Origin of the sequence: Lysinibacillus sp. S1 (assembly GCF_044986265.1) — a bacterium.
Taxonomy (GTDB): domain Bacteria; phylum Bacillota; class Bacilli; order Bacillales_A; family Planococcaceae; genus Lysinibacillus; species Lysinibacillus capsici.
Genome location: NZ_CP173154.1, coordinates 2413689 through 2644374, shown reverse-complemented (window position 1 = coordinate 2644374; position 230686 = coordinate 2413689). Strand labels below are relative to the sequence as shown.

At 37.8% G+C, this 230686-nt stretch carries 180 protein-coding genes, 28 tRNA genes, 9 rRNA genes, 3 pseudogenes and 4 riboswitches (1 of these 224 running past the window's edge); of the genes and pseudogenes, 168 read left to right on the top strand and 52 right to left on the bottom strand.

The window, feature by feature from the left end:
* Positions 1-236: 236 nt before the first annotated feature.
* From ACHZEU_RS13110 to rrf (ACHZEU_RS12965), 30 genes are all read left to right on the top strand, one after another.
* Positions 237-1004 (top strand): type III pantothenate kinase, encoded by a 768-nt coding sequence (locus ACHZEU_RS13110; RefSeq protein WP_048395343.1) that lies wholly within the window; start codon positions 237-239, stop codon positions 1002-1004.
* Between the two features lie 21 nt (positions 1005-1025).
* Positions 1026-1907 (top strand): Hsp33 family molecular chaperone HslO, encoded by an 882-nt coding sequence (gene hslO / locus ACHZEU_RS13105; RefSeq protein ID WP_009373570.1) that lies wholly within the window; start codon positions 1026-1028, stop codon positions 1905-1907.
* Positions 1891-2862, top strand: a complete 972-nt coding sequence (locus tag ACHZEU_RS13100) for a peptidyl-prolyl cis-trans isomerase (protein WP_305193893.1) — start codon at positions 1891-1893, stop codon at positions 2860-2862. The genes hslO and ACHZEU_RS13100 overlap by 17 nt, the downstream gene beginning before the upstream one ends.
* Positions 2863-3110: 248 nt before the next feature.
* Positions 3111-4040 carry a cysteine synthase A gene (gene cysK, locus ACHZEU_RS13095; RefSeq protein ID WP_004229133.1) on the top strand — a complete coding sequence of 310 codons (930 nt, stop codon included), beginning with the start codon at positions 3111-3113 and terminating at the stop codon, positions 4038-4040.
* A gap of 148 nt (positions 4041-4188) precedes the next feature.
* Positions 4189-5598 carry an aminodeoxychorismate synthase, component I gene (pabB, locus tag ACHZEU_RS13090; RefSeq protein WP_048395321.1) on the top strand — a complete coding sequence of 470 codons (1410 nt, stop codon included), beginning with the start codon at positions 4189-4191 and terminating at the stop codon, positions 5596-5598.
* Positions 5595-6176 carry an aminodeoxychorismate/anthranilate synthase component II gene (pabA, locus tag ACHZEU_RS13085; protein WP_048395320.1) on the top strand — a complete coding sequence of 194 codons (582 nt, stop codon included), beginning with the start codon at positions 5595-5597 and terminating at the stop codon, positions 6174-6176. The genes pabB and pabA overlap by 4 nt, the downstream gene beginning before the upstream one ends.
* Entirely contained in the window at positions 6177-7016 is an 840-nt protein-coding gene (gene pabC, locus ACHZEU_RS13080; RefSeq protein ID WP_112116969.1) for an aminodeoxychorismate lyase, read from the top strand. It begins immediately after the preceding gene.
* A 13-nt stretch (positions 7017-7029) separates the two neighbouring features.
* Positions 7030-7884, top strand: a complete 855-nt coding sequence (gene folP, locus ACHZEU_RS13075; RefSeq protein WP_112116970.1) for a dihydropteroate synthase — start codon at positions 7030-7032, stop codon at positions 7882-7884.
* On the top strand, positions 7884-8249 hold the full coding sequence (folB, locus tag ACHZEU_RS13070) for a dihydroneopterin aldolase (protein ID WP_004229125.1): 366 nt from the start codon (positions 7884-7886) through the stop codon (positions 8247-8249). The genes folP and folB overlap by 1 nt, the downstream gene beginning before the upstream one ends.
* Entirely contained in the window at positions 8249-8761 is a 513-nt protein-coding gene (folK, locus tag ACHZEU_RS13065; protein WP_054548584.1) for a 2-amino-4-hydroxy-6-hydroxymethyldihydropteridine diphosphokinase, read from the top strand. Before folB ends, folK begins: the two co-directional genes overlap by 1 nt.
* A gap of 87 nt (positions 8762-8848) precedes the next feature.
* Entirely contained in the window at positions 8849-9889 is a 1041-nt protein-coding gene (gene dusB, locus ACHZEU_RS13060) for a tRNA dihydrouridine synthase DusB (protein WP_404803477.1), read from the top strand.
* Positions 9890-10068: 179 nt separating this feature from the next.
* Positions 10069-11571, top strand: coding sequence for a lysine--tRNA ligase (gene lysS, locus ACHZEU_RS13055; RefSeq protein ID WP_175400778.1), 1503 nt, complete (start codon positions 10069-10071; stop codon positions 11569-11571).
* Between the two features lie 211 nt (positions 11572-11782).
* Positions 11783-12064, top strand: coding sequence for a hypothetical protein (locus ACHZEU_RS13050; protein WP_048395308.1), 282 nt, complete (start codon positions 11783-11785; stop codon positions 12062-12064).
* 694 nt (positions 12065-12758) lie between these two features.
* A 16S ribosomal RNA gene (locus ACHZEU_RS13045) occupies positions 12759-14310 on the top strand.
* Positions 14311-14491: 181 nt separating this feature from the next.
* Positions 14492-17419: ribosomal RNA gene (locus ACHZEU_RS13040) — 23S ribosomal RNA — on the top strand.
* A 114-nt stretch (positions 17420-17533) separates the two neighbouring features.
* Positions 17534-17649, top strand: a 5S ribosomal RNA gene (gene rrf, locus ACHZEU_RS13035).
* Positions 17650-17659: 10 nt separating this feature from the next.
* Positions 17660-17735: transfer RNA gene (locus ACHZEU_RS13030), tRNA-Val, on the top strand.
* A 3-nt stretch (positions 17736-17738) separates the two neighbouring features.
* Positions 17739-17814: transfer RNA gene (locus ACHZEU_RS13025), tRNA-Thr, on the top strand.
* A gap of 7 nt (positions 17815-17821) precedes the next feature.
* Positions 17822-17897 (top strand) — tRNA-Lys (locus ACHZEU_RS13020).
* Positions 17898-17914: 17 nt separating this feature from the next.
* A tRNA-Leu gene (locus ACHZEU_RS13015) sits at positions 17915-17999 on the top strand.
* Between the two features lie 37 nt (positions 18000-18036).
* Positions 18037-18111: transfer RNA gene (locus tag ACHZEU_RS13010), tRNA-Gly, on the top strand.
* Between the two features lie 5 nt (positions 18112-18116).
* A tRNA-Leu gene (locus ACHZEU_RS13005) sits at positions 18117-18205 on the top strand.
* Between the two features lie 8 nt (positions 18206-18213).
* Positions 18214-18290: transfer RNA gene (locus tag ACHZEU_RS13000), tRNA-Arg, on the top strand.
* Between the two features lie 9 nt (positions 18291-18299).
* Positions 18300-18376 (top strand) — tRNA-Pro (locus ACHZEU_RS12995).
* Positions 18377-18396: 20 nt separating this feature from the next.
* Positions 18397-18472, top strand: a tRNA-Ala gene (locus ACHZEU_RS12990).
* A gap of 142 nt (positions 18473-18614) precedes the next feature.
* Positions 18615-20166, top strand: a 16S ribosomal RNA gene (locus ACHZEU_RS12985).
* A gap of 94 nt (positions 20167-20260) precedes the next feature.
* Positions 20261-20337: transfer RNA gene (locus tag ACHZEU_RS12980), tRNA-Ile, on the top strand.
* A 12-nt stretch (positions 20338-20349) separates the two neighbouring features.
* Positions 20350-20425 (top strand) — tRNA-Ala (locus ACHZEU_RS12975).
* A gap of 89 nt (positions 20426-20514) precedes the next feature.
* Positions 20515-23442: ribosomal RNA gene (locus ACHZEU_RS12970) — 23S ribosomal RNA — on the top strand.
* A gap of 69 nt (positions 23443-23511) precedes the next feature.
* Positions 23512-23627 (top strand): 5S ribosomal RNA (gene rrf, locus ACHZEU_RS12965).
* The 16S, 23S and 5S rRNA genes sit together here with 11 tRNA genes alongside, the layout of an rRNA operon.
* Before the next feature lie 83 nt (positions 23628-23710).
* On the opposite strand, the gene ACHZEU_RS12960 is transcribed toward rrf (ACHZEU_RS12965), so the two are convergent.
* On the bottom strand, positions 23711-24382 hold the full coding sequence (locus ACHZEU_RS12960; RefSeq protein ID WP_048395918.1) for a LytTR family DNA-binding domain-containing protein: 672 nt from the start codon (positions 24380-24382) through the stop codon (positions 23711-23713).
* A gap of 214 nt (positions 24383-24596) precedes the next feature.
* Here ACHZEU_RS12960 and aceA point away from each other — a divergent pair, with 214 nt between their 5' ends.
* Positions 24597-25880 (top strand): isocitrate lyase, encoded by a 1284-nt coding sequence (gene aceA / locus ACHZEU_RS12955; protein ID WP_004233046.1) that lies wholly within the window; start codon positions 24597-24599, stop codon positions 25878-25880.
* Positions 25881-25992: 112 nt separating this feature from the next.
* Positions 25993-27591, top strand: coding sequence for a malate synthase A (gene aceB, locus ACHZEU_RS12950; RefSeq protein ID WP_048395937.1), 1599 nt, complete (start codon positions 25993-25995; stop codon positions 27589-27591).
* A 274-nt stretch (positions 27592-27865) separates the two neighbouring features.
* Here the strand turns inward: aceB and ACHZEU_RS12945 are convergent, their stop codons facing one another.
* The gene (locus ACHZEU_RS12945) at positions 27866-28531 is read right to left on the bottom strand and encodes an O-methyltransferase (protein WP_404803476.1); all 666 of its coding nucleotides are present in this window, start codon (positions 28529-28531) and stop codon (positions 27866-27868) included.
* Positions 28532-28660: 129 nt separating this feature from the next.
* On the opposite strand from ACHZEU_RS12945, the gene ACHZEU_RS12940 reads away from it, so the two are divergent.
* The 6 genes from ACHZEU_RS12940 (at position 28661) to ACHZEU_RS12915 (ending at position 33720) form a co-directional block, all read left to right on the top strand.
* Complete coding sequence (locus tag ACHZEU_RS12940) at positions 28661-29554, top strand: LysR family transcriptional regulator (protein WP_054548490.1); 894 nt, start codon at positions 28661-28663, stop codon at positions 29552-29554.
* Positions 29555-29626: 72 nt separating this feature from the next.
* Positions 29627-30022, top strand: coding sequence for a GntR family transcriptional regulator (locus ACHZEU_RS12935; RefSeq protein WP_048395924.1), 396 nt, complete (start codon positions 29627-29629; stop codon positions 30020-30022).
* A 4-nt stretch (positions 30023-30026) separates the two neighbouring features.
* The gene (locus ACHZEU_RS12930; RefSeq protein WP_048395926.1) at positions 30027-31124 is read left to right on the top strand and encodes a DUF1648 domain-containing protein; all 1098 of its coding nucleotides are present in this window, start codon (positions 30027-30029) and stop codon (positions 31122-31124) included.
* Between the two features lie 73 nt (positions 31125-31197).
* Positions 31198-31869 (top strand): response regulator transcription factor, encoded by a 672-nt coding sequence (locus ACHZEU_RS12925; protein ID WP_048395929.1) that lies wholly within the window; start codon positions 31198-31200, stop codon positions 31867-31869.
* On the top strand, positions 31866-33239 hold the full coding sequence (locus tag ACHZEU_RS12920; RefSeq protein WP_048395931.1) for a HAMP domain-containing sensor histidine kinase: 1374 nt from the start codon (positions 31866-31868) through the stop codon (positions 33237-33239). Before ACHZEU_RS12925 ends, ACHZEU_RS12920 begins: the two co-directional genes overlap by 4 nt.
* Positions 33240-33312: 73 nt before the next feature.
* Positions 33313-33720 carry a hypothetical protein gene (locus ACHZEU_RS12915; protein WP_048395933.1) on the top strand — a complete coding sequence of 136 codons (408 nt, stop codon included), beginning with the start codon at positions 33313-33315 and terminating at the stop codon, positions 33718-33720.
* Positions 33721-33764: 44 nt separating this feature from the next.
* Here ACHZEU_RS12915 and ACHZEU_RS12910 read toward each other — a convergent pair whose 3' ends face one another.
* On the bottom strand, positions 33765-35681 hold the full coding sequence (locus ACHZEU_RS12910) for an SEL1-like repeat protein (RefSeq protein WP_048395934.1): 1917 nt from the start codon (positions 35679-35681) through the stop codon (positions 33765-33767).
* A gap of 238 nt (positions 35682-35919) precedes the next feature.
* On the opposite strand from ACHZEU_RS12910, the gene ACHZEU_RS12905 reads away from it, so the two are divergent.
* The 4 genes from ACHZEU_RS12905 (at position 35920) to ACHZEU_RS12890 (ending at position 39763) form a co-directional block, all read left to right on the top strand.
* Positions 35920-36633 carry a glycosyltransferase family 2 protein gene (locus ACHZEU_RS12905; protein ID WP_048395935.1) on the top strand — a complete coding sequence of 238 codons (714 nt, stop codon included), beginning with the start codon at positions 35920-35922 and terminating at the stop codon, positions 36631-36633.
* Between the two features lie 84 nt (positions 36634-36717).
* A complete protein-coding gene (locus ACHZEU_RS12900) occupies positions 36718-36978 on the top strand; it encodes a metal-sensitive transcriptional regulator (protein ID WP_004233098.1) in 261 nt (86 codons plus the stop codon).
* A 253-nt stretch (positions 36979-37231) separates the two neighbouring features.
* Positions 37232-38368, top strand: a complete 1137-nt coding sequence (locus tag ACHZEU_RS12895) for a transglutaminase domain-containing protein (RefSeq protein WP_404803475.1) — start codon at positions 37232-37234, stop codon at positions 38366-38368.
* Positions 38369-38467: 99 nt separating this feature from the next.
* Positions 38468-39763, top strand: a complete 1296-nt coding sequence (locus tag ACHZEU_RS12890; RefSeq protein WP_404803474.1) for a transglutaminase domain-containing protein — start codon at positions 38468-38470, stop codon at positions 39761-39763.
* Positions 39764-39784: 21 nt separating this feature from the next.
* Here ACHZEU_RS12890 and ACHZEU_RS12885 read toward each other — a convergent pair whose 3' ends face one another.
* From ACHZEU_RS12885 to ACHZEU_RS12855, 7 genes are all read right to left on the bottom strand, one after another.
* Positions 39785-40732 (bottom strand): N-acetylglucosamine kinase, encoded by a 948-nt coding sequence (locus ACHZEU_RS12885; protein ID WP_048395798.1) that lies wholly within the window; start codon positions 40730-40732, stop codon positions 39785-39787.
* Positions 40729-42243, bottom strand: coding sequence for an argininosuccinate lyase (argH, locus tag ACHZEU_RS12880; RefSeq protein WP_048395796.1), 1515 nt, complete (start codon positions 42241-42243; stop codon positions 40729-40731). The genes ACHZEU_RS12885 and argH overlap by 4 nt, the downstream gene beginning before the upstream one ends.
* A gap of 27 nt (positions 42244-42270) precedes the next feature.
* Positions 42271-43977 carry an iron ABC transporter permease gene (locus tag ACHZEU_RS12875; RefSeq protein ID WP_048395794.1) on the bottom strand — a complete coding sequence of 569 codons (1707 nt, stop codon included), beginning with the start codon at positions 43975-43977 and terminating at the stop codon, positions 42271-42273.
* A 12-nt stretch (positions 43978-43989) separates the two neighbouring features.
* On the bottom strand, positions 43990-45060 hold the full coding sequence (locus ACHZEU_RS12870) for an ABC transporter ATP-binding protein (RefSeq protein ID WP_048395792.1): 1071 nt from the start codon (positions 45058-45060) through the stop codon (positions 43990-43992).
* A gap of 83 nt (positions 45061-45143) precedes the next feature.
* Positions 45144-46250: an extracellular solute-binding protein gene (locus ACHZEU_RS12865; RefSeq protein WP_048395791.1), complete on the bottom strand. Its 1107-nt coding sequence runs from the start codon at positions 46248-46250 to the stop codon at positions 45144-45146.
* A 199-nt stretch (positions 46251-46449) separates the two neighbouring features.
* Positions 46450-47364, bottom strand: coding sequence for a DMT family transporter (locus tag ACHZEU_RS12860; RefSeq protein WP_048395789.1), 915 nt, complete (start codon positions 47362-47364; stop codon positions 46450-46452).
* Between the two features lie 18 nt (positions 47365-47382).
* On the bottom strand, positions 47383-47946 hold the full coding sequence (locus ACHZEU_RS12855; protein ID WP_048395787.1) for a GNAT family N-acetyltransferase: 564 nt from the start codon (positions 47944-47946) through the stop codon (positions 47383-47385).
* A 156-nt stretch (positions 47947-48102) separates the two neighbouring features.
* Between ACHZEU_RS12855 and ACHZEU_RS12850 the strand changes: the two genes are divergently transcribed.
* The 5 genes from ACHZEU_RS12850 to ACHZEU_RS12830 all read left to right on the top strand — a co-directional run bounded on the left by ACHZEU_RS12850 (position 48103) and on the right by ACHZEU_RS12830 (position 51485).
* Positions 48103-49050: a carbohydrate kinase gene (locus ACHZEU_RS12850; RefSeq protein ID WP_048395785.1), complete on the top strand. Its 948-nt coding sequence runs from the start codon at positions 48103-48105 to the stop codon at positions 49048-49050.
* 21 nt (positions 49051-49071) lie between these two features.
* Positions 49072-49503: a dual specificity protein phosphatase family protein gene (locus ACHZEU_RS12845; RefSeq protein ID WP_048395783.1), complete on the top strand. Its 432-nt coding sequence runs from the start codon at positions 49072-49074 to the stop codon at positions 49501-49503.
* A 118-nt stretch (positions 49504-49621) separates the two neighbouring features.
* Complete coding sequence (locus ACHZEU_RS12840) at positions 49622-49825, top strand: PLDc N-terminal domain-containing protein (RefSeq protein ID WP_081010918.1); 204 nt, start codon at positions 49622-49624, stop codon at positions 49823-49825.
* Positions 49822-50706 carry an ATP-binding cassette domain-containing protein gene (locus ACHZEU_RS12835; protein WP_404803473.1) on the top strand — a complete coding sequence of 295 codons (885 nt, stop codon included), beginning with the start codon at positions 49822-49824 and terminating at the stop codon, positions 50704-50706. The genes ACHZEU_RS12840 and ACHZEU_RS12835 overlap by 4 nt, the downstream gene beginning before the upstream one ends.
* Complete coding sequence (locus ACHZEU_RS12830; protein WP_404803472.1) at positions 50703-51485, top strand: ABC transporter permease; 783 nt, start codon at positions 50703-50705, stop codon at positions 51483-51485. The genes ACHZEU_RS12835 and ACHZEU_RS12830 overlap by 4 nt, the downstream gene beginning before the upstream one ends.
* A gap of 39 nt (positions 51486-51524) precedes the next feature.
* Here the strand turns inward: ACHZEU_RS12830 and ACHZEU_RS12825 are convergent, their stop codons facing one another.
* Together ACHZEU_RS12825 and ACHZEU_RS12820 are read right to left on the bottom strand one after the other, a co-directional pair.
* Positions 51525-52178 carry a GAP family protein gene (locus ACHZEU_RS12825; protein WP_048395777.1) on the bottom strand — a complete coding sequence of 218 codons (654 nt, stop codon included), beginning with the start codon at positions 52176-52178 and terminating at the stop codon, positions 51525-51527.
* 2 nt (positions 52179-52180) lie between these two features.
* Positions 52181-52945, bottom strand: coding sequence for a MerR family transcriptional regulator (locus tag ACHZEU_RS12820; RefSeq protein ID WP_231595764.1), 765 nt, complete (start codon positions 52943-52945; stop codon positions 52181-52183).
* 175 nt (positions 52946-53120) lie between these two features.
* Between ACHZEU_RS12820 and ACHZEU_RS12815 the strand changes: the two genes are divergently transcribed.
* Entirely contained in the window at positions 53121-53825 is a 705-nt protein-coding gene (locus tag ACHZEU_RS12815) for a CBS domain-containing protein (RefSeq protein ID WP_048395772.1), read from the top strand.
* A gap of 25 nt (positions 53826-53850) precedes the next feature.
* Here the strand turns inward: ACHZEU_RS12815 and ACHZEU_RS12810 are convergent, their stop codons facing one another.
* Positions 53851-54570: a DUF421 domain-containing protein gene (locus tag ACHZEU_RS12810; RefSeq protein WP_082148191.1), complete on the bottom strand. Its 720-nt coding sequence runs from the start codon at positions 54568-54570 to the stop codon at positions 53851-53853.
* Positions 54571-54672: 102 nt separating this feature from the next.
* Between ACHZEU_RS12810 and ACHZEU_RS12805 the strand changes: the two genes are divergently transcribed.
* Positions 54673-55878: an MFS transporter gene (locus ACHZEU_RS12805; RefSeq protein WP_404803471.1), complete on the top strand. Its 1206-nt coding sequence runs from the start codon at positions 54673-54675 to the stop codon at positions 55876-55878.
* A gap of 28 nt (positions 55879-55906) precedes the next feature.
* Here the strand turns inward: ACHZEU_RS12805 and ACHZEU_RS12800 are convergent, their stop codons facing one another.
* A complete protein-coding gene (locus tag ACHZEU_RS12800) occupies positions 55907-56593 on the bottom strand; it encodes a histidine kinase (protein WP_036075307.1) in 687 nt (228 codons plus the stop codon).
* Between the two features lie 564 nt (positions 56594-57157).
* On the opposite strand from ACHZEU_RS12800, the pseudogene ACHZEU_RS12795 reads away from it, so the two are divergent.
* From ACHZEU_RS12795 to ACHZEU_RS12765, 7 genes and pseudogenes are all read left to right on the top strand, one after another.
* Positions 57158-59569, top strand: a pseudogene (locus ACHZEU_RS12795) (Na+/H+ antiporter subunit A).
* Positions 59559-59981, top strand: a complete 423-nt coding sequence (locus ACHZEU_RS12790) for a Na(+)/H(+) antiporter subunit B (RefSeq protein ID WP_404803470.1) — start codon at positions 59559-59561, stop codon at positions 59979-59981. Before ACHZEU_RS12795 ends, ACHZEU_RS12790 begins: the two are co-directional and overlap by 11 nt.
* A 3-nt stretch (positions 59982-59984) precedes the next feature.
* On the top strand, positions 59985-60323 hold the full coding sequence (locus ACHZEU_RS12785) for a Na(+)/H(+) antiporter subunit C (protein ID WP_004233143.1): 339 nt from the start codon (positions 59985-59987) through the stop codon (positions 60321-60323).
* Complete coding sequence (locus tag ACHZEU_RS12780; RefSeq protein WP_048395766.1) at positions 60316-61821, top strand: Na+/H+ antiporter subunit D; 1506 nt, start codon at positions 60316-60318, stop codon at positions 61819-61821. Before ACHZEU_RS12785 ends, ACHZEU_RS12780 begins: the two co-directional genes overlap by 8 nt.
* On the top strand, positions 61821-62303 hold the full coding sequence (locus tag ACHZEU_RS12775; RefSeq protein ID WP_048395764.1) for a Na+/H+ antiporter subunit E: 483 nt from the start codon (positions 61821-61823) through the stop codon (positions 62301-62303). The genes ACHZEU_RS12780 and ACHZEU_RS12775 overlap by 1 nt, the downstream gene beginning before the upstream one ends.
* A complete protein-coding gene (locus ACHZEU_RS12770) occupies positions 62303-62638 on the top strand; it encodes a Na(+)/H(+) antiporter subunit F1 (RefSeq protein ID WP_404803469.1) in 336 nt (111 codons plus the stop codon). Before ACHZEU_RS12775 ends, ACHZEU_RS12770 begins: the two co-directional genes overlap by 1 nt.
* Positions 62565-62933, top strand: coding sequence for a Na+/H+ antiporter subunit G (locus tag ACHZEU_RS12765; protein ID WP_404803468.1), 369 nt, complete (start codon positions 62565-62567; stop codon positions 62931-62933). The genes ACHZEU_RS12770 and ACHZEU_RS12765 overlap by 74 nt, the downstream gene beginning before the upstream one ends.
* Before the next feature lie 229 nt (positions 62934-63162).
* Here ACHZEU_RS12765 and ACHZEU_RS12760 read toward each other — a convergent pair whose 3' ends face one another.
* Entirely contained in the window at positions 63163-63885 is a 723-nt protein-coding gene (locus tag ACHZEU_RS12760; protein ID WP_231595762.1) for a DNA-binding response regulator, read from the bottom strand.
* A 5-nt stretch (positions 63886-63890) separates the two neighbouring features.
* The gene (locus ACHZEU_RS12755) at positions 63891-66899 is read right to left on the bottom strand and encodes an ATP-binding protein (protein ID WP_404803467.1); all 3009 of its coding nucleotides are present in this window, start codon (positions 66897-66899) and stop codon (positions 63891-63893) included.
* A 422-nt stretch (positions 66900-67321) separates the two neighbouring features.
* Here ACHZEU_RS12755 and ACHZEU_RS12750 point away from each other — a divergent pair, with 422 nt between their 5' ends.
* The 3 genes from ACHZEU_RS12750 (at position 67322) to ACHZEU_RS12740 (ending at position 69624) form a co-directional block, all read left to right on the top strand.
* Entirely contained in the window at positions 67322-68116 is a 795-nt protein-coding gene (locus ACHZEU_RS12750; RefSeq protein WP_048395754.1) for a transporter substrate-binding domain-containing protein, read from the top strand.
* Positions 68117-68249: 133 nt separating this feature from the next.
* Complete coding sequence (locus ACHZEU_RS12745; protein ID WP_404803466.1) at positions 68250-68909, top strand: amino acid ABC transporter permease; 660 nt, start codon at positions 68250-68252, stop codon at positions 68907-68909.
* A complete protein-coding gene (locus ACHZEU_RS12740) occupies positions 68902-69624 on the top strand; it encodes an amino acid ABC transporter ATP-binding protein (protein WP_269897503.1) in 723 nt (240 codons plus the stop codon). Before ACHZEU_RS12745 ends, ACHZEU_RS12740 begins: the two co-directional genes overlap by 8 nt.
* A 51-nt stretch (positions 69625-69675) precedes the next feature.
* Here ACHZEU_RS12740 and ACHZEU_RS12735 read toward each other — a convergent pair.
* From ACHZEU_RS12735 to ACHZEU_RS12725, 3 genes and pseudogenes are all read right to left on the bottom strand, one after another.
* Positions 69676-70719 (bottom strand): annotated as a pseudogene (locus ACHZEU_RS12735) (saccharopine dehydrogenase NADP-binding domain-containing protein).
* Positions 70716-71024 (bottom strand): hypothetical protein, encoded by a 309-nt coding sequence (locus ACHZEU_RS12730; protein WP_404803465.1) that lies wholly within the window; start codon positions 71022-71024, stop codon positions 70716-70718. The pseudogene ACHZEU_RS12735 and the gene ACHZEU_RS12730 overlap by 4 nt, the downstream one beginning before the upstream one ends.
* Positions 71025-71045: 21 nt before the next feature.
* Entirely contained in the window at positions 71046-71420 is a 375-nt protein-coding gene (locus tag ACHZEU_RS12725; RefSeq protein ID WP_404803464.1) for a class I SAM-dependent methyltransferase, read from the bottom strand.
* A 615-nt stretch (positions 71421-72035) separates the two neighbouring features.
* Between ACHZEU_RS12725 and ACHZEU_RS12720 the strand changes: the two genes are divergently transcribed.
* The 9 genes from ACHZEU_RS12720 (at position 72036) to ACHZEU_RS12680 (ending at position 84937) form a co-directional block, all read left to right on the top strand.
* The gene (locus ACHZEU_RS12720; protein ID WP_404803463.1) at positions 72036-73088 is read left to right on the top strand and encodes a helix-turn-helix transcriptional regulator; all 1053 of its coding nucleotides are present in this window, start codon (positions 72036-72038) and stop codon (positions 73086-73088) included.
* Positions 73089-73760: 672 nt separating this feature from the next.
* Entirely contained in the window at positions 73761-74222 is a 462-nt protein-coding gene (locus tag ACHZEU_RS12715; protein ID WP_103117272.1) for a GNAT family N-acetyltransferase, read from the top strand.
* Positions 74223-74287: 65 nt separating this feature from the next.
* Complete coding sequence (locus ACHZEU_RS12710; protein ID WP_115673066.1) at positions 74288-75352, top strand: hypothetical protein; 1065 nt, start codon at positions 74288-74290, stop codon at positions 75350-75352.
* Between the two features lie 19 nt (positions 75353-75371).
* The gene (locus tag ACHZEU_RS12705; RefSeq protein WP_115673065.1) at positions 75372-76484 is read left to right on the top strand and encodes a hypothetical protein; all 1113 of its coding nucleotides are present in this window, start codon (positions 75372-75374) and stop codon (positions 76482-76484) included.
* A 27-nt stretch (positions 76485-76511) separates the two neighbouring features.
* A complete protein-coding gene (locus ACHZEU_RS12700; protein WP_103117274.1) occupies positions 76512-77630 on the top strand; it encodes a hypothetical protein in 1119 nt (372 codons plus the stop codon).
* A gap of 43 nt (positions 77631-77673) precedes the next feature.
* A complete protein-coding gene (locus ACHZEU_RS12695; protein ID WP_279493616.1) occupies positions 77674-78147 on the top strand; it encodes a GNAT family N-acetyltransferase in 474 nt (157 codons plus the stop codon).
* Positions 78148-78341: 194 nt separating this feature from the next.
* Complete coding sequence (locus tag ACHZEU_RS12690) at positions 78342-78992, top strand: tail fiber protein (RefSeq protein WP_345803548.1); 651 nt, start codon at positions 78342-78344, stop codon at positions 78990-78992.
* Positions 78993-79036: 44 nt separating this feature from the next.
* Entirely contained in the window at positions 79037-79687 is a 651-nt protein-coding gene (locus tag ACHZEU_RS12685; protein WP_103117277.1) for a phage tail protein, read from the top strand.
* 78 nt (positions 79688-79765) lie between these two features.
* Positions 79766-84937 carry an S-layer homology domain-containing protein gene (locus ACHZEU_RS12680; protein WP_279493618.1) on the top strand — a complete coding sequence of 1724 codons (5172 nt, stop codon included), beginning with the start codon at positions 79766-79768 and terminating at the stop codon, positions 84935-84937.
* Positions 84938-84986: 49 nt separating this feature from the next.
* On the opposite strand, the gene ACHZEU_RS12675 is transcribed toward ACHZEU_RS12680, so the two are convergent.
* Positions 84987-85694, bottom strand: a complete 708-nt coding sequence (locus tag ACHZEU_RS12675; protein ID WP_279493619.1) for a DNA-binding response regulator — start codon at positions 85692-85694, stop codon at positions 84987-84989.
* Between the two features lie 517 nt (positions 85695-86211).
* Here ACHZEU_RS12675 and ACHZEU_RS12670 point away from each other — a divergent pair.
* Positions 86212-87027 (top strand): metallophosphoesterase, encoded by an 816-nt coding sequence (locus ACHZEU_RS12670; protein ID WP_048390788.1) that lies wholly within the window; start codon positions 86212-86214, stop codon positions 87025-87027.
* Positions 87028-87041: 14 nt separating this feature from the next.
* Here the strand turns inward: ACHZEU_RS12670 and tatC are convergent, their stop codons facing one another.
* The 4 genes from tatC to ACHZEU_RS12650 are packed head-to-tail and all read right to left on the bottom strand — an operon-like array spanning position 87042 to position 90606.
* Positions 87042-87887, bottom strand: a complete 846-nt coding sequence (gene tatC / locus ACHZEU_RS12665; protein WP_404803462.1) for a twin-arginine translocase subunit TatC — start codon at positions 87885-87887, stop codon at positions 87042-87044.
* A gap of 11 nt (positions 87888-87898) precedes the next feature.
* Positions 87899-88102 (bottom strand): twin-arginine translocase TatA/TatE family subunit, encoded by a 204-nt coding sequence (gene tatA / locus ACHZEU_RS12660; RefSeq protein WP_048390784.1) that lies wholly within the window; start codon positions 88100-88102, stop codon positions 87899-87901.
* A gap of 28 nt (positions 88103-88130) precedes the next feature.
* Positions 88131-89843 (bottom strand): GMC family oxidoreductase, encoded by a 1713-nt coding sequence (locus ACHZEU_RS12655; protein WP_004233912.1) that lies wholly within the window; start codon positions 89841-89843, stop codon positions 88131-88133.
* Between the two features lie 13 nt (positions 89844-89856).
* Positions 89857-90606, bottom strand: a complete 750-nt coding sequence (locus ACHZEU_RS12650; RefSeq protein ID WP_404803461.1) for a gluconate 2-dehydrogenase subunit 3 family protein — start codon at positions 90604-90606, stop codon at positions 89857-89859.
* Between the two features lie 305 nt (positions 90607-90911).
* On the opposite strand from ACHZEU_RS12650, the gene ACHZEU_RS12645 reads away from it, so the two are divergent.
* The 3 genes from ACHZEU_RS12645 to ACHZEU_RS12635 all read left to right on the top strand — a co-directional run bounded on the left by ACHZEU_RS12645 (position 90912) and on the right by ACHZEU_RS12635 (position 94674).
* Positions 90912-92933 carry a methyl-accepting chemotaxis protein gene (locus tag ACHZEU_RS12645; protein ID WP_404803460.1) on the top strand — a complete coding sequence of 674 codons (2022 nt, stop codon included), beginning with the start codon at positions 90912-90914 and terminating at the stop codon, positions 92931-92933.
* Positions 92934-93328: 395 nt separating this feature from the next.
* Complete coding sequence (locus tag ACHZEU_RS12640) at positions 93329-93835, top strand: helix-turn-helix domain-containing protein (RefSeq protein ID WP_066038258.1); 507 nt, start codon at positions 93329-93331, stop codon at positions 93833-93835.
* Positions 93832-94674: an IS3 family transposase gene (locus tag ACHZEU_RS12635; protein WP_066038259.1), complete on the top strand. Its 843-nt coding sequence runs from the start codon at positions 93832-93834 to the stop codon at positions 94672-94674. The genes ACHZEU_RS12640 and ACHZEU_RS12635 overlap by 4 nt, the downstream gene beginning before the upstream one ends.
* A gap of 222 nt (positions 94675-94896) precedes the next feature.
* Here ACHZEU_RS12635 and ACHZEU_RS12630 read toward each other — a convergent pair whose 3' ends face one another.
* Entirely contained in the window at positions 94897-96072 is a 1176-nt protein-coding gene (locus ACHZEU_RS12630) for a DHHA1 domain-containing protein (RefSeq protein WP_404803459.1), read from the bottom strand.
* A gap of 156 nt (positions 96073-96228) precedes the next feature.
* Here ACHZEU_RS12630 and ACHZEU_RS12625 point away from each other — a divergent pair, with 156 nt between their 5' ends.
* The 7 genes from ACHZEU_RS12625 (at position 96229) to ACHZEU_RS12595 (ending at position 102787) form a co-directional block, all read left to right on the top strand.
* Positions 96229-96516: a DUF6509 family protein gene (locus ACHZEU_RS12625; RefSeq protein ID WP_036075918.1), complete on the top strand. Its 288-nt coding sequence runs from the start codon at positions 96229-96231 to the stop codon at positions 96514-96516.
* 151 nt (positions 96517-96667) lie between these two features.
* A complete protein-coding gene (locus ACHZEU_RS12620) occupies positions 96668-97813 on the top strand; it encodes a VanZ family protein (RefSeq protein ID WP_404803458.1) in 1146 nt (381 codons plus the stop codon).
* Between the two features lie 13 nt (positions 97814-97826).
* Complete coding sequence (locus tag ACHZEU_RS12615) at positions 97827-99161, top strand: FAD-dependent oxidoreductase (protein WP_404803457.1); 1335 nt, start codon at positions 97827-97829, stop codon at positions 99159-99161.
* Between the two features lie 14 nt (positions 99162-99175).
* Entirely contained in the window at positions 99176-99652 is a 477-nt protein-coding gene (locus ACHZEU_RS12610; RefSeq protein ID WP_048390772.1) for a glutathione peroxidase, read from the top strand.
* Positions 99653-99803: 151 nt separating this feature from the next.
* Entirely contained in the window at positions 99804-100571 is a 768-nt protein-coding gene (locus tag ACHZEU_RS12605; RefSeq protein ID WP_054548905.1) for an ABC transporter ATP-binding protein, read from the top strand.
* On the top strand, positions 100558-102426 hold the full coding sequence (locus tag ACHZEU_RS12600) for an ABC transporter permease (protein WP_115673058.1): 1869 nt from the start codon (positions 100558-100560) through the stop codon (positions 102424-102426). Before ACHZEU_RS12605 ends, ACHZEU_RS12600 begins: the two co-directional genes overlap by 14 nt.
* A gap of 1 nt (position 102427) precedes the next feature.
* Positions 102428-102787, top strand: a complete 360-nt coding sequence (locus tag ACHZEU_RS12595; RefSeq protein ID WP_279493633.1) for a YxeA family protein — start codon at positions 102428-102430, stop codon at positions 102785-102787.
* Positions 102788-102888: 101 nt separating this feature from the next.
* Here ACHZEU_RS12595 and ACHZEU_RS12590 read toward each other — a convergent pair whose 3' ends face one another.
* Positions 102889-104274: a HAMP domain-containing sensor histidine kinase gene (locus ACHZEU_RS12590; protein WP_279493635.1), complete on the bottom strand. Its 1386-nt coding sequence runs from the start codon at positions 104272-104274 to the stop codon at positions 102889-102891.
* The gene (locus ACHZEU_RS12585) at positions 104271-104993 is read right to left on the bottom strand and encodes a response regulator transcription factor (RefSeq protein ID WP_259951273.1); all 723 of its coding nucleotides are present in this window, start codon (positions 104991-104993) and stop codon (positions 104271-104273) included. The genes ACHZEU_RS12590 and ACHZEU_RS12585 overlap by 4 nt, the downstream gene beginning before the upstream one ends.
* A gap of 215 nt (positions 104994-105208) precedes the next feature.
* On the opposite strand from ACHZEU_RS12585, the gene ACHZEU_RS12580 reads away from it, so the two are divergent.
* From ACHZEU_RS12580 to ACHZEU_RS12565, 4 genes are all read left to right on the top strand, one after another.
* Positions 105209-105823: a PH domain-containing protein gene (locus ACHZEU_RS12580; RefSeq protein WP_048390761.1), complete on the top strand. Its 615-nt coding sequence runs from the start codon at positions 105209-105211 to the stop codon at positions 105821-105823.
* Between the two features lie 84 nt (positions 105824-105907).
* A complete protein-coding gene (locus ACHZEU_RS12575) occupies positions 105908-107266 on the top strand; it encodes an acetamidase/formamidase family protein (protein WP_054548908.1) in 1359 nt (452 codons plus the stop codon).
* A 198-nt stretch (positions 107267-107464) separates the two neighbouring features.
* Positions 107465-108019 (top strand): HPP family protein, encoded by a 555-nt coding sequence (locus tag ACHZEU_RS12570; protein ID WP_279493639.1) that lies wholly within the window; start codon positions 107465-107467, stop codon positions 108017-108019.
* Between the two features lie 198 nt (positions 108020-108217).
* Complete coding sequence (locus tag ACHZEU_RS12565) at positions 108218-109693, top strand: hypothetical protein (protein ID WP_345803546.1); 1476 nt, start codon at positions 108218-108220, stop codon at positions 109691-109693.
* Between the two features lie 38 nt (positions 109694-109731).
* On the opposite strand, the gene ACHZEU_RS12560 is transcribed toward ACHZEU_RS12565, so the two are convergent.
* Complete coding sequence (locus ACHZEU_RS12560) at positions 109732-110916, bottom strand: CaiB/BaiF CoA-transferase family protein (protein ID WP_048390754.1); 1185 nt, start codon at positions 110914-110916, stop codon at positions 109732-109734.
* A gap of 506 nt (positions 110917-111422) precedes the next feature.
* Here ACHZEU_RS12560 and ACHZEU_RS12555 point away from each other — a divergent pair.
* Positions 111423-112991 carry a diguanylate cyclase gene (locus tag ACHZEU_RS12555; protein ID WP_279493643.1) on the top strand — a complete coding sequence of 523 codons (1569 nt, stop codon included), beginning with the start codon at positions 111423-111425 and terminating at the stop codon, positions 112989-112991.
* A gap of 354 nt (positions 112992-113345) precedes the next feature.
* Here ACHZEU_RS12555 and ACHZEU_RS12550 read toward each other — a convergent pair whose 3' ends face one another.
* On the bottom strand, positions 113346-113702 hold the full coding sequence (locus tag ACHZEU_RS12550) for a helix-turn-helix domain-containing protein (RefSeq protein WP_048390751.1): 357 nt from the start codon (positions 113700-113702) through the stop codon (positions 113346-113348).
* Positions 113703-113827: 125 nt separating this feature from the next.
* Between ACHZEU_RS12550 and ACHZEU_RS12545 the strand changes: the two genes are divergently transcribed.
* The 5 genes from ACHZEU_RS12545 (at position 113828) to ACHZEU_RS12525 (ending at position 122838) form a co-directional block, all read left to right on the top strand.
* Complete coding sequence (locus ACHZEU_RS12545) at positions 113828-114454, top strand: nitroreductase family protein (protein ID WP_048390749.1); 627 nt, start codon at positions 113828-113830, stop codon at positions 114452-114454.
* 307 nt (positions 114455-114761) lie between these two features.
* Positions 114762-119117: an S-layer homology domain-containing protein gene (locus tag ACHZEU_RS12540; protein ID WP_279493645.1), complete on the top strand. Its 4356-nt coding sequence runs from the start codon at positions 114762-114764 to the stop codon at positions 119115-119117.
* 1332 nt (positions 119118-120449) lie between these two features.
* Complete coding sequence (locus tag ACHZEU_RS12535; RefSeq protein WP_279493647.1) at positions 120450-121364, top strand: ABC transporter ATP-binding protein; 915 nt, start codon at positions 120450-120452, stop codon at positions 121362-121364.
* Positions 121357-122091, top strand: a complete 735-nt coding sequence (locus ACHZEU_RS12530; protein ID WP_279493649.1) for a hypothetical protein — start codon at positions 121357-121359, stop codon at positions 122089-122091. The genes ACHZEU_RS12535 and ACHZEU_RS12530 overlap by 8 nt, the downstream gene beginning before the upstream one ends.
* A gap of 12 nt (positions 122092-122103) precedes the next feature.
* Complete coding sequence (locus ACHZEU_RS12525; RefSeq protein WP_202342733.1) at positions 122104-122838, top strand: hypothetical protein; 735 nt, start codon at positions 122104-122106, stop codon at positions 122836-122838.
* A gap of 7 nt (positions 122839-122845) precedes the next feature.
* Here the strand turns inward: ACHZEU_RS12525 and ACHZEU_RS12520 are convergent, their stop codons facing one another.
* Both ACHZEU_RS12520 and ACHZEU_RS12515 read right to left on the bottom strand, forming a co-directional pair.
* On the bottom strand, positions 122846-123871 hold the full coding sequence (locus tag ACHZEU_RS12520; RefSeq protein ID WP_279493652.1) for a sensor histidine kinase: 1026 nt from the start codon (positions 123869-123871) through the stop codon (positions 122846-122848).
* Positions 123868-124530 carry a response regulator transcription factor gene (locus ACHZEU_RS12515; RefSeq protein ID WP_004233853.1) on the bottom strand — a complete coding sequence of 221 codons (663 nt, stop codon included), beginning with the start codon at positions 124528-124530 and terminating at the stop codon, positions 123868-123870. Before ACHZEU_RS12515 ends, ACHZEU_RS12520 begins: the two co-directional genes overlap by 4 nt.
* A gap of 199 nt (positions 124531-124729) precedes the next feature.
* Here ACHZEU_RS12515 and ACHZEU_RS12510 point away from each other — a divergent pair, with 199 nt between their 5' ends.
* From ACHZEU_RS12510 to ACHZEU_RS12500, 3 genes are all read left to right on the top strand, one after another.
* Positions 124730-125497, top strand: a complete 768-nt coding sequence (locus ACHZEU_RS12510; protein WP_009373595.1) for an ABC transporter ATP-binding protein — start codon at positions 124730-124732, stop codon at positions 125495-125497.
* Positions 125484-127484 (top strand): ABC transporter permease, encoded by a 2001-nt coding sequence (locus tag ACHZEU_RS12505; protein WP_279493654.1) that lies wholly within the window; start codon positions 125484-125486, stop codon positions 127482-127484. The genes ACHZEU_RS12510 and ACHZEU_RS12505 overlap by 14 nt, the downstream gene beginning before the upstream one ends.
* Before the next feature lie 251 nt (positions 127485-127735).
* Positions 127736-127876 carry a hypothetical protein gene (locus ACHZEU_RS12500; protein WP_279493656.1) on the top strand — a complete coding sequence of 47 codons (141 nt, stop codon included), beginning with the start codon at positions 127736-127738 and terminating at the stop codon, positions 127874-127876.
* Between the two features lie 49 nt (positions 127877-127925).
* On the opposite strand, the gene ACHZEU_RS12495 is transcribed toward ACHZEU_RS12500, so the two are convergent.
* From ACHZEU_RS12495 to ACHZEU_RS12475, 5 genes are all read right to left on the bottom strand, one after another.
* Positions 127926-128726: an alpha/beta hydrolase-fold protein gene (locus ACHZEU_RS12495; RefSeq protein WP_341715384.1), complete on the bottom strand. Its 801-nt coding sequence runs from the start codon at positions 128724-128726 to the stop codon at positions 127926-127928.
* Positions 128723-129721, bottom strand: a complete 999-nt coding sequence (locus ACHZEU_RS12490) for an ABC transporter substrate-binding protein (protein WP_279493659.1) — start codon at positions 129719-129721, stop codon at positions 128723-128725. The genes ACHZEU_RS12495 and ACHZEU_RS12490 overlap by 4 nt, the downstream gene beginning before the upstream one ends.
* Positions 129722-129766: 45 nt before the next feature.
* Entirely contained in the window at positions 129767-130951 is a 1185-nt protein-coding gene (locus ACHZEU_RS12485; protein ID WP_279493660.1) for a helix-turn-helix domain-containing protein, read from the bottom strand.
* Between the two features lie 32 nt (positions 130952-130983).
* Entirely contained in the window at positions 130984-132618 is a 1635-nt protein-coding gene (locus tag ACHZEU_RS12480) for a helix-turn-helix domain-containing protein (RefSeq protein WP_279493662.1), read from the bottom strand.
* Positions 132619-132715: 97 nt separating this feature from the next.
* Positions 132716-133672: an ABC transporter substrate-binding protein gene (locus tag ACHZEU_RS12475; protein WP_279493663.1), complete on the bottom strand. Its 957-nt coding sequence runs from the start codon at positions 133670-133672 to the stop codon at positions 132716-132718.
* Positions 133673-134000: 328 nt separating this feature from the next.
* Here ACHZEU_RS12475 and ACHZEU_RS12470 point away from each other — a divergent pair, with 328 nt between their 5' ends.
* Together ACHZEU_RS12470 and ACHZEU_RS12465 are read left to right on the top strand one after the other, a co-directional pair.
* Entirely contained in the window at positions 134001-134183 is a 183-nt protein-coding gene (locus ACHZEU_RS12470) for a hypothetical protein (protein ID WP_279493664.1), read from the top strand.
* 316 nt (positions 134184-134499) lie between these two features.
* Positions 134500-134619, top strand: coding sequence for a helix-turn-helix domain-containing protein (locus ACHZEU_RS12465; RefSeq protein ID WP_231595570.1), 120 nt, complete (start codon positions 134500-134502; stop codon positions 134617-134619).
* Between the two features lie 38 nt (positions 134620-134657).
* On the opposite strand, the gene ACHZEU_RS12460 is transcribed toward ACHZEU_RS12465, so the two are convergent.
* The gene (locus ACHZEU_RS12460; RefSeq protein WP_404803456.1) at positions 134658-135614 is read right to left on the bottom strand and encodes an ABC transporter substrate-binding protein; all 957 of its coding nucleotides are present in this window, start codon (positions 135612-135614) and stop codon (positions 134658-134660) included.
* Between the two features lie 282 nt (positions 135615-135896).
* Between ACHZEU_RS12460 and ACHZEU_RS12455 the strand changes: the two genes are divergently transcribed.
* From ACHZEU_RS12455 to ACHZEU_RS12445, 3 genes are all read left to right on the top strand, one after another.
* A complete protein-coding gene (locus ACHZEU_RS12455) occupies positions 135897-137279 on the top strand; it encodes an ABC transporter substrate-binding protein (protein WP_404803455.1) in 1383 nt (460 codons plus the stop codon).
* Positions 137280-137380: 101 nt separating this feature from the next.
* On the top strand, positions 137381-138325 hold the full coding sequence (locus ACHZEU_RS12450; protein ID WP_048390736.1) for an ABC transporter substrate-binding protein: 945 nt from the start codon (positions 137381-137383) through the stop codon (positions 138323-138325).
* Between the two features lie 178 nt (positions 138326-138503).
* Positions 138504-140426, top strand: a complete 1923-nt coding sequence (locus tag ACHZEU_RS12445; RefSeq protein WP_048390735.1) for an AraC family transcriptional regulator — start codon at positions 138504-138506, stop codon at positions 140424-140426.
* A gap of 184 nt (positions 140427-140610) precedes the next feature.
* On the opposite strand, the gene ACHZEU_RS12440 is transcribed toward ACHZEU_RS12445, so the two are convergent.
* Positions 140611-141888 (bottom strand): hypothetical protein, encoded by a 1278-nt coding sequence (locus ACHZEU_RS12440; protein WP_048390733.1) that lies wholly within the window; start codon positions 141886-141888, stop codon positions 140611-140613.
* Between the two features lie 329 nt (positions 141889-142217).
* Here ACHZEU_RS12440 and ACHZEU_RS12435 point away from each other — a divergent pair, with 329 nt between their 5' ends.
* Positions 142218-142346, top strand: a complete 129-nt coding sequence (locus ACHZEU_RS12435; RefSeq protein WP_279493671.1) for a hypothetical protein — start codon at positions 142218-142220, stop codon at positions 142344-142346.
* Between the two features lie 131 nt (positions 142347-142477).
* On the opposite strand, the gene ACHZEU_RS12430 is transcribed toward ACHZEU_RS12435, so the two are convergent.
* Positions 142478-144127 (bottom strand): S-layer protein, encoded by a 1650-nt coding sequence (locus ACHZEU_RS12430; RefSeq protein ID WP_279493673.1) that lies wholly within the window; start codon positions 144125-144127, stop codon positions 142478-142480.
* Positions 144128-144381: 254 nt separating this feature from the next.
* Between ACHZEU_RS12430 and ACHZEU_RS12425 the strand changes: the two genes are divergently transcribed.
* The 3 genes from ACHZEU_RS12425 (at position 144382) to thiC (ending at position 149615) form a co-directional block, all read left to right on the top strand.
* A complete protein-coding gene (locus ACHZEU_RS12425; protein ID WP_404803454.1) occupies positions 144382-146481 on the top strand; it encodes a methyl-accepting chemotaxis protein in 2100 nt (699 codons plus the stop codon).
* A gap of 110 nt (positions 146482-146591) precedes the next feature.
* On the top strand, positions 146592-147521 hold the full coding sequence (locus ACHZEU_RS12420; protein ID WP_048390721.1) for an AEC family transporter: 930 nt from the start codon (positions 146592-146594) through the stop codon (positions 147519-147521).
* A gap of 60 nt (positions 147522-147581) precedes the next feature.
* Positions 147582-147696, top strand: a riboswitch (TPP riboswitch).
* Between the two features lie 140 nt (positions 147697-147836).
* Positions 147837-149615: a phosphomethylpyrimidine synthase ThiC gene (gene thiC, locus ACHZEU_RS12415; RefSeq protein WP_048390718.1), complete on the top strand. Its 1779-nt coding sequence runs from the start codon at positions 147837-147839 to the stop codon at positions 149613-149615.
* 123 nt (positions 149616-149738) lie between these two features.
* On the opposite strand, the gene ACHZEU_RS12410 is transcribed toward thiC, so the two are convergent.
* Together ACHZEU_RS12410 and ACHZEU_RS12405 are read right to left on the bottom strand one after the other, a co-directional pair.
* The gene (locus ACHZEU_RS12410) at positions 149739-151244 is read right to left on the bottom strand and encodes a catalase (RefSeq protein WP_048390717.1); all 1506 of its coding nucleotides are present in this window, start codon (positions 151242-151244) and stop codon (positions 149739-149741) included.
* Positions 151245-151531: 287 nt separating this feature from the next.
* Entirely contained in the window at positions 151532-152986 is a 1455-nt protein-coding gene (locus ACHZEU_RS12405; protein ID WP_054548936.1) for a response regulator transcription factor, read from the bottom strand.
* A gap of 281 nt (positions 152987-153267) precedes the next feature.
* On the opposite strand from ACHZEU_RS12405, the gene hutH reads away from it, so the two are divergent.
* From hutH to ACHZEU_RS12255, 30 genes are all read left to right on the top strand, one after another.
* Entirely contained in the window at positions 153268-154782 is a 1515-nt protein-coding gene (hutH, locus tag ACHZEU_RS12400; protein ID WP_048390715.1) for a histidine ammonia-lyase, read from the top strand.
* 167 nt (positions 154783-154949) lie between these two features.
* Positions 154950-156620, top strand: a complete 1671-nt coding sequence (gene hutU / locus ACHZEU_RS12395; protein ID WP_004233805.1) for a urocanate hydratase — start codon at positions 154950-154952, stop codon at positions 156618-156620.
* Positions 156617-157894, top strand: coding sequence for an imidazolonepropionase (hutI, locus tag ACHZEU_RS12390; RefSeq protein ID WP_048390714.1), 1278 nt, complete (start codon positions 156617-156619; stop codon positions 157892-157894). The genes hutU and hutI overlap by 4 nt, the downstream gene beginning before the upstream one ends.
* Positions 157895-158046: 152 nt before the next feature.
* On the top strand, positions 158047-158847 hold the full coding sequence (locus tag ACHZEU_RS12385; RefSeq protein WP_048390712.1) for an NUDIX domain-containing protein: 801 nt from the start codon (positions 158047-158049) through the stop codon (positions 158845-158847).
* Positions 158848-158927: 80 nt separating this feature from the next.
* The gene (locus ACHZEU_RS12380; protein ID WP_048390710.1) at positions 158928-159482 is read left to right on the top strand and encodes a cysteine hydrolase family protein; all 555 of its coding nucleotides are present in this window, start codon (positions 158928-158930) and stop codon (positions 159480-159482) included.
* Between the two features lie 19 nt (positions 159483-159501).
* The gene (locus ACHZEU_RS12375) at positions 159502-160959 is read left to right on the top strand and encodes a nicotinate phosphoribosyltransferase (protein ID WP_048390708.1); all 1458 of its coding nucleotides are present in this window, start codon (positions 159502-159504) and stop codon (positions 160957-160959) included.
* A 25-nt stretch (positions 160960-160984) separates the two neighbouring features.
* Positions 160985-161599, top strand: a complete 615-nt coding sequence (nadD, locus tag ACHZEU_RS12370) for a nicotinate-nucleotide adenylyltransferase (protein WP_048390705.1) — start codon at positions 160985-160987, stop codon at positions 161597-161599.
* Between the two features lie 169 nt (positions 161600-161768).
* Entirely contained in the window at positions 161769-163622 is a 1854-nt protein-coding gene (locus ACHZEU_RS12365; protein ID WP_404804594.1) for an SLC13 family permease, read from the top strand.
* Positions 163623-164013: 391 nt separating this feature from the next.
* Positions 164014-165565, top strand: a 16S ribosomal RNA gene (locus ACHZEU_RS12360).
* A gap of 181 nt (positions 165566-165746) precedes the next feature.
* Positions 165747-168674, top strand: a 23S ribosomal RNA gene (locus ACHZEU_RS12355).
* Between the two features lie 67 nt (positions 168675-168741).
* Positions 168742-168857, top strand: a 5S ribosomal RNA gene (rrf, locus tag ACHZEU_RS12350).
* A gap of 11 nt (positions 168858-168868) precedes the next feature.
* A tRNA-Val gene (locus ACHZEU_RS12345) sits at positions 168869-168944 on the top strand.
* 4 nt (positions 168945-168948) lie between these two features.
* A tRNA-Asp gene (locus tag ACHZEU_RS12340) sits at positions 168949-169024 on the top strand.
* 8 nt (positions 169025-169032) lie between these two features.
* Positions 169033-169108: transfer RNA gene (locus ACHZEU_RS12335), tRNA-Thr, on the top strand.
* Between the two features lie 7 nt (positions 169109-169115).
* Positions 169116-169199 (top strand) — tRNA-Tyr (locus tag ACHZEU_RS12330).
* Between the two features lie 4 nt (positions 169200-169203).
* Positions 169204-169277 (top strand) — tRNA-Trp (locus tag ACHZEU_RS12325).
* A gap of 48 nt (positions 169278-169325) precedes the next feature.
* Positions 169326-169401, top strand: a tRNA-His gene (locus ACHZEU_RS12320).
* Positions 169402-169410: 9 nt separating this feature from the next.
* Positions 169411-169485, top strand: a tRNA-Gln gene (locus tag ACHZEU_RS12315).
* 13 nt (positions 169486-169498) lie between these two features.
* A tRNA-Lys gene (locus ACHZEU_RS12310) sits at positions 169499-169571 on the top strand.
* Between the two features lie 18 nt (positions 169572-169589).
* Positions 169590-169666, top strand: a tRNA-Arg gene (locus ACHZEU_RS12305).
* A gap of 15 nt (positions 169667-169681) precedes the next feature.
* A tRNA-Pro gene (locus ACHZEU_RS12300) sits at positions 169682-169758 on the top strand.
* A gap of 15 nt (positions 169759-169773) precedes the next feature.
* Positions 169774-169849, top strand: a tRNA-Ala gene (locus ACHZEU_RS12295).
* 13 nt (positions 169850-169862) lie between these two features.
* Positions 169863-169955: transfer RNA gene (locus tag ACHZEU_RS12290), tRNA-Ser, on the top strand.
* A gap of 6 nt (positions 169956-169961) precedes the next feature.
* Positions 169962-170037 (top strand) — tRNA-Phe (locus ACHZEU_RS12285).
* A gap of 5 nt (positions 170038-170042) precedes the next feature.
* Positions 170043-170116 (top strand) — tRNA-Gly (locus tag ACHZEU_RS12280).
* Positions 170117-170120: 4 nt separating this feature from the next.
* Positions 170121-170194: transfer RNA gene (locus ACHZEU_RS12275), tRNA-Ile, on the top strand.
* A 6-nt stretch (positions 170195-170200) separates the two neighbouring features.
* Positions 170201-170277 (top strand) — tRNA-Asn (locus tag ACHZEU_RS12270).
* Position 170278: 1 nt separating this feature from the next.
* Positions 170279-170350: transfer RNA gene (locus ACHZEU_RS12265), tRNA-Glu, on the top strand.
* Between the two features lie 574 nt (positions 170351-170924).
* Positions 170925-171971: a nitric oxide synthase oxygenase gene (locus tag ACHZEU_RS12260; RefSeq protein WP_103117308.1), complete on the top strand. Its 1047-nt coding sequence runs from the start codon at positions 170925-170927 to the stop codon at positions 171969-171971.
* Positions 171972-172020: 49 nt separating this feature from the next.
* Positions 172021-172554, top strand: coding sequence for a hypothetical protein (locus ACHZEU_RS12255; RefSeq protein ID WP_404803453.1), 534 nt, complete (start codon positions 172021-172023; stop codon positions 172552-172554).
* A 61-nt stretch (positions 172555-172615) separates the two neighbouring features.
* On the opposite strand, the gene ACHZEU_RS12250 is transcribed toward ACHZEU_RS12255, so the two are convergent.
* Complete coding sequence (locus tag ACHZEU_RS12250) at positions 172616-173824, bottom strand: MFS transporter (protein WP_048391934.1); 1209 nt, start codon at positions 173822-173824, stop codon at positions 172616-172618.
* Positions 173825-174002: 178 nt separating this feature from the next.
* A riboswitch (Lysine riboswitch) is annotated at positions 174003-174179 on the top strand.
* Positions 174180-174261: 82 nt separating this feature from the next.
* On the opposite strand from ACHZEU_RS12250, the gene ACHZEU_RS12245 reads away from it, so the two are divergent.
* The 5 genes from ACHZEU_RS12245 (at position 174262) to ACHZEU_RS12225 (ending at position 179245) form a co-directional block, all read left to right on the top strand.
* Complete coding sequence (locus ACHZEU_RS12245; RefSeq protein WP_054548681.1) at positions 174262-175725, top strand: amino acid permease; 1464 nt, start codon at positions 174262-174264, stop codon at positions 175723-175725.
* Between the two features lie 149 nt (positions 175726-175874).
* Positions 175875-176567: a response regulator transcription factor gene (locus ACHZEU_RS12240; RefSeq protein WP_112117085.1), complete on the top strand. Its 693-nt coding sequence runs from the start codon at positions 175875-175877 to the stop codon at positions 176565-176567.
* 6 nt (positions 176568-176573) lie between these two features.
* A complete protein-coding gene (locus ACHZEU_RS12235; RefSeq protein ID WP_257962267.1) occupies positions 176574-177509 on the top strand; it encodes a sensor histidine kinase KdpD in 936 nt (311 codons plus the stop codon).
* 130 nt (positions 177510-177639) lie between these two features.
* Positions 177640-178563: an ABC transporter ATP-binding protein gene (locus tag ACHZEU_RS12230; protein ID WP_103117310.1), complete on the top strand. Its 924-nt coding sequence runs from the start codon at positions 177640-177642 to the stop codon at positions 178561-178563.
* Entirely contained in the window at positions 178556-179245 is a 690-nt protein-coding gene (locus ACHZEU_RS12225; protein ID WP_048391929.1) for an ABC transporter permease, read from the top strand. Before ACHZEU_RS12230 ends, ACHZEU_RS12225 begins: the two co-directional genes overlap by 8 nt.
* A 47-nt stretch (positions 179246-179292) precedes the next feature.
* On the opposite strand, the gene ACHZEU_RS12220 is transcribed toward ACHZEU_RS12225, so the two are convergent.
* Positions 179293-180558: an Nramp family divalent metal transporter gene (locus ACHZEU_RS12220; RefSeq protein WP_404803452.1), complete on the bottom strand. Its 1266-nt coding sequence runs from the start codon at positions 180556-180558 to the stop codon at positions 179293-179295.
* 222 nt (positions 180559-180780) lie between these two features.
* Here ACHZEU_RS12220 and ACHZEU_RS12215 point away from each other — a divergent pair, with 222 nt between their 5' ends.
* From ACHZEU_RS12215 to ACHZEU_RS12155, 13 genes are all read left to right on the top strand, one after another.
* Positions 180781-183324: a LuxR C-terminal-related transcriptional regulator gene (locus ACHZEU_RS12215; RefSeq protein ID WP_103117312.1), complete on the top strand. Its 2544-nt coding sequence runs from the start codon at positions 180781-180783 to the stop codon at positions 183322-183324.
* 28 nt (positions 183325-183352) lie between these two features.
* Positions 183353-185866 carry a LuxR C-terminal-related transcriptional regulator gene (locus ACHZEU_RS12210; protein WP_048391926.1) on the top strand — a complete coding sequence of 838 codons (2514 nt, stop codon included), beginning with the start codon at positions 183353-183355 and terminating at the stop codon, positions 185864-185866.
* A 138-nt stretch (positions 185867-186004) separates the two neighbouring features.
* Positions 186005-188443: an InlB B-repeat-containing protein gene (locus ACHZEU_RS12205; RefSeq protein ID WP_404803451.1), complete on the top strand. Its 2439-nt coding sequence runs from the start codon at positions 186005-186007 to the stop codon at positions 188441-188443.
* Between the two features lie 150 nt (positions 188444-188593).
* On the top strand, positions 188594-191614 hold the full coding sequence (locus tag ACHZEU_RS12200; RefSeq protein ID WP_333881142.1) for a leucine-rich repeat protein: 3021 nt from the start codon (positions 188594-188596) through the stop codon (positions 191612-191614).
* A 98-nt stretch (positions 191615-191712) separates the two neighbouring features.
* A complete protein-coding gene (locus ACHZEU_RS12195; RefSeq protein ID WP_048391923.1) occupies positions 191713-191997 on the top strand; it encodes a hypothetical protein in 285 nt (94 codons plus the stop codon).
* Between the two features lie 118 nt (positions 191998-192115).
* Positions 192116-192811, top strand: coding sequence for a response regulator transcription factor (locus tag ACHZEU_RS12190; RefSeq protein WP_048391922.1), 696 nt, complete (start codon positions 192116-192118; stop codon positions 192809-192811).
* Positions 192801-194096 (top strand): ATP-binding protein, encoded by a 1296-nt coding sequence (locus ACHZEU_RS12185; protein WP_404803450.1) that lies wholly within the window; start codon positions 192801-192803, stop codon positions 194094-194096. Before ACHZEU_RS12190 ends, ACHZEU_RS12185 begins: the two co-directional genes overlap by 11 nt.
* On the top strand, positions 194093-194764 hold the full coding sequence (locus ACHZEU_RS12180) for a PepSY domain-containing protein (protein ID WP_048391920.1): 672 nt from the start codon (positions 194093-194095) through the stop codon (positions 194762-194764). Before ACHZEU_RS12185 ends, ACHZEU_RS12180 begins: the two co-directional genes overlap by 4 nt.
* 90 nt (positions 194765-194854) lie before the next feature.
* A complete protein-coding gene (locus tag ACHZEU_RS12175; protein WP_048391919.1) occupies positions 194855-195379 on the top strand; it encodes a PepSY domain-containing protein in 525 nt (174 codons plus the stop codon).
* Between the two features lie 215 nt (positions 195380-195594).
* Positions 195595-195744, top strand: a riboswitch (cyclic di-AMP (ydaO/yuaA leader).
* A gap of 118 nt (positions 195745-195862) precedes the next feature.
* On the top strand, positions 195863-197686 hold the full coding sequence (locus tag ACHZEU_RS12170) for an APC family permease (protein ID WP_404803449.1): 1824 nt from the start codon (positions 195863-195865) through the stop codon (positions 197684-197686).
* 164 nt (positions 197687-197850) lie between these two features.
* Positions 197851-197952, top strand: a riboswitch (purine riboswitch).
* 135 nt (positions 197953-198087) lie between these two features.
* On the top strand, positions 198088-198672 hold the full coding sequence (locus ACHZEU_RS12165; RefSeq protein WP_404803448.1) for a xanthine phosphoribosyltransferase: 585 nt from the start codon (positions 198088-198090) through the stop codon (positions 198670-198672).
* Entirely contained in the window at positions 198672-199970 is a 1299-nt protein-coding gene (locus tag ACHZEU_RS12160) for a nucleobase:cation symporter-2 family protein (protein ID WP_036075370.1), read from the top strand. Before ACHZEU_RS12165 ends, ACHZEU_RS12160 begins: the two co-directional genes overlap by 1 nt.
* 306 nt (positions 199971-200276) lie before the next feature.
* Positions 200277-200798, top strand: coding sequence for a DUF2179 domain-containing protein (locus ACHZEU_RS12155; protein WP_048391915.1), 522 nt, complete (start codon positions 200277-200279; stop codon positions 200796-200798).
* Between the two features lie 43 nt (positions 200799-200841).
* Here ACHZEU_RS12155 and ACHZEU_RS12150 read toward each other — a convergent pair whose 3' ends face one another.
* Positions 200842-202128, bottom strand: coding sequence for a DUF2252 domain-containing protein (locus ACHZEU_RS12150; protein ID WP_279493704.1), 1287 nt, complete (start codon positions 202126-202128; stop codon positions 200842-200844).
* Positions 202129-202309: 181 nt separating this feature from the next.
* Here ACHZEU_RS12150 and ACHZEU_RS12145 point away from each other — a divergent pair, with 181 nt between their 5' ends.
* Positions 202310-202879 (top strand): YitT family protein, encoded by a 570-nt coding sequence (locus tag ACHZEU_RS12145; protein ID WP_048391911.1) that lies wholly within the window; start codon positions 202310-202312, stop codon positions 202877-202879.
* A gap of 33 nt (positions 202880-202912) precedes the next feature.
* Here the strand turns inward: ACHZEU_RS12145 and ACHZEU_RS12140 are convergent, their stop codons facing one another.
* The 4 genes from ACHZEU_RS12140 to ACHZEU_RS12125 form a co-directional block, all read right to left on the bottom strand.
* Positions 202913-203809, bottom strand: coding sequence for a DMT family transporter (locus ACHZEU_RS12140; protein WP_066038376.1), 897 nt, complete (start codon positions 203807-203809; stop codon positions 202913-202915).
* A gap of 103 nt (positions 203810-203912) precedes the next feature.
* Positions 203913-205073, bottom strand: coding sequence for a PucR family transcriptional regulator (locus tag ACHZEU_RS12135; RefSeq protein WP_279493708.1), 1161 nt, complete (start codon positions 205071-205073; stop codon positions 203913-203915).
* Positions 205074-205234: 161 nt separating this feature from the next.
* Positions 205235-206653, bottom strand: coding sequence for an amidase (locus ACHZEU_RS12130; RefSeq protein WP_279493709.1), 1419 nt, complete (start codon positions 206651-206653; stop codon positions 205235-205237).
* Positions 206643-206828 (bottom strand): hypothetical protein, encoded by a 186-nt coding sequence (locus tag ACHZEU_RS12125; RefSeq protein ID WP_009373346.1) that lies wholly within the window; start codon positions 206826-206828, stop codon positions 206643-206645. The genes ACHZEU_RS12130 and ACHZEU_RS12125 overlap by 11 nt, the downstream gene beginning before the upstream one ends.
* A 295-nt stretch (positions 206829-207123) precedes the next feature.
* Between ACHZEU_RS12125 and ACHZEU_RS12120 the strand changes: the two genes are divergently transcribed.
* From ACHZEU_RS12120 to ACHZEU_RS12105, 4 genes are all read left to right on the top strand, one after another.
* Positions 207124-208005, top strand: coding sequence for an EAL domain-containing protein (locus ACHZEU_RS12120; protein ID WP_279493710.1), 882 nt, complete (start codon positions 207124-207126; stop codon positions 208003-208005).
* Positions 207983-208933 (top strand): GGDEF domain-containing protein, encoded by a 951-nt coding sequence (locus ACHZEU_RS12115; protein ID WP_279493711.1) that lies wholly within the window; start codon positions 207983-207985, stop codon positions 208931-208933. The genes ACHZEU_RS12120 and ACHZEU_RS12115 overlap by 23 nt, the downstream gene beginning before the upstream one ends.
* An 86-nt stretch (positions 208934-209019) precedes the next feature.
* Entirely contained in the window at positions 209020-209463 is a 444-nt protein-coding gene (locus ACHZEU_RS12110; RefSeq protein ID WP_279493713.1) for a hypothetical protein, read from the top strand.
* Between the two features lie 295 nt (positions 209464-209758).
* Positions 209759-211153 (top strand): L-cystine transporter, encoded by a 1395-nt coding sequence (locus tag ACHZEU_RS12105; RefSeq protein ID WP_004227708.1) that lies wholly within the window; start codon positions 209759-209761, stop codon positions 211151-211153.
* A 47-nt stretch (positions 211154-211200) separates the two neighbouring features.
* Here the strand turns inward: ACHZEU_RS12105 and ACHZEU_RS12100 are convergent, their stop codons facing one another.
* The 3 genes from ACHZEU_RS12100 to ACHZEU_RS12090 form a co-directional block, all read right to left on the bottom strand.
* The gene (locus ACHZEU_RS12100; RefSeq protein ID WP_054548695.1) at positions 211201-211515 is read right to left on the bottom strand and encodes a hypothetical protein; all 315 of its coding nucleotides are present in this window, start codon (positions 211513-211515) and stop codon (positions 211201-211203) included.
* 100 nt (positions 211516-211615) lie between these two features.
* Positions 211616-212155, bottom strand: coding sequence for an SLOG family protein (locus ACHZEU_RS12095; protein WP_369700611.1), 540 nt, complete (start codon positions 212153-212155; stop codon positions 211616-211618).
* Positions 212156-212377: 222 nt separating this feature from the next.
* Positions 212378-213523, bottom strand: coding sequence for a DUF418 domain-containing protein (locus tag ACHZEU_RS12090; RefSeq protein ID WP_048391895.1), 1146 nt, complete (start codon positions 213521-213523; stop codon positions 212378-212380).
* 103 nt (positions 213524-213626) lie between these two features.
* Here ACHZEU_RS12090 and ACHZEU_RS12085 point away from each other — a divergent pair, with 103 nt between their 5' ends.
* Complete coding sequence (locus tag ACHZEU_RS12085) at positions 213627-214328, top strand: response regulator transcription factor (RefSeq protein ID WP_404803447.1); 702 nt, start codon at positions 213627-213629, stop codon at positions 214326-214328.
* Positions 214325-215968 (top strand): sensor histidine kinase KdpD, encoded by a 1644-nt coding sequence (locus ACHZEU_RS12080; RefSeq protein ID WP_048391891.1) that lies wholly within the window; start codon positions 214325-214327, stop codon positions 215966-215968. The genes ACHZEU_RS12085 and ACHZEU_RS12080 overlap by 4 nt, the downstream gene beginning before the upstream one ends.
* A 106-nt stretch (positions 215969-216074) precedes the next feature.
* On the opposite strand, the gene ACHZEU_RS12075 is transcribed toward ACHZEU_RS12080, so the two are convergent.
* Entirely contained in the window at positions 216075-216986 is a 912-nt protein-coding gene (locus tag ACHZEU_RS12075; protein ID WP_048391889.1) for a TetR/AcrR family transcriptional regulator, read from the bottom strand.
* Positions 216987-217143: 157 nt separating this feature from the next.
* Here ACHZEU_RS12075 and ACHZEU_RS12070 point away from each other — a divergent pair, with 157 nt between their 5' ends.
* The 12 genes and pseudogenes from ACHZEU_RS12070 to ACHZEU_RS12015 all read left to right on the top strand — a co-directional run.
* Positions 217144-218658 (top strand): DHA2 family efflux MFS transporter permease subunit, encoded by a 1515-nt coding sequence (locus tag ACHZEU_RS12070; protein ID WP_103117329.1) that lies wholly within the window; start codon positions 217144-217146, stop codon positions 218656-218658.
* Between the two features lie 159 nt (positions 218659-218817).
* A complete protein-coding gene (locus tag ACHZEU_RS12065; protein WP_048391885.1) occupies positions 218818-219837 on the top strand; it encodes a serine hydrolase in 1020 nt (339 codons plus the stop codon).
* A gap of 17 nt (positions 219838-219854) precedes the next feature.
* A pseudogene (locus ACHZEU_RS12060) lies at positions 219855-221147 on the top strand (ABC transporter substrate-binding protein).
* A 76-nt stretch (positions 221148-221223) separates the two neighbouring features.
* Complete coding sequence (locus ACHZEU_RS12055; RefSeq protein WP_333881148.1) at positions 221224-222171, top strand: sugar ABC transporter permease; 948 nt, start codon at positions 221224-221226, stop codon at positions 222169-222171.
* A 12-nt stretch (positions 222172-222183) separates the two neighbouring features.
* Positions 222184-223011: a carbohydrate ABC transporter permease gene (locus tag ACHZEU_RS12050; protein WP_333881149.1), complete on the top strand. Its 828-nt coding sequence runs from the start codon at positions 222184-222186 to the stop codon at positions 223009-223011.
* Positions 222998-223996 (top strand): BadF/BadG/BcrA/BcrD ATPase family protein, encoded by a 999-nt coding sequence (locus ACHZEU_RS12045; RefSeq protein WP_333881150.1) that lies wholly within the window; start codon positions 222998-223000, stop codon positions 223994-223996. The genes ACHZEU_RS12050 and ACHZEU_RS12045 overlap by 14 nt, the downstream gene beginning before the upstream one ends.
* A gap of 20 nt (positions 223997-224016) precedes the next feature.
* On the top strand, positions 224017-224922 hold the full coding sequence (gene murQ, locus ACHZEU_RS12040) for an N-acetylmuramic acid 6-phosphate etherase (protein WP_048391877.1): 906 nt from the start codon (positions 224017-224019) through the stop codon (positions 224920-224922).
* Positions 224923-224973: 51 nt separating this feature from the next.
* The gene (locus ACHZEU_RS12035) at positions 224974-225861 is read left to right on the top strand and encodes a MurR/RpiR family transcriptional regulator (protein WP_175400798.1); all 888 of its coding nucleotides are present in this window, start codon (positions 224974-224976) and stop codon (positions 225859-225861) included.
* A gap of 310 nt (positions 225862-226171) precedes the next feature.
* The gene (locus tag ACHZEU_RS12030) at positions 226172-226678 is read left to right on the top strand and encodes a phage tail protein (protein ID WP_048391873.1); all 507 of its coding nucleotides are present in this window, start codon (positions 226172-226174) and stop codon (positions 226676-226678) included.
* Positions 226679-226690: 12 nt separating this feature from the next.
* Positions 226691-227191 (top strand): phage tail protein, encoded by a 501-nt coding sequence (locus ACHZEU_RS12025; protein WP_066038389.1) that lies wholly within the window; start codon positions 226691-226693, stop codon positions 227189-227191.
* A gap of 19 nt (positions 227192-227210) precedes the next feature.
* Entirely contained in the window at positions 227211-227735 is a 525-nt protein-coding gene (locus tag ACHZEU_RS12020) for a phage tail protein (RefSeq protein ID WP_066038390.1), read from the top strand.
* A 45-nt stretch (positions 227736-227780) separates the two neighbouring features.
* Positions 227781-230686, top strand: the 5' portion of a protein-coding gene (locus tag ACHZEU_RS12015; RefSeq protein WP_279493724.1) for an S-layer homology domain-containing protein. The gene runs 2041 nt beyond the window's last position; 2906 of the gene's 4947 nt are visible here — the first part of the coding sequence; the start codon lies at positions 227781-227783; the stop codon falls past the right edge of the window.

The window sequence follows — 230686 nt, the reverse complement described above, 5'->3', positions numbered from 1 at the left end:
CCATATTTAGGGGGCCTCTTTTTAAAGAAGGATGATAACATGTATAGGTATTTATCTCCACCTGTAGTAGAAGGTGATGTACCTAAGACTATCCCTACAGTACAAACAACATCTGCTGAATCAAGATAAAAAGTATGGTATCATTTTCTAAAGTGTTTTATCCTCATTCCAGTTAGAGAGAATATTGTAATATGGGGATTGTGAAAGTTACAATGACGACATGGGAGGTGTCATTCTTGATTTTAGTTTTAGATGCAGGGAATTCCAATATTGTATTAGGTGTCTATGATGACAACGATCAATTAGCCTTCCATTGGCGTATGGTGACGGATCTTCATAAAACAGAAGATGAATATGCCATGCAAGTTCTTTCATTTTTTAATCATGCAGGCATTTCATTTGAACAAATAACAGGCATTATTATATCCTCAGTTGTGCCACCAATTATGTTTTCACTAGAGGCGATGTGCCAGAAGTATTTTCGAAAAAAGCCATTGATAGTAGGGCCAGGTGTGAAAACAGGTTTAAATATTAAATACGAAAATCCTCGTGAGGTTGGGTCTGATCGCATAGTGAATGCCATAGCAGCTCTAGATTTATATAAGGCCCCTTGTATCATAGTTGATTTTGGGACAGCAACAACCTATTGTTATTTGAACGAAAAGGGCGATTACATGGGTGGAGCTATTGCGCCAGGCATAACTATTTCTACAGAGGCTCTTTATACACAGGCTGCAAGATTGCCGCGTATTGAAATCGTTCGACCTACACATATCGTGGGGAAAACGACCGTTTCTGCCATGCAGGCGGGAATTTTTTATGGCTTTGTCGGGCAAGTTGAGGGCATTGTTAATCGTATAAAAGCACAAAGTAAAGAGGAGCCATTAGTTATTGCTACAGGTGGATTAGCAAATCTAATTGCAGGGGAGACACAAATTATAGATGTTGTAGATCCATTTTTAACGTTAAAGGGTTTATATAAGCTCTATAAACGTAACCAATAGGAAATGAGGGACATTCCATTTATGAGTGATTATTTAGTAAGAGGTTTAGGATTTAATGGACAAGTTCGTGTGTTTGCAGCACGTACAACAGCCACAGTAGGAGAAGTGCAACGCCGTCACGATACATGGCCAGTTGTATCAGCAGCTTTAGGTCGTTCAATGACAGCGGCAGTTATGATGGGAGCCATGCTAAAAGGTGAAGAGAAAATCACTATTAAAATTGAGGGCAACGGTCCAATTGGCCCAATGGTAATTGATAGTAATGCACATGGAGAAGTGCGTGGATTTGTGACAAACCCTCATGTACACTTTGATTTAAACGAGCAAGGTAAGCTAGATGTTCGAGCAGGTGTTGGAACAGAAGGTGCTCTTACAATTGTTAAAGACCTTGGTTTAAGAGATATGTTTTCAGGACAAACACCAATTGTTTCAGGCGAAATTGCTGAAGATTTTACTTATTATTTTGCTACATCTGAGCAAGTACCATCATCTGTAGGTTTAGGCGTATTAGTTAATCCAGACAACACTATTCTTGCAGCTGGCGGATTTATACTTCAATTAATGCCAGGTTGTGAGGAAGAAACGATAACTGAAATTGAGCAACACCTTGCTACAATAGAGCCTGTTTCCAAAATGATTGAAAAAGGCTTTACACCAGAGCAAATTTTAGAAGCTGTATTAGGAAATGGACATCTACAAATTTTAGATTCCATGCCAGTTGAATTTAAATGTCAATGTTCAAAAGAGCGGTTTGGTGCGGCAATTTTAGGTCTAGGAACAGCAGAGATTAGAGAAATGATTGATGAGGACGGCGGTGCAGAGGCACAATGTCACTTCTGCTTAGAGACATATAGCTTTTCTAAAGATGAGCTAGAAGGGTTTATCGATGAGCTCAACGCGTAATCGGCGACCTTCAACCAATGTAACACCAAACCAAACTCCTTTATTGCAACGTCGTTTAAAGACAAAGCCTGCTTTAGCTGTCATAGCCGTTTTGTTATTAGGAAATGTATTATGGTTCATTAGTTGGTTGATCCCTAACAAAGGTCAGGAAATTGGTAGCGACGAACAAGTCGCTGCCATTGACGGGGATGTTATCACACGCCAAGAGTGGATGATTGCTATGGAAGAACGATATGGTAAAGAAACACTCCAAAATTTAGTAAATGAAACGGTAATGGAAAAGGCCGCAAAAACATATAAAATTAAAGTTACTGATAAAGAAATTGATCTTGAATTAGCGTTAATGCGATCTGCTCAAGATAAGTATGATACAGCCATGCAAAATCTTTCGGCAGAGCAACTACGCCAAAAGATTCGATCACAGCTTATATTGGATAAGGTACTCACTAAAGATGTAGTGATAGAGGAAGAAAACGTTGAAAAGTATTATGAGGAAAATCAAGGCTTATATAATACAAAAACAAGCTATCGTACGAATTTTATTGAGGTCGATTCAAAAAAAGCTGCTGATGAGGCACTGGGTGAATTAAAAAATGGCTCTGATTTTACAGTGCTGGCACGAGAAATTTCTGTTGATAGTGCTTCAGCGAGTTTAGGAGGGGATATTGGTTTCCTTACAGAAAATCAGGAAAATGTAGACCCTGCAATTATTAATACTGTAAAATCACTAAAGGTAGATGAGGTAAGTAAAGCCTTTAAGTTAGATAATGGTCATTATGGCATTGTTCAAGTACAAGAGATATTAGAAGGACAATCCTTTACATATGACGATGTGAAAGAACATATTGAGCGAGAATTAGCTTTAGAGCAATTACCGCAATCTGTTACGCCAGAAGCATTTTGGTCGGAATTTAATGCTACTTGGTATTATGGAGAGACTAAAAAAGAAAAATAATACATGAAAAGAGTCTGCAGGTTTTGCGGGGTAAAATGAGTCTGATCAAACTTACAGGCATTCGTAGTGAATTACCCAATAAATGCAGGTTCTTTTTCTTTAGTGAGGATAAGATTTTTCCTTTTCATAGCAATGATAAATATTCTGAAAATATTAGTTTTATTTATTGACAATCGAATGGAAAAATTGATAAAATACAAAATAAGTAAAACCTATAAAAATAGTAGGGATTGGGAGTGGATTAGTAAATGAGTAGATTAGCAAACTCGGTAGCTGAATTAGTTGGTAAAACACCAATTGTAAAATTAAATCATGCAACAAGTGAAAATGAAGGTACTGTGTATGTAAAATTAGAATATTTTAATCCGGGAAGCTCGGTGAAAGACCGTCTAGCTTTAGCTATGATTGAAGCTGCGGAAAAAGACGGGACATTAAAACCTGGTGGTACGATTATTGAGCCGACATCTGGTAATACAGGTATTGGTCTTGCGATGATTGCAGCTGCTAAAGGTTATAAAGCCATTTTAGTTATGCCAGAAACTATGAGCTTAGAGCGTCGTAATTTATTACGTGCTTATGGTGCAGAGCTTGTATTAACACCTGGTCCAGCAGGTATGAAAGGTGCAATTGCTAAAGCAGAAGAACTATCTGAAGAACATGGCTACTTCCTACCACAACAATTTACAAATCCTGCGAACGCGGTAATTCACCGTTTAACAACAGGCCCAGAAATTGTAGAAGCATTTGATGGCCTGACACTCGATGCTTTTGTAGCTGGTGTCGGCACTGGTGGTACAATTACTGGTGCTGGTGCGGTCTTAAAAGAAAAGTATCCAAACATTGAAATCATTGCAGTTGAACCAAAGGATTCACCAGTTCTTTCTGGTGGTCAACCAGGGCCTCATAAAATTCAAGGAATTGGCGCTGGATTTGTACCAGCAGTTTTAGATACAGAAGTCTATTCTTCAGTATTCCCTGTTGAGAATGAGGTTGCTTTTGAAGTAGCACGTAAAGTAGCACGTGAAGAAGGAATCCTATGTGGTATTTCATCTGGTGCTGCAATCTATGCTGCAATTGAAGCGGCAAAACGTTTAGGTAAGGGTTCGAATGTCCTTGCTATTGTGCCTTCTAATGGTGAACGTTATCTATCAACACCTTTATATCAATTTGAAGACTAATTCAATTTTTTATGTAAGGGCTCCTTTATAAAGGGGCCCTTTTTTAGTGTGAAAACTAGGGCACTATGAAAATTATAAAAACATTCGCTTCTATGTAATAATCAAGTTAAGATGGAATCACATCATATGTTTAAAGGGGAAAAATAACTTGAAAACAATACTTACAAAAACATTAACGATGGATGCAGATTCATTTTTTTATAGCTATAAAAGGCAGACAGAGACGCAGCAAGCGCATGTGTTTTTAGAGAGTGGACGTGGTGGACATTTTTCAATAGCTGCGTGGAATCCATTAGCTACCGCACGATCAGTAGAGGGTGGGCTTTTCGTAAATTGGAGAAATGGCAGACAGGAAGTTTTACAAGGGGAGTCCCTCGACTTACTGGAAGAGCTTGTGGCGGAATATCAGGTTTCTTATAATGCAGAGCTACCTGTTTTTCAGGGAGGGGCTATTGGATTTGTGTCGTATGATTATGCTCGTAAAATCGAGGAGCTTCCTAATACGGCAACAGATGATTTACAAGTGCCTGATATCTATTATTATATCTTTGATTGCTGGGCCGTACATGATGTGAAAACGAATACAGTGACACTTATGAAGTTAGAAGAGAATGAGGTTAACTTGGAAGAATGGGCTAACATCTGGCAGGTTGCTGCACAGGCTGGATTAGACGCGCGCAAATTTGAGAAAACAACTGCTATAGAAGTTAAGAATGATGAAAATGAGTTGCTTGTTTCATTTGCAGGCGGCGATTTCGAGGCAGCAGTAAAAAAAATCCAAAAGTATATCGCACAAGGCGATGTCTTTCAGGTGAATTTATCTGTTCGTCAGTCTAAGAAACTCAATGCAAATGCACTAGATGTCTATGAGGCACTACGAGCGTTTAATCCGTCGCCATATATGGCTTATATTGAAGCACCTGATTTTTCTGTTGTTTCTGGATCGCCAGAGTTACTAGTCAAGCGTCAAGGCAATGAGTTGTCGACGAGACCAATCGCTGGCACTCGACCAAGAGGGAAGTCGGAAGAGGAAGATTTAGCGTTGGCTCAAGAATTAATTGATAATGATAAAGAGCGTGCTGAGCATGTGATGTTAGTGGATTTAGAGCGCAATGATTTAGGACGCGTATCCACCTATGGAACAGTGGAAGTGGATGAGTTTATGGTCATTGAGCGCTATTCACATGTTATGCATATCGTTTCGAATGTGCGTGGAGAAATAGCAGAAGGTAAAACGAATGCAGATGTTATTCGTGCGATGTTCCCAGGTGGGACAATTACAGGAGCGCCAAAAATCCGCACTATGGAAATTATTGAAGAATTGGAGCCTGTACGACGTGGTTTATATACAGGCTCAATCGGCTGGCTAGGCTTTACAGGTGATATGGAGTTTAATATTGTAATCCGTACAGCGTTTGTAAAAGATGGGGTTGCGCATATTCAAGCTGGAGCAGGCATTGTCATTGACTCTGTTCCGGAAAGAGAGTATCAGGAATCTTTAAATAAAGCGAAAGCAATGTGGCAGGCAAAGGCAATGGCAGAGGAGCGAGTATTATGATTTTGATGATCGATAACTATGATTCATTTATTTATAACATCGTCCAATATTTGGGTGAATTTGGTCATGACATAGTAGTAAAACGTAATGATGTTATTACAGTAGAAGAAATAGAACAACTTTCGCCAGATATGATTGTTATTTCTCCAGGGCCATGTAGTCCAAATGAGGCGGGGGAAAGCCTGAACATTATTAAATATTTCGCGGGAAATATTCCGATTTTAGGAGTTTGTCTTGGACATCAGGCGCTTGCACAAGTGTTTGGTGGTCATGTCATACAAGCGGAACGTTTAATGCATGGGAAGACATCACCCGTGCTGCATGCTGAAGTGGGGTTGCATAAAGGCATGCCAAATCCATTCCAAGCAACTCGCTATCATTCTCTTATTGTAGAAAAGGAGACATTACCAGCGTGTCTAGAAGTAACAGCTTGGACAGAAGAAGGAGAAATTATGGGTTTACGTCATAAGGAATATCCTATTGAGGGTGTACAATATCATCCGGAATCCATTATGACAGAGCAAGGGAAACAACTTCTTCGCCAATTTATAGAAATGTATATAGAAGGAGTGAAATAGATGCAGTGCTGGATGAACGGAAACTATATGGCGGCCCAGGATCTGAGAATTTCGCCATTTGATCATGGATTTTTATATGGATTAGGATTTTTTGAAACGTTCCGAACATATGGTGGTCAGGTATTTTACTGGGAAGCACATATGGAAAGATTACAGCATGCTTTATCACAATATCACATTCATTTAAACTATCCTGAAAGTGTATTACTTGAGGCTGTGCAACAACTAAATCAACTTGCTGGCGGTCAGGATGGTTACTTCCGTTTAAATGTATCTGCGGGTGAACATAATATTGGATTACAGCCAACAGAATATAGACAACCTAATATCATCATTTTTCGCAAGGAACTTCAAGACACACCGCGTGGTACTGAAAAGTTTGCACAATGGCTTACCATACCACGCAATACACCTGAACAAGCATTTCGTGTTAAATCGCACCATTACGGCAATAACGTGCTTGGTCGCTTTGAAATGCCATCACTGGCTCAACAAGAAGGTTTCTTTTTAACAGAATCAGGCTATGTAGCTGAAGGTGTGACATCAAATATATTTTGGATAAAAAATGATATACTATATACGCCTTCTTTGGGGACAGGTATTTTACCAGGAATTATTCGTGCATGGGTTATAGAAAAGGCTAGTGCGCTAAACCTTGACGTACAGGAAGGCTTTTATACAAAAGAGGATTTACTACAAAGTACGGAATGCTTCATTACCAATTCAGTACAAGAACTTGTGCCTATTAGTAGCTTGGAGAACCAGCGATTTTTAGGCAATAAAGGACCTATTTATTCCATTTTGCATAGCGCATTTGTTCAAGAAGTGGAACGAGGATAGAAGGAGCGTTTACATGCTAGAAAAATATACGAAACCATTAACGATTAATGGTATTACATTAGACTATAGACAAGAGACATTTGTTATGGGGATTCTAAATGTTACACCGGACTCCTTCTCTGATGGAGGAAAGTATAACAATGTGGAGGCTGCAGTTACTCAAGCAAAAAAAATGGTGGCTGAAGGAGCAAAAATTATCGATGTAGGTGGAGAATCTACACGTCCTGGGTACGAACGAATTTCAGATGAAGATGAAATTGCACGCATCGTGCCTGTTATTCGAGCGTTAGCACAAGAAGTAAAGGTCATTATTTCAGTTGATACGTATAAAGCAAGTGTGGCGCGTGCCGCAATTGAAGCCGGCGCACATATCATCAATGATATTTGGGGAGCAAAGGCAGAACCAGAAATAGCTCAGGTTGCTGCAGACTTACATGTTCCAATCATTTTAATGCATAACCGTGAAAATATGGATTATGGTGTTGATTTTTGGACGACTGCAAAGGCAGATTTAGAAAAAAGTATTGCCATTGCACAGCGAGCGGGAGTTCCCGATCATCATATCATCTTAGACCCAGGTATCGGCTTTGCTAAAAATACTGCACAAAATATAGCTATGATGCAACACTTATCGGATTTAGTGGCTATGGGCTATCCCGTATTATTAGCAACATCACGTAAATCAATGATTGGTAATGTCTTAAACTTACCTGTTGAGGAGCGTCTTGAAGGGACAAGCGCCACAGTGGTTTATGGAATTGAAAAGGGTTGTCATATGATAAGAGTTCATGATGTAAAGGAAATGGCGCGGGCAACATATATGACGGATGTATTAGTGGGTAAACGTTTGTTTAAGGAGGAAGCGTGATGGATTATATTCATTTAAAGGACATGCAGTTTTATGGTTATCATGGTGTATTAGCAGCTGAAACCACTCTAGGCCAACGCTTTCGAGCAAATGTTTCGCTTGCAGTAGACATGACAAAAGCCGGTGAAACGGATGATCTTTCTTATACCGTAAATTATGCAGAGGTATATGCGTTATGTCGGGATATTGTAGAGGGTGAACCGTTTAAGCTTATTGAGGCTCTTGTTGTGAAAATAGCAAATGTGATTTTAGCAACCTATCCTGATAAAGTAAAAGGAGTTCGTGTAGAGCTTATTAAACCAGACCCACCTATTCATGGTTATTATAAAGAAGTCTCTGTTGAGGTTACGAGGGGGGATTTCTAATGAAGGATGTCTATTTATCTATCGGAACAAATATGGGGGAGAGATATGAGAATCTTCAGCATGCAGTAGACCTTTTAAAAGAAAAGAAGGAACTAGAGTTGATTCGTGTTTCATCTGTTTTTGAAACAGCTGCTGTAGGTTATACGGATCAGGCCGATTTTTTGAATATAGCTGTTCATCTAAAAACAGCTATATCGTCTGTTGAGATGTTGAATATTTGCCAAGAAATCGAACGGGAATTAGGGCGTGTAAGAGAATTCCGCTGGGGCCCAAGAGTTATTGATCTTGACATTTTACTTTACAATCAAGAGAATATTGAAACGGAGAACTTAATTGTTCCTCATCCAAGAATGTACGAGCGAGCGTTCGTCCTAGTACCACTTGTAGAGATCACACCATCACCTTTCGATGAACAGCTACAACAAGCGCATGATCTGTTACAGCAAATGGATTGTGAAAAGGAAGGCGTAATCTTCTGGAACCACTTTAATGAGCCGTCAGCGGTGAATTAAGTATTTGTATAGGAATGAATTATCAGCGTATAGCATTAACGATAGATAGAGAAAATAGGTAAAGCCTATAGAGGAGGAAGAAAAACGTTGAGTCAGTCAACAGAGAAGCCATTTCAAATTGGCGATATTGTCATGGACAACCGAGTAGTATTAGCGCCAATGGCTGGGATTTGTAACTCTGCTTTCCGATTAACGGTTAAGGAGTTTGGGGCAGGTCTCGTATATGCTGAAATGATTAGTGATAAGGGCATTGTCCAAAAAAATGAAAAAACATTAGGTATGCTTTATATCGATGAACGTGAAAATCCTCTTTCACTGCAAATCTTTGGTGGAGATAAAGAAACCTTAGTGGAAGCAGCAAAATATGTGGATGAAAATACGACTGCTGATATTATTGATATCAACATGGGATGTCCTGTTAATAAAATTATAAAATGTGAAGCGGGAGCACGTTTACTACTTGATCCTAATAAAGTATATGAGATGGTAGCGGCTGTTGTGGATGCTGTTAAAAAGCCTGTTAGCGTAAAAATGCGTATTGGTTGGGATGAAGAACATATCTTTGCGATTGAAAATGCTCAAGCTGTTGAGCGGGCAGGTGCAGCTGCAGTAGCAGTTCATGGTCGTACACGTGTACAAATGTATGAGGGTAAAGCGAACTGGGATTATATTCGTCAAGTGAAGGAAAATGTCAGCATTCCTGTGCTGGGTAACGGTGACGTGGAAACACCCCAAGATGCTAAACGAATGCTGGAAACTACAGGTGTGGATGCAGTAATGATTGGACGTGCTGCTTTAGGTAATCCATGGATGATCTATTGTACGGTTGAATACCTAGCAACTGGTGAATTAAAAGAAGAGCCAAGTGTACGAGAAAAAATGGACGTATGTTTACTACACTTTGAACGACTTCTTCAATTAAAAGGAGAAGGAATTGCAGTACGGGAAATGCGTAAGCATGCATCATGGTATTTAAAAGGAATCCGAGGTAATGGTAAGGCCCGCAATGCTATTAACCAAACAGAAACTGCGGCAGAACTTCGGGTACTATTAAATAGTCTTGTACAGGAGTATGAAGAAAGCGAATCTAAATTGATTGTTCCAGAAGTTAAAGAATTAATGATATAGTTTTTATTAAGGGCGTCTCTATAATTTGATAGAGGCGCCTTTTCAGCAGCACCTTTAATTTTTAGAATTATTAATTATTTTGTATTGGATTGAAAATAAATTGAAACAGATGATTACAGCACTAAAATTGTGTACAATAGAAATATTATGGACGTAAACGCGGACAATTTACTTAAGGAGTGAAACAAGTGTCAAATATAGAAGAATTAAATGATCAACTATTGGTGAGACGCCAAAAGATGACAACGATACTAGAAAATGGACAAGACCCATTTGGAAGCCGTTTTGAGCGTACACATTTATCAACAGAAGTACGTGATCAATTTGCAGATCAAACAAAAGAACAGCTTGAGGAAAACCTTCAAGAGGTAATTATTGCGGGCCGTATTATGACGAAACGTGGTAAAGGAAAAGCGGGCTTTGCACATATTCAAGATTTAAATGGTCAAATTCAAATTTATGTTCGTCAAGATCATGTAGGCGAAGAAGCGTATGAATTATTTAAACAAGCTGATTTAGGAGATATCGTGGGTGTGCGTGGTAACGTGTTCCGTACACAAGTAGGAGAACTTTCTGTAAAGGCTGAGGAATTCACATTCCTTACAAAAGCGCTACGTCCTATGCCAGAGAAATTCCACGGCTTACAGGATGTTGAGCAACGTTATCGCCAACGTTATCTAGATTTAATGACAAACGAAGATAGCAAAAAGACATTTATCACGCGTTCGAAAATTATTCGTGCAATCCGAAATTATTTAGATAATGCTGGATACTTAGAAGTAGAAACACCAATGCTTCACACAATTGCAGGTGGCGCAGCAGCTCGTCCATTTATTACGCATCACAATGCCCTTGATATGGAATTATATATGCGAATTGCCATCGAATTGCATTTAAAACGTTTAATAGTTGGTGGTTTAGAGAAAGTTTACGAGATCGGACGTGTGTTCCGTAATGAAGGAATTTCTACACGCCACAACCCTGAATTTACAATGATTGAACTATATGAAGCATATGCTGATTATCAAGATATCATGTCTCTAACTGAAAATCTTATTGCACATGTTGCTCAAGAAGTTCTCGGTACAACTTCTGTTCAATATGGTGAAGATGAAATCAACCTTGCTGTAGGCTGGAAACGAGTTCATATGGTTGACGCTGTAAAAGAGGCAACAGGTGTAGACTTCTGGCAGCCGATGACAAAAGAACAAGCACAAGCACTTGCTAAAGAGCATGGAGTTGAAGTGAAGGATGTTCACGAAGTAGGTCATATTATCAATGAATTCTTCGAACAGAAAGTAGAAGAGACGCTTGTACAGCCTACATTTGTATATGGTCACCCTGTAGAAATCTCACCTCTTGCGAAGAAAAATCCAGAGGACGAGCGTTTTACAGATCGCTTTGAGTTATTTATCGTTCGTCGTGAGCACGCCAATGCCTTCACAGAGTTAAATGACCCTATCGACCAACGCCAACGCTTTGAAGCACAATTAGCAGAAAAAGAAGCAGGTAATGATGAGGCACATGAAATGGACAATGATTTCATTGAAGCATTAGAATACGGTATGCCTCCAACAGGTGGTTTAGGTATAGGTATTGACCGTTTAATTATGCTACTAACAAATTCACCATCAATTCGTGATGTATTATTGTTCCCAACAATGCGTCATATTACAAAATAAATTACTGCGTAGGCTCTTTATAGAGCTGCTAAAGAGCATTCAATGAATTAAGAGGAGAATTCACAGGATAGGTGAGTTCTCTTCTTTTTGCTCAATGAAAAAAATTAAGTTGTTTAAACGTAGATTATATTTAGGTTATACTTTTATAGTTCTATGTTTTTCAAATCAAATACAATAAGTATAAAAAGAAGTATTTTATTGGGGGCTTATAATGAATTACAAAATTATTAACAAACAAGTATTTGAACAGGCACAATTACGTTCTGTTTCTGATGTTCCATTTACGGAGGAAGAGCTCGAGCATGGTATGAAATTAGTCGTTGCTAAAAAAGACGAGAATCTTACTTTATATTTAGTAGAAATAGATGGCCATAAGAAATTTGATGTTCGTTGGGACGATTCTTCTGAAATCTTTAGTGGCTGGTATTCTGCATGGGATAACTTCTTGTGGTGCTTAAATATAGTTGACCCTCAAGGTAATGAAATAAAATAGGGACTATTAGAAATAAGCAGGCGCTAAAGTACTTCTACTTTAGCGCCTGCTTATTTTCATAATGCAATTTTTAAAAACCTTCTTTGACCTAAACAACTAATTAAATTTGTAGTTTTATTTAGGAAGTAATTTTACACTAAGTTTTATGAGCTATATTTAACTTGAAAAGTAAGTAGTATTTTAATTTAAGATATTGAGATTTAATAGAAAGAGATGTATAGTAAAACAAATAATAAATAAGGAAAGATACTATGATTTACGATTCTCGTAAATACACAAATTTGCTTATTAAAGCAAGTTTGTTAAATTAAATTAGATTTTGTATAAAAAACACTTGCGAAGTTTTTTCTAACGTGATAAATTATTACTTGTCGTTAAGACGATGCAATCAACAACATTGAACTTCAAAAACAATTTGAAAAAAGATGTTGACATGAATAATTGATTATAATATAATTTAAAAGTTGTCTCCGCTGATTTGAAAAAACATTTTAAAAAAGTGTTGACAACGAAGTGAAGAAATGTTATAATTTAAAAGTTGCTGTCGAGAGATGGTTGCTAAATGAACCTTGAAAACTGAACAAGCAAAACGTAATCAATAAAGTTTTAAGTAGCTAGTTTTGCTAGTGAACGAAACACAATTTTGGACATCAAACATGATGCCAGCAAAACAATTTGAGCTAATCAAATTTCTTTTATGGAGAGTTTGATCCTGGCTCAGGACGAACGCTGGCGGCGTGCCTAATACATGCAAGTCGAGCGAACAGAAAAGGAGCTTGCTCCTTTGACGTTAGCGGCGGACGGGTGAGTAACACGTGGGCAACCTACCTTATAGTTTGGGATAACTCCGGGAAACCGGGGCTAATACCGAATAATCTCTTTTACTTCATGGTGAAAGACTGAAAGACGGTTTCGGCTGTCGCTATAGGATGGGCCCGCGGCGCATTAGCTAGTTGGTGAGGTAACGGCTCACCAAGGCGACGATGCGTAGCCGACCTGAGAGGGTGATCGGCCACACTGGGACTGAGACACGGCCCAGACTCCTACGGGAGGCAGCAGTAGGGAATCTTCCACAATGGGCGAAAGCCTGATGGAGCAACGCCGCGTGAGTGAAGAAGGTTTTCGGATCGTAAAACTCTGTTGTAAGGGAAGAACAAGTACAGTAGTAACTGGCTGTACCTTGACGGTACCTTATTAGAAAGCCACGGCTAACTACGTGCCAGCAGCCGCGGTAATACGTAGGTGGCAAGCGTTGTCCGGAATTATTGGGCGTAAAGCGCGCGCAGGCGGTCCTTTAAGTCTGATGTGAAAGCCCACGGCTCAACCGTGGAGGGTCATTGGAAACTGGGGGACTTGAGTGCAGAAGAGGAAAGTGGAATTCCAAGTGTAGCGGTGAAATGCGTAGAGATTTGGAGGAACACCAGTGGCGAAGGCGACTTTCTGGTCTGTAACTGACGCTGAGGCGCGAAAGCGTGGGGAGCAAACAGGATTAGATACCCTGGTAGTCCACGCCGTAAACGATGAGTGCTAAGTGTTAGGGGGTTTCCGCCCCTTAGTGCTGCAGCTAACGCATTAAGCACTCCGCCTGGGGAGTACGGTCGCAAGACTGAAACTCAAAGGAATTGACGGGGGCCCGCACAAGCGGTGGAGCATGTGGTTTAATTCGAAGCAACGCGAAGAACCTTACCAGGTCTTGACATCCCGTTGACCACTGTAGAGATATAGTTTCCCCTTCGGGGGCAACGGTGACAGGTGGTGCATGGTTGTCGTCAGCTCGTGTCGTGAGATGTTGGGTTAAGTCCCGCAACGAGCGCAACCCTTGATCTTAGTTGCCATCATTTAGTTGGGCACTCTAAGGTGACTGCCGGTGACAAACCGGAGGAAGGTGGGGATGACGTCAAATCATCATGCCCCTTATGACCTGGGCTACACACGTGCTACAATGGACGATACAAACGGTTGCCAACTCGCGAGAGGGAGCTAATCCGATAAAGTCGTTCTCAGTTCGGATTGTAGGCTGCAACTCGCCTACATGAAGCCGGAATCGCTAGTAATCGCGGATCAGCATGCCGCGGTGAATACGTTCCCGGGCCTTGTACACACCGCCCGTCACACCACGAGAGTTTGTAACACCCGAAGTCGGTGAGGTAACCTTTTGGAGCCAGCCGCCGAAGGTGGGATAGATGATTGGGGTGAAGTCGTAACAAGGTAGCCGTATCGGAAGGTGCGGCTGGATCACCTCCTTTCTAAGGATTATTTCGGAATACAAACCTTGGGTTTGTAAGATTACGTTTTGCGTTCAGTTTTGAAGGTTCATTCTATCTGAATGAAACACTTCAAAACTTGTTCTTTGAAAACTGGATAAAACGACATTGAAATTGTAACAAACACATTTATTTTTTAAGTTTTTTATAGGCTTAATAACTTGGTTAAGTTATTAAGGGCGCACGGCGAATGCCTTGGCACTAGGAGCCGAAGAAGGACGGCACTAACACCGATATGCTTCGGGGAGCTGTAAGTGAGCTTTGATCCGGAGATTTCCGAATGGGGGAACCCACTACGTTTAATCGCGTAGTATCTTGACGTGAATACATAGCGTCTTGAAGGCAGACCCAGGGAACTGAAACATCTAAGTACCTGGAGGAAGAGAAAGAAAAATCGATTCCCTGAGTAGCGGCGAGCGAAACGGGAAGAGCCCAAACCAAGAGGCTTGCCTCTTGGGGTTGTAGGACACTCTATACGGAGTTACAAAAGAGCGAGTTAGATGAAGCGACTTGGAAAGGTCCGCCAGAGCAGGTAAAAGCCCTGTAGTCGAAAGTTCGTTCTCTCCTGAGTGGATCCTGAGTACGGCGGAACACGTGAAATTCCGTCGGAATCCGGGAGGACCATCTCCCAAGGCTAAATACTACCTAGTGACCGATAGTGAACCAGTACCGTGAGGGAAAGGTGAAAAGCACCCCGGAAGGGGAGTGAAAGAGATCCTGAAACCGTGTGCCTACAAGTAGTTAGAGCCCGTTAATGGGTGATAGCGTGCCTTTTGTAGAATGAACCGGCGAGTTACGATTACGTGCAAGGTTAAGCTTTAGAAGGCGGAGCCGCAGCGAAAGCGAGTCTGAATAGGGCGAAATAGTACGTGGTCGTAGACCCGAAACCAGGTGATCTACCCATGTCCAGGGTGAAGGTGAGGTAACACTTACTGGAGGCCCGAACCCACGCACGTTGAAAAGTGCGGGGATGAGGTGTGGGTAGCGGAGAAATTCCAATCGAACTTGGAGATAGCTGGTTCTCTCCGAAATAGCTTTAGGGCTAGCCTCGTGATGAGAATACTGGAGGTAGAGCACTGTTTGGACTAGGGGGCCATCCCGGTTTACCGAATTCAGACAAACTCCGAATGCCAGATATTTATACACGGGAGTCAGACTGCGAGTGATAAGATCCGTAGTCAAAAGGGAAACAGCCCAGACCACCAGCTAAGGTCCCAAAGTAATCGTTAAGTGGAAAAGGATGTGGCGTTGCACAGACAACCAGGATGTTGGCTTAGAAGCAGCCATCATTTAAAGAGTGCGTAATAGCTCACTGGTCGAGTGACGCTGCGCCGAAAATGTATCGGGGCTAAACGATTCACCGAAGCTGTGGATTGACATCTACGATGTCAGTGGTAGGAGAGCGTTCTAAGTGCGTTGAAGTCAGATCGGAAGGACTGGTGGAGCGCTTAGAAGTGAGAATGCCGGTATGAGTAGCGAAAGACGGGTGAGAATCCCGTCCACCGTATGACTAAGGTTTCCTGAGGAAGGCTCGTCCGCTCAGGGTTAGTCGGGACCTAAGCCGAGGCCGATAGGCGTAGGCGATGGACAACAGGTTGATATTCCTGTACCACCTCCTCACCGTTTGAGAAATGGGGGGACGCAGTAGGATAGGGTAAGCGCGCCGTTGGTTGTGCGCGTCCAAGCAGTAAGGCGTGTGTGTAGGCAAATCCGCACACTGTAACGTTGAGCTGTGATGGCGAGTCCGTATGGACGAAGTTCCTGATTTCACACTGCCAAGAAAAGCCTCTATCGAGGTGAGAGGTGCCCGTACCGCAAACCGACACAGGTAGTCGAGGAGAGAATCCTAAGGTGTGCGAGAGAACTCTCGTTAAGGAACTCGGCAAAATGACCCCGTAACTTCGGGAGAAGGGGTGCTCTTGAGCGTGCAAGCGCATGAGAGCCGCAGTGAATAGGCCCAGGCGACTGTTTAGCAAAAACACAGGTCTCTGCAAAACCGTAAGGTGACGTATAGGGGCTGACGCCTGCCCGGTGCTGGAAGGTTAAGAGGAGTGGTTAGCGCAAGCGAAGCTGCGAATTGAAGCCCCAGTAAACGGCGGCCGTAACTATAACGGTCCTAAGGTAGCGAAATTCCTTGTCGGGTAAGTTCCGACCCGCACGAAAGGCGTAACGATCTGGGCACTGTCTCAACGAGAGACTCGGTGAAATTATAGTACCTGTGAAGATGCAGGTTACCCGCGACAGGACGGAAAGACCCCGTGGAGCTTTACTGTAGCCTGATATTGAATTTTGGTACAACTTGTACAGGATAGGTAGGAGCCAGAGATCTCGGAGCGCCAGCTTCGAAGGAGGCGTCGGTGGGATACTACCCTGGTTGTATTGAAATTCTAACCCATGCCCCTTAGCGGGGCAGGAGACAGTGTCAGGCGGACAGTTTGACTGGGGCGGTCGCCTCCTAAAAGGTAACGGAGGCGCCCAAAGGTTCCCTCAGAATGGTTGGAAATCATTCGTAGAGTGTAAAGGCACAAGGGAGCTTGACTGCGAGACCTACAAGTCGAGCAGGGTCGAAAGACGGGCTTAGTGATCCGGTGGTTCCGCATGGAAGGGCCATCGCTCAACGGATAAAAGCTACCCCGGGGATAACAGGCTTATCTCCCCCAAGAGTCCACATCGACGGGGAGGTTTGGCACCTCGATGTCGGCTCATCGCATCCTGGGGCTGTAGTCGGTCCCAAGGGTTGGGCTGTTCGCCCATTAAAGCGGTACGCGAGCTGGGTTCAGAACGTCGTGAGACAGTTCGGTCCCTATCCGTCGTGGGCGTAGGAAATTTGAGAGGAGCTGTCCTTAGTACGAGAGGACCGGGATGGACACACCGCTGGTGTACCAGTTGTCTTGCCAAAGGCATCGCTGGGTAGCTATGTGTGGACGGGATAAGTGCTGAAAGCATCTAAGCATGAAGCCCCCCTCAAGATGAGATTTCCCATTACGCAAGTAAGTAAGATCCCTCAAAGACGATGAGGTAGATAGGTTCGAGGTGGAAGTGTGGTGACACATGGAGCTGACGAATACTAATCGATCGAGGACTTAACCAAAACGTTTGAAGCATTCAATGCACCGTTTATCCAGTTTTGAAAGAACAAGTAAGTTTAAAAAAAAGCTTGCATTTATACTGAAATATGGTATAATAAATCTTGTCTTTTAATAAGTCTAGTGATGATGGCAAAGAGGTCACACCCGTTCCCATACCGAACACGGAAGTTAAGCTCTTTAGCGCCGATGGTAGTTGGGGGCTTCCCCCTGTGAGAGTAGGACGTCGCTAGGCATAATACCCAGGAGGATTAGCTCAGCTGGGAGAGCATCTGCCTTACAAGCAGAGGGTCGGCGGTTCGAGCCCGTCATCCTCCACCATATGCCGGTTTAGCTCAGCAGGTAGAGCAACTGACTTGTAATCAGTAGGTCGTGGGTTCGATTCCTATAGCCGGCACCATTTTTTCGAGCCATTAGCTCAGTTGGTAGAGCATCTGACTTTTAATCAGAGGGTCGAAGGTTCGAGTCCTTCATGGCTCACCATTTTTAAATAATAATAAGCGGGTGTGGCGGAATTGGCAGACGCACTAGACTTAGGATCTAGCGCCGCAAGGCGTGGGGGTTCGACTCCCTTCACCCGCACCATTATTTTCATTGCCAGATAAAAAAAGCTTATGCACATGCGGAAGTAGTTCAGTGGTAGAACACCACCTTGCCAAGGTGGGGGTCGCGAGTTCGAACCTCGTCTTCCGCTCCAAATGTGCCGGGGTGGCGGAACTGGCAGACGCACAGGACTTAAAATCCTGCGGTAGGTGACTACCGTACCGGTTCGATTCCGGTCCTCGGCACCATTTTAAATGCGCCCGTAGCTCAATTGGATAGAGCGTCTGACTACGGATCAGAAGGTTATGGGTTCGACTCCTGTCGGGCGCGCCATAAGAACAACGGGAAGTAGCTCAGCTTGGTAGAGCACTTGGTTTGGGACCAAGGGGTCGCAGGTTCGAATCCTGTCTTCCCGACCATTTCCTAAAAATAAAAATATGGGGCCTTAGCTCAGCTGGGAGAGCGCCTGCCTTGCACGCAGGAGGTCAGCGGTTCGATCCCGCTAGGCTCCACCAATTCAATTACATGAACCTTGAAAACTGAACAAGCAAAACGTAATCAATAAAGTTTTAAGTAGCTAGTTTTGCTAGTGAACGAAACATAATTTTGGACATCAAACATGATGCCAGCAAAACAATTTGAGCTAATCAAATTTCTTTTATGGAGAGTTTGATCCTGGCTCAGGACGAACGCTGGCGGCGTGCCTAATACATGCAAGTCGAGCGAACAGAAAAGGAGCTTGCTCCTTTGACGTTAGCGGCGGACGGGTGAGTAACACGTGGGCAACCTACCCTATAGTTTGGGATAACTCCGGGAAACCGGGGCTAATACCGAATAATCTCTTTTACTTCATGATGAAAGACTGAAAGACGGTTTCGGCTGTCGCTATAGGATGGGCCCGCGGCGCATTAGCTAGTTGGTGAGGTAACGGCTCACCAAGGCGACGATGCGTAGCCGACCTGAGAGGGTGATCGGCCACACTGGGACTGAGACACGGCCCAGACTCCTACGGGAGGCAGCAGTAGGGAATCTTCCACAATGGGCGAAAGCCTGATGGAGCAACGCCGCGTGAGTGAAGAAGGTTTTCGGATCGTAAAACTCTGTTGTAAGGGAAGAACAAGTACAGTAGTAACTGGCTGTACCTTGACGGTACCTTATTAGAAAGCCACGGCTAACTACGTGCCAGCAGCCGCGGTAATACGTAGGTGGCAAGCGTTGTCCGGAATTATTGGGCGTAAAGCGCGCGCAGGCGGTCCTTTAAGTCTGATGTGAAAGCCCACGGCTCAACCGTGGAGGGTCATTGGAAACTGGGGGACTTGAGTGCAGAAGAGGAAAGTGGAATTCCAAGTGTAGCGGTGAAATGCGTAGAGATTTGGAGGAACACCAGTGGCGAAGGCGACTTTCTGGTCTGTAACTGACGCTGAGGCGCGAAAGCGTGGGGAGCAAACAGGATTAGATACCCTGGTAGTCCACGCCGTAAACGATGAGTGCTAAGTGTTAGGGGGTTTCCGCCCCTTAGTGCTGCAGCTAACGCATTAAGCACTCCGCCTGGGGAGTACGGTCGCAAGACTGAAACTCAAAGGAATTGACGGGGGCCCGCACAAGCGGTGGAGCATGTGGTTTAATTCGAAGCAACGCGAAGAACCTTACCAGGTCTTGACATCCCGTTGACCACTGTAGAGATATAGTTTCCCCTTCGGGGGCAACGGTGACAGGTGGTGCATGGTTGTCGTCAGCTCGTGTCGTGAGATGTTGGGTTAAGTCCCGCAACGAGCGCAACCCTTGATCTTAGTTGCCATCATTTAGTTGGGCACTCTAAGGTGACTGCCGGTGACAAACCGGAGGAAGGTGGGGATGACGTCAAATCATCATGCCCCTTATGACCTGGGCTACACACGTGCTACAATGGACGATACAAACGGTTGCCAACTCGCGAGAGGGAGCTAATCCGATAAAGTCGTTCTCAGTTCGGATTGTAGGCTGCAACTCGCCTACATGAAGCCGGAATCGCTAGTAATCGCGGATCAGCATGCCGCGGTGAATACGTTCCCGGGCCTTGTACACACCGCCCGTCACACCACGAGAGTTTGTAACACCCGAAGTCGGTGAGGTAACCTTTTGGAGCCAGCCGCCGAAGGTGGGATAGATGATTGGGGTGAAGTCGTAACAAGGTAGCCGTATCGGAAGGTGCGGCTGGATCACCTCCTTTCTAAGGATTATTTCGGAATACAAACCTTGGGTTTGTAAGATTACGTTTTGCGTTCAGTTTTGAAGGTTTATGAAATTTAATAAAACTTCCAAGAGGGCCTATAGCTCAGCTGGTTAGAGCGCACGCCTGATAAGCGTGAGGTCGATGGTTCGAGTCCATTTAGGCCCACCATATATACCTCTTGGGGCCTTAGCTCAGCTGGGAGAGCGCCTGCCTTGCACGCAGGAGGTCAGCGGTTCGATCCCGCTAGGCTCCACCATTTTTTTGTTCTTTGAAAACTGGATAAAACGACATTGAAATTGTAACAAACACATTTATTTTTTTAAGTTTTTTATAGGCTTAATAACTGGTTAAGKTATTAAGGGCGCACGGSGAATGCCTTGGCACTAGGAGCCGAAGAAGGACGGCACTAACACCGATATGCTTCGGGGAGCTGTAAGTGAGCTTTGATCCGGAGATTTCCGAATGGGGGAACCCACTACGTTTAATCGCGTAGTATCTTGACGTGAATACATAGCGTCTTGAAGGCAGACCCAGGGAACTGAAACATCTAAGTACCTGGAGGAAGAGAAAGAAAAATCGATTCCCTGAGTAGCGGCGAGCGAAACGGGAAGAGCCCAAACCAAGAGGCTTGCCTCTTGGGGTTGTAGGACACTCTATACGGAGTTACAAAAGAGCGAGTTAGATGAAGCGACTTGGAAAGGTCCGCCAGAGCAGGTAAAAGCCCTGTAGTCGAAAGTTCGTTCTCTCCTGAGTGGATCCTGAGTACGGCGGAACACGTGAAATTCCGTCGGAATCCGGGAGGACCATCTCCCAAGGCTAAATACTACCTAGTGACCGATAGTGAACCAGTACCGTGAGGGAAAGGTGAAAAGCACCCCGGAAGGGGAGTGAAAGAGATCCTGAAACCGTGTGCCTACAAGTAGTTAGAGCCCGTTAATGGGTGATAGCGTGCCTTTTGTAGAATGAACCGGCGAGTTACGATTACGTGCAAGGTTAAGCTTTAGAAGGCGGAGCCGCAGCGAAAGCGAGTCTGAATAGGGCGAAATAGTACGTGGTCGTAGACCCGAAACCAGGTGATCTACCCATGTCCAGGGTGAAGGTGAGGTAACACTTACTGGAGGCCCGAACCCACGCACGTTGAAAAGTGCGGGGATGAGGTGTGGGTAGCGGAGAAATTCCAATCGAACTTGGAGATAGCTGGTTCTCTCCGAAATAGCTTTAGGGCTAGCCTCGTGATGAGAATACTGGAGGTAGAGCACTGTTTGGACTAGGGGGCCATCCCGGTTTACCGAATTCAGACAAACTCCGAATGCCAGATATTTATACACGGGAGTCAGACTGCGAGTGATAAGATCCGTAGTCAAAAGGGAAACAGCCCAGACCACCAGCTAAGGTCCCAAAGTAATCGTTAAGTGGAAAAGGATGTGGCGTTGCACAGACAACCAGGATGTTGGCTTAGAAGCAGCCATCATTTAAAGAGTGCGTAATAGCTCACTGGTCGAGTGACGCTGCGCCGAAAATGTATCGGGGCTAAACGATTCACCGAAGCTGTGGATTGACATCTACGATGTCAGTGGTAGGAGAGCGTTCTAAGTGCGTTGAAGTCAGATCGGAAGGACTGGTGGAGCGCTTAGAAGTGAGAATGCCGGTATGAGTAGCGAAAGACGGGTGAGAATCCCGTCCACCGTATGACTAAGGTTTCCTGAGGAAGGCTCGTCCGCTCAGGGTTAGTCGGGACCTAAGCCGAGGCCGATAGGCGTAGGCGATGGACAACAGGTTGATATTCCTGTACCACCTCCTCACCGTTTGAGAAATGGGGGGACGCAGTAGGATAGGGTAAGCGCGCCGTTGGTTGTGCGCGTCCAAGCAGTAAGGCGTGTGTGTAGGCAAATCCGCACACTGTAACGTTGAGCTGTGATGGCGAGTCCGTATGGACGAAGTTCCTGATTTCACACTGCCAAGAAAAGCCTCTATCGAGGTGAGAGGTGCCCGTACCGCAAACCGACACAGGTAGTCGAGGAGAGAATCCTAAGGTGTGCGAGAGAACTCTCGTTAAGGAACTCGGCAAAATGACCCCGTAACTTCGGGAGAAGGGGTGCTCTTGAGCGTGCAAGCGCATGAGAGCCGCAGTGAATAGGCCCAGGCGACTGTTTAGCAAAAACACAGGTCTCTGCAAAACCGTAAGGTGACGTATAGGGGCTGACGCCTGCCCGGTGCTGGAAGGTTAAGAGGAGTGGTTAGCGCAAGCGAAGCTGCGAATTGAAGCCCCAGTAAACGGCGGCCGTAACTATAACGGTCCTAAGGTAGCGAAATTCCTTGTCGGGTAAGTTCCGACCCGCACGAAAGGCGTAACGATCTGGGCACTGTCTCAACGAGAGACTCGGTGAAATTATAGTACCTGTGAAGATGCAGGTTACCCGCGACAGGACGGAAAGACCCCGTGGAGCTTTACTGTAGCCTGATATTGAATTTTGGTACAACTTGTACAGGATAGGTAGGAGCCAGAGATCTCGGAGCGCCAGCTTCGAAGGAGGCGTCGGTGGGATACTACCCTGGTTGTATTGAAATTCTAACCCATGCCCCTTAGCGGGGCAGGAGACAGTGTCAGGCGGACAGTTTGACTGGGGCGGTCGCCTCCTAAAAGGTAACGGAGGCGCCCAAAGGTTCCCTCAGAATGGTTGGAAATCATTCGTAGAGTGTAAAGGCACAAGGGAGCTTGACTGCGAGACCTACAAGTCGAGCAGGGTCGAAAGACGGGCTTAGTGATCCGGTGGTTCCGCATGGAAGGGCCATCGCTCAACGGATAAAAGCTACCCCGGGGATAACAGGCTTATCTCCCCCAAGAGTCCACATCGACGGGGAGGTTTGGCACCTCGATGTCGGCTCATCGCATCCTGGGGCTGTAGTCGGTCCCAAGGGTTGGGCTGTTCGCCCATTAAAGCGGTACGCGAGCTGGGTTCAGAACGTCGTGAGACAGTTCGGTCCCTATCCGTCGTGGGCGTAGGAAATTTGAGAGGAGCTGTCCTTAGTACGAGAGGACCGGGATGGACACACCGCTGGTGTACCAGTTGTCTTGCCAAAGGCATCGCTGGGTAGCTATGTGTGGACGGGATAAGTGCTGAAAGCATCTAAGCATGAAGCCCCCCTCAAGATGAGATTTCCCATTACGCAAGTAAGTAAGATCCCTCAAAGACGATGAGGTAGATAGGTTCGAGGTGGAAGTGTGGTGACACATGGAGCTGACGAATACTAATCGATCGAGGACTTAACCAAAACGTTTGAAACATTCAATGCACCGTTTATCCAGTTTTGAAAGAATAAATCTTTCAATTAAATAAAAAGTCTAGTGATGATGGCAAAGAGGTCACACCCGTTCCCATACCGAACACGGAAGTTAAGCTCTTTAGCGCCGATGGTAGTTGGGGGCTTCCCCCTGTGAGAGTAGGACGTCGCTAGGCAAAAGAAAGATCAGAGAATAAATTCTCTGGTCTTTTTTGTTGTCTCAAAGTAGGCTGTCCCCGGAAAAGGACAGCCGTATATACTAAAACTCAAGAGCACTCCGAAGATCATTTAGATAAGATTGACTTACTGGTAACTCACTTCCATCAATTAAAGTGACAATAAAATTTGACGTTAAATCACGTGCCATTTTTTTTATGAAATGTATATTTACAATGTAAGATCTATGGATACGAATAAAATATGATGGTAATCGTAATTGAAGTTCTTTAAGTGTAATACTTGTTTTATACTGATCACCCTCTACATAAAACCATGTTTTTTTCTGTAGGCTTTCAATATGAGATATTTTATTAATTGCTACAGGATTCCATTCCTCCTCTTGCTTTCCAGTTAAAAATTGAAATGGTGCTGCTTTTTTTGCTGTAAATGATGACGGTAGGACAATGACGAGAGCAGCAGGCTTATTTTGAATGTATATGGGATAACCAATGCCATAATATGGCGTATCGAAAAGAGAATTATCTAAAATAGCATCTGTTTTTTTTTGAGTCTGTAACACTTGGTCGGCAATACTCCCAGGTAATACTTGTTGACCTATCTCTAAATGAATACTTTGGTGACCAGAGTGAAAATAAACATAAGCATTTTCAACAGCAATAGCAATGGATGAATCAGCAGGTATCCAGTCTTTCAACATAAAAATATATTGTTGTGAAATATCTTTTACGAAAGAATTTAACTCATTGTTCATTGTGAATATCCCCCTTGTTTGTAAACAGTCTTCCAAATTTCATCGTCAAAAAAGGTAGTTTTATCCTTAAAATTTGATCTTTTATCGAAAAATAATGAAAATTCAAATAGTCTGTTATATATTAATTTACAACAAATAAACCTGTTATGGAACAGATAATTAAAAGTTTTTTAACAGAGTATATTGTACACAAAGGGGAAGGTGGAATTTCAATATGTCAACTCGTCAAGAAAGAATCGAAGCTTTAGAAAAACAATGGGCTGAAAACCCACGTTGGGCTGGTATTGAACGCACATATTCAGCTGAAGAAGTTGTTAAATTACAGGGGACAGTAGTAATTGAACAAACACTAGCACAAAAAGGTGCTACTCGACTTTGGAATTCATTACATGAGGAACCGTTTATCAATGCATTGGGGGCATTAACGGGGAATCAGGCAGTACAACAAGTAAAAGCTGGATTAAAGGCTATCTATCTATCAGGCTGGCAAGTAGCTGCTGATGCAAACCTGTCTGGTCAAATGTATCCTGACCAATCATTATATCCAGCTAACTCTGTACCAGCAGTAGTAAAACGAATTAATCAAGCGCTTCAACGTGCAGATCAAATTGATCATGCTGAAGGACGTGTTGATCAATTTGATTGGTTCGCGCCAATCGTAGCAGACGCAGAAGCAGGTTTTGGTGGGCCTCTAAACGTATTCGAGCTTGTAAAAGGTATGATTGAAGCAGGAGCAGCGGGTGTTCACTTAGAAGATCAATTAGCATCTGAAAAGAAATGTGGACACCTTGGAGGTAAAGTATTACTTCCAACACAAAATGCTGTTCGTAACTTAGTAGCTGCACGTTTAGCAACAGATGTTATGGGTGTAGATACAATTTTAATTGCACGTACAGATGCTGATGCTGCTGATATGGTTACATCAGATATTGATCCACGTGATGCAGAGTTCATCACTGGTGAACGCACACCTGAAGGCTTCTTCCGTACAAAAGCTGGAATCAAACAAGCAATTGCTCGTGGTTTAGCTTACGCTCCATATGCAGATTTAATTTGGTGTGAAACTTCTAAACCATCACTTGAAGAAGCTAGAGAATTTGCTGAAGCTATTCATGCTGAGTTCCCAGGTAAAATGCTTGCATACAACTGCTCACCTTCATTCAACTGGAAGGCAAATCTTTCAGAAGAAGAAATCGCAGAGTATCAACGTGAACTTGGTAAGTTGGGTTACAAATTCCAATTCGTTACTTTAGCAGGTTTCCATGCACTTAACCACTCTATGTTTGAGCTTGCTCATGACTATAAAGATAATGGTATGGCTGCATATTCTAAGCTACAACAAGCAGAATTTGCTTCTGAGTCTAAAGGCTATACAGCTACACGTCACCAACGCGAAGTAGGTACTGGATACTTTGATGAAATCTCTCAAGTTATCTCTGGTGGTACTTCTTCTACAACAGCAATGGCAGGTTCTACTGAAACAGAACAGTTTGTATAAGTCGTAGTTTAAATACGTGTTTTCCTAAATTCATAATCATAGAATAGTCTCCTCCGCTCCTCCTAAAGCGGAGGATGACGAAACTAAAATGGCAAAGGTGGGTAAACAGCTAATGGAACAAGCAACGACAGGTAAGCTTAAAATTGTTGGAGAACAAAATGAGCAAACTAATGAAATTTTGACACCTGAAGCTCTTGAATTTGTTCTTGCTCTGCACGAAAAATTTGATGCTCGTCGCAAGGAGCTGTTGGAGGCTCGACAAGAACGCCAAAAACGACTTGATGCGGGAGAGAAGCTGGATTTCCTACCAGAGACAAAGCATATTCGGGAAGGTGATTGGGTAATCGCACCACTTCCAAACGACTTACAAGATCGCCGTGTTGAAATTACAGGGCCAGTTGATCGGAAAATGGTTATTAATGCGTTAAATTCTGGAGCAAAAATGTTCATGGCATGCTTTGAAGATGCATCTTCTCCGACATGGGAAAATATGATTGGCGGTCAAATTAATATGCGTGATGCTATTAATAAGACGATTGAGTTTACACAAGAATCCAATGGTAAAACATATAAATTAAATGATGAGACAGCAGTGCTGTTAGTTCGTCCACGAGGTCTACACTTGCTTGAGAAGCATGTCCTGGTGGATGGAGAGCCGATTTCTGGCAGTTTCTTTGACTTCGGTTTATATCTATTCCACAATGCCAAAAACGCACTTGCACAAGGTACAGGGCCATATTTCTATCTACCAAAACTTGAAAGTCATTTAGAGGCTCGACTATGGAATGATGTCTTTGTGTTTGCTCAAGATTATATTGGTATTCCACAGGGGACAATAAAAGCTACTGTATTAATCGAAACGATTTTAGCTGCGTTTGAGATGGATGAAATTTTATATGAGCTACGTGAACATTCAGCTGGTTTGAATTGCGGTCGTTGGGATTATATTTTCAGCTATATTAAGCGTCTACGCAATCAAGCTGATGTTATTTTGCCAGACCGTGGGCAAGTAACGATGACAGTACCTTTTATGAAAGCCTATACATCTTTATGTATTCAAACATGTCACAAGCGAAATGCACCAGCAATGGGCGGAATGGCAGCTCAAATTCCAGTTAAAAATGACGATGAGGCCAATGCAGTGGCATTTGCAAAGGTGGCAGAAGATAAACGTCGTGAGGCAACAGAGGGGCATGACGGTACATGGGTAGCACATCCTGGTATGGTTGCAACAGCGATGGAGCAATTTGATGCAATTATGACAACTCCTAACCAAATTCATAAAAAGCGTGAGGATGTACAAGTATCTGCCGAAGATTTAGTAGCTGTACCAGAAGGAACAATAACAATTGAAGGTCTACGTATTAACTGTAGTGTTGGTGTACAATATATTGCTTCATGGCTTCGAGGTAACGGAGCTGCACCAATTAATAACTTGATGGAGGATGCTGCAACAGCAGAAATCTCTCGTACACAAGTATGGCAATGGATCCGTCATCCGAAAGGAATCTTAGATGATGGACGTGGTATTACACTAGCATTTGTTTTAGAAATATTGGAAGAAGAACTTGTGAAAATTAAAGAGGCTGTTGGGGAACAAGCTTATAACAGTGGTCGCTATGAAGAAGCTGCTGAACTGTTTAAATCCTTAATTGAACAAGATGAATTTGCGGAATTCTTGACACTTCCAGGGTATGAAAAATTAGCGTAAAATACAAGTCTACTATCCAACATATCAAACTTTCCTAATAACTATCTAAGGATTGCACTCGAGTACAATCCAGCCTATTCCACTAACATAACGTGACGGGGTCTGTTCCCCCGTTTAAAGAGATGAGCACGATTGAATTAAAAGGGGTCTATAAATAAAAGTTAAGAGATTTTAAGGGGTAAAGATGTCTTACTAGCTTAGATGGGGAGCAGTAAGGCATCTTTTATATAGTACATCCGCGTAACTGCTTTTTTAGTTACGCGGTTTTTCTATGCTAATTTACTACGGCTATTACAAAGCCGTCATACCCTTTGACACCAACTGTTTGTATAGCTGTTGCTTCAATTCTCGGGTTTGCTTTTACTAAATCCATAAATTCTTGTACGCCTCTAACACGTTCATCCTCACTATTTTCATTAATTACCTCACCATTACGTACAACATTATCTGCAATAATAAGAGCGCCAGAGTTTGCTAATTTTAAAGCCCACTTCAAGTAAGCGGGGTTATTAGGTTTATCAGCATCAATAAAGATAAAGTCAAATAATAGTCCAGCGTTTTTTAAGTTTGGTAATGTATCTAGGGCATTTCCTACAATGACCTCAACCTTTGGTCCATACCCTGCATTCGCTATATTTTGCTTGGCAACTTTGGCGTACTCTTCATTAATTTCTAATGTCACAACTTTTCCTGCCTGAGGAAGAGCTTGGGCTAAACAAATACTGCTATAGCCTCCAAGTGTGCCGATCTCTAAAATATTTACCGCACTTTTCATTTTTGCGAATAAATATAATAGTCTCCCTTGAGTAGGAGATACATCAATCTCTGGAATACCTGCAGCTTTATTAGCCTGTAGTGCAGTATTAAGATGTTCGTTTTCTGAAAGGAGCTTAGTCATGAAATAGTCATCTACGTATTGCCAAACATTTAATTCTGTCATTATACAGTCCTCATTTCATTATGCTTTAAAGTGCAAGCTTGCCAATCAAGTGTATGATAGAATGAATCATAATAAAAATATATTATTATTATTAATACATAACTAAAGATTATGAATTGAGGTTAAATCATGAATAGTCATGGCTTAAAATTGTTTTATCAAGTTGCGGTTACAGGCAGTTTTACAAAAGCTGCAGAAATGCTATGCATAAGTCAACCTGCAGTTTCAAGTCAAATCAAACGTTTTGAACATGAAATTGGAGTCCAGCTATTTCAACAACAGGGACGTGGTGTAGTACTTACTGAATTCGGTGTGACACTAGCAGAAAAAGCTCAAAATCTTATTGCTCTTGAGCAACATATTGAAACATTTATAGAAGATTATCGACTTGCAAGAACTGGGAATTTACACATTGTTGCAACTTTCTTACCTGCTAATTTTTTAATTCCTAAATGGGCGGCTACTTTCAAGGCTGCTAATGAACAGGCGAATTTAATGATTACAACAACCAACACAAAGGATGCCTTTGAACAGTTAATAAACTATAAAGCGGATATGGCTATTTACGGTGGGGGAATGTCTGAAAGACCTAAGGAAATAGAGTGGGAGGAATTATATGAGGATGAATTATGGTTTGTAGTATCGCCAAATCATCGCTATGCACATCAATCTATTACATTAGTTGAAATGTTTCAGGAGCCTTTTATTATGAGAGAAGTAGGTAGTTCGATGAGGGAGCATCTTTTCTCATTATGTCAAACATACCAAGTGAGACCACCAAATATCGCACTCCAATTTAATGGTATTCATGAAACCATTCGCTCAGTCATGGCGGGCTATGGTGCAAATTTTATTTCTTCTCTTGCGGTTAGAGAGTATGTAGAGAGTGGGCAATTGGCGAGAGTTTATGTGAAGGATATTCATGCCATTAAACATAAAATTGCAATTTGTACAAGGAATAATGAGAAGCAGAATTTACTTGTGCAAAGGTTTATTGAAACCATAAAAAATTCCCCCATTTAAACATTTGAATCTCATGCAAGGTGGAGAGAAATTTGTTATATTAGTTGTATAACAAATGTGGAGCTGATAAACATGTTTATTCAAATAGAATTTCAATCAGACGTACCTATTTATGAGCAGGTAACACGTCAAATTATTGAAGGAATTGCTAGAGGAGAAATGAAGCCAGGTGATACTTTGCCATCTGTGCGGAGTTTAGCTGCCGATTTAGGTGTTAATATGCATACTGTTAATAAGAGTTATCATGAATTAGAGGCGAAAGGGATTATTACCATTCGGCCAAAATCTGGAGCTATTATAAGTTCAGCAGAGGAGAGAGCTTTATCACCTGAGCAACTACGACAAATCGAAAAGAATTTAAAACCTGTTGTGGCAGAAGGAATGGTGCTCGGTGCAACAGCTGAACAAATTGAGCACATGATGAAAAAAGTATTTGCTGATTTGCAAATTCCAGCAGAGGGAGTGTAGCAAAATGCTACTTGGCGTTTTTATAACCATTTACATCATGACATTAGCTTTGCAAATAGTCGTTCCCTATATTGTAAGAGAGACTATCGTTTTTGGAGTCACAGTGCCTGATCAAATTATTAAGCATCCCATCTTAGCTCAGTTGAAAAAACAGTATGTGCGGTTCGTAGGGGGAACAGGGATAGTTTTTCTAATCATCATGATTATAAGTTACAATCAATTTGCTCCTTCTGAAGCTATTCAAAGTATTGTTTTATTAAGCTGTTTGTTTAGTATGCTTACAGTAAGTATGGCGTTGTATTGGATAAATCATCAAAAGGTATCGAAGTTGAAAAAACAAGAGCAGTGGGGTGCAAATATTAAACAAGTACGGGCAGTGGATTTAACTGCAAGAAGTCGTGATGAAATGCTTCCTTGGTCTTTTTTTGCTGTACCATTAGGAATATCCGTATTTTTGATCATTTACACATACCTTCATTACGATCTCATGCCAAATGATATAGCAGTACATTGGGGGCCGAGTGGTGAAGCGGATGCATGGAGAAACAAGACCTATTTTACGGCTATTTCACTGCCACTGGTAATGCTAATGATGCAATGTATGATGTGGGGAATTACCGACTCCATTAAACGTTCTGCAATTAAATTAGCTGTAAATCGCAAAGAGGAATCGTTGGAGGATCAGCTAAAAACACGAAAATACATGAGTTGGCAAATACTACTGATAAGTTCTGCATTAACAGCTTTATTAACAATTTTACAATTAAGCAACATCTATCCTTCTATGACAGTAGGCTATAAGCTATTACCAGTATTTATTTTGTTCTTAGTTGTTTTGCTGGGTTCATTACTGATATATGTGGTGAAAAAGTATAAACATAAAGTACGCTATGAAGCAAATATAGATTCCCAGGTAATGGACGTGGATGAGGATCGTTATTGGAAGGGCGGCTTAATTTATATGAATCGACAAGACCCATCCGTTTTTGTGGAGAAACGCTTCGGGGTAGGATGGACCATGAACCTTGCCAATCCTAGAGGCTATATTGTGATTGGTTTACCTTTTCTCTTATTGCTGTTGATTTCTATATTTTCGTTATAAAATAATAGTAATTTGTGATGAAAAAATTCGTTCTATATGATCGGATTTTTTCTTATTAACTGGAGGTGGGCAGATGAAGATCCTTGTTGTCGATGATGACGTTCATATTTTACAGCTAGTCAATATTTATCTTACAAAGGAAGGCTACCAAGTGCTACTTGCTGAAAATGCAAAGCAGGCACTAGCCTTACTCGAAGGGAATCTGCCTGATTTAGCTGTTGTCGATGTGATGATGCCAGGAATGGATGGTTTTACACTAACAGAGTATTTAACTCAAGATTATGATATTCCTGTTTTATTATTAACAGCAAAAGGTGAGCTAGAGGATAAAGAACGTGGCTTTTTAGCAGGATCTGACGATTATGTTGTAAAGCCCTTTGAACCAAAGGAATTATTATTTCGTATAGCTGCAATTTTGAGGAGATTTGATAAAAAAAATCAAGTAACCATTCAAGTAGGTAAACTAGTAATTGACCGACGAAGCTTTGAGGTTGTAATAGGGGAAAATACACTTATATTACCTTTAAAGGAATTTGAATTACTGGCTTTGTTAGCATCACGCCCCCATCAAGTATTTACTCGCAGCTATATTATGGAACAAGTATGGGGCTATGACTATGATGGAGATGAGCAAACGTTAAATACGCATGTGAAGCGGATTCGTGAAAGATTAAACCGATATGACACGGCTGTTGAAATTACAACAGTAAGAGGTGTTGGCTATAAGCTAGAGGAAACAACATGAAAACGTTATATAGTAAATTTGTTGTAACAACAATGCTAGTAATGATTGGAAGCTTATGTATGGGCTTTTTGGTAACGAATACCTATTACCATCAAGTTGTAAAAGAAAAAAATGATGCGAAAAACGTTAGCATAGCACAGGATATTGTGCATTATATTGAGACAGACGAACCAGAAGATTTAAATAGCTATCTGACAACCTTGGGTGAAATCGGCTATCAAATATATGTGACAACTGGTGAGGAGGGGCATTTTTTTGGCGGTCCATATCGTGATAAAACATTGTCAACATCTGTTGTGGAGCATGTTTTAAATGGGGAAACCTATCATGGTATGCGAGATTTTCCTAAAGAAACCTTTGTAACAGGATTTTTTGCTAACGAACTGAATAATACAATTGGTGTGCCATTTACCTATGAAAGCAAGTCCTATGCACTATTCATAAGACCAGATATTCGTTTATTGTTTTCTGAGGTGCATACAATACTCGCAGGATTAATGTTGGTTATGACAGTACTGAGTCTTCTTGCCATGCTACTATTTGCTAAAGCATTAATTCGCCCCATTACGAAGTTAACAGCAGCCACTCAACAGCTAGCACATGAAAAATTTGATACAGTTCTAGATATTGATCGTGCAGATGAAATTGGTCAATTAGCATCAAGCTTTAATAGGATGACCGAGAGATTACAGGAAAATGATCGTACACGGAAGGAATTTATTAGTAATGTATCACATGATTTTCAGTCGCCTTTATTAAATATTCAAGGGTATGTAGATTTACTGAAAAATTCTTCCCTTACTGAACAGGAAAGACAGGAATATGCAGCAATCATAGAGCTAGAAACAAAACGCCTATCTACATTAACCAAACAGTTATTATTATTAACTTCCCTTGACCAATCGACAAGAATTGTAAAACGAGAGTCTTATCGTTTAGATGAACAGTTAAAGGAAACCGTACGAAAGTATCGTTGGCAAATGGAAGAGTCACAGCTTCAAATATCATATAAGCTTGAGCAAATTATTTTTGATGGCGATGCAGGGCTTTTACAAAATGTATGGGATAATTTACTGACAAATGCCATTAAATATAATGTAGAGGGTGGGCAAATACATCTACATTTACAAAAAAGATCTGCCTCACTTGAAATTCTTGTTGAGGACAGTGGGATAGGAATGACTGAGGATCAATTAGCAAAAGCATATGACCGTTTTTATCGCGCCGATGCGTCTAGAACCAAGCAAGGGACAGGGCTAGGCTTAGCGATTGTCAAACAAATTGTTGAGCTACATGGAGGGACCATACAGATGCAAAGTACGATGCATGCGGGCACAAAGGTTTATATCCATCTACCAATTTTGTCATAAGGAGTTCATATAAAGTTCATGTTCACACGATAAACTGCTACTTAGTTGAAACACAACTAGGGGGAGTTATCGTATGGAACAAAAGTGGAGCATACGTCTTATTCGATTAGCGGCAATCTTTGCTTTAATCGGCACATATTTAGGTTCACATATGTCGGGATCAGGTAGCTATGAATATAGACCGATACATGCACATATTTTACTGGTCGGCTGGCTTAGTATGTTTGCCTGGGGTATTTTTTATAGAGCCTTCAAAGTGAAATCACAAAAATTAGTAACCATTCATGGTTGGACAGCTATTGTGGGTGTTCTGGGCTTAACGTTAGGCATGTGGTTTTACAATATAAATCCATTTAATTTTGGTAGCACTTTTACATTAGTCTTCTTTATTGTAGGAGGAACTACACTATTAATTAGCTTTGCTTTATTTATTGTTGTAACATTTATGATTCAACAACAAAAGGATAATAGCAGTCTTTAATAAAACCTACCGTGTCATTCGTGATGCGGTAGGTTTTAAAATATTTATTTAATTTCTTCAAGTGACTTTTTCAGCCATCTTGTCGCCTCTTGATAGTCTTGTGCAACACCATGCCCTTTTTTGTATAGCATACCAAGCTGGAATTGGGCTTTTTGATGTCCTTGATTAGCAGATAGTCGATAAAGCTGGGCTGCCTTTGCAAAGTCCTTTGGTACGCCCTGTCCATGAATGTGCATTTGGGCTAATTGGTATTGTGCTTTCATATGTCCTTGTGACGCAGCCTGTTCAATCCATTTAGCTGCCTCTGTGTAATCCTGCTCTACCCCTTTACCTTTATCAAATATATTGCCTAGTTGATACTGCGCACCTGCATGGCCTTGAATGGCTGCTAGGCGATAACATCTGCGCGCCTCCTCAAGATTTAAGGCTACCCCTAATCCCTGTTCATATAGTAGACCTAATTGATATTCAGCTTGAATATGTGATTGATCAGTTGCTGCTCGCCACCATATCACGGCCTCCTTATAATTTATAGGAACACCATTTCCAGATGTCAGTAATAGGCCAAGCTCATACTGAGCATCTGCATAGCCTTTTTCTGCCGCAGACCTAAAATATGACATTGCTTTGGCTGGATCTTGAAGCTGATATACATATAGACGTCCTAGCTCGAAGCCAGCGCTGATATGGCCATTGTCAGCAGCTAGCAGTAGCCACTTTTCTGCTGACACAAGATTCTGTTCTTTTTCATACAGCAGGCCAAGACAGTATTGAGCATTTAAATGTCCTTTATGTGCCGCTAGCTTGAACCATTTTAAAGCTTCTATATGATCTTCTATCATTCCTTGCCCAGTATTATAGAGCATGGCCAGTTGAAACTCTGCGTTAACATGGTCCTGTAAAGCAGCCATATGAAACCATTTTGCCGCTTCTTCTTGGTTTTGGGGAATACCACGCCCTTTTAGATGCATATAGCCGAGATTGTATTGAGCACTTGCATCTCCAGTTAAGGCAGCCATTTTGAAATAAGCAACGGCTTTATCATAGCTTTGCTCCACACCCGTGCCATTATGATAAAGGAAGCCTAGATTGTTTTGGGCACTTGTATTACCTTGATTGGCTGCTAAGGTATACCACTTGGCAGCTTCGTTAAAATTTTGAGATAGGCCTAAGCCTTGATTATAGAGTACACCTAAATTGTATTGAGCGTCAGCATTCTCTAAATCAGCAGCTATTTGGTAATGTCGTGCAGCCTCTAGATAATCCTGTATAACACCTTGGCCTAGATGATAAAGTACACCAAGGCTATAGTGAGCATTTGCGTCATTTTGTGCGGCAGCTCGTTCATACCACATTTTTGCAAGCCGATAGTCCCTTTCTACCCCTCGACCATGATTGTAAAGAGCACCTAAGTTATATTGAGCACTTGCATCTCCGTTCTGGGCAGCTACTTCAAACCATTTGACAGCATGTTCGTAAGCCTCTTGAGACTGCTCATGCTGAAGTATATTTTTATCAAATATTGAAGGAAGTTCTGTGGCATGAGAAGACATGCGGTTCGATTTGAAACTACGATCATAGCGCTTCATAAACCATTCAACAATATCGCTAAGATAATCTAAAACAATTTTAGCTGCTTTGGCTTCTACAATGTCATTACTAGTATGGCTTGTCATTTTATGAATTAGATTCATCAATAAATAAATCCGACGAGGATGAATTTGCGCCACAAAACTTCGATTATTTAATAGCATTCGGACATTTTTGAGTTTAGGTTCGGTATGCATTTCCAATCGGTAAATCTCATATAAAATTTCCTCTAATACAAGTAGTGACTTCTGTAAGGATTCTGCTGGGGTTGAAATGGCGAGCAAACTAGCATCCTGTAAATTTTTAGCTAATATTGTGAAGGACAGCTGTCTTAATTTTTGACATTGTTCTTCAAGATTTTCATAATGCATGACGAAAGTACTCACCTCTTTCAGTTAATTACCTCGGCGTCGTTGCAAGCAATTTCTTATTCAACCTTTTTACAAAGCGCCTCTTCATCTCTTTGTTCATATATCGGAGAAAAATCGATATTATTGATATGTTTTAATGGGATTCATCAGTTGAATTGTTGCTGTTACATGATACTATTTGATATAAGGGAGATTCGTAGCTACGGAGAACCTGTCAGCCTTTAGGTGGGGGATCGAAATGAAAAATATTGCAGCTATTATACCAGCATATAATCCACAACAATCACTCATTACCTATGTACATCAATTGCTAGCAACGACTATTACACAAATCATCATTGTCAATGATGGGAGTGATCAAAAATATAAAGATATTTTTGAAAACCTAGATAAAATTGAACGCTGCCAAGTACTACAGCATGATTGCAATATTGGTAAGGGTGGCGCACTTAAGACCGCCTTTGCATATATACGAGAACAACAAGCGAGGTGCCATGGTATCCTTACAGTTGGGGCCCATGGGCAACATACTTTACAAGATGTGAAGCTTGTTTTAACGATGACAAAGGTGTTTTCTGAAGGGATTGTGCTAGGTGTACGTAACTTTCGTTCAACTGATAGTACATTTCTTTCTTACTGGGGAAATCGTGCAACAAGCTTATTTTTCGAGATACTATATCATAAGAAATTAATGGATACACAAACAGGTTTACGTTATATTTCCATCAATGAGTTGCCTTGGTTAATGAAAGTAAAAGGTGAACGCTATGATTATGATACAAACATGTTAGTTGCTGCACTTAAAAGAAAGTGTCCAGTTTTCGAAGTTGAAATTGGGCAATTACGTATAAAGAAGAATTCAATAATTCAGTACGATGAAATAACAAACGCTGGTACCATTATTACGAGAATGCTCATAAATTATCTAAAGCCAAGGAATAGTAATGGCTAGGTTTAAATTTAAAACAATGAGCTAGGATAAAGAATAACGATCACTCATTAGAGCGTAGCGAGTATAAGAGAAGGAGCAATGTATATGGAATATTCAGATCAAGTGAAAAATCGTGTGAAACGGATGGAAGGACAGCTACGTGGCATTTTGAAAATGATGGAGGAGGAAAAAGACTGTAAGGCAGTCATTACACAATTATCAGCAGTACGCTCTGCTGTAGACCGTACAGTTGGGGTTATTGTTAGTACAAACCTATTGGAATGTGTACAGAATGCTGAAGGGGATGGCGAAAAAATGAACGAAGCCATTCAGGAAGCAGTTAATTTAGTGGTGAAAAGTAGATAATTTTCTAAACTCCTGAACAATTACAGAATCTAAATCGAAATAAAACTCACTATTAATTAGGTGAGTTTTATTATTTTGCAAAAAAATAGTTATATTCGCTAATTATATTTTATTATTAGGTATTTTATATTATATAAAATTTAATATATTTTTAGTTAAAAGTCTTAGTTAGTGAACTTGTATGATAGCTTAGTAGGTACATTCTTTGCTATGCTAAATAGTGAAGAAAGAATCAAAGGGAAGGTGATGAGTGATGAAAAAATTATTGTTATGTGGTGCGGCTTTATTGATATTAAGTCCAACTGCAGTCTATGCAAAACAAACAGAAAATACCTCCCAAATTTATCCTATGGTAGCTAACTCAACAGTAGCAAATTGGGATCAATTAACAGAAGAACTTGCAAAGCAAATACAAAACTTTGAGACCGATATAAAAATTACGTATACAGGCAAAATAGGCGACCTCAAAAAAGAAATGATGGACGCACTTGAAAAAGCTAAGCAACAAGCCGTTTATGCAAGTGGACATATAGAAAGTACCATGGTTTCCGCAGATTCTCTAGGGAATGTAACGTATAAAATGAAGTACCTGACAAGTCAAACTCAAGAAGTAGCTGTACAAAAAAAGATTAATCTAATATTGAAAAATATTATCAAACCTTCTATGACAGATTTCCAAAAAGTAAAAGCTATTAACGATTATATTGTATCCAATACTATGTACGGGACTAAAACTAAGGCAAGTCCACATAGTGCTTATGCTTTGTTTTTTGAAGGACAAGCTGTATGTCAGGGTTATGCATTGGCAGCACATGCTATGTTAGAGCAGTCTGGGATAGAGACAAAATATGTTGTAGGTTTTGTAAATGGGAATGAGGCACATGCTTGGAATTTAGTAAAGGTTGATGGGAAATGGTATCATTTGGATACAACATGGAACGATCCTTTGCCAAATCGCGTTGGTGCGGCGTCCTATGACTATTTTTTAGTGTCGGACAATCAAATTAGCAAAGATCACACTTGGATTAAAGGAAATTATCCTACTGCTACAAGCACTAAATACAGTTATATGCTTAATGTTCATTTCGCACATCAGTTAAATAATATTGTTTATTTTAGTAATACTGCAGATAACGATAAACTGTATAAGCTTGATATGACTAGTGGTAGCAAGTCAAAGGTATTAGATAAACGTGCGTTGTATATTACAGGGACTAATAAAAACCTATATTATAGTGATTACAGTAACGGTGGGTATTTGACAAAGCTAGATTTAAAAACGTTAAAAGCTGAGGTGCTAGTGAAGCAGCCAGTAACAAATTTAAAGGTTAGTGACAATTATTTACTGTATAATGTCCAGACAAAAGAACATAAACTTAAAATTAATTAAGTCAACAAACAAATATTAACAGGCACAAATGGACCCTTAAGTGAGTTCTTTGTGCTTTTTTTGTATATAATGTAAAGAAGACGGTTGGAGGTGAGGAGTTTGTGGAAGAAATTAGCTATAATTGCCATTATTATTATTTTTATTGATCCTATTTATACGGCTGGTAAGGCTGTTGTTCAGCAGGTGGTCGATTGGACAAATAATGATGAAATAGAAACTATGCTACTTTCAACTAAAGAGAAGATTGTAGATGTTACTGCAAGACTTTCAGATAATGCCTCAATTGAAACAGCCCTACCTATAGAAGATGTCCATGAAGCGGAGGTAGTCCCTACAGCTCCACCTATTCAGAAACCTGAAACAAAGTTAGTCGTGACAAATGCCAAGGAACTGGCTGATGCGATGTATGCGTATTATAATAGCTTTTCACCAAAGTTTGAAATTCAATATAAAGGGAATACACAGCGAATTGAACAAATTGTAGAAGAGGCCTATAACAATGCTATCAAACGCGATGACTATGTTTACGGCCATGTAAGTAAACATTCAATTCGATATGAATATGGGCGAAATAAAGCAACTATTTTTGGAGAACAGAGCTATTTAATGACGCCAGAGCAGGCGGCATATGTAGAGATGAATGTTCAAGAAATTATTGCTAAGATTAGTAAAAAATCTATGACGGATGTAGAAAAGGTACGAGCTGTCAATGACTATATTGTTGCCAATACTTCCTATACAGAACAAACGAATTCTAGCCCACACAGCGCTTATACCGTTCTTGCCGAGCACGGGGGAGTATGTCAGGGATATGCTTTACTTGCCCACTCTATGCTTCAAAAATTGGGTATTGAAACAAAATATATCGTAGGCTATGTAGGTCAAGAGGGACATGCTTGGAATCTAGTCAAGCTGGATGGACAATGGTATCATCTCGATACGACATGGAATGATCCAGTACCAGATCGTAAGGGCGCAATACGCTACCAATACTTTTTAGTAGATGACCGTACAATGGCGAAGGATCACACGTGGATTGCTGAAGACTATCCAAAAGCAACAAGCACACTGTATAGTTATTATCATGATATAGACTTCCCAGCACAGGTTGGAGACCAATTGTTTTATAGTAATATTGCAGATGACAATAAGTTATATGTACTAGATATGAAAACTGGTAAAACGAAGCGTGTCACAAATTCCCGTGCACAATATATCGTTTATTCGGATGGTTGGCTCTACTTTAGTAATTATTCACGAGGGGCGTATTTAACAAAGATTCGTCCAGATGGTAGTGGAGAAGAGGTACTTAATAGGGAGGATTCGAAGGATTTATTTATAAAGGATGGGTATCTCTATTTTACGACGAATGAATTGAAGAGACTGGCACTTTAAAAACAAGAAAAGGGCAATGACTTATAAACAGTCATATGCCCTTTTTGTTCGTTCAATTAAATAAGTAATAGGCTGATGCTGACAAAGGGTAATGTCCACTTGAGGATACATGAAGGTTATTTCCTCTGTAAACATCTTTAAAATGAGTGGATTATGTTTGATGGCACCACCATTACAATATAGAGTAAATGGTGTATTCTGATAGTTAATTTTTTTCAATACAGCGTTTGCTAGAATAGCTAGTTCGTGGGCTGCTTGTTGAGATATTTCGATGGCACAAGCATCTTCTTGCTCGACTGCCTTTGCCACAAAGGAACCCATCTTGGCCAGTTGTGCATTGGTATAGGAAGGGCGGAAGAGCCATTCAGCGAGCTCTGTAACATCTTGTATACCTAAAGATTGATAGACGGCTTCCTTTAAGATTGTTGGTTTCCCACGACCATCCTCCATTTTAAATATAGCTCTTACGACTTCCTGCCCTAACCAATACCCACTTCCCTCATCGCCAGCCCGATGTCCCCAACCCCCTACACGTACAATTCGTTGCCCATCAATGGCATAGGCAATAGCTCCTGTTCCAGCGATGAGTAGTGCACCTGCCTGTCCAGCAGTCACACCTAATAGTGTGGCCTCCGCATCATTTTCAATAATCAGCGTATCGATTTGTAGCTGTGTGGTCTGAAGAGCATTTTGAACAATGGCCACGACGGTTGCATGATCCTTCGGAGAATCAATGCCAGCTAAAGCAAAGGTAGCTACAGCAATTTGAGAATTAGGATACTTTTGCAAAAATGTTTCAACATTTGCTAAAAGCTCTTGTAAGATTGCTGTAGCTGATTCAACACCAATGGCTTGATAATTAGAGCCTTTAGCGGATATAGAATATTCAATGTCACCAGATTCAGCATGAACAACAGCACATGCTGTTTTTGTCGCCCCACCATCAATAATTAATAACCATTGCTTCATTGATTCCATTCCTCTAGAAAGGCTGTTAGTTCTTTTTCTGCTTCAATAATGGAATTTTCCTTTAAGCGAATCCATTCATAAAAATCATGGGCATTCAGTTTGGAGCGTTCAAGGGCAGCTTTCATAGTGGCTGGAGCGGGTCCACCTAGTAATGTTCGTACACCAACAAAAGATTCTGGTTTTAATGTCTTATAGAAATCCTCTTCTGAAATAGTTAATTCCTTGCCCGTGATCAATTTCGATTGTGTATTTGCAAGTCCCCATGTAAGACTAGCTAATGATTCCTCTCCATGAGCAAGTAGAACCTTAATACATTTACTAACAATACTATGTGCTTGACGGAAGGAAATTCCCTCTGAACGGACTAATGTATCAGCTAGCTCAGTGACATTCGCAAAGCTATTTTCAGCGCGATTTTTTAACTTCTTCTTATTGACATCCATTGTAACAACAAGCGAACCAAACAACTTATAAATACCAATTAAGCGGTCAATGGCACGCCATAAATAAGGCTGCATATCATCCTCAGTGTCTACGATATCGCCAAAAGGTGTATTATGTACCATCTGTAATACTGTACTTGCATCTCCTACAACCGCAGATAGTAATGAGCGTGTATGTTCTATAGAAACAGGATTACGCTTTTGAGGCATAATAGAGCTTATTTGCACATATGGACTTGCGAGTGTAAACGCATTAAACTCCTGAGTAGCCCATAATAAAAAATCTTGAGAAGTACGGCCAAGATTGAGTGCTGCAAGCTGTACAATACTTGCAGCCTCAGCTATATAATCTGCTCCTGCAACCGCATCCCATGCATTTTCGATAATATCATCAAAGGCTAGTAGATCACGCATACGTTCTCTACTAATATTAAAGCCTGTCGTTGTTAAGGCAGCGGCTCCCATACTGCTACGATTGACGGTTTTATAGACATGCTGCATTCGTTCAAAATCACGCTCTAGCTGATCGATCACGGCCTTTAAATAATGGGCGAAGGTTGTAGGCTGGGCCTGCTGTGTATGTGTGTAGCCAATCATAATGGTATCGATATGTTCCTCTGCAGCAGCGATTAAATCATCACGTAATGTTAGTAACTCGCGCATTAATAGTAATAATTTTTTTCTTAATGTCATTCGATAGATGGCAATACCCATATCATTTCGGCTTCTGCCAATGTGAAGATTTCCAGCAACATCACCAGCAAGCTCTATTAATTTATTTTCAATGCGGAAAAATAAATCCTCATATTGGGGACTGTAATCCTCTAAACGATAATAATTTAAGTCAATTTTTTTTAGAGCTATCCCAATTTGCTTTGCTTCATCTTTTTTTACAAGTCCTTGTTCTTCTAACATTTTTAAATGAGCAATATTGATTTGTAGCATAATTGTTAAAAAATTTTTTTTTGCCTCATCATAAGCTGGCTGTAAAACAATTTTTCGATAGATGTTAGAAGGGAATATCATCCCATCTTCCAGCTGTGTTTTATTGCGAAAATCTTCAAACATTGTCATGGCCCCCTAATAGATTGGCAGCTAAATGGCTGTACCAGCACTGCCTTTTGATAGTTTTTCAGAAATAATAAGGACAACTAAAATTAAACAAATTTGTAAGACACCATAAGCACAGGCGGTCCCAAATTTAAATGCATATAATTTTTGGAATATCGCTACAGACAATGGAATAGTGGATGTACTGTAAATTAGAATGGATGCAACGAATTCACCAAAGCTTTGCACGAGGGCTAAGAGTGTCCCTGCTAAAATCCCGGTGAATGTTAAAGGCACGACAATACGTCTAAATGTATACCACCAGTTGGCTCCTAAGCCACGTGATGCCTCTTCAATCGATTGATCTAGCTGTACAAGAGAGGCGGATGTTGATCGAAAAACAAGTGGTAAATGTCGAATAAAGTAGGCTAATGGCAAAATCCAAAATGTCCCGATCAATACTTGATTAAAACTAAAGATACTTTCTGTACTAAAAGCAGCAATTAAATTAACAGCAACAACTGTTCCTGGCAAAGCCCAAGGTACCATTATCAAAATATCGAGCAAGGTTTTCCCCTTAAAATTTAAGCGCACCATAGCATAAGCAGCCGCGACACCAAAGATAATATTGCCCAGTGTTGCAATGACACCCATTTGAATGGAGTTCCAAATAGGTCGCCATGTGCGCTCATCAGTAAAAAGGGCAATATAATGATCAATTGTATAGTCGGTCGGGAGAATTTGCGTTTTCCAAGCGCCATCCACAGAAAAAGAGATCAATATCAACACTAAAATAGGCAGTATCAATATTAATGTGCCAACAAAAGAAGCGATTGTTGCTATAATTTTTACCTTTTTTGAGGATACCTCTGAACGATGAACACTAATTCCCTTACTTAGATTTTGATAATTTCTGCGATTTTGATACCAGCGCATAATGATTAAAAAAGTGATAGATACAAAAGATAATATCATCGACTGTGTCGCAGCCATTTCAAGATTACCATTTGTACGTGATAAATAAATTTGCATCGTCATAGTACGCTCTACACCAAACATCAAAGGTGCAGTATAAGAAGCCATAGAAATCATAAACACCAATAAGGATGAGGCAACAATAGAAGGTGTGAGCATTGGTAAAATAACCTTTGTCCATACGCGAATACGCCCTGCACCCAGACTAGTAGCTGCCTCTTCAAGAGCAGGATCAAGCCCCTTAATAGCAGCAGAGGCAGTCAAATAGAAGTACGTATACATTGTGAATGTATGAACAACGATGACGCCCCATATTCCCTTCAAGGCAAAAGGAACGTGATCCAACCCAAATAGATGCTGAAAAATTCGTGGGAAAATCCCGCTATCACCATATAAAAATGAAAAGGACAAAACACCTACTAGAGGAGGAAGTGCCATTGGAACCAAAACTAAAACAGACAATATCCGTCTCCCAGGGAAATTATAGCGTTCTAGTAAAAAGGCCATTGTTACCCCAACAAGTGCACAGCAAATAACACTGATAAATGAAATATAAATACTGGTCCACAAGGCCTCTAAATTTGCTGGACTAGCTATATCAAAAAATTTCTTATAATGAAAGAATGCTTCATCACCAGCAAAGCTTTGGATGAAAGTTTGATAGAAGGGATAAACCACATAGGCGAATAACACTAAAAATAATGGCGAGATTAAAACATAGACAAACCAATTAGCATGAAAAATTCGCGTCCACATACTTTCAGACTGTTTCTCCATATTGGCTTCCTCCTATTCCCCTAAAAAGTATAGTGAATCTTGTGCCATATGGATTGTAATATCTTCACCGATCTTTTTGATTTGGTCATAAGAATTAATAAGCATTACTTTAAGTGAGAACGCAGTAAAATCTACAATGTAATTAACGCTAATGCCTGTGAATTCAACAAATGTAATTTTTCCTGTTAATGTGTTTTCACCAGTACCAAGTTGAATCGATTCTGGACGAATAGAAATAAATACTTTGTCTCCAATCATATGCGTTAAGGAGGGAGAGCTTTGTTGCTTTCGCCCAGTTAAATTATGTCCATTCACTGTTCGTACTTGTACACTTTCCCCATCAATAGCTTGGATTGAGCATTCAATTAAATTAGTTTCACCAATAAAATTTGCCACAAAACGATCCTTGGGTTGATGATAAATTTCCTGAGGAGTACCAATTTGTTTGATATAGCCATTTTCCATGACCATAATTCGATCCGACATAGACATGGCCTCCATTTGATCGTGAGTAACGTATATCGTTGTGACTCCAAGCTCAGATTGGATTCGTTTGATTTCAATACGTGTTTCCTCACGCAATTTTGCATCTAGATTGGATAGAGGTTCATCAAGCAATAAAATATCTGGCTCTATCACGAGTGCTCTAGCTAAAGCAACACGTTGCTGCTGTCCACCAGATAGCTCATTTATTTTTCTGTTGCCGTAAGCAGCAAGATGCACTTGGCATCTAATTCGATCAACCTTGTTCTGAATCTCAGCTTTTGAAAATTTTCGAACTTGTAAACCAAATGCAATATTCTCATCAACTGTCATATGGGGGAAAAGGGCATAATTTTGAAATACCATGCCGATATTGCGCTTATTGGGCTGAAGTCGAGTGACATCTCGCTCATCAAAAAGAATTTTGCCTTTAGTTGGGTAATAAAAGCCTGCAAGCATCCTTAAAGTGGTTGTTTTGCCACAGCCGCTAGGACCGAGAAAGGTAAAAAATTCACCAGCTTTTATTTCAAGATTTAAGTCTTTCACGCCATACACTTGACCAAATTGCTTCGAGACATTTTCCATTCTGACACTTCTCAATCATTAGCTCCTCTCTAACAAAGAATCTAGATGATACAGGAAGGTAAAAATTCGCTGTATAAGCCGAATTTTTACCCGTTCTACTATTTACCGCGCCCTTTAATATTGTTATCCCAGTATTCCATCCATTCGGCTTCTTTGTCAGACATTAGCTGCCAATCAATATCAAATGTTTTTAAATCTAATTCCTGATACCATTCTGGCATGGAGGCTTTGTCGATATCAGAACGTGTAGGAATTTGATAGTAATCATTAGCTAATTGTGTTACCATCTCTTTTTCAAATAAAAACTCTACAAATAGTTTCGCATTTTCTAGGTTTTTCGCATTGTTTACAACTGCTACACCGTCTACTAAAATAGGTGCTCCACTTTTAGGATAAATATAATCAAAAGGATAATCTGTCGTATATTTTTTTAACAAAATATCTTGTAGATTCCATAGGGAGACACTGCCTTCTTGACGTGTTAGCTTTAAATACAAGGCATTAGGGTCTTGTGTGTACTCCTTTGTATTGGCATCTAATTGTAGTAACCATTCATAGCCTTTATCTGGTGAATCTGCATCTTGCCGTACAATCATGGAAGAATAAATCGTACGCATTGTGCCTGACGCCAGTACACCTCTGATTAAAATTTGATCCTTCCATTTAGGATCTAATAAGTCATCCCAGTCCTGTGGACCAGTTTCTTTTGTTAGTAAATCACTATTAATCATAATTACTTCTGGTAACAGCATCTCGCCGAACCATCGTCCTTCAACATCTTTGTGTGTGGTATCAATAGAGTCAATAAAGCTCGGCTGCCAAGCATGTAGTAAGTCTTCATTGGCGCCAACAATGAGCGCTGATTGGGTTCCGCCCCACCAAAAATCTGCTTGAGGATTGGCTTTCTCTCCACGAAGACGTTCTAAAATTTGTTGAGCACCCATCGTTAGAAATTCTACTTCAATGTCTGGATATTTTTCATTAAACTGATCGATCACATTTTGCACCATTTCTTCGTCACGTCCAGTGTAAATTACTAGCTTGCCTGAAGGCGACGTTGCTGCTACTTCTGTTTTTTTACCATCCGATGCCTCGTCATTATTTGCTGCATCATTTGTAGAATTTTGCTGATCTTTGCCATTACAAGCAGCTAAAACGAAAAGCATTAACATAAGGAAAAAACCAAGAATATAGGCTTTTTTCATCAACTTCCCCTTTCTTAAAGTAAGTTACTTGCATATTGCAGTATAATACCGAAGGGGGACATTAATGTTAGAATTATTAAAAAATTACATTTGCATTCATCATAACGAAGTGCATAATGGTAAGCAATGGCATTTCATTAAAGTTCAAAAAAACTCCTTAAAAAGGAATCATTCCATTTTTAAGGAGTTTTTTGTCGTTTTATGAATGTGCTTCTAATAAGCTATCCTTTTGTTGACGTTGTGCAACAATGGTTGGCAGCATCATACCAGCAATCACCAGTACAATCCCGATAATTTGTACAGCAGTTAAAGGTTCATGCAAAACAATAACAGAAACAGTAACAGCCACTGGTAATTCAATGGCACTTAAAATAGAAGCAAGCGCACCACCGATTTTAGGGATAGCAATTGAAAATAGATAAATCGGTAAAATGATACCGAAAAGACCTAGTGCTAGTCCGTATTTCCACAGGCCTTGCATGAATAGTTTACCGTTCCAAATAACCTCTGGGCTTAGGAAAATACTGATCAAAATAAGGGCTACAGAGGAAACGATTAATACCCTTGATGTGGTAGTCACGCCCTCGACGGGTCGAGAATTAAATTGAATAAAACATGCAAAAGTAACGGCTGCTGTAAAACCGAATAGCCATCCTTGAATAGGAATGTCACTTAAATCTACATTTAATACACCTGCAGCTAGAATCGTTCCTATAAATAAGATAACGATTGAAATTACTTCAGGTCTACTTGGTAATCTTTTATGGAGGGCACAATCAATCAGTAGACCAATCCATGTAAATTGGAATAACATGACTACTGCAAGAGAAGCAGGAAGATACTTTAAAGATTCTCCGTACACGATACCTGTTGTCCCTGTAAAAATTCCCGCGCATATTAAAATAAGTAAGCCCTTCTTGGACGGTCTTGGTAATTTTCTGTCAGTAAAAATAAAGATGGATATTACGAGTAAAAAGCCAATAATATATTGGCTTGATACAGCCTCCGCTGATGTAAAGCCATGCTGCATAGCTACTTTGACAATAGTCGACAAGATCCCGTAACTACTAGATGCAATAACAATCAAAAGAGGGTAAATCAAATTGTTTTTCATATATTAGTTATTCACTTCCTAAAACTGTTTAACCATATGGTGAAAAGGCTCATCAATAATTGACCAAGGCTCCGTAATAACAAAGCCTAGTCGTTCATAAAGACGGCGAGCTTCTTCTTTTTGGGTTTCAACATTTAAAGATAATTTTGTATAGCCACGCTGCTTTGTCAGCTCTTCAGCAAATTGTAATAGCAATGTTCCGATTCCTTTACCACGTGCAGCTGGTGCAACACAAACTGTATCAATGTAAGCCTCATCTTCATGGGCTTCTTGGTCAATAACAATGGATGGCGCATTTTTTGCTTCAAGCCATTTAACAAGGTTAGCGTCCATGTGAACGGCTTGTTCGCCGTGATAATAAACGAGAATCCCCAAAATCTGTTCATTTTCAGTAGCGACAAAAGTATTTAAATAAGAATGTCGATTGTCTTCTTGGTGAAAAAGAACAGTCAGCTCTTGTATAACAGCCTCCCTTGATTGCTCACCAGTTAAGCGATTAGCAATATCGCCAATGGCGTCGATAATTAAAGGCACAACGGCATGGGCATCTTGTGGTTGCGCTTGTCGAATTGTAATACTCATTTTGATAATCCCTACCTTTCTATAGGCAAGTATAACAAAGATAGGGGATGACTCAAGTTATCCATCCTCTCATAAAGAAATGCCAAAAGTAAAAACCTTTATAGAATGACAATTTTCGTGTTAATCTATAATGACTAGACTTTCAGGAGGACTATCATGACAAAGCAAGAGAAGGATTTTATATTAGTCTATGGAGATGCTTTTATTGACTATATTGCTGATGATGTAACAAACACATCATTTACTAAATATATGGGTGGCGCAACGGTCAATGTTGCAGCGGGTATTAGCCGCATTGGTGCGCCTTCCGCATTAATTACAATTACGGGGGATGACGAGGGCTCGCAATTTGTGCGAGATGGGCTTGCCCAAGAGGGTGTGAAACTGGATTATGCCGTATTTGATCCAGCAAAACGAGTAAGTGGTGTATATGTGCATCTAACAGAAGCATGTGAGCGAATTTTTAAGGATTATGTTGATGAAACACCTGATTTACAAGTTGAACCATCACAGCTAAATGAAGCAGCTTTTAAGCATGCCTCTGCTTTAACGGTGTGTTCAGGCACAATGTTCCATCCAACGGCTCTTGCTACAACACGAGTAGCAGTAGAAATGGCTAAGGACAAGGGTGCGATTATTGCAATGGATGCAAATATTCGTCCTTTACGTTGGAGCAGTGAAGAAATTTGTCGAGATACGATTACATCATTTTTTGAGGATGTCGATATTTTAAAGGTGACGGATGATGAGCTATTCTTCCTGACAGAGACAAGTAGCTTAGAAGACGGTATCGAGCAATTAAATAGCTATTTAGTGCCTATTATTTTAATTACCGTAGGAGAAAACGGGACTTATGCAGTCCTTAATGGTGAAGTTATACATGTACCGACTGAGAAAGTAGTGCCTGTGGATACAACAGGTGCGGGAGATGCATTTATGGCAGGTGTCCTACGTGATGTCCATTACAATGGTTTACCTACAACAAAAGAAGAACTAGTGCGTTGTACAAGCTTTGGCAACAAATTAGGAGCGTTTGCCGCAACAAAAGCAGGTGCTTTAACGGCTCTACCATATTATGAGGATATTAAGCATTTACTAAAATAAAACATGTGAGGCGTGGAGAATATGGGGAAAGACTACGATGTTTTAGTAAAGGATCAACTGTTCTTTGGCGGTGCAAAAGATGCAGAGGCTGCATTTACACAAGAATCCGTTGATGTTGTGATAGATGTTCGTGTTCAAGGGCTATCCCCTCAAGACCAGGAGACAGTTCCTTATTCTTATAAACATATGCCTATAGCAGATGAAGATAGTGAGGTAGCATCATCCATTCAACAAGTCGCGCAAGAAGTTGCTATAGCCTTTGAGACAGGGCAAAAAGTATATGTTCACTGTGGAAGTGGTGGTGGACGTGCAGGTGTTGCAGCTACTGCTATATTAATGGAGTTGGGAATGGCTGATTCATTAGAAGCAGCACAGGCAGCTGTCAAAAAAGCTCGTCCATTGGTGACGATACGCCCTAAAATGGAAGACGCGCTGCAAAAACTTTATAAATAATTGAGAAGATGTACTAATTAAGGTACATCTTTTTTTATGATGTAAGAGATACTTTGTTCTATACATATTAGAACAAAGTTGTTATAGTTAATGTATAACAAATAATGAGGTGATCTGTATGATGGAGGAATTAGCAAAAGTTCCATGGGCAGTAATAGCACCGCTCATCATCGTTCAAATTATTTTGATGATTGTAGCACTTATTGATTTACGAAAAATTCATGCAACAAACGGCCCTAAAATTCTTTGGGTGTTTATTATTCTTTTTGCTAATCTATTTGGATCAATTGCGTACTTTATAGTGGGGAGAAAGCAGTCATGACAACTTTACTTCAAGTTATAGGTTTGACCAAGCAATTTGCAGAGCACAAAGTTGTAGATGCTATTCATTTTAACTTAGAGGAAAAAACTTCTACGGCTTTAATTGGTCCAAATGGAGCTGGCAAGACAACCACTTTATCTATGTTAACGGGGCTTTTAAGACCGACTGCTGGAAATGTAAAAATGCTAGGTAATGATTTACGTGCGCATATAGGTTTTTTACCCCAATATCCACAATTTCATCCTTGGTTAACTGCGTTAGAGTTTACAGAAATGGCTGCAAAATTGAATGGTGTAGCAGCCAAAAAGGCTAAATTAGAAGCACAAAAAACCTTAGAATTTGTAGGGTTAGGGGACGTCCAACATAAAAAAATAGCCTCTTTTTCAGGTGGAATGAAGCAGCGACTAGGTATTTCCCAAGCAATAGTGCATAAGCCTAAATTACTGCTATTAGACGAACCTGTTTCAGCATTAGATCCAGTTGGCCGTAGAGAAGTACTTGATTTATTAAAAGGACTACAGCAAGAGACGACTATTTTATACTCAACGCATATTTTAAATGATGCTGAAGAAATGACAGATCAACTATTATTCTTGCAAAATGGAAAACTAGTAGAGCAGGGAACATTACGTGAAGTACGGCAACGTTTTGATGAGCAAAATTATGTCATTGAATTTGGCAGTGAAGAAGAGGCTAAGCTTTTTGCAAATTCCTCTAATCATGTAATAGGTTGTAATGTGTATATTGAGATCGTGAATGAAGAGCCGACGATGAAAATGTTGCTTCAACGGTTAAGTGAATGTCCTTATACAATTAGAAAGGTAGAGCGACAGACAGCATCTTTGGAAGAAATTTTCATGAAGGTGGCGAAAAAGGCATGAGAGGATTCAATGTACTTCTGCAAAAGGAATTTAGAGAAGCATGGCGGAGTTGGAAGTTTCTATGGATTCCTCTAGTGTTTGCTCTGCTTGGAATGAGTGATCCACTAACAAACTATTATATGATGGATATTTTAAATGCTGTTGGAAATGTTCCAGAGGGCTTTGAAATGTTGATGCCAGAATTAATGCCACTGGATTTAATTCAAGCTTCTATCGGGCAATTTCAAACAATTGGCTTATTGGTGATGATGGCTTCATTTGTAGGAGCTATTAGTAAGGAACGCGCTAATGGTATGGCAACATTACTATATTCTAGGCCTATATCATTTGGCGCATATTTTTTGAGTAAATTTGTTGTTATGAGCACCATTTGTTTTGTTAGTATTTTAGCTGGGTTTGGTGCAAGTGTCTATTATACTACTATTCTATATGGAACGTTGGACGTGGGTGCACTGTTAGTAAGCTTTTCTACGTACTATATTTGGCTGCTATTTGTGATAGTTGTTACGTTAATGATGAKTGCCAGCTTCAAAACAGTTATTGCTACAACATGTGCATTTACAGTAATCTTTGTTGGGCAAATTATCGATATGATTATAGGAATCTTTTGGACAATATCTCCGTGGAAACTGGCAAGCTACGGAATTGCAAAATTTCGAGGAACAATAGAGATGTCAGATTACTGGTGGAGCTTAGTCATTACGCTAGCATTGACAATTATCTGCATCGGCATTGGTATCGTGATGATGAAAAGAAATGCGTCTATGACAAAAATCTGAAGAGAAAACGGTAAAAATGGATTTTTACCGTTTTTTATTTTAAATCATCCTACCATTTATAAGCAAAATCAATCCTACAAAGAACATAATCCAAGAAAGGGTCGAGCTTGTTCTTTGATCAAAAAGCGTTTGAATTTTTCTTAAAGGTTTATTCATAAATCGGCGGAATAATAGATGTAAGCATAGTAGGATGATCCCTGGTGCAATCATTACTAAATTATATCCTGCCAATAAAGGTAACCATTCATAAAACACTATTTGATTACTCGTTAAAATACCTATTGCCGCGAAATAAGGAAGAGCGGTTGCAACTTCTAAAATAGAAGTTGTGAAACCTAAAGCTACCATAGAGCCCACATGTAAAGATTTTGGTTTAGGGGGTCCATTTGCCTTTCTTTTTGGAACTAACCAACTGCCAATAAATAAAATTCCCCCTACTATGGTCATGATTAATCGAGCTGAGTAACTATCTAGCAAATTAGAAATAGGGTTGAATATGACACCTAGACCTAACATTAAAAAATTCCCAGTACTAAAGTAAAACAACCCAACAGTCATTAAATAGGTTAATAAAAGGCGGATCTGCTGTTTTTTAGCCACAAGCAATACATAGACGGATACGCCAATTATAGAAGGACTAAACATGTCTAACAAAGCTAAGGTACCAATCAGTAGCAACATTTCTATGTTCATGATTATGATTTTCCTAACGCCTGTTTTTTTGTTTCATAAACATGAAAAGCCTGCTCTATAAAATGTAGAAATTCTTCCTCTAAAGGATATAATCCAATTTGTTCAGATTTATAAGTAGATTTTCTTATGGTCCACATCTTCTCTAAAAATTCATCATTTCCGTTATATTCTACCTCGGCTTTTTCCATCATTCGTTTAATAATAAACTGAACGGAATCGGCTTCAGGACTTTCCTTATGAAGCTGCTTTAATTGACCTAATAAACCAATCCACTCTAAAGAATTAGGATCATTTTTATTTAAATTGGGTAATTTTCTAAGTAGTTCCATTTCTGTAGCTGCAAAAATCTGCTGGCGGAAGGCTTGCTTATTATCTCGTTCTTGATTTGAAAGCTTAATGTACTTTTGGATAAGGGACTCTGTCAACCCACCTTCGATAGACGAAGCATTCTTTAATCCAAGAATAGTGTTCTTCATTTGCTGTAGTTTCTTTTGCTCTTCTGCTACAAAAGCTAACTGATGGTCTAAACTTGCTTCCCAGTTCCATGAATTATTGATAAGCGTCTGAATTTCTTTCAACTTGAAGCCCAATGCCTTTAAAAATACAATCTGTTGTAACGTTTTGAGTTCGTTCTCTCCGTATATCCTATGTCCCCCCTCAGTCTTTGCTATAGGAAGTAACAAGCCGATCTCCTCATAGTAACGTAACGTTCGAACAGAAATGCCAGTTTGTTTTGATACATTGTGAATCGTAATCAAGGTAATCACTCCTCCTCTCTGTTAATGACATTATATAAAATGACGTAACGTCACTTTCAAGAGGGATTGTAAAACTCCTTTCTTGGAATCTCTATAACTTAGGAATATAATGGGTGTGTAACTCGAAATTTGTCAAATAACTCGGAAAATATATAGACTACTATAGAAAGAAGGGACATGAAAAGTGGGAACTGAAAATTCCGATCGTTTCCTGACAGCGTTTAATCGAATAGATCATAGACTGAGAGATATTGTAGGTGCGAAGGATTTTATGCCTTTTTATCGGCTGATTGATCAAGCAAAGAAAAAGGATGTCTTGGTGAAGAAATATGAAGATGATCTCCGCTCATATGCGGACTTACGAAATGCGATTGTGCATCATCGTACATCATTACATTATGTGATTGCAGAGCCACATACTGATGTTGTAGAACGAATTGAATACATAGATGCTACCCTTGCTAAGCCAACGCTTGTGGGGCAAATGTTCCGTAAAAGAGTATTGATTTTTCAAGAAAATGATTCTTTAAAACATGTTTTAAAAGTGATACGTCAGCGCAAATATACACAATTTCCTGTTTATTATAATAAGCAGTTTAAGGGGCTCATCACAACAGTAGGAATCACAAATTGGCTTGCGTCAAAGATGGGTGGTGATCATTTACCGAAAAGAATACCAACACTGCATGATATCTTATTGCATGAGAAAAATAGAGTGAATTACAAATTTGTCAGTAGAACGATATCCATCTATGAGGCTGAGGAAATATTTAAACAAGGAGTCGAAAGAGGGAGACGCTTTGAGGCATTATTAATAACGGAGCATGGTCAACCACATCAAAGATTACTCGGTATTATTACGCCCTTAGATATTGTCAAAATTGATTAACAAAAAAACGAGACTAGACAAGCAATTAAGGGCTTGAATGTCTCGCTTTATCTTTTAAGCTGATGTACAAGGAACCATTTGTTTGGACTTGAGCAAAATAAACTTCTTCTACAGAATGCACATTTTGCTTTTTCAATTTCTTTATTACCCAGTCTTCTGTCAGCTCAAGTTCAACAATATTCTCGGTAATAAGTTGACCATCAGAAATAACTTCTGTAGGAAGGTAGGTAGGTGGTGATACATCGGCTTTAACATCCTGCTTTGTAGCCACTTGTTCAGAGGTTTTTTGTAGCACACTGAGCTTTCCATTCGTTTCTAGTAAAGCATACTCAACGTCCTGTACGGAGAAAATGGCTTGTTCACGTAACATCATTGTAAGCTCATCTAGATGAAGACGGTTTTTTTGTAGTGCTGATTCTAATATAAGACCCTTTTGAATAACAATTGTTGGTTTATCATCAATGAGAACGCGAGCTTTTTTAGATTTAATCGTAATAACGGTCATCAAATACGTTAAAGCACTCCACCAAACGAGAGAAATCAAACCATCTAAAAATGGTGTTTCTTCCTGAGAGGCAATTTCTGAAGCGATCGACCCAAATGTAATACCTGTAATGTAATGGAAAAACGTTAACTGGCCTAATTGTTTTTTACCAAGTAGACGTGCCAGAATTAGTAAGGCAAAAAACGAAAGTGTTGTTCGTAGAATCATTTCCCAAAAGTGAGCATGAATAAAGCTTTCCATGCATATATCAACTCCTTTTACAGCTGTCGAACTATAGCTTGTGCAAAATGGTCGATAGTATGCGACAATCATTTTTAAACAAAATAAGAGTGAGGTGGCAACATGAATAAACAATTAAATGTAACCAATCCAATCTATCCAATAATGATTGCAATCGGTGTTGCTCACCTAATAAATGATACGATGCAAGCTGTTATCCCAGCGATGTTTCCGATATTTAAGAGTGAATTAGGATTGACCTTTACACAAATTGGAATGATTTCTTTTGTATTAAACATATTTGCTTCTGCATTGCAGCCTGCGGTAGGCTTTATTAGTGATAAAAAACCAATGCCTTATGCTTTACCTATCGGTATGATTAGTTCATTTATAGGGATTGCTATTATAGCGTTCACAACGCAGTATTGGATTATTATTATTGCGGTATTATTTATAGGCTTCGGGTCAGCTATTTTTCACCCTGAGGGATCGAGAGTTTCCTTTATGGCAGCTGGATCTAAACGAGGACTTGCGCAGTCAATTTATCAAGTGGGGGGAAATTCAGGGCAAGCACTAGCACCATTAATTAGTGCTTATATCTTTGATATTTTAGGGCAACGTGGGGCTGCAATCATATTAGTAATTGCAACGTTTGGTATCATTTTATTAAGTAAAATTGCTACATGGTATAAAAAACAATTGGAGCAGGAGCGTGCAACTAAGAAAAAGCGTGTACTCGTCTCAACATTGCCTCCATTAACAAAGAAACAAGTAGGAATCGCATTAACATTATTATTTACAATTATTTTTGCACGATCATTTTATACAACAAATATAACAAGTTTTTATGTGTTTTATCTAATGGATCACTATGAGGTCAGCCTTCGACTAGGGCAAATATTAATATTCACCTTCATGGCATTTGGTGTAGTAGGTACCTTTTTCGGAGGTTCTTTATCAGACCGTATTGGTAGGAAAAATGTCATTATCCTTTCTGTAGTTGGCCCTACGCCATTTTGTTTAGCATTGCCATATGTACCATTATGGGCGGCTATGATATTTTTAGTTATTATTGGTACGTTGATTATGATTAGCTTCTCCGTAACGGTGGTCTATGCGCAAGAGTTAGTCCCAACAAAAATTGGCACCATGGCAGGTTTAACAACAGGATTTGCTTTTGGAATGGGCGCAATAGGGGCAATGGTTATCGGCGTTTTAATGGATCATAAAGGCATTGATTTTACAATGATTGTTGTTTCATTATTACCTTTATTATTACTAGTTGCCTTCTTCTTACCGAAAGATAAACCTGCTTCAGCTGCTGTCTAATAAAAAAAACGCGTATCTACGCGTTTTTTTATTGTCTTAATGGAGCTAAGAATTCTGCTGGCAATTTTTCCTGATCAATTACATAGCCCTCTGAAATATGAACTTCATGCATTTTATCGTTGTAAGTAAATTTAAAGATGCCATTGTCAAAATCTGTGCCAATTTCTTTGAAGAATATACCTTCAATCGATACATACTTAGGACATGTAAATGCTACTTTAAAGTTCTCCTGTTCTTTAATTAAGTAAGCACGTACTCCTTTTTCATATGTTTCATTTGCATCATCATCGGTTGGGCGTTGAACAGCTACGATATGAAAATCAACAAAAGGAACTTCCTTTAACAGTACGTTTAAGAACGAACCTTTAGTGATTTCCTCCCAACGGCTTTGTGCGCTTTGCCCTACGATAATTTGTGAAATACTATAATTCTTCGCGACCTCTGCAATAACCTTTTGTATGGGGCGTTTTTCATTATCTTGCAAAATAAATTTTTCAACCTCAAGTTCATCTGATAACTTTTTCCATTGCTCTATATAACTAGATTTCTCTGCGTCAAATGCATCAAGGGGTTGCGAATCGACTGAAAGAATATAGAGTGGGCAATCAAGCATTGTGGCCATCTTATGACCACGACGAATCAAACGTTCGCCATTTAAGCCGTAATAAACACAAACTAATATACTTTCATCCAAACGCCCTTTTACATGCTTCATAAAAAATGTACACCTCTTATCTGTTGGTATTTTGTTAATTTCACTGTTGATTTTGAAAAAATTATCCTAAAACAGCTAAAATCGATGCTGTTACAGTGCATTATGCTCACTTATATTRTATACTTAAAAATGTATAAAAGTTAACGAAAATGTATTGGAAAACCCTTGAAGGATTAAGCTTAAATCGATAATTAGAGATTATTTAATTTATGCATTCTGTGCATCTATGCTAATTTGCTTTCATATGCCACACTATTATGCAGTGAGTTAAATAGATAGTCAAGTGTCTTCATTATGCTGATATTAACTGAGTTGTAACTGTATAAATTATCTGATTTTCCACAAGTTATTTAGGCTTGCATCGGGTTAGAAGTGACTAAATAACTAAAATAACCGTTTTTATAAACAATTAGGCACTTTAATACCCCACCACATTCCATTAATAAATTTCAAGAATACATCTAATATGTTCCTTAGCTTGAACAAATTTCTAAAGTCTTAGCACTTTACATGCCCATCACCACAAAAATTTGCTAGATGATTTAGATAGTAGGAGGTTTTCATTTGGTCACAGTTCTCATTGCGATACTTTTGCCATTTGTTTGTGCTGCTCTAATTCCATTGCTTTACAGGCGACTAAGGCGTGTCACACATCTTGGCTGGTTTGTTTTATCTGTTCCATTCATCTTGTTTCTTTTACTCGCTCGCTATATTCCTCAATTAGCCGAGGGTAAAACCTTTATTCATACATATGAGTGGATTCCCTCTTTTAATATAAATTTCACAACTTACCTAGATGGACTCAGTATGATTTTTGGTCTGCTGATTACAGGTGTAGGTAGTTTAGTCATTTTATATTCTATTTTTTATTTATCAACGAAAGAATCTCTTCATCATTTTTACTGCTATTTATTACTATTCATGGGCGCTATGCTTGGCGTTGTTTTTTCAGATAACCTAATGGTATTATACACATTTTGGGAATTAACGAGTGTGTCATCATTCCTATTAATCGCATTTTGGCATCATAGAAAGGCTTCTCGGGCAGGTGCTAAAAAAGCGATGATGATTACCGTCTTTGGCGGACTCTCAATGCTTGCGGGTTTCTTAATGCTCTATGTAGCTTCTCATACRTTTAGTWTTCKKGMAATTGTAGCTAATKTAGAGGTTATACGAGATCATACCTTATTTACGCCAGCACTTATTCTAATTTTACTAGGGGCTTTTACAAAATCTGCACAATTTCCATTCCACATTTGGTTGCCTGATGCTATGGAGGCCCCAACACCTGTTAGTGCTTACTTACATTCCGCAACAATGGTGAAGGCAGGCATTTATTTAGTTGCTCGTTTTTCACCGGTTTTTGGAGGAGAGGCAGTATGGTTCTGGCTAGTTAGTGTTATCGGCCTAGTTACATTATTCTGGGGCTCCTTTAATGCTGTCCGTCAGACGGATTTAAAAGCATTATTAGCCTTTTCAACAGTGAGTCAGCTTGGTTTAATTATGAGTCTCTTTGGTCTTGGGTCTGTTGGTCATTATTATGGCTATGAGGAAAACTCAATTCTTTACACCCAAGCAAGCTTTGCAGCGCTATTTCACCTTGTGAATCATTCGACCTTTAAAGGAGCTTTATTCATGATGGTTGGAATTGTCGATCATGAAGTAGGTACTCGTGATATTCGTCGTTTAGGTGGCTTAATGTCTTTCATGCCTATCACTTTTACAATTGCTGTGATTGGTAGCTTCTCAATGGCAGGACTGCCACCATTTAATGGCTTTTTAAGTAAGGAAATGTTTTTTGCAGCAGTATTGGCCATTCGTGATGTAGAAGCATTCTCTATTGCTGATATAGGGCTGTTTTTTCCTATAGTAGCATGGGTGGCAAGTATCTTTACCTTTGTCTATAGTTTGATTTTAATTAGTCGTACATTTTTGGGTAAACTACAGCCAGAGAAGATTGATAAAAAACCACACGAAGCTCCACTTGGCATGTTAATATCGCCAATTATTTTATGCTTGTTGGTAGTTGGTATCTTTTTCTTCCCTAATATATTAGGTCATTATATTTTAGAGCCTGCTATGGCTAGTATTTATCCAACATTCCCAACTACAAGTGAGTTAACACCACATATTCATGCATGGCATGGCATCAATGCAGAGTTATTGATGACAGTAGGTGTCATTATTATTGGAATTATCTTATTTAAAACATTAAAAAGCTGGAAGCCACTTTATCGTCTATTTTCACAAAAGTATACGTTTAATACGTATTACAATMKWWTKWTWKWSAWKARTKMWAMKRSCTMMYRGAWGYWTASYRWTRRATATATGACAGGTAATTTAACACATTATTTTGTCTATATATATGTATTTTTTGTTGCACTTATCGCTGGTTATTTTGTTTGGTCAGATGCCATGACCTTTAATTTTGACAAAGATTCGGCTATAGAATCCTACGAGTTAATCCTTGTGTTTGTCATGATTTTTGCTGCTGTTTGGATGATTTTCGCAAAGGGTCGGGTGACAGCCATGTTGCTAAATGGTGTACTAGGCTATTCTATTGCCTTCTTCTTTGTTATTTTCCGTGCACCAGACCTAGCTTTAACACAATTAGTTGTTGAATCGGTCACAACAGCTTTATTCCTTTTATGTTTTAAATATCTGCCAGATTTAATGCCAGAGCTACCACGTAAAAGGGTTCAATGGTCAAAAGCATTAATTTCTATTTTTGTTGGTGCAACCGTAACTATTGTTGGTTTAGCAGTAGTACACTATGATCGCTTTGAACCAGTGGCTACTTACTTCAATGATGCCTATGAATTGGCTGGCGGTTCCAACATCGTTAATACAATACTAGGGGATTTCCGTGCTTTTGATACGATGCTAGAGGTTGTTGTTCTTCTAATTGCTGGCTTAGGGGTCTATGCTCTGACAAAGCTTAAGCCACGAAAGGAGGAAGCAGATCATGAAAATTAATGATGTGATTTTAAGAACCGTCACCAAAGCCGTTGTGTTCATTATTTTAACACTCGGCGTGTATTTATTCTTKGCTGGGCATCATGCTCCTGGTGGTGGCTTTATAGGTGGTCTGGTGTTAGCCTCAGGCATTGTTTTGTTATATCTAGCCTATGATATTGAAACTGTTCATAAAGGGATGCCTTTCGACTTCAAAAAAGTTGCAGCTCTTGGTGTATTGCTAGCAACTGGAACAGCAATAGGTTCGTTGTTTTTTGATGTCCCATTTTTAACACAAGCACATACGTATATAGATGTTCCTATCTTTGGGAAAATGGGCTTTTCAACTGTCACTATTTTTGAAGCAGGTGTGGCTTTAACAGTGGTGGGGGTTGTTGTAACAATTATTTTAAGTATAAGCGAGGATGAGTAGCCAATGGAGTCTTTAATACTTGTTTTAGTAGGTATATTAGTAGCTGTTGCGACGTACTTAATCCTCTCGAAGCAGTTATTGCGTGTTATTTTAGGCACCGCTGTTTTATCTCATGCTGCCCACTTACTGATTTTGACTATGGGAGGTTTAAAAAAAGGGGATGTCCCGTTATTAGGAGAATCAGAGGGACCATATACAGATGCATTACCTCAAGCATTAATATTAACAGCGATTGTGATTAGCTTTGCTGTCACTGCTTTTGTTCTCGTTTTAGGGTATCGCGCGTACAAAACAAATGGTTCAGGGAATTTTGATGAATTGAGAGGTACGCCTGATGAGTAATATGATTGTTTTACCATTAATTGTACCAGTAATTACGGCTATTTTACTGGTGTTTTTAAAAGAGCATGTGACGCTACAACGTATCATCAGCTTATTGACATTGAGCTTTATTATTATCATTAGCGTCATTTTATTAGTAGAGATTCAAGAACAGGGTGTGATGCGCATTGATTTTAGTGGATGGGCACCACCATTTGGAATCTCATTTGTAGCCGATTCATTTGCGACACTATTAGTGTTAGTTGCAAATATTGTAGCCCTCATTTGTATGCTATATGCAATTTTTACAATGGAGCTAAGATATGAAAAAATGTATTTTTATCCATTTACCTTGCTGATGATAGCAGGTGTCAATGGCTCATTTTTGACGGGCGATATTTTTAACTTATTTGTGTGTTTTGAAGTAATGTTGCTCGCTTCCTATGCATTGATTAGCTTAGGTGGCGAAAAAATTCAGCTACGTGAAGCATTGAAATATGTGCTCATCAACATTGTTGCCTCTTGGATTTTCTTAGTGGCACTAGCTTTTCTGTATGGAACGGTAGGCACATTAAATATGGCACATATTTCAGTTCGTGTAATGGAGGCAGGAGCTAATCCTCTTATTACAACAGTAGCGCTTATTTTCTTAATCGTCTTTAGCTTGAAGGCTGGACTTTTATTATTCTTCTGGTTGCCAGGATCTTATAGTGTACCACCAACTGCCATTGCTGCTTTATTTGCTGCTTTATTAACAAAGGTAGGGATGTATGCACTTGTACGTTCCTTTACATTGCTGTTCCCTAACAATCCTGAAGTCACACACACAGCTCTTGGCATCATGGCTGGACTCACAATTATAGCAGGCTGTATCGGTGCACTTTCAGGTCGTGATGTTAGAACAATAGCCTCTTACAATGTACTAATTGGCGTTGGTTTTATAATAATTGGGCTAGCTGTAGGCACAGAGTCAGCCTTACAAGGTGTTATCTACTATTTAATGCACGATATGATAGCTAAGGCTATGTTGTTCTTAGCTGTTGGCATGATGATATATCTCACTGGGGAAACAGTAATTGATAAGATGAGTGGACTTATTCGTAACTACCCCTTTTTTGGATGGTTGTTCTTTATAGCAATGTGTTCACTAGCTGGTATACCCCCACTGAGTGGTTTTTTAGGAAAGGTTTTAATTGGACAAGGTGCGATAGAAGGTGGCCATTTCGTTCTATTAGGTCTAGGGTTTTTCTCTAGTTTAATTGTTTTATATTCATTGTTAAGGATATTTCTTTCTTCCTTTTTCGGCGAAACCATTATTAGCTTAGAGGATGAAAAACCTTTACCTAAACGTATATTGTTGCCATTAACATTACTAGCTGTTTGCACATTTGGGTTAGGTATTGGGGCAGAAAAACTGGCACCATTTGTCACAGATGCAGCTGAAACACTTTATACACCATCTATCTATATCGATGCAGTTTTAGATGGCGAACAATGGCAAGGTGAGGTGAATAAATAATGGCGATGCAGTTTATTTTAAATTTATTTATCGCAACACTTTGGTTACTTTTACAGGATGAAGTGACACCACAATTTTCAACATTTTTAATGGGTTTTGTTGTAGGTATGGGTATTCTATATGCGATGCATCGCTTTTATGGTACTCAATTTTACATGAGGAGAGTCTTTTCCATTATCAAGTTATTATGGCTGTTTAACTGGGAGCTATTTTTATCAAGCTATAGTGTATTAAGACAAATCACTACACCTAAGCTAAATATTACACCGGGTATTTTCACATATAAAACTGTATTAGAGGGTGATTGGGAGATTACAGCTCTTGCCTTACTGTTAACGTTAACACCTGGCTCTGTCGTCATGGAGGTATCGGAAGAGGGAGATGTCTTTTATATTCATGCTATGGACATCGAACAGTCAAAGGATGCTGTTATACGATCAATTGGAAAATTCGAACAAGCGATAATGGAGGTGACACGCTAATGATTAACAATATATTACTTCTTGCACTTGCTTTCTTCAGTATTTCCATTGCGCTGTCGTTATATCGCGTTATCCGTGGTCCGTCAATGCCTGATCGAGCGATAGCTCTCGATACAATTGGTGTTAATTTATTATCGGCTATTGCCATTGTCTCTATTATATTGAAGACTAAAGCATATTTAGAAGCTATTCTTATTTTGGGCATTTTAGCGTTTATCGGAACGATTGCATTTACAAAATAWATAGAAAGAGGTGTGATTGTTGAACGTAAATCAAATGATTSAATGGGCAGCAGTTATCCTTATTCTTATAGGTTCCATTGTGAGTGTTATTAGCGCATTTGGGATGATTCGCCTACCAGATGTCTATACACGATCACATGCTGCTACGAAAAGCTCTACATTATCGGTTTTAACCTGTTTGTTAGGAGCGTTTATCTATTTCTGGGTGCATGACGGTTTTGTTAGTGTACGGCTCATTTTAGGTATTCTTTTCGTCTTTGTGACAGCACCCGTTGCAGGGCATTTAATTTGTCGTGCTGCCTATCGTTCTCGCGTTCCATTAGCAAAGGACTCTGGTGAAGATGAATTAAAGTCAAAATTGTTCCCTGAAGAGCATACGATAAAATAGAACGAGGACTGTTTGCCCTAAAGCAAACAGTCTTTTTAGTGCAAAATAATGAAAATAGTAGAACTGCAAAATTGATGAATAGATTGTTCAAAGAGAGTGGTGAAATCCCTGCTCAAAAGATGAGAGAGCACTGGCTTAAGGTAGTAAACATTGGACATTTCTTAACATTGAAGTGGATTCTAAATAAGTGAAAGGGAAGTTGATTGGTTAAATCAACTTCCCTTTCAAATTATTCTTGAAAAACCAATTGATACCCAGAGCCTCTTACCATAACGATTTTAGCTGTATGACCTGGAATCGTTTCAAGTTTTTTTCTTAAATTGCTGATATGAACTCGTAAGGCTTGTGTTTGTCCAAAGCTATCCTCGTCCCAAATAAGTCGGTACAGCTCAGCAGCTGGAAAAGCTTGATTGCAATGCTGTGCTAAAAAGAATAAAATTTGGAATTCCTTTGTTGATAAAGTTAATACAGTATCACCAATTGAAACTTTTCCTGAGTGTATATGGAAGTGTAATGTATGAATAATTTTGATTCCTTCATTTACGGAAGTATGTTCAATTGGTTGCATCAACTTTTTATGTTGCCTTCGTTCAAGTAGCCGCTCAATTGTTTTTAAGAGTCGGTTGTGGTCAATGGGCTTTAAAATATAATCTATAGCCTGTACATTAAAGGCCTCTAAAGCATAATTTTCGTAAGCTGTAACAAAGACAATATCTATATAGCTTGAGACATCTTCTATTTTAGAAGCAAATTCAAGTCCAGTCATTTCAGTCATTTCAATGTCTAAAAACAATATATCAGGTTTTAACATATCAATATTTACTAAACCATCTTTTGGATTCTGGAAGGTTCCAATAATCTCAATAGAGCCACTTGCCTTTAGCATGGATTCTAATAAACGAATGGCTAAAATTTCATCATCTATAATAACTGCTTTTAACAAGCTGCTCACATCCTCTATAAAGTAATTATTGGAAATCTTATTTCAACAGTCGTTCCTTTGTTTTCGTGGCTATCAAAATGGATAGTAGCGTTGTCGAATTTTTTTAATCTTTTGGAAATATTTAAAATACCAATGCCTTGACTAGCTGTTTTTTCACCATTTTGAATTTGCCTTAAAAGCTCTGAAGATATCCCAATGCCGTTGTCAATCAGTTGGAAAATCACCATATGCTCTTCCTGCCTTATAACTAATAGTAGCTCGCTAACCTCTTTTCTGACTTTCAAACCATGAAGAAGGGCATTCTCTACTAAAGGCTGAAGCAGTAAAGGAGGAATAAGACATTGGATAGGCTCATCCATGCAAATATTAAATTCTAATTGCTCAGGATATCTAGTACGATGAATATTTACATATGCCTCAATAAGACTAAGCTCCTTTTCCAAAGGGACAAGACTGTTGGCATTTTCAAAGGCAAAACTGTTACGTAAAAATGTAGCAAAATCTGTAATCATTGCCCGTGATTTATCTAAGTCTAAATAGCTTAGGGACAGAATGGAATTTAAGACATTATAAATAAAATGCGGTTTTATTTGTGCTTGTAAAAACGCAGTTTCCATTTTCACAGCTGTTTCTGCAGACTCCTTCAATAAAAGAAGATTACGAACCCTTGTCATTAGCTCGGTAGCATCTAAAGGTTTATGTAAAAAATCATTTGCTCCAGATTGAAAGGCTGCAATCATATCCTCTGGGCGAACCGCCGCAGTCAACATTAGAATAGGTAGCTCTGTAGACGTGTAATGTTGCCTAACCTGTTGACAAATCTCATAGCCAGAAATAGTGGGCATCATTATATCTAAAATTAATAAATCAATACTAGGTTGTTGTGTAAGGTACTCAAAAACATGGTGTCCATTATCAATTGCTATAATGGAATAGTTTTCTTGTGTCAATATATCTATTAGTAMCTTTAAATTAACAGCATCGTCATCTACDATMAGAWWTTTWTTCTTTMSTATTTTCTCAACAATATGTGGGAATGTTAGGAAAGGATGCTGGTATGTTTGGATTGGCATTGATGGTAATTCCTCATTTGTCGGCTGACCTTTTCGTAATTTGAATGAAAAGGTAGCGCCTTGTCCGACAATAGAATCAACAAATATTTTCCCACCCTGCCGTTCGACAAGCTCCTTTGTAATATGTAAACCTAATCCACTGCCACCAATTGAATAATTGAATTGTTGGAACGGGTTAAAAATGGTTTTTAAATTTTCTGGTGCTATCCCACACCCAGTATCCTTAACTTCAATCACAAGGAATGACTGTTTCTCATAACAAGTTATATCAATTTTTCCTTCATTTGTATACTTCACTGCGTTATGAATTAAATTATATAAAATTTGGCGAAGACGGTTTTCATCATCTTGGACAAAGGTTCCCCGTTCTATATGATTATAAATTTTGACATTCTTACTAATCGTGTAGGAAAGCACTTCTACAGTCATATGTGTAATGGCATATAAATCAACAGATGCCATCCGCAATGTTAATTCATTCTCCTTCAGCTTTGAAAAATCAAGTAAATCATTGACTAAATAGGATAGACGTTCTGCAATATTGAAAATAAGTGATACTTTTTCTTTTTGTTCGTCCGCTGAGATAGGTAAACTATTATCCTTCAGCATAGATTGTGAAATGCCTATAATGCCATGTAAGGGCGTTTGGAATTCATGAGATGTTTTAGCGAGAAACTCATCCTTTAATTTATCTACACGTATCAGTGCCTCCGTTAGCTTGCCTTTTTCTAAATAAGAATCTGCAAAACGATGAGAAATATATAGGGAAAGCATTGTCAGGCAAATAAATGGCAACAATGGTGGTAAAGCACTCAGTTCAAGATTAATATTTGTATTTAAAGTAGCAACGATAAAATAAAGCAAAATGGCTAGAGAGCTTAATGTTAAATACATTACTCCAGTAGCACGTTTGTAAATTGCTATAATTTGTACATAGAAGATATAAACAATATTTGCGAATACATACAATGAGTTGATATTCTGAAATAGTGAATTAATGGATGTTGGAAGTAATGCAACCAGCATTAGAAGGGTACCTATTGCGCAAAACACTTTCACAACTAAACGATTCATATGTTTTATTAGAGCACGGTAAAAATACAACAATATAAAAAGGCCTACAGCTATACTAGAGATCATTTGCATTTTCTGAAATGGAGCATAGGAAATATTTATAAAGTCTAGTAATAGCTTTTCGCCATGAGTAAGGGTGTAAACCCCACTTGCGAAACAAAATATAGAGAAGTAAAGCTGTTCTATACCAAATTTTGAATAAAGATATGAGCCAAAAAAGTAGATAAACATTGTTAAAAAACCTGCTAAGGTAATTAAATCGTAGAATATGGCACCCTCTCGAAGCTTTGCAATACTAGATTGATCCCCCAAAAAAATGGAGCTAATAATTCCTCCTCCTGGTGCATAATCAAAATTGGCTACATGAACAATCAATTCAAGTTCTTTTTTATCAGGCGAAAAATAAGCGGTATATGGGGTATTGTGGGGTATATAGCTGCTATCCTCAGCTGGCTCTCCACTATGTCCAACTCGCTTTCCGTTAATATACAATGCGTTCGACATTCGAATGTTACTCGTTTTAATTCCTAAAATATCTTCGGTATCATCGATTAAAACCTTGAGACGATAAGTCCCACTTTCAAATACAGGTATTTGTTGCCCATCAATTGTATATTTTGTCCAAGCTGAAGGGACATTAACAAGATAGCTTTGATAGGAATCAAAGGCTTCACCGTCCACTAAATGATTCGGGATAAATTCCCACTCCCCATCTAATTTGATAGGCGTATTATCGTGAAATGAATGATGACGTAAATCCATCACACCTTCAATCGCTTGCGGCCCATGCGACTTAGGTTGAGTTAAGAAAAAGGTAATGCCTGCTATCAGCACTGAGCCAATAATAATTGCGAACAATAACGATAATTTTTTCATCGTAAAAATCCCTTTCAAATGATTTATTTGGATTATACAAGATAACTTACGGCATTAATACAAAATTCCTACTAGCGATGAAATCTAAWTATKGCGAGCTTAAAGGATGGCGATAATCTCTATCTCTGAACTGTTGAAATTAAGTTGTTTTTATGATGGAGGAATAAATAATGCTAAAACGGAAAATAGTAAAGTTACGTTGTAAAATGAATGAAAACAAAAATAAAATCTTTTTTAAGATAATTATGCATATAATATTTAGCTAAAATTTTTTTAGTTTATCTTGATTATTATTTCAAAAGAGTATATCTTAATTAGCAGATAGATTTTTTATTCTTCAACATGAATAAATATCCAATCAACTATATTCGAGAAATGTATTCTCATACACAATAAATTATAAATAAAAGGAGTTACAATTTATGAAGAACAAGTTATTCATCATGATGCTGGTACTAGTAATAGGTGTACTTGCAGCATGTGGCACTAAAGACAATAATGCAAGCGATACAGGATCTACTACGGATACAGAGGGTAAGCAAGTATTAAAAGTTGGTACATCAGCTGACTATGCGCCATTTGAATATGTGGATGCAGCAAAAGGCGAAGAAATTATTGGATTTGATATTGATCTAATCAAATTAGTTGGAGAAAAAATAGGCGTTGATATGCAAGTGCAAGATATGGACTTTAACAGTTTAGTGCCAGCACTTCAAGCAGGGAAAATTGATGTCGTTATTTCTGGTATGACACCGAATCCAGAGCGTGAAAAAGTGGTAGATTTCTCAGATAAATATAATGAAACAGAGCAAGTAATCCTTGTTAAAAAGGATAGCGGTATTAAAAAAGAAGCTGACTTAGCTGGTAAAAAAATAGGTGTACAAACTGCATCTATTCAGGAAAACTTAGGTAATGAAATTGCGAAAAAGGTTGATGTAACAGTAGAAGGACGTACGCGAATCCCTGAGATTGTGCAAGATATGATGTCTAAACGTTTAGACGCAGGTATTTTAGAGGGTGGCGTTGCGAAAGGCTATTTAAAAACGAATGATCAATTAGAGGCTTTCCCAGTGGAAGAACAGCCTGAAGATTTCAAAGCAATCGCTGTTCCAAAAGGAAGCTATTTAAAAGATAAAATTAATAAAGCTTTAAAAGAGCTAGCTGAAGAAGGCAAAATCAAAGAGTTAGAAGAAAAATGGTTAGAAAAAGTTGAATAATAATTTCGTGCGATAGCTCTACTTTTGTGCTATCGCTTGTGCTTTTCATTATTATCCTTTAAGCCTCTTCTAAATTTGTGTTTGGTACAAAAAACAAAGCTACATCATGATGAAAAAGAAAGGAGGGAGCGCTGTGAATTTAGATTTTACAGCTATCGTTCCCTCTATTCCTTATATTTTAAAAGGGATAGGTGTTACACTTCAAWTTGCWATSGSTGMATCCRTCATTSGTTTTMTMGTAGGTATACTTTTAGCAYTATGTAAAATTGGTAWAGTGAATTTTTTACGTTSRTTTGCTGATTTCTATACGTCGATTTTCCGCGGTACACCTCTTGTATTACAATTACTAATTATTTATTATGCAGTACCGCAATTACTAGATATCCAAATTGAGCCTATTCCAACCGCTATTATTGCTTTTGGTTTAAATTCAGGTGCATATATTTCGGAGATTATCCGTGCTGGTATCAATGCAGTTGATAAAGGACAAATGGAAGCTGCACAAGCATTGGGTATTCCATATGCAAAAATGATGAAGGATATTATTATTCCGCAAGCAGTAAAAAATATTTTACCATCCTTAGTAAATGAATTTATTACATTAAATAAAGAAACAGCAGTTGTGACAGTAATCAGTGCATTAGATATTATGCGTCGTGCCTACATTGTAGGAGGTTCGACATACCGTTATCTTGAGCCACTACTTTTTGCAGGGGTAATCTATTACATCATGACGCTTGTTTTAACGTTCCTTGGTAAACGAATCGAGAAAGGAATGAGAAAAAGTGATTAAAATTGAAGATTTACACAAATCTTATGGGCAGAATGAAGTATTAAAGGGTATATCAACTGAAGTTAAAGAAAAAGAAGTAATTGCTATTATTGGACCTTCAGGATCAGGTAAATCGACATTTCTTCGTTGCTTAAATTTATTAGAAACTCCGACAAGTGGGAAGGTAACGATTGCAGGGGAAGTCCTGACAGATAAAGGGACAAATATAATGAAAATACGTGAAGAAGTAGGTATGGTATTTCAGCATTTTCATCTTTTCCCTCATAAAACTGTGCTTGAAAATTTAACATATGCGCCAATCAATGTGAAGGGTTTGGATAAGGCTACAGCTATCAACAAAGCAGAAGAGTTACTAAAGAAAGTAGGTCTGTTTGAGAAGCGTCTAGAATATCCAAATCGTTTATCGGGAGGACAAAAGCAACGTGTTGCTATTGCGCGAGCACTTGCCATGGACCCTAAAGTTATATTATTTGATGAGCCTACATCGGCACTTGACCCTGAAATGGTTAAAGAGGTATTGGCTGTTATGAAAAACCTCGCAGATTCTGGGATGACAATGTTGATTGTGACACATGAGATGGGCTTTGCTCGTGAGGTTGCTGATCGTATTCTTTTCCTTGATGGCGGCAAGCTCATTGAGGATGCTCCTCCAGAACAGTTTTTTTCAGCGCCATCAACACAGCGTGCAAAGGATTTTTTAGAGAAGGTTTTATAATAAAACAACAGGCATTTAGCTTCTCCGTTAGATGAGAGCTAAATGCCATTTTTATTGAAGGGATATATCAAATTGAGTCTGTAAGGTGTCTAATGTAAATAATTCCTCAATATGATAGGCTCCTGCTGGATGTTTATTGTTAAGAAACTCGTTAGCTATAAATGCTGCAACTTTCGCTGTTACAAGTGATTCATCGCGATCAAGAAAGTCTAATGTGAAGCTTACTTCTTTGTGATGTTTTGTCCCAATGGCTTCTATTTGTATGCCACACACATCAGAACCAATTTTAATTTTTTGAATAAGTGAAGCGAGCAAGATTTGTATTCCGTTAAATTTTAATAGGCAAGCAATTCTACTCTTTTGTAAAAAGGATACAAATTTATTGAGTGGCTCAACATCAAAGCCTAATCTTGTGMCSATMGRMATARAMSSGAAAYGCTTTGTTAATGTATGCTGGTCAGAGAAATTAAATTGATACACACTTCGTTTCCCAATCTTTTTAAATTTCACGGTTCTCTTATTAGTAAAATKAKCAACCTTATGATTGTTGTAGCTACTAAAGGGTTTATTTAATTGTTGCAATATCCAAAGAATTGCCGCGGTGCCATGTGTATCGCCTGCCCCAAGTAAGATGGAAATMTGCATCTTCTCGAGDGAGGATAATTGCCTTGCARCATGCATGGCMATTAAGTTGGTCAATCCTGGAGCCATACCAACACTAAAAATGGCTGTAGATTGTTTTTGTACAGCTAGTGAGTGAAGTGCCTCTAACTTTTTAAGGAAGGTATAGCTTGCAGTAATATCGATATAGATAATCCCTTCATTTAAGCAGAGCTGTGCAAATGCAGTATCCTTTTGCTCTAGACACATAATGACCAGTGCTACATTTTCTAATTGCTCTGGATGCACTTTTTCTGACACATCCAATTGAAGAGGTCTTACTAAGTTTTTGTGCTCGACACAGAAATCCTTAGCCTTTTCTATATTTCTTCCGGCAATCCATATTCTGTTGGGATAGCTTTGCAACAATAATTTTGCAATTTTCCCTCCCACTTCACCATAGCCTCCGATGATTAAGATATTCCCATTTTTCATATAGTAGTTTCTCCTTTAATAGCGACTAAAGCGTCAATCATATGTGTTTTAAAATAGGGAAGGATTGTTGTAAAACCAGCCTCTTTCAGCAAATCAATAAGCAATTCAAGAGTAATCGGGTGAGTTGTCATGCGAAAGGATTGTTCAAAGCGTTCCCAATGATCCTCGCTTATTCCGTTATGAAGCATGGAACTTCGCCAATAACGAAGCTCGTGTTTGAATGTTTGGGAAGTTAAATCAGCATTAATCGATGAGATAAATAACACACCATTTTCATTTAAGCTATCCGCAATTTTTTGAAGCATTGCCCTCTTCTGGTCAAGTCTTCATATAAAATGTAAAACTAAATGACAACTAGCTACATCGAATAACTCATTAACTCTTAGGGAGAGTAAATCCTTCTCAAGCCACTTAATAGTAAGTCGATGTGGTAGCGATTCAATTTGTTTAGCAGCCAGCTCCAGCATTACCTTTGAGGTATCGACTGCTGTGAAATGGGCAGAAGGAAAGGATTTGCCTAATGTGAGTAATTCCTGTCCGCCACCAGCACCTACTACTAAAAATTTATTTGCAGGGGTGAAATTCTGAAGTATATTGACCATCATGTCATAAATAAGATCATAGCCTATGATTTTTTGTCGAATGGACTGTTGATAATTGTTGACAGAAGGACTGTCCCAGCTATGTATAGATCTATTCATTAAAATACCTCCAAAGCAATTTATTTTTATACGTTAAAATTTCGAGAGCAATTCCTTCATCTTTAAGCAATCATTCTGATGAAAGGCTGATGACTGTTTAGTGAAGTCACCTAGTATCTGTGTAGGACTATTCCCTAAAAATATCTGGTGGATCACCTTAACTAGGTATGAAAATAGTTTGATGTGCTAGACCTCCTATAAGTTGTAATGGCACTCTTTTTGCATATAGATTAGCTCCCATATTAAGAGGAAGTACCATAAATTGTGCTTGGTTTTTTTGTATTTGAGCTAAAAGGGTATCTACTGTTTCCCAGGTAATAAGTTCAATATCCTCTTTTGTTCTGCCAACAGGATGCTTGGAAAAATAGCAGACGAGTTAGGGGCACTAATAGTAGCTTTAATCTGAATTCACACCACCCACAATTGCTTGAGACGATTTCTCTGAGCAGCCACTAATAACGGAAGTAGCTAGCAAGAAAATAAAAAGTAAAAATTTTCTTCAAAATAGTATTCCTACTTGTTGAACTTCTGTACAATTCAATTAAGAATTATTCTCAATTATAAACTTTCGGAAAAAAAGAACTATCCCATATTTCTGGGGGGAGGTAGGTGTTTATGAAGGAAGCACAATATTGGCAACGAAAATCTGACCAATGCTTAAAGCACAGCAAAAATTCGTTTGAATATCGTCAATTGATGATCGAAGCTCTACGAACACATATAAATTTTGATGCGTATTGCTGTACATTAACGGATGTACATACTCTTTTTTCGGTAGGAGCAGTTACTGAACAATCAATAGAGGTGATTCATCAGGAGATTATGGAATTGGAATATACGACAGAAGATGTAAATAGATATGGATTCTTAGTTCAAAGTGGGCAAAACATAGGCAGGTTAAGCGATTCCTCAAGTCGAAGCTTTCGCTATAGAGAAGTTTTAATGCCCAATGGTTTTAGTGATGAAGTAAGAGCTGCATTAATTTATCAAGGACAATGCTATGGTTTTTTAACACTATTCAAAAGAGCTGAAAATGAACAGCCTTTATTTAAAGATCAAGATGTGATGCTTATAAAAAGACTGATGCCAATTATGGGTGAATCATTAAAGAAGTTCTATCATTATATTATTGAGGAGAGGATTCCAGCTGTAGAAGGAGAACAAGGCATTGTTATTTTTGATAAAGGGTTAAAAATTCTTTCAAGTAATACCAAAGCTTGTGAATTGCTAGCCATTTTAAGAAAGTATGAAAGTTTAGCAGAAATTCAAGTTCCTAAGCCTATTCAAGCTATCTGTGCAAAATTACTTGCTGACAAGTACAATTCAAATACTTCTTTAATAGTACCTATCAAAGATACAGGCTATATTGCTATTCGGGCTTCACTTTTGCTGACAAGCCAACAAGAACAGCAAATTGCTTTATTAATAAATGAAGCATCATCAAGAGAAATGCTCAATTTCTTAATAACAGCCTATAATCTTACCCCTAGAGAAAAGGAAGTAGTATTTGAAGTTATTAAAGGGATTCCTACAAAAGAGATTGCTTATAATCTTGATATTTCAATCTACACGGTACAAGATCATTTAAAGGTAATTTTTCAAAAAGTAAATGTCTCAAATCGAAATGAGCTAGTATGGAAGATCTTCTCCCGCTTCCAATTAGATTAATAAGGTGGACTAACGAAACTGCTATCTTTCTAGCAGTTTCTTCATGTTGTTGAAAAAAGATGATGTCAACTTTTCCTTAACTTTCATACTTAGCTGTAGTGAACAAATAGCCCATTATTTGTATAACTAGAGAAAGAATAGGCTTTTTTTCATTGTAGAGAAGTGATGGGTGACAACACCTCTTCATAAGAGTAGTGAAGACCTCCACCTTATTTGAAAACCTTTGCTAAAAAGGTAACACTTTTGTGGGGCGGATTGGAAGGCTACTTGACTCCGGTGGGATAGCGAGACAGGCGAACCCTGCATGGAATGGAAGCGGATCAGCGCTCGCCTACAGGAAAGTAAGTATAAAGGAATTAAATCCATTTGATAGTTAAAAAGAAGCCAATAACTATACTTTAGCTACTAGTATCACTAATCATAATAAAAGGTTAAGAAAAATTAACCTAAAAAATGGAATAAATTCATAGTGAAATCTATTGACCTATAATATAATGAAAAAAAGGCTAAAAGCCACAAAATAAATGCAATAACAGACTTTTTATTTGGGTATTAAGTATTATTTATTACTAGGATTTTAAAAATCTGAATTTTTTGATAAATGAAGTATGGGAGATATAGGATATGACTCTATAATTAGTAAGCTATTCAAGAAAAGAAGGAGGCGAAAGGATGGAAGTAGAGCTTAAGTCTATTACGAAAGAGGACGAGCCATTCCTTTACGAAGTCTATGCTTCTTCTCGTAGGAAAGAAATAGATTCATGGGGATGGTCTGCTGAACAAATACAGCACTTTTTAGAAATGCAGTGGTGCGCACAGCAAACCTCATATAGACAACAATTTCCACATGCAAGCCATTGTATTATTACTTCAGATGAGCAATATGTTGGAAGATTGTTAACAGAAGATTTACCTGAGCGACTACATATAATTGATATTTCTATTTTGCCAAGTTTTCAAGGTAATGGAGTAGGATCTTATCTCATTAGCAATCTTCAGCAAAAGGCAAAAGAAGAAAATAAACCAGTGATATTACAAGTTCTTCATACTAATCCTGCAAGAAATCTATATGAGAGACTAGGATTTCATGTAGTGTCAACTGATGAACTCTATTTAAAAATGAGGTGGCAATAAACGTATCAAGTCTTTTAAAGCTGCCTCTCGTCCATTATTAAAAACTAAAGAGAGGTGAATGTGAAGTGCCAATATCAAATTCGGCTTTACAGACATATGAAGAAAATTTACGGCAAACGATTCAGTACTTTTTTAATTTAGAGGGACAAATCGAAAATGTCATTGTACACATTGACAGCAGTATCAAAAACTATATTCAAAAAAAAGAAAGGAGATTTTTATTAGCAAGTAAAAAGAAAGAAAAACATCTCGAAGAAGTAAGAATACTACAATCGGATTTACAAAAATCTTTAATTGGTATGGCACATATTAAACAGCTACTTGTCAATGAAATAAACACTTTGCAAAAAAATAACAGAGAATTACAGCAAACTTTTAAGGAAATGCTTCCCCTACTTCCATTTGCAGTATCAAGCATCCCTTTTGAGACAAGTTTTTCTTCAAATGTTCAATTCAACATATTGCTGTCCCTCTTAATTGAAAAAGAGATAGTAACAAAATTACCCCTTCTAACTGCAACAATTGAATCGAGTCAAGTAAATGAAATAATAGTAACCCTAGACAATTTTGATGTGAACATAAAAGAGCAAATAAATGAAGCAAAAAGCAGTGTTGCTAAATTAATGTCAATCATTATGGATACTGAAAATGAATTGGACAAACTATTTGGCGATGTCGTCTCTAATTTAAATCAAAGTGATAAGTTGTCAGAATCGCCCTATACGCAACAGGATGTCATTACAGAGATTAAGAGCAAGGGAGAGCAGTTGAAAATATGGGCGGACCATTATCAAATGCTTCATACAATGTTTGAAAAAGATATGGAATTCCAAGAAGCTATACATCTAACGGCAAAAGTATTAAGCGAAAGTTTAGAGGAACCAGCACAAATCTATCAAAACCAGAGAGTTTTACAAGGAGCTTATCTACTCGAAACAGGTGCGAACTATGTGACATTAGCACAAGATGTAAAGCTATCAGAACAACAGGCAAAGCTGTTAGTAGCAGCATACTTATTGCTAAACCAAGAGAGCATAGCAGTAGTTGCTGAAGAAGTGAATTTAGAATTTATGGAGATTGAAGCTTTTTATAAAGAAAATAAAGAATTATTTTCTTTAATTATTTCCTAATCAGAAAGGAGAAAATGCTATGCCAATTTCGGAATATCAATTAGACAACTATGTAAAGGAACTTCAACCCAGTATTAAAAATATAATTGAACTAGAAGACAAGCTTGGAAAAGCCGGTGGAGATATAGACAGTATTTTATCTAAATTAAAAGATGAAGGATTTGACCTAGGTGCATGGCTTGGTGACAATCTATTTCGGACAGATAACCCGAAAAGGAAAGAAACAGCTATTCAACTGTTAAATGACTTAAACAATGAATTAAGTAATGCAAAAATTGATTTAAATATTTTAAAGCATGATATCCAAGATGAATTAAATACTTTATTAAAAGAGTATGGGGATTGGAAAACTTACTTTGATAATAGGTTACCATTTATTGCGTTTTCCATAGCTGTACCTAAATTCCAGGCTTTTAATCCCTTTCATCGATTAATGCTAGGGTTTGTATTAACCGTCGTATTGAAAGATATATTACTACCAATATTTGAGGTATTAGGGTTAGGTGTTGTAGGTCTTATTGTTGTGGTGGTGTTAATAGATGGAATAATTCAAGGCGAAAAAAGAATGGAGCTATTTGAAAATATCCAAAAAGAAACAAAGGCTGCGATGGAGGATGTTAAAAAGTTAAGACAGGATATCAATGATGTGCAGGTGCAAGTAAATGCCTTTTTTGAAGATGTGGCAAAGAGCTTTCAAGAAACAGGCTTGTTAACAAAGCCATATACAAACCATCAGGAGCTAGTATCGTTCGTTAAACAACAGGCTGGCACATTAAGACGTTGGTCGGATCAATATGATTCGATGAAGCGAATGATTAATAAAGGCTTAGATATTGAATTTTCAGCAGAAGTGGTTGCTGCAAATCTAGTAAATAAACAAGATGATGAAAATGAATTAGACAATTACAGCAAACTGTTAATGGGTGCCTACCTTATTGAAATGGGAGAGCAAAATAGTGTAGTTTCTCAAAAGCTTGATATGTCCCTAGAAAGAATTAAAAAAGTAAAAGCAACCTACATGTTATTTAAAATGCATACACCAGATGAAATTGCACAAGTCTTGGAAATGGATGTAAACGAGGTCATGACAATTCAAGAGACAAATAGCGATTTAATAGCAATTGTTAGCTAAAAAATAATTTTAGAATGGATGGATAATATGGCGATTACAGAAGCGACATTAGCAACCTATGTAGAAGAATTACAGCCTACTCTAAAAAATATTTATGAGGTAGAAGACAAGCTGGCTGAATGTAAAGAGGGAATTGATAGTATCATTTCTAAGCTATTGGACGAGGATTTAGAAATTAGTGCATGGCTTGGGGACAATGTATTTCGTACAGATAACCCAGAGCGAAAGGCACAAGCAATTAAGCTTTTAAAAGAGCTGAAAAGTGAGTTAAGTGGAACATCAATTGACTTAAATATTTTAAAGCATGATATCCAAGATGATTTAAATAGTTTGCTAATGGAATTCCTAGAATGGAGAAAGTGCTTTAAAAATACGTTGCCATTGATTTCTTTATCAATCGTTGTGCCTTCTTATAAAAAAATCACTTTAGATAAATATGTCGCGCTTACATTATTTGTTGTGAATCAATGGATTGGAAAAATAAAAGTGCTGGATAGCTTAGTAGCAAAACTTGGTACGCTTGGCGCAATAGCAGCTGTCCTTTATCTTATTACAGGAATTATTCAAGGGGAATTACGCAAAGAGTATTTTGAAAATATTCAAGCAGAAACGAATAAGGCAAAAGAGGATTTAACTAAGACAAAAGAAGAGATTAATCGTGGCCAAAGTCAAGTTAATGCTTTCTTTAAGGATCTTGCAAAGACTTTTAAGGAGACGGGACTTTTACACGATACGGATGTAAATCATCGAGAGCTTGTTTTCCTAGTAAAGGAACAAAACTATACATTACGCAAATGGGCGGATCAATTTAATGCTATGAAAAGGATGCATGAAAAAGGGATGGATTTATCCGTAGCAGCGAGTATAGCTGCAGAAGCATTATGTAAAAACGTTGTGGACCAAAATGAGTTACAAAAAGTCACTAATACTTTATTAGGTTCGTATTTGATTGAGAACCATACGGATTTAGCTGAAATCTCCAATATTTTAAAAGTCTCTGGAGATCAAGCAAAGAAAATAAAAGCTATGTATATGTTATTTACAAAGCATACACCATCCGAGATAGCAAGAGTTTTAGAAATGGAAATTCAAGAAATCGAAGCTATACAAGAAGAAAATAAGGATATTTTAGCGAGTGTTGCTTAATATTGTTTGAAATTTCAGGAAAGAGGTGAGTGGCAAAGCAAAAATGAAAGATAAAGTGAAATTGCGAGTGGCATTAAGTGAAGAGGAAGATACCCTTTATTCATTATTTGTATCTACAAGAAAAAATGAATTTGCCATATTAGAATTGGATGAGCAACAAATAGAAGGTTTATTACGTATGCAATACGATGCTCAAAAAGCTTCTTATCAGCAACAATTTCCTAATGCCAAATATGAAATCATAATGTATGAAGGTGTAGGTATTGGTAGATTAATAACCGAGGTACAGCAAGAAGCAATACGTCTGATTGATATTTTCATACTTCCTGAATATAGAGGTAGCGGAATCTGTACAGTGCTATTGAGGGAATTTCAGCATGTAGCTGCTGAATCTAGATTGCCAATAGAATTAACTGTGTTGATGGGGAATCCTGCACAGAGGTTGTATGAGAGATGTGGGTTTGTTGTTACCGGAGAGGTAGTGCCGCATGTGATGATGGCGTGGCATAGGAAATAATGAATGTTTCTTTGAACTTACTAAGTAGTTTTGTCATTGGAGTTAAAGTGAGGGAACTGCCGATTTTTAAATGATTGGAATACTTATACGATTTTTAAGTTAATTATGAGTGTCGGAGAACCTTTCAAGCGTATTTGTATTAAAGGAAATTTCCCTCAGTAAGAATAAATAAAATTAAAGTGAGGTATAAAATTATGGCCGAAATGTATATGGGATCTATTGTTGCATGGCCAGCACCATTTGCTCCAAAGTACTGGGCATTTTGCAACGGTCAAGAACTTCCAATTCAACAGAATCAAGCTTTATTTGCTGTATTAGGAAATCGATATGGTGGAGACGGAAAGAATACTTTTTGTTTACCAAACTTAAATGGACGTGTGCCAGTAGGCGCGTGTGGGAATGGGGGAATGGGAGGAACTATACCACAAGGAGTCACTCCGTGTAATCTAGGACAGACTGGCGGTGTGGAGAAAATAACCCTTTCTCCATTAAATATGCCACAACATACTCATAGTGCAACTACGTCTACATCTAATCTAACAGTAAGTAATATGAACGTTGCAATCCCAGCCTCCTCTCAAGGGGGAGGAAGTAATTCACCAAATAATGCAAGCCTTGCAGCCTCTGTAGATCAAGGTATGGGAACAGCAGATTTTTATACAGCGGGAACTACGGATACAAACTTGAAGCCATTTTCTGTCTCAGGTGGAACAGTGAGTGGGAATGTAACAACCACGATTGCGCCAGCTGGACAATTAGCGCCTTCTGCATTGGATATTCGGCAGCCTTTCCAAGCGTTGAATTATATTATTTGTATTCAAGGCTGGTTCCCTATTCGAGAATAAATAAAATCTATTTTTTATTAAATAAAATTAAAGTGAGGTATTTTATGGCAGAGAATTACACAGGAACTATTGTAGCATGGCCAGCATCATTTGCTCCACAGGGCTGGGCATTTTGCAACGGTCAAGAACTTTCAATTCAACAGAATCAAGTTTTATTTGCTGTATTAGGAAATCGATATGGTGGAGACGGAAAGAATACTTTTTGTTTACCAAACTTGAATGGACGTGTGCCAGTAGGCGCGTGTGGGAATGGGGGAATGGGAGGAACTATACCACAAGGAGTCACTCCGTGTAATCTAGGACAGACTGGCGGTGTGGAGAAAATAACCCTTTCTCCATTAAATATGCCACAACATACTCATAGTGCAACTACGTCTACATCTAATCTAACAGTAAGTAATATGAACGTTGCAATCCCAGCCTCCTCTCAAGGGGGAGGAAGTAATTCACCAAATAATGCAAGCCTTGCAGCCTCTGTAGATCAAGGTATGGGAACAGCAGATTTTTATACAGCGGGAACTACGGATACAAACTTGAAGCCATTTTCTGTCTCAGGTGGAACAGTGAGTGGGAATGTAACAACCACGATTGCGCCAGCGGGACAATTGGCGCCTTCTGCATTGGATATTCGGCAGCCTTTCCAAGCATTGAATTTTATCATATGTATTCAGGGGATATTTCCTAGTCAACAGTAGGTGTTGCAAAATGCTAGGTTCATATAACATTTCTTTATTTGATACATAGAAGGAATAGTTTTGTTGGAGGAGATATTTATGAGACAACGTTATAAGAAAATAGTAAGTATCCTACTAATCTTTCTATTATTTTTTCAATGGATACCCAGTACATTTGCTGATTTTACACTAGCAACACCACCAAGTGTAAACTATAAAGCAGTGGCTTATGGTGATGGTAAATATGTAGTTACTGATACTACTGGTAAGGCTTATTATTCAACAAATGGATCATCATGGACACAATCAACTATTATAACTTCCTTACAAACAATTAACTCAGTAGTTTATGAAAATAATCATTTTATGGCAGTTGACAATTCATCTAATTTTTATACGTCATCAGATGGGCAAACATGGACAACAGCTACTTCAGTAGATAGTAGTACCCCTCTTCATTCAGTAACATATGGATATAATAAATATGTTACTGTTGGTAATTTAGGTAATATGTATGTTTCAAGCAATGGGGTGACATGGCAAAAAAAAACCCCACAGACAAATCATCTTTATGGTGTAATATACGCTAATAATCAATTCGTCGCAGTAGGTGCTGGTGGAACGATATTAACATCTCCAGATGGGGAAAATTGGTTATTGCAAACCTCTAATACCAAAAATATTTTAAGATCTGTAATTTATGCAAATGGTCAATATGTGGTCGTTGGTCAAAATGGAACGATTCTCACCTCACCAGATGGGGTATATTGGACAATTCAATACAATTTACCAGTAGATGCAATGTCTTTCCTCTTAACTAGTGTATCTTATGGAAATGGTCATTATGTAACAGTTGCAGCTTCTGGTAAAGTATATTACTCTATGGATGGAATAAATTGGTATGAACAAGCGGTTGGTTTAGGTAAAACTATTTTACAGGGGGTTACTTATGGAAATGGCCAGTTTGTAGTAGTTGGTAATAGTGGAACTATACTGTATGGGAATCCAGATGTACCGACTCAAGCACCCGCAGTTATAACCTTAACCCCAGCGACAAATATTACGAGTACAGGTGCAACGGTAGGTGGGGAGGTAACTTTTGATGGAGGGGCCGAGATTACAGAACGTGGAATTGTGTATTCAACGAGTACCGAACCAACTACGGAGAATAGTGAGAAAGTAACTGCTATTGGAACAACGGGAGCGTTTAGTGTCGATCTATCAGGTCTTAATCCAAGTAGTACTTATTATTACCGAGCGTACGCGAAAAATTCGGTGGGGACTAGTTATGGTGAAAATGAGATGTTTGAGACACTAACTGTTTTGCCAGAATTGGGAGGCACGGTAAGCATCACAGGAGAGGCTAAGTATGATGGTGTGCTAACCGCGGATATTAGTGGTATCACGTATACACCAACAACGACAGCGGATGTGCCAACCTATCAATGGTATAGAGGGAACACGGTAATTCCAGGAGCGACCTCATTCACATATACGTTGGCAGAGGCCGATATCGGTGAGAAACTCAAGGTTACAGTTAGTGCCGATGGAACGCATGCGACAGGAAGTGTAACGAGTGGAGCGACGGCAACTGTGGAAAAAGCGAATGGTCCAAGTGCACCGTCAGCACCAACTGAAGCCAGTAAAACGCCGACAAGTATTACGCTAAATGGAGTAGCAGGTCAAGAATACAGTAGAGATAACGGGACGACCTGGCAGGATAGTCCAATCTTTAGTGGACTCACTTCAGATACGGAATATATTTTTATCACGAGAGTGAGAGAAACTGCGACTCATAAGGCATCACTAGTAAGTGCAGAGGCACCAATCCAAACTCAACCTGTAGCGATTCCAGTAATAGGAGGCACGGTAAGTATTGCAGGAGAGACACAGTATGGAAACGTATTAACCTCGGATATTAGTGGCATCACGTATACACCAATAACGTCATCAGATGTACCAACCTATCAATGGTATAGAGGGAACACGGTAATTCCAGGGGCGACCTCGTCCACGTATACATTGGTAGAGGCGGATATTGGTGAGAAACTCAAGGTTACAGTTACTGCCGATGGAACGAATGCGACAGGAAGTGTAACGAGTGAAGTGACGGCAACTGTGGAAAAAGCAGATGGACCAAGTGCTCCATCAGCACCAACTGAAGCCAGTAAAACAACAACAAGTATTATGGTACATGGAGTAGCAGGTCAAGAATATAGTAAAGATAACGGGACGACCTGGCAGGATAGTCCGATCTTTAGTGAACTTACTCCTAATACTGGGTATATGTTTATCACGAGAGTGAAAGAAACGGCAACTCATAAAGCTTCGTCAGTGAGTATAGGAACACCGATCCAAACTCAACCTGTAGCGATTCCAGTAATAGGAGGCACGGTAAGCATCGCAGGAGAGACAAAGTATGGCAGCATGCTAACCGCAGATATTAGTGGGATCACATATACGTCAACGACGATAGAAGATGTGCCAACTTATCAATGGTATAGAGGGAACACGGCCATTTCAGGGGCGACCTCACCTACGTATACGTTAGTTCAAGCAGATATTGGTGAGACGATTAAAGTTACAGTCACTGCCGATGGAACGAATGCGACAGGGAGTATAACGAGTGGTGAAACAGCTTTCGTGGAAAAAGCGGATGGACCAAGTGCTCCGCCAGCCCCAACCGAAGCCAGTAAAACATCGACAAGTATTACGCTAAATGGGGAAGTAGGTCAAGAATATAGTAAAGATAACGGGGCAACGTGGCAGGATAGTCTAATTTTTAATGGACTAATACCTGAAACGGAGTATACATTTATCACGAGAGTGAAGGAGACACCCACTCACAAGGCATCACTGGTAAGTACAGGAACATCGATCCAAACACAAACTCAACCTGTAGCGGTTCCAGAAATGGGAGGTACGATAAGTATCACGGGAGAGACGAAGTATGGAAGCGTGTTAACTGCAGATATTAGTGGGATCACGTATACGCCACCAACGACAGCAGATGCACCAACCTATGAATGGTATCGAGGGAACACGGCTATTTCAGGAGCGAACTCTTCCACATATATGTTGGTTCAAGCAGATATTGGAGAGACGATTAAAGTAAGAGCCAGTGCCGATGGAACAAATGCAACAGGAAGTGTAATGAGTGGGGAAACAACTATTGTGGAAAAAGTGGATGGACCAAGTGCTCCGCCAGTCCCAACTGTAGCCAGTAAAACAGCGACAAATATTACGCTAAATGGGGTAGTAGGTCAAGAATATAGTAGAGATAACGGAACAACGTGGCAGGACAGTCCGATCTTTAGTGAACTAACGCCTGATACAGAGTATACGTTTATCACGAGAGTGAAAGAAACGGCGACGCACAAAGCTTCATTAGTAAGTGCAGGAACCCTAGAGAATACTTCTGTGATTAGTACGTTTACTATCACCTACAACGGCAATACAAACACAGGGGGCACAGCTCCAACAGATAGTGAAACGTATGAGCAAGGAGAAACTGTAACAGTTCTGGGTAATATAGGAAATCTAGTAAAAGTGGGTTACACGTTTGAGGGCTGGAACACGCAAGCAGATGGAAGAGGAATAGATTATGCATCAGCTTCAACTGTCCTTATGGGTAGTGGAAATATCATATTATATGCAAAATGGAATCCAGTGACTGTAACACATACGGTAAGCTTTGATGTAGCAGGGGGAAGTGCTGTCTCTAATCAGACGGTAGTACACGAAGGAAAAGCAAGTCAGCCAACAAAAGCGCCAACGAAAGCTGGCTATACATTTGGTGGCTGGTATACAAATAATGCCTACACAACACCATATAACTTTAATACTGTAATTACAGCAAACACAGTGATCTATGCAAAATGGATTAGTAATAATACAGGTGGCGATAATACTGATCCTTCACCAAATCCTGATTCAGGTTCATCAACACCTTCAACCAATGTAGAGGAAATTGTAGTAGATGTAGAATCTGGAAATGGTGATGTAGTTTCAAAAACAACGATAAAACGAGCAAAAAATGTAGATAACACGATGAATGATGATGTCACATTAACAGCAGCAAGCGCAACAGAGACAATTAGGAAATTAAAGGAACAAGGGAATGATAAAGCAAGGATTATCATCCCAGACGAGAAGGATCAAGTAAATCAAGTCCAAGTGTCCATTCCGAAAAATGTGCTGTCACTTCTGCAAAATGGAGCAGTCCATCTCGAAATTGTTACCGATAAGGTTAGAATTGAAGTGCCAAAAACTTCATTGGAAATGTTTAATGAGAATCTATACTTCCGACTGGTTCCTATAAAAGAGTATGATAAACAGCTAGAGATTGAAGAACAAGCCAAAAGGGAAACCGTTGTGCAGCAATTGGTAGAAGGTGGGATTGTAAAGTTGCTTGGTCGTCCAATGACCATCGAAACTAATATGCAAAGCCGTCCTGTTAAATTAACATTGCCGTTGCCTACAGATTTAACAGATGAACAACTTGCCAATTTGGCGATCTTTATCGAGCATAGTGATGGCACAAAAGAAGTTGTACGTGGGAAGGTTGTAGAATATCAAAAGGGAATAGGTTTGCAGTTTGAGGTGAGTAAATTCTCCACCTTCTCCATTCTCTACTTACCAGAGAAGGAAGAAGTGAAGGAGCCAATTACTGAGGGTGTTACCCATCTACCTTACATTCAAGGCTATCCAGATGATACCTTCCGTCCAAATGCTCCTGTTACAAGGGCACAGATGGCAAGTATGTTTGCTCGTCAATTAACAGGTAACGCCATTCCGCAAGCAAAGGCAACCTATACAGACACATTCCAACATGATGCTAAAGATGCAATCGAATTTGCGAAGGAAAAGGGTCTGTTTAAAGGGGTTACAGCAACGAACTTTAATCCAAACGGCTTGATTACGCGTGCACAGATGGCTACAGTGGCAGCCCGCTGGATAGAACAGCAATGTGTAGAACGTCCTGATGCAGATTTCTGTCCACCAACCTCACAAAGTGCAGTATTCAAAGATGTGAGTGTCCATCATTGGGCAGGGCAAGCAATTGATACTGTCAATGCGGCGGAAATTATGACAGGAATAACAGCAGATACATTCAATCCAGATGGATTGTTAACACGTGCACAAGCAGTGAAGGTATTAAATCGACTGTTTGAACGTCAAATTCTCATTGAAGATCAAACACCATTATTTAAAGATGTTCCAAAACACCATTGGGCATTTTATGAGATTCAAGAAGCCGCAAAAAAATAACCAAAAAGAGGGTACGCGATTCGTAATGTAATCGCAGTGCCCTTCTTTTTCATGGCTCGAAATGGAATTTATATCCCGAACCCCTCACTGTTATAATCTTTGCTCTATGGCCAGTAACGGATTCTAGCTTTTTTCGTAAATTACTAATATGAACCTTCAATGCCTGTGTATGCCCGATACTTTCCTCTGCCCAAATAAGCTTATACAGCTCTGATGGGGGAAAAATTTGTCCTGATCGTTGTGCTAGAAAGAAAAAAATTTGAAATTCCTTTGTAGATAGGGCTAATGCTGTGTTACCGATATATACTCTTCCAGAATGAACATGAAAGTGAAAATCCTCTATTATATGAGCTTCTTCCTCTATGTGGTGTACAGCAGCTTTAACTTGAAATTGCTTTCTACGCATGGATATTCTCTTGATTGTCTTCATTAAACGCTCTTTCTCAATAGGCTTTAAAATATAGTCAACAGCCTGTACATTAAAAGCTTCTATTGCAAAACGTTCATATGCAGTGACAAATACAATGTCCATTAAAAAAGGAAGGTCTGCAATCTTACTAGCAAGTTCAATACCATTCATTTCGGCCATATCTATATCTAAAAAAAGAATATCAGGTTTGAGTGTAGGGATGTTTGCAATAGCTTCTAGTGGATTTACGAATTTTCCGATAATAGTAACATCGCTATTATCATGTAACGTGGCTTCTAATAAATTGATTGCTAAAATTTCATCATCTACTATGATGGCTTTCAACATTTTTTCACCTCTTATCATCTAAATTTAGAATATTATGTAGCCCAACTGTACTAAATAAATTTTTCGTCATCAATTTTATACTTGCCTGTAGCAATGGAAGCTGGATTCTGAAATTATTCGATTCTGTAAATTATGTAATTTATTAGTATGTAAAACACATTTATCGTCCAATCTAACTCGATTATTACCTACAATAAAGCAATTCTTTTCTCCTTTAACTGATTTAAGTTTATTAGTATTCTCGCACTTTAGTAAATGAGATGCATTTCCCAAATCGTGATGTATTATGAGGTGATAATAAAATATGCCTTTCTACCCATAGTATAGCATGCCAATAGTTAACAAAAAATAGATTAAAGCGTGTATCATAATCTAATGATAAAAATTTTAAGCTAAGTGTATTTTGTGCATTTTGTGTATTTAAAGTGCATATACTTACAATCACTCTGTTTTTTGCTTATAATGAGAAAGTCAGAATTATTTCTGAAAAAAGTAGCCACAAAGTGAGCGATTGCGATTGAAAAAATTATTATATGGTATCTTCTTTGTTGTTTTTATAGTCATTTTTTTGTACGTAAACAATCACTGGCTAGTCGTAAGTAAACATGTGTTTGAATCAGATAGTGTGCCTGACAGCTTTGATGGGCTACGCATTGTACAAGTTTCGGATTTACATGACGCTGTCTTTGGTGACAAGCAACAAAAATTGATTGCTAAGGTAAAGGATACAAAGCCTGATTATATTTTTATCACAGGTGACGTGATCGATAGTAATCGCTATAATTTAAAACAAAGCCTACAAGCAGTGGAAGGACTAGTTAAAATAGCGGATGTTTATTATGTACTAGGAAACCATGAGGTAGCGACGAATAAGGTGAATGAAATTTATGAGGCGCTGTCATCGTTAGGGGTACATATTATGGCCAACGAATCGACCGTGTTAGAGCGCGACGGGGAGCGCTTGGCGATTGTTGGTATTGAGGATCCGTTAATGGGTAGAACAACAGAAGATATGCTGGACATTGCAACGGCCTATTTGCCAGACGATATGTTTAAGTTGTTACTAGCACATAGACCAGAATTATTTAATACGTATGTAAATTATCACATAAATTTAGTATTTTCGGGACATGCGCATGGTGGGCAAGTTCGTATTCCTGGGCTTGGAGGACTTGTGGCACCAGGACAGGGGCTGTTCCCAAAATATACAGCTGGTGTCTACGAAGCAGACGCGACGAAAATGGTAGTTAGTAGAGGGTTGGGTAATAGCACAGTACCATATCGTATTTTTAATCTACCAGAAATTATTGTGATGGATCTAAAGAAAAAATAAGCACTGCGTAAAATTTACGCAGTGCTTTCAATTTGTTTGCGTTCTATACGTTTAATGAGGTAAATACTTATTTCATATAAAATAATGATAGGTAKTAATACGAGKAACTGASTTATAAAGTCTGGTGGCGTGATAACAGCGGAGCCTACGCCCATTGCGATATAAGACCAGCCTCGTATTTTTTTCATGGATTCAGCAGTCAGTACACCAATGGCTGATAAGAATAGGGCAACAATCGGTAACTCAAATAATAGACCAAGCGGTACTGTAGTCATGATTAAAAAGTGCATATATTCATTTGCTGATACCATGACATCGAAATTGGTAGCCCCAATGCTTACTAAGAATGTATAGCTAAGTGGGTTAACGACGAAATAGCCAAAAGCTACTCCTACTAAAAATAGAACTAACATGATTGGTGCATAGAGGCCTAAAAATCGACTTTCCTCTTCTTTTAAGCCTGGTTTAATAAAGCTCCAAAGAAAGTGGACGAGGAAAGGCATTGCAAGACCAAAAGCTAAAGTTGTTGAAATCGTCATGTAAAATTTAACTACTTCTAGTGGTCCTAAAATAACGAGTGAGTGACCTCGCGTTATGAATGGAAACCAAATATTAATAGTAGAAAAGACAACAATGAAAAATAAAATAAAAACTGTTAACCCTTTGATAATTTGCTTACGTAAATCACTAAGATGCTCCAATAATGAGGTAACAGGTATCAGCGGTTCATCTGACACATGATCCTCTTCAATTGCTACCGTAGGTATTTCAACTAAAGCCTCCACTGGCTTTGGAGGCTCGGCTTGTGGTTTATCTAGAGGGCTTAAATATTTTCTTTTTCCGTCTTCATATGGATCCATAGGAAACCCTCCTACGAAGCATCAGATTTTTTTTCGACCTTTTTTACGGTATCATCTTCATCATCCATAAGTCCCTTAGTAGACTTTTTAAATTCTGCAAACGTTTTGCCAACTGCTCCACCGATTTCTGGTAATTTTTTTGGGCCAAATACAATTAATACAATCACTAAAATAATGATTAATCCAGGTACTCCAATTGCTCCTAGACCTCCCATAAGTCTTGCCTCCTTTAGAATGATTTTTTTATACTAATGAACCACCTGATTGACTGTATTTGATGACTCCCTCAGCACAACGGTAGGCAAGTGCCCCTAATGTGCCTGTTGGATTATAACCACTATTGTGTGCAAAGTTGCCTGCACTTACTGCGAAAAGGTTATCAACATCCCAGTGCTGTAAGTAATTATTCACAACCCCTTGTTCTGGTGTTAAGCTCATCACCGTACCACCTGTATTATGCGTTGTTTGGTAAGGTACGATATTGTAATCGGTAATTTCCGCGTTAGGGACAATAGTTTTTGCACCCATTTCCTTCATAATGTCAGCTGCACGTGCAGAGATATATTTATGAAGAGCTCGATCCTGATCAGTAAAATTGTATGTTAACTGAGTTAATGGCAGCCCGTAAGCATCTTTATAGGTAGGGTCCAGTGATATATAGTTTTCCTTATGTGGCATAGATGCTCCTTGCGCACCAATCCCAAATGAACGTGTATAGTAATAAATAGATTGCTTTTTAAATTCTGGTCCCCAAGTAGGCGTATCAGGCGGAGTTGGATTTGAGCCGATTGGTCGCGTACCTGTCTGTGTAAGTGCAATATTACCTCCGTGAATAAAATCTAAATCACTATGGTCAAAATTATCCCCATTGTAATCGTCTATACACATGCCTAACGAACCTGCACCCATAAATGTATTGTATTGTTCCTCGAAGAACCCAGCAGCACCAGGCAAAATTTGATAGCAATAGTTTCTGCCAAGTGTTCCTTTGCCAGTAGTAGGGTCATATCTTTCACCAATGTCAGAGACCATTAATAGCTTGGCATTATTAAAGACATAACTAGTTAAAACAACAGCATTAGCTGGCTGAATGAATTCTTCTCCCGAAACAGTATCGATATATCTTACACCTGTAGCCTTGTTACCCTGCTTTAAAATTTCAACAACATTGGAATTAAAGCGTAAATCAAAATTCCCTGTCTTCAGGGCTGTAGGGACAACAGTAATTTCTGCGGACGACTTTGCACCATATTCGCATCCAAAGCGTTCACAAAAACCACAATATTGGCAAGCGTTGATTGTTTCGCCATCTGGATTTTTATAAACCTCTGATACATTAGCTGATGGAACCATATAAGGTGTTAGCTTCAGGTTTGTTGCAGCTTTTTCGAATTGTGCAAGCATAGGCGTTTTTTTCATAGGCGGTGTTGGATAGGGATTCGAACGCTTTCCACTAAATTTATTTTTATCATCACCCGAAATACCAGCTGTTTTCTCGAACTTATCGAAATAGGGCTCAAGCTGATCATATGTTAATCCCCAATCCTGAATCAGATAATCTGGTCCAAGCTTATTTGGTCCATAACGTTTATCTGTTAATGTCTTGATTTGAAAATCATAGGGTAAAAATCGATAAGTCATTCCATTCCAATGTGTTCCTGATCCACCCAGACCCTCTCCAAGTAAGAAGGAGCCAAGCTGACGCATTGGTAATGCCTTCATATTTCGATCATTCCGAAAGCTTACGGTCTCTTTAGAAAGATTTTGCATTAAATCATATCGGATGGCATAACGGTATTCGTCATGAACATTTAAATAATCCTCGGTCCCACGCTTTTGACCTCGCTCTAAACCGACTACCTTTAAGCCAGCTTTAGCACATTCAGCAGCGACAATACCGCCAGTCCAACCTACACCAACTGTTACAACGTCTACACTCGGTAATGTTTTAGCCATTTTGTATCCCCCCTTAGTGGTTGCCTAATGGATTAGGCTCAATTTTTTGGAACTTGGCATCTTCTATCTGTGTAATATAAGCCATCTGGTGACCAGGGAAGCCCTTCATACGCCAGCCATCCATATTACGATTTCCTCCATACATAGGGTCAGAATAAGCTCCCTCTAATGTAGCTGCTCKTAATAATGTAAAAAAGAACGCGGAAGTAACCCCAACCATTTCTATGTCACCTTTTTGGAAGGCAGTTAATATTTCATCCATTTGTTTGCCATCTAAATCGTTAAAGCTTTTCTTATAACGCTTTTGTGCTTCATCCTCCATTTTTTGAATACCCTGTCTAAAAATTTCCGCTCGCGTTAAACGGCTTTGATAGCCTTGAGTTGGGGCACCAACATCAAATGGACCTTGCATATATTCTTTAGAGTTACTTCCATAATTTCCTGCAAGTTGATGATCGATAAAATAGGGAACGTCTAAACCAATAGCTCCTGGTCCCAAATCGTCCTCTGGGAAGATACGTTCCGTGGCCTTTGATAAGATACTAAAATCTTTTTCATTTCTGAAGAACATCTTAGCTTTTGGTGAGCCTGTGGCCTCATTCGTTGTTTCATGACCACCATGCTCTAGGGTAGAAGTACCTTTACCATGGATGTTGTHACCAACTAATCCTCCAATTAAACCACCACCGACTAATGTACCAGCAGCAATACCTGTAGTTTTTAAAAAGTCTCGACGAGAAACATTATTTTTGTCTGAACTCATGGAAATCCTCCCCTCAAAATGTGTTAAACGGATCCTATCTTTAATAATCAGCAAAAAATGTGAATTATAATCAATTTTTGTTGGAAAATGTTTTAATTACCTCTATTAGCATGGTGTACTCTCCTTTTTAATGACAAGAGGGATCTATGAATTGAAAATTTTGTAGAAAATTGTTAGCACTATAAAGGTAGTGTAAATGGTATTATTATACATTTATTAATCATATTGGAAAACTTTTGTTGACTTCTACTTTTWGTGACTTTACTCTGAAGTTATGCAAAAATATGCGGATTGTATAGCTAAAAATGGAAGAAGTGAGAAAAAGAGAAATGTGGTTAAAAGGTATTGGTGGTAAATTAATTGTTGCAATTATAGCTCTTGTATTTGTAACATGTGGCACGCTTGGGCTATCTACTTGGATAAATAGTACAAAAGCTGTGAATGAGCAAGTGGAATCTAATTTGGTATCTAGAGCAGAGGATGTTTCCAAATACATAGAAGAACACTTCCAATTAACACTAGTGGAGGTGGAAGCCATTGCAGAGCAAGAGGCAGTTCGGAGCATGGACTTTGAAAAGCAGAAGCAGTATCTATCGAAACGTCTTGCCAGTAATGAAAATTACTTAGGTTTTGGCATTATCAATGCTAATGGAGTTGCCCATTATCTGGATGATACAACAGCTGATCTAGGGGATCGTGATTACGTAAAAGAAGGTTTTACTGGTAAGTCTGTCATGTCTGACATTACGATTAGTCGTGTAACAGGTGAACCAGTCATTTTAATCGTTTCTCCAATTGACACAGTGACAGGTGAAAAAGCTTTATTATTAGCACGTATTGACGGCTATTACCTATCTAAAATCGTGGAAGGCATTAAGGTTGGAGACAGTGGCTATGCATTTATGTTAGATGCTAACGGAACAATTATTGGACATAATAATCATTCTTATGTGAAGGAGCAATACAATCCAATTAAGGAAGCAGACAAAACAGGTATCAAGACAGGCAGAGCAATGGCTGCTAAAGAAATGATTGCTAATGATAACGGTTATTTTTCTTTTGAAACGGAAGATACAGGAACTAGTCTAATGGGCTATCATACCCTCGAAAATGGTTGGAAAATGGGGGTTATCGCATTAGAAGATGAGATGTTTTCAGGGCTTTCTAAGCTTAAGACGAACTTCATTGTCACTACGATCATAGTTTCAATACTTGGGCTATGCATCTCATTTGCCATTTCTCGCTCTGTTAGTAGACCACTTCGACATGTACTTCGCATTAGTGAGGGCTTATCGGAAGGAGACTTTACACAGGAAATTCCAGAAAAATATTTGAAACGTATTGATGAAATGGGAACGATGGCACGTGCATTAGATCGTATGACTGATAATATGCGGGAAATGATAGCCAAAGTGAGTCAAGAAGCAACGGCAGTGAATGAAGCTGCGTGTGATTTAATGGGAGATGTAAATGGAGTAACAAAGCGTTCAAAGCAAATTGCTGGTGCAATAAGTGAAGTAGATCGAGGGGCACAAAGCCAAACTGTGATGGCAGAGGAAAGTGCCTCAGCAATGGAACAAATGGCGATAGGGATACAAAATGTAGCTGAAGTTGCCTCCACAATTGCTTGTAATACAGATTTTATTTCCCAGAAAATTAGTGAAAGCAATCATGCAGTTCAACAATCCGTTTTACGTATGAATGAGATTCAGCAAGGCACAACAGATGAACTATCAATTATTCACAAGCTAGAAAAAGAGTCAGAAGAAATTAGCTTAATTTCAAAAGTGATTACCGATATCTCTGATCAAACAAATTTATTGGCATTGAATGCCTCTATAGAAGCAGCACGGGCAGGAGATGCTGGTAAAGGCTTTGCCGTTGTAGCAGAAGAAGTTCGCAAGCTATCGGAGCAAACAGCAGAATCAGCTACTAAAATTAATGTGCTTATTGAAAGAGTTCAATCTTATACATTAGAAGTAGTAAAAGCAGCTGAATTTGGTGAAGATAATGTTGAGCGTGGTTTAGCTTCTATTGAGGCAGTGGGAGAACGCTTCGAGGAAATGGTTCAAGCAGTAGGAGAAATAGCAGGTCAAATCGAAGAAATGAATGCTTCAGCTGAACAAATGTCTGCCAATACGGAGGAAGTTTCCGCGTCTATGGAAGAAATGGCAGCTACTGCACATGCGGCAAGTGATTATGTGCATGAGGTAACAGATGCAACAGCGGAACAGTTGAAGACGGTAGCAGTAATGAACAATCAAACTGAAAAACTATCAGAAATGGCAAAACGTTTATATGAAGCCATTCAAAAATTTAAATATTAAATTAGAGAGGAGCTGTCTATTAATGACAGCTCCTCTCAGAGTGTTGAAAAACAAAACCATCCATACAATTTTTGTGAAAGGTCAAAATGGATTACCGCTCCATGCACTCCACCTCATAAAAATGTTACTTTTTTTGCAAAGGCTTAATTGAAGGTGTTCACTACTCATTTTATGGAGAGGTGTGGTCAATCATCATTTCTCCCATTGAAAATAAGAGTCTATCCTTTCTCGAATTATACATTTGCTATTTTGTTCACAACGACTGTATGAAAGATAAGGAAAAGCCACTTTTACAGAATGGTTGATTGGAGTGGAGCCAGTGTCACTCCTAGGGGATTTAGTGAACTGCACCCAAAATATTGGACTTAAAAAATCTAATATAGGGGGTGCAGTTAGTGATTTCTGATGAACAAAAGTTAGCCGCAGTTCTAGCTTACATTGAAGAAAAGGAAAGTACGTATCAGATTGCCAATAGATTACAGAGGGATCGACAGTACGTTCGATTATGGATTGAATTATATCGATACCATGGCATTGAAGGAATTATTCGTCCTCAAGGGTTCACGAATTACGAAGATTCTTTTAAAATAAAAGTAATTCAACACCTGATAGAGACGGGCGATTCGCTCCTTCAGACTGCTGCGAAGTTTAATATTCCTTCTCGTGAAACCATTCGGAGATGGAAAAAACAGTGGATGTCCAAGGCTGGAAAGGTGCTCTATCAAATAGAAAAGGAGCACCAATCAATGCCAAAAAAACAACCACCTTCGTCTGATTTAAATGAAAAAACAACGGAAGAGTTAAAAGCGGAAATTGAGTATTTACGGATGGAAAATGCCTATTTAAAAAAGTTGAAAGCCTTAGTTCAAGAAAAGGAAGCATTCAAACCGAAGAAAAAATGAGAGCTGTGTATGAGCTAAGGCTGGAATTTCCACTTCAAGCTCTATTAAAAGTGGCAAAAATCAAGAAAAGTACGTATTATTATCATCTTCAAAAATGGGTAAAACCAGATAAATATCAGGCGATCAAAGAACGAATCCAGACACTTTTTCATCACCATAAGGGGCGTTATGGCTATCGTCGTATTTGTCTTGCCCTCCGAAATGAAGGTTTTTTCATCAACCATAAAACGGTACAACGATTGATGCAAGAATTGGGCTTAAAAGGGACGGTACGCCCTAAAAAATACCGTTCGTATAAAGGGACAGTCGGCTATGTCGCAGAGAATGTCATCCAACGTGATTTTGAAGCCACTGCATCCAATCAGAAATGGGTAACCGATGTCACAGAGTTTAAAATAAACGGTCAAAAAATCTATGTATCGGCTGTATTAGATTTATTCAATCGAGAAATCGTTGGATATGAGGTATCAAAATCACCTAATTTTGAGTTAGTTCAACAGTCTTTTAAAAAGGCGTTTACGTATACAAAGTTATCGAAAAAGAGTGGCTTAATCATTCATTCTGATCAAGGATGGTTATATCAAATACCCCGTTTTAAAGCGTTATTGACAACGCATGAAATCAAGCAAAGTATGTCACGGAAAGGAAATTGTTTAGATAATGCCGTAATAGAAAGCTTTTTTGGTATTCTGAAATCAGAATTTCTGTACACAACTACGTTTAAAAACTATGTAGAATTTACAAAAGCATTAGCAGATTATATTTACTATTACAATCATGAGCGGATTAAAAGAAAACTCAACGGAAAAAGTCCCGTTGAGTATCGAAAAGCTTCGTAAAAAAGTTTATATTTTTGGGGTCAGATCATAGCGTCATAGATGAGACCCTGGAGCGAACGTAAGTGAGTGAAGCGACTCGTCGGACGCCCCCTGGAAAGGACGCTGGCGAAACGGAAATCAACCCCTCGCCTAGTCAAGAAGTCTTTTTCTGCTAGCAACATTTTCTTTTCTCAACAACATAGTAGGAGCCGTCTTTTAATAACAGCTCCTCTATATATGCAACTAAGCGTCTTGCATCGCTGCTAGTAATTCTTCTTTCGAAACGGTGCAATCGCCACCGCCTTGTACCATTTGGTCACTTCCGCCACCCTTACCATTAATAAGCGGCAGTGCCTTTTGGGCAACATCCTTCATGCTTTTTGAAACATTATTACCTCTTGCTGCAACGAATTGTAGTTTGCCTTCATTTTCAGACACAAGTAGAGCTATTACATCTTTCTGTTCCGAAACAATCATACGGGCTATTTTTTGTAGCTCTTGCATTGTTCGCTGATTAAAAGCAGCCGTTACGACACCTTCGCTATTAACAAGTGCCTTTGCTTCATACGTGAGTAATTCCTCTTTCGCAGCAGCGAGTGCTTTTTCTGTAGTTTTTTGAGTAGATAAAACTTTTGTAAGTGCTGTGGCAGCATCAATCTCAGGGACACTTAATTGACGAGCAACGTCCGCTAATACTTTTTTCCGCATGCCAAGCTCAGTCAAAACGCGTTGACCACACACAAAAGAAACGCGCACATTGCCCTTCATTTTTTCAGTCCCTAATATTTTGATGGAACTAACTTGCCCTGTGGATGTAGGGTGAGTGCCACCACAACCGTTGTAATCAAAATTAGGGATAATCACAAGTCGAATGTCTCCCGTCACTGCAACTTCTTTACGAAGATTATAGTTGCCCAGCTCTTGCTCTGTAACCCAGATAGTTTGAATGGGGCGGTTCTCTAGAATAATGTCATTGGCTCTTGCTTCTGCCGCTGCAAGCTGTTGCTCAGAAATCGTTTCTATAGCAAGATCAATTGTTACTTGCTCACTGCCTAGATGAAAGCTTACAGTCTGCGCATTAAAAAGCTCTACAAAAGCAGCTGTTAAAATATGTTGCCCAGCATGCTGCTGCATATGATCGAATCGTCTTGGCCAATTTAGCTTGCCATGTACCACACCATCTAAAGTCGATAGATCACCTTCAATATAGTGACGAATTTCATCATCCACTTTTTCAACATCTATGACCTCCAACGCATTCAATGTACCTGTATCGTGAGGTTGACCACCACCAGTTGGATAGAAAGCGGTGTTCGATAGTACAACATAATGACGGTCGGATTCGTCAGTTCCTTTACTAATAATAGTTGCATCAAACTCTTGTAACATAACGTCTTGATAATATAATAGCTCTTTCATGAAAAAGCCTCCTCGTATGTAGGGAAATTTAGTTCTAAATTAATTCCATTTCATTGTGGCATAATTACTGACAGGTGTATACGAGTTTTCTAGTTGACCCATGCTGAAATTGATTTAATATAGAAAAGAACAGCTAAAGAAAAAGGAGCAAATATAATGGAAATTACACAATTCTCAATGGAAGAGATTTTAGACCCAACAAATATTATTGAAGGTAAGCGTTATGAATTTATTCTGGATGTAGAAATTGATGAAGAGGATGAGCTTTACCACGAAGCTGGCATTGAAATTCGTGTCCTAATTGGTGAAAAAGACGAAGAACCATTTATATTAAATTACTTCATCATGGAAAAGGCTGAAGGTGAATATTTAGACTTTGCATTAGAGGATGATGAACTAGAAGAAATTTTGACATTCTGTAAAGAAGAAATAGCGAAAGCATAGTAAGTAACAGGTAGAGAGTATAGATTCTTTACCTGTTTTTTTATTGAATTAAGGATTATGTAAGCTTGATGAAATATACATGTAGTATTGAAGGACTAAACTTAGTTTTAGTGTTCAGAAAATAGGGCAATTTAAAGAGAGAGGTGTTTCTATGTCAACGTACACGCAATCCATTTTTATAGCATTTTTCATAACTATTATTTTATCCTTTGTACTATTTATACCATGGCTGATTTATACGTATCGTAAGTATGGATACTTATCGATGTCCAAAACCATTATCATGTTCTCATTTATTTTTTACTTTTTATCAGCGCTTTGTTTAGTATTACTACCATTTCCGTCTACAAGAGATACTTGCTCACTTCAATCCGCGGACACCGTTCATACTAATTTGCGACTTTTTCAATTTGTTGATGATGTTTTAAAGGATAGTGGCGTTGTTGTCACAAATCCATCTACATGGCTTGCTATCACAAAACAGCAGGCATTTTTTCAAGCCTTCTTTAATTTCTTACTACTAATGCCATTCGGCGTTTACTTGCGATATTTTCTTAAAGAAAGAAGGTACTGGAAACGTGCATTTTTAATTAGCTTTTTGCTAACATTVTTTTATGAGGTCACACAAAGAACAGGCATTTATGGCATCTTTAATTGCGCATACCGAATCTTTGATGTCGATGACTTATTACTAAACAGTGTAGGTGCGCTCCTAGGTTTCTTCTTAGCACCAATTGTTTGGGCATTATTCCCCTCTCATGAAGAGGTTGAGGCTAAAGCTGCTGAAATGGAAAAAAATGATATTGTTAAGCCGATTTCTATTTTACTAGCATTGGCCATTGATTTATTTATCGTCCAATCAGTTTGGATGATTATTGGTGTTCTGACAGGGTATAGCGGTACTTTTGAATTCTTAGTGAAAATGGCTCTGTACGTGGTACTCTTTGGGGTGTTACCAAGTATGATGARTGGTGCAACACTCGGTATGAAGGTGATGCGTTTTACAATGGTCAACAAGAATGGCAAAAGTATTGTAAAGCAATCATGGCGTCGTTGTATTGCTATTATCGCTACCTTGTGTTTATCAGAAGCCATTACAACATTAGGTGACATCCAATTAGATATGGATTCACCATTTTATGTTCTACAAATTGTCATTTCTCTACTTGCCGCAATAGCAGGTTTTGCACTTACAATGATAATAGCTATTCATGTGGTACGGGTCATCGTAAGTGGTGGAAAACGACGTTTGTATATCGATCAATATGCAGATTTAATGGCAACAAGGAAAAAATAAGGGGGCTTGTAGAATGAAATACGTCATCATTGGTGGAGATGCTGCAGGTATGTCTGCAGCAATGGAAATCTATCGGAATGTTCCAGGAGCAGAAATAACTACTTTAGAACGTGGTTTTATTTATTCATATGGGCAATGTGGATTGCCTTATGTTGTAGATGGTCGTATTTCATCAACCAAACGTTTAATTGCAAGAGATGTCGAAACTTTTCGAGATAAGTATGGCATTGATGCAAGAGTTGGCTATGAGGTAGAGAATGTAAACATAGAGAAGAAGGTTATTACAGGTACACAAGCAAGYKSYKATANAMTTSWSMKWRCCTACGATAAACTTCTTATTGCAACGGGGGCTAGTCCAGTCATGCCTGTGAAAAGGGGGAATGAGCTAGATGGTGTCCATACGGTAAAAACAATTCCTCAACTGGAAGATTTGATGGSAGATTTARCATCAGAGATTGAGYRGGTAACAATCATAGGTGGTGGMTATATTGGTTTAGAAATGGCTGAAACCATACATGCCTGTGGGAAAAAGGTAAGGCTTATTCAGCGCGGAAGTCATGTGGCCCGTATTTTAGATGAAGAACTTGCTCAGCATGTTCATGAGGAAGCGAAAAAGAACGATGTAGAGCTGTTATTAAATACGAGCGTTGAAGCTTTTGAAGGAAATAAACGAGTGGAACGTGTTATTACAGATAACGGCGTTCTAGAGACGGATTTAGTCATTGTCGCTTCAGGCATAAAACCAAABACACAGTTTDTAAAGAATACTGGGATTGCACTTGCAAAAAATGGAGCAATCATTGTAAATCGCCATTTAGAGACTTCCCTTGAAAATATTTATGCAGCTGGCGATTGTGCAACTCACTTTAATATTGTGAAAGAACGTTTAGATTATATACCTTTAGGAACGACTGCTAATAAGCAAGGTCGTTTAGCAGGTCTCAACATGTCAGGCAAATTTGCTCCGTTTAGAGGAATTGTGGGCACTTCTATTTTAAAATTTTTCAATTTAACTATTGCTACAACAGGTATTAATGAGCGCGATGCTAAAGAGCTTGGTTTTGACTATGAGGCATTTAAATTATCTGCACGCCATATAGCCGGCTATTATCCAGGTGCACAACGTATGTTTATAAAAGTGGTCGTTCGCAAGCGTGATCAATTGTTATTGGGTGCACAAATCGTGGGACCAGCGGGAGTTGATAAGCGTATCGATGTGTTTGCGACAGCATTATATAGTAAAATGACCTTACCTGATTTGCTAGATTTAGATTTGGCCTATGCACCACCATTCAACGGTGTTTGGGACCCTTTGCAGCAGGTGGCAAGAATGAATGGACGTTTATAATAGGRGGTAGAGAGATGAGCATTTATGATATTAATGTAACTTTAGAAGATGGTACTATCTATAGCCTTGAACGTTATAAAGGAAAGCCGATGCTAATTGTTAATACAGCTTCCAAATGTGGCTTTACACCACAATTTGAAGAATTAGAAGGTCTATATGAAAAATATCAGGAGCAAGGTCTGGTTGTACTTGGTTTTCCATCAAATCAATTTAAACAAGAGCTAGCGTCAGCTGAAGAAGCGGCTTCCCAATGTCGACTAACATATGGAGTGACGTTCCCGATGCATGAGATCGTGAAGGTGAATGGTAAAGAAGCACATCCTATTTTCGATTATCTTACTTCCCATTCCAAAGGATTTTTAGGCAATAGTGTTAAATGGAACTTTACAAAATTCCTTGTAAACCGTAATGGAGAGGTTGTTGGACGATACGCCTCAGCAGATAAGCCAAGTAGCTTTGAGGAAGATATTCAAAAAGTATTAGCACAATAGATTAGAAAAGATTCATGCACAGTTTGTGTATGAATCTTTTTTTGTCTACAAATTTCAAAAAGTAGATGATTTAAGGTTGCTGTAAGCTTGCGACAAATTTGCTGTAAGTTTGAGGTCGTATACTAAAGTCAGAAAGAAGAGGTGAGCGTATATGACGCCATTATTAAAGGTACAAAACGTTGGGAAAAATTACGGCAAAGGCGCAAATACTTTTACAGCGCTATCGAATATATCATTTGAAGTAGAAAAGGGAGAGTTTGTTGGGGTAATGGGTCCTTCTGGGGCTGGAAAATCTACGCTTCTTAATGTATTAGCAACGATTGATACGCCAACAACTGGTGAAATTATTATTGAAGATACTAATTTGGCACGTATGAAGGATGCTGAATTAGCGGATTTTCGTCGAGATAATTTAGGGTTTATTTTCCAGGATTATAACTTGCTCGATTCTTTAACAGTGCGAGAAAATATTGTTTTACCACTAGCGATTGCAAAAATGCCGACAAAGGCTATTAATGCAAGAGTTGATCGAATTGCTGCATTGTTTGGAATTAGTGATTTATTAAACAAATATCCTTATCAAATTTCAGGTGGGCAAAAGCAGCGTACAGCCTCGTCGCGAGCATTAGTGACAGAACCAAAACTAATTTTTGCCGATGAGCCTACAGGTGCGCTAGATTCAAAATCTGCAACCGATTTATTAGAAAGCTTAAGTGATTTAAACCAATCTCAAGCCGCAACGATTATGATGGTTACACATGATGCCTTTGCGGCTAGCTTCTGCCAGCGCATTCTATTTATTCAGGATGGACAGCTATCTAAGGAAATTCAACGTGGGACTCTAACGAGGAAGCAATTTTTCCAAGAGATCTTGCAGGTGCTATCTAGCATCGGGGGTGGAGTAAATGACGTTATTTAGTTTAGCGCGTAAAAATATTCAACGCAATTTATCGAATTACTTTTTATATATTGCCTCAATGGTATTTAGTATCGTTATTTACTTTACGTTTGTGACGCTCAAATATAATGATGATCTTTCAGCCTTAAAGCAATCGTCACAACAAATTAAAGGATTAATGAGTGCCTCGTCAGTCGTACTTCTGTTCTTCATTGTCATCTTTATGGCCTATTCCAACTCGTTTTTTATGAAGAAGCGGAAAAAGGAAGTAGCCCTTTACTCGTTACTAGGTGTACGTAAGCAAAAAATTGGCTTAATGCTCTTTTTTGAAAATTTAGTCATAGGGCTTGTCTCTCTTGTGTTTGGTATCCTTCTAGGTTTCTTTATGTCCCAAGGGCTATTAATGATACTAGTACGCTTAATGGGCTATGAAGTGGTTGGTAGCCTGACATTTTCAATGGAGGCGCTAATTAATACAACGGGCATTTTTACACTACTGTTTTTATTCACATCCTTACAAGGTTACCGTGTGATATATCAATTTAAACTAATTGATTTATTTCATGCGGACAAACAGGGAGAGCAAATTCCACGTGCATCATTAGTAGCTGCTTTACTTGGCACTGTACTTATTGCATTTGGTTATTATACAGCTGCCTCTGATATGTTTACGAGTGAAATATGGAGATTCTTTACGGTATTAGGTACGCCATTAATGGTTATAGGGGTAACAATTGCAGGGACATACCTTCTATTCCATAGTGTGAGTGTCTTTGTATTAACAGCATTAAAGAAAGCAACATCATGGTCCTGGAAGGGTTTAAATTTAATCGGTGTTTCTCAGCTATTGTATCGTATTCGAGCCAATGCCAAATCGTTGTCAATCATTGCAATTTTAAGTGCCACTACGATTACAGCAGGTGGCGGTGTCTTCGGTATGTATTATAATGCAGAAGCTTCTGTACGTCAGATGCTGCCAAACACATTTATGTGGAAAGGCGAGACAGTAGAATTTTCACAACAGGATGTCTTATATAATGAAGCACTGGCTGTGAAAAATTTACGTGTGGATAATGAATTCTCATTTTTCGAATATACATTACTTAAGGAATCGGACTATAATCGCTTAGCGAAATTACAAGGCAAGGATAAAGAGCTACACATTGCAGAGGGTTCTACGGTTTTACTGGATGCAGCCTACGATGAACGATTTTCACATAATTTTACAGGTGAGGACTTTAAGCTACAAAACGGAGACTCCTTCCATGTAGAAAAGATGTACACGGAAAGCGTGTTAAACTTTATAGCAGCTGGAACAGTTCTCGTTGTGAATGATCAAGAGTTTAAAGCTACTGATGCCGATGAGATTATGATGCAGGTTGTTGGATTGGACAATGATTTGAAACAACAGGACGTGTCGAAAGACATTTACCAGCAGTTGTCTTCTGAACAACAAGAATCATTTTCTAGTGTACCGCAAAGCTATGAGGATAGTTTAGCAACAGTTGGTGCCCTATTGTTTGTGGGAAGCTTCCTAGGATTGGTCTTCCTAGCGGCAACAGGCAGTATTATCTACTTCAAAATTTTAACGGAAGCCGAAGAAGATCAGGCAAAATATGCTATTTTAAATAAAATTGGTGTAAATAGTAAGCAAATCTTAAAGACAGTAGCAGGACAGGTCGCTGTTATCTTTAGTGCGCCACTTATTGTGGGTATTGCACATAGTGTGTTTGCATTACTAGCATTTTCACAGCTATTTAACATGAATATTACAAAACCAGTCATCTTGTGGATGATTGCTTATTCAGCTATTTACTTTATTTATTATATCTTTACCGTTCGTTCGTTTTATAAAATAGTGAGACAGGGGAATTAATATGAAAAAAGTATTTGTCGGAATAGGTGCATTGTTTATCTTATTCGTAGCAGGGTTAATTGTATTGATGACTGTAGATTTTAACCGATTAAATAAAGATACCTACTATGTTCATATCACGGCTGATGGTGAGGTAGAGGAGTATAAAGCAGATAGTGGTGAAATCTTTAAAATGTATTGGTACGAGCTACCTACTTACGATAAAAATGGGGAAGAGATAACATTAAAGTTTTCTGCTCATAAAAATTTACGCCAGGATGCTTATTTAAAGCTTTACGTGAAAAAGGAAACAGAAGTTACTTCATTTGATGAAGTGAAATTCCATGAATTACCTGCTAAAGTACAGGATCAAATGAAATAGCACAAAGAGGGAGTCTCAAATTTTGAGACTCCTTCTTTTCCACACGAAAGTTCAGTGCAAAGTATTTAGCGTTTAAATTCAACTGGTTAAATTTAGTTTATTTAGTATTCCTTTTGTAGATCAATAATAACGCATGTACCTTTTCCTTTTTCCGAGGTGATGGTCACTGTTCCTCCATGGGCCTCAATGATATCTCTAGCAATAGCTGTACCTAAACCAGTCCCAGCAGTATTGTCCGTATTTGTGCCTCGGTAATAGCGTTCAAAAATATGTTCTAGATCCTCTGGGTCTATCCCCTTGCCATTATCAGAAATTGTAAGAGTATTCTCATCAACAGACACATGGACAGATACATCGGGAGCATTATGAAGCAATGCATTGTGTAAAAAGTTCATGATAGCTCTGCGCATAAAATGTTCATCGATCTGATGCAGACTTTTCTCGGTTGTCGCCTCAAACATAAGATTAGCTTGTTCATATTGTGGTGTATTTAATGTTTCAATCACTATCTCTCGAATAAAAGGCACCATGTTCACTTCATTTAGTGTAAGTGGAAGCTGTTGATGTCTTAAACGCATCGTTAAATTTAAGTCATCCAGTAGATTTTGCATATGCAATGATTGCTTTTCTATAATTTGTGCATACTCCATTTGCTCAGTATTTGTTATTTGTGCATCATTCAATAGTTCTGCATAACCTCGAATAGAGGCAAGTGGTGTTTTCATATCGTGTGAGACATTACTAATCCATTCTTCACGCATAATCTCTAGTCTCTTTCGCTCCTGTTCATGGGCTGCCAATTCTCGTGATACTTCATTTAAGTTTTCAAAAACCGGCTTGTAGACACCACCAGGAGACTTAATAGACGTATGATCATGATTCTTTAAATGATGAATGCGATCTATCATCGCATAAAGAGGTTTCGTTAATGTACGACCAAAAAGCCACCCTACTAATGTAGCTACTAACAAGTCCGCAATCACGATGAACAAGCCAAATTTCCCTATAAACTGTAAGAGTGATGTGCCAGAAACATGCGTAACAAACCTTGTAACACCGCTACCTTTAATACCGATTAAATAACTAATGGAATCCTTACTGCCAATATACACAGTAGTATCTGAATCGAATTCTTTATATTTATATACTTGAATTAAGTCGATAGGTGCATAGTGCAATGGTGCTTTATCTGGTGCAAAATGAGCATCAATCACTTGACCATTTTCATCAAGCAATTGTATCCACGCATTTCTTTGATGCAATTGTTCGATTCCTTCTGCACGTATGGAAGTTGCTCCATTTTTTATCTCGATATATTTTTGAAATTCCCGCACAAAGTTTTCCTCTTCTGTGGCAGAAACGCCTTCAGAGTCAGTTGCTAGCCGATAAGTAAGGAGTCCCATGAAGATAGCTGTATTGACGAAAATAACAATGATGACGATAGAAAGTACGGAAAGGAGAAAGCGAGCGGTTAATTTCCACTTCATTCTTGTGCCTCTTTTGGCATGACAAACTTATAGCCAAGTCCTTTTACAGTTGTGATATATAGAGGATTAGAGGCATCCTCCTCAATTTTTTCACGCAACCGGCGAATATGCACCATAACAGTGTTATCAGAACCGAAGAAATCCTCTCCCCATACACGTTCAAATAATGTTTCTTTACTTAAGATTCGATTGGGATTGTGCATAAAGCACGCCATTAATCCAATTTCCTTAGCTGTTAACTCCAATAATACGCCATTTTTATGGACTTCAGTTTCATCGGCATTCAACTGAAATGGTCCAATTTGTAGTGCTTTTTCAACAATATTCGTTACGGTATCTTGTGTTTGATAGCCAGCTCTACGTAGTTGCGCCTTCACACGATAGGCTACTTCTTTCGGGCTAAAAGGTTTTGTAATATAATCGTCTCCGCCAATGGCTAGTCCTAAAATTTTATCAATTTCCTCATTTTTAGCAGACATAAAGAGCACAGGGACATGGGATACTTCACGGATACGTCTACATAAATCGTAGCCCTCACCATCGGGAAGCATGACATCTAGAAGTATAATATCGGGTGTTGTTTGTTGAAAGCTTGTCCATGCATCGTGAATGGTACCAGCTGTATAAATTTGTTTGTAGCCCTCTTTTTGTAAGCTTACTTTTAGTAGATTCGCTAAATCTGCCTCATCATCCACTACTAAAATGGTTGGTTCTTGCACTTGTTCACACGACCTTTCGATTTGGAAGAATCTTTACTGACAATTATTATAAATGAAATGTATAGAAAAGAGGAAATGTTGGGTTGTATAGCTTAACCAGTAAATGCTTTTATTCTACAAGAGAAGAAGAACATTTTTTATATAAATCAATACATGGTGAAACCTTTACAGATTCTAAAGCGTAAAAAGAGTATTACAAATTAGGAGGAATGACGATGTTTAAAAAAATAGCAGCAGATGCACTTGGACTTTCAGATATTGGTGTGGTTGTGCCAAGAGAGGACTATGATAAGACAGATGCAGATGATTTTATCTTACATGAAATTGATGAAAAAATTTACTTTTTAATTAAAACGAAGGCAGATGAGTATTGCTTTACAAATCGTGCGATTATTCATGTAGATGGCGAAAGTGCTATGAGCAAGAAACGATTACTGCGACGCTATGACTATTCAATGTATACTGTGACAGAAGTTTTTCTCGAAACAGCAGGAACAATCGACCTTGATGTCGAAATTAAGTTTACAATCGGCAATTCCCCACTATCCATCGACATTCATAAACGCTTTATTGATGACATTAAAGATTTATATAAAGCACTACATGCCATTAGCTATGAACAAAAGAACAATGCTTATAAGCTAGAAGTAGCGGAAAAAAGTTTAAACATAGCATCATCATCACTTGGTCGAATTGGCAATGACAATATATCTCCTGCGTCGTCATTCAAAGAAATTACAAGCTTTGCGAATACTTGGATGATCGATCATAAAGATAAGTATAAAAAAGAAGACTTCTCACATATTTTTGATTTATATATGAACAATTGATAAAAATAGCTCTCTGCAAGTGTAGAGAGCATTTTTAACATATAACGATATACATAAAAATTATTCTAGGAGCGTGATTAGAAAATGACAAACGACATGCATGTGCTAGAAAAAGAAGAGGTAGAAAGTGATGATTTTATACAGCAACCTCAAGCCGCTGAAACATTGTTCGTAAATGAGTTTATTGATGGTATTTTAGATCCATCACAGAAGATGTTAGGGCCGCTTAAGGATGGTGGAACGATTATTGCCAATACAACACCTGGATGTTGGGGACCCATGCTTACTCCTACTATTCGTGGAGGACATGAAGTAACGAAGCCCGTGTTTGTAGAAGGAGCAGAGGTGGGTGACGCCATTGTTATAAAAATTAAATCTATTCAGGTCACATCTCTTGCAACTTCGTCTGGCCATGATGAAGCAATTGTAGATCGATTCATTGGTGATCCGTTTGTTTCTGTAAAATGTCCAGGCTGTGGCAAGCTTCATCCAAGCACAGTTGTAAAAGGAATAGGCCCACATGCAATTCGATGTTCTACATGTGATACAGAAACGGCACCCTTTAAAATGACAAACGGCTATACGATGGCACTCGATCATAAAGGGCAAATGGGTGTAACTGTTGGACGAGAGGGTGCTAGACGAATTGCACTTGATGCTAAAAACTACATGAGAACACCTGAAAATTCTGTACAAAATCCTGTTGTTGCATTGGCTCCAAGCGACTTAGTAGGTGTATTGGCGAGAATGCGACCATTTTTAGGTCAGCTTGGGACAACCCCTTCTAAAGCGATGCCTGATTCACATAATGCAGGTGACTTTGGTTCATTTTTAATTGGAGCACCACATGAATATGCTTTTACTCAAGAAGAATTGGATTTACATCGTACCGATGGACATATGGATATCAGCCGAGTACGAGAAGGTGCGACTATTATTTGTCCAGTCAAGGTACCAGGCGGTGGTGTATATATTGGAGACATGCATGCTATGCAAGGGGACGGCGAGATTGCAGGACATACAACCGATGTAGCGGGTATTGTGCAGCTTCAAGTTAAGGTATTGAAGAAAGTAGCTTTGGAAGGCCCAATTTTACTACCAAATGTAGAAGACTTACCTTATACAGCAAAACCCTTTACCAAGGAAGAAAAACGTCGCGCACGTGAGCTAGCGGAGGAGTTTGGTGTTAAACAGGTAGAGGATGCATTCCCAGTGTCGGTGATTGGTTCTGGTAAAACGTTAAATGAGGCGACTGATAACGCGATTAGTCGAGCTGCGAAGCTATTTGAGATGAGCGAACCAGAGGTTTTAAATAGAGCAACTATCACAGGTTCCATTGAAATCGGACGCCATCCAGGGGTTGTCACAGCCACTTTCCAAGTACCTAAAACTGTATTGAAAAAGGTAAGAATATATAAAACTATTAAAAAACAATATGACTAATAATGATTTCTTGAAAAAGCAAACTTTTAAAAGTTTGCTTTTTTGTATGAGCTACAAGTCAGATAAGTAAATGTTTGTCTGAAATTTGAAGTTTGGATTGAAATCTATTGTTGTGTTGATATAATAGTTAAAGTTTAAAAATGAATAACAGGACCTTATATAAAACAGATGAGTATAGAAGAGAAAAGTTGGTGTCTAATGACAGAAATTATAGGTGTGGAAAACAAAATAGAGAAAAAGAATAGTATAAAACCTTTTATATTAAAAATGAGAGGAGGAGGTCATGCCCCATCTCGAACAAATTTCGCTGATGCCTTTACTGGAGCGATGGGAGGATTAATATGCATTTTTGTGTTGCTATGGTTAACTAACATTACCAATTCACCTTGGTTAATGGCCTCATTAGGCGGTAGCTGCGTTCTTGTATTTGTCGTCTGGAATGCACCTTTGTCCCAGCCCCGAAATATAATTGGAGGTCATTTTATTTCGGCATTTATCGGGTTGGCCATGTATTCATTACTAGGCCCCAATATATTGTCTATTAGTCTTGGTGTCGGATTAACTATATTTTTTATGGCCTTTTTAGGTGTCATACATCCTCCAGCGGGCGCCAATCCTATAATTATTATTTTAGGAGGTTATGGTTGGAGTTATTTACTAACCCCTGTATTAATTGGAGCAGTCATAATTGTATTTTTCGGTTTGTTGATCAATAATTTACGAGAAAAAAGAAAATATCCGTTGTTTTGGTAAAGATGATATCCATCTATAAAGTGTGTTCACTTATATAGGTGGTTTTTTATATTGTTAACGTTTTTGCTATGCATACCCATATTTTTTTAGCATATGTTAGTTAAGATTTGTTATATTGAAGAAAGAGTGTAAAAATCATGTATTTGAATGATAGGGGAAGATCTTTGTTGGTAGAAATTGATGGGAGGATCCATTTTTATGCTGTTGGACTGTGATGAGCAATTATTCATGGCTTATAAACAAAGAAGTAAAAAGGGTGCTGAAAATATACTAGCAACTTGGCTGGAGGCAGAGTCAAATCTGCGAGAAGATCCAAAAATACTTGGTACTTCACTTTCACCCAATCTATTTTTAGTAAACGAAGAAACGGCTAAGAATATTGCCTTTTCCACAGCACGTAAATATTGGGGTCATGTATCAACAGAAATGCAAATATATTTTGACAAATATGGTTTAGATTCAAAATTTGTGAATGAGCGTCTCAGTGCTTTTTTCTATACACAAAAAGGTAAAGATACTTTTTTTGAGCAGCTTTTTGCACAACATACAATAGACTTAGAACGATTAATTTGGTTAGTCTTTGGGAAACGAATGCAAATAGCTATGCCAGTTAATGAGCTACAATCAATTATTTTATATAAATTTCAAGATGAATATTTAGTGCATATGATGTATAAAGAGCATGCATCTTTTTGGCATTGGCTTTTCACAAAAAAAGTTTATTCACTGCTTATCCACAAACCTTTAGAGCAATTCACATTTCTGTATGAAATAATGGGACATTTCGAGCATTCTGTGAGAGAAAATTGTGAACATGTGGATAACTTTGTGAATAACTATAAAACGATACTGGATAAGTGTATAACTCATGTGGATAAGCATAATGCTAGCTGTTTGGCAAAGAAACAATTACGTCTTTATCAAATTGTTACTGATTATCGCTTATCAGAAGGTGATTTTAAAAGTGTCAAAGCGCTTATTACCTCATTTGAAGCTGAATGGCGCTACTCAATGTATGCACTATCAGAGAAGGAAAAAGTGTTAATTGCCTATATTTTATTTCATATAGCAAATAGAGAACAGCAGAGTGAAAAGGTTATATATTATGGTGAATATTTATTAGAGGATGAGCGAATAAATAATTATGCCATTGAAATATTACTGGAGTATAAAGAGCTATTACCAAATCGTAAACCAACACCACCTGCCATTATTAAAAATTATCAGTTAAATTATTTAGAAAATTTATATGCCATTCTACTAGAGCATTATGTAAAAATGGCACGTTATGAGGATGGCTTACTTTTATTAAAAGAGCATGTTTTAGCATCGAATAAAAAAATTAATTCTTCATTAGTACAAAAAAACTTTAGTAGTGAACAGCTTATTGCAATTGAAGCATATGTTCAACAGGATATAGCACTTCATGTGAATAACTCTCTACAACATATTGGTTTGTCTGTGGAAGAGTGGCGACGCAATTATCGTCAACCAAATGCACCATACTATGTTGTAGCACAAAGTGCCTCCCTGCATATGTTAAATATTTTAAGAGTTTTGTTTGTAACAGAGCAGTACGAGCTTTTTGAAAAGTTAATGGAGATTTACAAAAAATATCTACTAATAGATGATCATTTTGAAAACCTACGTATGTTTATTAGTGCGTATGTATAAAAAAGGTGTCTAATACATCACAGTATTAGACACCTTTTTTACTCTAAAACACCTTTTTCCTTCAAAGCCTTGATTTGTTCAGCATTAAAGCCCAGAGATAGTAAAACTTCCTCATTATGCTCGCCTAATTTAGCACCAACATGCTTGTATTCAGGCTGCGTACCATCAAATTTAAAAGGAGAGGCAATTTGTTTTTGCATAGTGCCATCGCTTTTGGGTATAGTCACAATCATTTCTCGTGCCTTTAGCTGTGGATGTTCACATGCTTCAGGAAATGTTAGAACTGGCTCTACACAACCTTCAAAATCCTCGTTAAACACTTCAAGCCATTCTTCATATGTCTTGGACAAGAAGGCATCGTGAACAGCCTCTTTAAAACGAATTTGCGTATAGTAGGAGTCATTGAAGGTATTATCGATCAATTCGGGAATATCGAGTGCTTCACAGAGCAATTTGCGAAATTGAGGCTCTAAACTACCGACAGAGAAAAAGCGCCCATCCTTTGTTTTGTAAAAATCATAGTAACTGCCTCCATTTAAAATTTCTTGCTCTGGCTGTGGTACACGTCCACCTCCAATAAATGCTGCTCCATACATAGCATTAAGTGAAAAGACAGCATCTGTCATACTAATATCGATGAACTGTCCTTCTCCTGTTTTTTCACGATGAAGGGCAGCAGCCAGCACACCTATTGCTGCATGCATTGTCCCTCCAGCTATGTCTGCTAATTGAACGCCCATGGAAACAGGCTTTTTATCCTTATGGCGGGAATAGTCGAGTAAGCCAGCTAAGGATAGATAGTTATTATCATGTCCTGGTCGATTACTATAAGGCCCTGTTTGTCCGTAGCCAGTAATCGCACAATAAATAACCTTAGGATTTATTTCTTTAAGCGCTTCATAGCCGATGCCAAGTCGCTGCATTACACCAGGTCGAAATCCTTCGATAATAACGTCATACTCCTGTACAAGTGATTTAACAATGTCGATAGCTTCTGGTGATTTTAAATTTAGCGTTATAGATTTTTTTGATCGATTTAAATGTTGATGGATATATGCCTCGTGATCATCGTCATAGGGAGGCATAATTCGTGTTAAATCAACCCGCTTTGAAGATTCAACATGGATGACATCTGCTCCTAAATCAGCAAATATCATTGTCGCCATTGGTCCTGGTAGTAATGCAGAAAAATCGAGAATTTTTAACCCCTTTAAAATGCCCAAATCTTCCAACCCCTTTTTGTGTAGGCTACACAACCATCTGGATGATGATGGCGAGTAGCGCTTTTCTCATAATCCCCATTGTGTGAAAAGCGTATTCTATATACTGTATTATTACAGTTTATTATATTTTAATGAGTATTATAACAGATTAAATCTTAACTTGCCTATGCTAATTTTTATTATAAAATAAACGCTTCAACTTTTATATGTCAGAATAACAATAAAAGTAAAAAAATTTAGAATTTAGATTTTCTATCAAATTTCAGATAATTAGCGTCAGCTGTTGCAATCTTTAATCTAAATAACTAAAATGTTGGAATTTTGTTTGCCAGATTCTATATGATACATCCACGTTTATTGATACAATCCTAGAGGTGTGTTGGATTCTTCTTACACAATTAATACATGTTACTTTTACCTATAGGAGTCTTTGCTTATAATAGGCACTAATTGTTTAAGAATCTCTCAAAATATACATATAAAAAATCATAAATAGGAGGGGAAAAATGAAATCGCACCGATTAAAATTAAAGCATCTTATAATGGGCGTAGCAATGGCAGCATTCTTTTTAACAAGCATAGGTAGTGTTTGGGGCGGCTATAGGATGAACATTGATTCCATTAAGGAAAATACGCTAGAAACGAATAGAGTTTATGCTCAAAAATTGGCCTCAACTGCTGATTCCTATCTACACGAAGCTTTCCAAATATTAGGATATAGCGCGGATCAGGTTAGGACGAAAATGGATGATGAACAAGTATTGAATCAGGAAACAGAGCGTTTGAGATTGCAAAATCAAATGTTCAATTCGGTGGTTATAACAAATGCAAAGGGACTTGTTTTATCTGTCTCTCCGCCATCTATAGAAATTAAAGGAGAGATTTTAACATCAATTGGCGCTAAAGAGGCATTAGCCAAAAAGACACCAATTATTTCTAAGCCATATGAGGCGATGACAGGGCGGCTCATCATTTTTATATCGCATCCTATTTTCTCGGAGTCCAATGAATATCTAGGAATGATTGCTGGCACTATTTATTTAAAGGAACCTAATGCCTTTAAAAGCTTGTTGGGAGAACATTATAGTAAGGATGGTTCTTACGTATATGTAGTTGATTCAGAAGGACGAGTTATCTATCATCAAGATCCAAGTCGTATTAATGACATTGTAACAAAAAATAAAGTCGTTCAAGCTGTTACATCTGGCAAGGATGGTGCCCAACTGGTTGAGAATACAAAAGGAGTGAAAATGCTAGCTGGCTATAGTGCAGTGGCATCGACAGGATGGGGAGTTGTTGCGCAAAAACCTTTAGAAGTTGCATTAGCCCCTTCATTTGATCGTGTACAGGAGGTCCTTATAAAATCTGTGCCTCTTATGTTTGTTTCCATTATCATTGTACTTTGGGCTGCAGCACGTATTGCGAATCCCTTACAACAATTAGCATCATTAACAGAAGAAAGTTTAGATAAGAAAAATGTAGAAGGTTTAAAATCTGTTAGTGGATGGTACTTTGAAGCCTATTCTTTGAAGAATGCATTGGTTCGAAGTTTATCGTTTCTACATGGACAGGTCTCCTTTTTCAAAGATCAATCTACTGTTGATCCACTGACGGGGATTACGAACCGACGTACAATGGATTCAATGCTTGCTGAATGGTTAGCAAGTAAGGTACCACATGTCATTATTTTGTTAGATTTAGACCACTTTAAAAGTGTGAATGATACATATGGACATGCAGTAGGCGATAAAGTTTTACAATTTTTGGCTAGACAAATGGAATCAGTAGCTCGTGAAGGCGATGTATGTTGCCGGTACGGAGGCGAGGAATTTGTCATACTTCTGCCGAACACGACGGTAGAGGAAGCCACACTAGTCGCAGAACAACTACGAAAAACTTTGGCCGATACGGTCAGTCCATGTGGTAGACCAATAACATTATCTGCGGGAATAGCAGCCTATCCAGCAATGGCACATACAACTGAAGCGCTAATTGAAGCGGCTGATGACGCACTTTACCTTGCGAAACAAGAAGGGCGAAATCAAGTAAAAGTTGGAGTCTCAAAAAAGGGATAAAAAAATATAACAAAAGAGCTTACAACCCTAATTTTTGGGGTAATGATTAATGCAAACATCATTTGGGCAAGCTGTATATAAGTCATCAGCCACATGACTTTTAAATTATGTTCAAATGATATGTAACTCGGGCCACATCTCTTGATCGACTTGACAAGACGTAAGGTTATCCCCCTTTCCCTTATGACACCCCAAGTACGACTAGATGTATGCCTATATATCGTCAAAAGCCAAGCGAGCACCGATGCTCCTTGGCTTTTTTACATTTTGTGGGATATTCTAACAAAGTGACAAGCTGTGGTTTTGATACGAATTATAGAAAGGTGATTAGTATAAGGAGCCATTAAGGAAAACTTAGCTTTCCTTTTGATGACAACAAATTTGTTGCTCCTTGGCAATTCCCTTTAAACGTGCATAATCATTTCCCCATGTACACATTGTATTTAAAACGGGTATAAATGACTCTCCTAAATCTGTTAAACTATATTCTACTTTTGGTGGTACTTCTTTAAATATTTCTCTCCGAACAAGTCCGTCTCTTTCTAACTGCTTCAATTGATCGGTTAGAACTTTTTGCGTAATTCCGGGTATTAATTCATAAAACTCTTTCGTCCTTACTGATTGTTGACTCAAGAAAAATAGTATTAATCCTTTCCATTTGCCACCTGCAATATCCATAAAAATATTGATTCCTGTATTATAGTTAACCATGTGCTTCCTCTCCTAAATAGGCACAAAAATGTGGCTATACCACTTTTTTGTGCGTTATTTTCTTATTTATTATTGCTTACTATAATTAGAGGCGCAATACAATAAAAACTTAGGAGTTGTTCATAATGAGTGTAAAAGATATTTTAGAAAAAAGACGTTCAGTTAGACATTATGATTCAAATTATAAAATTAGTTCAGAAACATTGACTGCCTTAGTTGACAGTGCAAGTAAGTCGCCTAACGGAAATAATATTCAAGCAACGCGATACTTAATAATCGAGGATGCGAACTTAAGAAATTTATTACTACCTATAGCTTTTAATCAACAGCAAATAGTAGAAGCTTCAACGTTAATCGTCATGTTGGGCGACTATCAGGCATTTAACAAAGGTAATATTATTAAAATTCATGAGGAGGGGTACCAAGCAGGTTATTTTGATGAATCATTAAGAGACTATCTTGCGAATGCTGCAATAAATTATTATGAAAGTAAGACAAAAGAAGATCTAAAGTTAGAGTTAACTAGAGATGTAAGTCTTGCCTCAATGTCCTTAGTTTTGTTAGCGAATGAAGCTGGTTTTGACACAATTACGATGTCAGGCTACGATTCTAAGAAATTGAAAGAGATCTTAAATATTTCTGATAGGTATCTTGATGTTATGCTGATTGCTATTGGTAAAGGTATAAAAGCAGGTCATAAGACTGTTAGGCATAATGTAAACAAGGTAATTTATAAAAATGAAATAATTTAGTGTTTTTAAACTAACCGAACTTTTAAAAGTCCAAAATTAATATCTAATAAAGAGAAGCCAATTATGAATCTATCTTTAATGGCTTCTTTTTTATGTATTGCAAACTATGAATTTTTAAATATTCAGTGATGGAAAGCTAATGGACTCGCATAGTAAAGAAATCGTATTTTAGTCTCTAACTCTAGAAGAAATTTACCCTACTATTTTAGATTTATCTATGAAGGTTCACTAGTCTTTGGTCGATATAAAGGATATGAGCAAATGATATTTGTACGTATCAAAATACATAAACGAAAGGAAGAGTGGAATGGATAAATCTAAAATCCAAAAAGTAAATAAAGCCTTGATTGCAACAGTATTTGCTTCAAGTGGGATTGCTGTTGTAGTACCTCCACCAAATGCAGCAGCGGCTACTTCTCCCTTTACGGATATTAACCAATACTCGGACAATTATAATGAAATATTAAAACTATATTCTCAGGGCGTAATGAGCGGTTTTGCGGATAATACTTTCCGTCCTGATGTCAGTGTAACTCGTGGAGAGGCAGCGAAAATGCTGGCAACGGCGTTAAAATTGGATACAAAAAATATCCAAGATCCTTACTATAAGGATGTTCCAAAGGGCAATCAATATTATAAATACGTAGCGGCATTGCAAAATGCAGGTATTATGTCGGGCTATTCAAATGGCATGTTTATGCCGAATGAAGTGTTGACTAGAGGGGAACTAGCCAAAATGGTTGTAGTTGGATTCCATCTAGAGGTATCCCCTACGTACAACAATATTTTTAAAGATGTGAATAGCAAAACAAACAATGCCATCTATATTCAAACTTTAATCGATTTGAATATTACAAAGGGCACAACTCCTGTTACATTTTCTCCATTTGATCCTGTTACTCGCGGACAGTTTGCTTCGTTTGTAGTGGGTTCACAAGAGAAGAAAAGTAATGAAACATCTTACAAAATCACAAATGTGGATGATGACGCAGTTTATATAAATGGCCAGTCATATACAATTCCAGAGAGTCTTGCTCATATTTTTAACGAATATAATGCTCCGGTGTTAAAAGGTGCATTCATTGAGGGGGATTTATCGAGTAAGGGAATTCGCTCCATTTCAAAATTGACCCTTAATGCAAGCGGGACAAGCACACGTTCTCTAGATTTTGATGGAAATTACGGTTCTTTTGGTGCAACGATTGTAGTAAATGGTAATTATATAGAATTCTCGAATATGACGCTGACAGGGACAATGTTTGTCAACGAAACCGTTCGCCCACCATTGCATTTAGGGGCTACTTACAATCAACCATTAGCTCTTGGTCGTGTGGCAAGTAACAATATTTCATTTATTAATTGGTCAAACCCAGATAACAATAAAGGCGATGATTCGTCAAATAACAATTCGAACGATCTTCAAAATTGGACAAAACCAAATACTGAAAATGATAAGCCATTTGTTAACTGGTCTAAAGAAAAAGAGGAAATGAAAAACGTTGAGAAGTACCTAGAATTTTATAACAGTAGTGTTTCTCGACTAGTAGTATCTCAAACAGGTACAAAAATTGAAACAAATACAAAACTACCACGTGTAGACATCATTGGGAATGTGCGTGAGTTTGAAATTCAAGGCGATATTGGTACGTTAAATTTAAATACAGAAACAAAACTTACAATTTATGGTTCAGGAAATATCGATTGGATCAATTACAATAGCTACACAGATCTAGAGCTGTATATTGATGGACGAATTGGCACATTATTTGTTGATAATTCATATGGCAAAATTGATATTGGAGATTATACGTATATTGATAAGGTCATCTTACCTAAGGATGGATCACCAAATAATATCTTCGACGATTTCCTCGATGATAAAGATAATATAGGCAATATTACTGATCCAGATGGCAAACCAATTGATAAAGAGGAAAATGAGAATCAAAATCCTGATGATAAAACAAAACCAATCATTAGTATTACGAATGTAAAAGTACTAAATGGTAGCGAAATTCAAGCAGATTTCACTTCTGATGAAGTCGGTACGTACTATTATATTGTGCGTGAAAAGGGCGCAGAGGCACCAAATAAAAGTGAAATGGTTAACCGTCTCTCAAATAAGAACGTAGCACATGGAACTGCGGCAGCCATCAAAGGAACAAACTCAATTAAGGTTTCTAATTTAGGTGAGAAAAAGGAATATGTTATCTACATTATGGTTGTGGATGGCTCGAAAAATGCATCGGACATAGTTTCTCAAGAGTTCCAAATGAAAGATGCTTCACCACCAGTAGTGAAATCCCTACAAGTTACGCCATTACATGGAGGAACACGTGCTGAATTTACTTTTACAGCCAGTGAACCAGGAGACTATTACTACTATGTACGTAAGAAAACAACAGCAACTGATCCAACAACGGCTGACATCGTTGCAAAACCAATAGGTTCGGGTAAGGCTGTTGGAGGTAATCTAGGTATTAAGGGAGTTTTATCAGGCTTAGAGGCAGAAGAAATGTACCAGCTCTATGTGGTGATGAAGGATGCATCTGGTAACTATTCGATAGACCCTATCCCAAAAGAGGCCATCGAAGAGTTTACGACAAGTGCACTGGATAATATTCACCCTTATGTTGAACAGACGAAGTTAGAACCAGCGGGAAAATCAAATCAATTTTATTTATATTTAAACGAAGCATTAGATCCCGAAAGTGCACGGAATATAAATAACTATGATTTATCTGGGACCGTTATTGTAAATACAACAGGACAAAATAAAATTAAACCTTCGGCAGTAGATTATAAAGAAGGGGACAAAAGAGTGTTATTAACGATTCCTTCTGAAACAGGTTTTGTTTACGGTGATACATTACGCGTGACTGTTTTACCAAAAGTAAAAGACTTAGCGGATAATGACTTTGAAAATACCAGTACTGTAGATCCAGGCAAACCTGTACGAAATTATGCAGAATATATCCATCAAAAATTTGATATGCCCGTTATAACTATTGAAAATGTAATAAGTAAGCCAGATCAAAATGATAACTTTAGACGCTCTGAAGTTGAGTTTAAACCAAGTAAGGCCGGTACTTATTATTATATGGTGTTGCCTAATACTGTTGACGATAATGGGGAAGTAAAAACGTTTAGACAATATTTAACCGATAAGGGTATTACTGAACGTGATTTTGTTAATGAGTTCGCAAGTGAATCATCGTTAAAATCAGGTTACTTCCAATTAGGCGGAAAGGATATTTATATTGAACGTGGATCGGGTCCAGCTGATTTAGAGGAAGCTACAAAAAAATTCCCAATAACGTTAGCTAAAGATAAACTAAATCCATTTTTAAGCTATTCCGTGTATATGGTCTTAAAGGATCGTGGTGGGGAAATTTCGAAAATTACCTCTGGGGAAATGATTGGTGATACTAGAGCACCTTTAATTAAAAATTTAGTAGTAAAACCTAAAGAAAATGATGATACGACAGCCATGATTTCCTTTGATACTGATGAAACAACGGAGCTTCATTATTGGTTTGTACCGAAGAAAAATACAGATGGTACAACAAATGATTCAGCAAATCTAAAAATTGATACACCTGCTGAACGTAAATTTTTAGAGGATAAATTAAGAATTAGCCCAAGTGTTAAGAAAAGTGGAAAGGGATCATTTCCATTATCTGAAGCAACAGGTGTAACGTTAGAGCCTCATACGGAATACGTGGTATATTTTGGTGCGGAAGATACTTATGGAAATATGACAGTGTACAGATCCAATACCACTTCTGATGGATACGATGAATCAAGCGTAGGGTGGATGAAAGAAGATTTCTATTCCGATGGTACACCACCTAAAATAGCAGTTGGCACGCAACCATGGATTAAGAAAATATCAAAAAATGAGTTTGAGGCAATTGCGCAAAATCCGTTAACTTCAGATTCTATGACATTTAGTGAAGACAGAACATTTGTAGTAACGTTCTCAGAAGCTCTGAATATTACAGATGCTCAATTACTTTCAGCTTTAAATACTAAGCTAGATGGTACAACAGCAACAATTAGTAAGATCGAATGGGAAGACACAGTAAATATTAAAACATGGCAACCACGTAAACTATTAATTCAATTCAATCAAAGTGTTCTAAGTAGCTTTACTCTGGATATGAACAAAGGAACAGTCGTAGTCAAAGACTTTGCTGGATTGACATTCGATAAATCAATAGGAGAATTCAAATACCAAAATATGCCGGGATTTGGTATTGCTGGCGCAGGCTTGATTGGAAACCTAACTAAGAATACAAGCCTTCCTGCGACATCAAATAAAATTCAGGTTGTATATACAGTTAATTCTAGAGTGCATAATCCGAAATACTACTATGTCATGTCAAATACAAATTATGACCTTACATCATCAACAACTATTTTAACAAAGCAGCATATTATTGCAGGTATAGATCCAGAAAATAATCTAGCATTCGATGTTAAAGGTACTAACGTTATGTTAGGAGACTCGTTATTAAATATTAGTTTATGGCCAGACAGTCTAATTGGTACAGCTAATCAGCCAGAGAAGGTATTTATAGAAAATAAATATATCTACATGGTTTTAATGGATGATTACGGAAATATTTCAGATATTTCGAAAGCTACAATTATTAAATAAGTTACTAAACAGCGAGCTTTATTAATTTATTCATAATATCATCTGCTATCCCAAAAGAATTTTAGTCAAATCTACTGTGAATAATTGAAGGCAGAAATGTTGTTCAAAACAACGTTTCTGCTTTTAAATTGGCATAAATAAAGTAAAGTGATCTATTGTACCATCATATTATTTGGAAAAATAAAGGAGATTCTCACTAATTTTTATATATGAATTGAACTATTTATTTATATCTTTAAAGTCATTGGAGAACAGACAGCCTCTATAATTGGCAGTACTGACAAAGAGGTATACATATATGGTGATCATTATTCTAGAGGTGGAGAAATTATTTATAGGGAATTCCAATTAAATGTGCCAGCCTTGGTTCAAAAAGAGGCCCTTGATTCAAAATAATGGGAGTTTCAGTTTCATTTTCAATTGAACGATTGGCAGACTGTGCAGGAGATTTTATTTTTTTATAGAAGATACGGCGCTTGAATTCCCTAAATAAAGTACATTATGGAATGAGATGCCTGCTGTGAAAAATAATAAGGTTACTACTTTAGGTAGTACTACCTCCTACTTTAATGACCCTGTTTCATTAAATAAACACCTTAATTTAGTAGTAGAAGCCTTTAGTAATATAAAAAAATAAATAACATGAATAATTCATAAGCCAAACTACAATCTATCGTATTTTGGCTTTTATTTGAGAATAATTTTTAATTATAATAATAGTAGTAAAGAAGGTAGATAGGAGAAGTTAGGGCATTATGAATGTTGATGTCCATATTTACCTGTGGGATCTTTCTGCTACCGTGCCTGTCCTACAAATCAAGAAATAGCAAAACTCATGATGTAATCTCTTTCAGTTGCAATATAGTTATATACCAATTTATACGAAATTGTGGAACTCCTTACCTACTGTGAAGGAGAGGCAAGGTTAGACTTTAGTTTATCCTGCAAGCAGTAAAGTTATAACAAAGAGGCTGGGACATAACTAACTGGGACCTTCATAAAGCCGTATAATCTCTAAATTAACAAAATATGATAACTAGAAAAACCGAACTATTCCGAAATACTTCGTAAGCGTTTCAGTGGATAGTTCGGTATTTTTGTTGGTTGAAACATTTTTGTCCCACCCTCTTCTTAGCTAGGAATTTAAAATCGAGAAAGACTACTAAATTACAATTTGCTATATCTTTTTTAATGAAGAGTAACCCCTTATAAATGTCATTATTTTACAATAAATACTTATTTTAATAAAATGTAATTATAAACCATTTTTATGAGAGATCAGTAGAATTGTTGCGTGTAATTGATAAGATGCATTACAAGGAGGAAAAAGAAATGAGTAATATTTTAACATTGTCGAATATCACAAAGAGTTATCGAAATAATAAAGTAATTAATAATGTTTCTTTCTCAGTTCCAAAAGGTGAAGTAATAGGCTTAGTTGGACCAAATGGTGCAGGGAAAACAACCCTGATGCGAATAATTATGGGATTAATAACGAAGTTTGAGGGGGAGGTTCGGTTTGATATTGAAAAGCAGCCTTTAAAACATATAAAACGTATTGGAGGACTGATTGAATACCCTAGTTTTTATCCCCATATGAGTGGAATGGATAACCTTATTTATTTTGCAGAGATTTCAGGGGGATATGATAGAGATAATGTTTCATCTGTAATCCATTTATTGGGGATTGAAGGTTTTGTTCATAAGAAGGTAAAAAGGTATTCTTTAGGAATGAAACAGAGGTTAGGAATTGCACAGGCATTAGTTAATAATCCTAAACTATTGATTTTAGATGAACCCACAAATGGCTTAGATCCAGAAGGAGTTGCTGAAATAAGAGAAATATTGGGAAAAATTTCAAAAGAAAGAGGGATATCAATTCTTGTATCCAGCCATATTTTATCAGAAATTGAAGCTGTTTGTGATAAAGTTTTGTTTTTGAAGAAGGGAACAGTAGTAGATTATATTGATTTAAAAACAGAAAAACAGACTGATAGAGAGCTACATGAATTTATCATAGAAACTAAAAAAATAGAAATGGTAAAAAACTATTTAAATGATATACAAAACATACCTTTTATAGAAATAGATCAAGATAAAGTAAAATTTCAATATCTTTATAAAGATTCTGATTCTCTTATAGTAGATTTAGTAAAAAATAAAATTAGTATAAATGCTATTTATCCACTTCGCAAAGATTTAGAAAAGAGATTTTTTGAGTTAATGGGAGGAAATAAGATTGAATAGCACTTTAAGAATATCAATATTAGAGGTTAAACAATTATTCAAAAGATACGGCATTTGGTCAAGTTTATTTATTGCAGTTTTATACACTATTACAATTTATCTAAAAAGGCCCATGTATCCATCCCCTTCGGATTTGGATACATATTACAATTACTTTGGTGATATTTCGTACTATATTATTCTCATTCTGCCTTCTTTTATTATGTCCAGAGAGTTTTCATTAAAAACTTCTAGAATTATATTCACAGGATCTTTATCACGTATAAATATAGTCCTATCAAAATTACTTTCATTGATTTTAATTGGATGTATTGTTGGAACTATTCACCGATTACTAGCCAATTTATTGTGGGTATTGGAACATAATAAATTTACTCTGAATAATCTTACACACGATATTTTTACTAATCTAACAAATTATTTACTTATTTCCTTTTTTGTTTCAAGTTTATCTTTCATCATTGGTTTCATTACGTTCAGTCAAATTGCAACAATAGTTTCCATTATTTCTATGTTTTCATTTGAGAGTATGATTAGAGGTATTATTCTAATAAAATTAGATTATACAACAAAATTAGCTCTTTGGATTAAAGAGAATCCACTGGCTTTGGTTTATAAGGGAATGCAATATAATAATTTATCAATATCAAATAATATTTGTTTAGCATTAACAGGCTTAGTATTATTTTTAATATCTTTAATAATTATTAATAAAAGAGAAATTTAGGAGATTGATAATATGACTGGTATGTTTTCTATAAGCCGAATGGAAATAAAGAAAATATTTGATACATCAACATGCGTTTTTTTAATAATATTATTTATTGCTACAATTATTGATAATGTTCTTTATTATCAGATGAACTTAAGTAAAAGCGTAGAGTTAAGCGGAAATATTGGTATTTCCTTATTTATTATACAAATTTATTTTATTTACTTAGGTAGTAATATGATAGGATCCGAGTTTAGTTTTGGAACTTCGAAAATGGTATTCAGTAGTATGTTCAGTAGAAGTCAAATAATTCATATTAAAAGTGTTTCATTTTTATTTTATACTTCTTTATATGGCATTTTTAATATATTAATTGGATTAACTGTTCAACTTATCATAGGTAAACATTTCTCTAGTATGGAGATCCTAAGTACGCTATTCTCAGTTTGGATTGTATATATAGTTTATTTCGCTTCTATCTTATCAGTAGGAATATTTACAATTTCTATTACGTTTAATCGCGTTTACTCATTAATAACTGGATATGTTCTATATATTTTTTTATATAACATTGGTATACAAATTGTAGAAAGAGATGAAAGTTGGATGAAGACGATTATGGAGAATACACCATTTTACATTGCTTCTGATGGTTTTTCTACTCTATACTACAATATTAATGATATTATTTACTTAAGCTTCTTTTCAGTAGTAATTTATATAATAGGTCTCTATATTATCAAAAAAAGAGATTTGAAATAAATAAACTCTATATATTTTGTTTAGATTCTTGGAATAATCGTAGTTTATCAGGGAAATATATTTTAAATGTAGTGCCAGTATCTTCTTGAGAATCTACACTTATGCGTAACCCTAATTTTTTGCACAAGGTTTCACAAAGGTACAAACCCATACCAGTAGATTTAACATAGTTTCTACCATTGGTTCCCGTGAACCCACGTTTAAAAATTCTCTCAATATCAGATGAAGCTATACCTATACCATTGTCTGATATTAACAATAAAGTACCGTTTTCTACTTTTTTAGCAATAAAGGATAATTTAAGTGGATTATGACGATATTTGATAGCATTATCTATTAATTGCTTTAAAATAAAAATAATCCATTTTGAATCAGATGTGACTTTCAAATCAAGGTTATCCTTATATATGCTACCATTGGCACGAATAATACTTAGAGATAATGATTTAATAGCTAAATTTACAGCCTTATCAAGTGTAAATGTTTCTATTCTATAATCTTGAGTTAAAGTACTACTTCTTGCATAGTATAGAGCTTGTTCAACATAACCTTCTATTTTTAATAGTTCTTCTTGAATAAGTATGTTTTCAGGTGTCTTATGGTTACTTAAAATTAACTTTAGTGCAGTGATTGGTGTTTTTATTTCATGCACCCAAAGTTCAATGTAGTCGGTATAATCACGTTGAGAGTTTTTCAAAGAGAACATACAATCATTCATGTATTTTGTTGCTTCATTTAAGATGTTGTAGAAGAATTTCCCTGAAAAAAAAGGGGGTTCCTCTACAATATCTGCGATGTATGTTTTTTCTTTGATTTGTTTTGAAATATTTTTTATTTCATTATAATATTTACTTAATTGATAGTATTTAACTATAATTGGTGTGAAAAAGAAGAATAGAAGAATTAAATCTATTACTATTACTAAACTTCCATTTTCATTATACAAGTAGAGGACACTAGAGATAATTAGCAAAGATAGTAAATGAAAAAGTATTGCTAACTGTTTTTCCTTAAAAAATTCAATTAAACTCATAACTGATAACCCTGTCCTCTCTTCGTTAATAAATATTTTTTTAAACCGATCGATTCCAATTTGCGCCTTAACCTCGATATATTAACATTTAAGGTATTTTCATCAACAAAATCTCCGTTTTGCCAAAGCTCATTCATTATTTCATCTCTAGAAACTACGTTTCCTTTATTCATCATCAATAATCTAAGAATGCATAATTCATTCTTTGTAAGTTCTATTTCTATATTATTATAAATAGCTTTGCTCTTTAATATTTCCAGTGTTAAATCTTTATAAGAAAGGATAGCACTTTTGGAAATTTCGTAAGTTCTCTTTAAAACGGATTGAATATGAGCTAAAAGGATTTGTAAATCATATGGTTTTGTAATAAAGTCATCTGCTCCTATTTGAAGACTTAATAGTTCGTCAAAGGAAGTGTCACGGCTAGTTACTATAATAATGGGCACAGAAGACACTTTCCGAATTTCACGACACACTTGAAAACCGTCTTGAAAAGGAAGGTTAAGATCTAAAATAATTAAATGCGGCATGCTTTGTAGAGCATCTTCTACAATTTTTGTGAAATCGTCGCCACTTATGCATTCATACCCATATCTCTCTAGAAAATCAAAAAGTTCCTTTCTGATAATTGGATCATCCTCGATAATGAATATTTTCATTTTTAATCTCCCCTTAATCGAACCAATGAATGGTTTTATTTCCATAATTTATACCTTTTCATTATATTATAGTGCATAGTAAGTAAACTTACAAAACGGTAATATTATGATACAATAATCGATTTTTTGTTAATTCATTAAATGGTAATATTATGGTAGTAAAAGGATAAGTCATCCATAAAAGGAGTGAAATTGGGAAGTGAATACAATATTAAAAGTTGAAAATATTGAAAAGGTGTATGGTAATAAGGGTAATGTAACCCATGCATTAAAAAACATTTCATTTGAAGTGCAAAAAGGCGATTTTATAGCAATTATGGGACCAAGTGGAAGTGGTAAATCGACTTTACTTAATTGTATTTCAACCATTGATACTGCTACTGCTGGTCATGTATTTATAGATGGCGAAGATGTCACAAAATTAAAGGGCCATAAATTATCAAAATTTAGAAGTGAGAAGTTAGGTTTTATATTTCAAGAATATAATTTACTAGATACACTAACTGCTTTTGAAAATGTTTCTTTGGCATTATCTATAATTAATTATCCAGTGAATGAAATTGAACATGAAGTCGATAGAGTTGCAGCCGCTTTGGATATAAAGGAAGTATTGTACAAATACCCATATCAAATGTCAGGAGGACAACAGCAGAGAATTGCGGCAGCGAGAGCCATTGTTACAAGGCCTACATTATTATTAGCCGATGAGCCAACAGGGGCTCTTGATAGTAAATCTGCTAAAATGTTGCTGAAAAATTTAGAAATATTAAATCAGCAACAAGATGCCACAACTTTGATGGTTACTCATGATCCTTATAATGCTAGTTATTGCAGAAGGATTATTTTTCTAAAGGATGGAGAAATTTTTAATGAACTAATACGAGGAAAAGATGATCGTAAAACTTTCTTTAATCGAATAATGGAGGTTGTTGCACTACTAGGAGGAAATATCAATGATGAGTTTTAAATTGATATATAAAAATGTAGGCAGAAGTATTAAAGATTATGCTATTTATTTTCTAACTCTTGTTTTAGGTGTCAGCCTATTTTATGCATTTAATTCAGTATCATCACAACCAGCTTTAAATGATTTAAATTATTCTATGGAGATTTTTGGGGATGCATTAGTTACGTATATTGGACTTTTAACAAGGTTTATTGCAATTGTTTTTGCTTTTCTCATCATATATGCCAATCAATTCATAATGAAGCGAAGAAAAAAAGAAATGGGTATTTATATGACATTAGGGATGAGTAAATGGCGGATATCCTTTATTTTTGTAGGTGAGACCTTTTTGGTAGGGTTATTTGCTTTAATTATAGGCCTTGGGCTAGGATTTTTAATGTCACAAGTTATTTCGATATTAGCTTTAAAAATGTTTGTAGGTGATGCAGTAGGATATAAATTGTTGTTATCAAAAGAAGCTATAAAAGAAACTATTATAAGTTTTTCAATTATTTATATTATAGTAGCACTTTTTAATACTCGTAATATTATGAACATTAAACTTATCGATTTATTAACTGCGAATCGTAAAAATCAAGAGTTAAAGGTCTATAACAAATGGGCGACAAGTAGCCTTTTTTTATTAGCAATTACTTTAATAACTACTGGAATACTATTGTTAATGAAATTAGGACTTGATAAGAATTATTTAACTGTGATAGTCTCGCTTCTTGGTGTTGGTATTATTTTGTTTTATTATACCATTTCCAGTGTGATGGTGTTCTTGGCTAAAAGAAACAAAAAGCTGTATTTTAAAGAACTAAATTCATTTTTGTTTCGACAATTCGGAAGTAAAATGCAAATCAATTTTCTAGTAATAAGTATCTTAAGTGCATTACTGATAGCTTCACTAGTTGTTCTAGGTACAGGATTTAGTGTTACAAGTTCTATGAATAAACAAGTTACCACGGCAACCCCATTTGACTTAACAATTGTAAAACCATATGAGGATAACAAAAATCTTTTAGAAACAGCAAAACAAGATGGCATTCCACTTAAAGAAAATCTTAAAAGTTATGTAGAGATAATGTTGTTTAATGCAGATTTAACTTATGGAGAATTGTTTAAAGAGCAACAAGTAAAACTATCTGATTTAGAACAAGAGATACTTATGTCACAAGTTACTTTAATAACTGAAACAGATTACAATAAAATATTGGAACTATCTGGAGAAGAGGGAATTCAGTTAGGAGAAAATAAATTCATTATTAATGCAAACTATGAACCCTTTAATAAACATATTCAATATTTCTTAAATAAAGAAGGAAAAATAAGAATTGGTGATAAGGAGCTCACTCCTGCAAACAAAAAAATATTTGGCAATATTACTTACTTAACAAATTCAACCAGGGAAAATGATGTAGGAACAGTGGTTGTTCCAGACAATATGAAAAATTATATGAATCCTGATAGTTTCTTATTGAATGGTGTTTTTCCCTCTCAAGAAATAGAGGGCACGGTCTATAAAATAATGAATAATAAATGGGTTGAAAAATCTCTTGATGGAAAGATTTATTATGTAACTAAGAGTGTGATACAAGACACTTACTTTGGCGTATTTGGAGTAATAGCTTTTATTAGCAGTTACTTAGGAATAATTTTAATGATTGTCACGTTATCCATACTAGCATTACAGCAATTAACAGAAACCCAGGATAACAAAGAAAGATACCTGACATTATCGAAAATTGGTGCAGATAAAAAAATGATTAATAGGTTGTTATTTAGACAAATTGGATTTTATTTTATTTCACCTTTAATTATAGCTAGTTTCATATCAATCTTTACTACTAAGGTTGTATTAGAAAAATTAGAACCATTTTTTGAAGTCTCTATCAAACAGAATATGTTTTTAAGCTTTGGTATTATTTTGTTGCTATATGTAATATATTTCATTGCAACTTATCAGAGTGCAAAACAGGTAATTTTAGACAATAGACTTAAATAAAAGGAGTAGATAATATGACTGAATTTCTAATGGGTTTTGGATTATCGGAGGGAATAGTTGAAACTATTAAATGGTGGATCCCGTATTTAAGTTTTATAATGATCATAATAATCGTAACCATTTTATTCAAGGTTATCCGTAAAAAGAAAATAAAGAATGCGAAAAATTAATAAGGTATTTAGTTTAAAAAAGCATTATTCTTGGTTAAATGATCTTAGAACTAACATGACTTGTTCCTCACAATTTTACAATTGACAATTGAAGCAGTTAAAAATAATAGCGTATTCAACTTAAACCCAGAGCGTTTCTGGCCTTATGATCCAATTGCTGTAGAATCACAAGTTGAAGAAATCGCTAGCATGCTTAAGGAACTTTTGGAGAAAGAGAAGTAAATGTTATAAAAATGCCCAAGTGGAATGATTACCACTTGGGTTTTTTCTACTACGTATCCAAAAACCGGGGAAGCCGGCCGAGCAAACAAGGTAGGACACTCACATGGTCCTCCTCATCAAACTTCACATAATTAGTATGAATGTTTTGGTCGCTTAAATGCTTCAGTCGTTCAGCCGCTAGATCAGCTCCCTCTAACATATCTGGCAACTCGTTAGCACCGATTGTGAGTAAGAGATTAATAGCATGCTGACCGTTCCAATCATCAAAACATCTGTCTATTACTTTTAGTACTGCATTGTCAGCCCACCAAACAGAAGGACTGCCAGCTACAATGTGACTGAATAAGTGAGGTTTTGCACATAAAGCATATAGTGTGAAAAGACCGCCTAAGGAATGACCAACAATCGCTTGCTTCTTTTTATTGATAGGCCATTCCTGTGCTATAGCAGGCATAAGCTCATGTTCAATAAAATCTAAGAAATCATTAGCTTTGCCGTTTGGAGGCCAAGGCGTTCCATCTGGACGTGGTGGCAGATGTTCTTTGGTAACAGGTAGTGTAAAATCGAGACAGCGTCGCTCCATATCAAAAGGTTCCTTTGAGGGATAACCGATGCCAATAACAAGAATAGGATCATAGCCTTTTGGTTTACGTGTTTGTAATTTCACTGCCTCTGCAAGTGTTGGAAAAAGGGCGTCCCCATCTAAGGCGTAGATGACAGTATAACCATCTGCTGGTGGTTCATCTGTTGGGCTTGCAATTAAAATGCGATAATCTAGCTGTTGACGAGATGTCATGGCAACTTCAAAGTAGTTTTCTGATGTATAAGGTTTCTTTGTCATTGTTATCATGGCGCTAAAAACTCCAATACATCTTCTATCACTTTTCCTTGAGCATGAATACCGCCATTTAGCCAGTAATCCTCAGATGTCTCAAATACTTGATTGTTTTTGAAGGCTGCTGTACTTTGCCAAATTTTACTGTTCTTCAACTCATTTAAAAATTCATCCCCAAGATTACCATCATTGATTAGGAAAATATAATCGGCATCCAGTTCAGGTAGAATCTCCAATGATACTTCGAAGGCACCATTTTTCACGTAGCTGCTTTGTTCAAATCCTAATTCATGTGTTAAGACATACCCACTAAAATACTCATCCGTCATGAAAAACATACCTTTTGCATTAAAGCGAATTAAAGCAATTTTTTTACCCTCTGTTATAGAGGATAGCTTTGTTTTTGCTACATCTACTTTTTCTTGATAATCCTGTAAGGCTTGCTCAGCCTTGTCTGTTTCATCAAGTAGTTGCCCTAAAACTTTAATAGAGCCTTCTAAATCACTTGCAGCATTATTAAAAACATAGGTTGGTGCGATTTTTGCATATTTTTCATAGGTGCCATTTTCCATATAAAATGAATTGTGCAAAATAATTAAGTCTGGTTTATCTGCTATAATGGCTTCGGCTGATGGGGGACCGCTTGCAAAGCTAATTTCTGGTATACCCTGTAGCTGATCTTGTAAATAAAGCTGTGGCTTAACACCATTAGACCATTGCATAGTAGGCTTGATACCAAGAGCTAGTAATGAATCCTCCATGACAGGTGCAAAAATTTTAGTAGGCTTAGCTGGTAGTGTTACCTCATTACCAACCTCATCTTTTAGTGTTAACGGATAAATACTTTGCTCCTTTGTACTTTCTGAGGATGCCTGCGTTTCTACCTGTTCCACTTTATTGCTTGATTGGGTATTGCAGGCGGAAAGTATGCCGATAGTTAGCAAAAACATCGCTGATAAATAGGCAGATTTTATAATTGTATGACATTGAATAGGACAATTTTGTTTCATTGTTCATCAAAGTCTCCTTCCAGTGATAATCATTCTCAAATGGAATTATAAATCACTGTCTGATACGTTACCATGGACGGGGACAGGAAAAGGATTTGGATTTTTTCCGGTTAGCATAAGTAACATTTCATCTAGCATTCGGTTTATAGCAATAGCTGAGTATTCGAACCAAGGATTCGAAGGTAAAACATAGACATGTCCATTTTTTACAGCACGGAGCTCTTTCCAACGATCAAGGTATTGTAGAGTAAGCCAATAATTTCGGGTTGGTGAATCGGGACAAATGATAAATAGCAAACGGTCAGGGTCTATATTTACTAGCTGATCAAGTGTAATATGCTCATTATATGTTTGTTGGTGAGTATCGACAGAGCGAAGCTGTAAATCTGTATACAGTACATCCTGAATCCCTTTATTACAATACATAAATAATTGATCACCGCATAAACGAAGAACAGCAAACGTATCATTTTCAGCAACTTGATTAATTTCTAATCTCGCCTGTAATACCTTTTGTTCATATGTTTGAATGAAGTGCTCACCTACGCTTTGCTTTTTAACAGCTACAGCTATTTCTCTCAGCTGTGTTCGCCAATCCTTCGCTTGTATAAAGACACTTTTGATGCCAATAGTTTGAAGCCAATTAAGCATGGAGAGGGAGGGTTCCTCTTGAAAAATATGAATATCTGGCTTAGCGGAGGCTAATTTTTTGAAGTTATCCTCTGATTCTGTATCAAATATATTAACATGCACGGGAATTTTCTCTTGATAATGATTGTAATAATAAGGACTCCATTTAGCATTCAGCGGAGCCGCAACTGGTATGATACCAAGCGCTAATAAATTTCCAGTAGCGGAGACGGAAAAAGTAGAAATACGCTGGCGAGCCATCTCACTATAAGCAGAAGGTGAAATCCCAACTTCTTTTTTAAATTTTCGGCTAAAATAAAATTCGTCACTGTAACCTACTTTTCTAGCAATCTCACGAAGTAATAAATCGGTATCACGCAGTAATTGCTTGGCATGTCCGATACGTAGCGCCGTTAAATAATCTGTGGCACTTTGACCGAATGCCTTTTTAAATGCCTCTCCAAAGTAACTGGAACTCAGACCCGAAATGAGTGCTAGATGCTTAATCGTGAGAGGTTGATGATGGTTTTTAGCAATATAATCTCGAATATCCTTTAATGATATTTGAGTTGTCGTATCTGTTATACTTCCCTTTTCCATATAAATGTCACCCCTTATTATAAGTATGAGAATTACTTGGCAGTAACCAATAGTTTTGGTAATGCACCGAGTAACTTCTCTCTTGTAAAGGCATCTCCATAATTCCACTTTGTTGCATCCACTAAATAAGCATGGTTAGTTTGTACAGCAGGGAGTCCTTTCCAAATATCGCTATTAATCAATTCCATCGTAGCCATTTGCGATTCGGGTTTATCAGATAACAACATAAAGATACGGTCACCAGCATACTGAGGTAAGTGATCTATTGGTATTTCTCTATACCCTTCGCCTGCTTGAAGTAGCTTTTTGACTTGTGGGTGAGGTTGAAAACCATCTGGATGAAAAAGAGCAGGGGATAGACCTGTACAGCCCATAATAAAAAGACGTTTGCCATGATCAAAAGTCAAAACAGATGCTGTTTCACCAGGCTCTATCACTGTTTGTAGCTGCTGCCACATAGTATTTTCTTGGATTTTAAAATATTCTAGCCAATCTTCTGCACGCTGTTGTTGGCTAAGCCACTGCCCTAATAAAAGAACGCGTTCCTCCAATGAATCCCAGGAATTTAGGGTAACTGTTGGTGCAATAGAAGATAGTGCTTGATATTGCTGTTCGTCATTATTTGTAAAGATAATTAAATCAGGGTTCAGCTTCGAAGATTTTTCAAGATTGATTGGAAAGGCAACATCTTGAATATAAGGAACATGGTTTTTATAGAAGGATTTACTAATAGAGTTTTTGTTACCACCTATTGGCTGCACATCAAAAATCAACATATCCCCAAACGTTTCTCCATGATAAATAACACGATGCGGTGAACGAGGAATGGCTACCTCGTGTCCTGTCCAATCTTTTACAACAGTTTTTTGTTTATATTGTCGTGCAAACTCTTTTGGAGGTATTCCAATTACCTGTCGGAAGCGGCGATTAAAATAATATTCATCATCAAATCCCACTTGCTGCGAAATATCTTTTAATGGCTCATTTGTTTGTAGTAATAATTCCTTGGCATTTGTAAGACGTAAATCTGTAATATAATCAAGTGGTTTCTTCCCAGTTAAGGTTTGGAAGATCGTACTATATTGCCATTGAGCTATACGAGCGAGTTCCGCTAGCTTTTTCACTGTTAAAGGCTGTTGAAAATAGTTATGTATATAGTCGATAGTTTCTTCAACCGCCTTTGTCATTGTCAACTGGTAGTTCATATGAAGCTGATGTTCAAATAATAAATTTAAGAGTTCATACAAGACTCCTTGTTGTTTAAGAAAATCCAATTTAGGATTTAAATTATACAGATTTTCGCTAAGACGAATTAATCGTGTATACGGATAAATTGTATATTCCACTTCATCAGAAAAAATAGATCCTAGATGTGGGGAAGGGTGCTTATGTTTTAGCTGAAAGGCTGAAAAGGCAATTTTATAGAAACGGTAACCATGATTTATATCCGATAAATCAATCATAGAATGGGGCTGAACAAGAAAAATTTTTCCTTTCGTCACCAAATAGGGTATATCATCAATCGTTAATGTCCCACAGCCATTTGTAAAAAGTATCATCGTATGATGAGAAGTCGAGATAAACGGATAGCTCTGCGAAATACAGTCAATATCTTTTAAATGAAATAGTAAATCATTGTTAATAGAAGCTGATTTATTGTCTTCCATCTGTTCACTTCCTTAGTAAATGAAAATGATTATCAATTAACTGTATTGTATAAAAAGTAAAGAGACATTTCAACAAAGATGAAATGTCTCTTGTTAGTTATTTTTTTAACATAGTAGGTAATTGTGATAACAGCCATTCTCTTGTTGAGGCATCGCTATCACTTTTTTCAATATCAAATGTGTAGACATGACCGTTCTTCACTGCCGGTAGGTTCTTCCAAATTGGACTTTCCATCATTTCTTTTGTCGATTGTTTTGCTTCATCATCGACTGGTGTGAGGATGAAAATTCGATCACCAGCATATTCAGGAAGAAGTTCTGTGGAGATTTCAGCAAAGCCTGTTCCATCATCAAGAATTTTTTGTATGTTGTCGCCAGGCTTAAGCACATTTGAATCGTATAAAACTTGAGAAAGTCCAGCACGTGCCATGACAAATAATCGATCTCCTGGATAATATGTTAAAACCGATGCCGTTTCATCTGGTTTAATGATGTCATCAGCTACAAGCGACTCCCACATTTTATCCGCTTTTTCTGTATAAGCATCCATCCATTGAGTTGCTTCTTCTTTTTTATTAAGTATATCGCCCAGCTCTGTTAAACGTTGGTTTAAGGGCGCAAAAGTATCAAACACGATAGTAGGAGCGATTTTAGAAAGCTGTGAATATGTTTTTTCATCTGAAGTACCAATAATGATAAGATCAGGCTTTAATGACAATGTTTTTTCCACATTAATAGGAAAACCAACGTCCTCCACATCTTTTACGCGATCTTCCCAAGCGTAATTTGTAATCCAAGAGAAGCCAGCACCAACTGTTTTGATATTCAATGCAAGTAAATCACCGAATCCTTCTCCATGATAAACCACTCTCTCAGGATCTACAGGAATTTCAACCTCATGACCTAAATAATCCTTATAAACACGAGTGGTTGATGCTGATGTTGTTGTCTCTTCCTTCTTTGTTTCTTGATTGGTAGAACCACAAGCAGCTAGTATGATACTAACCAGTAATAATAAGCTATAAATGAGCATATGTCGCTTTAATTTTTTCATGTCTCTTCCTCCGTAAATGATAATCATTATCGATATAGGCTAGCATAAATTAGTCAGTGACCTAGAACAATGGATAAAATGAAAAAGGGCCATTAAGGTTTATCCAAAAATCTAACTGTAACCTTAAATTAAAATCCGTTTTACCGTATAAGTATCCTTCCATTGGTGGAGAATGGACTTTTCATTGGACTAAGATTCGTGTAATGAAAGGGGGTTAAAAATAAAAAATTATTGGATGTTTGTCATAACAGGAATGCTATTAATTGTTACAACTACGGGGTTTGGTCGCATGGCATAAGGAGTTATATTGCCGTTTATGCAGGAGGGAATGAATTTCACGACCACTCAATCTGGTTACTTAGGAACAATGCTGTTTTTAGATTATTTACTAATAGTGGGAATTTCTGGAATACTTACAACACACATTAGTGCAAAAAATGTTCTGTTAGCAGGGGGAGCCTGTGTCATTTTAGGGTTAATAGGACTGGTGTTTGTTGCAAATTTCTGGTAGGCTGCCATCACACTGTTCCTTGCAGGTGCTGGTCTATACGCCACTACTATCGATAGCCATTAACCTGTATCCTAAGAAACGAGGTACTGTCATGGGACTGTTAATGCGTGGAGCCGGGATAGGAATGCTTTTAACAGGTTTGATGGTACTTTCTTGCTTATCAACTTCCTGAGTTAGGTTGGAGAGGAGCATGGCTAATTTTCGCGGTTTTGACACTAATCGTCGTATTGTTAGCGTTTTGTACAATTAAGCAACCAAGTTCTATACAGAAAAACAACGTTTGGAGAAGGCATGTTATTTATTACAAAGCGGGACAATGAATGTTATGGAAGTAGCGAATGCTGTTGGCTATTCTAATCCGAGCCATTTTGCTGCGGTTTTTAAGGAGAAATATGGGCTGAATCCTCGAGACTTTATCAGATACAGATCACAATAATACCCTTCAGCTTTTAAACAAAGCTGAAGGGATTTTTTTTATTTCACTATGCTATCCAATACATTTTCAATAATTTGACGATTGGCTATAGCACCTGAATATAACCAGCTCGAACTTGATTCGAATTCATAAACATGACCATTTTTAATGGCAGGTATATTAGCTAGCAGAGGATCGCTTAGCAATTCAGAGCTACCTGCACTATCACTGTTAATAACAAAAAGATAGTCAGCATCTATTTGAACGAATTTTTCTAAAGAAACTTGCGACCAATCACCAGCAGCAGAAGCTGACATCTCTTTCACAAGGCTTGGCGTTTGTAACCCAAGATCCTCATAAAGAACAACACCGCTAGAAGCTGTGTCACTGACCATATAGATTGAATTATTGATATTCCAGATCACAGTGGCTGAAGGCTTCCCGACTTTGTTGTGAATTTCTTCTTTTGCTTCTTTAGCGAATTGATCATAATCTGCTAGAACTTCCTTTGCCTTATCTGTTTGACCAAAAATTTCGCCCATTTTTAATAGTTTATTGCGCCAATTATTATCCTCCGTTCCCATCACATACGTAGGTGCAATTTTGCTATATTGCTTATATTTTTCACCTTCAGCAATTTCAGGAGAACCGATTACAATAAAATCTGGATTAAAGCTTGTCACAGCTTCATAGGGAAGATCGAATTCAATTGTTGGAATATCCTTTAATGAATCCTGGAGATAGTCTTGGATAGAAGTCCCACCCTTTACGGACCATTGTGCAACGGGCTTTAAACCTAATGCTACAAGGTGATCTTCTAGATAAGGAGCTATGATGCGTTGGGGATTTTTAGGAATGGTCACTTCATGTGCTATTGAATCTGTTAATACTCGATTGGAGTTTTCTTCCTTTGCCTTCTCTATTGTGGAAGAAGATTGAGTTCCGCATGCAGTCAAAAGGATGGAAATAATTAAAATGCYAGTTAAAAAGGCATTCTTTTTTATAAATTTTTTCAAAGCTATAAGCCTCCTATTTCAATTGATTTCTATTATTCTATTTCATTATAATGAAAATGATAATCAATATCAATTTGATGTTTAGGAGATAGCGTTTAAATGTACAAAGACAATCAACTACTGTCCCATATTTTTTATCAACCTATACAAATAGTGAAATTAAATGAAATGTTAAGTGACATAGAAACACAATTCACCTACCCATTTATGGTCATAGTATATGAGGGATATATAGAGTGTACGCTTCAAGGTAGGCACATTAGGCTTAGTTCAAATTCTGTTATGCTTTTAGATAATACTGACGATTTTCATCTTCTAGAAACATGTGAAAGCAGAGGGATCATCATTCAATATCGTGTTTATGGCTACAAAATTGATCGTTTATTGCAAGCTTCTATCTTAATTGAGCAATGCTCCTATCGACTGATGAAATTAGCTAAAGAAGTAGAAAAAGAAGCAAACACTGAGAGCAATAATCCATTTCGTTTACAAAAATTATTTGGTGAAATGCTAGAAGTGCTATACAGCCTTTTACGTGAAAATAATCAAAAAAAAGAAGGACTATGGATTGATAAAGTACTTCATTGTATTCATCTACATTTCCGTGAAGAATTAACAAGAGAGCAGATGGCCAAAAAAGCACAAGTAAGTCCAGAGCATTTTTCTCGTACGTTTCATAAGCACACAGGCTATACATATAGTGAATATATAACATGGCTAAGAATACGAGAATCACAGAAAAGGCTATTGTTTACAATGCCTAAATTAGATGAGCTTGCCGAGGAAGTTGGCTACAATGAAGGAACTTATTTAAGTCGGAAATTTAAAGAAAAAGTAGGTGTATCACCAACAGTCTATTATCAGAAATCGAAGCGTGTCCTTGCACTCAATACCAATCATACAGCATGCTTACTAGCTCTTGGTATTACGCCGGTGTTGGGTGTATACTCTCCATTTCTAGAGGGTATCAAGCCTGTCCATAATACGCATAAACTGAAAGGCTATGAGTATGATATTGCTTCAAATTATCAGGCAATCACCGCAGCCTGTCCTGATATCATTATTAACTACAGTGGTGGTGATGAAAAACCATTATTACTGTCAGTAGCTCCTATATTCGAGCTACCATGTAGAGAATTAAGCTGGCGAGAGCAATTTGGGTTGATTGCCCATATCGTTGATAGACAAGAAGTATGTAAGAGCTGGCTCCAGCAATATGATGAACAGATAGCTCAGTGTAACGATATTCTTGACCAACAACATGGAGCAAGAGGGACTGCTATTGTTTGGGAAATAGGTAGTCATCAAGCATATTGTTTAAATAGTAGTCATGGAAGAGGGAGTCATATACTGTACGAAGATTTGGGCTTTAGTCGACCAGCTGCGATTGTCACACGAAATATTGAACAAACAGGTTACTTAACAGTAGATATTGAAGATATTGCTTATTTTCAAGCTGATTATATATTCGTCACTGCTCTTCCTACAAAAGATTTTGGAAAAGAGCATCTCTTGAGGGTATTACATTCGGAAAAATGGCAGTCACTTACAGCGGTTCAAAAGAAACAGGTGTACTTTTTGAATCAGTATGAATTATTTTATGGCTATGACCCATTATCTACAGCTATGCAATTACAAAAATTAATGGAAGTATTAACATCATAAATATACAGAGCAACAAATCACTTTCATACATAGACAGTTATTTTACAATCTTCTACAATTTGTGAGAATGGTTATCAACTGGTATGTATGGAGGGAAAAAATTGCTGACACAAAATAGAAAATTCATAGCGCCACTATTTCTTTTAATATTACTTCTGTTAACGGCTTGTGGAGAAAAGGAGAAAAATTCTAGTCCGACTACAGTGCAAGATACAAAAGAAGCAGAGGCAAAAACTGTTCAGACGACAAATGGTGAGGTTGTTATTCCGACTAGTCCTCAGCGTATTGTAGCAGAGGAGTATATTGCAAGTTTGCTTGTATTAGATGTGAAACCTGTGGGAGCTCCTGGGTTGGCACTTGAAAACTATTATTTAAAGGATGCATTAAAAGATGTAGAAGAAATCGGTGACTATGGGAAACCGTCGATTGAGAAGATTATCGCGCTCAAACCTGACTTGATTATTACTGGCAATGGGGAAAATTATGATGCTTTAAGTAAAATTGCTCCTACAGTTGTCATTCCCTATGGTGAATTAAAGGATGCGCACGAAGAACTTACTTATTTCGGTGAGTTGCTTGGCAAAGAGCAAGAAGCTAAGGATTGGCTGGCGCAATATGATCAAAAGATTGCCGATGCCAAAGCACAGGTAGATGCGATTATTCCAAAGGATGCAAGCTTCTCTATTATGGAGGACGCAGGCAAAACGTATTATGCATATGGTGATAATTTTGGACGTGGTGGGCAACCAGTCTATCAGGCACTAGGTCGCAAACCACCTGCTAAAGTAGCAGATGAAATGATGGAAAAGCAGTGGGCTGAAATTTCCGAAGAGGTGCTGGCAGATTATGCAGGAGACTACATTATTTTGACTTCAGATGATCGTACAGTTGAAGATTTTAAGAAAGATCCAATATGGGGTAGCTTGCCAGCAGTAAAAAATGATCATCTTTATGTTTGGCCTGAGGAGCGTTCATGGTATTATGACCCAACAGCCGTGTTGGCTCAGGTAGAGGAATTAACAAACTGGCTCACGAATAAAAAATAAGCTAAATAATTGAAAATGCTAGTACAACATACTAAATAAAATTAAATGAAATTCCATAAAATCACTCAGGCATTGGATTGTTTGAGTGATTTTCTATGCTTATACAGGTTTATATTGAGAACGATTATCAATTATAATAAACTTGTAGGTAGTGAAGAATTGGAAGGAATGATGTAGGATGCTACCAAAAGAGGAGTTTCTATTTCTTTGGAATCACGCAACGATCAAAGTGCTCGATATAAGATATGAGCTATTCAAACCTGAGGAAATCGGAAAATCATATAAATTGCCTGCAAATATGTTTCTTTATGCCACAGGTGGTGGTGCGGAAGTTCAAATCGATTTAATAAACTATACACTAGAGAGCTTTCATCTTATTCACGGTGGAAAGGGCACCACACTACAAATAATGGCTACAGACAAAGGCTTTGAATATTTTTTAATATTTTATCGAGCTTCCATTCCTTTAACCTTAAATAAAATGATAGCAAGGGCTTTACAAACAAATAATCCTTTCAACTATCAATACAGTCTTGTTCCTAACTCACCTATTACAATGTTTGAAAAAATATATTTTATGTATAAGAAGTGGGAAAATGCCAATAGCCTCAGCAAATTTACTGTTAAATCGCTATTCTATCAATTATTAAATGAAATTTTCATGCAGTTAGATCAGGACAGTGTCGACATTCAAAAACTAAATGTCTCTAGTCAAATTAAAGCCTACCTAGAGCAAAATTATGCACAGCCATTGACCTTAGAATCCATTGCGAAGGCATTGCGCTATAGTCCATCTCATTTATCCATTCAATTCAAGCAACAATTAGGTTGCAGCCCGATTGAATATTTAATTCAGCTACGGATTGAAAAAGCTTCTATTTTGCTTGAGAAGACAAATGCTAGCTTACGCGATATCGCTATGGGTGTGGGCTATAGTGATGTCTATTATTTTAGTAGACTTTTCAAAAAGAGAGTAGGCGTTTCTCCTACAAAATTCCGTCAAAAGCAAAAAGTAAGTGATCTGATAAAAGATAGTCCTTCAATGTCTGAAAGATACTCCATTGTCGATTGGAGCTTCCAAGATTATATTGAGAATGGTTATCAATATAATGAAAGGAAGTATGAACCAATGAATAAAAGAGGATTATCAGCTTTTACAACACTCTTTCTATGTCTGACGCTTTTATTAAGTGCTTGCAGTAGTGGGGCATCAACCAGTACACAGGGCGGGGAAAAACAAGCCTCTACCACTCAAACAGTAAGCGAATCACAAACAAAAACTGTCTCTACTATGAAAGGAGACGTAGAAATACCTGTTAACCCTGAGCGAGTAGTGGTGATGTATTATACAGGTGATGTACTAGCATTTGATGTGACACCAGTGGGTTCTTCTAAAATACAAGAGGGAGCAGCATTTGAGGAAGAATTAAAAACAGTTGAAAGTTTAGGTGAATGGTTTGAACCAAATGTCGAGGCAGTAATCCAATTAAAACCTGATGTCATCATTATCCCAAGTAAGAATGAGCTTTACGATCAAATGGAGAAAATTGCACCTACTGTCATGATCGATTTCTCAACCTCTCTAGATGAACGTTTAACAAAGATTGGTGAAGTACTAGGGAAAGAGAAAGAAGCAAAAGAGCTTTTAGCTAATTTCTATACAAAAGTAGAGGATAGCCAAGAGAAGCTAGAAGAGGCAGGTATTTCAGATAGAACGGTTAGTATTATGGAAGGCGGCAAAGGAAAAATGTCTGTTGTAACAAGTTATACCTTTGGACGTGGTTCTCAAGCTATTTATGAGTATTTAGGAATAAAAGCACCAGATATTATTCAAAAGAAAATAGATGATAAAAACAACACCAATGAGGCAATCGATGTTTCATTAGAAGTATTAACAAATTATGCAGGAGATTATGTGTTCCGCTCATCTTATGAAGGAATGGTAGATTTAACAGATCATCCAGTTTGGGCTAACATTCCTGCCATTAAAGAAGGAAGGCTTATCGAAATGGATTTTGGTTTTTGTTACTACAACGACATTTATTCATTATCAAAACAGCTAGATTTCATTGTGGATCAACTAGTTGCTACAACTAAATAAGTTAAAAAAGAATGGTTTACCTCATAAATGTTTATTGATACATAACATTTATGGAGCGGTTATATTTTTATTTACGATGAGATAAATTTGATTATTTGACTTCGAAGTGCACTTGTAATAATAGAGATTATTTTCCAAAAAGAAAGCACTAAAGAAACCAACATTGTTTCTTTAGTGCTTTAATTTAATTTCTTATGATTTGGAACGTGCCAGGAGTAGTAGTTTGGATAATATGACGATTTCCACTGATGATAAAGTCAGCTGGAACTTGCTTGCCAAAACCATTTGAGCGATTGAAGGAAGAATTGGCTGGTAAGCCTTCTATAATGATTTCCATATTAGCATCAAAAGTTACTGGTTCCTTGTTTAATGTTGCTATAAGTGTAATGCGATTGCCCCTTTTTGTAACTTGAATGTCCATCACCCCTTCATCTTCATTGACAAGTGTATAAAGTGGAGGAATGATAATGGTCATTTTGTCTTTTGTTGTTAGAATAAAACGTTCCGTGTCATTTTCTGATGCGGCTACATTAATTTTGGCTTTATAGATATTTTTATTTTTTGTCATAGCTGTAGTTTTCCCTGGGACAGCTGCTGCATCAGATAAAACAGGTGTTTTAGGGATGTTATCTTTTGTAGGAAGTGTGTGTTTTCCTTGTACAAAATCCACTAAAGTCCATACATTTGGGACGAGTTGCTGTTGAACAGGTGTTAATGCTTCAAAAGAAGTTTTGACTGCCTGCACATCCTGAGCTGTCGATGTTTTTGGTGATAAAGCTGCAATAGCGTTTTCAACTTCTTTAGCTGCTGCCTTATCCTTTACAACCAGCTGTTCTGCATCAAGTAATTGTTGCTCGATACCTACAGGTAAAGAAATATTTGAAAACCTACGTAATGCATTAAGCTCTGCTCGGGCATTGGCTACATCTTTATGGAACGAGAGACGAGATGAATTAATCAATTGAATTTTATTAACCACCTTGTCAACAGATGTATTTGGCGCGATATAGGAAGTTAGAATTTTTTGCGCAGATGCACTTACAAAGGTTTTTTGCGCTGCATTCAGGGTATTATACCAATCTTTTGTTTCAATAACATTTTGATAATAATTAGAGGACGTAGAATCCACAGAATACAATTTCTCTTCAATTTGTGCTGCAAGCTTACGATAAGCAATTCTTGTCTGCTGATGTGCTGACAATGTGGAGTAGTTCGTAACATACTGTTTTTCTGTTTCCGTTAAAGCATTGTAAGCCTTCAAAGCTGCCTCTAAATTTGTTTGGAAAGTAGCAGTTGTATTGTTAATGTTGTTAATTAGTTGTACAACATTTGCCACGTTAGCATTGTAGCTAGCAAGTATGTAGGCTGGCTTTGAAATTTCGGTAGCCGATGCTGGTGCGCTGTAAAGAAGGGAGGGTACTGCCACTAAAGACAGTAATACTAATTTTTTTTTATTTTTCATAATGTAGAAACCTCCTGTGTTTAATGTTCTTGGTTAATTGAAGGGAATATATACAATATATGGTGTTGATTTAATCTTAACATAGTCTAGAATCTTTTTTGTATTTATTAGTTGAACTTGTGCTGTTTAAAATACCATATGCAAATGTGCTTAATATCTACCATGAAATAAGATTGAAGAGGTTTTTAGATGTATGGTATAGAAGATGTATATTTCTGAATGGTAGAATAATTTAAAATTGCCTATTGTTATAGAGATTTTTGTTATTTTGGAAAAATAATATAAGAAGTTAATAGATTAAAGATGCAGAGGTTGGTTATTTTACTTTAATGAAACTTTACGATCTACTTAATAATACAGCCGCCGTTGAGGAGCAATATTGGCTGTTAAAAAAGATGCCTCAAGAGCATTTGGCAGTGGAACCGAGTGAGGAGGTGGAGGATTGGTATCGAAGGTGAAGCAAATGAATACAATGTTGCAAATGAATTCATTTAGTTAAAAAAGAATTATTAAATAGTGAAGGGCTCTACAATAGGTAGAGTCCTTCGTTATACTAAAAGAGATTTAGGTGTTGACAACATAGCAAAACCTAATTGCTAATAATTCCTACATTTTGTGCTTTTCTATAAGTTTCTATTGCTTGGTTTAAGGTGTTATACATGTCATTAATTTGATATTGGTACACATTAGGATCATTTAGTATATATTGTGCTTGTTGAACTACAGCCTCAAAGTTACTTCGATCAACAGCTTTTGTCCATCTTATTCCGTTAGTAACATCTACCCCAGTTCCGCTTGTAGAAACTGTTACATTTTGAAGTTCATAATACGCAGCAGTAACACTTGTTTGTAAATTAGCTTTATCCACATAATATCCATTATTTCCGTACTTATTAGCATTCTTATAAGTCCAAATAGCATTGTTTAAATTATTGATGGCATTGGCAATATCCGTTTGAGTGGCATAATAATTATTAACAACTGCTTGGGCAGATGAAACAGCAGATTCTATTGCGTTTCTTTCTGCTTGTGTAGTCCAAGGAGAATTATAAGGTACATTTGACCCGTCCCAAGAAACAGTAACATATTGAACAGAATTAATTAAAGACTGTAGTGAAGCTTTATCGCCATAACCATATTTTGTACCACTCTTCTGAGCAGCTTGGTAGACTGCTAGTGCATTTTTATACTGATTAATGGCATTTTTCACCTGTTCTTGTGAGGCATTTGAATTATTTGCTACAGCTCTCGCACTTGCTACAGCAGAATCAAACACTGTGCGGTCTGCTTGTGTTGTCCATTTGTCCGTATTTAAAATATCATAGCCGTTTACAGATACTTGTACATATGGTGGGGATGCGATTAATGTATTAAGTTCCTTTTTATCAATAACAGGTAGTGTCACGGAGACATTTTTATTGTCTACTTGTACATTGTTTACCAGATGTCCTGAATCTAAAGCTACTTTAGTACCGCCCTTTACAACGATTTGCTCAATTTTACCCTCACCATAAAGGTTGAAATCTTTCGCTACATCAATTGTAAGCTTTTCTATATTAGTCATTGCTTCAAAAGATTCCACTTTACCAACCACATCTACTTTGGCAAGAGTTTGGTCAGAAGATACATTGACTTTAGTACGTCCCAAATTGATGTTTGATGATTTCATATCGATTAAAGTAACATATAGCCAACTTACCTTTTTCGTGACAATTGGTTTTAGTGTAATTGTTTCATCTACTGCTACTTCATTGAGTGTAACGGCTTTTTTTACTCTGTTTGTAATGATAAGCTGACCATCCACACTAACATCTTGAATCTTTACATAGTCAGCGTTTACAGTAAGATCTCCCGAGATTTGTGCGTCACCTCCATCAAAATAGACAGATTTTTTGCTTGTACCTGCTTTGTTTAAAATTAATGAGGTAACGTCCGTAATTTGACCATTTTTCACTACAATTGTAGCTCGGGCATTGGTTAATGCTGTTTTATTTGAAGTATCAAATAGGGGCTTTAATGCCGATTGAATTCTAAATGTGCCGTTAGATGTTATGACAGTATCTTTTGTAATGTTTTTGATCGTTACGGATTCACCTATTACTTTTTTTGCTGCTGCTACATGTGTCTCATATGAATTTGATTGAATTTGAGATGATGCGGCATTGGCAGTAGACATTGGTAATACTAGTGTCGCTGTAATAGCCGTGGCCATTAATGTTGATAGCGCTTTATTTTTCATGTAAGTCACTCCAATCATTCTATTTAATAGTTAATATATCATATTCTTCTATAATTTAGAATTCGAAGAGGATGTTTTACTATGAATCTCAATTCAAATAAGTCATTAGGCCCTTATATTGAAAAATAAATGTTTGGTGAAGTATCGGTATTTTTCTCTATAATTCTGTAAATTTTCTACTTTATTCGCTAAATATTTTATTGTGATACAATCATCCATCCATTATTATTAGTATAAAAGTGGGGGTGTTAGTTATGAAAAAATCAAGAGGAATTGCYTTAAAACTTTCTTCCCTTATAATAGGATTATTTCTTATTKTATTTTTATCCTATACTGTCATAACGGGGATTATTATAAAAAAGCAAAGTGTTGAAGACGCAGAGCATGGAACATTACAATCGGCTGAATCTTCTGCAGCTATTATGAGTGAAAGATTTAAGAAAGCCAATACGACATTACAAACAACAAAGCGTATCATAGAAAGCATGGAGAAGAATAATACGTTGTCTACCAAGGGTGTCATAGACGTAATGGAAAACAATTTAGCTAGCAATAATGACATTCTTGGAGTAGGAGCAATCTTTGAGCAAGATTCTATTATTTTAGAACCAACTGAAGCTGCTTTAGTAGATACTAAAAAACGTTTTATCCCTTATTTAAGTAAGAACGGAAATGATATCTCGACTGCTCTAATCGAAGGTATTGATGATAAGAGTATTTCTGAATGGTATTGGGTACCAAAAGAAGAGAGACGTGCAGTTTTGACAGAGCCCTATGATTATAATGTAAACGGCCAATCCGTATTAATGACAACCATTTCAGTGCCATTAATCAATGCTTCCGGGACATTTTTCGGTGTATTGACTGCCGATGTATCAATAGATTTTTTAAATGATTTAACAAAATCGAATGCCCCAGAAGGCGGTTATGCGGCAATTATTACGAATAAAGGTGTGCTAACAGCTAACAGTTTTGGTGATGAGCTAGTTGGGCGCAATATGCAAGAGGATCCTACTTGGACAAGTATTAGTAAGACAATGGAAAATGGTGAACTAACAAGTATGTACGTTGACTCTAATCAACTGAAGGAAAAGGCCTATAATGTTTTTGCTCCAATGATTTTAGAGGGTATTGACGAAACATGGACTGTTCAAGTCGTGTTAGCTGAATCAAAGATTCTAGAAACATATAATCATGTATTTGTATTTACGATTATTGCTTCCATTATTATGGTGGTTTTGATGACAGCTGCAAGTGTGTTATTCATCTATAAACAATTAAAACCACTTAAATTTTTACGTGCATCGATTGAAACTGCAGCCGAAGGGGATTTAACACAAAAGGTAGAAGAGCGATATATTAAGCCTGATGAAATTGGTGCAGTTGCTGTGGCCTATAATAATATGTTAGATAAAACCAATAGTGCGATTCAAACTGTACTAAATTCCACGAGGTTATTGAACCAATCTTCTAATCAGGTAAATGAGGCATTTAATGAGGTAGTTGCTTCTAGTCAGGAGGTTTCCGTAGCTATCAACGAGATTGCACAAGGAGCTTCGAAGCAATCAGAGGATACAGAAGAAACAAATTATCGAATGATGGATTTATCAGATCAGATTGATGCTATTACGGCTCTTTCTAATGAAATGGATGAGCTATCTCATAAAACAGGTGTAACAACGGAAAAAGGATTGCATGAGGTTGAAAGTTTAAGAGAACGTAATATGGAGACAAATGAAATGAATGGGCGTATCCAGCAGCAAATGGAATCATTAGCTTCTAATATTGCCAATATTAATCAGATTATTGCTTCGATTCAAAGCATTACCGAGCAGACTAATCTGCTAGCTTTAAATGCAAGTATTGAGGCTGCACGTGCTGGTGAACATGGTAAAGGATTTGCTGTAGTTGCAGAGGAAGTTAGAAAGCTAGCAGAACAATCTAAGAATGAAACAGAAATTATTAAGAGTACAGTAGAAAGTATTCTTGAAAATTCTCAGCAGACGGTTGCTGTGATTGCATCTAATGCAGATTTAATGCAATCTCAAAATGAGTCCGTACAAAGCACGCAACTAGCATTTAAAGATAGCAGTGATTTGTCGGGTTCAATTGCAAATTCTATTAGTGATTTAATGAATAAACTATCTAGCATGTTAGAGCATAAAAATCAGGCAATCATGGCTATCCAAAGTATTTCGGCTATTTCAGAGCAAACAGCAGCCTCTGCGGAACAAGTAAGTGCTTCTGCAATGGATCAACAAGTAGAATTACAAAAAGTAGCAGAGTCTATTCAAAATATGAACGATATTTCAAACGAGCTACAAGAAGTTGTAAACCGATTTAAGCTTGCTTAAAAAGAAAGGCTGCCTTCAATATAGAGGCAGTCTTCTTTATGGTGAAAGCCGGAGAAATTGACCTAGAAGGAATTCAACACTACTATTAACACTGGAAGGGGGACATTGATATGATGTATCTCGGAATGATTTTCTTTCAAATTGTTGTACCTATTTTAGTGTTACTTGTAATAGGCGCTATACTACAAAAGAAATTTCGCTTTAATTTAAAAGCATTGTCTCAGCTTATTACATATTGCTTTATGCCAGCAGCTGTTTTTGTAAATTTATATGAAACACATGTGGAATTAACTGTACTGGGAGAGGTCGGATTATTTATTGTACTCTTTATCGGTAGTCAAATGATACTCAGTCACTTTATGGCAAAAGGGTTAGGTTTAGCTAGAACAGAGGCAGCTGTCTTTAAAAATAGTGTTGTGCTCATTAACTCGGGTAATTACGGTATTCCAGTGGCTCAAATGATATTTGCCACGCAACCTATTGGAGTAGCCATTCAGGTCATGCTCGTAATCTTTCAAAATATGACTACGTATACATATGGTTTATACAATTTAATTTCTTCTACAAAGTCAGGTATGACAATCATCAAGGATTTCTTTAAAATGCCTATTATTCATGCGCTTATTATAGGTGTCGCTATGAATTATTTTGATATCGGTATTCCACAGTTTATCAAAATACCAGTAGAACATGTGGCAGATGGATTTATTGCTGTGGCTCTAATTACTTTAGGTGCGCAATTATCACAATTAGAGATGAAATCAATGTTTAATAAAACCGTCTTTATCAGCTGTTTTACGCGATTAATTATTGGACCATCTGTTGCATTGGCCATTATTTATATATTGGGATTAGATGGAGTCGTCGCACAATCACTGTTTATAGCTAGTGCTTTTCCAACATCCCGCAATAGTTCTAGTCTAGCATTGGAATATGATGTAGAATCAGCAACAGCCGCGCAAGCTGTTTTATTTTCAACCATTGTAAGCTGTATAACTGTAACCATTGTGATCTATTTTGCAGAAGTATTATTTACCTAGTAAGATAAAAAATAACTTCCATCTCTTAGTATTATCTGCTACACTAGCATCAAACTAAATAGTATTAACTAGGGGAGTCTGATGAGTCAGGCTGAGAGGGAAACGCTACGAAGTTTCTTGACCCTTTGGACCTGATCTGGCTCATACCAGCGTGGGAAAGTTAAGAAGCTATTGCAGAGTATGCAATCAATAGACCTTTACATTCGTGGCCGGATCCAAATAATTATTTTGGATTCGGCCTTTATTTTTTGGATTGTTGGGGTGAGCTAGAATCGGTCCTTATATCAAAATAAATTTAAGGGAGAGAAGTAGCTCATGTCAGCAATTAGTGAAAAGAATATTACCATTATGTCCAGCTTTGAAGGAAGCAAAAAAGTATATGTGGAAGGATCACGCCCAGATATTCTAGTACCTATGCGAGAAATTGCATTAAGTCCGACAACAGGCAGTTTTGGAAATGAAGAAAATGCTCCTATTCGAGTATATGATACGAGTGGGCCCTATACAGATCCAGCCTACCAAGTAGATATTACGAAAGGTTTACCTGCCTTACGAAATGCATGGATTCAAGAGCGAGGGGATGTAGAAGCATATGAGGGACGCTCCATTAAACCGGAGGATAATGGCTTTCGTCATGTTGATGACCCGCGTATTCAAGAAAATGTCTTCCCTGAGTTGGCGAGAAAGCCTTTGCGTGCTAAAAAAGGTAAAAATGTGACACAGCTTCACTATGCACGAAAGGGAATTATAACGCCTGAAATGGAGTTTGTAGCGATTCGTGAAAATATGGATCCTGAATTTGTACGTTCAGAAATTGCAGCTGGGCGTGCTATAATGCCTTCTAATATTAATCACCCTGAGGCAGAGCCAATGATTATTGGGCGTAATTTTCATGTAAAGATCAATGCGAATATCGGGAATTCTGCTGTATCTTCTTCCATTGCAGAAGAAGTTGAGAAAATGACCTGGGCAACTCGATGGGGCGCAGATAATATTATGGATTTATCGACTGGTAAACATATTCATACAACTAGAGAATGGATTATTCGAAATGCGGCAGTGCCAGTGGGAACAGTGCCAATTTATCAGGCTTTAGAAAAGGTAAATGGTGTAGCAGAGGATTTAACGTGGGAGGTTTATCGTGATACTCTCATTGAACAAGCTGAGCAGGGTGTGGATTACTTCACCATTCATGCAGGTGTCCTTTTACGCTATGTACCACTAACAGCAAATCGTGTGACAGGTATTGTATCTCGAGGTGGCTCTATAATGGCACAGTGGTGTTTATATCATCATCAAGAGAATTTCCTGTATACACACTTTGAGGAAATCTGTGAAATTATGAAAGCCTATGATGTTGCTTTTTCCTTAGGTGATGGTTTACGCCCAGGCTCAATTGCAGATGCCAATGATGAGGCACAATTTGCAGAGCTTGAAACACTAGGCGAGCTAACACAGATTGCTTGGCAGCATGATGTTCAGGTAATGGTTGAGGGACCAGGTCATGTACCAATGCATTTGATTAAAGAAAACATGGACAAGCAATTAGAGGTTTGTAAGGAAGCTCCCTTCTATACATTAGGACCACTCACAACAGATATTGCTCCAGGTTATGACCACATTACATCAGCCATTGGGGCAGCCATGATTGGCTGGTTTGGTACAGCGATGCTTTGTTATGTGACACCGAAAGAGCATCTTGGTTTACCGAATCGCGAGGACGTTCGTGTGGGCGTTATCACTTATAAAATTGCTGCACATGCTGCTGATTTAGCAAAAGGTCATCCAGGTGCACAACAACGAGACGATGCACTGTCTAAAGCGCGCTTTGAGTTCCGTTGGCGTGATCAATTCAATCTGTCACTAGATCCCGAGCGTGCAGTGGAATATCATGATGAGACACTGCCAGCAGAGGGAGCAAAAACAGCACACTTTTGTTCTATGTGTGGGCCTAAATTCTGTAGCATGAGAATTTCACAGGATATTCGTAATTATGCGAAAGATAAGGATTTGAATACGACTGAAGCGATCCATCAAGGTATGAAAGAAAAGGCTGAGGAGTTTAAAAAAGCAGGCAGTCAAATTTATCAATAATGAAAGAAAAGGCTTATGTCAAAAAAATAGACATAGGCCTTTTCTTAATAAAAAAACTCCATGTGAATAGTGGATTCACATGGAGTAAAAGTTGGATTTGGATATCAATAATAAAGTGGAATATTAAACGTTTGTTGGTTGTTTTACATATGGATTTGTAAGGTCCATACCTTCTAAGGAAAGACCCATCGCTTTAGCGACACCTTCACCATATGCTGGGTCAGCTAGATAGCAGTGAAGGATGTGACGGCGTTTGATGAATTCTTCAACAGAAGCCATATCGTTCGCGGTATTTTCAAATAAGCGTTGCTGCTCTTCCGAAGTCAATAGACGGAATAGTTTACCTGGTTGTTCAAAGTAATTATTATCGTCTTCACGGAAATCATGAATACCTGCATGACCATCAATACGTAATTCAGGCTCTTTATGGTCTAAATTATGCTCCCACTCACCATAGCTATTTGGTTCATAGCTTAATGTCGAACCAAGATTGCCATCAAAGCGCATTGCTCCATCTCGGTGGAAAGTACGGAATGGACATTTTGGTGCGTTGACAGGAAGCATATAGTGGTTTACACCAAGACGATAGCGTTGGGCATCCGCATATGCAAAGATACGACCTTGTAACATTTTATCTGGTGAGAAGCTGATGCCAGGAACAATGTTAGATGGTGCGAATGCAGCTTGTTCAACTTCTGCAAAGTAGTTGTCTGGATTTTTGTTTAACTCGAATTCACCTACAGGAATTAATGGGAAGTCTTTTTTATACCATACCTTTGTTAAATCAAATGGGTTGTATGGTAGCTCACGAGCTTGTTCCTCTGTCATTACCTGAATGTACATTTTCCATTTAGGGAAATCGCCTTTTTCAATTGCTTCATATAAATCACGTTGTGAAGATTCGCGGTCTTGACCAATAATCTCATTAGCCTCGGCACCAGTTAAGTTCTTAATGCCTTGCTCTGTACGGAAGTGGAATTTAACCCAAACACGTTCATTATTAGCATTGATAAAGCTATACGTATGAGAACCAAATCCGTGCATATTACGGTAACCAGCTGGAATACCACGGTCAGACATAACAATTGTCACTTGGTGAAGTGCTTCAGGTAATGAAGTCCAGAAATCCCAGTTAGAGTTGGCATTTTTCATATTTGTACGTGGGTCCCGTTTTACCACATGGTTTAAATCTGTAAAGTGTAACGGGTCACGGAAGAAGAATACAGGTGTATTGTTCCCTACTAAATCCCAGTTTCCATCTTCTGTATAGAATTTAAGGGCGAAGCCACGAATATCTCGCTCTGCATCTGCTGCACCACGCTCACCCGCTACTGTAGAGAAACGTGCGAACATTTCAGTTTTCTTGCCGATCTCTGAGAAGATTTTCGCTTTAGTATATTGTGAAATATCATGCGTTACAGTAAAAGTACCAAATGCACCTGAGCCCTTTGCGTGCATACGACGTTCTGGAATTACTTCACGGTTGAAATTTGCTAGTTTTTCAACTAACCATACATCTTGAAGTAAAAGAGGGCCACGTGGACCTGCTGACATAGAGTCATGGTTACTTACTACTGGAGCACCACCTGCTGTTGTAAAGCGACGGCTACGATCATTTGCGTTTGTCATATTAGTTTACCTCCTGAAAAAAATGTGAGTCAAACTCTTCGTCTATAACTATAACAAATATAAAATAGAATTGCTAGTACATTATAATAATTATCGTTAAAGAATTTTTCTATTTAAGTATAAACTATAAATATATKCGCTAGACATAGGGTTTATACATAGTTTTTAACTTAAATTTATTTTATTTAATCTCAATTTTATAGATAATTGTCATATTAAGATCAAGATAATCACATCATGATAAAATCTTTATTGAACATAAAATCAACTAATTGAAAATTAATCTTTTAATTTTTTCTATATCGGTTAGGCGTAATACCAATTTGTTGCTTAAATAATTTTATGAAATAATTTGGGTCATCAAAACCGTTTAAATGAGCAATTTCGCTAATAGCAAAATCTGTTTCTCGCAGCATTTTTGTGGCATGATGAATTCTTACTTGCTGTAAATAGCGCTTAAATGGCAAGCCTTGTTTTCTTGAGAAAATTGTACTTAAATAATTGGGGCTTATTCCAAGTTTATGAGCGACAAAGGGAAGAGACAGTGCGCTATCTTTAAATTGTTGATCAATTATTTCTATAGCTAGTTCAACATAATCAGCTCGTTTCTCTATGCGAGCTTCCCTTGCTAACTCAATTAATGTCTGCGTGAAAGAAATAATCCCATTGAGTATCGTATAAAATATAGGATGCTCAATGATTAAATGAAATAGCTGACGGTAGTGTTGTTCGATAACCGCTTTTTCATGTAATTTATATTTCAGCATAAAGCGTCTAATTTGTGCTAAGACACTCGTCAAATGAATGCGTAAATCGTCTTGCTCATAATATATGCCTTCATTAGAAAGCCGATATAAAAATGTTTTAACGGCCTCTAGGTTTCCATCTTCCAAACTACTTATTAGTAATTGTTGCTCTTCTGGTGTCAATAAGGGATCAAAGGGCTGAGTTTCATATTGTTTGCTCGCATAAAAAATATGGCCAAAGCCCTCATAAAAACTTTGATGTAGTGCACGCTTTGTTAATGTATACATAGTTTTAATGGTTGTAGGTGTTCCATCATATATGCCGATATTTAAAGAACTATTACTAATCAAACGCCATTCCTTCATAAGTGTACGTACATCTTTTTCCACAATCCTTATATCATTTGTTTGAAAAAGACATACGATTCTATTAGATAGAGGATAGGTTTTCATATGAAAGTGAATCGGTGTTTGTTGAAGCCAATTGTAAAGCTTATTGAAGGTTTCAGTATGCTCGGGTTCAATCATTGTGAAATGTAATGTTGTCTCAATTGAACTTGATTTATTATCTAAAAATAATTGATTATAAAAGGAATCGTTTGTAGTCTCTTGAGCATCTTCTGTAATCTGTGGTGTGCGAAGAGAAATGGTTGTGAGTTTTTTCTTTAATAGCTCTAAATCAATAGGCTTCACAAAAAGATGAGCAACTTGTAAATCAATTGCCTTCAAAGCATTTTTAAATAATGGCTCAGTTGTCATTGCTAAAATGGCACCAGAAAGCTTTTGTATATCGCGATAAAGAGCTGCTAAGCGATTATTAGGGAATATATCGATATTTAACAGTATGGCATCAGGTTCAAATTGTTTAATGCTATGAGACACCTCTGAAATACTTGTGCACATTTCAATAAAAACATCTCCAGGGAAATATGTATGTAAAAACCACTTTATTCCTGCTAGGTCGGTTGGATCGCGATCAATTAATAACAGCTTCATACCATCAGCCCTTCTTAAAATATTCTAGTTTCATATAAAAGTACGGTTATATTAATAAAAATAACATAGTAATCTGAAAAAAGTCTTGTTTTCTCTATTAAAATTCTCTATATTCTGAAAAAGGTAGTTAGTACAATGTAAATAGAGTAATTGATCATCAGCAGAAGCCAACTTTTGTTATGAAAACGCTTAAAAAGTTTGAGACTGATGTTTTCATATTACGAAAATATGAATGAAGATAATTTATTTACATAGCCATATAGGGAATAGGGGGATGTCATGTGAAGTCAATCATCGAGCTTGATGGCAATACATTATCAAGACAACAAATAGAGGAAATCGTGAAGGGGCAAGCAACAGTTGCGCTTGCTACAGAGAGTTTGGAACGTATTCGTTTAAGTAGAGAGCGTATCGAAAAGCGTTTAGCTGAAGGCCAAACAATTTATGGTGTGAATACAGGGTTTGGTAAACTCAGCAATATAAAAATTGAAGAAGAAGACATTGAGCTATTGCAGCTAAATTTATTACGATCAGATGCAACCGGTGTTGGTGAACCATTCCCAACAGATGTTGTACGTGCAATGATGGTGTTACGTGCCAATGCTTTGGCCAGAGGATTTTCTGGCATTCGTGAGGAAACTGTCCAACTATTGTTGAATCTTATTAATAAAGGTGTTCATCCAATTGTTCCGTCACAAGGTTCAGTAGGAGCAAGTGGTGATTTAGCGCCTTTATCACATTTGGCATTAGTGTTAGTGGGAGAAGGAAAGGCTGAGTTTAACGGAGAAATCATGAGTGGTAGTGACGCGCTAAAGCAAGCAGGATTAACCCCTGTTAGACTTCAAGCTAAAGAGGGGCTAGCATTAGTTAACGGTACACAAGCTATGACGGGTATAGGTGTATTAACGGTCAATGAAGCTGAACGAATCGGTCTTGCAGCGGATATGGCTGCTAGCTTAACACTGGAAGCTTTAAAGGGCATTACCTCGGCATTTGATCCAGCACTTTTAGCAGTAAGACCACATCCAGAGTTAGAACTAGTGGGCGGGCGTATTCGTAAGTGGCTCGATGGCAGTAAACGTGTGACAAAGCAGGGTGAAATTCGCATGCAGGATGCTTATTCACTACGTTGTATACCGCAAGTACATGGTGCTTCTTGGCAGTCATTTTTCTACGCACAGGACCGTGTTCAAACTGAAATGAATGCAACAACTGATAATCCAATCGTTTTAGAAAGCGGGGAGGTTTTATCGGGTGGGCATTTCCATGGACAGCCAATAGCCTTGGCAATGGACTTTTTGAAAATAGGTGTATGTGAGTGGGCCAATATTTCAGAACGACGTACAGAACGTATGGTAAACCCTCAACTTAATGAAGGGCTGCCACCGTTTCTAGCAACAAACCCTGGGATTGAATGTGGGCTTATGATTGCTCAATATACAGCAGCCTCTATTGTCTCAGAAAATAAAGTTTTAGCACATCCTTCGAGTGTGGATTCTATTCCTACATCAGGTAACCAAGAGGATCATGTAAGTATGGGAACAACTTCGGCACGTCAAGTACGTCAGATTGTTCACAACGCTGCTCGCGTTATAGCTATCGAATTGATTTGTGCATCACAGGCTATTCATTTAGACAAGGCAGAAGAGCAATTATCTCCTACTACAAGTAAATTCTTAAAGAAAGTGCGAGAATTTTGCCCACCATTATTAGCCGATCAACCAATTGGCGATGAAATTGAAGCATTGGCGAAATATTTACTATCAAGTAATGATTTAGTAAATGAGTATGTGTAAATTAGTTTAAATTTTGATATGAAAGAGCAAAGGCGTCGCTCGGTTTATACACCGAGTAGCCTCTGCTTTGAAAATATTTATATGTATTTAAGTCCGAATATTCAGTTATTAATAGCTTTAGACAGCAACATTCACATTTTTTTAATAGGAAAAGGAGCGTGTTTTTAATGGTATTTAAGACAGATATTCGTGCACCACGTGGAAATGAACTAACATGTAAGGGATGGACACAGGAAGCAGCAATGCGTATGTTAATGAACAATCTTGACCCAGAGGTAGCAGAGAATCCAGATGAACTGATAGTTTATGGGGGTATTGGTAAGGCTGCTCGTAACTGGGAAAGCTATGAACAAATCATTGCATCTTTGAAAGAATTAGAGAATGATGAGACTCTATTAATCCAATCTGGAAAGCCCGTAGCTGTATTCCGTACACATGAGCATTCCCCTCGAGTGTTGATTGCCAACTCAAACCTTGTACCAGCATGGGCAAATTGGGATCACTTTTATGAATTAGAAGAAAGAGACTTAATGATGTATGGCCAAATGACTGCTGGGAGTTGGATTTATATTGGTGCTCAAGGAATTTTACAAGGAACTTATCTGTCCTTTGTAGAAGCAGGCAAAAAGGTATTTGGCACTGCTGATTTACGTGGTAAATTCATCCTTACAGGTGGTATGGGCGGTATGAGTGGTGCACAGCCATTAGCAGGGAAAATGGCTGGGGCTGTAATCTTAGTTGTTGAAGTTGAACGTGCTCGCATTGAACGTAAAATCAAAGAAGGTTACTGTGATTATATTGTAGAAACTGTAGATGAAGCAATTGCATTAGTTAATAAATTACGTGACCAAAATGAGCCAGCATCCATTGGCCTTGTTGGTAACTGTGCTGATGTTAATCGTGAGTTGTTGAATCGTGGAATTATTCCAGATTTTGTGACAGACCAAACATCTGCACATGATCCGATTAATGGTTATGTACCTAATGGCATGACCTTTGAAGAAGCGCTAAAACTTCGCAAAGAGGATGTAAAAACATATGAGCGTAAAGCAAAAGAAACAATGGCAGAGCATGTTCGTACAATGCTAGAGTTCCAAGAGGCAGGCGCAGAAGTATTTGATTATGGGAATAACATTCGTGCCTATGCCAAAGAAATGGGTGTGACAAATGCCTTTGATTTCCCAGGCTTTGTACCAGCGTATATTCGTCCGTTATTCTGTGAAGGAAAGGGCCCATTCCGTTGGGCGGCGCTTTCAGGAAACCCTGAGGATATATATAAAACAGATGCACTGGCAAAAGAGATGTTTGCTGAAGATGAGGGTCTAGTCAATTGGATTGATATGGCACAAAAAATGGTGAAATGGCAAGGGCTACCTGCACGCATTTGCTGGTTGGGTTATGGTGATCGTCATCGTTTTGCATTAAAGGTCAATGAAATGGTTGCAAATGGTGAATTATCAGCACCAATTGTCTTTGGTCGCGATCACTTAGATTCAGGTTCTGTAGCATCACCAAATCGTGAAACAGAAGGAATGCTAGATGGTTCGGATGCGGTATCGGATTGGCCAATTTTAAATGCTCTTGTTAATACTGCGAGTGGTGCAAGCTGGGTAAGCGTACACCATGGTGGTGGTGTAGGAATGGGTTATTCACAGCATGCAGGTCAAGTCTTAGTAGCAGATGGATCAGAGCTTGCCGCTGAAAAAATTGCACGTGTATTGGTTTCAGACCCTGGAATGGGCGTTGCTCGTCATGCTGATGCAGGCTACGATATTGCTATCAATACAGCAAAAAACAAAGGTGTCCATATACCAATGTTAAAGGGTGATGTGAAGTGACCATTCTAATAAAAAATGCAAATGAAGTAATTACCTTGAAAAGTAATGTACAAGGACCACGTACAAAAGAACAAATGCAGGAAATTGCAGTAATAGAATATGGCAGTGTTCTAATTGAAGAAGAGCGTATTGTAGCAGTAGGAGCGTATGAGCAATTAGAAGCTGACTTCCCAGAATTAATAAAGAAGGCAGAAACGATTGATGCTACTGGTAAGATTGTTATGCCTGGCTTAGTGGATTGTCATACACATTTAGTGCATGGTGGAACACGCGAGCAAGAGTTTAATATGAGATTAAATGGTTCTACCTATATGGAAATCATGAATGCAGGCGGTGGCATTCATGCTACAACAAAGCATACACGAGAAACAAGCTTTGATGAATTATATGAAAAAACGATGCAGCATTTAGATGTATTTTTAAAGCATGGCGTAACAACAGTTGAAGCAAAATCAGGGTATGGCTTGGACTGGGAAACGGAAAAGAAACAGCTAGAGGTCGCAAAAGAATTACAAGCTGCACATCACATTGATGTCATTAGCACGTTTATGGGAGCCCATGCAGTTCCTCGTGATTATAAGGGGCGTGAGGATGAATTTGTGGATGTGGTGGTCCATGAGATGCTGCCAAAAGTAGCAGAACTAGAGTTGGCTGAATTTAATGATGTATTTTGTGAAAAAGGCGTCTTTACACCCGAACAATCCCGACGCATTTTAGAGGCTGGAAAAGCACTAGGCTTAACCCCAAAAATACATGCGGATGAAATCGAACCTTATCAAGGCGCCGAGCTGGCTGCGGAAGTAGAGGCCATTTCTGCGGAGCATTTGTTAGTTGCTTCTGATAAGGGAATTCGAAAAATGGCTGAAGCGGGTACAATTGCTGTATTGCTGCCAGGTACTGCATTCTTTCTACGTGCACCTTTTGCAAGAGGGCGTCTAATGATTGACGAGGGAGTGCCTGTGGCGATATCAACAGACTTTAACCCTGGGTCATCCCCAACAATGAGCCTACCCTTCATTATGAATTTAGCTTGCATGCATATGGGTATGACATTGGAGGAAGTATTAACGGCAACAACAATTAATGCAGCATATGCCCTAAATCGAGGCGAGCAAATTGGTTCCCTTGAAGCACATAAAAAAGCTGACGTACTTATCCTTGATGTTGCTAATTACAAGCAACTGCAATATTTCTACGGCATGAATCATACACATACAGTAATCAAAAATGGGCAAGTTGTTGTACAAAACGGAATTCTGCTGAAAGATCAATAATAATAATGGGCATAAATAAGGCGGAGTAGCTTTATTTATGCTTTTTTTATAAATTAGTTGCAAATGCTTTGATGAAAGATTATAATTCTAATAAATAGTAATTAACGAATTACAAATTACCTGAACCTTGTAATTATAGAAGGGGTTATACAATGACAAAATTTCGTACCGAAGAAGAAGTGCTTGCACATTATGATTCTTCAAAATATCAAACACCCGATGGATATACCGCAGATATTGCTATTTTTACAATTACCTCAGAGAAAACAGAGGAAAAAGCACCGCCAAACATGACGCTAAAGATTATGTTAATTAAGCGTGCTACTAGGGATGCTGAAGGAAATCCCAATATTGAAGGAGGAAAATGGGCACTTCCTGGGGGCTTTGTAGATGCAAATCAAAAAGAAACTGCCTTTATCGCAGCAAAGAGAGAATTAAAAGAAGAAACAAATGTAGAAGGTTTACATGTTCAACATTTTGGTGTTTATGATGAGATCGATCGAGATCCACGTGGTTGGATGATTTCAAATGCATTTTATGCCATTGTTCCTGAGACATATATTGAGCAACGTCAAGCGAATGATGATGCAGACGATGTAGAACTGTTTGATATAGAAAGTGTATTTACGCTTCCATTAGCTTTCGATCACCGAAAAATCATTTCCGATGCGTTGCATTTTATTAAAAGGGATATGATTCAGACAACTGTTGCTAAAAACTTTTTACCACAAGAGTTTACATTATCAGAATTGCAACGAGTACTTCTAACAGTTGGAGAAGATCCACGAATCTCTAACGATTCCGTATTCTTTACAAAAGCACCTAAATTACCATTTATCGAAAAAGCATTGGATGAAGAAGGAAAACCAAAGAAAACAAAAAGAAATTCGTTCCGGCCTTCCCAGCTCTATACATTTAATGATTTCGAAATGGTAGAGTCTATCTATCATTAGGAAAGATCCGTCTTTCCTGATTATTTTAAAGAAAGTAATTTGTAATTTAAGTATTACTAATTAAAAACTGGAGTGATGAAATGATGAAAAAGCGTGCATTAATTAATATTGATTATACAGTGGATTTCGTAGCGACGGATGGGGCTCTTACTTGCGGAGAGCCTGGGCAATTGCTCGAACGTGCAAATGTTGATTTAACAAAGGAGTTTATTAAGAGGGGGGATTTTACAGTATTTGCGATAGATCTTCATGAAAAGGGAGATATTTATCATCCAGAAACAAAGCTATTTCCACCTCATAATATTCGTCATACAGAAGGTAGAGAGTTATATGGTGCATTAAACTCATTATATGAAGAAAATAAAGACCAAGATTTCGTCTATTACATTGATAAAACGCGTTATTCTGCTTTTGCAGGAACAGATTTAGAATTGAAATTGCGTGAAAGAGGAATTGCTGAGCTGCATTTAATCGGCGTTTGTACAGATATTTGTGTTCTTCATACAGCAGTAGATGCTTATAATAAAGGGTTCGATATCGTCATTCATAAAAATGCTGTCGCCTCTTTTAATCAAGCTGGACATGAGTGGGCGTTAAATCATTTCGAGCATACTCTAGGTGCGACTATTATTTGACATGAATGGAGGGGAAAATATGAAATATGTAGATGATAGTTTCATGTTACACACGGACCTATACCAAATTAATATGGTTCAAACTTATTGGCAAGATGGTGTTCATCAACGTAAAGCTGTTTTCGAACTATATTTTAGAAAGCTTCCATTTGGCAATGGCTATGGAGTTTTCGCTGGATTGAAAAAAGTGATTGAGTTTATTAATAACTTTGGTTTCTCTCAAAGCGATATTCAATATTTACGAGAAGAGGGGAAGTATCCCGAGGAATTTCTTGAATACCTAAAAGAACTTAAATTTACAGGGACAATTAAGGGGATGAGAGAGGGAGAATTGGTCTTTGCAAACGAGCCTATCCTGCGAATTGAAGCACCATTAGCAGAGGCTCAATTAATTGAAACGCCGTTGTTAAATATCGTTAATTACCAAACCCTGATTGCGACAAAAGCTTCACGTATCAAACAAGTGACGGGTGAGGATGTTGTAATGGAATTTGGAACCCGCCGCGCACATGAATTTGATGCTGCTATTTGGGGAACTCGTGCTGCTTATATAGGTGGATTCTCTGCAACAAGCAATGTAAGAGCAGGAAAATTATTTGGTATTCCTGTGTCAGGAACACATGCCCATGCGATGATTCAAACCTATCGAGATGAATATACTGCGTTTAAAAAATACGCAGCAGCCCATAAAGACTGTGTTTTCCTAGTAGATACTTATGACACACTACGTTCTGGTGTTCCTAATGCTATCCGCGTAGCGAAGGAGCTAGGGAATCAAATTAATTTTATTGGTATCCGTTTAGACAGTGGAGATTTAGCCTATCTCTCAAAACAGGCAAGGAAAATGCTAGATGATGCAGGATTTACTGCAACTAAAATTATGGCTTCGAATGATTTGGATGAATATACAATTATGCATTTAAAGTCACAAGGGGCGCAAATTGATGCTTGGGGTATCGGAACTAAGCTGATTACAGCCTATGATCAAGCAGCTCTTGGAGGAGTATACAAATTAGTTTCGATAGAAAACGAAAGTGGAGAACTAGTTGATACCATTAAAATTTCAGCAAATCCTGAGAAAGTGACTACACCTGGACGTAAACGTGTTTACCGTATTATTAATGCGGAGAATGGTCATGCTGAAGGAGATTATATTGCGTTAGATAATGAAAACATACAGCAAGAAGAAAGATTGAAAATGTTCCACCCTATTCATACGTATATTAGTAAATTTGTTACAAATTTTACGGCGAAAGAGTTACATGAAAGTATTATAGAAAATGGAAATATTGTTTATGAGGAGCCAACTATTCAAGAAATACAAAAATATGTACAGGAAAACTTACATTTATTGTGGTGTGAGTATAAACGAACAATGAATCCTGAAGAATATCCAGTCGATTTAAGTCAAGTATGTTGGGACAATAAAATGGCAAGCATACAGGCAATAAAAGAAAAGGTTTCACAACGTATTTAAAAGTAACTGCTAGGAGGTAGATACGATGGCGAGAATAGGTATTTATGGTTCATCATTTGATCCCATTACCAATGTCCATCTTTGGACAGCAAGCACTGTAGCACATCGGTGTAAGTTAGATAAGGTTATTTTTTTGCCTTGTTCAAATAAACGCAAAGATAAAACCATCAAAACAGCTGATACACATCGTTGGAATATGCTTCAGTTAGCTATTGCTAAGGATGATCGTTTTATCGCAGATTCCTATGAGATGGATCAAGAAGGCTGGAATATCTACACATATGACACTATGAAATACTTTAGAGAGAAGAACCCAGAGGATGAGGTGCATTTTATTATGGGTGCTGATTTACTAGTGGATATTGGTGCAGGTTTATGGAAAAAGGGCGACGCATTAGTAGCGGAGAATAAATTTATTGTAATGGCACGACATGGCATTGATATGCTATCAACCATTAGTCGTTCTCCGATTTTAAGAAATAATGATGATGGAAGATTTCATCTTATAGATAAAGGGCTAGCGATGGAAATTAGCTCTACCTATATTCGAGAAGAATTCGCAATGGGAGGAGAACCGAGATACCTCTTGCCTACTGCTTGTTACAACTATATTAAAGAACATCATCTTTACCAAAAATAAAATAGTGAAGCTATCATTATAAGTGTGGATGACTACCACACTTATTTTAATTTTGAAAAGATGGTGAATTTTATCATATAGAGCTCAGGGTAAGCTATAATAAAAATAGTAATGAAGTACAATTTTTTGCTGTCAATTTTTAATAATGATTAATGTTAGAAAGGAATTCATGAATGTGCAGCTTACATTAACATTTCTTATTTTAGGAGCAACAATTTTCGCATTTGTGACCAATAAAATACGAGCAGATCTTGTAGCAATTGTGTCACTATTAGCATTTGTCATTATGGATATTTTGACGCCCGCGGAGGCATTAGCTGGTTTTTCAAACTCTGTAGTTTTAATGATTGCAGGGTTATTTGTCGTGGGTGCAGGGATTTTACGTACGGGCCTGGCAGGCATGGCGGGGCAACTATTACTAAAATGGTCAGGCAATAGTGAGCTGAAGTTATTTGTGCTACTGCTTATTATTGTAGGATCGGTTGGTGCATTTATGAGTAATACGGGTACTGTCGCCTTAATGATGCCAATCGTTGTAAGTATAGCAATAAGCATGAAAGTCAGCCCTTCTAAATTTCTACTACCACTCTCCTATGTAGCAAGTCTTTCTGGTCTGATGACACTGATTGCGTCCCCAACCAATTTAATTGTCAGTCAGTTATTGGTTGATCGAGGCTATAACAAACTTGGCTTTTTTGAAGTAACTCCTATTGGTATCGTGGGGATGATTGCTGGCATTTCCTATTTAGTACTTGTAAGAAATATTTTATTACCAAAGGATCAAAACCGTACACAGACCAATGAAGGCTATAAACTTTCGCCGAAAAAAATTATTAAACAATATGATTTAAATAATCGTCTATTTAAAATCTCCGTTCCTGAGGAGTCACCTATTATTGAAACATCGTTAGCGGAATTAAAACTACCAGCTAAGTATATGCTTTGTATGATGAAAATTCATCGGAAATCACAGGAGGGCATTAATTTACTACCGATGACTTATCAAGAAATGGCAGGACCAACTAGTGTCATTCATGCCAAGGATGAGTTATATGTTCAAGGAGAAATAGAGGATATTCGGCGTTTTGTTGAGGATTATCATCTTGAGATGCAAGGATTAGTTGAAGGAGAAGCCGATGAATTGGTATCGAAGCATCTGGGTATTGCAGAGGTATTGCTTACCCCAAATTCGAGCTTTATCAATGAAACGGTTAGTTCCCTTGGGTTCCGGGAAAAATACAATCTAAATATCATTGGTATTAATCGTAAGGGTGGTTACAAGCTTCAGGATATGGTGTCTCACAAATTAAAATTTGGAGACGCAATATTAGTACAGGGAGCATGGGATGAAATTCTTTTGTTAGCAAGAGAAACGCAAGATGTCGTGGTTGTAGGACAGCCGAAAGAACACGCAAGTGTGGCAGCAGCTACAGGCAAAGCTGGAATTGCGGGGGTTATTATGTTATTCATGATTATTTTGATGGCATTTGAAGTTTTCCCTGCTGTCATTTCTGTGATGATTGGCGCTGTACTTATGATTTTAACAGGCTGCTTGAGAAACATGGAAGATGCCTATAGCAATATGAATTTTGAAAGTATTGTGTTAGTGGCTGCGATGTTACCAATGGCGACAGCGTTAGAAAAAACAGGGGGCATGACCATTTTATCTGATGGTATTATTAATGCTTTAGGTGGTTTCGGACCATACGGTGTACTCATAGGAGTTTATATTTTGACAGCTATTTTCGGTCAATTTATTAGCAATACGGCAACTGCTGTATTGTTTGCACCCATTGCCATGAGTGCAGCCATTGCAATGGAGGTTAGTCCCACAACATTTATGATTGCAGTCGCAGTTGCAGCAAGTATGGCATTTGCTACGCCAATTGCTTCCCCTACGAATGCACTGGTAATGACGGCGGGGGGCTATAAATTTATGGATTTCGTAAGAATAGGGGTTCCGTTACAGCTTGTTATGTTTATTGTGATGATGATAGCCATCCCGTTCTTTTTCCCATTTTAAAAACTCGGTTTCTTTACCGAGTTTTTTGTTTTTTTAAAGATCTATTATTTTTTTGTAGGAAATTATGATAAAATTATTTTCTAGTTCATGGTCTAATATTGAACTAGCTTGTGAATAGATTTTATAGTTACTAATATAGGAAGTTTTACTTTGGTAATAAAAATAATAAAGTTTTTTATTAAAAAGTGTTGACCTTTTAAAAATAAGGGTGTAGTATTATACAAGTCGCCAGGGTGACACGCTAAAATAAAGCAAAACATGAACCTTGAAAACTGAACAAGCAAAACGTAATCAATAAAGTTTTAAGTAGCTAGTTTTGCTAGTGAACAAAACAAAAATTTTGGACATCAAACATGATGCCAGCAAAACAATTTGAGCTAATCAAATTTCTTTTATGGAGAGTTTGATCCTGGCTCAGGACGAACGCTGGCGGCGTGCCTAATACATGCAAGTCGAGCGAACAGAAAAGGAGCTTGCTCCTTTGACGTTAGCGGCGGACGGGTGAGTAACACGTGGGCAACCTACCCTATAGTTTGGGATAACTCCGGGAAACCGGGGCTAATACCGAATAATCTCTTTTGCTTCATGGTGAAAGACTGAAAGACGGTTTCGGCTGTCGCTATAGGATGGGCCCGCGGCGCATTAGCTAGTTGGTGAGGTAACGGCTCACCAAGGCGACGATGCGTAGCCGACCTGAGAGGGTGATCGGCCACACTGGGACTGAGACACGGCCCAGACTCCTACGGGAGGCAGCAGTAGGGAATCTTCCACAATGGGCGAAAGCCTGATGGAGCAACGCCGCGTGAGTGAAGAAGGTTTTCGGATCGTAAAACTCTGTTGTAAGGGAAGAACAAGTACAGTAGTAACTGGCTGTACCTTGACGGTACCTTATTAGAAAGCCACGGCTAACTACGTGCCAGCAGCCGCGGTAATACGTAGGTGGCAAGCGTTGTCCGGAATTATTGGGCGTAAAGCGCGCGCAGGCGGTCCTTTAAGTCTGATGTGAAAGCCCACGGCTCAACCGTGGAGGGTCATTGGAAACTGGGGGACTTGAGTGCAGAAGAGGAAAGTGGAATTCCAAGTGTAGCGGTGAAATGCGTAGAGATTTGGAGGAACACCAGTGGCGAAGGCGACTTTCTGGTCTGTAACTGACGCTGAGGCGCGAAAGCGTGGGGAGCAAACAGGATTAGATACCCTGGTAGTCCACGCCGTAAACGATGAGTGCTAAGTGTTAGGGGGTTTCCGCCCCTTAGTGCTGCAGCTAACGCATTAAGCACTCCGCCTGGGGAGTACGGTCGCAAGACTGAAACTCAAAGGAATTGACGGGGGCCCGCACAAGCGGTGGAGCATGTGGTTTAATTCGAAGCAACGCGAAGAACCTTACCAGGTCTTGACATCCCGTTGACCACTGTAGAGATATAGTTTCCCCTTCGGGGGCAACGGTGACAGGTGGTGCATGGTTGTCGTCAGCTCGTGTCGTGAGATGTTGGGTTAAGTCCCGCAACGAGCGCAACCCTTGATCTTAGTTGCCATCATTTAGTTGGGCACTCTAAGGTGACTGCCGGTGACAAACCGGAGGAAGGTGGGGATGACGTCAAATCATCATGCCCCTTATGACCTGGGCTACACACGTGCTACAATGGACGATACAAACGGTTGCCAACTCGCGAGAGGGAGCTAATCCGATAAAGTCGTTCTCAGTTCGGATTGTAGGCTGCAACTCGCCTACATGAAGCCGGAATCGCTAGTAATCGCGGATCAGCATGCCGCGGTGAATACGTTCCCGGGCCTTGTACACACCGCCCGTCACACCACGAGAGTTTGTAACACCCGAAGTCGGTGAGGTAACCTTTTGGAGCCAGCCGCCGAAGGTGGGATAGATGATTGGGGTGAAGTCGTAACAAGGTAGCCGTATCGGAAGGTGCGGCTGGATCACCTCCTTTCTAAGGATTATTTCGGAATACAAACCTTGGGTTTGTAAGATTACGTTTTGCGTTCAGTTTTGAAGGTTCATTCTATCTGAATGAAACACTTCAAAACTTGTTCTTTGAAAACTGGATAAAACGACATTGAAATTGTAACAAACACATTTATTTTTTAAGTTTTTTATAGGCTTAATAACTTGGTTAAGTTATTAAGGGCGCACGGCGAATGCCTTGGCACTAGGAGCCGAAGAAGGACGGCACTAACACCGATATGCTTCGGGGAGCTGTAAGTGAGCTTTGATCCGGAGATTTCCGAATGGGGGAACCCACTACGTTTAATCGCGTAGTATCTTGACGTGAATACATAGCGTCTTGAAGGCAGACCCAGGGAACTGAAACATCTAAGTACCTGGAGGAAGAGAAAGAAAAATCGATTCCCTGAGTAGCGGCGAGCGAAACGGGAAGAGCCCAAACCAAGAGGCTTGCCTCTTGGGGTTGTAGGACACTCTATACGGAGTTACAAAAGAGCGAGTTAGATGAAGCGACTTGGAAAGGTCCGCCAGWGMAGGTAAAAGSCCTGKMGTSGAMWGTKWGWTHTVTMMWGRGTGGAWCCWGAGTACGGCGGAAMAVGKGAAATTCCGTCGGAATCCGGGAGGACCATCTCCCAAGGCTAAATACTACCTAGTGACCGATAGTGAACCAGTACCGTGAGGGAAAGGTGAAAAGCACCCCGGAAGGGGAGTGAAAGAGATCCTGAAACCGTGTGCCTACAAGTAGTTAGAGCCCGTTAATGGGTGATAGCGTGCCTTTTGTAGAATGAACCGGCGAGTTACGATTACGTGCAAGGTTAAGCTTTAGAAGGCGGAGCCGCAGCGAAAGCGAGTCTGAATAGGGCGAAATAGTACGTGGTCGTAGACCCGAAACCAGGTGATCTACCCATGTCCAGGGTGAAGGTGAGGTAACACTTACTGGAGGCCCGAACCCACGCACGTTGAAAAGTGCGGGGATGAGGTGTGGGTAGCGGAGAAATTCCAATCGAACTTGGAGATAGCTGGTTCTCTCCGAAATAGCTTTAGGGCTAGCCTCGTGATGAGAATACTGGAGGTAGAGCACTGTTTGGACTAGGGGGCCATCCCGGTTTACCGAATTCAGACAAACTCCGAATGCCAGATATTTATACACGGGAGTCAGACTGCGAGTGATAAGATCCGTAGTCAAAAGGGAAACAGCCCAGACCACCAGCTAAGGTCCCAAAGTAATCGTTAAGTGGAAAAGGATGTGGCGTTGCACAGACAACCAGGATGTTGGCTTAGAAGCAGCCATCATTTAAAGAGTGCGTAATAGCTCACTGGTCGAGTGACGCTGCGCCGAAAATGTATCGGGGCTAAACGATTCACCGAAGCTGTGGATTGACATCTACGATGTCAGTGGTAGGAGAGCGTTCTAAGTGCGTTGAAGTCAGATCGGAAGGACTGGTGGAGCGCTTAGAAGTGAGAATGCCGGTATGAGTAGCGAAAGACGGGTGAGAATCCCGTCCACCGTATGACTAAGGTTTCCTGAGGAAGGCTCGTCCGCTCAGGGTTAGTCGGGACCTAAGCCGAGGCCGATAGGCGTAGGCGATGGACAACAGGTTGATATTCCTGTACCACCTCCTCACCGTTTGAGAAATGGGGGGACGCAGTAGGATAGGGTAAGCGCGCCGTTGGTTGTGCGCGTCCAAGCAGTAAGGCGTGTGTGTAGGCAAATCCGCACACTGTAACGTTGAGCTGTGATGGCGAGTCCGTATGGACGAAGTTCCTGATTTCACACTGCCAAGAAAAGCCTCTATCGAGGTGAGAGGTGCCCGTACCGCAAACCGACACAGGTAGTCGAGGAGAGAATCCTAAGGTGTGCGAGAGAACTCTCGTTAAGGAACTCGGCAAAATGACCCCGTAACTTCGGGAGAAGGGGTGCTCTTGAGCGTGCAAGCGCATGAGAGCCGCAGTGAATAGGCCCAGGCGACTGTTTAGCAAAAACACAGGTCTCTGCAAAACCGTAAGGTGACGTATAGGGGCTGACGCCTGCCCGGTGCTGGAAGGTTAAGAGGAGTGGTTAGCGCAAGCGAAGCTGCGAATTGAAGCCCCAGTAAACGGCGGCCGTAACTATAACGGTCCTAAGGTAGCGAAATTCCTTGTCGGGTAAGTTCCGACCCGCACGAAAGGCGTAACGATCTGGGCACTGTCTCAACGAGAGACTCGGTGAAATTATAGTACCTGTGAAGATGCAGGTTACCCGCGACAGGACGGAAAGACCCCGTGGAGCTTTACTGTAGCCTGATATTGAATTTTGGTACAACTTGTACAGGATAGGTAGGAGCCAGAGATCTCGGAGCGCCAGCTTCGAAGGAGGCGTCGGTGGGATACTACCCTGGTTGTATTGAAATTCTAACCCATGCCCCTTAGCGGGGCAGGAGACAGTGTCAGGCGGACAGTTTGACTGGGGCGGTCGCCTCCTAAAAGGTAACGGAGGCGCCCAAAGGTTCCCTCAGAATGGTTGGAAATCATTCGTAGAGTGTAAAGGCACAAGGGAGCTTGACTGCGAGACCTACAAGTCGAGCAGGGTCGAAAGACGGGCTTAGTGATCCGGTGGTTCCGCATGGAAGGGCCATCGCTCAACGGATAAAAGCTACCCCGGGGATAACAGGCTTATCTCCCCCAAGAGTCCACATCGACGGGGAGGTTTGGCACCTCGATGTCGGCTCATCGCATCCTGGGGCTGTAGTCGGTCCCAAGGGTTGGGCTGTTCGCCCATTAAAGCGGTACGCGAGCTGGGTTCAGAACGTCGTGAGACAGTTCGGTCCCTATCCGTCGTGGGCGTAGGAAATTTGAGAGGAGCTGTCCTTAGTACGAGAGGACCGGGATGGACACACCGCTGGTGTACCAGTTGTCTTGCCAAAGGCATCGCTGGGTAGCTATGTGTGGACGGGATAAGTGCTGAAAGCATCTAAGCATGAAGCCCCCCTCAAGATGAGATTTCCCATTACGCAAGTAAGTAAGATCCCTCAAAGACGATGAGGTAGATAGGTTCGAGGTGGAAGTGTGGTGACACATGGAGCTGACGAATACTAATCGATCGAGGACTTAACCAAAAAAGTTTGAAACATTCAATGTATCGTTTATCTAGTTTTGAAAGAATAAGTCTTTCAGCTGAATAAGTGAAGTGATGATGGCAAAGAGGTCACACCCGTTCCCATACCGAACACGGAAGTTAAGCTCTTTAGCGCCGATGGTAGTTGGGGGCTTCCCCCTGTGAGAGTAGGACGTCGCTTCGCTTATTTTTTGTGGAGGATTAGCTCAGCTGGGAGAGCACCTGCCTTACAAGCAGGGGGTCGGCGGTTCGAGCCCGTCATCCTCCACCATTTTGGTCCCGTGGTGTAGCGGTTAACATGCCTGCCTGTCACGCAGGAGATCGCCGGTTCGATCCCGGTCGGGACCGCCATTATTATTGCCGGTGTAGCTCAGTTGGTAGAGCAACTGACTTGTAATCAGTAGGTCGTGGGTTCGACTCCTATCGCCGGCACCATTCCCTTGGAGGGGTAGCGAAGTGGCTAAACGCGGCGGACTGTAAATCCGCTCCTTAGGGTTCGGCGGTTCGAATCCGTCCCCCTCCACCATTTTAGGGGCATAGTTCAACGGTAGAATAGAGGTCTCCAAAACCTTTGGTGTGGGTTCGATTCCTACTGCCCCTGCCAGGTATTGAGGTACTCGTTCATAATACAGCTAATATAATCTATATAGTGGCGATTGTGGCGAAGTGGTTAACGCATCGGATTGTGGTTCCGACATTCGTGGGTTCGATTCCCATCAGTCGCCCCATTTTAAAATTGGGGTATAGCCAAGCGGTAAGGCAACGGATTTTGATTCCGTCATGCCTAGGTTCGAATCCTAGTACCCCAGCCATTTTTAATTTCACGAGCCATTAGCTCAGTTGGTAGAGCATCTGACTTTTAATCAGAGGGTCGAAGGTTCGAGTCCTTCATGGCTCATCATTTTTTAATTAACATGCGCCCGTAGCTCAATTGGATAGAGCGTCTGACTACGGATCAGAAGGTTATGGGTTCGACTCCTGTCGGGCGCGCCAATAAAATCATGTTTACGGAATGTAGCTCAGCTTGGTAGAGCACTTGGTTTGGGACCAAGGGGTCGTAGGTTCGAATCCTGTCATTCCGACCATCTTTCATGATAAATGGGGCCTTAGCTCAGCTGGGAGAGCGCCTGCCTTGCACGCAGGAGGTCAGCGGTTCGATCCCGCTAGGCTCCACCATTGTAATATTTTTGGAGGTATACCCAAGTCTGGCTGAAGGGATCGGTCTTGAAAACCGACAGGCGGGTAACACCGCGCGGGGGTTCGAATCCCTCTACCTCCTCCATTTTTCGGGTCAGTAGCTCAGTTGGTAGAGCATTAGATTGAAGCTCTAAGTGTCGGCGGTTCGATTCCGTCCTGACCCACCATTATTGCGGGTGTAGTTTAATGGTAAAACCTCAGCCTTCCAAGCTGATGTCGTGAGTTCGATTCTCATCACCCGCTCCAAAATGGGCCTATAGCTCAGCTGGTTAGAGCGCACGCCTGATAAGCGTGAGGTCGATGGTTCGAGTCCATTTAGGCCCATATTATTCCGAAGTAGCTCAGTTGGTAGTAGCACCTGACTGTTAATCAGGTTGTCGCAGGTTCGAGTCCTGCCTTCGGAGCCACGGCCCGTTGGTCAAGTGGTTAAGACACCGCCCTTTCACGGCGGTAACACGGGTTCGAATCCCGTACGGGTCATCAAGCATGTAGCACAGATGTGTGTTACATGCTTTTTTCTATTCTCCTGTTCTTTAAACGATAAAAGATAATGCAATAGCAGAAAAAGACCTATTTGCAAGGTGAGGGACTGAATTTAATTCCCCTAGCATCTTACTATGGGCATCCTATAAGCCGTTTCACTTACCACGTACACTTCCATGGTCAATACTTTTGTGAAGGCTGCTTGACGACTTCTCTAGTATAGCGATACAGGCGAAATCCTGGCCAGAGAATTTGTGAAACTGGTTCTGCTCTATGCGAAAGCGAAGCAACAGCAGCAAGTAAGTAGCCCAGAACGTATAGCTTTTTCACCATTTACAAAAATTCTATTGATTTCTTTGTTCTACAACCCCCTGAAAAAGGCTACATGACTACTGTAGCCTTTTTATAATAATTAAAATCTTTCTCCCTTACATTCTCTTACGAAAGAGAGTCTATAGAGTAAATATGAACAAACTATTTCATATATAAAATATGTATGTTTTTTCAATTACTATTTTCATGGTGCTTGTTGTTTTGTTCCTCTAATATGAGGATAAGTGGAGGAATCGATATGAATATACAGGAGATACAGCAATTTTTAAGTCTATATCAGACAGAACAAAATGAATCAGAACTTTGGTTAAAGAATAGATTACAGGCAGTTAAGGATGCAGGTAAATATCACCCAACAACAGAGGAGCTAGTTTTTGGCGCACGTGTGGCATGGCGAAATAGCAATAAGTGTATTGGACGTCTGTTTTGGCAGTCACTGCATGTGGTAGATGCACGTGATGTTTTAGATGAAAAGGCTATTTTTCAAAAATTACTAGAACATATTGATTATGCGACAAATCATGGGAAAATTCGTCCAACTATAACAGTGTTTGCTTCAGATAGAGTACGGATTTGGAATCATCAACTAATTCGTTATGCAGGCTATGAAACAGATGCAGGCATTATTGGAGATTCACAGTCCATTAAATTTACAAAAGTGTGTGAGTCGTTAGGATGGAGAGGTAAAGGAACTGATTTTGATGTACTACCACTCGTTATACAGGTAGATAATCGTGCTCCTCAAATGTTTGTAATTCCTGAAGAAAATATAGTAGAGGTCTCAATCCGTCATCCAGAGTCAAACGATGTGGAAAAATTAGGAATGAAGTGGTATGCCGTACCTATTATTTCGAGTATGCGTTTTCAAATGGCTGGAATTGATTTTCAAGCAGCTCCATTTAACGGCTGGTATATGGGAACAGAGATTGGCGCACGAAATTTAGCAGATCATGATCGTTATAATATGTTACCTGCAATTGCAGAGATTTTTAATCTTGATACAACCAAACAAGCGTCTCTTTGGCGTGATCGTGCTTTAGTAGAACTTAATATTGCTGTTCTTCACTCATTTAAAGAAGATGGTGTGAGCATTGTTGATCATCATACAGCAGCTCAGCAGTTTAAATTGTTTGAGGAGGCAGAAAAATCAACAGGAAGAGAAGTTACAGGCAACTGGACATGGTTAATCCCACCACTTTCCCCTGCCACAACTCATATATTCCATAAACCCTATGTAAATATTTATCATACACCAAATTATTTTTATCAAAAACCATGCTATTAGTGTAAAAGAATTGTTTACTTTCGATACTTTTGATGAGAGAGGGCTTACTATGTTAGATCAGCAAATTCCCAATATCCCATGGAGACAATTGACGACACCTTATGGTAGAGGTACAGCCATTCCTAAGCTGATAGAACAGGAGCAATACACACAACTAGCTGAATTAATTGAACATCAAGGTACACTGTGGCAGGTGACACCATGGGTTTTGCTTGTCCTGCTAAAAAAGCTTACTCGTAAAAAATTAGAGGTTGTCTCCTTACAAGAGGTACAGTTATATTTAGCTGTGGCACATGCTATTACCAAGGATTATCTCGACCCAGTCAATACTGTTAAAAATATGCAGGAGCTATTAGACGTCAACTATTTGTGGATAGAAAATGAGGATAATGATGAGCAGGAGTGGGAGAAAGAAACGCCAAAGGGCTATGAGGAGCAAGCTTTTGTAGGCTATTACTATTATAGTTATATGCTTTTACAAGAGGCTGTTCCTATTTTTTCTACTATAACAGCTCATAATAATGAAGCATCAGAATGCCTTGCTGAATTGCTAACATTACTCCGCAACCCGACAATTAAGTAATGTGTAAACACTATAGAAATAGAGCAGATGGAGGAATCAAATCCACCTGCTTTATTTAATTTTAATGCACATATTCATCCTTAGAGGCTCTCATTGAGCAAAAGAAGAGTAACATTGCTACAACGACAAAGAGCCATCCCGCAATATTCCAGCCGCCAAATAAATCATGCAAGTAGCCAAAAAGAATAGGACCAATTGCGGCAAATAAATAACCCAAAGATTGCGCAAAGCCTGATAAATCTGCTGCTTCAAATGCAGTACGAGTCCGGAGAGTGAAGAACATCATTGCTAGGGCGAATGAAGAACCACCTGCTAACCCTAGAAGAACCATCCACAGTACCCCAAGACTTGTCCATTCCATGACAACCCCAACAAAGCCTACTAAATAGAAGGATGTAAACATCAATACAAGTGGGCGTTGAGAAGTCATTTTACCAGCAATAATAGGCACTGCTAAGGCCATTGGTACTTGTGAGAATTGCATGATTGAAAACATCCAGCCAGCTTTATCAGGTGCTAAACCTTGAGCAATATAGATCTCAGGTATCCAAGCTGCTGTTGTGTAGAATAATAAAGATTGTAAACCCATTGCCCCTGTGACAGCCCAAGTAACAGGTGATTTCCATAAAGGTGTACTGGTCTTCTTAGATGTAGTAACTGGTTCCGGTTTATTTGATTTTAGTTGAGGTATCCAAATTAAGATTGTAATTAGAACGAGTATGAGTGCAATGGAAAGTGCACCTTGCCAGCCTAACGATGAATTAGCTATCGGATAGCTAATACCAGCACCAAGGCCAGCAGTAAAATTCATGGACATGGTGAAAAAGGCCATTAATAAACCCACATGATAGGGAAATTTCAATTTCAATAATCCTGGAATTAGTACATTTCCAAAAGAAATGGCTACGCCAATTAACACAGTACCCAATAGAAGTAATTCTGTAGTACCAAGTGAACGTAGGACAATTCCTAAAGCCAAGAGAAAAGTTGATAAAAATAATGTTAGCTCAAGCCCTAGTTTGCGTGCTACAACTGGTGCAAATGGAGATATAACAGCAAAAGCCAGCAATGGTATCGTTGTTAGAAAGCCTGCCAAAACATTAGATATTCCAAGATCTTCACGGATAAAGGATATAATTGGGCCAACAACAGTTAGTGGCATTCGTAATGTAGAGGCTATAAAGATAACTCCAAAGACTAAAAGTAAGGTTGTTCCTTTCCAGCTAATTTTTTTACTTGGAAAACTAGTGGAATGATCATTTGTAGTCAAAATAAAATCCCCCCTAATAATAACCATTCTAATTGAACTACTATAACACTTTATCACACTATTAAAAATAGTAGAAGATTCATAAAATACAGAACATTTGTGGTTGTATTGAAATGTCTATGGTCTTATGTTAGTATAATAAACATCATAAATTTAATAATTATATGCCTCATGTTTGTATTGAGGTAGAGGTCGCGATATTTATAAGTATGCTAATTGAAATGACAAGCATTGATGAAATTAGTTGAAAGGAAATATTGCCGAAGTGTGAGGGGACTTGAAAACCTCATGCTGGGGCTGTCTCCGAAAGGAACAGAACTGTCACGTTTGCACAACGTGTTGAGCTATCATGTAGGAAAAACTGAGGATTAACGTAGCCATCACAGTGTATATGTGATGGCATTTTTTTGCCTCATAAATAGGAAGGAAGCTATATCGTGAGTGAAATAAAAGTAAATCAGCTCGGACATAAAGCGCCGAAGCTGAAAAAAGAATTAAAAAGCCGTCATATTACAATGATTTCTTTAGGCGGTACAATTGGTACGGGGCTATTTTTAGCCAGTGGAGGTGCAATTGCTCAGGCAGGGCCTGGAGGAGCATTGCTTGCCTATGCTTTAATCGGTATTATGGTGTATTTTTTAATGACAAGCTTAGGGGAAATGGCTGCCTATATGCCATCCTCAGGTTCATTTAGTACGTATGCAACCAAATTTGTAGATCCTGCCTTGGGCTTTGCATTAGGCTGGAACTACTGGTATAACTGGGCAATCACCATTGCTGCCGAAATTGCTGCTGTGTCATTAATTATGAAATATTGGTTCCCAGATAGCTCATCAGCACTTTGGACAGTATTATTTATTGCTGTTGTATTGACGTTTAATTTACTATCCGTAAAAAGTTATGGTGAAAGTGAATATTGGTTTGCCATGATTAAAGTAGCAACGGTTATTGTTTTTATTATCATTAGCTTACTAATGATTTTTGGTATTTTAGGTGGGCAGGCTCCTGTAGGTTTCACTAATTTCTTTGTTAGTGATGGGCCATTCCATGGTGGCTTCCTTGCTACATTTGGTATTTTCCTAGCTGCAGGATTTTCATTCCAAGGGACAGAATTACTAGGAATTACAGCTGGTGAAACAGATGATCCTGGTAAAAATATTCCGAAGGCTGTTAAATCTGTATTTTGGCGTATTCTTTTGTTCTATATTTTAGCGATTGGTGCAATTGGGATGTTAATTCCATTTACAGACGAACGTTTATTATCAGAAGATATCGCAGTATCACCGTTTACACTAGTGTTTGACCGCCTAGGTATTGCCTTTGCTGCTTCATTAATGAATGCCATTATTTTAACGGCTATGCTGTCAGCAGGAAATTCAGGACTATATGCATCTTCTCGTATGTTATGGCAATTAGCAGTGGATGGACATGCACCTAAATTTTTTGCAAAGCTAAGTCGTAGAGGTATTCCGATTTATGCACTTATGGCAACATTAGCTGTAGGCTGTTTAGCATTTTTGGCATCCTTCTTTGGCGATGGAGTGGTTTATATCTGGCTATTAAATGCTTCTGGAATGTCTGGCTTTATTGCATGGCTAGGTATTGCGTTTAGTCATTATCGTTTCCGCCGAGCGTTTGATGCACAAGGCTTAGATCCAAAGTTATTACCTTATAAAGCCAAATTATATCCTTTTGGACCATTATTTGCTTTTACAGTTTGTATGATCGTAGTCATTGGACAAAATTACACAGCCTTTACAGGCGATAAGATTGATTGGTACGGTATCCTTGTTTCGTATATTGGGATTCCATTATTTTTAGCATTATGGTTTGGCTATAAATTAAAGCACAAAACAAAAATGCTTCCACTTGAAGATTGTGATTTAAAAGTTGAAGATTAAATAATAGAGCTGTTCTATAAACCAAAGAGTGATGGTTTATGGAGCAGCTCTTTTTTCAACACTCATAAACAAATCTCTAATGATACATCATAAATATGGTAATGTAATATACATATGGAAATTGGGTTTGATAGGAGAGGTGCATCATAGTGCAAAAGCATATTTTACTTGTAGAAGACGATGAAGCCATTCGTGAAATGGTTGATAATTACTTAACGATGGAAGGTTTCCAGGTCACAACAGCGACTAATGGCGAAGAGGCATTACAAAATTGTTTGCAAAATATCTTTGATTTGGTCATCTTAGATATTATGATACCTAAATTAAATGGATTGGAAGTATTAAAGATTATTAGAGAGCAGGCAGCACTTCCTATCATTATTATGTCTGCAAAAGACAGTGATGTTGATAAAGCATTGGGCTTAGGATTAGGGGCAGATGATTATATTGCTAAACCCTTTTCTATGCTGGAATTTTCAGCACGTGTAAAGGCTGTTATCAGAAGAGCTACGAAATACTCTAGTCAAGCTGAACAAAAGCAAGAGGTCCTTGAAATTGATAATTTAAAGATAGATATCGTTAATTTCTCAATAACAAAGAGCGGACAAGAGATAAAGCTAACATCAAAGGAATTTTCCATTTTAAAATTGTTTGTGACAAATCGTCACAGAGTTTTTACCAAAGAGCAAATTTATCAGACGATATGGAAAGATGCCTATTATGGAGATGAAAATATTATAAATGTACATATCAGAAGACTCCGTGAAAAAATAGAAGATGATCCGTCACATCCTCACTATATTAAAACCCTATGGGGAATCGGCTATAAATTTGAAGGGTAAAAATATATGATATTTCTATTATTATTAATCATTGTATTGCTAATCGGCATTCTTATTTTTCAATGGAAAATCAAGAAGGAACAAGAACGTGCTATCCAATATATTCATCGAAAACTACACGTAATTGTGAATGAACAGACGTATGAAAAGATTCTAGTAACAACTACAAATTCAGAAATTCAACAGTTACTTATTACACTGAATACTTTGCTAGATCAACATCAAAAAATTCAGGCTACACATCGTAAAATGGAAAATTCCATGAAAAAGATGTTGGCCAATATTTCACATGATCTTAAAACGCCTTTAACCGTTGTACTTGGCTATATTGAAATGCTTCAACTTCAAAACGGGATTAGTGACGAGGAACAGCAACGTTTACTTACGGGTGTACATGCTAAAACATTAGAGGTATTAAAAATTATTCATACATTTTTTGACTTGGCAAAATTAGAGGCTGGGGACACAGATTATCCAATCACTAAAATCAATGTCAGTGAAATATGCCGAAAAAATGTTTTGTCTTTTTACGATTTGGTTACTTCATTGGGATTAGATATTAAAATTGATATCCCTGAAAGCTCCATATATGCACTTGGTAATGAAGAAGCATTAAATAGAGTGCTAAACAATCTACTGTCTAATGCTATTGCATATGGAGCAGATGGCAATGTAATTGGAATTACTATAAGAAACGATGAAGCCAATATCGATATTGATGTGTGGGATTGTGGCAAGGGCATTGATGAATACCATATCGATCGCGTTTTTGAAAGGATGTATACACTTGAGGATTCTCGAAATAAATCTTTCCAAGGTAGCGGTCTGGGGCTAACGATTACAAAGCGGCTTGTAGAAATAATGAATGGCTCGATCCGTTTATCGAGTATTCCCTATGAAAAAACTATTTTTACGATTTCGTTAAAGCGAATGATGTATTGAATCCATTATGCTTGTAGAGCTTTAATGCTTTGCAGGCTTTTTTACTTAAGAAATTTGTAAGAATGCAGTAATAAAATAGAGAGTTTCATTTTTTATAATGAAACTAGTCACAATTGAGGGAGAGAATTACATGACATACATTGTAAAAACAAATCAGCTTACGAAAGTGTACGATGGAAAGGAAGTTGTTTCTGCTGTCAATATGAACGTTAAGAAAGGTGAGATTTATGGATTTTTAGGTCCTAATGGTGCGGGTAAAACGACTGTTATGAAGATGCTAACTAATCTTACGAAACCTACAAGTGGGGATGTAGAAATTTTGGGGGCGAAATTGACGGACAAATCCTATGAAATACTAAAAAGAATGGGGACAATTATTGAATATCCTATTTTTTATGAAAAATTAACGGCTAGAGAGACCCTGGAATTACATTGTGAATACATGGGTTATTATGATAAGAAAGAAATTGCACATGTTCTTAATTTAGTAAAGTTATCGAATACAGAGAATAAGCAGGTTAAAGATTTTTCTCTGGGGATGAAGCAAAGATTAGGCATCGCAAGGGCCATTATTACAAAGCCAGAGTTACTTATATTAGACGAACCAATTAATGGATTGGACCCAGTAGGGATAAAGGAGTTAAGAGAGCTTTTCAAGATGCTTTGTAAGGAGTACGGCATAACTATTATTATCTCTAGTCATATTCTAGCTGAAATAGAACAATTGGTCGATACAATAGGTGTTATTAAGAATGGAAGGCTCATCACTGAGGTAGCAATGGATACTATTAATCGTGATCAGGTCAATTATACGGAAGTGATCGTAAGTGATGGGAAAAAGGCAGCGTTTATTATTGAAAGCGAATTAAACATTACGAATTTTAAGCTGATGGATGATAACTCTATACGTATATACGACTCAACAGTATCCCAACAAAGCCTATCGAGAGCATTAATTGAACATGACGTTGAGATTGAAGAGATTAGTAAAAAAACTAGTTCATTAGAGGATTATTTCTTAAAGCTAATCAATGGAGGTGTTGTCCATGCTTAATTTAATGCGTTTAGAAATGAAAAAATTTCATTTAGGTTCATATGTTAAAGGAGCCATTATCGCTAATTTTGTTATTCTTGGTTTTTTGTTTATGATTTTATTTATTTCTAAAGTGGAAGGAGACCCAGGGCTTGAAAATTATGAGGTTGCATTCAGTGTTATTGATTCATTTGTAAGAGCAGTTTTTATGATTTTTGCTTCTACGTTAATAGCTAAGTTAATCATCGGAGAATATAAATTTAAAACCATTACATTAGCCTTTATGTATCCTATAAGTAGAAAGAAATTAATGGTCGCAAAGCTTGCTATTGTCATGCTATTTACTTTCAGTATGATCATTATCTCCAATGCTCTTATTACAACCATTTTTTGTATCATAAGCGATCGATATGAATTAATTCCTGATGTACTATCTAGTTCTTTAATTATCCAGCAAATACCTTCTGTATTGATGAATGCGATTGCTGCCTCAGGTATAGCTTTAATCCCATTGTATTTCGGGATGAGAAAATACTCTATACCGACAACTATCATTTCATCTATTATAATTGTGTCTGTAACTTCGTCAAATTCAGGTAACTTTACTTTAAACGATATTATTATTATTCCAATTACTTTAGCAATCGTGGGTCTTGGTATTGCTTATTTAGCCATTAGAAATATCGAAAAGGTGGATGTTTAATCAAAAAGATACCAGGTGCTCATTGCTATAGAGTACCTGGCTTTTTGTTATCCAAAAATTGTTTCCCACAGTAAGTAAATATTTAACGTAATAACAACGACTACGACAAACCAACCTAAAACAGTTGTAATACGGTGATTAACTAGGCTTCCCATAATGTCTCGTTTACTTGTAAACATAACAAGAGGGACAAGTGCAAAGGCAATACCAAATGATAAAACAACTTGACTAAGAACGAGAGCATAGGTAGCATTCACACCAGAGGCAATGATTGCAAGTGGTGGCACCATGGTAATCGCTCTACGTAAATAAAGAGGTATTTTTCTTTGAATGAAGCCTTGCATCACTACGTCACCAGCTAAAGTCCCTACAGAGGAGCTAGCAAGCCCTGCAATAAGTAAACCAAGACCAAAGGAAATGGCAGCCATTGGGCCGAGCGCAACTTTTAAGCCATTATAGGCAACATCTAAATCTTCAACTACAACACCTTGGGTATGGAATACGGCTGCGGCAATGATGAGCATGCTCATATTGATGGCACCAGCAATAATCATAGCGATGATAATATCGATAAATTCAAAACGGAAAATACGTTTTTTTTCTGCCTCATTTCGACCAATAATACGACTTTGAGTTAAAGAAGAATGTAAGTAAATAGCATGAGGCATAACGGTTGCACCTAAAATACCTGTTGCTAATAATAGTGAATCTACACCTTCAAAGTGTGGTGTGAACATGCCAATCGCCACATCGCCCCATGCTGGCTGCGCTAAAAATGTTTGGAAGGCAAATGCCAATACAACAATTAAAACCATTCCAGAAATACCTGCTTCAAAGGCTCTAAATCCTCTTCTTTGCAACTCTAAAATAGCGAATGAACCCACTGCTGTAATCAATGCGGCGGGAAGCATTGGGATATTAAAAAGTAAATAAAGCCCTAATGCTGCTCCGATAAATTCCGCGAGGTCTGTGGCAATGATGACCAATTCCGCCTGTATCCATAAAAAGATAGATGTTTTTTTAGAAAAATGCTCGCGTGCTACTTCAGGTAAATTTTTTCCTGTCGCAATCCCAAGCTTGGCAGACAGGGACTGAATTAACACGGCCATTAAATTAGAAAAGGCTATAACCCAAAGTAGCAGGTAGCCGTATTGAGAGCCTGCTGTAATATTTGTAGCAAAATTGCCAGGATCAATATAGGCAACTGCTGCAATGAAAGCAGGTCCTAAAAATGGCAAGAGTCTTCGCCAACCTTTTATATCTCCATCTAAAACCGCCTCTGCAGACGATTTTGTGACTCGTTTGTAAACCATATTGTTCCCTCGTTTCAAAAAGTATCATCAGTGAAATAAAGTTTCCTATAGGAAAATAAGATATTAGTATTCTAACGCTAGGAATAAAAAAAGTGAAGTAGTTTGCTTTATCCTTCTAAAATAAGTATGCTCTTTTGGATGAAGTGAATGAGTAGAAAAATTAAATTGCAGGGAAAATTCGAAATTTATAGAACTAATGAAATGTAGAAGGGAGACAAGGTGATGGATATGGTATGGGTAAAATCAAAAGTAACAATTCCACGTACAGTGCCAAATGTATTAGAGAGGAAGAAATTATTTTCTATTTTATCTAACAATCGAATGAAGAAACTAACCATTATACGGTCAGCCGCAGGATACGGAAAGACGACTCTTTTAAGTCTGTGGTTGAAGCATATTGATGAATCGGTAGCATGGTTTACTATCGATCAGAATGACAATGATCCTGTGAGATTTTTAAAGTACTTAATACATACATTATCTTTTAGCATATTGAATGTAGAACAAAAGTTAAACAATATACTAGATGAAACACCACCTTTTGAAACAATTATAGATACACTGTTAAACGATTTGGATACATATAAAGAAAATATTCATATTGTTTTTGATAATTTTCAAGAAATCCACAACCCTCAAATTCATCAAATTATCAATCGACTTATTGAATATTTACCAGCCAATGCACGGATCTATATAACTACACGAACTAATTTAGAACTTCCACTAGCAAAATGGCGTGTAAAAGGTTGGATACTAGAAGTCGGGACGGGTCAATTATGTTTTGATTTAGAAGAGCTACAATCTTTCTTTAATTCTGTTACTAATGATGAACAGAAGGATGCGCTGAAGCCTTTATTAAAGACTACAGGGGGCTGGATAGCAGGTATCCAACTGATAAAGCTATCAACAGGTGGAATGATAGGTAATCTTAGTAGTGAAGAAATTTTAGCCAAAGCTAGTTCATATATACATGAGTACTTCATGCAAGAAATTCTTTTAATATTACCTCAAGAATTGCAAGATTTTCTACTAAGAACTTCCATTTTAAACTACTTAGATCCGAGTGTTTGTGGATCCATCACGAACGGATTAGATAGTTTAACTACATTCTCAGAGCTGGAGAAAAATTGTTTGTTTATCGAACAAGTACAAGCTCATCCACCCGTTTATCGTTACCAAACTTTATTTAGGCATGCCCTACAGGTAGAATTTCAAAGGCAATATTCCTATGAAATGATTACCTCTATTTATTACGAAGCAGCCACTAATTTATGCCAAAGAGAAGACTATGTAGCGGCAATTGAGCTTGCTTTAAATGGCGAATTATACAAGCTTGCACATGAATGGATTCAAAAATATTTAGTCGAAATATTTGCCGAGGGACATACTCTATTATTCGGGCAGTGGATACAGAAATTAAGGAATGCTCAGTTTCCAGTAGATATTAATATGCTTGTCTTATATATTACTACTCTGTTTTCAACCCATGAAATTGATCAGGCGAATAAAATCATAGAGGAACTACTATTTAAACAAAATAAATGGAAATGGATGGAGGGTTTTCAGTTCATTGCTGTATCAAAAATCTTTGAAATTATACAGGCTTATATAGGTTATATGGAAGATGGAGACATTGAAAAGGCAAAAGTAGGTTTACAAACACGCGTAAATGTAAGAAAGAATAAGTCATCTTTATATCATATTTCTTTAAAATATAATCAATTTGAGCCTAGAATTTTATGTACTTTTGTAGGTGCAAAAGGAAAATTCTTACCAGTAGTAAAAATGGATGAACTGATTCAAGTGTTGAATGAAAGTGAAATAAGGGAGCGAAATATTACAGGCGTTACCTATGGATTACTAGCTGAAATTTTGTATGAAATAAATGATTTAGATAGAGCAAGTAAAGAGTTAGAAATCGGTTTACAATATGGTTTACATTTTCAAGATCCAGGATTATTTATACCAATGTACTTATTAAAGGCTCGTATTTATATGACTAAAAAACAATTCGAAGAAGCACATCTGTTATTGCTTGAAGCTATGAAGGAAACCGATAAACCTTATTGGATAGGTATGCTCTATATTATGAAAGCACAATCTTATTTATTGGAAGGAAATATTTCATATGCACAACAGGAATTTTTTAGAGTGACGGATTTTATCAATTATAGAATTGCATCAAAAAATCCATTTTATTTATTAGTTCAAGGTAAAATTCTATATGCTAAAAATCAACTGGAGGAAGCATTGCAAATTGCTATTCGTTTAAAAGAAGGAGCAACTCAGGAAAAGCAAATCGTTACGCTTATTGAAGCGGGCTTGCTAGAAGCCATTTGTCATTTTTCACTTGGTAAAGAGGATTTCGCTTTAACAGTATTACATGATGCTCTTGAACATGGAGTGTCCTATGGGTATTACCGTACATTTATAGAGGAGGATTCTATCTGGCCATTACTTAATAAATACTGGCGTCTACGTCAGCATAATAAGGGAGATACATTTAAGTCAGTGCCGTTAGCCTATGTAAATAAACTATTACTAAATGACAGCACAGAAGATGAGTTTTTCACTAACTTTACTGCAAGAGAAAAAGATGTTCTGCAATTACTCGCAGAAGGTGCTTCTAATAAGGAGATTGCACAACAATTGCAGCTGACAGAGGGAACAATTCGTATATATTTAACAGGAATCTACAGTAAAATAAGTGTGAAATCTCGCACGAAGGCCATTTTATGGGCAAAAGAATGGCTAGGCTTTTAAAGTTGTTAAAGAGAAAGGAGGTCTACATGTGCCAAATATTTTAGTAGCCTCAAAAACAACAGTCCCTCAAACGGGCAAGCAAATTATTGAGCGAGAACGATTAAATGCCATTCTACTCCAGTCAACAGCAAAACTTATAGTAGTACAAGCGCCAGCAGGGTATGGTAAAACCACTTTTCTAAGTAGTTGGTTTCAGCAACTTGAGACGGCAGTAGCATGGTATACGGTGGACCAAACAGACAATGATCTAAATCGCTATTGGAAGTATTTAATTCATGCTATTGGTCACTCATTACAGCCAGAAGCTGCCTCTCGGATTAATTCTATACTCCATGCACAACCACAGTTACCATTAGAGTTTTTAGTGGACTCTCTCTTATATGAATTATCGCTATCTACTAAAAAGATTCATATTATGATTGATGATTATCATCATATTCATAATATTGCTATCCATCAAGCGATGACTCGACTAATTGATTTCTTACCTGAAAATTGCTTTATTTATTTGACTAGTAGATCAACTATTTCATTACCTATTGCAAAGTGGAGATTAAACCATTGCTTGCTTGAAATTGGTTTAGAGCAACTTCTTTTTACGTATGAAGAGACAAAAGAATTTTATAAAAATTTAAATAAAAAGCTGGATGTAAAGGTATTTCAAAAGGTTTTTGAGATAACAGAGGGCTGGCCAACAGGGTTGCAATTAACTAATTTAGCGGATTTTCATAATGTAGAAAAAGAGTTAAAAGAAAGTAATTTATATGTGTTCCAATATTTAATGAGTGAGGTTTTTTCCAAACTTGCACCATCCCTCCAAATTTTTCTTCTTTATACTTCACTTTTGGAACAATTAACCGCTGATACATGTAATGTCCTAACAAACCGTACTGATGCTCAAGTAGTCTTATTAGAGCTTGATCAACAAGGATTATTTATTAGTAGAGTAGAAGCAAAAGAGCAGGTTTTTCGATATCACAACTTATTTAGAGAAGCATTGCGCCAAGAATTGAGCAATCGTTTTACTCAGCAAGATATTTTGTATTTATATGAAAAGGCAGCTGTAGCTTTATATAATAATGGAAATTTTTTATCTGCTATAGAGCTTGCTTTAAGCGGCAACGTATTTATGTATGCTGAACAATGGATTCAGGAGCATCTTGTAACATTTCTTTCCTGTGGTCATTCAACATCCTATGTAAAATGGATTGATACATTTTTGTCTAATGGCTATGAGGTACACCCAGAGTTGATGGTAATGTATGCCTATACACTCGCAGCATTACACAATTTAGAAGATGCTTATCGGACGATACTAGACCTAGAACAAAAGCATAGGTCCAATCAATGGATGAATAAAAGTGAGTATGCATCTGCTGTCGATGATTTTCTAGGTGTGAAAGCCTATGTCTTTGTCATGAAAAACGGAGATCTTTCTCAAGCTGGGGAATATATTCGACAAAGACTGGAGAGAAATCCAGTCAGGTCCAAATGGGACGCAATATTTATACAATATAATCAATCAGAGCCTATGTTGTTTAGAACAAATATCGGGTCTCGAGGGAAGTTACTTTCAGATGAACAGGCTATGTCTTATTTTGCTAAGTTTAGAACAGGGAAATTTAAAAACTTAAGTATGACGGGCTATAGCTATGGCGTGCGTGCAGAAAAATTATATGAGTGGAACCAATTTGCTGAGCTATCAACAGAATTAGAGGAAGCTATACGTTCTGGACATCAATTTCAAGATGCAGGATTGTTAGTACCGATGTATATTCTTAAAAGTAAAATTGCCGTGTTAGAACAGCAATATATAGTTGCTCAAGGGGTTTTAGATCATGCAATTGAAGCTGTCAATGAACGCCAGTGGATTGATAGTATAAGAGTAATGAAGGCACTTTTATTTTTACGTGAAGACAATGTTGTCCAAGCAGAACAGGAGTTAGCTAAGGTCAAAGTAGGTAAGGATTTTCCATTTTATTTGCTAGTAAAAGCACGTTATTTACTCATGGAAGGACATCTACTAGCAGCGCAGCAATTGATTATAAAGGTGCAATCACAGGCGCAACAACAAGAACAGCTATCTACTCGTATAGAAGCGACAATTTTATTAGCCATATGTTTGGTTGAGCAAGGACAAGCAGATGAGGCGTTAGAAAAATTACACCAAGCCTTGAAATTAGCCGAACCATATCAATATATCAGAACCTTTATAGATGAGCCTCAAACATATGCTTTATTAAAAAAATATGCCGCTATTCGAAAGCAATCTTTTGAAATGGAGTGGAGGGAGGTTTCCATGAGCTACGTTGAGCACTTGCTCCAATGTGTTCAAAAGTATAAGCAAATTTCACCATTGGCGTCCCTTACAACTCGTGAACAGGAAATATTTTTATTATTATCAAAAGGTGCTTCTAATAAAGAAATAGCCGAGCAGCTATTTTTATCGGAAGGTACAGTAAGAGTCTATCTCTCGGGGATTTATAGTAAGTTAGGTGTTAAAAATCGAGCCCAGGCAATATTATTAAACACGCTGGTATAAGGTTATCCGTTATCTTTTTTAGGTAGCGGTCTTTTTTTTTACATAAAACAATTAACATTCCTCAATAGTGGAAGTATCTTGAATTTTCTAAGATAAAGGGAGGAGAATACTTGATTTTAAGAGGAAGGAGCGAGAGGAATGAAAAGAATCTCGAACATGATGATTGTTCTAATATTGCTCTTTTTCCAATATGGGCAAGTTCCAGCCTCTTATGCGAATGAGCATAATGCTATTGAAGAAGGAGCGGATAGTCATGCTAAAAAGAGCCTTAACAAAAATCTAGTTGGTAATGCAAGATTCCATACAGCGCCAAATGACACAGGCATAACACTTGTAGCCTATGGAGGGGCAGGAGGGCATGTTGATATTCCAGCTGTTATTAACGGACAGCCCGTTACGATAATAGGGGAATCTTCATTTTTCAATAAGAATGTGACAAGTGTAACTATCCCTGAAAGTGTGACCAAAATAGGGGATAGAGCATTTTTGATGAATCAGATCACGACTGTGACCCTCCCTAATAGATTAGAGAGTATAGGTAATCTAGCGTTTTTTGACAATCGGTTATCGACTGTCTATATTCCTGATAGCGTAAAAACAATAGGAGCAGAATCATTTGCGAATAATCAGCTAACAGCAGTGACAATTCCAGATGGTATAACAAGAATTGAGAACAGTGTATTTTCGAGGAATAAATTAGAAAGTGTAACCATTCCCAGTAGCGTGACAAGTATAGGGAACTACGCGTTTTATCAAAATCACTTAACAACCATTATTCTACCTGATGACTTAAAGAAGATAGGGTTCTATACTTTTTATGGTAATAACCTGAAAGAAGTGACTATTCCTGAAGCAGTTACATATATAGAAGATTGGGCATTTGCCTCTAATCAGTTGCATTGGGTTTACTTTAATAGACCATTAGTGCTGCAGCCTAATACATTTAACTACCAAGGTGATAGGTTTGATGGTTGGTATAGTGATTTGGCATGGGCAAAGCCGTGGGATGGCAATATCACACAGCCAACAAAAATTTATGCAAAGGGAAATGCGTTAACATATACACTTACATTTGAGCCAAATAGCGATACAGCTATTGATGAACAGCAAATACTGGCTGGAGAAAAAGCACTTGCACCAGCAACTCCGATAAAAGATGGCTCTCAATTTATAGGCTGGTATAAAGATGAAGAATTGACTGTACCCTGGAACTTTGATACAGATGTGATAACGGGAAATATAACTTTATATGGAAAATGGGCAAAAAAACCATACACTGTTATATTTCATACAGATACAGACACAATAACAATCGAGGTATTGAATGGAGAGCTATTAGCCAAGCCATCAGATCCAACGAAAGTTGGCTATACATTTGCAGGTTGGTATAAAGACGAAAAGCTGATGATACCGTGGAACTTCGAGATCGATAAAGTGACAGAGAGTATGACGTTATATGGAAAATGGCTAACAAATGAATACATCATTACCTTTTATACAAATGGAGGGACGTTAATTTCTCCTGTGACAGCTAAGTATAATGAGGTAATAGATGAACCACTGTTCCCGACAAAAACAGGTTATAAATTTGTAGGCTGGTATAAGAATGAAGAGCTGACCAAACCATGGAGCTTCGATACTGATAAAGTGGCAGAAGATACAGCACTTTACGCGAAATGGGAAAGGGTAACTGTACATTATATTCTGGACTTTGCTTCAAATGGTGGAAGTGCTATATCGCCCCAAAGGATTACTGCTAATACAACCGCAATGCAACCAATCAACCCAATAAAGGTAGGCTATACATTTGCAGGTTGGTATAAAGATGCTCATTTCACAAAAGTCTGGAATTTCCATACAGATATAGTGACAGCTAATACTACTTTATATGCAAAATGGCAATGGCTAGCAAACGATTCTTCAGGTGGTGGAGGAAATTCGTCCCCAACACTAACAGAGCCAGAAACGACAGAGCCAACCTTATCTGAAAAACCAGAACCTAAACCTGAAGATCAAGCTAAGCCACAACCAACCGAGCCAACACCCCAAACAGAGGCAAACATTACTTTCTCAGATATTCCTCAGGGCCATTGGGCATGGACGATGATTCAGGAGATGGCAAGGCAGGGCATTATTACAGGCTATCAAGACGGCACCTTCAAGCCAAATGCACCAATTCAGCGCCAGCATGTTGCCCTAATGTTAACCAGAGCATTAGAGCTAGAACCGAAAAAAGAGGCGTTTATATTTAAGGATATTCCTGAAAGTCATCTCTATTTTGAGGAAATTAAGCAAGTGCAACAAGCAGGGCTGTTTGATGGCATAGATGGAAACTTCCAACCAAAAACTAATATGACACGTTCACAAATGGCCAAAGTATTGGTAGAGGCTTTAAACTTAACAGCCCATAAGAAAGAAACATTTAATGATGTATCTGCTTCTCATTGGGCATACAATTATATTGCTATTCTTGCGTCAAACGGTATCACAATAGGTGATCAAGGTAATTTTAGACCTAATGATGCTGTTACACGGGCAGAATTCGCAATCTTTTTATATAGAGCCCTCTCTCAATAAGAAAAAATCCCATCACTGGTGTGATAAGACTACCAATGAYGRGAWTTWTRTATTTACCTAAAAATAATTAACATTCCTCAATAGTGGGAGTAAATAATTACCTTTAAGATGAAGAAGAATTATTTCATTTTTAAAGAAAGGAGAGACTATATGAAAGCAAAAAGTGTTAGATATGGAATATGGTTTACACTATTTATCTTCATGATGTTAGTGAAAATCCCTTTTACTTTTGCTAATGAAGCTGATTATGATGTGGAAGATAGCCCTGATGGATCGATAACTATAAAGACATACACAGGTACTGGCGGAGACATGGTAATTCCTCATCAAATACAAGGGAAAATCGTAACAGGGATAGACGCTTGGGTGTTTACTAATAAAAATCTGACAAGCCTCATGATACCAGAAACAATAACAACAATTGGTGCTTATGCTTTTTATCAAAATCAGTTAACAAGTGTGACACTGCCAAGTAATCTAACGAACATTAGTGATGGTGTATTTTCCTTAAACCAACTAACAAATGTGATACTTCCAAATAATCTAAGTAGTATCGGAAATTATGCATTTTCTGGAAATTTGCTAGAAAGCGTAGATATACCTAAAAGTGTTATTAGTATAGGAGATCATGCATTTTCAACGAATGATATTGTCAATGTGAAAATTCCAGAGGGTGTAAAAATAATAGGGTCAAATGCATTTGCAAGGAATGATATTGAAAGTTTAGAGATACCAGAAAGTGTGAAAAGCATTGGAGATGAAGCCTTTTCAAATAATTACCTAAAGGAAATCATTATATATTCTAAAGATGTTGAAATAGGTGATGATGCTTTTATAGGGCATAGTCCTAACCTTGTTATTTATGCTCCAGAGAATTCTTCTGCAAAAGAGTATGCAGATAGGTTGAATATAAACTTTCAAGGTATAAATTCTCCAGATCCTGTCAATGAAGCGGATTATGAGTGGACAAAAAATAGGGATGGGTCAGTAACGATTAGAGATTACATAGGTACTGATATGGCAATAACCATTCCAAGTCAGCTAGATGGCAGGGTAGTAACAGCAATAGGTAGTGGAGCATTTGGTGAAAAAGGTCTTACGCAGGTAATTATACCAGACAGTGTAACAAGCATTGGAGATGTGGCATTTGCAGAAAATCAATTAACGTATGTGAAACTACCAAATAACCTTAAAAAGATAGGTGAAGGTGTATTCTTTACAAATAAACTTACTGCTATAGAAATACCAGATCAAGTTACTCAAATTGGCTCATATGCATTTTTAGATAATGCACTTGCTACAGTTAAGCTGCCAAATCAACTTAAGACAATTGGGGATTTCGCATTTATGGAGAACCAATTAACAAACATTGAGTTACCAGCAACTTTGGAGACTATAGGAGAATGGGCGTTTTCAGATAATCACATAACCTCTTTAGTAATACCTACTAGTGTCGTAAGTATAGGAGCGTATGCATTTGCTACCAATGAACTTTCAAATGTAACGATTCCCTCAAGTATAACAAGTATAGCGGAAAGTGTATTTCTCGATAATCAGCTTACAAGTATAGAGATTCCTAGTAGTGTAACGAATATTGGTAGATGGGCCTTTGGGAAGAATAGACTTAGTAGCATCGAAATTCCTAAAAATGTAATGACTGTAGAGGATAATGCCTTTAATGACAATAATCTTAAACAAGTGAAAATATTATCGGATGCAACAATTCTTTTAGAAGATATTTTTAATGCAAATCCAAGTAATTTAATTATTTATGGTCATGATGCATCGACTGCTCAAGCCTATGCCAATCAAAATAATCACCAGTTCGAGTTACTTACTTATCAAATTATCTATCATGGAAATGGCTCTGAACAAGGAAATCCACCAGTAGATATGAATATGTATCCAAGAAATACTCCAGCAACGATCTTAGATAATATAGGATCTTTAGAAAAAACTGGCTATACATTTGATGGTTGGAACAGCACTAACGTAGGAGATGGTATAGATTATACAGTCAATAGCATTGTTGATATTGAAGAATCCAATCTTGCCTTGTATGCGAAATGGAAAGCAAATTCATATGTTGTCACATTTAATACAAATGGGGGGACAGCAATCAATCCTATTACAGTAAATTATAAGGCACTAGTAAGTAAACCAGTAATTCCTATAAAACCAGGGTATACATTTTTAGGCTGGTATAAGGATGCTCAATTCACCACACCATGGAATTTTACAACGGATATGATAACACAAAATACAACCTTATATGCAAAATGGGAAAACGTCGTCGCACAGTATACGGTGGATTTCGAAACAAATGGAGGAAGTACAGTAGCATCACAGAAGGTAACAAAAGATACCTTAGCAACAAATCCAGTAAATCCAACAAAGGCAGGCTATACATTTACAGGCTGGTATAAGGATATTGAACTGACGATACCATGGAATTTTTCTAAAGATGTAGTGAAGTCCAATATCACCTTATATGCCCATTGGGTAAAAGACGGTTCATCGGGTGGTGGAGGAAGTATATCTCCGAATCCATCCCCAATACCAGAGCCAACCATACCTGAAAAACAAGAACCTAAACCTGAAGAACAAAAACCTAAACCTGAAGAACCAATTGATCCACAACCAACAGAGCCAGATATCATCTTCTCAGATATTTCTCAAGGACATTGGGCCTGGGCGATGATTCAGGAGATGGCAAAGCAGGGCATTATTACAGGCTATCAAGATGGCACCTTCAAGCCAAATGCACCAATTCAGCGCCAGCATGCTGCCCTGATATTAACAAGAGCATTAGCGCTAGAACCGAAAAAAGATGCGCGAGAATTTAACGATATACCTAAAAGCCATCTCTATTTTGGGGTAATCGATCAGGTGCAACAAGCAGGTTTGTTTGAAGGCATAGATGGGAACTTCCAGCCAACTACGAATTTGACACGCGCTCAAATGGCAAAAGTATTAGTTCTTGCCTTTAATTTAACTTCATCGAATAAAGATACTTTCGAGGATGTGCCAAAAACACACTGGGCACACAACTTTATCGCTATACTTGCAGGAAATGGGATCACAATTGGAGATAATGGCAACTTTAGACCAAATGATCCTGTAACACGTGCGGAGTTTGTAACATTTTTGTATAGAGCTTTGCATCAATAATTAAAAACCTCACCAATGGCTATCCATAAAGCTTTTGGTGAGATTTTTTTGTTCAAATTATTAACATTACTCAATAGTGCGTAAGGATGTAAATTATTATGCTAATAGAAAAGGAAGTGTTTCTATTGAAAATCGTTCGTCTTGCCTTCTTCATATTATTCTTAAGTTTAGCTTTTGTATCGATTAAACTTTCAATTAAAACGGATGAAAGGAATTATGATTGGCGTAATAACTCTGATGGTACAGTGACAATTATTCATTATAATGGTCCACATATTGAGTTTCCCTTTCCAAGCCGTTTAAATGGCAAAAAAGTTGCTAAAGTAAGCTCAGGAATTTTTGAGAAAAGGGATATTTACAGCTTTTTACCGAAAGTTTATTAGTTAAAGACGTACCCTGTGTCAAAAAAAGAAATGTATTGTCTTTCTCATCATTTTCTAATTAGACTTTCACCACTTGTATCGTATACGATGAAAAGAAAAGGCGAAGGACGGATTCGACATGACACATCGAATTTTAATTATAGAAGATGAAGAGAATATTGCGAGAGTGCTACAACTGGAGCTTCAATTTGAAGGATATGAGGCAGCAATGGCTCATACAGGAGCAGAAGGCTTACTACAATACCGTGAGCAGCAATGGGATTTAATTTTACTTGATATCATGCTACCTGAGATGAGCGGTATTGATGTGCTAAAGCGTATTCGTGCAACAGAATCCCAAACACCTGTTATCATGCTAACTGCTAAAAGTGAAGTAGAGGATAAGGTAAAGGGCTTGGATTTAGGAGCCAATGATTACGTGACAAAGCCTTTTGAAATTGAGGAGCTACTGGCACGAATTCGCAATGCACTACGGTTTTCGCAGAAGGTAAATCCAAAGCAAGTTGCACTTACATTTGGCCATTTATCGATAAACGAGCAAACAAGGGAAGTTGTGTATTTTGATAAGGAAATTCAGCTGACACCCCGTGAGTATGATTTGTTGTTCTATTTACTAAAGCATCCTAAACAAGTACTGACAAGGGAGCAAATATTAGAGGCTGTGTGGGGCTATGATTATTATGGGGATACAAATGTTGTGGATGTTTATATACGTTATGTACGGCAAAAGCTTGAGGCTGCTAATCCAGCACCTCTTATCCAAACAATTCGCGGTGTTGGATATGTGCTAAAGGAACATAGTTATGAGACTTAAAACAAAAATTCATCTACTAACAACATTACTTATGCTAGTTATTATAGTGGCAACAAATAGTGGAATTTATTTGTTGTATGAGAAATTTGCCTATGATACGGAATATAATCAGCTCCAGTCACGGGCAAATGATTTAAGCTCTACACTGAGTCAGTTAAATGCACAAACCAACCTACAGCAAGTATTAAGAGCTTATATGCCAACGGATGGTGCTGTTTATATTTATGATGGTGAACGCTTGAAAACAAAGGTTCAAGCTACCCTTGAAATGCAAGAAGTCCCTGCCATTACCTACACTATGCCTGCTATTTGGATCGACGGAACGGTAGTGGACATAACATTACAGCAATCTATGGAAGAAGTAGAACGGACATTAGATTTGTTAAAGGTCATCTTAGTTGTTGTATCTGTCGTTGCAACGATTCCAATTTTCCTAGCGAGCTTGGTACTTGGGCGACTTATTTTATTACCGCTAGAACGTTTAAATGAGACCATGCGCAAAAGTGCATCTACTGGGAAATATGAAAAAATAGATACTACAGAAAAAGGTGGGGACGAGTTAATAAACATTAACCGCACTTTTAATATAATGATGGAGAAGCTTGAACAACATTATCAAAAGCAACAAGAATTTGTATCAAATGCCTCTCACGAGTTAAAAACTCCTATAACTGTCATTGAAAGTTATGMAAAACTACTCCTAAGAAGGGGTTTTGATAATCGTGAGGTTNCTCAGGAATCCTTACAGGCCATTGMCAATGAATCATCTCGTATGCATGAAATGGTGTKRCAATTGCTAGAGCTAGCTAAAAACAAAGAGCTATTGGACGTTCATTTCGAACAACTAGAGCTTGCCCCTTTCTTAAATAAAGTAGCTTCACAAATGGAACAGGCTTATCATCGAACATTTAGAATTGATGCGCAGATACCAAAATTTATTTATAGTGATGAAAAAATATTGAAGCAACTACTTTTTATTTTGCTGGATAATGCTAGGAAATATAGTGAGGATGAAGTACGTATTCAAGCCACTGAAACAACCAACCATGTACGTATTACCATCCAAGATTTTGGTATTGGTATTCCAGTCGAGCATATTCCTCATTTGTTTGAGCGTTTCTATCGTGTAACAGAGGATCGTAATCGTAAAACAGGTGGTTCAGGGCTAGGGCTAGCAATTGCACATGAACTGGCACAACGATTAGGTATAACGATAGATGTGAAAAGTAAGCTAGGGGAAGGCTCAAGCTTTACTTTATGTATACCAAAGGAGGGACAGCAATGAAAAAGTGGATGTTAGTAATTGTTGTTATTATCCTTCTTTGTAGTGGAGTAATTTGGTTTGTTCAACATCGTTATTTTTACGTTCAACCTCTTAGTGAAGCGCAGGCTATTCGGCATATTGAGACTATCTACAATGGTCATGTTACACAGGTTGAAAAACAAGGAAATACCTTTGAAATGCTTTTTACGCGTGACGATGTCAAGTATGCAGCTATACTCGATGTTACGACACAACAGGTGACTGATCTAATCCTGAAAGAAGGACATAGTAAATTACTTTTAACAGAAAAGCAGATCAGACAAATGGTTAAAAAGGAATATGGAGATATAGAAAGCGTTATGCTTACAGACTCCATTTACACTGTACGTGTTGAAAATGAGGAAATTCAAAAGGATTTAACGTTTGATGGTTATACTGGCGAACTACTGGCTGAGAAAAAGGTTGAGCCACAAGAACAACCTATCGAAGAGCCTATTATTACTGAGCAACAGGCCATTCAAATAGCTCTTAAGCAATTAAAGGGTGAAGTGGATTCAGTTGATTTTGAAGAAACCCCAGAGGGTGGTTACTATTTAGTTGAGATTGAAACGCAGGAGGACGAAGCTACATTTCAAATTCATGCTGTTTCAGGAAAAGTACTGTCTGTAACATGGGATGACGATCATTAAATCATTCTCATGAAATTCTAATGTTTCTCTTATAGTTCTATCATCTTCACTTGGTAAGCTAAGTTTAGATAAAACAAAGGAGAGATGAACATGAAAAAAATGATCATGATTCCAGCACTAGTAATTACACTGGGAGTGGGTGCAGCGATTGGCTCGACGACTTTATTATCAGGAAATGCCCAAGAAAAAAAGGTCTTATCCATGCAGGAAATTGAGAAGAAAGCTCTAGCGGTAGTGGATGGTACAGTTGCCAATATCGAGTTTGACCAAAATCAGTTTAGCTCTATTTATGAAGTAGAGGTGTATACAGATACAGAAGAATATGATTTAAAATTTGATGCTTATAGTGGAAAATTGCTCAAGCAGAAAAAGGAACGTCTAGATGACGATGATTGGGATGATCATATTCCTGCTACGACTGCTACAACAAAAATAATTACAAAAGAGCAGGCTATCAAGACAGCCCAAACAAAAGCAAAGGGTAAAGTGACAAAAATTAAGCTTGATGATGGTGTATATGAAATTGAACTGAAAGACGGTCAATATGAATACGAAGTAGAAGTGGATGCAGTCTCTGGGAACATTATCGACTTTGAACAAGGCTTTGATGACTAATATAATTGAGCTGTCTTGAAGGTAGAATATACCTTTAAGGCAGTTTTTATTGTTTATATTGTGGGTATTTACTAGGTATTCAGGAAATTTTCTTTAAGAAGCGATTATTTATATGTTCAAAAAAAGCCTATGCTTTTACTCAAAAAAAGAGAAAAATTTTCTTCTTTACTTTTTCAATTAGCAGGCGTAATATGACATCATTATAAAAGTTTCAAATTTCTAAATCGCTGAAGCAACTAAACGCGGGGGAACCAATTTTGATGGATGGCATAGCCATTCTTGGGGTGAATCTCTTCCTTGTGGAGGAGTAGGGCTACTCAGGCCCGAATCCGACAGCTAACCTCGTAAGCGTTAAGAGCAGAAAAGTGGAGCTTGGCAGACGGATGAGCGTCTACAAGTCTTATTTAGTGATGACTTGTAGACGTTTTTTGATGTTATTTAGAAAGGCGAAACACATTCTATGAAACTAGAAGGTGTTTATCAATGAAATCCTCATTCAAACGTTATGTAATCGGCAAACCATTAAGATCCGATGCGTTAGGGGAACAAAAGCTAAGTAAAACAAAGGCATTGGCCATATTATCGTCCGATGCGTTGTCGTCAGTAGCCTATGGACCAGAACAAATTTTAATTGTCCTGATGACGGTAGGTACAATGGCGTTTTGGTATTCTTTACCTATTGCCGCTGGAGTGGTTATTCTACTCGTGGCACTGATTTTATCCTATCGTCAAGTTATCTTCGCCTATCCACATGGGGGAGGCGCCTATGTCGTATCTCGAGAAAATTTAGGCGTGAATGCAGGTCTTGTTGCTGGGGGTTCTTTGCTTGTTGATTATATTTTAACGGTAGCAGTAAGTGTGTCGGCCGGGACAGATGCCATTACATCTGCATTTCCAAGTCTTCATGCTTATAATGTACCCATTGCTATTATATTTGTGATTTTCTTAACGATTTTAAACTTGCGAGGTGTAACAGAGTCAGCCTCTATCTTGGCGTACCCAGTTTATCTATTTGTAGGCGTTATGCTGTTGCTAATCGGGATTGGGCTCTATAATGTGGCAACTGGACAGGTGCCTGCAGAGCTACATCCAAAGATTGGCACACCAGTGGCAGGGDTTAGCCTATTTATTTTAHDAHAGRCATTTGCTTCAGGAAGCTCAGCGTTAACAGGAGTAGAGGCTATTTCTAACGCCATACCTAATTTTAGAAATCCTGCTCCAAATAATGCTGCTAAAACGCTTTTAGCAATGGGTGCCATTTTAGCCGTTTTATTCATCGGGATTGTTAGTCTAGCTTATTTTTATGGCGTTGCACCAACAGCAGAAGCAACAGTCGTTTCCCAACTAGCAGAAGCTAGTGTTGGTCGGAATTTTCTTTATTATATTGTACAGGGCACAACGGCAATGATTTTAGTACTTGCCGCAAACACAGGATATTCAGCATTTCCCTTGCTTGCTGTAAATTTATCGAAGGATGGTTTTATCCCACGAATCTTCCAAATTCGTGGGGACCGTCTTGGCTATTCAAATGGTATTTTAATGCTAGGTATTGCAGCCATTTTTTTAATTATACTTTTTGACGGGGCCACAGAGCATTTAATTCCGCTCTATGCAGTAGGCGTATTTATTCCCTTTACATTAGCGCAAACGGGAATGATGAGAAAATGGTGGCGCGAAAAACCTAAAGGCTGGGTAGCAAGATTTACAATCAATACAATTGGAGCTGCTATCTCTTTCATCGTGGCAATGATGTTTTTTGTGACAAAAATGCCTCAAGTATGGCCAGTGTTTATCTTTTTACCAATTATTATTTTTGTATTCCATCGCATTAAGCAACATTATCAAGCTGTTGGAGAACAGTTAAGATTAAATCATGAGGAACTGGCTACTATTGAGGGGAATGTTTTCATTGTGCCAGTAGCTGGTATAACAAAGGTGGTTGAAAACTCCCTACATTATGCCAAATCACTTAAGGTTGATAAAGTGATAGCCTTTTACGTAGCTTTCGATCAAGCAGATGCAAAAGCTTTTGAAGAGAAGTGGAACGCCTGGCAACCTGATGTACGATTAGTTACCTACTATTCACCATATCGCAGCATTACACAGCCATTAATTAAATTTATTGATAAANTAGAACATCAATGTACGAAGAMAGRTCATAAWGTTAMAKTTGTTATMYCTCAATTCTTACCGAAAAAAGGGTGGCATCATATGCTACACAACCAATCGAGTCTTCTCATTCGTACATCACTGTTATTTCACAGAAATGTCGTCATTATGACAGTACCGTTCCATTTATCAAAATAATGCTAGCAAGCTAGAAAATAGTCTGTTATAATCAGTACGTTGATTGAAAACACGAACGTTTACAATTAAAAAGTTCCAGAATACCATTAAATTCCGAAAAATCAAACTTTTTTTGGTGAGAGATAGTAGCCCTTACCGAATAAAGTGWTAAATTGDTTATTCTGATAGTTTCATACAAATCCACTCATATAATAGCGAGAATAGGGCTCGCAAGTTTCTACCGATTTACCGTAAATGAATCGACTATGGGTAGCAATGCTTTTAGAGAACTTCAATTTTAATGATGTTTTCTATTCATTTCGACGTTTTTGCGCTGAATGCTTTGCTCCACTCGTAGCAGAATGGAATCAAAGTATTCAGCGTTTTTTTATAATTTTTTACGAAAGAAGGATATGAAAGAAATGAAGTTATTACAWGWMWAWATTATGSMAGAGGGTAAAGTATTATYTTCMTCCGTATTAAAAGTTDATTYATTTTTAAACCATCAAATTGATCCGATGCTAATGAAGGAAATTGGTCATGAATTTGCAAATCGTTTTTCTGATCAAGTGATTACAAAGATTTTAACAATAGAATCTTCAGGTATTGCCCCATCCGTGATGTTAGGCTTAGAAATTGGCGCGCCTGTCGTATTTGCTCGTAAACGTAAATCATTAACTCTTTCAGATAACCTTTATTCTTCAAAGGTACATTCATTCACAAAAAATGAAACAAATGAGATCTCTGTCTCACGTAATTTCTTAAGCGAAGATGACAATATTTTAATTGTAGATGATTTCTTAGCCAATGGTGAGGCTGTCAAAGGCTTACTTGATATTGCTGCACAAGCGGGTGCGAATGTTGTAGGAGTTGGAATTGTTATTGAAAAGGGCTTCCAAGATGGCGGAAAACTATTGCGTGAGCAAGGTGTTCGCGTTGAGTCATTAGCAATAGTAGATTCTCTTGAAGATGGCAAAGTAACATTTGCTACGGAGGCTCGCGCGTAATGAATACCTTTAAATCGACTGCGCTAGCGATTCAACATTTACTTGCAATGTATGCTGGAGCCATCTTAGTGCCACTGATTATCGGTGGGGCAATTGGCTTCGATTCAACACAAATGACGTATTTAGTAGCGATTGATATTATGATGTGCGGGATCGCTACACTTTTACAGGTTTATTCAGGTAAATTCATTGGTATTGGCTTACCTGTAGTACTTGGCTGTACATTCACAGCGGTAAGTCCAATTATTGCGATTGGTACAAACCCAGAGCAGGGTATTACGGACATTTATGGTTCTATTATTGCCTCTGGTGTAATTGTAATGATAATTGCGGGCTTCTTCGGCAAGCTTGTGAAATTCTTCCCACCAGTCGTAACAGGGTCAGTTGTTTCAATTATCGGTATTTCCTTATTACCAGTAGCATTAAACAATATGGCAGGTGGACAAGGTGCTGAGGATTTTGCCTCTGCTTCTAATGTAGCTTTAGCCTTTATTACATTGGTTATCATTTTAGTCGTTTATCGCTTTTCTACGGGCTTTGTTCGTGCTATTTCAATTTTAATAGGATTAGTAGTAGGTACTGTTTTAGGTGCTTTCATGGACAAGGTGGATTTCACCCCAGTTGCAGATGCTAATGTATTTCACATGGTACAACCTTTCTACTTTGGCATGCCAACATTTGATGTAACGGCGATTATTACCATGACACTTGTAGCAATGGTATCTTTAGTAGAATCATCTGGTGTCTATTTTGCGCTAAGTGATATTTGTAATAAAAAATTAGATTCAAAAGATTTGGCTCGTGGCTACCGTTCAGAAGGTCTAGCTTCAGTAATCGGTGGTATTTTCAATGCCTTCCCATACACAACATTCTCACAAAACGTGGGACTAACTCGTATGTCAGGCGTTAAGGACCGTAAAGTCATTTACATCACAGGTGGTCTACTTGTAGCATTAGGCTTCCTACCAAAAATCGCAGCATTAACAACAATTATTCCAACGTCTGTACTAGGTGCGGCAATGCTTGCGATGTTCGGTATGGTGATTACACAAGGTATGGGAATGCTTGTACCTGTTATGAATGAATCAGCGGAAAACGCAATGATTGCAGCGATTGCAGTAAGTTTAGGTGTCGGTGTATCCGTTGTTCCTGGCATTTTTGATGCACTGCCAACAAGCGTTTCAATCTTAACGTCAAATGGTATTGTTTGTGGTTCAGTCACAGCGATTATCCTAAATATTTTATTCAACATGATTGGGCCTAAGCATAAAAAAGACCCGATGCACGGGGAAGTATAAAAAGATAATTAAATAACATTCATCTAAATATTTTACATATTTTGATGAAAAGAAAGTGATACCTACTTTTATCTATTGATTTAGATTTGAGGAGGTGTCACTTTTTTGTTGTTATGGATTGTATGTTTTAAACTATAGATTATGATTTTAGTTAAAATTTGTTCCGTTAAAATAACTTTAGACTGTCATAAGGAATGTTTAACATTAGACTAAAAGGGAATTTAAAATAGAGTTGTTGAAATCGCATGTAACTCTCTCTTTCAACATATACTTATATAAAACTACTCTCAGAAAGGTCTAGCACAAATGCAAAGTATTGTTTTAATTTTAATCCTACAATTAGTATATGTACCTTTTTTAACATTACGAACAATATTTTTGGTAAAGAATATCACATTCCTTGCAGCGATATTTGGTATGCTGGAGATGTTGGTGTATGTATTTGGCCTTTCACTCGTTTTCAGTGGGAAGCAAAGTATGTTATCTATGGTTGTCTATGCAGTTGGGTTTGGATTAGGTATATTTTTAGGAGCAAAAATAGAACGAAAGCTAGCGATAGGCTATGTTTATACAACCATTAATACTCAAAATAAGAATGAAGAGCTTGTGAAATTTCTTCGCCACGAAGGGTTTGCAGTCACGATTTATATAGGAGAAGGGCGAGATAGTAACCGCTATAAATATGAGATCTTAACGAAGAGGAATCGTGAAGGAGAGCTCTTTCAAATAGTAGAGCAATTTGAGCCGAATGCGTTTATTATCTCGTATGAGCCTAAATCATTTAAGGGCGGCTTTTTACTTGCTCGTATGAAGGCCAAGCAAAAATAATATTCAATATGAGAGGACCTTCGCTAAAAGCGAAGGTCCCTTTTTACATTTTTGTTTCAACCCAGTTTTTGAATAAGTCATAATCTGTATAGACGGTTTCTTTGTAACTCATTGCTTGTAAAATTGTATGTTCTATAAATACATTCCGTTCTTTACCGATTGCTTTTAAAATCTCCTCCTCGCTGTGATAGGTAAAAACATGAGAATAATCGATGTCAGCTCGTGCATGTATTTTAGCGGCAATTTTCCCCATAAGTGATGTTGTTGTAAAGTAATCCTCTACATCCTGATAGTTTTTAGGCTTAATCTTCTTTTTATAAGGAGAACGTTCTCGAATATAAAATTCCTGACCATTCATTGTAATAAAGGCTAAATGTGGATCCTCTAAGTGGTGCATGGCTTTTTGAGTTCCAACTACTCGTGCTCCTTGGTGCTCATAATGAGCCCAAAATAGATCCTGATAGGGAAGAAAGTAGGCAGGAATGGCTGTGCGTACTTCTTTCATTTCTAACACTAAATTTTCAACCCCTGATGCACCCTTTTCATCTTCCACTAAAATATAGTAACGTTTTAAACCGATTGAAGCTGTACCAGAGCCATACTTATAAGCTATGTCCCTAATTTTATATGTAGAAAGTGCATTTGAAATGGCACTGTATTCCTCAGCAGTGACTGGTTGCATTTCTTCATTCCATAAGAAAGCGCGCTCGCCGTCTTCATTGAGATACGTGATATCCTGTAAAAAATGGGATCGTTGGCGTTTCTCAAGCTTTTTCAATAACCTCTTTGCGGGTCCCTTGGTATTGTTCTTTGTGAAAATGAGTGTTAGAGGATCATCCTGTTTACGCTCAAATCGTTTTAGTTGATTGATATAACTATTAAGAAAATGTTGAATAGCCGTTTCTTGTGTTGTCTTATGTAAGCCTTGTTCTTCTAAATAAAGTGCAATACTAATACTCATACGAATAATATCGTATAAATATGAACCGACATAGCCCTCATCGAAATCATTGACATCAAAAACAATGGAGCCAGCTTCATTTTGAAAAGCACCGAAGTTATCCATATGCATGTCACCTTGAATCCAAGTCGGTTTTCTATCAGGAGTATGGAAGATTGAAGCGGATTTTGTCATATCAAAATAAAAGAGATAGGCACTTCCACGGAAAAAGCGAAAAGGACTTTCAAGCATTTTACGGTATTTCTCCAAGCGCTGTACCTCTGTTAAGCGCATTCGTTGACCATCAAACTCTTCAAAGATTGTTTCCAATTGTTCTTGTCTTAAAAAAGTTCTAGTATGTTTAACTTGTTCCAATAATGCATGCTCCATATCATAATCCCCTTTGTTAATTTAAAATTTATCTGTATATACGGAAATAAATTGAATAAGTTTCGAAGAAATTTAGCAAATGCACTCGATAAAAATGGCTAATCATCTAGGGTTATTTCATAACATGTTCAATAACCTATTTTCATACTATAAGACATGCATAGACACGGAGGGGGGTTGTATGTATTTCTTTACAAAAAGTCTAGTCATTATAATAGGAAGTATTTCATTGTCGTTAGGAATAAACTTATTTTTAACGCCCTATGAAATTTTAGATGGGGGAGTAGTAGGGTTAGCGCTAATATTACATTATTTATATAAGCTCCAAATTGGTTTAATGATTATTATTATTAGTATTCCAATTTTTATTATTGCGTGGTTTAAATATAAAACCTATTTTTACAATAGTATACATGGCTTACTAACGTCTTCCTTCATTATCGATTTTTTAAAGCCTGTCCGCAATCTTGTGCAAATTGATGCGCTCTATAGTGCCATTCTTGGAGGAATACTTGTAGGCTTTGGTATTGGTCTAATGCTGCGATTTCAGACAAGCACAGGGGGGACTGACTTGATAGCACAATTTATCTGTGATAAAACGGGTATCAATGTTGGGATATTAATATTTTTTATTGATTCCATCGTGATTGTTATAGGTGGCTTTCTCCTATCAACCTCGACCTTGCTATTATCTATAATTACAGTGCTAGTTGTGGGGATTACGACAAGCATTATTACTAGTCGAGTTTAATAAACATAAAAAAAGTTCCAGTATAAACTGAAACTATTTGGGGGTCTGATTATCGAGTGCTTTCATTAGCTTCTTTTTTGGATGTGCGGGTTTCACTTCGGCAATTAGTATAGCTAGTAAAATAAGGACGGCACCAACGACCATACGGCTTGTTAGCATTTCATGCAAGAAGATAACGGATAAAACCATGCCGAAAAAAGATTCCGTTGATAGTATAATCGCAGCCTTTGTGGCAGTTGTATATTGATTGGCCACATTCTGGAAAAGATAAGCTATTGTCGTAGAAAAAATCCCTAAATAAACAAGCGAGTAAATTGCCTCTTTTTCAAGCGACGTAGGAATTTCACCTTGACTAATGACAACGAGAACACCTATAAAGGATGCTGTGAGAAACTGAATAATAGTTAGAGCAATGGCATCTTCTTTTTGAACAAAAAGGTTTGTACAAAAGATATCAAAGGCAAAAGCAACAGCACAAGCTAATGATAGGGCATCACCTATATTCATTGTCAATGAGCCTTGTAATGATAAAAAGCCAATGCCCACAATTGCCATTATCGAACCAATGATTTCGTAGCCATCGATACGCCGTTTATAAACGGCATATGCTATTAAAGGAACAATAATGACATTAACTGCGGTTAAAAAGGCATTTTTAGAGGGTGTTGTATATTGCAGTCCGACTGTTTGAAGGGCAAACGCTATATACAAAATCGTACCTAATAAAGCTCCCTTCCAAATTACTGATCTCGAAGCCTTTTTTAAGCGGGCGCCAAATAAAACGGTTAATATGATTGAAGCTAATAAAAATCTACCAGCCATTACTTGATATGCTGTTAAATATTCTAGAGCAATGGCCGTTACAACAAATCCACTACCCCACACGATTGCAGTAACTAATAACATGCCATCAGCTATGTAAGTTTTCATGTGTTCTTCCTCCTAACTTCAATAGAATAGCATAAGAGAGAAGAAAAGAATTTGATTTTATTTCTAAATATTCAGGCGTTTTTTTGTACTTATTCCAAAGCGATTAGTCACTGGTCATTTTGCTATGTAATAAGTACAATTTAACGGCTGTAGCTAGGCGTTCATAAAAAACATAATCATTATCTATGGGTGCTACTAGCTGACGTATTTTAGCCATACGATAGCGAATTGTATTTGGATGACAGAATTGTGCTACAGCAACTTCCTTAATATTTCCTTTTTTAATGATATAAGTTATGGCGGTCTCCATTAAGTCTGGATCAGCCTTATCATCAAGTAGAGGGGCTAAAAAGGAGCTAACATAGTCCATAGCGAATGTTGCATCTTTACGGTATAACTCGATTAATAAACAATCAGACGCGAGATTCTTATAATGACAGCTAGGGAGCATATCGATTTCAGTGAAAATATTGGCAAAAAAAGCTTCGCGTAATGCCATTGGGAATCCAGTTTGGGTATCATTACAACTGCTATAGCCGAAAGTGATTGTATCAGTGGGTATGGCATATAATGCTAGCCATTCATGTAAAACCCTTTCAAATTGGAATTGCTGAGATGGATGTGTCATGATGATAAATAGACTTTTTTTATAAGAACAAATCATACCCGATTTTAATAGTGGCTCCAACGAGTAAAAGGGCTGCATCCAGTTCGGATGGATTGTGTCACCAGCTCGTAAATTTGCTATAAATACATATTTTTCAAAGGGCTTATTGAGCTGTTGTAAAATGGATTTGATTTGCTCCTGTGTTACATCTTCCTCCACTAACCTTCGTAAAATCGTTTCTATAAAATAGGAATAATCCTGTGTCTTAGCATAAGCCATCGTTTCTAAAATGATTTTTTCAAAAAACTCATCTCCACCAAAGCGCAATATAGGGAAATTATGCTGCTCTGCATACGACAAAACTTCTTCAGGTAATTCCTTAAAAATAACAGGCTTATAAGCTAAAGCACTAGCCCCAAGCTCAATTAGATTTTTAACAGCATTGAATAAATACTCAGGCTTTTGCTTAGCAAATAATAAACTACTTAACACAACACTGTTTGGTGTAAAGATAGTATCTCTGACATGGTGGATGTCAGGTGAAAATTCAAAGTCTAATATTTCTACATTTTGAACAGCTTTATTTAAGCCGTTGTGACCCGCTATAACAGTGAAGTCTTTGGTAATAGGTAGTTGTAAAAATTTCTCTACATTCATGAGTGGATCATTGCCTTTCCTGTAGTAAGCTTCTAGTTTCTATTATAAAATTACTTGTTCATAAAAAACCATTAGTATGAATGCTAGCAGGTTTCCCCCACAAAAAAATCTGCTCATTCAGTGGTATACCGTGAAGTGAGCAGATTTCTAGTGCTTATCGTTTAGATATTAGCAAAAATATTTGGTTTTCTATTTCTCTGTGGATTTGCTTGCTCAACAGCATAGCCTACATTTAAAATGCGTCCTTCTTTAAAGGCTGGGCCAATAATTTGTAGACCTATTGGTAAGTTTCCTTTAAAGCCACAAGGAACCGAGAGGGCAGGTAAGCCTGTTAAGTTACTAGGGCCTGTAAAGCGGATAATATTATCAATTAAATCTACCTTTTTACCGTTTAACTCTGCAAAATCATCCCCAATTGTACTAGCTACAACAGGTAGGGTAGGGGAAATGAGCACATCTACCTTATTAAAAATCTCTGTAAACTCCTGCTTTATTTGACGACGTACCTGCTGAGCCTGCAAGTAATCGACTGCAGAAGGCAATTCACCAAGCTCAAATAGCAGACGAATATCGTCACCAAAATCTTGTGGTCTCTTTTGTAAATCTGAATGGTGTATAGCTGCTGCCTCTGAAAGAGACGTCACAAGCTCTGCCCATTCTGCATATTGTAGGGAAGGAATACGCACCACTTCTACTTTAGCGCCTGAATCCACTAAGCTTTGAATACTTGCTCTAACAGCCTTCTCTACATCAGCATCAACATTATTAAAGAAATATTCTTCATTGATACCAATCACTAGATCTTTGATATTACCAGTAAGCTGCTTCTCATAGTTGTCTACTGGAACATTCACGCAAGTAGGGTCTCGATGATCAAAACCAGCAATGACTTCGAGCAAGCCCGCTGCATCCTTAACTGTCTTTGTCATCGGACCAATGTGGTCTAAGCTCCATGCTAGCGGGTAGCAGCCGTATTTACTTACACGACCGTGTGTAGGTTTTAAACCTACAATGCCGCAAGCAGAAGAGGGAATTCGAATAGAGCCCGCTGTATCTGTCCCTAGTGAAGCAACACTTGCTCCAGCTGCAACAGCCGCACCAGAGCCTCCACTTGAACCACCAGGAATTTTATCTAAGTCCCATGGGTTACGAACAGGGCCGTAATGAGGGTTGTTATTGGTAATTCCCCATGCATATTCATGCATACTTAATTTCCCAGTGAAAATAACACCAGCATCACGTAGCTTTTCAACCACTGTCGCATCATAATCAGAAACGAAGTCCTTATGAATTTTTGAGGACATCGTTGTTATTTTATCTTTAAAATACAAGTTGTCCTTTAAGGCCATAGGTATCCCATGATACATACCCTTATAATGACCTTGGAGAATCTCCTGTTCAACTTCTTTTGCCCTTGCTAAGGCTTCTTCCCGATAAAAAGCCATATAGGAATTAATTTTAGGCTGACTTTCCTCAGCAAAATCTAAAATAGCTTTCGTTAATTCCACGGGAGATAGCGACTTTGATGCAAGTAAAGGTGCCAACTCTTCAACAGATTTTAAATGTAAATCAGTTGTCAATGTGATCACCTCCAGGAATACTACGTACGGCGATGTCTGCATCATCGATCGCAATACCTTCTAAATTGCTGCGAAGTGACTGCATACCTTCCCAGCGTGTTTTTAATAGTTCAAGGTGTTCAGGTTTCGGTGTAATTCCTTTGTTCTCCAATAATTGTTGAATAGACAAGCTCATTAACAGGATCCTCCCTTGAATAATTTTTATCTAAATAGGTTTCCCTATTAAGACCAATACAGTAAAAACACAAAAAAATATAATAGGTAATATAAACCTATTATTACAATCATACACTAATAACATTTTATATCAAATAAATTATTTGTAATAGTTTTAATATTACGAAATATTAACTAGAAAAGAGTTTTGTTAAAACCTATTGCTGGAACTTGCTCTTTTTACATTCGATTCACAGTCTGTTTACAATCAAAGCGTACAATGAACCATAATAACCAATTGAAGAGGTGCAGGAATGGAGTCTGTAGTGGGACAAAGTATAAAAACAAGTAATATATTTTCTTTTTTTAAATATTTATATGGTCAGCATCAAAGTAGTTCGTTATATATGAAACGTTTAAAGGCATTGAAACAAATTATTCAACATAACGATTTACATACATACTTTCAACCTATTGTAGATTTACAGTCACAGCAAACAATAGGATTTGAAGCCTTAAATCGACCATTACCCTCAACATTATTTACCAGTGTGGACCAGTTTTACGAGTTTGTAGGACAAACAGATTGCGTTTTTTTATTTGAATGTTTTTGTAGAAATCTTTCCTTGAAACGTTTCAAGGAACGTTTACACAAAGACTTGGTGAATAAAAACTTTTTAGTGTTCCTTAATATACATCCGAATGTTTTATTAGATAAAAAATATCACAGTGGCGAAACACTACAATTATTGAAGGAGCTTGGAATCAAACCTCAGCAAGTGGTTTTTGAACTAACTGAGCGAAGTGCAGTAATAGATTTTGTGGAGTTTGAACGTGTATTATCGCATTATCGATCACAGGGCTATCGCATTGCCGTAGATGATGTAGGATCAGGTTATAATAGTTTAAAAACGCTCATCTATTTAAAGCCGGAATTTATTAAGCTAGACCGTTCATTAATTCAATTCATAGACCAAAATAGTGAACAACAGCAGCTCGTCACATTGTTAATGAAATATGCTGAACAAGCCAATACTAAAATCATCGCTGAAGGGATTGAAAGACAAGAAGAGCTTGATTATCTCCATCGTATTGGCATTCATTATGCACAGGGATATGCGATAGGAAAGCCTGCAAAGGAAATATATATGGGGAAAATAAGGGTGGGTGACCATGAAGATAGGGGAAGTCATTGAGAAAGTTCCATGTATTGATGAATTTGTGAAAAACAAAGAAGTAGATGTACTTTTTACAAGTAATCCATCGTTGCGTAGCGTTGTTGTTGTGCGTGATGAAAAACCAATTGGACATATTACACGCACACATTTCTATCAAAAAATCGGTACTCGATATGGCTATCATTTATTAATGGAACGTCAAAATCAGCTGATGATAAAGACAAATCCTTTAATCGTTGATCGTAATGCACCAATCACAGAGGTCAGTACATTAGCTATGGCTAGACCTCCAGAGGATTTATATGATGATGTCATCGTCACGAAAAACAATCTTTATTATGGCATGGTTAGTATTCGAGAGTTATTGTTAAAGCTCGTTGATACACAAGTAGCCATTGCAAGTTTCCTGAATCCATTAAGTAGTCTTCCAGGCAATAAATTAATCGATGAAAAATTAGAAGAAGCATTACAGCTCTCGCAATATAGTTTAATCTATTTTGATTTAGATCACTTTAAATCCTACAATGACACATATGGCTTTAATAAAGGCGATAAAATTTTACGGTATTTAACAGAAATACTAAAAAGACATATCTGCGGCGTAGAGGATTTTTTAGGACATATTGGAGGAGATGATTTTGTAGCCATTCTACCTTATTACGAGGTAGAAAAGATGTGTCAAAAAATTATTGATGACTTTGATGCCAACATACTTAGTTTTTACGAGTTAGAGGATCTAGCATATGTTCAGGTGGCTAATAGATCTGGCGAACTGGAACCTTTAACATGCACATCTTTATCTATTGCCGTTATTACGAATGAATATCAGTATTTTGACTCTGTGGAACAATTATCCAATGCGGTAACACATGTAAAAAAGCAGTGTAAAAAAGTAGCTGGTAGTTGTTACCTCATTAATAAACAACAAAATTATTTTGTTCATTAGCAAACTATGTTAGATTTGTGGAACTGATATGTAAAATATATGAAAATTTAAATAAAATTGATATATTTTGGTTACAGGAGGTTTAGATGGATTCAAGAAGACTGCACATTTGGCAACCCGTCACTTGCTTAGAAAGAGCCCAAATCGTTAATGCCACATTGAATTATACAGATCGAGGGCTCTGCTTAACATTAATAGATCGAAACAATACAGAAGTTGATATTATCTATGATAAGATGTCTCCTATTCACGATTATGTTTGGTCTTTTCGCTATACTGGAGAAATCCCACGATCTGATTTAGTAGACATGGTCACTGAAGCCACGACCCAAGAACAATCTAAAAATTCTTCAGCAGAATGGTTTTATAAAATGAGCAATTCAGATTATATAGAATGGTTTGATCAACTCCCGTGGATTGGAAGCAAAGAAATTCCTACCGTAGAACATCATATCTACTGCTATAATGACGGTGTGTTTGACATCATTAGTGACTACGAACCAAGATTTGTAATTAGAAATAATGCTTAAAAGGCTGCCCCTGCACTGTTAAAAACTAACAGTATAGGGGCAGTTACTCATTTGTCACCAAATGTAGTGGCATTGATTAAACTAGCTATACATTTACAAACATTTTTTATGAGCTTTTCCATGATTAATCCTTTGCCAGAGGATGATTGTTACGCCATTTTTCGGGGTATAATCCTTAGCAAGAAAGCATTTTGTTATAGGAATTTATTAATCTTAATAAAACATACTTGAATTATAGGGATTATGGGTATATAATTCGATTACATTATTATAAAACATCTTAGGAGGCATTCCATTGTCGAATTTACAAATCATTCTTAACGTAGCAGTGTTACTTGTGTTCGTTGGAATTTTATATGTTATGAATAAAAAGCACGTTAAGTTTTCTAATCGTGTTTTTGCCGGTTTAGGCTTAGGGATTGTACTTGGTCTTGGACTTCATTTTATTTATGGTCTCGATTCTGAAGTATTAGCCAAAACAACATCTTGGTACAATATTATCGGTACTGGGTATGTGAAACTGCTCCAAATGGTAGCAATGCCATTAGTATTTATCTCCATTTTAATTGCATTTACTAAAATGAAGATTGGTAAAAATTTCGGAAAAATGGCAGCACTTATTTTAGCCATTTTAATCGGTACAACAGCCGTTTCGGCAGCTGTAGGTATTCTTTCTGCAACAGTCTTTGATTTAGATGCAACACAAATTTTACAAGGTGACGCAGAAACTGCACGTGGTCAATACCTTGAAGAAAAAACAACGGGCTTAGCAGCTCCTGATTTACCAACACAAATTATTGAGTTATTCCCAGCAAATCCGTTCCTTGATTTAACGGGTGCTCGTTCTACTTCAACGATTGCGGTTGTAATTTTCTCAGCATTCCTTGGTTTTGCTTATTTACGTGTGGCACGTAAGGATGAGGGAACAGCAGCTACAATTAAAAAAGGCTTGGATGCCATCTATGCCCTTGTAATGGGTGTTGTAACAATTGTATTACGCTTAACGCCATATGGAATTCTAGCGATTATGGCTCGTACGGTAGCAACATCTGATTTTGGAGCTATCTATAATTTAGGTAAGTTTGTTATTGCTTCTTATGTAGCTCTATTTATTGTTTTAATCGTACACTTATTAATCATTACATTAAGTGGTTTAAATCCATTTACGTATTTGAAAAAATCGGCAGAAACATTATTATTCGCCTTTACATCACGTTCTAGTGCTGGTACTTTACCGATGAATATTAAAACGCAAACAGGTCGTCTTGGAGTATCTGAGGGGATTGCAAACTTCTCAGGCTCATTCGGATTATCAATCGGTCAAAATGGTTGTGCAGGTGTATATCCTGCGATGTTAGCCATTATGATTGCACCAACAGTCGGCATTAATCCACTTGACCCTGTGTTCATTATTACAGTTATTGCAGTAGTAGCAGTTAGCTCATTTGGCGTAGCTGGTGTTGGTGGTGGTGCAACATTTGCAGCTATCCTTGTATTATCAGCACTTGATTTACCAATTGCTCTAGCAGGTGTATTAATCTCTGTTGAGCCTTTAATTGATATGGGTCGTACAGCGTTAAATGTAAGTGGTTCAATGACTGCTGGTGTTACAACAGCGCGTATTACTAAAGAATTAGATACAGAAATGTATAATAATAAAGAATTAGGTGCTCAAGTAGCAGACCTATAAGATCAAAAAAGCCCCGTTAAAGTTTTAACTTTAACGGGGCTTCAGCTTTATACGATTTTTACATAAAAATCTTTACCGTTGATTAATTCGGATATCTCAATATTATAATTTTGTTTATAGTACTCATAAATATTGTAGGCTAAACCGGAGTGTCCATTCAAATAGGTTCCCTTTTTAATCTCTTTACGTGGATTATGGAAATCAAAATATAAGCGTGAATCATGACTCATTGTATTTAAAATAGCAATAAATTCTTGTTCTTCAATATGAATTCCCCGTGTATACCGACATTCTCTACGATACGTATCATGTGACACATTTACGGGAGAAGCTTCAAGAATCATTTCAATATGTTTATTCAAATGATGACAGCTCCTTTCAAATTATAGGTAAAAACCATAAGAACAATCAGCTTTTATTACTTCTAGTATATAATTGTCAGAAAATTATATCAATATTTTTCTACCAGTTTTGCTGTTGAATTTCTTCAGCTATTAATTGTAAGTCATAGGCAGTTACTGTTAAAAGATTATAATCATGGGACTCCATATATTTTTCTGCAAGCCGTTTGATATATTTGGGTGAACCCTCATTTTCTTCATCATAAATTAATAAAAGTCCATCTGTATTTTGGATAATAAATTTGTCCTTCTCAATAAATTGCCAAGGAGCTTCATAGGGTTTTTTGGTCACGCTTGTGACAAAATCAGCTTGGGCAATTAATGCTTGATACTTTTCTTTTTTATGATCTTGCCAATTTTTCTCTTGCTCTAAAAAAGGTGTGATCACGGCGTATTTTAAAAGTGGGAATTCTTTTTTTAACATTAAAACAACTTCAGCACTCCAAGTTTCTACGCCCTGCTGACCGCTGATAATAACCCATTCGAGTCCTTCATCAAGCAGTGTACGTAGATGAGCTTCCAGTGCTTTCTTTATGATGACAATACCAGGATGTTTATCATTAAAGATACCAAGCTCATGTGGTTTATAGCCAGTAATCATAATACGCTGTAACAACAAAATACCTCCTAAGCTGTATAGTTGTAATACTAGTATACAGCAAGGAGGCAAATGAAATCGATATTGTCTATGAAAAGGCAAATAGTGTTAAAATTACTGCTACAGCTGCACAAATGCCTAAAAACCACCATGAGTCTGTAAAGTCTTCTTTTGTGTCACTATTCATAAAAAATATTCCTTTCTAATTTGCTTGTTTGAGAGGTTTTATTTTACTTGACCAGTCCAAGACCAATTTGTCCATATTCGTAAAATTGTTTCAAATGGACCACGTTTAAATTTCTTTAAATAGGCAAGGCTGAAAACACATTGCAGGCTATAAACAACGATTCCGAAAAGGATTCCGCCAAAGACCCCTAATTTGCCATATAAGCCAAGGCCATAGCCATAAAAAACAGTTGTACAAATGATGGTTTGTAGTAAATAATTGGTTAGTGATAGTTTGCCAACGCTCTCAAATGCAGGAGCCAGTAGTTGAACTGGACGGGTGTTATAAATGTATGCTGCGAGGCAAACATAGCCAATCGCTAATAACTGGGAGCCGCCCATTAATAAAATAGAAGAAAATGCACTTTTACTTTCTATAAAACTTACACTTTTACATACGAGTCCTATAGGTACAAGGAGAGCACCAAGCTTATACCATTTCATTTCCTTATTCATCTCCACGAAGGCTTGCTTCTTAGCAAGTGCCATCCCAAACAGGAATAGTGGTGCGTAGAACATAGGTGCAAAAATTAATATAATGAAAATAAATGAAGAATCATCCATTCCTGGTACTTCGGCATTAGCTCTAAAATCAAAAATTTCTAAGTAGCTGCCGTTAGCGTAAACATCATCCGCTTGCTCGATGTATGTGTCTATCTCTTTTTGTTCTTTTTTAGACGTTTCCATAGAGCCGTATGTTAACGCCGTAGTTAGTACAAATAGGATACCAGCCCAAATAAATAAAGTTTTTGGTTTACGATTAATAAATGGGATTAAAAATAACATCATACAGCCATAAGAAAATAGAATATCGCCTTCCCACAATAAAATAGAATGTAATAAGCCAAGGGCAATTAATCCTGTTGCACGACGTAAAATAGACCAACGGCTTTTATTCTTTTTTCTGCGGATGGATTCAATTAATTTAATAAGTGAGAAGCCGAATAAAATAGTGAAGATGGGCATAAACGAGCCTTCAATCACAACTTTTACAAAATATAAAGCCCCGTTATCTAAGGTAGAAAGATTTTTTAATTCATCTTTGCCATACATCCCGAATTGGAAGATTAGCAAATTTGCCATTAAGATGCCAAATAAACTAAATCCACGCATTGTATCAATGAAAGTAACACGATTAGTTGTCATTGCGTTTTATCTCCTTAATTGGTTATCTTATACATATAATAAATAGGGAAGCTTATGGTGAAATAATGACTACCTTAAAGTAATCTTAAAAGTAGGTGAGGAAATGCAGGAAGCATCAATTTTAGTGTTAGAGGATGAACGTGCCATTGCTGAAATGATTGAAATCATTTTAAGAAAAGAAGGAATTAACAATATTACCTTATGTAATACAATTCAAGAAGCAACAGATGAAATGAATACTAAAACATTTGATTTTTATCTATTAGATATCATGCTACCAGATGGAAGTGGGCTGTATATTGCGAATAGTATTCGAGAAAAAAGTGATGTCCCTATTTTTTATTTAACCGCAAAAAGTAGTGATGCAGATAAGCTTCGTGGTTTTATGAATGGTGCAGATGATTATATTACAAAACCATTTAACCCCTTAGAGCTTGTAGCACGAGTAAAGGTGCAGCTAGTCCGTTATATGAAGAAAAAAGGTGTACCAGAAAATCACATATTTACTTGCAGCCGTTTTACATTTGACATTGATGCAGCAGAAATTGAGGTAGACGGTGTAAAGGAAATAATCAGTGGTCGCTTGTTTCATTTATTAAAATATTTATGTGACAATGCAGGGCAAGTGTTATCAAAAGAGCAAATATACGAACGTGTATGGGGTGATTGTTTATTTGATGATAATACAGTGATGGTACATATAAGAAAGCTGCGAGAAAAAATAGAAAAAAATCCTGGAAAGCCAACATGCATTATTACTGTCAGAGGCATTGGCTATAAGCTTGTTGGGGACATTTCTTCATGAAGCCTGCTGGAAAATTAACACTCCGCTTTGTTTCGTATTTCATCATATTCTATCTATTGATCATTTCAGGTTTTATTATGAGTTTGGTGTTTTTTGCTATTTTTATCAATGACCGTGTTGGTGACAACATTCATGTGATGAGCTCCTTTGAAATCGAAGATGATGCAGTTGTAGAGCAAGGGAAGACAGTTAAAATTGCTGATTATTTAGTGAAGAGAGCTGAAGAAAATGTTGGACAGCTTTATTTATTTGATCCAACCATGACGATTGTTGATTATACAGGAGATACATGTGGTCTATGTGGAAAGTCAGATAGTGAAATATTGGCATTGCAGCAACCAGGCATGCATACATGGGAATTGCCGAATTACTACTTATTATTTCTTCCAACTACTCCTGTGCAACCACTTTTTGAGGATGCGCTTGAAAACTGGACAGCGACAGGGGACATTTCAGCTGTAACACAGCAACGTCTAAAAGAAAATAAAGCTAGTGTTGAAATTTATGACGAGCAATGGAATCGAATTGAGGTCATAGGCGAACGTTATGAGAAGCTAAATAAGCCACAATTACTAGAGGAAAAATACGATATTTTCGAGCATGCGGAGCTGAAGCAAAGTACAGCCTTAGCCAACGATAAGACATTTGTTGTAAGAATGCCTAATCCATCGTATAAGCCATTTGAAGAGCCTTTTAATAAGGCAATGGTACTGTTTGTTTCTATCTTCTTTGGGGGACATATTATTTTGCTGTTGGGCGTTATTTTCTTATCTATTAGTATTTCACGTCAATTCGTGCGACCACTTGTCTATGTGATATCGCGCATTGAGCGACTTACCCAATTCGATTACAGTGAGATTAGTGACAAAAAAATCCATCATAAAAAGACAGGTAAGTTGAAAAGAAAATTTAAACTGTTTCAACCAGTAGAAGAGTCACTCAATCACTTATCAGAGCGACTTGATTCAAATGAAAGGCAAATCAAGCATGCAGAGCAATTACGGGAGGAGTGGATAACAGGTTTATCGCATGATTTAAAGACCCCGTTAAGCTCAATTTACGGTTATTCAACGATGCTGGCATCGGAGGATTATGAGTGGACAAAGGATGAGATGCGTATTTTTGCACAGACCATGCAGGAAAAGGCAACCTATATGGATGCACTTATTCAGGATTTGACGTATACGTATCAATTAAAAAATAAAGCCATACAGCTAGATAAAGTGGTACTGCCGCTAGCAACATGGCTACCACAATTTGCAGACGAACAGGTGTGTGTGAAGGTGTATGGTGATGTGTTGTTACAAGCAGATGAGCTTTTACTCAAGCGAATAATGGATAATTTAATTACCAATGCGAAAAAATATACCCCTGAAGGCACGAAGGTAATTGTGGAAGCACAACATACTGGTAAAGAAGTAATGCTTACCATTGCTGATCAAGGACCTGGTATTCCACAGGAGGAGCTCGATAATCTATTCGAACGCTATTATCGAGGTACGAATACAACAGACGATATAACAGGAACAGGGCTAGGACTAGCCATAACGAAGCAGCTCATTGATTTACACAATGGCACAATTAGTGTCCGTTCAGGTAAGGATGGGACAATCTTTGTGCTAAAATTTCAATGTCATTAAGGTGAATCTCTGAGCTTTCTTAAGACTGTACAAAGGTCTGTCATAGAACTTAATTTCATTCAACAGAGTAAAGAGGTATCAAAGTGTTCATTTGATACCTCTTTTTTTATTTATTTTTCGTACATCGTTCAGCGGGCTGTTCAATTTTTACGTAACGCCATAAGTTATTGGCGATGTCACGGGCCTCTGCGATATGTTCTGTGCCGACGAAAGCCTTACGGAAAGGTGTAAGAAGTGATTCGATGATAAAAAGCTTTGGTTTTTCTTTCTGCAATTCTTCTAATAAGAATTGTGCATACTCCAAACCTTCCATTGTTTCGTTACTCGATAATCCCTTTGTAAATCCTTGTAGTTGTTCAATAACCATTCCTTTTGTAACGGTTTTATAGTTCACGACATTTTGAATGGTATTGATCATTTCAACACTTACGATAATCTCTTTTGACTCAAGCATAGTGGGTATAATTACGCTAATATTGCGCAATGCTACACGTACAATAGCTTCTCGATTGATATATTTATAATCGGCAATAAAGACAGCACGTAGAGTGAGGTTAATCATTCCAAGTGTTTGAACAGCACATTCATAGCTAATAGGGCTAATCTCTTCTCCAAAGACTTGTACTAGACGATTGGCGAGCCATTCTAGTTCTTGTAAATGGTAATTAATAATAATTTTTTTTAGTTCTTTATCTCTTGATTGGAAGATGGATTCGAATATCTGTACTAAATTATGTTCACGATTGACATACATGAGAACAGCGACTTGCTGCGTCAATACCTCTAAATCTGTAGGGTCTTTGCCATAAATGAGCTCATGGCGACGATTACTAGCTTCTTCGCGACCTTCATCTAAGATGGCGATTAAGCATTCATTTTTCGAAGTAAAATGATTATAAAATGTACCTTTAGAGATTTTAGCCGCATTGATGATGTCATTAATTGATGTATCTAGAAAGCCTTTTTCAATAAAAAGTTCACGTGCTGCTGTTATAATTTGTCTTTTTCTTTTGTTCATAACCTCACCTTTTTTATAATATTATACTCTTATTCTACACTTGGAATGCTTTTATATCAACGTTTATAAAAAATATAAACTTATTTGTTGAAAAAAGTAGACTACGAGTATAAAATAAGTTTTATCGTAAAACACAAGAAAGAATTGAGGGATATAAATGAATAGTGAGCAAACAATGAAAAAGCCCCCTTATGGCATGATAGCTATTCTATTTGTGGGTGCTTTTGTTGCTTTTCTAAATAACACATTGTTGAATGTGGCATTACCAACAATCATGAAAGATTTTGGGATCACCTATTCAAAAGTACAATGGTTAGCAACAGGGTATATGCTTGTGAGCGGTATTTTAGTGCCTGCTTCAGCATTCTTTGTGACACGCTTTAAAAATAGACATTTATTTATTACAGCGATGTCTATCTTTACAATTGGTACAATTATGGCAGGTTTCGCTCCTAATTTTGGCGTGCTGCTAGCAGGTCGTATGGTGCAAGCAGCCGGAGCTTCTAGTATGTCACCACTTTTAATGAACGTTATGCTAACAAGCTTCCCGAAAGAAAAGCGTGGGGCAGCAATGGGGATCTTTGGTTTAGTTATGATTATGGCGCCAGCAATTGGTCCTACATTATCAGGGTATATTGTGGAACATCATGATTGGCGTATGCTTTTCCAAATGATTATTCCATTTGCTTTAATTAGTTTATTATTTGGTGTTTGGAAATTAAGAAACGTGATGGAGACACGTGAAGTTCACTTAGATTTCCTTTCAGTACTTTTATCAACAGTTGCATTTGGTGGTATTTTATACGGCTTTAGTACAGCAGGAGATAAAGGTTGGTCAAGTCCATGGGTATATGGCACAATAACAATTGGCTTCATCGCTTTAATTATTTTCGTTGTTAAACAGCTGAAAATGGATGAGCCATTACTGGAACTACGTATCTATAAATATCCAATGTTTGCTTTAGGGTCTGTTATCTCAGTTATTGTCTCTATGGCAATGTTCTCAGGGATGATTTTAACACCAGCATATGTACAGTCTATCCGTGGTATCGAACCATTTGAAGCAGGCTTAATGATGCTTCCAGGAGCACTTGTCATGGGGATTATGTCACCAATCACTGGTAAGCTTTTCGATAAATTTGGTCCACGTGTGTTAGCCATTATTGGATTAACGATTACAACAATCGCAACTTTCGGTTTAACAAAGTTAGAAATTGATTCAAGCTACACATATATCGTATCGATGTATACAATTCGTATGTTCGGTATGTCGATGGTCATGATGCCTATTATGACAAACGGTTTAAATCAACTACCGCAAATGATGAATCCACATGGTACAGCGATTAACAATACATTACAGCAGGTATCAGGAGCAATCGGTAGTGCGATCCTTGTAACATTTATGAATAATCGTACAAAAGTTAAAGCGGAAGAATTAATTGCAGAAGCCAAAGCGAATGCTGCACAATCAGGAGCAACGCCTACAGCAGAGCAAATGCAACAAATGCAAGATCAGATTATGCAAACCGCCTTATTAGATGGTATTACGCATTCCTTCTTAATTGCAGCTGGTATAACAGTGATTGCAGTGGTACTTGCATTCTTCTTGAAACGCGTAAAAGTTGAAAGCGCAGCAGCGTCAATGGATTTAAAAAAACCAACTAAATAATCAAAGTAGCCCTAGCCAGTAAATATTTACTGGCTAGGGCTTTTTTTATTGAGTACACATGAAAAAAAATTTTAGGATTGGTGTTATTTTTCATCATTTTATTTTATATGATAATACTAATTTACAGAAAATTTAGATATTTAATAGTGGGGTGCTTCCTTGGTAGATGCATATATAACTGGCTTAGTGAAAGAACAGAAAATTCCAGGTGCTGTATTAATTGTTCAGCAGCAAGAAAGAAGGCTATTTTCATGCAATTATGGAGCCTATACTGCTGAGGACGGCAGCGAGCAAGCTATTTTAAGTAATACGTTGTTTGATTTAGCCTCCTTAACAAAAGTTGTCGCAACACTCCCAGCTATTTTACTCCTGATGAGTCGAAATCAAGTTTATATAACAGATCCAGTCCAAACCTATTTGCCTGATTTTAATTATCCTCTTATTACAATCCAGCATTTATTGCAGCATTGCTCAGGATTGCCAGCAGATTTAACACCTGTAGTTAAAAGACATCATAAGCGTGACATCCTGCAGGAGGTACTGGCAAGTGATGTAGTATGGCAGCCAAATGAACAAGTGCAATATAGTGATTTAGGTATGATTATTATAGGAAAGGTGATTGAGGAAGTTACTGGCATTTCATTAAAAAGTTTTGTAGAGCAAGAGGTTTTTAAGCCATGGGGCATGCATCATACATGTTTTCAACTGCCTGTGCATACAAGAAGGCTTGCAGCATCTACAGAAATGGTGGCAGGTCAATTTGTACAGGGAATAGTCCATGATGAGAAAGCTTTATTACTAGATGGTATTGCTGGTAGTGCAGGTTTATTTTCATGTGTAGAGGATTTAGCAAAGTATGCGGAAATTTGGTTAGGGATCAAGCAACAAAGTGTAATTCCATATGAATGGTTAGAGCTTGCCTATACGAAAACTTTTAAAACGAGGGGACTTGGGTTTGAAGTATGGGGAGGAGATGAAGCATCATTTTGTTTTGGTAGGAGGTGGAGCAAGGGCTCATTTGGTCATACAGGATTTACAGGCACGAGTATTTGGATGGACCCTGTAAAAAAGGCATTTGTCATTTTACTAACGAATGCTGTGCATTATGGGAGAAATACAAACATGGGAAGGATTAGAGAGAAGCTTCATACGATGATTTATGAAAAATTACTGATATGAAGGGTGGATCTGCTGGTATGAGACAAAAGAGTAAATGGTTATTGTTGCTTCTTTTATTACTCGTTGTGGGTTTAGTAGGCTGTAACACGAACGAGAAAATAACGACCTCAACAACACCTGATAATGAAGAGAAATCGAAAACTGAAGAGGYTKSRYYWWMWAYASRRMKYYGGCGCACAGAAGATGTTGCCAAGTATGAAAAAGTGATTGCTTTATTCAATGAACAACATCCTGAAATACATGTTTCATTTAACCCAACTAAAAATACTGAATATAATACAGTCCTCAATACGGCATTACAGGCTGGAGAGGGTCCAGATATTTTTCACTTACGTCCTTATGCAGCTGGATTGAAGCTTGCGGAGGCAGGTTATGTTGAGAAAATAAACGGTTTAAATGGATTGAATGTATTTCCTGAAGAAGCATTACAGGCTTCTCGTGATGACCAAGGGAATCAATACGGTGTACCAATTAACTTAAGCTCTACACAATTTTTCTATAATAAGAAGATTTTTAAAGATAATAATCTTGAAATTCCTACTACATGGGATGAATTCATAGCATTAAATGACCAATTATTAGAAAAGGGTATTACACCAATTGCAATGGGTACAAAAGAAGGCTGGCTATTATCGTTGCTACACGGTATTGTCGGTCCGGCTGTTTATGAGGGCAATGACTTTTACCAAGCAGTGCTCGCAGGAGAAAAGGATTTTACAGATCCGAAGTTTATTGAATCCATTCAAGTAATGAATGACTTGAAAAAGTATTTTCCTGTCAATTCAGAAGGCTTAGGAATGGATGATATCCGTACTTTGTTTGCACTAGAAGACGCGGCAATGTTTCCGTTAGGTAGCTGGGAAATTCCTGTTGTATTAGAAATGAATCCAGATTTAGATTTAGGTTATTTTCCTATTCCATCTAAAGAGAGTAATACAACAGTGACGACTTGGGTAGATGGCTCATTTGCGATCAATGCTAATTCGAAAAATAAAGAAGCAGCTAAAGAATTTTTAGAATTTTTAACAACTAAGGAGTTTGGCGATTTGTTTGTAAAAGAGTTTTCTATGATCAGCGCTATTCCAGGTATTACCTCTGACGATGCATTGTTAAACGCTATTAGTCATTCGACTGCAAATGAAGCAACGCCATATATGTGGGTAACTAATTTTACTGGTGGGGACCCAACAACAAAGAGCTTGCTTGAAAGTGAGCTACAAGGCATGTATTTAGGTCAAGTAACGCCTGAAGAGGTTGCCACAAAAGTACAGGAAAACGCTAAAGCTTGGTTTACGCCATTTCAAAAATAATGAAAGCATCAAGTCAGTAGACCCCTGAAGTGCTATAAGGAGTTTAGGGGTCTTGTTGTTTAAAAGGAGGCTGCTCATGATAAGAGAATATACAGCTCCATCAGTAAGAAGGAGGAAATCGAGAGTAAGGTGGACTATCCATCTTTTCCCTATTCCTGCACTAATAATCTATGGGTTGTTTGTGCTTTATCCGATAATAGCGGCATTATCCTATAGTCTTTTTGAATGGAAAGGGATGGCTCGTGGTGATTTTATCGGTTTCCAAAATTTTGTGACGCTTTTTACGACAGAACCCTATGGCTCCATGTTTTGGAATGCCTTTAAACATAATGTCCTCTATTTTGTTGTGCAAATGATTGTTATGAATGGATTAGCCTTCTTTCTTGCCTTTATTATTTATCAAAAAATTAAAGGTGCAGAGTTTTTTAAGGCTGCTTTCTTTCTACCGCGATTATTATCAGTGATTGTTGTAGGTTTCTTATGGAAGCTCATTCTAAATCCAAATTTTGGTACTTTAAATGTCATTTTGGAGAAATTAGGTCTTGAAACTTTACAAAAGGCTTGGCTTGGTGATCCCAACACGGCGTTAATCGCCATTATTTTAGTCAATTGTTGGTTTGGATTAGGTTTTGGTGTCTTAATTTTTCTTGCTGGCTTTCAAGGGATCCCAAGTGAGTTAGTCGAAGCTGCAAAGTTAGATGGCGCTAAGGGTTTTACTTTATTGCGTACGATTTACTTGCCTTTAATGGTGCCATCAATTATGATCATGGGCATTTTAACATTTATCCAGTCATTTGAAGCATTTGAATTAGTATATGCAATGCAGGGCTCCATGGGAGAGCCGTACTATTCTACAGATACGTTAGCTGTGTTTTTCTATCGTTTAGCATTTGGTAGCTCTACCGCTTCTGGGGCAACAGCTATTGGGTTGGGTTCGGCGTTAGCTACAGTACTATTCTTATTTATATTAGTTTGTACCACGCTATTTTTACGCTTTGCCAATAAAAAGAATGTTCAAATGTAAGGGGTGATTATAGTGAAGCAAGGCGCTATTTGGGTTCGACCATTTTATTATCTTGTGGTGTTTACGGTGGCGACCATTAGTTTATATCCAATTTTGTTAATGATTTTATCTTCATTTAAAAAGAGCGTGGATATCTATAAAAATCCATTGGGTTTACCGACTAGCTTTAGCTTAGATACTTATCGTACATTATTAGCAAAAATTCCATTTACCACATACTTTCTAAACAGTCTAATTGTCAGTATTGTATCTGTGATACTAATAGTGGTTGTTTGTTCACTGGCTGCATTTTATATTGCTCGCTTTAAATTTTCTTGGAATCATGCATTGTTCTTTATTTTTTTATTAGGCATGATGATTCCTATAAAATTGGGGATTGTCCCGCTCTTTATATTAATGCGTGATTTAGGACTGATAAATTCCTTATGGTCTTTAATTTTGATGAACATGGCGACAGGTATTCCATTATCCATGCTGATCTTAACTGGCTTTTTTAAAACAATGCCTTATGAATTAGAGGAAGCAGCCCGTATAGATGGGGCGGGGAACTTAAGAGTTCTTTGGCATGTAATGATACCGTTAATGAGACCTGCCCTTGGAACAGTGGTTATTATAAATTTTATTGCTTCATGGAATGATTTCTTCTTCCCACTTATTTTTATTACAGAAAAAATGAAACGGACGATACCTGTTGGAATGATGTCACTTTTTGGTGAGCATTCGGCAGATTGGGGCTCTCTTTTTGCAGGTTTAACATTAGCTTCATTACCAATGATCCTATTATTCTTTATTGCCTCAAAGCAATTTATGGAGGGGCTGACGGCTGGTGCCATTAAATAGGCAATACATTATTGGGGTCGATGGTGGTGGGACGAGAACTCGTGCAGTGATTGGGACAAGAAAAGGGGAAGTGCTGGCTTTTGTTGAAGGAGCTGGAACGAATATAAAATCAACGCCACCTGACGAGGTWAGGCTACATATTATCAAGCTCCTTGCCACGTTACTACAAAAGATAGATGCAACAAATAATGATATTGCTGCGGTGTTCTTATGTGTGGCAGGGGGCGATCGCCTGTTAGATAAAGAACGCTGGGAGCAATGGATTAGCTTCCTTTTCCCTGCTAGCTCCTGTAAGATAACCATCACCAATGATGCGGTAGCGGCACTTACTAGCGGCACATTTACACAGCAAGGGCTTGTTGTGATAGCAGGAACGGGTTCCATCGTATATGCAGTTGGAAAAAATAACCAAGTTAGTCGTGTTGGAGGATGGGGTTATTTATTAGGAGATGAGGGCAGTGGCTACTATATTGGGCAAGAGGCATTGCGATTGATTACGCGACATTATGATGCTATTGGCGTGAATGAGGATCTGTTTACAGCGACTATTATGGAGCAGCTAGCATTAAAGAATCCTACTGAAATTATTACGCATGTTTATGAGCATCCACAGCCACGTGTACTCATAGCCTCCGTAGCTCGTGTGGTGTTGCGTTTAGCAGAACAAAATAATGATAGGGCACAAAAAATTATTGAACACGCTGCTCATCATTTAACTCATTTCATCCAAATAATGTTGAAAAAAGAGCCTCAGCTAAAAGGTGACTCTATTGTCCTATGTGGAGGTTTATTCGAAAATTTTTATTTTGTTCAATGCTTTCGAGAAAAATTACAGCTTGCTAAAATACCTAATCGACTAATACAACCAGAGGTGCCACCTGTTATAGGAGCTTTCGTTAATGGACTTCTCAGTGAAGGAATTCCAATCACAGAGGCTTTACAACGAAAGGTAAAAGGAACTTGGATGAGTATCCATGAAAAATAGTGTGGAGGGATTTGATTTCAATGGAACGAATGACAAAACTGACGACTGAAGGCTATCATCCAGATACGACAAATCTAGATTTAATGTCCACTATTGAAATTGTAAAGCTGATGAATGAAGAGGATAAAAAAGTACCATTAGCCATAGCAAAGGTTTTACCTGAAATCGAGCAGGCTGTCACAGCTGTTGTGGATGCACTAAAGAATGGCGGTAGATTATTTTATGTTGGTGCAGGGACAAGTGGGCGAATTGGTTTGCTAGATGCCGTAGAATGTCCACCTACATTTAGTACATCACCAAAGCTTGTGCAGGCAATATTGGCTGGAGGAGCAGATGCAGTAATGATTGCCATAGAAGGTGCAGAAGATGATCTTTCATTAGGAGAGGTTGAACTACAGAAACAACAGCTAACAAACCGAGATGTAGTGATAGGGATTGCAGCAAGCGGTCGAACGCCTTTTGTCAAAGGAGCATTAAATTATGCTCAACAACTAGGGGCAAAAACAATCAGCTTAGTGAGCAACGCTCATTCTATTATTAGTAAGCATGCAGATATTGCAATAGAGGTGATTACAGGACCAGAAATTTTAACAGGTTCTACAAGACTAAAGGCTGCAACAGCTCATAAACAAATATTAAATATGATTACAACGACAACCATGATTAAGCTTGGAAAGGTCTATAAAAATTTAATGGTGGACGTTCATGCTAGTAATTTTAAATTGCGAGAGAGAGCCAAACAAATCGTCTGTGAGGTAACGGGAGTTTCTTATAATCAGGCTGAAAGTGTTCTGGAGCAAAACAATTATCAAGTAAAGCTCGCGATTGTGGTGCTACTGACGAATACAACGATTGAAGAGGCGACGGAATTACTTGCTCAATCAGAAGGGCATGTGCGGAGAGCGGTGTCTCTAAAGAAATATTGATGAAGGAGGTACATGGATAACTTCCTTTTATCTAGAGATGGAGCTGGAAAAATGGAAAAAATAAATGCGGGTTTAATTATGCTTGCTGAAATGTGCGAAAAGCTTCCACTCTCCGAAAAAAAGGTGGCAAGCTATATATTAGCACATCCTACACAGGCTATAAAAATGACAGCGGTTGAACTAGGAGAGGCTAGTCAAACAAGTAGTGCCGCAGTTATTCGGCTGTGTAAATCGTTAAATATTAGTGGTGTTCAAGAGCTGAAATTGCGCATTGCTGGTGATTTACAACATGCTAAAGTTGAAGATCGAGATATTGAGGCGAATGAAGCGCTGCCATCGATTGTAGAGAAGGTAACGACGCAAAGTAGTGAAATTTTGACACAAACAGCTAATTTAATAAATATTGCTGAATTAGAGCGTGCAATAACGGCTTTATCACAAGCTGATAAAATTATATTTTTTGGAGTGGGTGCATCAGGTATAGCAGCAATGGATGCAGATCAAAAATTTTTACGAATCAATAAAAATAGTAGGGCATTTGTGGATTTGCATTTAGGAGCTACAGCCGTTGTCAATACACAGAAGGGGGATGTGGTAGTAGGTATCTCCTTCTCCGGAGAAACGCATGAAGTGGCTAAAATCCTTGAAATAGCTAGCCAAACACCAGCCACTACAATCAGTTTAACGCGCTATGGTAGTTCACTAGTGTCTAGCCTAGCAGACATTTGTTTATATATCTCTCCCAATGTTGAAGCAACTTTTAGAAGTGGTGCCACTTCCTCACGTCTAGCGCAGTTACTTGTCATTGATATTTTATTTATGGGGATAGTGACGAGTGCCTATGAGCAGACAGTGGATTATTTAGATGAAACACGTTCTGTTATTCAGGGGTTGCATAAAAAAGTGGCTAAAAGAAAAAATAAAATAAAAACATATTAGTGTTAGTATGTTCAGACTGTAGACAAAAGCTATCGAGAAGTTTTCTCTCGATAGCTTTTGACATTTTTATTCTCGGAAATAAAAACGAATTCTGGTTTTAGGTATTTAGTTTAATATTTTTATAGATGTAATATCATTACCCACTTTTTTCTTTTAACTCTTTCTTATAAGCAACAATATTGTATTGATATTTTGGATTAAATGGTTGGTGAGTTAGTCCATTTTGGAAAAAACATATTTTTTAACCTAATTTTAACCTTGTTATTGTAATGTGCTAGGTAAAGCAATATTTTGTAAGGAGGTTTTAAGAATGGAACAATATGTCGGAGAAATTCGGTTATTTGCTGGTGATTATGCCCCAGACGGCTGGGCTCTTTGTAATGGTCAACTATTATCTATTTCCGAAAATGAAATACTTTTTTCTTTGATTGGCACAACCTACGGAGGAGATGGTCAATCAACCTTTGCATTACCAAATTTTCAAGGCAGGGTTGTAGTACATCAAGGACAGAATCCAACTACTGGTACTACCTTTGTCAATGGTCAAATGGGAGGGGCGGAAACCGTCACTTTAATCTCTTCACAGCTTCCTGCACATACACATCAGGTAAAAGCTTCTTCTCTTGATGGCACAACCCCTAGTCCAGAAAATGCTGTTTGGGCAAAAAATATACAATATTCGACACAACCACCAAATGGCACAATGAATGCCGCCATTGTTTCAAGTGTGGGAGGAAACGCTTCTCATAACAATGTAATGCCGTTTTTAACAATTAGTTACATTATTGCTCTTTACGGTATGTATCCAACAGAATAGGAGGTATGAAGGATGAGTGAACAATATGTAGGTGAAATACGATTATTTAGCTTTGGGACAGTTCCAAGCGGATGGGCGCGATGTGATGGACAAATATTACAAATTAATACAAACCAAGCGCTGTATTCAATTTTAGGAGCAACTTATGGTGGTAATGGCTCTACGACATTTGCATTACCTGACTTAAGGGGAAGAGTCCCAGTTCATGTAAGCAGTAGTATCACACGTGGACAAAAAGCAGGAGAAGAGGTACATGTATTAACAATTAATGAGATGCCAACTCATACACATATTGTTAATGGTAGTTCAGAAAGTGCTACGTTGAAAGTGGCTACTGGAAATGTATGGGGTACATCTGCTAATAATATTTATTCTGTCAATCAACCAAATACTATTATGAACATGCAAGCATTGTCAACATCAGGAAATTCGCAGTCACATCAAAATATGCAGCCATACAGTGTCGCTAATTACTGCATAGCTTTAGTAGGAATTTATCCATCAAGAAATTAGAAAAAAGGAGGTGGGCAAAGTGTCAGAAGCATATATTGGAGAAATTAGAATATTTGGCGGTAATTTTGCACCAAAAGACTGGGCTTTGTGTGATGGTCAGATAATAAACATTGCCTCGAATAGTGCATTATATGCTATTTTGGGTAACAGATATGGAGGAGATGGTAAAACAACCTTTGCATTACCAAATTTAAATGGTAGAGCAGCTATTCATCAAGGAACAGGTGTAGGTTTAACGCCTAGAATTATAGGGAGTAGTGGTGGTGCCCCCTCTGTAACGCTGTTGGAAAATGAGATGCCTAGTCATAATCATCTAGCAAATTGTAACAATCTTCAAACCACTAATAATGATCCAACGGGTGCAATATGGACAGATCAGCAAGGGAAAGGAACTGTCCCAGTTTATACGTCACAAGTAAATAAACAAATGAATCTAATGACGGTTAATGCTGTTGGAGGAAGTCAACCACATAACAATATGCAGCCATATTTAGGACTGAACTTTATTATTTGTTTATATGGGGAATGGCCTCCTAAGAGTTAACGATTCATTAAATGAAGGGTGTGAAACCAAGAAGGAGAATATAGAATGGGAAAAAAGATATTAACCATAACCCTGTGTTTGGTGTTGGTCGCTTATAGTCAATTGATGGGATTAGGGTTCGTTTCACCTTTAAAGGTGGAGGCGGCTGCTTGCGATTCGCCAGATTTTCCAAGTTGTATACAGGATTTAACTCAAGCTTCGTGGAAAGATGACACAAATAATGGCTTTGTAGTAAGCGGTATTCCTGGTGATAATGGTATTAATTTATTCACATATAGCAATGGATCACAATTTCCAGCTGGTTATTATTTTGATGCAGATGAATATTCACCACCAAAATCAATTAGAATTTCTGCTGGGGAAAGCTTTGCAGGTGGGATCTTCGATTTAAAATCATTAAAAATTAATACGATTAATAAACATCCTGAAAACGATGCATTATCCATAACAATTCAAGGGTATGATGGGGCAGGAAACCCAAAAGGAAATCCTGTAATTTTTAAGACAATTGCAAATCATGAGCCTATTTATGATATTCCTATTAATATAGAAGGAATCAACTCATTTGTCATTACTGCGAGTGTAAATTTTATACCTACTGTACAGGCGGGACTATGGGATTTAACGTTTACCCAATTTACGATTGATATCCCAAATAATAGTCCACCAACAATTACAAATGGTGCTATAACTTCTTCAAATATTACTACCTCAGGCGTACAGTTGGACTGGGCTAAAGCATCTGATGATATAACAGCTCAAGAGGATTTAGAATATCAAGTCTATCAATCTAGTAGTAACAATATTGATACGGTTAGTACCATAGAATTGAATGGGACACCGTTAGGCGGTTATACCAAAGATAGTAACTCCTTTAATGTTACAGGTCTTGCTGCCAATACTACCTATTATTTTAATATCATTGTCAAAGATACCAATGGCAATAAGAGTGCATATTTAATGCAGGAGGTAACAACCCTTGCCTTAAATAAACCACCGACATCCAGTAATGGAAGCATAGATGTAAACGAGGGTCAAGTGTATACATTTACTAGTACTTCTTTTGCTTTTTCAGATGAAGATGCTGGAGATACTTTGCAACAGATTCAAATCTCTACTATCCCAAATAGCGGACAGCTCTTTCTTGATAACAACAATAATCAGCAATTTGATGGTGGGGAAGCTATTACAAATGGTATGACAATTAGTAAGGCTAATTTAGATGCAGGTAATTTAAGATATATTACGGAAAATGGCACATCTTCATCTTTTACATTTAAGGTAAGTGATGGTATCGATTTTAGTACTGACTATACAATGGAGCTAGTCGTCAATGCACGTCCAGCAGTGATAATTATACCAAATGATTCTAGTCCAACAAATAGCAATTCAATTCTTATAACTTTGGTATTCAGTGAGTCAGTGACAGGCTTTATGATTGGGGATATCGAAGTTACAAATGGAAATGTGGCAATTCTGTCAGGGAGTGGTACCACATATACAGCTCTTATATCACCTATTGCTGATGGAGCTGTGAAAATCAAAATTCCTGAAAAGGTAGTTGCAAATAGTGGAGGTGCATTGAATAAAGCATCAAATGAATTACAAATATTCTATGATAGTACACCACCTACTGATATTGAGCTCAATAATACTACTGTACAAGAAAAGAAACCCATTGGTACAACAGTTGGAACATTGGCGGCAGTGGATACAGGAAGCTCACAAACATTCACGTATTCATTACAGTCTGGAGATACAAGCTTCTTTACGATTGATGGGAATGTATTAAAGACAAAGGCAATGTTTGAATTCGATACGAAAAATAGTTATAAGATTACGATAAGAGTAACTGATGAGGCTGGTAATACGTTGGATAAGGAGTTTACAATCCAGATTACTAAAAATCATGCACCATCAGGTTCCATCATTGTTAACGGTGGACAAATCTCGACAAGTTCTATAAATGTTACCTTAAATTTGACGGCAACAGATTTAGAAGGAGAAGCGATAGAAATGCGCTTTTCGAATGATGGTATTACTTGGTCCAGTTGGGAGTCAAAAATATCTACGAAAAGTTGGACTTTATCCCATGGAGAAGGTAGTAAAACAGTTTATATGCAACTAAGGGATACTGCTGGCAATATATCAAATACATTCTCAGATACAATTGTTCTAGATACAACTCCACCAGTCATAACAGGGGTTACAAATAACGGTGTTTATAACACTGATGTAACGATTAGTTTTAATGAAGGAACTGCTACCCTGAATGGAGCAACCTTTTCAAGTGGAACCACAGTAAGTACATCTGGAAATTATACTTTGGTAGCAACAGATAGTGCAGGGAATACCACAACCATTACATTTGTGATTGATAAAGCTCTGCCAAAAGCTGTAGAGGTAGAGATCAAATCGAATAATCTGGATCCTACAAAGGCTAAGGTAGGAGATACGATCACCTTAACAATGAAAACAGATAAAAATATACAAGCACCTATAATTACCATTTCGGGGAAAGCTGCTATTGTAACAGGAGCATCCACAAACTGGCAGGCAACATATGTTATAGATAATGGTGATTTAGAGGGAACAGCACCTTTTACAATTAACTTTAAAGATCTGTTAGGTAATTCGGCAATAGAGGTAACGGACGTAACTGATGGAAGCTATGTCATTGTCGATAGCGTAAAGCCAACAGTAAAAAAGGTGACAATGGCTTCAAATAATGCTAACCCAACAGTTGCTAAGGTAGACGATGTAATCACAATAGACTTTGAGACAAGTGAGGACATTCAATCACCGAATGTATCAATCCTAGGACAAACAGCAAATGTCAATGATAAAGGTGATGGGGATGCTAAAACATGGCAAGCAAGCTATACGTTAAAGTCCATAGACTCAGATGGACCTATCAGTTTTACAATTGATTTTCAAGATATAGCAGGGAA

Coding starts and splice junctions, on each gene's coding strand:
- hslO (WP_009373570.1), top strand. CDS start 1,026: ATGAGTGATTATTTAGTAAGAGGTTTAGGATTTAATGGACAAGTTCGT.
- ACHZEU_RS13100 (WP_305193893.1), top strand. CDS start 1,891: ATGAGCTCAACGCGTAATCGGCGACCTTCAACCAATGTAACACCAAAC.
- cysK (WP_004229133.1), top strand. CDS start 3,111: ATGAGTAGATTAGCAAACTCGGTAGCTGAATTAGTTGGTAAAACACCA.
- pabA (WP_048395320.1), top strand. CDS start 5,595: ATGATTTTGATGATCGATAACTATGATTCATTTATTTATAACATCGTC.
- pabC (WP_112116969.1), top strand. CDS start 6,177: ATGCAGTGCTGGATGAACGGAAACTATATGGCGGCCCAGGATCTGAGA.
- folP (WP_112116970.1), top strand. CDS start 7,030: ATGCTAGAAAAATATACGAAACCATTAACGATTAATGGTATTACATTA.
- folB (WP_004229125.1), top strand. CDS start 7,884: ATGGATTATATTCATTTAAAGGACATGCAGTTTTATGGTTATCATGGT.
- folK (WP_054548584.1), top strand. CDS start 8,249: ATGAAGGATGTCTATTTATCTATCGGAACAAATATGGGGGAGAGATAT.
- ACHZEU_RS13050 (WP_048395308.1), top strand. CDS start 11,783: ATGAATTACAAAATTATTAACAAACAAGTATTTGAACAGGCACAATTA.
- ACHZEU_RS12960 (WP_048395918.1), bottom strand. CDS start 24,382: ATGAACAATGAGTTAAATTCTTTCGTAAAAGATATTTCACAACAATAT.
- aceA (WP_004233046.1), top strand. CDS start 24,597: ATGTCAACTCGTCAAGAAAGAATCGAAGCTTTAGAAAAACAATGGGCT.
- aceB (WP_048395937.1), top strand. CDS start 25,993: ATGGAACAAGCAACGACAGGTAAGCTTAAAATTGTTGGAGAACAAAAT.
- ACHZEU_RS12945 (WP_404803476.1), bottom strand. CDS start 28,531: ATGACAGAATTAAATGTTTGGCAATACGTAGATGACTATTTCATGACT.
- ACHZEU_RS12940 (WP_054548490.1), top strand. CDS start 28,661: ATGAATAGTCATGGCTTAAAATTGTTTTATCAAGTTGCGGTTACAGGC.
- ACHZEU_RS12935 (WP_048395924.1), top strand. CDS start 29,627: ATGTTTATTCAAATAGAATTTCAATCAGACGTACCTATTTATGAGCAG.
- ACHZEU_RS12930 (WP_048395926.1), top strand. CDS start 30,027: ATGCTACTTGGCGTTTTTATAACCATTTACATCATGACATTAGCTTTG.
- ACHZEU_RS12925 (WP_048395929.1), top strand. CDS start 31,198: ATGAAGATCCTTGTTGTCGATGATGACGTTCATATTTTACAGCTAGTC.
- ACHZEU_RS12920 (WP_048395931.1), top strand. CDS start 31,866: ATGAAAACGTTATATAGTAAATTTGTTGTAACAACAATGCTAGTAATG.
- ACHZEU_RS12915 (WP_048395933.1), top strand. CDS start 33,313: ATGGAACAAAAGTGGAGCATACGTCTTATTCGATTAGCGGCAATCTTT.
- ACHZEU_RS12910 (WP_048395934.1), bottom strand. CDS start 35,681: ATGCATTATGAAAATCTTGAAGAACAATGTCAAAAATTAAGACAGCTG.
- ACHZEU_RS12905 (WP_048395935.1), top strand. CDS start 35,920: ATGAAAAATATTGCAGCTATTATACCAGCATATAATCCACAACAATCA.
- ACHZEU_RS12900 (WP_004233098.1), top strand. CDS start 36,718: ATGGAATATTCAGATCAAGTGAAAAATCGTGTGAAACGGATGGAAGGA.
- ACHZEU_RS12895 (WP_404803475.1), top strand. CDS start 37,232: ATGAAAAAATTATTGTTATGTGGTGCGGCTTTATTGATATTAAGTCCA.
- ACHZEU_RS12885 (WP_048395798.1), bottom strand. CDS start 40,732: ATGAAGCAATGGTTATTAATTATTGATGGTGGGGCGACAAAAACAGCA.
- argH (WP_048395796.1), bottom strand. CDS start 42,243: ATGTTTGAAGATTTTCGCAATAAAACACAGCTGGAAGATGGGATGATA.
- ACHZEU_RS12875 (WP_048395794.1), bottom strand. CDS start 43,977: ATGGAGAAACAGTCTGAAAGTATGTGGACGCGAATTTTTCATGCTAAT.
- ACHZEU_RS12865 (WP_048395791.1), bottom strand. CDS start 46,250: ATGAAAAAAGCCTATATTCTTGGTTTTTTCCTTATGTTAATGCTTTTC.
- ACHZEU_RS12860 (WP_048395789.1), bottom strand. CDS start 47,364: ATGAAAAACAATTTGATTTACCCTCTTTTGATTGTTATTGCATCTAGT.
- ACHZEU_RS12855 (WP_048395787.1), bottom strand. CDS start 47,946: ATGAGTATTACAATTCGACAAGCGCAACCACAAGATGCCCATGCCGTT.
- ACHZEU_RS12850 (WP_048395785.1), top strand. CDS start 48,103: ATGACAAAGCAAGAGAAGGATTTTATATTAGTCTATGGAGATGCTTTT.
- ACHZEU_RS12845 (WP_048395783.1), top strand. CDS start 49,072: ATGGGGAAAGACTACGATGTTTTAGTAAAGGATCAACTGTTCTTTGGC.
- ACHZEU_RS12840 (WP_081010918.1), top strand. CDS start 49,622: ATGATGGAGGAATTAGCAAAAGTTCCATGGGCAGTAATAGCACCGCTC.
- ACHZEU_RS12835 (WP_404803473.1), top strand. CDS start 49,822: ATGACAACTTTACTTCAAGTTATAGGTTTGACCAAGCAATTTGCAGAG.
- ACHZEU_RS12825 (WP_048395777.1), bottom strand. CDS start 52,178: ATGAACATAGAAATGTTGCTACTGATTGGTACCTTAGCTTTGTTAGAC.
- ACHZEU_RS12810 (WP_082148191.1), bottom strand. CDS start 54,570: ATGGAAAGCTTTATTCATGCTCACTTTTGGGAAATGATTCTACGAACA.
- ACHZEU_RS12805 (WP_404803471.1), top strand. CDS start 54,673: ATGAATAAACAATTAAATGTAACCAATCCAATCTATCCAATAATGATT.
- ACHZEU_RS12800 (WP_036075307.1), bottom strand. CDS start 56,593: ATGAAGCATGTAAAAGGGCGTTTGGATGAAAGTATATTAGTTTGTGTT.
- ACHZEU_RS12785 (WP_004233143.1), top strand. CDS start 59,985: ATGGAGTCTTTAATACTTGTTTTAGTAGGTATATTAGTAGCTGTTGCG.
- ACHZEU_RS12780 (WP_048395766.1), top strand. CDS start 60,316: ATGAGTAATATGATTGTTTTACCATTAATTGTACCAGTAATTACGGCT.
- ACHZEU_RS12775 (WP_048395764.1), top strand. CDS start 61,821: ATGGCGATGCAGTTTATTTTAAATTTATTTATCGCAACACTTTGGTTA.
- ACHZEU_RS12750 (WP_048395754.1), top strand. CDS start 67,322: ATGAAGAACAAGTTATTCATCATGATGCTGGTACTAGTAATAGGTGTA.
- ACHZEU_RS12730 (WP_404803465.1), bottom strand. CDS start 71,024: ATGCTTCAAAAAATTGCGGATAGCTTAAATGAAAATGGTGTGTTATTT.
- ACHZEU_RS12725 (WP_404803464.1), bottom strand. CDS start 71,420: ATGAATAGATCTATACATAGCTGGGACAGTCCTTCTGTCAACAATTAT.
- ACHZEU_RS12720 (WP_404803463.1), top strand. CDS start 72,036: ATGAAGGAAGCACAATATTGGCAACGAAAATCTGACCAATGCTTAAAG.
- ACHZEU_RS12715 (WP_103117272.1), top strand. CDS start 73,761: ATGGAAGTAGAGCTTAAGTCTATTACGAAAGAGGACGAGCCATTCCTT.
- ACHZEU_RS12705 (WP_115673065.1), top strand. CDS start 75,372: ATGCCAATTTCGGAATATCAATTAGACAACTATGTAAAGGAACTTCAA.
- ACHZEU_RS12700 (WP_103117274.1), top strand. CDS start 76,512: ATGGCGATTACAGAAGCGACATTAGCAACCTATGTAGAAGAATTACAG.
- ACHZEU_RS12695 (WP_279493616.1), top strand. CDS start 77,674: ATGAAAGATAAAGTGAAATTGCGAGTGGCATTAAGTGAAGAGGAAGAT.
- ACHZEU_RS12690 (WP_345803548.1), top strand. CDS start 78,342: ATGGCCGAAATGTATATGGGATCTATTGTTGCATGGCCAGCACCATTT.
- ACHZEU_RS12685 (WP_103117277.1), top strand. CDS start 79,037: ATGGCAGAGAATTACACAGGAACTATTGTAGCATGGCCAGCATCATTT.
- ACHZEU_RS12680 (WP_279493618.1), top strand. CDS start 79,766: ATGAGACAACGTTATAAGAAAATAGTAAGTATCCTACTAATCTTTCTA.
- ACHZEU_RS12675 (WP_279493619.1), bottom strand. CDS start 85,694: ATGTTGAAAGCCATCATAGTAGATGATGAAATTTTAGCAATCAATTTA.
- tatA (WP_048390784.1), bottom strand. CDS start 88,102: ATGGGAGGTCTAGGAGCAATTGGAGTACCTGGATTAATCATTATTTTA.
- ACHZEU_RS12655 (WP_004233912.1), bottom strand. CDS start 89,843: ATGGCTAAAACATTACCGAGTGTAGACGTTGTAACAGTTGGTGTAGGT.
- ACHZEU_RS12645 (WP_404803460.1), top strand. CDS start 90,912: ATGGAAGAAGTGAGAAAAAGAGAAATGTGGTTAAAAGGTATTGGTGGT.
- ACHZEU_RS12635 (WP_066038259.1), top strand. CDS start 93,832: ATGAGAGCTGTGTATGAGCTAAGGCTGGAATTTCCACTTCAAGCTCTA.
- ACHZEU_RS12630 (WP_404803459.1), bottom strand. CDS start 96,072: ATGAAAGAGCTATTATATTATCAAGACGTTATGTTACAAGAGTTTGAT.
- ACHZEU_RS12625 (WP_036075918.1), top strand. CDS start 96,229: ATGGAAATTACACAATTCTCAATGGAAGAGATTTTAGACCCAACAAAT.
- ACHZEU_RS12610 (WP_048390772.1), top strand. CDS start 99,176: ATGAGCATTTATGATATTAATGTAACTTTAGAAGATGGTACTATCTAT.
- ACHZEU_RS12605 (WP_054548905.1), top strand. CDS start 99,804: ATGACGCCATTATTAAAGGTACAAAACGTTGGGAAAAATTACGGCAAA.
- ACHZEU_RS12600 (WP_115673058.1), top strand. CDS start 100,558: ATGACGTTATTTAGTTTAGCGCGTAAAAATATTCAACGCAATTTATCG.
- ACHZEU_RS12595 (WP_279493633.1), top strand. CDS start 102,428: ATGAAAAAAGTATTTGTCGGAATAGGTGCATTGTTTATCTTATTCGTA.
- ACHZEU_RS12590 (WP_279493635.1), bottom strand. CDS start 104,274: ATGAAGTGGAAATTAACCGCTCGCTTTCTCCTTTCCGTACTTTCTATC.
- ACHZEU_RS12580 (WP_048390761.1), top strand. CDS start 105,209: ATGTTTAAAAAAATAGCAGCAGATGCACTTGGACTTTCAGATATTGGT.
- ACHZEU_RS12575 (WP_054548908.1), top strand. CDS start 105,908: ATGACAAACGACATGCATGTGCTAGAAAAAGAAGAGGTAGAAAGTGAT.
- ACHZEU_RS12570 (WP_279493639.1), top strand. CDS start 107,465: ATGACAGAAATTATAGGTGTGGAAAACAAAATAGAGAAAAAGAATAGT.
- ACHZEU_RS12565 (WP_345803546.1), top strand. CDS start 108,218: ATGCTGTTGGACTGTGATGAGCAATTATTCATGGCTTATAAACAAAGA.
- ACHZEU_RS12555 (WP_279493643.1), top strand. CDS start 111,423: ATGAAATCGCACCGATTAAAATTAAAGCATCTTATAATGGGCGTAGCA.
- ACHZEU_RS12550 (WP_048390751.1), bottom strand. CDS start 113,702: ATGGTTAACTATAATACAGGAATCAATATTTTTATGGATATTGCAGGT.
- ACHZEU_RS12545 (WP_048390749.1), top strand. CDS start 113,828: ATGAGTGTAAAAGATATTTTAGAAAAAAGACGTTCAGTTAGACATTAT.
- ACHZEU_RS12540 (WP_279493645.1), top strand. CDS start 114,762: ATGGATAAATCTAAAATCCAAAAAGTAAATAAAGCCTTGATTGCAACA.
- ACHZEU_RS12535 (WP_279493647.1), top strand. CDS start 120,450: ATGAGTAATATTTTAACATTGTCGAATATCACAAAGAGTTATCGAAAT.
- ACHZEU_RS12525 (WP_202342733.1), top strand. CDS start 122,104: ATGACTGGTATGTTTTCTATAAGCCGAATGGAAATAAAGAAAATATTT.
- ACHZEU_RS12520 (WP_279493652.1), bottom strand. CDS start 123,871: ATGAGTTTAATTGAATTTTTTAAGGAAAAACAGTTAGCAATACTTTTT.
- ACHZEU_RS12515 (WP_004233853.1), bottom strand. CDS start 124,530: ATGAAAATATTCATTATCGAGGATGATCCAATTATCAGAAAGGAACTT.
- ACHZEU_RS12505 (WP_279493654.1), top strand. CDS start 125,484: ATGATGAGTTTTAAATTGATATATAAAAATGTAGGCAGAAGTATTAAA.
- ACHZEU_RS12495 (WP_341715384.1), bottom strand. CDS start 128,726: ATGATAACAATGACAAAGAAACCTTATACATCAGAAAACTACTTTGAA.
- ACHZEU_RS12490 (WP_279493659.1), bottom strand. CDS start 129,721: ATGAAACAAAATTGTCCTATTCAATGTCATACAATTATAAAATCTGCC.
- ACHZEU_RS12485 (WP_279493660.1), bottom strand. CDS start 130,951: ATGGAAAAGGGAAGTATAACAGATACGACAACTCAAATATCATTAAAG.
- ACHZEU_RS12480 (WP_279493662.1), bottom strand. CDS start 132,618: ATGGAAGACAATAAATCAGCTTCTATTAACAATGATTTACTATTTCAT.
- ACHZEU_RS12475 (WP_279493663.1), bottom strand. CDS start 133,672: ATGAAAAAATTAAAGCGACATATGCTCATTTATAGCTTATTATTACTG.
- ACHZEU_RS12470 (WP_279493664.1), top strand. CDS start 134,001: ATGAATTTCACGACCACTCAATCTGGTTACTTAGGAACAATGCTGTTT.
- ACHZEU_RS12465 (WP_231595570.1), top strand. CDS start 134,500: ATGAATGTTATGGAAGTAGCGAATGCTGTTGGCTATTCTAATCCGAGC.
- ACHZEU_RS12455 (WP_404803455.1), top strand. CDS start 135,897: ATGCTTTTAGATAATACTGACGATTTTCATCTTCTAGAAACATGTGAA.
- ACHZEU_RS12445 (WP_048390735.1), top strand. CDS start 138,504: ATGCTACCAAAAGAGGAGTTTCTATTTCTTTGGAATCACGCAACGATC.
- ACHZEU_RS12440 (WP_048390733.1), bottom strand. CDS start 141,888: ATGAAAAATAAAAAAAAATTAGTATTACTGTCTTTAGTGGCAGTACCC.
- ACHZEU_RS12435 (WP_279493671.1), top strand. CDS start 142,218: ATGAAACTTTACGATCTACTTAATAATACAGCCGCCGTTGAGGAGCAA.
- ACHZEU_RS12430 (WP_279493673.1), bottom strand. CDS start 144,127: ATGAAAAATAAAGCGCTATCAACATTAATGGCCACGGCTATTACAGCG.
- ACHZEU_RS12420 (WP_048390721.1), top strand. CDS start 146,592: ATGATGTATCTCGGAATGATTTTCTTTCAAATTGTTGTACCTATTTTA.
- thiC (WP_048390718.1), top strand. CDS start 147,837: ATGTCAGCAATTAGTGAAAAGAATATTACCATTATGTCCAGCTTTGAA.
- ACHZEU_RS12410 (WP_048390717.1), bottom strand. CDS start 151,244: ATGACAAACGCAAATGATCGTAGCCGTCGCTTTACAACAGCAGGTGGT.
- ACHZEU_RS12405 (WP_054548936.1), bottom strand. CDS start 152,986: ATGAAGCTGTTATTAATTGATCGCGATCCAACCGACCTAGCAGGAATA.
- hutU (WP_004233805.1), top strand. CDS start 154,950: ATGGTATTTAAGACAGATATTCGTGCACCACGTGGAAATGAACTAACA.
- ACHZEU_RS12385 (WP_048390712.1), top strand. CDS start 158,047: ATGACAAAATTTCGTACCGAAGAAGAAGTGCTTGCACATTATGATTCT.
- ACHZEU_RS12380 (WP_048390710.1), top strand. CDS start 158,928: ATGATGAAAAAGCGTGCATTAATTAATATTGATTATACAGTGGATTTC.
- ACHZEU_RS12375 (WP_048390708.1), top strand. CDS start 159,502: ATGAAATATGTAGATGATAGTTTCATGTTACACACGGACCTATACCAA.
- nadD (WP_048390705.1), top strand. CDS start 160,985: ATGGCGAGAATAGGTATTTATGGTTCATCATTTGATCCCATTACCAAT.
- ACHZEU_RS12365 (WP_404804594.1), top strand. CDS start 161,769: ATGAATGTGCAGCTTACATTAACATTTCTTATTTTAGGAGCAACAATT.
- ACHZEU_RS12260 (WP_103117308.1), top strand. CDS start 170,925: ATGAATATACAGGAGATACAGCAATTTTTAAGTCTATATCAGACAGAA.
- ACHZEU_RS12255 (WP_404803453.1), top strand. CDS start 172,021: ATGTTAGATCAGCAAATTCCCAATATCCCATGGAGACAATTGACGACA.
- ACHZEU_RS12235 (WP_257962267.1), top strand. CDS start 176,574: ATGATATTTCTATTATTATTAATCATTGTATTGCTAATCGGCATTCTT.
- ACHZEU_RS12230 (WP_103117310.1), top strand. CDS start 177,640: ATGACATACATTGTAAAAACAAATCAGCTTACGAAAGTGTACGATGGA.
- ACHZEU_RS12225 (WP_048391929.1), top strand. CDS start 178,556: ATGCTTAATTTAATGCGTTTAGAAATGAAAAAATTTCATTTAGGTTCA.
- ACHZEU_RS12220 (WP_404803452.1), bottom strand. CDS start 180,558: ATGGTTTACAAACGAGTCACAAAATCGTCTGCAGAGGCGGTTTTAGAT.
- ACHZEU_RS12215 (WP_103117312.1), top strand. CDS start 180,781: ATGGATATGGTATGGGTAAAATCAAAAGTAACAATTCCACGTACAGTG.
- ACHZEU_RS12205 (WP_404803451.1), top strand. CDS start 186,005: ATGAAAAGAATCTCGAACATGATGATTGTTCTAATATTGCTCTTTTTC.
- ACHZEU_RS12200 (WP_333881142.1), top strand. CDS start 188,594: ATGAAAGCAAAAAGTGTTAGATATGGAATATGGTTTACACTATTTATC.
- ACHZEU_RS12195 (WP_048391923.1), top strand. CDS start 191,713: ATGCTAATAGAAAAGGAAGTGTTTCTATTGAAAATCGTTCGTCTTGCC.
- ACHZEU_RS12190 (WP_048391922.1), top strand. CDS start 192,116: ATGACACATCGAATTTTAATTATAGAAGATGAAGAGAATATTGCGAGA.
- ACHZEU_RS12180 (WP_048391920.1), top strand. CDS start 194,093: ATGAAAAAGTGGATGTTAGTAATTGTTGTTATTATCCTTCTTTGTAGT.
- ACHZEU_RS12175 (WP_048391919.1), top strand. CDS start 194,855: ATGAAAAAAATGATCATGATTCCAGCACTAGTAATTACACTGGGAGTG.
- ACHZEU_RS12160 (WP_036075370.1), top strand. CDS start 198,672: ATGAATACCTTTAAATCGACTGCGCTAGCGATTCAACATTTACTTGCA.
- ACHZEU_RS12155 (WP_048391915.1), top strand. CDS start 200,277: ATGCAAAGTATTGTTTTAATTTTAATCCTACAATTAGTATATGTACCT.
- ACHZEU_RS12150 (WP_279493704.1), bottom strand. CDS start 202,128: ATGGAGCATGCATTATTGGAACAAGTTAAACATACTAGAACTTTTTTA.
- ACHZEU_RS12145 (WP_048391911.1), top strand. CDS start 202,310: ATGTATTTCTTTACAAAAAGTCTAGTCATTATAATAGGAAGTATTTCA.
- ACHZEU_RS12140 (WP_066038376.1), bottom strand. CDS start 203,809: ATGAAAACTTACATAGCTGATGGCATGTTATTAGTTACTGCAATCGTG.
- ACHZEU_RS12135 (WP_279493708.1), bottom strand. CDS start 205,073: ATGAATGTAGAGAAATTTTTACAACTACCTATTACCAAAGACTTCACT.
- ACHZEU_RS12125 (WP_009373346.1), bottom strand. CDS start 206,828: ATGAGCTTGTCTATTCAACAATTATTGGAGAACAAAGGAATTACACCG.
- ACHZEU_RS12120 (WP_279493710.1), top strand. CDS start 207,124: ATGGAGTCTGTAGTGGGACAAAGTATAAAAACAAGTAATATATTTTCT.
- ACHZEU_RS12115 (WP_279493711.1), top strand. CDS start 207,983: ATGAAGATAGGGGAAGTCATTGAGAAAGTTCCATGTATTGATGAATTT.
- ACHZEU_RS12110 (WP_279493713.1), top strand. CDS start 209,020: ATGGATTCAAGAAGACTGCACATTTGGCAACCCGTCACTTGCTTAGAA.
- ACHZEU_RS12095 (WP_369700611.1), bottom strand. CDS start 212,155: ATGATTACTGGCTATAAACCACATGAGCTTGGTATCTTTAATGATAAA.
- ACHZEU_RS12090 (WP_048391895.1), bottom strand. CDS start 213,523: ATGACAACTAATCGTGTTACTTTCATTGATACAATGCGTGGATTTAGT.
- ACHZEU_RS12085 (WP_404803447.1), top strand. CDS start 213,627: ATGCAGGAAGCATCAATTTTAGTGTTAGAGGATGAACGTGCCATTGCT.
- ACHZEU_RS12080 (WP_048391891.1), top strand. CDS start 214,325: ATGAAGCCTGCTGGAAAATTAACACTCCGCTTTGTTTCGTATTTCATC.
- ACHZEU_RS12075 (WP_048391889.1), bottom strand. CDS start 216,986: ATGAACAAAAGAAAAAGACAAATTATAACAGCAGCACGTGAACTTTTT.
- ACHZEU_RS12070 (WP_103117329.1), top strand. CDS start 217,144: ATGAATAGTGAGCAAACAATGAAAAAGCCCCCTTATGGCATGATAGCT.
- ACHZEU_RS12055 (WP_333881148.1), top strand. CDS start 221,224: ATGATAAGAGAATATACAGCTCCATCAGTAAGAAGGAGGAAATCGAGA.
- murQ (WP_048391877.1), top strand. CDS start 224,017: ATGGAACGAATGACAAAACTGACGACTGAAGGCTATCATCCAGATACG.
- ACHZEU_RS12035 (WP_175400798.1), top strand. CDS start 224,974: ATGGAAAAAATAAATGCGGGTTTAATTATGCTTGCTGAAATGTGCGAA.
- ACHZEU_RS12030 (WP_048391873.1), top strand. CDS start 226,172: ATGGAACAATATGTCGGAGAAATTCGGTTATTTGCTGGTGATTATGCC.
- ACHZEU_RS12025 (WP_066038389.1), top strand. CDS start 226,691: ATGAGTGAACAATATGTAGGTGAAATACGATTATTTAGCTTTGGGACA.